The sequence below is a fragment of the Pantoea sp. EKM21T genome (assembly GCF_011800405.1).
Lineage (GTDB): Bacteria > Pseudomonadota > Gammaproteobacteria > Enterobacterales > Enterobacteriaceae > Pantoea > Pantoea agglomerans.
On record NZ_JAALFV010000008.1, the window covers coordinates 1 to 230,686 of the forward strand.

The window sequence follows — 230,686 nt, forward strand, 5'->3', positions numbered from 1 at the left end:
GCCACCGTTTCCAGTGGTTATCCCCCTCTATCGGGCAGATCCCCAGACATTACTCACCCGTCCGCCACTCGTCACCCAAGGAGCAAGCTCCTCTGTGCTACCGTCCGACTTGCATGTGTTAGGCCTGCCGCCAGCGTTCAATCTGAGCCATGATCAAACTCTTCAATTTAAGTTTGATTTGCTTAAACAAGTTAAGCGGTGCTCATCTGTAAAACGTCATAATGAATTTCATTATGTGTTCACTCGTGAGGCTTGATATTTTTTACGTCCGGAGACGCTGATATCAATCCTGCGAGTGCCCACACAGATTGTCTGATAAATTGTTAAAGAGCAGTGCGAACAGTGCGTTAGCGTCCTGTCGCGAGGTGGCGTATATTACGCTTTCCTCCTGCAGAGTCAACCTCTATTTCAGAAGTTTTTCTCCGGCGGCGCAGTCTCCTGTGCCTTTCAACCCGCTCCCCGTTGCCGGTGTTCCGTGTCGATGGAGGCGCATTATAGGGAGTTTCCGCGGGCTGACAAGCGTTTCTTTGAATTAATTTGCTGAGCGCATCTTTTTTAAACGAACGGCTTAAAAAGAGACGTTTCATGACGGAATAACGCACAAAAATCGCCATTAAACGTTGTAAAGAGACCTGCCGTTGCTTAATGCGGGTGCTATTATTTTGCTTCTTCTCGCAGGATAACCCCAGGAAGGATACTCAATGATAAAATCCGCGCGCAGCATGGCTGGTTTGCCATGGATAGCTGCCATGGCCTTTTTCATGCAGTCACTCGACGCCACCATACTGAATACTGCCCTGCCCGCTATCGCCACCAGCCTCGACCGTTCTCCTCTGGCCATGCAATCCGCCGTCATCAGTTACACCCTGACTGTCGCTATGTTGATTCCGGTCAGCGGCTGGCTCGCCGATCGCTACGGCACGCGCAAGGTATTTATCGTTGCCGTTTCGCTGTTCACCCTGGGCTCGCTGGCTTGTGCACTTTCTCCCACACTCCAGGTACTGGTCATCTCGCGCATCATACAGGGCGTCGGTGGCGCAATGATGATGCCGGTCGCGCGACTGGCGCTGTTACGCGCCTATCCGCGCAGTGAGCTGTTGCCGGTGCTCAACTTTGTCACCATGCCGGGATTAGTTGGCCCGATACTGGGGCCAATGCTGGGCGGCGTGCTGGTGACCTACGCGACCTGGCACTGGATTTTCCTGATTAATATCCCGATTGGCATTCTCGGCATTATCTACGCACGCAAATATATGCCGGACTTCACCACGCCGAAGCGCCGCTTCGACTTTTTCGGCTTCTTATTGTTCGGGGCTGGACTGGTGATGATCTCGATTGGGATTGAACTGTTTGGCGAGCGGATTGTTTCCGCCTGGCTGGCGGGCGGGATATTACTCAGCGGGATTGTGCTTTTGCTTCTTTATATAGTGCATGCCCGAAATCACCCTTCGCCACTGATCAATCTGCCGATGTTTAAAACCCGGACGTTCTCAGTGGGCATCGGTGGCAACATCGCGTCACGTCTTGGCACCGGTTGTGTGCCCTTTTTGATGCCGCTCATGTTGCAGGTCGGCTTTGGCTATTCAGCGATTATCGCGGGCTGCATGATGGCACCTATCGCCATTGGTTCAATACTGGCGAAGTCGACGGTGACGCAACTGCTGCGCTGGCTGGGTTACCGCCGCCTGCTGGTTGGCATTACCGCCATTATTGGCATTCTGATCGCCAGCTTCTCTCTGCAGTCGCCCGCTGAAAGCATCATCGTGCTCTTACTTCCGCTGTTTATTCTCGGTATGGCCATGTCTACGCAGTTTACCGCCATGAATACCATCACCCTGGCCGATCTGAATGATGATAACGCCAGCGGTGGTAACAGCGTGCTGGCCGTGACTCAGCAGCTAGCGATCAGTTTTGGTGTGGCCGTCAGCGCCGCGGTGCTGCGCTTCTACCAGGAGTTTGAAACCAGCACCATTTCACAGTTCCATGCCACGTTTATGACCATGGGCGTGGTAACAGTACTGTCGGCGCTGACCTTTATGCTGCTGAAAAACGGCGATGGCCGTAATCTGATCAGTAATCGCGACAAAAAGAAAAAGCGCTAAACCGATCCACGCACCACCAGTTCCGGCGTCAGCACCAGCGTTTGCTGACTGGCGTCGGGATTGCTGAGACGATGGAGCAGGGTGTCTATCGCCAGTTCACCCAGCGCATCTTTCGGTTGATGAATGGTACTCAGTGGCGGAGTGAGATAGCGCGCCAGTTCGATATCGTCATATCCCATTACCGCCATCTGCTGCGGAACCTGCATGCCGGCCTGATAGAGTGCGTGATAAACGCCCACCGCCATGGCATCGTTGCTGGTGAAAACCGCTTCCGGCGGCGTTTCCAGCGCCAGCAGTTCGACCATCCCGTTGTAGCCTCCCTGGAATTCAAAGTCACCATTTACCACATAGCCGGGCAGAATCGCCAGGCCACTCTTTGTCATGGCGTTGCGATAACCTTCCAGGCGCATACGAGCCGGGGTTTTATCCTGTGGACCGGCGATACAGGCGATGCGGGTATAACCACTGTCGATAAGATGCTGAGTCGCCAGCTCCCCGCCCAGCAGCGCGTTATCCTGAATAATGTCACCACGGCCTTCAAACGGCGCCCAGTCCATCATGACGGCAGGTATAGAGGGATAACGGTTCAGAATGTCGGCCGAGGGCAGGTGACTTTCCGTACACATAATCAATAAACCGTCGACGCGCTTCTGCATCAGCGTTTCCAGGCTGCGGTTCATCCGCTCTTCATCACCTGCCGTGTTACAGAGAATCAGGCTGTAGCCACGCTGATAGCAGCTCTCCTCCACACCCCGCACCACTTCGGCATAAAATGGGTTACTACTGGTGGTCAGAAGCATACCGATCGTGTGCGTCTGATTGATTTTCAGACTGCGCGCCAGCGCAGAGGGGGCGTAATTCAGATGGCGGATGGCCTGCTCAACTTTTTCGCGCACGCCTTCACTAACAAAGCGATTGTTATTGATAACGTGCGAGACAGTGGAGGTAGAGACGCCCGCCAGGCGAGCGACATCTTTCATGGTGCTCAAATGCTTAGCCCTGCTGCTGCAAAAATTCATCGATCTCCGCGCGCCACGGCACGGAGGGCTGCGCACCCGAGCGGGTAACGGCGATAGCAGCGGCGGCATGGGCAAACCGCACCGCGTCATACATCGTTTTCTGCTCCAGTCGCGCGGTGATAAAGGCGCCATTAAAGGTGTCGCCCGCCGCGATGGTGTCGATAGCTTTAACACTGAAGCCAGCAATACGCTGACCTTCTCCCTGCTCGCTCAGCCAGACACCGCGGCGACCCAGAGTAATCAGAACCGTGCCGATACCTTTCGCATGCAGTACTGCCGCAGCGCGGGCGGCATCTTCATCGTTGCTGACCGCAATGCCGGTCAGACTCTCGGCTTCGGTTTCATTCGGGGTAATAATGTCGATCAACGCCAGCAGTTCATCTGAGAGCTGAGTGGCGGGTGCAGGATTGAGAATAACCTGCGTCTGATGCTGTCGGGCAAGCGTCGCGGCGGCCAGCACACTTTCCAGCGGTGATTCCAGCTGCATTAATAGTGCATCGGCGTCGGCGATAACCTGCTGATGGCGCGTCACGCAGGCGGGTGTTAACGCCGCGTTTGCACCGGAGTAGATGCCGATGTTGTTCTCACCGTCACCATTGACGAAAATCATCGCCACGCCGGTTGACTCACCCTCGACCACTTCGACCGGCGTGGTATCAATATTGTCCTGGGCCAGTTGCTGACGAACACGTTCACCAATGTCGTCAGCGCCCACACAGGCGATAAATGCGATATCGGCACCAGCACGACCGGCGGCGACAGCCTGATTCGCACCCTTACCGCCAAACGCAATCTGATAATTCTGCCCGATCACCGTTTCACCGGGACGAGGAAAGTGCGCCAGATTAAGGATGTGGTCAGCGTTAATGCTGCCAAGAACGGCCAGTTTTGCGTTTTTGCTCATTAGGGGAGTCCGGAATAAGTGCGCCACCAGGAGGGTGGCGCAGTGCCCTGCTTTTCTTTGAGTTATTGAGTGACCAGCTTCAGGTCGACCGGGTTGATCGCCTTCACTTTTTCACCCTTCAGCACTTTATCAGCGGTATCTACGCCGATCATGCCAATTTTGTCTGGCATCTGTGCCACGGTCGCGGACAGTTTGCCACCTTCTACCGCTTTAACGCCATCAGCAGTACCGTCAAAACCAACGACGATCACACCAGTTTTACCGGCGGTCTGCAGCGCACGCAGTGCACCCAGCGCCATTTCGTCGTTCTGAGCGAATACGGCCTGAACGTCCGGGTGTGCCTGAAGCAGGTTCTGCATGACGTTCAGACCTTTGGTACGGTCAAAATCGGCTGGCTGGCTGGCGAGGATCTGGAATTTATGCGCATCAGCGGCCTGTTTGAAGCCTTCGCCACGCTCACGGGCGGCAGAAGTCCCGGCAATGCCCTGCAGTTCGATAATTTTGGCGTTTTCGCCGACTTTTTTGGCGATGAAGTCGCCGGCCATTTTACCGCCGAAACGGTTATCGGAGGCGACGTGGCTGACAACGGTGCCCTGTGCCGCAACGCGATCCAGCGTGATAACCGGGATGTTCGCCTGGTTAGCCATCTTCACCGCATTGCCCACAGCATCAGAGTCGGTTGGGTTGATCAGCAGCAATTTGGTGCCACGAACCGTCAGATCCTGCACGTTAGCCAGCTCTTTCGCCGGGTTGTTCTGTGAATCCAGCACCACCAGGTTGTAGCCCAGCTTGTCCGCTTCTTTCTGCGCACCCTCTTTCAGCGAAACAAAGAACGGGTTATTCAGGGTTGAAACCACCAGCGCGATAGTATCTTTGGCCATAGCGCTGCTACTGAGCGTTGCGCCAAGGATCACGGCCAGTGCGGTTAACTTTTTCATCATGTCATCCTGTGTAAGGTCAGAGTTATTTACTGCTTTTATTATCTACCAGCACCGCCAGCAGGATTACTACCGCCTTAACGATCATCTGGTAGTACGAAGAGACGCCCATCAGGTTCAGGCCGTTGTTCAGGAAGCCGAGGAGCAGCGCGCCAATCAGGGTGCCGAAAATACGGCCCTTACCGCCAGCCAGGCTGGTTCCGCCCAGCACGACCGCAGCAATCGCATCCAGCTCATAGCCGGTGCCCGCTGTCGGCTGTGCCGAAGAAAGGCGCGCCACTTCAATGGTGCCTGCCAGCGCTGCCAGCATGCCACTCAGTGAATAGACGATGATTTTGACGCGATTCACATTGATACCGGAGAGACGCGTTGCCGCTTCATTACCGCCAAGCGCATAGATATAGCGGCCCAGGCGGGTGTGCTGCAGCATGTACCAGGCAGCAATAAAGACCAGCGCCATCAGCCAGACCGGCGCAGGGATACCCAGCGGACGACCAATACCAAACCAGCCCAGCAGATCGGCATTGGCATTAAAACCCGTGTTTACCGGACTGCCATCGGTATAGACCATGGTGACACCACGCAGCAGCAGCATCATGACCAGCGTGGCGATAAACGCCTGCACTTTGCCGCGCGCCACAATGGTGCCGGTCAGGGCACCGATTGCCGCTCCCAGCGCCAGCGACGCCGCCACCGCGACCAGGGCATTGACCTCCATACCCACCAGCGATGCACCCACCGCGCCAGTCAGGGCCAGCAGCGATCCTACAGAGAGGTCGATACCAGAAGTCAGGATCACCAGCGTCATCCCGACCGCCATAATGGCGTTAACCGAGGTCTGCTGCAGAATGTTGAACAGGTTCGCCACGGTAAAGAAGTTCGGGCTCTGGCTGGCCACCACGGCGATCAGCACCATCAGCGCAATCAGCGACTTCTGTTCCAGTAGCCAGCTTTTGCTAAACCAGCGACGGCTGGCAGGTAAAGTTTGGGTCGTCATACCACTAAATCCTCGCTGTGTTGCTTGCCTACGGCGGCTGCCATCAGGCTCTCCTGAGTGGCTTCTTCTCGGGTAAATTCGCCGCTGATACGGCCTTCATGCATCACCAGAATCCGATCGCTCATGCCCAGCACTTCCGGCATTTCCGAGGAGACCAGAATGATGCTCAGCCCTTCGGCTTTAAACTGGTTAATCAGTTGATAGATCTCTTTCTTCGCGCCGACATCCACACCGCGTGTCGGTTCATCCAGAATCAGTACGTTAGGCCGGGTCATCAGCCCGCGGGCAATCGCCACTTTCTGCTGGTTGCCGCCCGAAAGCAGACCAATGGGCTGCTCCATTGAAGGCGTTTTAACGTTAAACAGCCGGATAAAGTCGCCCACGGCCAGCTGCTCTGCCGCATGTTTCAGCGTGCCGCTGCCGTGACTGAAATAGCCTAACGCTGTCAGCGACATGTTCTCTTTTACTGACATGCCCAGCACCAGGCCATCGCGCTTACGATCTTCGGAGATATAGACGATGCCGTTAGCCAGCCCATCCTGCGGTGAGCGCGTCACCACTTCCCGACCATTGAGCCACAGTGTGCCTTCGCGACGCGGCAGGGCGCCGTAAAGCACCTTCATCAGTTCGGTACGGCCCGCGCCCATTAAGCCGGAAACCCCAAGGATTTCACCTTTGCGCAGGCTGAAACTGACGTTATCCACGCCCGGTCCGCTGACGTTCTCCACTTTCAGCCGCACGTCGCCTGGCGCCTGATCAATATGGGGATATTGATCTTCCAGCTTACGGCCGACCATCATTTCGATCAGGCTCTCTTCAGTCAGCTCGCTGACCGGGCGTTCAGCAATAAACTGACCGTCGCGGAACACCGTGACGTCATCGCAGATCTCAAAGATCTCTTTCATGCGATGCGAGATATAGACGATGCCGCAGCCCTGCGCTTTCAGTTCGTTGATCACCCGGAACAGCGACAGCGTTTCGGTATCGGTCAGCGCATCGGTCGGCTCATCCATGATGATCACCTGCGACTCAAAGCTCAGGACTTTGGCGATTTCGACCATCTGCTGATCGCCAATCGATAAATCCCCCACCAGCTTGTGGCTGTTGAAGCGCAGATTAAGCCGTTTAAGCAGCGCATCGGCTTCGGCATACATGCGCGGCCACTGGATACGGCCAAAACGGCTGACATATTCGCGGCCGAGAAAAATATTCTCCGCCACGGTTAACTGAGGGATCAGGTTCAGTTCCTGATGAATGATGCCAATACCCGCTTCCTGAGACGCTTTCGGCCCGCTGAAACGGGTCTCTTTGCCCAGCCAGCGCAGCGTACCAGCATCATATTGATAGATGCCGGTCAGCACTTTCATCATGGTGGACTTGCCTGCGCCGTTCTCGCCCACCAGCGCCATCACGCGTCCTGCCCGGACATTCAGCGACGCCCCCTTGAGGGCTTTCACACCCGGAAAGGATTTTTCAATGCCGTCGAGTTGCAGTAAAAGTTGCATAGCGGCCTCAGAAGGTCACACCGGCGCTGAGGATGACATTCGCAAACGGAGAGCACTCTCCGCTGCGAATGACCGCCTGACTACGCTGCGTTTGTTGTTTGAATTGTTCATGACTGGTGTAGCTGATGGTGATGATATTCCCCTGGTGCTGTTGCAAGGCTTCGAGCACGGCGACAAGCGCGCTATGAAGTTGCGGATTATGCTGCTTAATCTCTTCCGCGATCAGGGCGCTCTCTACCTGCATCTCCAGTGCGACAGCATTAACCACCTGCATAAAATCGGGCGTACCCGGCGTGAGCGCTAAATCGATGCGCTGCGGTCCGGCCGGAATCGGCAAGCCTGCATCGGCAATCGTCAGCGTATCCGTGTGTCCCAGGCGGGCAATCACATGAGAGAGTTCAGCGTTTAACAAGCGACCTTTTTTCATCTTTTCACTCCACAGCGAAACGTTTCGCTGTCAGGAGTGTATGAAAAGCCGCCATCAACTCAACCGGCAAAGAAGAAATCTGTGATCGCTATCGAAACGTTTCGCTCACGCGGGGAGAAATTTGTATTAAGTCGGGGGACGGGCTGAAAAAAGGGCCGCGAACGCGGCCCCGGAGGAGAGGATTAAGGCAGTTTCTTAACCTGCTTAACGTCCATCTCAATGCTGTTGAAATCTTTATCCAGTTCACCCGTCAGCTCGACGTTGTCTTTAGGTGAAATAGTCTGGCCGTTCCAGTGCTTGTGGTCGATTTCGACTTTCATGGTGCCGGTCTGGTCGCGGAACAGATAATCTTCGTTGCCGATCTGTTTCTCCAGCTTACCGCGCACGGTGACCCAGCTGTCATCTTTCATCTCTTCAGCCTGCTTTACGGTCACCACACTGGTGTGATCGGCACTGAAACCACCCTGACCGGCTGCTGCCTGCGTCTGTGCGGCTGGCGCACTGGGATCAACAAATCCACCCTGCTGTGCAGCGAAAACCGGGGCGGAAGCCAGCATTACGACGGCCAGAATTGCAGCGTGCTTTTTCATTTTGTCACCTCTTTTCCATGATGTGGTTCGTCTTGTTGAGCTTAGTTGACCATAAAGTTCTTAACAGCTTCTTAAGAGGCAAAAATAAGCTATTTTCGCCGAAATCAGCTGTACAAGCAGGAAGTTGCTTCGTATAAAGCGCTATCGGAACAGGGAGACGTGATGCGTATTTTACTGATTGAAGATGATCGTTTAATTGGCGACGGTATCAAGGCGGGGCTGAGTAAACTGGGCTTCAGCGTTGACTGGTTTACCTCTGGTGAGGCGGGCTTTAACGCGCTGGAGGCCGCGCCCTGGGATGCGGTGATCCTGGATCTCTCACTGCCCGAGCGGGATGGGCTCGATATTCTGCGGCAGTGGCGACAGCAGGGCAAAGATGTACCGGTACTGATACTGACCGCACGCGATGCGCTCGATCAGCGGGTCGAAGGCCTGCAACTGGGAGCCGACGACTATCTGTGTAAACCCTTTGCCTTAACCGAAGTGGCTGCTCGCTTACAGGCGCTGATCCGCCGCCGTCATGGCCAGCTGCAGCCCGAACTCCGGCACGGTAATGTGGTGCTGATCCCCGGCAGCCATAGTGTGATGCGCGAAGGTGAGGCGATTGCGCTGAAAAGCCGTGAACTGGCGCTGCTGGAACTGTTTATGCGAAACCCGGGCCGGGTGCTGACACGCAGCCAGCTGGAAGAGAAGCTCTACAACTGGGACGCCGATGTCTCCAGCAATGCGGTAGAGGTTCACATTCATCATCTGCGTAAAAAACTGGGCAGCCAGTTTATCCGCACGCTGCACGGCGTCGGTTATACCCTGGGAGCGGCTGAATGCGATCAATGAGCCTGTTTCTGCGGCTGGGTATCGGTTTTGTGCTGCTGCTCGGGATCTGCTGGGCCAGCGCCAGCCTGAGTGCCTGGCATAAGACACGTGAAACCCTTGATGAGCTCTTCGATACCCAGCAGATGCTGCTGGCCAAGCGTCTGCTGACGCTGGATTTCTCCTCGCTGGACAACGCCACTCTGCCTAAAACCAAAGAGATACTGCGCCACCATCGCGGCGATCAGGATGACGACGCCCTGGCCTTTGCCGTCTTCACGCGCGACGGCCGGCAGGTGATGAATGATGGTGACAATGGCCGCTACCTGCCGTTTGAGGCGGAGTATCAGGGATTTCATGAGGGTCAGCTCACCAATGATGACGATCGCTGGCGGTTTGTCTGGCTGACTACGCCCGACCAGCAGTTCCGGGTGGTGGTGGGTCAGGAGTCCGAATACCGTGACGACATGACGCGGGATCTGATGAAAGCCAGCATGCTGCCCTGGCTGATCGCGCTGCCCTTTATGTTGCTGCTGCTGATCGGTCTGGTCTGGTCTGAACTGCGCCCTCTGAAGACGCTGGCACAGCAGCTGGCGCAGCGCGCGCCCGATGATGATACGCCGCTGCAGGCAGACCGCGTGCCGAAAGAGGTGCAACCGCTGATGGTCGCGCTCAATGGTCTGTTCAGCCGCATCAGCGCAATGATGCAGCGTGAACGGCGCTTTACCTCTGATGCCGCACATGAGCTGCGCAGTCCGCTGGCGGCGCTGCAGGTGCAAAGCGAGGTGATCCAGCTGACTGCGGATGATGAAGTGATGCGAAGCCATGCGCTGCAGCAGCTGGATGCCGGCATTATCCGCGCAACCCGGCTGGTGGATCAGCTGCTGACGCTCTCACGGGTTGAAGCTGATGATGCACGCAGCGCCTTCGAAACGGTGGCGCTGAAACGCACGGTCCAGGAGACGCTGGCTGCACAGCTGCCGCTGGCGGATAAAACGGGTGTCACGCTGCGGCTGCATGCTGACGCCGATCCGCAGATTCAGGGGCATCCGCTGTTACTGTCACTGCTGGTGCGTAATCTGCTGGATAATGCCATTCGCTATACGCCAGCGGGCAGCGAAGTTGATGTGCGGCTTCAGGCGAACAGCCTGTCGGTAGAGGATAACGGCGAAGGTCTGAGTGCAGCCGATCTGCAACGGCTTGGTGAACGTTTCTGGCGACCGCCAGGTCAGGAGAAGAGCGGAAGCGGGCTGGGATTATCGATAGTCCGCAATATCGCCCAGTTGCATGGGATGCAGGTCACCTTCAGCCAGCGCTCAGGCGGCGGATTATGCGTTACGCTGCGCTGGTCAGCGCCCGCCTCGTAAGGCGGGCACTGCAGATCAAATCTCGACCTGGGTGCCCAGCTCAATCACCCGGTTTGGCGGGATCTCAAACTGGTCTGGCGCACGGAGCGCATTGCGCTGCAGCGCCAGGAAGAGTTTGCCACGCAGGCGCAGATACCACGGCCGTTTGCCGATAATCAGCGACTCATGCGACATGAAGAACGATGTCTCCATCATGCGGCAGTTGAGCCCTTCCAGCCCGCAGCGGTGGAAAATCTCCTCGACGTTTGGCGTTTCGCGCCAGCCGTAGCTGGCCACCACCCGCCAGAAGGTGGGCGACAGCTGCTCAATCGTCACGCGACGCACGTTATGCACGTAAGGCGCATCTTCCGTCCGCAACGTCAGCAGCACCACCCGCTCATGCAACACTTTGTTGTGTTTGAGGTTATGCAGCATGGCAAACGGAATCACATTCAGCGCACGCGACATATAGACCGCGGTGCCCGGCACGCGAACCGGCGGCGATTTCTCCAGTGACGCGATCATCGCCTCCAGAGAGTTGCCATGCTCGTGCATGCGGCGCAGCAGGCGGAAACGTTCGCTTTTCCACGTCGTCATAATGATAAACATCACCAGGCCGAGACAGAGCGGCAGCCAGCCACCGGAGAAGATTTTCACCAGGTTGGCGGTAAACAGCGGCACATCGATACAGAGCATCAGTACCAGGATGACGGCAACCGCCAGCTTATTCCAGTGCCAGTTTTTAACCGCCACGGTACAGGAGAGCATCGCGGTCAGCACCATGGTGCCGGTGACGGCGATACCGTAGGCCGCAGCCAGATTACTTGAATGCTCAAAGCTGATAATCACAATCAGCACGGCGAAGTAGAGTACCCAGTTAATCACCGGAATATAGATCTGGCCCGATTCGCGCTCAGAGGTGTGGATGATACGCATCCCCGGCAGATAACCCAGTCGCACCGCCTGACGCGTCAGCGAGAAGACGCCGGAGATCACCGCCTGCGAGGCAATCACCGTGGCCAGCGTCGCCAGAATCAGCATCGGGATCAGCGCCCAGTCCGGCGCCAGCAGGAAGAAAGGGTTTTTAATCGCTTTGGGATCGCTGAGTAACAGCGCGCCCTGACCAAAGTAGTTCAGGACCAGCGACGGCAGCACCACCGAGAACCAGGCCAGTCGGATCGGCACTTTACCGAAGTGACCCATATCGGCATACAGCGCTTCAACCCCGGTAATCGCCAGTACCACCGCGCCAAGCGCGAAGAATGAGACAGATTTATAGTGCAGGAAGAACTCGACCGCATAGGCGGGATTCAGCGCATGCAGCACTTCCGGGTTTTTCATGATGCCGCTGACCCCAAGGATCGCCAGCACCAGGAACCACACCAGCATCACCGGCGCGAAGAGTTTGCCCACCATGCCGGTGCCATGTTTCTGAATCGCAAACAGCAGCGTCAGCACCGCAATCGACATCGGCACAATAAAGGGATCCAGCGACGGCGCGGCAATCTCCAGACCTTCAATGGCTGACATCACCGAAATGGCCGGCGTGATCACCACTTCCCCATAGAAGAAGCTGCCGCCAATCAGGCCCATGATCACCAGCACTGCCGTGGCGCGTGCACCCGTATGGCGGCCCGCCAGCGACATCAGTGTCAGAATACCGCCTTCACCGGCATTGTCGGCGCGCATCACATAACTGATGTACTTCAGTGATACCACCAGCACCAGCAGCCAGAAAATCAGCGACAAAAAGCCAAACACCGCTTCCCGCTCAACGCCGAAGCCGAACTGTCCGGAGAGACATTCACGCAAGGTATACAGCGGACTGGTGCCGATATCCCCGTAAACAACACCAATAGCGGCCAGCGTTAATCCGCGAAGTGACTGCTTATTATCCGAGCTCATAGAGTTATCTTTTGTTGGAGTCTAAGAGGCGCAACAACCCCTCGCTCAGGCCATCAAAAAGCGCACAGTATGCACGGTTTGCCGAAAATTCCTATACCCGCTTCGCCTGTCTGCCAGGGTAACGGGGTGGTTTCAGGCATTAAAGCGTTAATCAGTGCCGCTTTCAAAGCAGGCAAACCTTATGAAACAAAAAAGCTGACAGCTATCAACGCTTTCACGCATGATGATCTATAGAGTAAGGCGCTTGCTGAAGCGCGGCGGCCCGACGATCGTAAGGACATTGAAGTGATTATGGCTCAACCCCATCTTTTGGCAGAAAGAATTTCTCGCCTTAGCAATGCGTTAGAAAAAGGATTGTATGAGCGACATCATGCCATCCGCCTTTGCCTGCTGGCAGCGCTGAGCGGTGAAAGCGTGTTCCTGCTGGGACCGCCCGGCATCGCCAAGAGCCTGATTGCCCGCCGCCTGAAATATGCCTTTCAGCACGCCCGCGCCTTTGAATATCTGATGACCCGTTTCTCCACACCGGAAGAGGTGTTTGGCCCGCTATCTATTCAGGCACTGAAGGATGAAGGGCGCTATCAGCGCCTCACTAAAGGTTATCTGCCCGACGCGGAGATTGTTTTTCTGGATGAGATCTGGAAAGCCGGCCCGGCGATTCTGAATACCCTGCTGACCGCTATCAACGAACGCCGCTTCCGCAATGGCGACAGCGAAGAGGCCATTCCGATGCGTCTGCTGGTCACCGCCTCTAATGAAATGCCGGAAGCGGACAGCGGCCTTGAAGCGCTCTATGACCGGATGCTAATCCGCCTGTGGCTGGATAATGTGCATGAGAAGCAGAACTTTCGCAGCATGCTGACCCATCAGCAGGATGAGCACACAAATCCGGTCGCGGAATCCCTGCGCATCAGTGATGAGGAGTATGCGCAGTGGCAGCTCGGCATCAGTCAGGTCAGCCTCCCGGATGCGGTGTTCGAGCTGATTTATCAGCTGCGCCAGCAACTGGAAAGCCAGCCCGCCGCGCCCTATATTTCCGATCGTCGCTGGAAAAAAGCTATTCATCTGCTGCAGGCCAGTGCCTTTTACAGTGGCCGCAGCGCCATTGCGCCGATAGACCTGATCCTGCTAAAAGATTGCCTCTGGCACGACGTCGCGTCCATGCAGCTGCTGGAGCGCGAAATCGATCAGCTGATGACACAGCACGCCTGGCAGCAGCAGCCGATGCTGCTGAAACTGCATCAGATAAAAGCGCGTCGCATGGCTCTGCAGCAGCAACAGAGCATCGCACAGGCGATCACCCTGGAAAAACACAGTGGGATGTTCAGTCGCAAACCCCATTACGATCTGCCGGAAAGCTTCACTGATGAGCAACTGACGCTGATGCTGCAAAAGCCGCTGATGCTGCATGACATGCAGGTGACACATCTGGTTATCGCGCGTGATGCACTGAATCAGTGGCTGCAGAAAGGGGGCGAGGTTCGCGGCAAGCTCAATGGAATTGGCTTTGCGCAGAGTCTGGATTTACAGGTGGATGCACAGCACTGCCTGGCTATCCGTGATGTCAGCCTGCAATCGTCGCGTCTGACACTGCCTGGCGTCAGCAACAGCGAGCCGCTGCCCGGTGAGATCACCGAAGCGCTGGATGCACTGGAGAGTGAACTGCGGTCGCAGCGTCATCTGTTCAGCCAGCATCAGCGCTGCCTGTTTATCAGTGATGACTGGCTGGCGCACGTTGAAACCAGCCTGCAGGATGTGGCGGAACAGTTGAAACAGGCGCGTAAATGATCCCACTGGAGACGCTCAGCACACTGCTCTCCGTGGGTGAAACCGAACTGATTGAAGAGCTGATTATTGCCCTGCTGGCGTCTCCACAGCTGGCGCTGTTTTTTGAAAAGTTTCCCGGGCTGAAAAAAGCGCTGTTGCGCGATGTGCCACGCTGGCGAGCGGAGATTAACGCTGAGCTCAAAGCCACGCCGGTTCCGGCCACGCTGGCCGAAGAGTTTCAGCTGTTCCAGCGGGTACAACTCCTCAGCGATCGTGAATTCAGCCACCAGCTGAATGCCACGCTTCAGGCGCTTGAAAGCCTGCCTTCCCCTTTTCTGGATGAAGCCAACCGGCTGCTGCAGCACACCGATATCAGCCATCTCAGCAGCGCGCAGCACCAGCTTTTTCTACAGCGCTGGCGGCTGAGCCTGACCTTACAGACCCTGACGCTGAATCAGACGTTGCTGGAGCAGCAGCGCGAACGCCTGCTGGCGGAACTGCAGCAGCGTATGGCGCTGAGCGGTCAGCTGGCACCGATTCTCGGCGACGATGACGAAGCCGCCGCTGGCCGGCTGTGGGACATGAGCAAAGCGTCACTGCAGCCTGGCGACTATCAGCTGATGCTGCAATATGGCGACTTTCTGGCGCAGCAGCCGGAGCTGCTGAAACTGGCCCAGCAGCTGGGTCGCAGCCGCGAGGCAAAATCGGTGCCGTCGCAGGATGCCCCTATGGAGGCCTTTCACCATATGGTGCAGGAACCTGCGGCCGTGCCGGAGGAGGTCAGCGGCATTCACCAGAGCGATGACGTGCTGCGTCTGCTGCCGCCGGAGTTAGCTGCGCTGAGTATCAGTGAACTGGAGCTGGAGTTTTACCGGCGGCTGGTAGAGAAACGGCTGCTGACCTACAAGCTGCAGGGCGATGCCTGGCATGAAAAGGTCACGATGCGTCCGGCCAGCCACCAGCAGCATGAAGAGCAGCCACGCGGGCCTTTCATCGTCTGCGTCGATACCTCGGGTTCGATGGGTGGCTTCAATGAGCGCTGCGCCAAAGCGTTTTGTCTGGCGCTGCTGAAAGTCGCGCTGGCCGATCGCCGTCGCTGCTACATCATGCTGTTTGCGCATGAGGTGATCGGCTATGAACTGACCGGTGATGACGGGCTGGAACAGGCGATTCGCTTTCTCAGTCAGCGCTTTCGCGGCGGCACCGATCTGGCAGCCTGCCTCTCTTCCGTTGTGACCCGGATGGAAGGTGCACTGTGGCAGGAAGCCGATGCGGTGATCGTCTCCGATTTTATTGCCCAGCGTCTGCCGGAAGAGGTGATCGGGACTATTAAAACGCGTCAGCGAAATAATCAGCAACGTTTTCACGCCGTGGCTATGTCGGCCCACGGGAAACCAGGCATTCTGCGCATCTTCGACCATATCTGGCGTTTCGATACCGGCATGAAAAGCCGTCTGCTGCGTCACTGGCGGCGTTAAGTCATCGGGCAGAAATGCATATTTGCTATAGTAAATTACCGTTTCACTTACTCAGCAATCTGGAGCTTCCTGTGACGCTTGCTCAACCTCATCGCGATCTGCCTGCGCCGACGCGAACGCTACTGCTCTCCGGCCATAACATTGAACAAAAACGTGCCGAATTGCTGGCCTATTTCCACCAGACCTGGGAACAGTATGAAAGTCTGTTTACCTGTCTGGCCGATTCCCAGGCCTGGTTTACCAAAGCCATTCCGCTGCGCCATCCTTTAATCTTCTATTTTGGCCACACCGCTACCTTCTACATTAATAAGCTGATGGCCGGACGCCTTATCGACGCGCGTCTGGACGATCGTATCGAAGCGATGATGGCGATTGGTGTGGATGAGATGAGCTGGGACGATCTCAACGACAGCCACTATGACTGGCCCACTGTCGAAGAAGTCCGCGAATACCGCGGGCGCGTTAAAGCGCTGGTCAGCGATCTGATCCAGACCCTGCCGCTGACTCTGCCGATCACCTGGGAGAGTCCGGCCTGGGTGATCCTGATGGGCATTGAGCATGAGCGTATTCATCTGGAAACGTCCAGCGTACTGATACGCCAGTTACCGGTCGGGTGGGTGAAACCCCAGCCCGCGTGGCCGGTCTGCCCGATGGCGCGCCACCAGCGCGAGGCTGTTCCGGCCAATACCCTGCTGCCGATGCCCGGCGGCACGGTCACGCTGGGTAAAACCGACGATACCTATGGCTGGGATGTCGAATATGGCCGCCAGCAGATCGCGCTGCAGCCGTTCAGGGCGAGCAAAATGCTGGTCAGCAACGCGGAATTCCTGGCGTTCGTTGAGGCGGGGGGTTATCAGGACGCTCGCTGGTGGGATGACGAAGGCTGGGGCTGGTGTCAGTTTGCTAAAGCGGAGATGCCCACCTTCTGGGTCGGCACGCCTGCGATGCCCGATCAGCTTAAACTGCGTCTGATGTGTGAAGAAGTCGCAATGCCGTGGGACTGGCCAGCCGAGGTTAACCAGCTGGAAGCGGCGGCCTTCTGCCGCTGGAAAGCGGATCAGACGGGAATGAGTGTTCAGCTCCCCTGTGAAGCGGAGTGGGCTCAGCTGCGCGAACAGGTCGCGGGCGATCAGCCGGATTGGGATCGGGCACCGGGCAACATTAACCTGGCGTACTGGGCTTCCTCTTCACCGGTCGATCTCTTCGCCCAGGGCGACTTCTTCGATATCGTCGGTAACGTCTGGCAGTGGACGACCACGCCGACCAACGGCTTTGAAGGTTTTAAAGTCCACCCGCTTTACGATGATTTCTCTACCCCGACCTTTGATGGCAAACATTCGCTGATCAAAGGCGGTAGCTGGATATCGACCGGCAACGAAGCGCTGAAATCGGCACGCTATGCGTTCCGCCGCCACTTCTTCCAGCATGCCGGTTTCCGCTACGTGGTTTCCAGCCATCAGGAAACCATGGCGCTGAACCCGTATGAATCTGACGCCATGGTGTCGCAATACCTCGACTTCCAGTATGGCCCGCGCTATTTCGGCGTGGATAACTATGCCGAAAGCCTGGTAAACCTGGCGCTGAACTACACCACAGCACGCGGCGAGGCACTGGATATCGGCTGTGCCACCGGACGCGCCAGTTTTGAACTGGCCCGCCACTTTGAACGTGTCACCGGCATGGACTACTCGGCGCGCTTCATCGATGTGGCGCTTCAGCTGGCCAGCGGCGAAGACTTCCGTTATCTCCTGCCACAGGAAGGCGATCTGGTGGAGTATCGCCAGGTTCGCCTGAAAGATTTCGCGCTGGAGAGCGAACTGGCGCAGCGGATTCAGTTTGTTCAGGGCGACGCCTGTAACCTTAAGCCGCAACCCGCCCGTTACGATCTGGTACTTGCATCCAACCTGATCGATCGCCTGCGTCAGCCCGCACGCTTCCTGCGGGATGTCACGCCGATGCTGCGTCAGGGCGGCATTCTGGTGCTCTCATCGCCCTATACCTGGCTGGAGGATTTCACGCCGAAGGAGAACTGGCTGGGCGGCGTGCGTGAAAACGGTGAGGCACTGACGACGCTGCAGGCACTGCAACGTCTGCTGGCGGCCGACTTCGACCTGGTCGATGAACCGCAGGATAAACCGTTTGTGATCCGCGAAACGGCCCGCAAGTTCCAGCACACGCTGGCGCAGGTCACCGTCTGGCGCAAACGCTAAGTGAACCGGCAGCGACGCCCGTCGCTGCCGGGAGTTGCCTGAACCACTATTTTGCTGCACATTCATCCTTGTTTACTTAAGCAGACCAATAACGAGGATGGCCATGGCCGAACATCTGCAGCTCGATAACCTGGATCGCGGCATTCTGAATGCCCTGCTCGACAATGCGCGCACTGCTTACGCCGAGTTGGCAAAACAGTTTAACGTCAGCCCCGGCACCATTCATGTCCGCGTGGAGAAGATGAAGCAGGCGGGCATTATCCTGGGCACCCGGGTTGATATCGATCCGCGCCAGCTGGGGTTTGATGTCTGCTGTTTTATCGGCATCATCCTTAAGAGCGCGCGTGACTATCCGGCGGCGCTGAGCAAACTGGATGCGCTGGATGAAGTGGTTGAAGCCTGGTACACCACCGGCCACTACAGCATCTTTATTAAGGTGATGTGCCGGTCCATTGATGCCCTGCAACAGGTGCTGATCAACAAGATCCAGACCATAGATGAAATTCAGTCGACAGAAACGCTGATCTCGCTGCAAAACCCGATCATGCGCACTATCAAGCCCTGATCCTTCTCCGCCTTGTGCATAATCTTATCCCTGACGAATGTGGCGGCTGGCAACGGCTGCGTTCGCTTCTCTTAATCTATTAACCCTGTTGTCCACAGGTGGATCACCGCTTGATCACAGCGTACAATGCTCGCCTTAATGTCCGGGAGAGCAAGATGGCCGATATCACCTTAATCAGTGGCAGTACTCTGGGTAGCGCAGAGTATGTGGCTGAACATCTGGAAGAAAAATTACAGGAAGCGGGCTTCTCAACGCAGATGCTGCATGGCCCGGAGCTGGATGAAGTGCCACATGAGGGTATCTGGCTGGTGGTCTGTTCAACTCACGGTGCAGGCGATATTCCCGATAACCTGCTGCCGCTGTTCGAAGCCATCACGGAAAGCCAGCCCGATCTCTCGCAGGTCCGGTTTGGTGCCATCGGACTCGGCAATCATGAATATGATCTCTTTTGTGGCGCGATCCGCCAGATTGAAGCCCTGTTAATTGCTCAGGGTGCCCGCCAGATCGGAGATCGTCTGGAGATTGATGTGCTGGAGCATGAGATCCCTGAAGATCCCGCGGAAGCCTGGCTGGAAAGCTGGAAAAAGGCGATCTGAAGGGGGCTGGGGATCGCGAAATAGTGACGATCCCCAGTGGAACATGCTGATTTTATCCTTTTCCGCTCGTTTATTTTGTGGATAACTACCCTCTTTTACTGCGTATAACCGGTAGTTATCCAAAGAACAACCGTAGAATGAATTTTGTGCTGTGGATAACATGCCATTTTGATCCCAGCTTATACGGATCAGGATCACCGATCACTAACAGGTAGTGATCCTCTTCATCCTGTTGTTTCTGCTGTGCTTCTGGCACATATCCACAGAAAAGCGGGATCCTAATAAGAGATCTAACAGAAAGATCATATACAGATCTAAGATCCTTTCTTTTAAAACCGGACGATCCCGCGGCTTTCACCCCAGACGGAATTTGAGTAGAATCCACGCCCCAGGACGACGATCCTGCAAGTTCATCAATCGAGGTACCACTTCATGTTTTATCAGGATCCTTTTGACGTCATCGTAATTGGTGGTGGTCATGCGGGCACCGAAGCCGCAATGGCGGCAGCCCGAATGGGTCAGCAAACCCTGTTACTCACCCATAACATTGATACGCTTGGACAAATGTCCTGTAACCCGGCGATTGGTGGGATTGGCAAAGGACATTTGGTGAAGGAAGTGGATGCCCTGGGTGGTCTGATGGCCAGTGCGATTGACCAGGCGGGTATCCAGTTTAGGATACTAAACGCCAGCAAAGGTCCGGCAGTGCGGGCAACTCGTGCTCAGGCGGATCGCGTGCTCTATCGCCAGGCAGTGCGTACGGCACTGGAGAACCAGCCCAATCTGATGATCTTCCAGCAGGCGGTCGACGATCTTATCGTGGAAAACGATCGTGTGGTGGGTGCAGTCACCCAGATGGGACTGAAGTTCCGCGCGAAAACCGTCGTCCTCACCGTCGGCACGTTCCTTGACGGCAAAATTCATATCGGTCTGGATAATTACAGTGGCGGTCGTGCAGGTGATCCCCCGTCCATTCCGCTGGCAAAACGACTGCGTGCGCTGCCGCTGCGGGTAGACCGCCTCAAGACTGGTACGCCACCGCGTATCGATGCGCGCACCATCGATTTTTCAGTGCTCAGCCCGCAGCACGGCGATAACCCGATGCCGGTGTTCTCGTTTATGGGCAATGCGTCTCAGCATCCGCAGCAGGTACCGTGCTGGATCACTCACACCAATGAGAAAACCCATGAGGTGATCCGCAATAATCTGGATCGCAGCCCGATGTACGCCGGGATCATCGAGGGGATCGGTCCACGCTACTGCCCGTCGATCGAAGACAAAGTGATGCGCTTTGCCGATCGTAACTCGCATCAGATCTTCCTGGAGCCGGAAGGGCTGACCAGCAATGAGATCTACCCGAATGGCATCTCAACCAGTCTGCCATTTGACGTGCAGATTCAGATCGTTCGTTCCATGCAGGGCATGGAGAATGCGAAGATCGTGCGTCCGGGCTATGCCATCGAGTATGACTTCTTCGATCCACGCGATCTCAAACTGACGCTGGAGAGCAAATTTATTCACGGCCTGTTCTTTGCCGGCCAGATCAACGGCACAACCGGCTACGAAGAAGCCGCTGCACAGGGGATGCTGGCGGGGCTGAACGCCGCCCGTCAGTCTGCGGACAAAGAGGGCTGGGCACCACGTCGTGACCAGGCTTATCTGGGCGTACTGGTTGATGACCTCTGCACGCTCGGTACCAAAGAGCCGTACCGGATGTTTACCTCCCGTGCTGAATATCGTCTGATGCTGCGCGAAGACAATGCCGATCTGCGTCTGACCGAAACCGGTCGTGAACTGGGTCTGGTGGATGATGCGCGCTGGGCGCGTTTCAATCAGAAGCTGGAAGCGATTGAACAGGAGCGTCAGCGCCTGCGCGATATCTGGGTCCATCCGAAGTCAGAGCACGTGACGGAAGTGAATACGGTACTCAGCGCGCCGCTGACCAAAGAAGCGAGCGGCGAAGATCTGCTGCGCCGTCCTGAGCTGACCTATCTGAAGCTGATGACGCTGGATGCCTTTGGTCCGGCACTGGCTGATGAGCAGGCCGCTGAGCAGGTTGAGATTCAGGTCAAATATGAAGGTTATATCGCGCGTCAGCAGGAAGAGATCGATCGCCAGCTGCGCAACGAGAACACGCTGTTACCGGTGGAGCTCGACTATCGCCAGGTGAACGGCCTCTCAAATGAGGTTATCGCCAAGCTGAACGATCACAAACCGAGTTCGATTGGTCAGGCGACGCGTATCTCCGGTATTACGCCGGCGGCCATCTCAATTCTGCTTATCTATCTGAAAAAACAGGGTCTGCTGCGTAAAAGCGCCTGATCTGAAAACGGGGCGAGGAGACTCGCCCCCGCTGAATGGACTTATGCTGTGATCAACACACTCACGTCGCTGCTACAGGCAGCCGGTATTTCCCTCTCCGATCAACAAAAACAGCAGCTGGTTGCCTATGTCGGCCTGCTGGATAAGTGGAACAAAGCCTACAATCTGACATCAGTGCGCGATCCGCAGCAGATGCTGGTACGCCATATCCTCGACAGCATCGTGGTGGCGCCGCATCTGCAAGGCTCCCGTTTCATTGATGTGGGAACCGGACCAGGACTGCCTGGCATTCCGCTGGCTATCGTGATGCCTGATGCGCACTTTACGTTGCTCGACAGCCTGGGCAAGCGGGTGCGTTTCCTGCGTCAGGTTCAGCATGAGTTAGGACTCACTAACATTACTCCGGTGCAGAGCCGGGTTGAGGCGTTCCCGGCTGAGCCGCCCTTTGATGGCGTGATCAGTCGTGCATTTGCCTCGCTGACCGACATGGTGAACTGGTGTCATCATCTGCCGGGAAGAGAAGGGCGCTTCTTCGCGCTGAAAGGCGTGCGTCCGGACGATGAAATTGCGGAGTTACCGGCAGGCTACGTCTCTGATGCTGTGATTAAGTTGCAGGTACCGCAGCTGGAAGGTGATCGCCACCTGGTCATTCTTCGTCACCAATAGGCTTTCGACTGGCAGAGATTTAGCGTTTATCTGCCAGTGATTTTCGTCAGTTCCGGGATGAAAAAAGTGCAGATGATGCGCTATCAATAAAAGATTTTGATTAAGCCCTGGCTGACCGAAGGTTAAAACGCTGACGGAAATTATCCGAAAAGCTCTGTTACATTTAACGTTTAATTCACATTCAGTTATCAGAAATATCACTTGTATAGGCGGGTCGCTGAATAAAAGTAGTCACGGCAGAAAATATATCGCGGTAATAACTTTGCGTGCGTAATATCAATTACACGATTCTTAAGCACAGTTCGATGTCAATAGCGTGTTTTCTGTGAAAATAGTCTTGCAGATGCATTTTTATAATTTCAATGCTTTGATTTTATTGAGTTAATTTGTAATACAGATTGTTCTTAAATAGCGCGAAGATAAAACTCAGTGTAGTGAAAGTGCTTATTATGTGATCTAAAGCACGCTTTAAAAGCAAGTTGCGAGGGAATTTTCAGTCAGATTAGGGTGAATCTCTGCAGGGTAATCTTTGGAAAAATAGCCCTCCGGAAAGAAATTTAAATAATTGTTCACCTTTTCGCTACTTACCGATTGAAATCGCAGGTGCGGCCCGTATAATTTGCACGGCTTTTGCTGCTTGACTCAACTGCGCAAAGGCAGTCTTATACGACACGCGACATACCCCTAACGGGGCAGGAGAGTATCAGCGTCATGTCAGTGTCTCTTTACAGTGTAAAATACGCCCGAACGGTGCTGATGATTCAGCTGGTGACGATAGTCATCATCGGTGCACTCTTTGCTCTTAAAGATGTCATCTGGGGTCTCTCTGCTCTTGCTGGCGGTGCGGCAGCCTGGCTGCCAAACGTATTGTTTTTGTTTTTAGCCTGGCGCCTGCAGGGGCAAACCCCAGCTTCGGGGCGAGTCGCGTGGAGCTTCGCTTTGGGTGAAATAGCCAAAGTGTTTGCGACCATCATTTTGCTCATTGTGGCGTTGGGTCTATTCGGAGCGGTTTTCTGGCCGGTCGGAATAACCTGGTTATCGGTGCTGGTGGTACAAATGCTGGCACCGGCGGTAATTAACAACAAAGGGTAAGAGGCATCATGGCTGCAGGAGAAATCTCTACTCCGCAAGAGTACATTGGTCACCACCTGACTCATCTTCAGTTGGACCTGCGTACCTTCGAGATAGTGAATCCGCACGACGCTCCCGCGACGTTCTGGGTATTAAATATCGATTCCATGTTTTTCTCTATGGTGCTGGGAATCATCTTCCTGGTGTTGTTCCGTAGCGTGGCAAAATCTGCCACCAGCGGTGTGCCAGGGAAAATGCAGGCGGCTATCGAACTGGTTGTCGGTTTCGTCGATAGTAACGTGCGCGACATGTATCACGGTAAGAGCAAACTTATCGCCCCGCTGGCTCTGACAATCTTTGTCTGGGTCTTCCTGATGAACTTCATGGATCTGCTGCCAATCGACTTGCTGCCATATATTGGCGAGCACGTATTGGGGTTACCGGCGCTGCGCGTCGTACCATCTGCAGACGTGAACATCACGCTATCTATGGCGTTGGGCGTATTTATTTTGATTCTGTTCTACAGCATCAAAATGAAAGGCATTGGCGGCTTCACTAAAGAGCTGACGCTGCAGCCTTTTAACCACCCGATCTTCATCCCGATCAACCTGATTCTGGAAGGTGTGAGCCTGCTGTCTAAGCCTGTATCACTGGGTTTACGACTGTTCGGTAACATGTATGCGGGTGAACTGATCTTTATCCTTATTGCCGGTCTGTTGCCGTGGTGGTCGCAGTGGGTGCTGAATGTGCCGTGGGCCATTTTCCACATCCTGATCATTTCGCTACAGGCTTTCATTTTCATGGTCCTCACGATTGTCTATCTGTCGATGGCATCTGAAGAACATTGATTTTTTTCTCAACACTACTTTCCCTCTTGATTTCGGGTTGCAGCGCACACCGCTGAAGCCCGGAAGATGAAGGGAGCATTTAACTGAAACAAACTGGAGACTGTCATGGAAAACCTGAATATGGATCTGCTGTACATGGCTGCCGCTGTGATGATGGGCCTGGCGGCAATCGGTGCTGCGATCGGTATCGGCATCCTCGGAGGAAAATTCCTGGAAGGCGCTGCTCGTCAGCCTGACCTGATTCCTCTGCTGCGTACGCAGTTCTTTGTTGTAATGGGTCTGGTGGATGCAATCCCGATGATCGCTGTTGGTCTGGGTCTGTACGTGATGTTTGCTGTCGCCTAAAGCCCTGTGTTCACTCAGCGCACAATGTGCAAGGGTGAACGGATTCTGCCGCTTATCGTTGATAACGGCAGAAAAGTTAAATACTCAATCTAGAGGCATTGTGCTGTGAACATTAATGCAACAATCCTCGGCCAGGCTATCGCGTTCATCCTGTTTGTCGCGTTCTGCATGAAGTACGTATGGCCGCCGCTCATGGCTGCTATCGAAAAGCGCCAGAAAGAAATTGCTGAAGGCCTTGCTTCTGCTGAACGTGCAAAGAAAGATTTGGATCTCGCGCAGGCTAATGCGACCGACCAGCTGAAAAAAGCCAAAGAAGACGCTCAGGTCATTATCGAGCAAGCGAACAAGCGTCGCGCGCAGATTCTGGACGAAGCCAAAACCGAAGCTGAAAACGAACGTAATCGCATCGTGACACAAGCGCAGGCTGAAATTGACGCTGAACGCAAACGTGCGCGTGAAGAACTGCGTAAGCAGGTCGCGTTGCTGGCTATGGCTGGCGCCGAGAAGATCATCGAACGCTCCGTGGATGAAGCTGCTAACAGCGACATCGTTGATAAACTGGTCGCTGAACTGTAAGGAGGGAGGGGCTGATGTCTGATCTGATTACTGTAGCTCGCCCCTACGCCAAAGCAGCTTTTGACTTTGCTGTTGAGCATCAAAGTATTGAACGCTGGCAACAGATGCTGGCGTTTGCCGCAGAAGTGGCTCGCAATGAACAGATGGCTGATCTTCTCTCAGGTGCATTAGCACCCGAAGCGCTGGCAGCGTCGTTTAACGCAGTCTGTGGTGATCAACTGGATGAACCCGCGCAGAACCTGATTAAGGTGATGGCGGAAAACGGACGTTTGACAGCGCTTCCGGCTGTACTGGCCCAATACATCGAACTGCGTGACGCTCATGAAGCCACCGCTGAAGTTGATGTTATCTCCGCCAGTACGCTGAGTGACGACCAGCTGAATAAAATCAGCGCCGCGATGGAAAAACGTCTGTCACGCAAAGTTAAGCTGAATTGCAAAATTGATAAGTCTGTGATGGCAGGCGTGATCATCCGTTCGGGTGATCTGGTTATTGATGGCAGCGTACGCGGCCGTCTTGACCGTCTGGCTGACGTCTTGCAGTCTTAAGGGGACTGGAGCATATGCAACTGAATTCCACCGAAATCAGCGAACTGATCAAGCAGCGCATTGCTCAGTTCAATGTCGTGAGTGAAGCTCACAACGAAGGTACGATTGTTTCTGTAAGTGACGGTATCATCCGCGTACACGGCCTGGCCGATGTCATGCAGGGTGAGATGATTGCCCTGCCGGGCAACCGTTACGCTATCGCCCTGAACCTCGAGCGTGACTCGGTTGGTGCAGTGGTGATGGGCCCTTACGCTGACCTCGCCGAAGGCATGAAGGTTAAGTGTACTGGCCGTATTCTTGAAGTACCGGTAGGCCGTGGCCTGCTGGGCCGCGTAGTGAACACCCTGGGTGCTCCTATCGACGGTAAAGGCGCAATCGACAACGACGGTTTCTCACCGGTTGAAGTCATTGCACCTGGCGTTATCGACCGTCAGTCAGTCGACCAGCCGGTTCAGACCGGTTATAAGTCGGTCGATGCGATGATTCCAATCGGCCGTGGCCAGCGTGAGCTGATCATCGGTGACCGTCAGACCGGTAAAACCGCAATGGCGATCGATGCGATCATCAACCAGCGCGACTCAGGCATCAAGTGTGTCTACGTTGCGATTGGTCAGAAAGCCTCAACCATCTCTAACGTGGTTCGTAAGCTGGAAGAGCATGGCGCACTGCAGAACACCATTGTTGTTGTGGCGTCTGCTTCTGAATCTGCTGCACTGCAGTATCTCTCTCCGTACGCAGGCTGTGCGATGGGCGAATACTTCCGTGACCGCGGTGAAGATGCGCTGATCGTATACGATGACCTTTCTAAGCAGGCTGTCGCGTACCGTCAGATTTCTCTGCTGCTGCGCCGTCCACCAGGTCGTGAAGCATTCCCTGGCGACGTGTTCTATCTCCACTCCCGTCTGCTGGAACGTGCATCACGCGTAAGCGCTGATTATGTAGAGCGTTTCACCAATGGCGCAGTGACAGGTAAAACCGGTTCACTGACCGCGCTGCCGATCATCGAAACCCAGGCGGGCGACGTTTCTGCGTTCGTTCCGACCAACGTAATCTCGATTACTGATGGTCAGATCTTCCTGGAATCGAACCTGTTCAACTCCGGTATTCGTCCGGCCGTTAACCCAGGTATTTCGGTATCCCGCGTAGGTGGTGCTGCACAGACCAAGATCATCAAGAAACTGTCCGGTGGTATCCGTACCGCGCTGGCACAGTATCGTGAACTGGCGGCATTCTCGCAGTTCGCCTCTGATCTGGATGATGCAACCCGCAAACAGCTGAGCCACGGTCAGAAAGTGACCGAGCTGCTGAAGCAGAAACAGTATGCGCCGATGTCTGTCGCACAGCAGGGTCTGGTTCTGTTCGCTGCAGAGCGTGGCTATCTGAACGACGTTGAACTGGCAAAAATTGGCAGCTTCGAAGCTGCACTGCTGGCCTTCGCCGATCGCGACCACGCTGAGCTGATGGCTGAAATCAACCAGTCGGGTAACTTTAATAACGATATCGAAGCCAAGCTGAAAGGCCTGGTCGAGACGTTTAAAGCAACCCAGTCCTGGTAATGTCTGGCGGCTTGTCTGAAAAGGCAGGCCGCAAGGCTTTGAGGAGAAGCTAATGGCCGGCGCAAAAGAGATACGAAGCAAGATTGGAAGCGTGAAAAACACGCAGAAGATCACCAAAGCGATGGAAATGGTCGCCGCCTCCAAGATGCGTAAAACGCAGGAACGCATGGCGGCCAGCCGTCCGTATGCAGAAACCATGCGCAAAGTGATTGGTCACCTTGCGTTGGGTAATCTGGAATACAAGCACCCTTACCTGGAAGAGCGCGACGTGAAGCGCGTCGGCTACCTGGTCGTTTCAACTGACCGCGGGCTTTGTGGTGGTTTGAACATTAACCTGTTCAAAAAGTTACTGGCGGATATGAAGTCCTGGTCCGATAAAGGCGTGCAGAGCGATCTGTCGATTATCGGTTCTAAAGGGGCGTCATTCTTTAATGCTGTGGGTGGCAACATTGTGGCGCAAGTCAGCGGCATGGGCGATAAACCTACCCTGTCTGACCTGATTGGCCCGGTAAAAGTGATGTTGCAGGCTTATGATGAAGGCCGCATCGACAAGCTGATGATCGTCAATAACAAATTCAATAACACCATGTCTCAGACTCCGACCATCACCCAACTGCTGCCGTTACCGCCAGCGGAAGGTGAAGAAGAGATGAAGGCGAAGACCTGGGATTACCTGTATGAGCCCGATCCGAAAGCGCTGCTGGATACCCTGCTGCGTCGTTATGTCGAATCGCAGGTTTATCAGGGTGTGGTGGAAAATCTGGCCAGTGAGCAGGCCGCACGTATGGTAGCGATGAAAGCCGCAACCGATAACGGCGGAAATCTGATCAAAGAGCTGCAGTTGGTGTACAACAAAGCTCGTCAGGCCAGCATCACCCAGGAACTTACCGAGATTGTCGGTGGAGCCTCCGCGGTTTAACCAGGTTTGGAATTAGGTAGAGGATTCAAGATGGCAACTGGAAAGATTGTCCAGATTATCGGCGCCGTTGTTGACGTCGAATTCCCTCAGGACGCGGTACCGCAAGTGTACAGCGCCCTCGAGGTTATGAATGGTGATGCGCGTCTGGTGCTGGAAGTTCAGCAGCAGCTCGGCGGCGGCGTAGTACGTACCATCGCAATGGGTACGTCTGACGGCCTGAAGCGTGGTCTGAGCGTCAACGACCTGCAGAAACCGATTCAGGTACCCGTCGGTAAAGCGACCCTGGGCCGTATCATGAACGTTCTCGGCGAGCCAATCGATATGAAAGGCGAGCTGAAAGAAGAAGATGGCAGCGCAGTAGAGATCGCCTCTATTCACCGCGCAGCCCCTTCTTATGAAGATCAGTCTAACTCGCAGGAACTGCTGGAAACCGGCATCAAGGTTATCGACCTGATGTGTCCGTTTGCTAAAGGCGGTAAAGTCGGTCTGTTCGGTGGTGCGGGTGTAGGTAAAACCGTCAACATGATGGAACTGATCCGTAACATCGCGGCTGAACACTCAGGTTACTCAGTGTTTGCCGGTGTGGGTGAGCGTACTCGTGAGGGTAACGACTTCTACCACGAAATGACTGACTCTAACGTTATCGATAAAGTTGCACTGGTCTATGGCCAGATGAACGAGCCGCCGGGTAACCGTCTGCGCGTAGCACTGACCGGTCTGACCATGGCGGAAAAATTCCGTGATGAAGGCCGCGACGTTCTGCTGTTCATCGATAACATCTACCGTTATACCCTGGCCGGTACAGAAGTTTCTGCACTGCTGGGTCGTATGCCATCTGCGGTAGGTTACCAGCCAACGCTGGCAGAAGAGATGGGTGTGTTGCAGGAGCGTATTACCTCCACCAAGACCGGTTCAATCACCTCCGTACAGGCCGTTTACGTCCCTGCGGATGACCTGACTGACCCATCACCAGCAACTACCTTTGCGCACTTAGACTCAACGGTAACGCTGAGCCGTCAGATCGCCTCTCTGGGTATCTACCCGGCCGTTGACCCGCTGGACTCTACCAGCCGTCAGCTGGATCCGCTGGTTGTCGGTCAGGAGCACTATGATGTTGCACGTGGCGTTCAGTCACTGCTGCAGCGTTATCAGGAACTGAAAGACATCATCGCCATCCTCGGTATGGATGAGCTGTCTGAAGAAGACAAACTGCTGGTGGCACGTGCGCGTAAGATTCAGCGCTTCCTGTCTCAGCCGTTCTTCGTTGCAGAAGTATTCACCGGTTCACCGGGCAAATACGTGACGCTGAAAGACACTATCCGTGGCTTTAAAGGCATCATGGAAGGTGAGTTTGACCACCTGCCAGAGCAGGCCTTCTACATGGTTGGCGCCATCGAAGAAGCCGTGGAAAAAGCGAAGAAACTGTAATAACGGTTTCCCGGGAGGAAGATTATGGCTATGACTTATCACCTGGATGTGGTCAGCGCAGAGGAGCAGTTGTTCTCTGGTCTGGTACAGAAAATTCAGGTGTCAGGTAGCGAAGGTGAACTGGGGATTTTCCCTGGCCATGCGCCGCTGCTGACTGCCATTAAGCCTGGAATGATCCGTATCGTGAAACAGCACGGCGAAGAGGAGTTTATCTACCTCTCTGGCGGCGTGCTGGAAGTGCAACCGGGCAGCAGCACCGTTCTGGCCGATACCGCTATCCGCGGTACCGATCTGGACGAAGCGCGCGCTCTGGAAGCAAAACGCAAAGCAGAAGACCATATGAACAGCAGCCATGGCGACGTGGACTATGCTCAGGCCTCTGCCGAGCTGGCGAAAGCCATTGCTAAACTGCGCGTGATCGAACTGACCAAAAAAGCGATGTAATCCAGCTTTATGCGTCATGAAATGCCAGCCCTCGGGCTGGCATTTTTTTTGTCTGCTGCGCCTGATCTGCCTGTCCGCCTAATTTCGGCCTGAGAAAAATGTAGTAATCTCAATCCCAAACCGTTTTACTTTCACCCGTAAAAATTCACTCAGGATAGTTATGTCTAACAGTGCGATGAGTGTGGTGATCCTTGCTGCTGGCAAGGGCACCCGTATGTATTCCGATCTGCCTAAAGTTCTGCATACGCTGGCAGGCAAACCCATGGTTCAGCATGTGATTGACGCGGCTAAAGGGCTGGGCGCACAGCAGGTCCATCTGGTTTATGGTCACGGCGGCGATCGCCTGAAGGCGAACCTCACTGACAGCTCGCTCAACTGGGTACTGCAGGCCGAGCAGCTCGGCACTGGCCATGCGATGCAGCAGGCAGCGCCTGCATTCGCGGATGATGAAGATATCATGATGCTTTACGGTGATGTGCCGCTGATCTCTCAGGCGACACTACAGCGGCTGCGCGAAGCCAAACCGCAGGGCGGCATTGGCTTACTTACCGTGGTACTGGACGACCCAACCGGTTATGGCCGCATTGTGCGTGAGAACGACACCATCACCGGCATTATCGAACAGAAAGATGCCAGCCCGGCACAGCTAACCATTAAAGAGATCAACACCGGCATTCTGATCGCCAACGGCGGCGATTTAAAACGCTGGCTGGCGCAGCTCACCAACAATAATGCGCAGGGTGAGTATTACATCACCGATATTATCGCGCTGGCTCATCAGGAAGGTCGGGTAATCAACGCGGTTCATCCGGCACGCATCAGTGAAACCGATGGCGTCAACAACCGGCTGCAGCTGGCGACATTAGAGCGCACTTACCAGGCTGAACAGGCGGAAAAACTGCTGCTGGCTGGCGTGATGCTGCGCGATCCGGCCCGTTTTGACCTGCGCGGGACGCTGACGCACGGGCGGGATGTTGAAATTGACACCAACGTCATTATTGAAGGCCAGGTCACGCTGGGCGCACGCGTCAGAATCGGCGCGGGCTGCATTATCAAAAACAGCGTGATTGGCGATGACTGTGAAATCAGCCCCTATTCGGTGATCGAGGATGCGAATCTCGCCACTGCCTGCACCGTCGGACCTTTTGCCCGTCTGCGTCCTGGCAGCGAACTGGCCGATGCCGCCCACGTGGGCAACTTCGTCGAAATGAAGAAAGCGCGTCTGGGCAGAGGATCGAAAGCGGGGCACCTCTCCTATCTCGGTGATGCGGATATTGGCGACAACGTAAATATCGGTGCAGGCACCATTACCTGCAACTACGACGGTGCGAACAAATTCAAAACCGTAATTGGCGATGACGTATTTGTGGGCTCAGATACCCAGCTGGTGGCGCCGGTCAGCATCGCGGCAGGGACCACCATTGCGGCGGGCACGACCATCATGAAAGATGTGACCCAGGCCGGTCTGGTCTATAACCGTAAAGAGCAGAATCACAAAGCGGACTGGCAGCGTCCGGTGAAGAAAAAATAAATTTTAACGGCCCGCTTTAATGCGGGCCGATGCAGTGCAGTGCCAAAACTATAATCCCCACTCTCTACAAGGCTCGGGGAACCGGCAAAGCCGGATATCAGGTCGCATGACAACAGAAGTGGCGAAAAGCCATGTAGTCAGGAAAACATCATTATGTGTGGAATTGTTGGTGCAGTAGCGCAACGTGATATCGCAGAGATTCTGCTGGAAGGTCTGCGTCGTCTTGAATATCGCGGATATGATTCGGCCGGTCTGGCCGTGGTCGATCGTCAGGGGCACGTCACGCGCCTGCGGCGTTTAGGAAAAGTGCAGAAACTGGCGGAAGCCGCTGAGCAGCAACCGCTGATTGGTGGCACCGGCATCGCGCACACGCGCTGGGCAACCCATGGCGAGCCGTCGGAAGCGAACGCGCATCCGCACGTCTCAGAGCACATCATCATCGTGCACAACGGCATCATTGAAAATCATGAGCCATTGCGTGCTGAACTGATCGCGCGCGGTTATGTGTTTGCCTCTGAAACGGACACCGAAGTGGTGGCGCATCTGGTTCACTGGGAGCAGAAGCAGGGCGGTTCGCTGCGTGAAGTGGTGCTGCGTGTGATTCCGCAACTGCGCGGTGCCTATGGCATGGTGATCATGGACAGCCGCGATCCGTCACTGCTGGTGGCGGCCCGTTCCGGCAGCCCGCTGGTGATTGGTCGTGGCATGGGCGAAAACTTTATCGCCTCGGATCAGCTGGCCCTGCTGCCGGTGACCCGTCGGTTCATCTATCTGGAAGAGGGTGATATCGCCGAAATCAGCCGTCGCGATGTCACGGTGATCGACCGTGAAGGCAACACCGTGACCCGTGCCGAGATCGAGTCGAACCTGCAATATGATGCCGGTGACAAAGGCATTTACCGTCACTACATGCAGAAAGAGATCTACGAACAGCCCATGGCGCTGAAAAGCACCCTGAGCGGTCGGTTCAGCCAGGGTCAGGTTGATCTCAGCGAACTGGGCGCGGGCGCAGAAGCGCTGCTGAGCCAGGTTGAGCATATCCAGATTATCGCCTGTGGCACCTCGTACAACTCCGGCATGGTGTCACGCTACTGGTTTGAGTCGCTGGCAAACCTGCCCTGTGATGTCGAGATTGCCTCGGAATTCCGCTACCGCAAATCAGCCGTTCGCAAAAACAGCCTGCTGATCACCCTGTCGCAGTCGGGTGAAACGGCAGATACTCTGGCGGCGCTGCGTCTCTCTAAAGAGCTGGGCTACCTGGGATCGCTGGCGGTCTGCAACGTAGCCGGTTCGTCACTGGTGCGGGAATCTGACCTGGCACTGATGACCAAAGCGGGCACCGAAATCGGCGTCGCCTCTACCAAAGCGTTCACCACCCAGTTAGCGGTGCTGCTGATGCTGGTGGCGAAACTGGGTCGTCTGAAAGGGATGTCAGCCGAGACTGAGCATGAGATCGTTCATGCACTGCAGGCATTGCCTAACCGGATTGAGCAGATGCTGGCGCAGGATAAGCTGATTGAAAATCTGGCAGAAGGCTTCTCTGACAAGCATCACGCACTGTTCCTGGGTCGTGGCGATCAATATCCGATTGCCATGGAAGGGGCGCTGAAGCTCAAGGAGATCTCCTACATTCATGCGGAAGCCTACGCCGCAGGCGAGCTGAAACATGGCCCGCTGGCGCTGATTGATGCGGATATGCCGGTAATCGTGGTGGCACCTAACAACGAACTGCTGGAGAAGCTCAAATCCAACATCGAAGAGGTACGCGCACGCGGCGGCCTGCTCTATGTCTTTGCCGATCAGGATGCGGGCTTCAGCGACAGTGACGGCATGAAGATCATCCCGTTGCCGCATGTCGAAGAGGTCATTGCGCCCATCTTCTACACGGTGCCGCTACAGTTACTCTCCTATCACGTCGCCCTGATCAAAGGGACCGACGTCGATCAGCCACGTAACCTGGCAAAATCGGTTACTGTGGAATAACCGGGTGGGCCCCGTCGCGGGCCCACTTTGCTCTGGCCCTCTGTCATATAACTGTCATATTTCGTACATTTCACTGTCATCAAACTGTCCTATTTTCCCTCCTGCAGCAATCACAGATTCTTACTAAAACGGCCCCAAGCCTGACTTTTCTCCCCTGGAGGGAATATGACACTGATGCGTAGCACCGTAGCCCGAATCCTCGCCACCACCTTCGCCGTAAGCGCGGTATCTGCTTTTGCGGCAACCGATCTCACTGGCGCAGGCGGGACGTTCCCGGCGCCGGTTTATGCCAAGTGGGCAGCAGAATATCAAAAAGCCACCGGTAGCAAAGTTAACTACCAGGGTATCGGTTCATCTGGCGGCGTGAAACAGATCATCGCTAAAACCGTCGATTTCGGTGCGTCCGATGCGCCAATGAAAGATGAAGATCTGCAGAAAAATGGCCTGTTCCAGTTCCCTACCGTGATCGGTGGCGTAGTGCTGGCGGTTAACCTGCCGGGTATCAAGTCAGGTCAGCTGACGCTGGATGGCAAAACCGTCGGTGATATCTACCTCGGCACCATCAAAAAGTGGAACGACCCGGCGATTGCCAAACTTAACCCAGGCGTGAAACTGCCAGAGACCAACATCAACGTGGTACGTCGCGCTGACGGTTCAGGCACCTCGTTCGTCTTCACCAGCTATCTGGCGAAAGTGAACCCGGACTGGAACAGCAAAATTGGTAAAGGTAACACCGTTAACTGGCCGGTCGGTCTGGGTGGTAAAGGCAACGACGGCGTCGCCGCGTTTGTTCAGCGTCTGCCGGGTTCAATCGGCTACGTGGAGTACGCCTACGCTAAACAGAACAACCTGACCTACACCAAACTGATCGATGCCGATGGCAAAGCGGTCGCCCCAAGCGAAACCAGCTTCAGTAATGCCGCGAAAGGCGCTGACTGGAGCAAATCGTTCGCGCAGGATCTGACCTTCCAGAAGGGCGCTGATGCCTGGCCAATCTCGTCAACCACCTTTATTCTGATCTACAAAGATCAGGCTAATGCGGCCAAAGGCGCTGAAGTACTGAAATTCTTCGACTGGGCTTACAAAAGCGGCAGCAAAACCGCCACAGCGCTGGATTATGCTGCGCTGCCAGAGAGCGTGACTGAACAGATTCGCGCCGCCTGGAAAGCCAACATCAAAGACAGTTCTGGTAAAGCGCTTTATCAGTAATTGACCGACCCTGACCGGACAGCAGTCCGGTCAGACTCAACGGGCGGCGTCATGCCGTCCTGATAACTTCTGAAGACTGAGACTTCTATGGCTGCAACGAAGCCGGCATTCAAAGCCCCAGGCAAACAAGGTGACAGAATTTTTGGCGCGCTGGTCAGGCTGGCTGCGCTGATTGTCCTGTTACTGATGGGCGGCATTATTGTCTCCCTGATCATCTCCTCGTGGCCCAGCATCCAGAAGTTTGGTTTCGCCTTTTTGTGGACCAAAACCTGGGATGCGCCCAACGAACAATTTGGTGCACTGGTACCGATCTACGGCACCCTTGTGACCTCCATTATTGCCCTGATTATCGCAGTACCGGTGAGTTTTGGTATCGCGCTGTTCCTGACAGAACTCGCGCCAGGCTGGCTGCGTCGCCCGCTGGGCACCGCCATTGAGCTGCTGGCGGCCATTCCCAGTATTGTTTATGGCATGTGGGGTCTGTTTGTTTTCGCGCCGCTGTTTGCCGAATACTTCCAGACACCGGTCAATGACGTGATATCGGGCATTCCGATTGTCGGCGAGCTTTTCTCCGGCCCCGCTTTCGGTATCGGCATCCTCGCGGCGGGTGTGATTCTGGCGATCATGATCATCCCTTATATCGCCTCGGTCATGCGCGACGTCTTTGAGCAGACCCCGGTGATGATGAAAGAGTCAGCCTACGGCATCGGCTGCACCACCTGGGAAGTGATCTGGCGCATCGTACTGCCCTTTACCAAAAATGGCGTGATTGGCGGTGTGATGCTCGGACTGGGTCGTGCGCTGGGTGAAACCATGGCGGTGACTTTTATTATCGGCAACACCTACCAGCTCGACAGCCCGTCGCTGTTTATGCCGGGTAACAGCATCACCTCGGCGCTGGCCAACGAGTTCGCTGAAGCGGAATCGGGCGTGCACGTCGCCGCGCTGATGGAGCTGGGACTGATCCTGTTTGTGATTACCTTTATCGTGCTGGCGATTTCAAAGCTGATGATTATGCGGCTGGCGAAAAGTGAAGGAGCGCGCTCATGACCACAATTGAAATTCAGGCGCGCGCCGAACTGGACGCATCACGCCGTAAAATGCAGTCCTGGCGCAGCACTAAAAATAAAATTGCGCTGACGCTGTCGCTGCTGACTATGGCTTTTGGCCTGTTCTGGCTGGTGTGGATCCTGTTCACCACCGTATCGCGCGGCGTGGATGGGCTCTCCTGGTCCCTGTTCACCGAATCAACGCCACCACCCAATACCGCGGGCGGCGGGCTGGCTAACGCCCTGGCGGGTAGCGGATTACTGATTTTCTGGTCTACCTTCTTCGGCACACCGCTGGGCATCATGGCGGGTATCTATCTGGCGGAATATGGGCGCAAGTCGCCACTGGCAGAAGTGATCCGCTTTATTAACGACATTCTGCTTTCGGCACCCTCGATTGTGGTCGGCCTGTTCGTCTACACCCTTGTGGTGTCGCAGATGCAGCACTTCTCCGGCTGGGCCGGGGTGATTGCGCTGGCGCTGCTGCAGGTGCCGATTGTGATTCGTACCACCGAAAACATGATGCGACTGGTGCCAGACAGCATGCGTGAAGCGGCTTACGCGCTGGGTACGCCCAAGTGGAAGATGATCGCGTCTATCACCCTGAAAGCGTCGGTCTCCGGCATCATCACGGGTGTGCTGCTGGCGATTGCGCGCATTGCAGGTGAAACGGCACCGCTGCTGTTCACGGCGCTCTCGAACCAGTTCTGGAGCACCGACATGATGCAGCCGCTGGCGAACCTGCCGGTCACCATCTTTAAGTTCGCCATGAGCCCGTTCGCCGAATGGCAGAGCCTGGCCTGGGCAGGTGTGCTGATTATCACCCTCTGCGTGCTGGTGCTGAACATCGTGGCGCGGGTGATTTTCGCCAAAGGTAAACACGGTTAATTTCCGGCGCGGCCCTGTGCGGCGCCGTATAAGAGAGATGAATTATGAGTATCGCGACAGCATCAGCCGATAAAATTCAGGTCCGTAATCTGAACTTCTATTACGGCAAATATCATGCGCTGAAGAACATCAATCTGGATATCGCTAAGAATCAGGTGACTGCGTTTATCGGGCCATCGGGCTGTGGTAAGTCGACCCTGCTGCGGACCTTCAACAAAATGTACTCGCTCTATCCGGATCAGCGGGCTGAAGGGGACATTCTGCTGGATGGCGAAAACATTCTGGCGACTCAGCAGGATATCGCGCTGCTGCGCGCCCGGGTCGGCATGGTGTTTCAGAAGCCTACGCCGTTCCCGATGTCGATCTATGACAACATCGCCTTCGGCGTTCGCCTGTTTGAAAAGCTGTCGCGTGCCGATATGGATGCGCGCGTACAGTGGGCGCTGACCAAGGCGGCGCTGTGGAATGAAACCAAAGACAAGCTGCATCAGAGCGGTTACAGTCTCTCCGGCGGCCAGCAGCAGCGTCTGTGCATTGCCCGCGGTATCGCGATTCGCCCGGAAGTCTTACTGCTGGATGAGCCCTGCTCCGCGCTTGATCCTATCTCTACTGGCCGTATTGAGGAGCTGATCACCGAGCTGAAACAGGATTACACCGTGGTGATCGTGACGCACAACATGCAACAGGCTGCACGCTGCTCTGACCATACGGCTTTCATGTATCTGGGCGAACTGATTGAGTTCAGCGATACCGACACGCTGTTCACTAAACCCGCCCAGAAGCAAACCGAAGATTATATAACTGGCCGCTACGGCTGATCTGACAGGAGAACGACATGGATAATCTTAATCTGAATAAGCACATCTCCGGTCAGTTCAATGCCGAGCTGGAGCATATCCGTACCCAGGTGATGATCATGGGCGGTATGGTCGAGCAGCAGCTGACCGATGCAATTACCGCCATGCATAATCTGGATGGCGAACTGGCGCAGCGGGTGATCGACGGTGACCAGAAGGTCAATATGATGGAAGTGGAGATTGATGAAGCCTGCGTGCGCATCATCGCCAAACGTCAGCCAACTGCGATCGATTTGCGACTGGTGATGGCGATCATCAAAGCCATTTCTGAGCTGGAACGGATTGGCGACGTGGCGGAGAAGATCAGCCGCACGGCGCTGGAGAAGTTTGGTCAGCAGCATTTGCCGCTGCTGGTCAGCCTTGAGTCGCTGGGTCGTCACACCGTACAGATGCTGCATGATGTGCTGGACGCTTTTGCACGCATGGATCTCAACGAAGCGATCACTATCTACCGTGAAGATAAAAAGGTGGATAAAGAGTACGAAGGCATTGTGCGCCAGCTGATGACCTACATGATGGAAGATCCGCGCACCATTCCCAGCGTGCTGACGGCGCTGTTCTGTGCCCGCGCCATTGAGCGTATCGGTGATCGTTGCCAGAACATCTGCGAAATCATCTTCTATTTCGTCAAAGGTCAGGATTTCCGTCACGTTGGCGGTGACCGGCTCGATGAATTACTGTCGGGCGACGACGGCAGCAACAGACCTTCCTGATAAATCTTCTTCCTGCGCCTGATCGGCGCAGGGATAAGCCTTTTCAATTGGTCACATCCTGAACTCTCTCTATAATTGCGGCACTTTTCTTTATGAGGTGCGCAACGATGTCCCCTTCTCCCCAATCTAAGCCGGGCGTAACGCCAGGCAAAGCGATGCTGGCTGCGGTCAGCGGTTATGCCATGGATGGATTTGACCTGCTGATACTCGGCTTTATGCTGCCGGCTATCAGTGTTTCGCTGGCGCTCAATCCATCACAGGCGGGATCGCTGGTGACCTGGACGCTGATTGGCGCGGTTATCGGTGGCATCGTATTTGGTCATCTCAGCGACCGCTATGGTCGCATCCGCATGCTCACCGTCACGATTCTGGTCTTCTCGGTCTTTACCGGGCTGTGCGCGGTGGCGCAGGGCTACTGGGATCTGCTCGCCTGGCGAACGCTGGCGGGTGTTGGTCTGGGTGGCGAATTTGGTATCGGCATGGCGCTGATTGCCGAAGCCTGGCCGGCGGAGAAGCGCAATCGCGCATCAGCGTGGGTTGGCATCGGCTGGCAACTCGGGGTGCTGATGGCGGCCTTTATCACACCGCCGCTGCTGACTATCATCGGCTGGCGCGGCATGTTTCTGGTCGGCTTGTTGCCTGCGCTGGTTTCGTTTGCCATTCGTCGCGGCATGGGTGAACCGGAGGCGTATCAGCGACAGGTTAAACATGTGCCGTCACTCTCTTTTCCGGCGCGCCTGAAACTGCTGGTGCGCGATCGCGCCACCGCCAAAGCCAGCCTGGGCATTTTTATCCTCTGTTCAGTACAGAACTTTGGTTACTACGGGCTGATGATCTGGATGCCGAGTTACCTCTCCTCCAGCTTTGGCTTCAGCCTGACGAAGTCGGGTCTCTGGACCGCGGTGACCGTGGTCGGGATGACCTTTGGCATCTGGCTGTTTGGCGTACTGGCCGACCGCTTCGCTCGCTGGAAAATCTTCCTGCTCTATCAGTTTGGCGCTGTAGTGATGGTGGTGGTGTATGCTCAGCTGCGCGACCCGAACATCATGCTATTTACCGGCGCGATCATGGGGATGTTTGTTAACGGCATGATTGGCGGTTATGGCGCGCTGATTTCCGATACCTTTCCGCCGCAGGTGCGTGCCACCGCGCAAAACGTCCTGTTCAACCTTGGTCGTGGTGTGGGCGGCTTCGGCCCGGTGGTGATTGGTCTGCTGGCGAGCCAGTTCTCGTTTACGGCGGCGATTACCCTGCTGGCGCTGATTTATCTGCTGGATATTGCGGCGACGCTGTTCCTGCTGCCGAAGAAACAGGGTCAGGAAGATACGCTGGGCGCGATTGGCTGATGCTGCCGTGATGGTATGGCTGGAGTAAGTATCATTCCGGCCATTCCGGGTCAGTAATATGGCTCACGATCACCTGTTCTGCCTTCATTACCCCCTGGCATTACATGGCAGGGGGATCCGTTAACAGGCGATTTAAATCCATAGCAGGCAGAGCGTTCTCGCAGGTTTACTTCATCAGCGGCAGGAGCTGTTGATACAGCGTCGCAAAGGTCTCACGACGTGGCTGGTAGTGCGCTACCCGGGCCGGATCCGGCTGGTGTCGCTGCACCAGAACCGGGGTCGGCACAGTGACCTCTGCATCCAGCGCCTGCTGTGCCAGCCTGGCGGCCCCCAGCGCCGGGCCAACCTCCCCGCCATGGCAGTAATCCAGCGTCTGGCCGCTGATGTCTGCCAGCATCTGACGCCACAGTGCACTGCGTGCGCCGCCGCCGATCAACATAATGCTCTTTGGCTGAACGCCACAGTCGTGCAGCGCGTCCATGCCCTCCGCCAGCGCAAACCCGACGCCTTCCAGCACCGATCTCGCCAGCTCGGGACGGCCATGCTGGTGGGTAAAGCCAAAGAAAGCACCCCGGGCATTCGGGTTATTGTGCGGCGTGCGCTCACCGGAAAGATAGGGCAGAAACCACAGCCCGGGCAGGTCATCGCGCGCGCGTTCAGCTTCAGCCAGCAGCTCAGGAACATCTCTGCAACCGGTCAGCGTCGCTGCCCAGTCCAGACAGGAGGCTGCGCTGAGCATCACCGACATCAGATGCCAGCGCTGGGGTAACGCATGACAGAAGCTGTGTACCGCACGCTGCGGATTGCTGAGATAGCCGTCGCTCACCACGAAGTAGACGCCCGACGTACCCAGCGACAGCATGCCCTGGCCCGGTTCGGTCATGCCGACACCAATCGCACCCGCAGCATTGTCGCCACCGCCCGCCGCCAGCGGCACGGCGTTCATCCTCCAGCGTGTGGCCAGTTCGGCATGTAAGGTGCCGGTCAGGGCATTGCCCTCATAGAGTTGCGGCATCTGATCGCGGCTGAGGTCGCAGGCGCGCAGCATCACATCGCTCCAGTCACGCCGTGCCACATCCAGCCACATTGTGCCTGCTGCATCTGACATATCAGTGGCGAAGTCGCCACTCAATCGCCAGCGCAGGTAATCTTTGGGCAACAGCACGTGAGCGATCTGACTGAATATTGCCGGTTCATGTTGCTGAACCCACAGCAGCTTGGGAGCCGTGAAGCCGGGCATCATCAGGTTGCCGGTGATCGCCCGCGAATCCGGCACCTTCTGTTCCAGCTCACGGCACTGCGCCTCGCTGCGCCCATCATTCCAGAGCATGGCCGGTCGTAATACCTGGTTTGCACTGTTGAGCAGCGTTGCGCCATGCATCTGTCCGCTCAGCCCGATGGCCTGCACCGCGCGCAGATCCTGCTGCGCGCTCAGCGCCTGCATGGCCAAATCCAGCGCCTGCCACCAGCTTTCGGGATCCTGTTCGCTCCACAATGGCTGCGGACGCGAAACCTGCAGCGGCGCTGTTTCCGTCGCCACCACGTTGCCTTGTGCATCCATCAGCACCACTTTGACGCCAGAGGTGCCTAAATCGATCCCGATAAACATGCTCTGCTCCTGAAGGGTTAGAAATCAAACAGGTAGTGATTCACCAGATTTTCCAGCTGCTCCTGACGTCCGCTCTGATGCTGCGGATTGAGCTGCTGCTGCTGAGCATGCGCCGCCAGCGCCTCCAGTGAAAACTCACCTTTCAAAATTTGCTGGCCGAACTCACCATTCCAGCCGCTGTAGCGCTGTGCCACACGCTTATCGAGTTCACCGTCGCTGATCATGCGAGCGGCGACCTTCAGCGCCAGCGCCATGGTATCCATCGCGCCAATATGACCGTAGAAGAGATCGTATTTATCAGTGCTCTGACGACGCACTTTGGCATCAAAGTTTAAGCCGCCAGTGGCAAAGCCGCCCGCTTTGAGAATTTCGTACATCACCAGCGCATTCTCTTCCACGCTGACCGGGAACTGATCGGTATCCCAGCCGCACTGCGGATCGCCGCGGTTGGCATCCACTGAACCAAAAATGCCCAGCGCAATGGCCGTCGCAATTTCATGATGGAAAGAGTGACCCGCCAGCGTGGCGTGGTTCGCCTCAACGTTAACCTTGATCTCTTTCTCCAGTCCGAACTGTTTCAGGAAGCCATAAACCGTCGCGACATCATAGTCATACTGATGTTTGGTCGGCTCCTGCGGTTTCGGTTCGATCAGCAGCGTTCCCTGGAAGCCAATTTTGTGTTTGTGCTCGACCACCATATGCATAAAGCGGCCAATCTGCTCGCGCTCCTGGCGCAGATCGGTATTCAGCAGAGTTTCGTACCCTTCGCGTCCGCCCCACAACACATAGTTTTCACCGCCCAGGGTTTTGGTCGCCTGCATGGCGCTGCAGACCTGCGTCGCTGCCCAGGCAAAAACTTCAGGATCGGGATTGGTGGCAGCCCCGGCTCCGTAGCGCGGATGGGTAAAGCAGTTGGCCGTGCCCCACAGCAGTTTCACGCCGGTCTCCTGCTGTTTCTCCAGCAGTTTATCGGTCATGGCGGCAAAATTCTCTTTGTAGCTGTGCAGCGAATCGCCTTCTGGTGACACATCAACGTCATGGAAGCAGTACCACGGCACATTCAGCTTGTGGAAAAACTCAAAGGCCACATCCGCTTTCAGTTTTGCCAGCTGCAGCGCATCTCCGCTTTTCTGCCACGGACGATCAAAAGCGCCGACACCAAACATATCCGCGCCATTCCAGCAGAAGGTGTGCCAGTAACAGGCGGCAAAGCGCAGATGCTCCGCCATGGTCTTGCCGAGGATCACCTCATCGGGATTGTAGTGGCGGAAAGCGAGAGGATGAGTCGACTGGGTGCCTTCATAACGAACCCGATCGATCTGATCGAAATAAGCGTGCATGGTTTGCTCCTTAGCATCAGTACCCGAATGGCCTGCGTTGAAGCAATATTTGATATTGGCTGCTGCCTTAGCTCAATTACGATATTTCACTACGGGTGTCAGATAATTATTATTTGTGCGCTGGCTCGCAAAATAATGTTATTTACGGGATGGTTTATCATTATCGCTCTCTTGTCCGAAAAAGATGAAACCTCGATCGCGCTCATAAAAAATGAAATAAACCAAAAAACGTAATAGCCGGATAAAAATCAGTAATTGCTGTAACAGGAAAATAAGGGCAACAATTCATCCGCCTGGTTTATAGGCCTGAAACGACAATAGCCTCAACCTACAGGATGATCATAATGAAGATGAAACATGCACTGTTCGCCGCCTGTGCGGCGCTGGCGCTGTTCAGCCAGACCAGCGTGGCAAAAGAAGTGAAGATCGGCATGGCGATTGACGATTTGCGACTCGAGCGCTGGCAGAAAGACCGCGACATTTTCGTAAAACAGGCTGAGACGCTGGGCGCGAAGGTGTTTGTTCAGTCAGCCAACGGCAACGAAGAGACACAGATGTCGCAGATTGAAAATATGATCAATCGCGGTGTCGATGTGCTGGTGATTATTCCTTACAACGGTCAGGTATTGAGTAATGTTGTCGCTGAAGCGAAACGGGAAGGCATTAAAGTGCTGGCGTATGACCGAATGATAAATAATGCCGATATCGACTTTTATATCTCTTTCGATAATGAAAAAGTGGGCGAGCTTCAGGCCGAGAGCATTGTGAAACAGGTGCCTAAGGGCAACTATTTTTTAATGGGCGGATCGCCTGTGGATAATAACGCACGCCTGTTCCGTGCCGGACAGATGAAGGTGTTAAAACCCTATATTGATAACGGCAGCATTAAAATTGTTGGCGACCAGTGGGTCGATGCCTGGCTGCCGGAAAATGCCCTGAAAATTATGGAAAATGCCCTGACCGCCAACGGCAACCATATCGATGCGGTGGTGGCCTCTAACGATGCCACCGCAGGCGGCGCGATTCAGGCGCTGAGCGCGCAGGGGCTGGCAGGAAAAGTGGCGATCTCCGGTCAGGATGCCGATCTGGCAGCCATTAAGCGTATCAAAGCGGGCACCCAGACCATGACGGTTTACAAACCGATCACTGAGCTCGCCACCGAAGCGGCGAAAATTGCCGTCGAGCTGGGCGAGGGCAAAACACCTGCCAGCAACAGCACGCTGAATAATGGTCTGAAAGAGGTTCCATCACGGCTGCTGAAGCCGATTCCGGTCAACAAAGACAATATTGAAAGCACCGTGGTGAAAGACGGTTTCCACAAACAGAGCGAACTCTGACTGCGCATAGCGTGAGGGAGAACAGTCGATGCTGCTGGAAATGAAAAATATCACCAAGCGTTTCGGTGCCGTGAAGGCGCTGAATGATGTCAGCCTGCAACTTGAGGCGGGCGAAGTGATGTCGCTGTGTGGTGAGAATGGATCGGGCAAATCGACGCTGATGAAAATCCTGTGCGGACTCTATCCGCACGGCGATTTTGAAGGGCAGATTCACTTCTCTGGCGACGACATTCAGGCGCAGACCATTCGCGATACCGAGCGTAAAGGCATTGTGATTATTCATCAGGAGCTGGCGCTGGTGCGGCAACTGACGGTGATGGAGAACATTTTCCTCGGTGCCGAACTGAGCCGTTTCGGCATGGTGGATGATGAAACCATGACTCTGCGCTGCCAGCAACTGCTGGCGCGGGTCGGGCTGAACGTCTCTCCCGCCACCCGGGTCGGTGAGTTAGGCCTTGGGCAGCAGCAACTGGTGGAGATTGCCCGCGCACTTAACAAACAGGTCCGGCTGCTGATTCTGGATGAGCCGACCTCTTCCCTGACGGAGCAGGAAACGGACGTGCTGCTCGGCATCATCCGTAATCTGCGTGAACACGGCATCGCCTGCATCTACATCTCGCACAAGCTGAATGAGGTTAAGGCGATCTCCGATACCATCTGCGTGATTCGTGATGGCCAGCATATTGCTACCCGTCCGGCAGCGGGCCTGAGCGAAGATGACATCATCACCATGATGGTAGGACGCGAGCTGACCGCGCTCTATCCCCACGCGCCGCATCAGATTGGCGACGTGATACTGAAAGTTGAAAACCTCACCGCCTGGCATCCGGTTAACCGCCACATCCGCCGCGTTAACAATGTCTCGTTCTCGCTCAGACGCGGTGAAATCCTCGGCATTGCCGGGCTGGTAGGCGCAGGCAGGACGGAAACGGTGCAGTGTCTGTTTGGCGTCTGGCCGGGGCGCTGGCAGGGCGATATCTGGATCAATGGCAAACAGGTCAACATCACCGATTGCCGCGCCGCCATTGCGCACGGCATCGCGATGGTGCCGGAAGATCGTAAAAAAGATGGCATCGTGCCGCTGATGGCGGTGGGCAAAAATATTACCCTGGCGGCGCTGGACCAGTTCAGCCACCGGCTCTCAACGCTGGATGAAGCGCAGGAGCAGCAGGCGATCAATGACGCGATCGGTCGGCTGCGGGTGAAAACCTCCTCATCAGAACTGCCGATTGGTCGTTTAAGCGGCGGCAACCAGCAGAAAGCGATTCTGGCGAAATGTCTGCTGCTCAATCCAAAAATCCTGATCCTCGATGAACCGACGCGCGGCATTGATGTGGGCGCACGTCAGGAGATCTACCTGCTGATCAATGCGCTGGTTCAGCAGGGTATCGCGGTGATTGTGATTTCCTCTGAGCTGCCGGAAGTGCTGGGCCTGAGCGATCGGGTGCTGGTGATGCATGAAGGGCAGATCAAAGCCGATTTGATTAACGATAACCTGACTCAGGAGCAGGTGATGGAAGCTGCCCTGCGGAGTGAACATTATGCTTAAAAGTGAAAGTACCCAAAGCCGCCTCTCCGGCACGCCGGGCAAACCGTCACCGGGCAGGTTCACACTGCCTAATCTGCAGGTTCTGGTGATGCTGGGCGCAATTGTGCTGATTGCCCTGTTCTTTACCTGGACCACAGACGGCTCGTGGCTCAGTGCGCGTAACGTCTCCAACCTGCTGCGTCAGACCGCCATTACCGGCATTCTGGCCGTGGGTATGGTGTTCGTAATTATCTCGGCGGAGATCGACCTGTCAGTAGGTTCCATGATGGGCCTGCTGGGTGGCGCGGCGGCGATATTCGACGTCTGGCTCGGCTGGCCGTTGCCGCTGACCATCGTGGTGACGCTGGTGATGGGATTGCTGCTTGGCACGTGGAATGGCTGGTGGGTGGCCTACCGTAAAGTGCCTTCGTTTATCGTGACGTTGGCGGGAATGCTGGCTTTCCGCGGTGTTCTGGTCGGGATTACCGATGGCACTACGGTTGCGCCGATCACGCCGGGCATGTCGCAGATTGGTCAGAGTTATCTGCCGGGCGGCGTCGGTTTCGGCTTTGGCTTTGCCGGTCTGGCGTTGTTTATGTTGTGGCAGTGGCGGCTGCGGCTGCGTCGTCAGCAGCTCGGACTGGCGCAGGGCGCAGCCAGCGGCACCATCGGACGTCAGGCGATCACCGCCATCTTAGTGCTGGGTGCCATCTGGTTGCTCAACGACTATCGCGGCGTGCCGACCCCGGTGTTACTGCTGGCCGTGCTGTTGCTGGCGGGCATGTTTATGGCAACCCGCACCGCGTTTGGCCGTCGTATCTACGCCATCGGCGGCAACATTGATGCTGCGCGCCTGTCTGGCATTAACGTGGCGCGTACCAAGCTGGCGGTGTTTGCCATCAACGGTGTGATGGTGGCGATTGCCGGGCTGATCCTCAGTTCACGGCTGGGCGCAGGTTCGCCGTCGGCGGGTAATATTGCGGAACTCGACGCTATCGCCGCCTGTGTCATCGGCGGCACCAGCCTGGCGGGTGGCGTGGGTTCGGTTGCGGGCGCGGTAATGGGAGCCTTTATTATGGCCTCGCTGGATAACGGCATGAGCATGATGGATGTGCCGACTTTCTGGCAGTACATCGTCAAAGGCGCGATTCTGCTGCTGGCGGTGTGGATGGATACGGCAACGCGGCGTCGGGTGTAATCGCGCGGGCGATCACATTGTGGCGCAAACAATTTTTTTTGCCCCTTTCAGCCGTGTTATGCAATGCGCTGAGGATTTAAGGGAACGCGCCATCATGCATGAGAAACGCTATCGCATTACCCTGCTGTTTAACGCCAACAAAGTGTATGACCGTCAGGTTGTGGAGGGCGTCGGTGAGTATCTGCAGGCGTCGCAGACTGACTGGGATATCTTCATCGAAGAAGATTTCCGCTGCCGCATCGACAACATCCGGGAGTGGCTGGGCGATGGGGTGATCGCCGATTACGACGATCGCTCTATCGAAACCCTGCTGTCAAATGTCTCCGTGCCGATTGTCGGCGTTGGCGGCTCTTACCACCGGCAGGAGGATTATCCGCCGGTGCATTACATCGCGACTGACAACGCCGCGCTGGTGGAGAAAGCCTTTCTGCATCTGAAAGAGAAGGGCATTAACCGCTTCGCCTTTTATGGTTTACCGGCCTCCAGCGGCAAGCGCTGGGCACAGGAGCGTGAACAGGCGTTTCGCCAGCTGGTGGGACGTGAGCGCTATCAGGGCGTGGTCTACCAGGGCATGGAAACCGCGCCGGAAAACTGGCAGCACGCCCAGAACCGTCTCGCCGACTGGCTGCAGACGCTGCCGCCGCAAACCGGCATTATCGCCGTCACGGATTCACGGGCGCGACACCTGCTGCAAGCGTGCGAACACCTGAAAATACCGGTGCCGGAGAAGCTTACGGTGATCGGGATTGATAATGAGGAGCTGACCCGCTATCTGTCACGCGTGGCGCTCTCGTCCGTGGCGCAGGGCTCGCGACAGATGGGCTATCAGGCGGCCAAACTGCTGCATCGGCTGCTGGATAAGCAGCCCTTACCGCTTCAGCGTATCCTGGTGCCGCCGGTGAAAGTCATCGCCCGGCGCTCTACCGACTTCCGCTCGCTGCGCGATCCGGCGGTGATTCAGGCGATGCACTACATCCGCTTCAACGCCTGTAAGGGGATCAAAGTGGAGCAGGTGCTGGATGCAGTCGGGCTATCGCGCTCTAATCTGGAAAAACGCTTTCGGGATGAGACCGGCGACACCCTCCATGCGATGATCCACCGTGAAAAACTGGAAAAAGCGCGCGAACTGCTGGCCTCTTCATCGCTCAACATCAACGAGATCTCGCAGATGTGCGGCTATCCTTCGCTGCAATACTTCTATTCGGTCTTCCGCAAAAGCTACGACACCACGCCAAAAGAGTATCGCCAGCATTTTGGGGAGAATGTGTTGTAGCAGGAAGCGTTCAGTCTGAGGTGGATGGATACCGGATGAATCAGGGCGGCTTGAGCCACTAGATCATCCGCTGCTCACTCTGCTCCAGCACCGCCAGCGCCAGCCCGTTGGCCGGATCTATCCGTTGCTCAGGAAAGTGCAGCAGGGTATGTGCGGCGGTAAAGGCCAGCGCATTGCCGTGTGCGGTAGTGCGCACCGCCTTGCAGAAGACTTCACTGGCGTTCCACGGACAATCAATGATGATGGTGGCGGGATTGAGCAGCAGCATAATCTGACTCAGCGCCGCACCCAGATAGCCACCCGCCTGCGCCATCACCTCATCCACCACCCGTGGCGCGCTGTCGCGGTTCTGCCAGCTCAGGCCAGGCTGACGCTGCGCCAGCTGCTGTTTAACCGCAGGCTGGCTGACCAGCGCTTCCAGGCAACCGCGGCGGCCGCAACTGCAACGCGGGCCGTCGGGCTGGACAACCAGATGTCCCGCCTCGCCCGCCGTCCAGCTGTGCCCGGTAAATACTTCGCCATGCTGTACCAGTGCGCCGCCAATTCCCTCGGAAATACGCAGATAAAAGTGACCGCTCTCCACAGATAATCCACGTAGCTGTACCGCCAGCAGCGCAGCGGCTTTGACATTATTCATAATGCGGATGGGGAGACTGACGTGCTTACTCAGCGCGCCCAGCAGGTCAACATCCTGCCATTCGAGGGGCAATGAAATATGCATCCAGCCGCGCCGGGGATCGACGATACCGGGAAAACCCAGGCCAATGCCGAGCAAATCAGGATAGCTTTTCATCAGTTCCCGGCACAGCATCGCCAGCTCAGCCAGCAGTCGGGTCGGGTTACTGGTATCGGTGCGCAGCGTCTTTTCAGCCAGCACCTGTGAAAAATAGTCGCAGACCCGCCAGTGGATGACGTTGCGTTCCACCATGATGCCTGCGCTCTTGAGTTTTTCCGGCCGCAGGGTAATCCCGATTTTAGGCCGTCCGGCGGACGCGACGCTGACCGGCCCCAGCTCCTCTATCAGGCCCTGCTCCAGCAGGTCATCAATGATTAAGGAGACGGTGTTTTTGCTGAGTGTCAGCGCCTCCGCCAGATCCTGACGCGACGTCACGCGCAGCTTACGCAGCTGAGTCATCACCCGTTTCTGGTTATTCAGTCGCAGTAGTGCAGGGCCTTTGCCGTTCGTTTTCATTACGGGTTCACTCAACAGAGGAGTAAGAATTGAGTGTATCAGCCCATACGTATTCCACATCCCACACTTTTGCGGGCGGTTTCACACAACCCGATCGCCTGTGGCTAAGATCGTGACCGCGATCAGATCGTGGGATTAATGCTGGGTTTTCTGCTGCACCAGTGGCCGGACGTCGGAATGATCCTGACTCAGCGCGTCCGGCTGCGCCGGGCATGGGCGGAAAGGCAAAGGCGGTATAGCTCGTCGTTATGACGAGGGGCTTCAGGCCCGATGAGCGCAGTGACCCGGCGCTGCCGGGTCACTGTTTAATATTCGTCGCCGCGTACCCGACTGCGATAGCTTTCCCAGTCGAAGCGCACCCACAGGCTGTTGCCAAGGCGCATACGGTCCATGACACGTTCGCCCAGCAGCGTATTCATGCCCGCATGGTCGAGGTTGGATAACATGCCGGTCGGGCGTTTCGAGGAGGATCGGCGATCGACAATCTGGTTAATAATCACTTTTTCGTAGCGCGATTCGCTCTGCATACCGATCTCATCAATCACCAGCAAATCAACACTGCTGAGATCCTGAATCAGCCGCTCTTCGGTAATGCCGCTGCTGCCGCTGAAGGTGCCCTTCATGCTCGACATCAGATCGGCAACTGTCACGATCAGCACGCTTTTACCGCGCAGGATCAGGTCGTTGCCAATCGCGGCGGCCAGATGGTTTTTACCGGTGCCGGGACGGCCTGAAAAGACAAAACTGGCGATGCTGCCATCAAATTCAGCGGCATACTGACGCGCCAGTTCCAGCGCCTTGCGCTGTCCCTCATTCTCTACCCGGTAATTATCAAATGAGCAGTTCATATGCAGCTCTCGAATGCCGGAACGGCCCATTACGCGCTGCATTTTCATTGCGCGATTCTCACGCACAATCGCCTCTGATCGCAGGCGACCCTGCTCCTGATTCCACGCCAGCAGCTCTTCGCCATTGGCAAATTTAGGACGTGTGCCTGCGGGCATCATTTTTTTCAGACGGTTAAAGAGATCGTTTGGCGTTTTCATCATTCACCTCGGAAACCATCGGGAATGGTACGGTCAGGATCGGGCAACTGCGTGATATCACGCTTCGGTTGCCCGCCGTTTGCGGCACGGTTCATCTGAATGCTGCGTGCCAGTTTCTGTTGCCACTGTACATGATGGAACATCCGGCCTTCCGCCTGCCAGTAAGCCACAAAGGCCGCCAGCTCGCTGGGGGTCACCGGTTCGCCCAGCGACACACCCCAGATCGCGGCCTGGCGCGTAAAGTCGGCATCCGGCTGCCAGCCCTGATACATGGCGAACTTACCTGCCGGCGTATGGATCGCGGCGGGGGAATCGTCATACAGGCTGTCATCCAGCGCCACATCATTCGGCTGCCGGGCGGCGGCTTCCAGCGCCAGCAGCTCAGCCAGACGCGCCGGGGTGATGGCGTACATCACCGGCGCATAATTATCTAACACCGCCAGCGTGCCCTTTTCCGCCTGCTGCAGGGCAGTCAGCGGATCCTGTCGGAAGGCATCCAGGCCAATGAGCGTTGAAGTTAAGATTTTAGCTGACATGAAAAGACCTGAGGTTAACGAACACCTTGCGCCGGGAACCCGTCGCCGACGCAGAAGTGTTTATTGTACCTTTTTTAATGATGCGGATCGCTTAAAAAGCAAGAGTGCGGATCAGTGCGAGGTGACCGGAGAAGTGGCGTGACGGGCCGGTGCAGATTCGGTGGCCCGCACGCTGACAGCCGCGGCGGCCGGACGGGTCTGCCATAGATAGCGAACCGAGGCCAGCCAGCACAGGCCGTAACCCAGCAGTTCGGTACCCTCTTCGGCCATGTTTTTCACCACGCGGTTGTAATCGCCCAGCATCAGGTGCTGCCACAACGCATGAATACCAAACAGTCGTGAGAAGACCAGCACCACTAAAAAGCCGGAGGCCATCACCGGCCAGCTGCGGTGCTGCAGCAGCCTGGCCAGCGCATGCAGGGTTTTTTTCGGCGTCCGCAGCGCGACGGCCAGACAACCGGCCGTCACCGCCAGGGCGAACCAGATCCAGCTGCCATGCTGGATGGCATCAAACACAAAGTCGAGCTCACGGATCAGCATACAGCTATAGAAGCCCGCCACTAAGGTCAGCGCGCCGCGCTGAGCCGGACGGCGCTGGGCCGCAATAAAGAACAGGGCGGCAATCACCGCCAGCATGATTTCCTGGGTGGTTTCAGTAAAAGAGGTTTCGTGCAGCGCATCATTCATCCAGGCCACATCAATATAGATGGGCAATATCATCAGAGCGAGAAAGAGTGCTGCCAGTATGAAGACCGTCATTTCACGGCCAATAATTGTCAAATCGTTGCGCATAGTGTTACCAGTATAATGATTAGCGGACTCATTATATTTTAAACGCCCGATTCCCTTTCTCTTTTCATGCCCCGATCAGAAGCTGGCGCTGAAGCCAAAGGTATAAAGTTGCTGCTCCTGGTTATTCAGCGCTTCGCTTTGTGAAAACGCGGCGAAAGCCGCCAGATTATCGTTCAGAGGCACTTGTGCACCGATGCTCAGATCGATGCCTTCGGACTGATCGGTGCCGTTCGTCGCCTCACGCCGGGGATTCTGCGGCGTGTCTGCCAGCAGATAGTGATAACTCAGCTGCGCCCAGGGCGATATCCATCCCTGCTGCGAATCGATGCGCCAGCCGACGCTGGCGCTCTGCTCACGACTCTGCTGATCGCTGTAGTCACATTGCAGACAGTTCATCTGCTGCGGATCAACGGCATACTGCGCCACCGGCCCGGTGGTAAATGACGGGGCAATGGGCAGGTCAACCCCAGCCCGATAGCGTTTTCCCAGCGGGGTGGTGCCTACGCTGCCGGTTTCACTGTGGACGGCGATGGGTGACGCGGTGGGAGAGTTGATGGCGGCTTCAAACAGGGCGCGGCTCTCATCGCTGAAGGCGAGTGGCGTCAGGGCGATCTTCTCCGCCAGAATCGTATCGTAGTCGGGCAGAAAGTCGGGATGTTGAGGCGCAGAGATGCCGCCGCGCGCAAAAGTCGGTTGCGTTAAGATTAACAGCCATACAGCACAGCAGATCCGCAGACCTTTCCAACCGCTTCTCGGCAACATCGCTTCTCCAGGCAAGGCTGAAGTTATTATCCGGCGTTTAAATTAAATTTCGGCCCGTCTCTGTTATTTAACCGGTGATCGTTTAACTATCAACCGATTAATTCTAAGATCAAGCGGACCGCTAAAATATTCTCGTTATAAAGGAACAATGCGATGCAACGATGTGGTTGGGTAACGCAGGATCCCCTCTATCTGGCTTATCACGACAGGGAGTGGGGTGTGGCACAGAGAGACAAGCGTGCGCTGTTTGAGATGCTCTGTCTGGAAGGACAGCAGGCGGGGTTATCCTGGATTACCGTGCTGAAAAAGCGCGAAAACTATCGGGTGGCGTTTCACCAGTTTGATCCGCAGGCCATTGCGTTGATGGATGCGGCAGAGATCGACACGCTGATGCTCAACAGCGGCATTATCCGCCACGCCGGTAAAATCGCGGCGATTATCGCCAACGCTCGTGCTTATCTCCAGATGGAAGCGCAAGGCGAGGATTTCAGCCACTTCGTCTGGCAATTTGTCGATAACGCGCAAATCGTTCACCATTATCCTGACTATAGTCAGGCTCCCACCACCTCAGAGCAGGCCATTGCGCTCTCGAAGGCGCTAAAGCAGCGTGGTTTCAAATTCATCGGCCCCACAATCTGCTACTCCTTTATGCAGGCCTGCGGGCTGATAAACGATCATCAGAGCAACTGTTTTTGCCATCCTGACAACCAAAAGGCGTAATTCCCGCTAAATCAGGATTTTTCCTCACTACATTCCCGGCCACCAGGCGGCATAATCGTGCCACTTATGGGAAAGGTTTTCCCCTGTGTGTCGAATGTAAGGGAACAAAAATGCAGAAGAAATTAATCGCCATCACCTTGTTATTAAGCGGCAGTCTGGCCCTGCCAGGTTGTACCACCAATCCTTACACCGGCGAATCTCAGGCGGGTAAGTCAGGTGTGGGCGCAGGCCTGGGTGCGTTAGTGGGTGCCGGTGTCGGTGTACTCTCCTCGTCGAAGAAAGATCGCCGTAAAGGTGCGCTGATTGGTGCTGCTGGCGGAGCCGCACTGGGCGGTGGCGTGGGTTACTACATGGATGTGCAGGAAGCGAAACTGCGCGACAAGATGCGCGGAACGGGCGTCAGCGTGACCCGTAATGGCGATAACATCGTCCTGAATATGCCAAACAATGTCACCTTCGACTCCAGCAGCAGCAATCTTAAACCTGCCGGCGCGAACACCCTGACAGGTGTTTCAATGGTGCTGAAAGAGTATCCGAAAACCGCGGTAAACGTAGTGGGTTATACCGACAGCACCGGCACCCGCGCGCTGAACATGCGTCTGTCCCAGCAGCGTGCTGAAAGCGTCGCCAGCGCGTTGATCGTGCAGGGTGTTGCCAGCGATCGCCTGCGCACCCAAGGTGCAGGCCCGGATAACCCGGTTGCCAGCAACAGCACCGAAGCAGGCAAAGCACAAAACCGTCGTGTTGAGATCACGCTCAGCCCGCTGGGATAAACGCGGTCGCCCCCGCCCGGGGGCGCCTTTTTTCTGTAAAGCATCGCGTTAAAAGTATCAGTAATGTTTCTGCGAATAGAGCCAGCAGAGGCTTTATGGTAGTCTGATCAAAAATTGATCAATGGACGCTTTCCCATGTCTCTTAAAGCCATCGCCGCGGTTTTAGGTCTTTCCGTAACGACCGTCAGCCGCGCCCTCAATGGTTATCAGGATGTCGCTCAGGAGACGCGTAAACGCATCGAAGAGGAAGCGCAGCGGCGTGGCTACCGGCCTAATGCGGCGGCCCGGCGTCTGAAAACCGGCCGTGCTAACGCGGTGGGGTTCGTCTACCCGATCGGTGCCTCTCCCCTGAATGGCAGCGACTTCAGCGACATGCTGCTGGCGCTGGAGCATCACCTTGCCCGTTATGACATTAACCTGCTGTTGCTGGCGGATAAGCAGCAGAGTCAGGCGACGCTGACACGCCTGCTGCGCAGTGGCGCCGTTGATGCCCTGATCGTCGGCCACACCACGCCAGAAGACAGTCGGCTTCATGCTCTGCTCCAGACCAATTTTCGTTTTCTGGCGCTGGGCCGCAGCGATCTGCCATCGACCTATGCGTGGTTTGATGTTGATCACCTTGCCGGTTCACAGCTGGCGGTGGGCTGGTCGCTGGCGCAGGGACGGCAGCGGATAGCCTGGCTTGGCAGCAATGAAAACAGTACGCGGGTGCGTGACCGGCGTCAGGGTTATCTGACGGCGCTGGGGGAAGTTACGCCTTACGCGATGGCGGCGGTGGCACCGTCGCGTCGCGCCGGCTATCAGCAAACCCGGGAGTGGCTGGCAGAGGGGCCAGTACCGGAAGTGATCATCACCGACTGCGCTGCGCTGGCTGAAGGCGCGGCTCTGGCGCTGCAACTGGCGGGGCGTGCAGCGGGCGAGGGTGCCATTCTGCTGGCGGGCTGGGAAGGATTGCCGCGAGATGCGATTCTCGATCATCCCATTGTCGCCATTCGTCAGGCGACGCCGCATCAGGCCGGTGAACAGGTGGCTGAAATGGTCATCCGGCTGATTGATGGCGCACCGCCAGAGACGTTACAGACCCTGTGGCAACCCTGGCTGCAATTACCGGCGTAGCGCTTTTTGCGCCGGGCTTTGCTTGTGCTAGTCTCTGCCGGGTTTCTTATTACTCAGGATATCTCATGAAAATCAGGCCGCCTCGCGCCACCATCAGCGATGTTGCTCACGCGGCACGAACCGGTAAAACCAGCGTTTCACGCTATCTCAATGGTGAACTGCATCTGCTCTCTGCCGGTCTGAAAGCGCGGATCGAACAGGCTATTGCTGATCTCAGCTATCGCCCGAGTCAGATGGCGCGTGGCCTGAAGCGCGGACGTACCCGCCTGATCGGGCTGATTATCGCCGATATCACCAATCCCTATTCTGTTGATGTCATGAGCGGTATTGAAGCTGCCTGCCGCGAGCAGGGCTTCACGCTGCTGATGTGTAATACCAATAACGAAGTGGATCTGGAGCAGCACTATCTGCAATTGCTGAGCAGCTATCAGGTTGAGGGCATTGTGGTTAACGCCGTCGGGATGCGCGAAGAGGTGCTGAACCATCTGCAACAATCCCTGCTGCCGATGGTGCTGATTGACCGTAAAATCCGCGATTTTCCCTGCGATGTGGTGGGCCTGAATAACGCCGAGGCAGCTGAAACGGCAACGCGGCATCTGGTCGACAATGGCTATGATGCGCTGCTGTTTCTTAGCGAGCCGCTGGGCAGCGTCAACACGCGCCGTGAGCGCCTGCAGGCCTTCCGCCAGCTACTGGCAGAGCATCCGCAGGTTGAGCATGAGAATACGGAAGTGGCGCTGCATCAGCCCGCCGCGCTGGATCAGGCGCTGCTGGCCTTTCATCAGCGTCACACCGGCAAACGTTGCGCAGTGATGGTCGCCAACGGGGCGCTGACCCTGCAGGTAGCGCGATCGCTACAGCGACTCAATCTGCACTGGGGCCGCGATATCGGCCTGCTCGGTTTTGACGAACTGGAGTGGGCGGCGCTGGCCGGTGTCGGTATCACCACGCTGAAACAGCCCACCTGGCAGATTGGCTACAGTGCGCTGGAACGGCTGATTGCGCGCATCGAAGGCAGCGGATTGCCGGTTGACGAGCAGGTCTTTTCTGGCGAACTTATCGTTCGCGGCTCCAGCCAGCCTCTTAACTGAATTTCAGATTTAACCTTCCGTTTACGTGCTCGCTTCGTGAGCACGATCATAATTTCACAGTTTGCTGCTTTGCTTTGGAACCGGTTCCATTTAGGGTTTTTGTATTCGTTATGGGCAGAACCCTGCCATGGAGTAGAACATGAAACCTGACATCATCGTGGTGACCGCCGCATATGGCCACTCACAGATCGCCGCTCTCGGCGGTCAGCGTGCGCTGCTGCCGATTATCCAGCAGGCGGGCGCAGACGGGGTCGAAATCCGCCGCGAACTGCTTGATGACGCGGCACTGGCCGATCTGCCGGCACTGGCCCGGGCGGTGGCGCAGCATCAGCTGCACAGCAGCTATTCGGTGCCCGATACGCTGTTTTGTGACGGCGGCGAAATCAATCCCCGTATAACCCACTACGTTGAAGAAGCACGCCAGTTAAACGCTCAGCGGCTGAAAGTGGCGCTGGGAGAGTTCACTGGTGCGCTGCCTCGCGAAGCGTTGCAGGCGCTGCTGGCAGATCTGCCGTTTCAGCTGACGGTGGAAAATGACCAGACTGAGCATGGCCGACTGGCTCCGTCAGTCGCCTTTTTCACGGCGGTCAGGGAAGCGGATCTTCCGATCAGCATGACCTTTGATATGGGTAACTGGTGCTGGACCGGTGAGGATGCCGATCAGGCGGCGCAACAGCTGGCTGCGCAGGTGGGCTATGTGCATGTCAAAGCCGCCGTGGCGCACCAGGATAGCTACCGTGCGATTGCGCTGGATGAGGCTGATGACCACTGGCGCACACTGCTGCAACAGTTGCCCGCACAGGCAGCGCGCGGTATTGAATTTCCGCTGGAAGGCGACGATCTGACTGCGGTGACACGCCACTATGTGTCGCTGCTGCGTAACGTGTAAGGAGTGAAGATGACCACGCATCACACTATGCATCACAACGGTCCGCTTGATGTTGTCACTATCGGTGAAGCGATGGCGATGTTCATCGCCCGTGAAACCGGCGACCTGGCCGCAGCAGAGACCTTTGTTAAACGCGCGGCGGGCGCTGAACTCAATGTGGCGACCGGCCTGGCTCGTCTTGGCCTGAAAGTGGGCTGGGTCAGTCGTATTGGCGATGACGCTTTTGGCCGGTTTATCTGCCAGCAGCTGGAAAAAGAGGGTATCGACCACGCCCGGGTGACGGTCGATAAGCGCTATCCCACCGGTTTTCAGCTCAAGTCCAAAGTCGACGACGGCTCTGATCCGCTGGTGGAATATTTTCGTAAGGGCTCGGCGGCCAGCCATCTGTCGGTCGACGATTTTGACGCGGACTATTTTGGTTCGGCGCGACATCTGCACCTGAGCGGTGTGGCAGCGGCGCTGTCAGAGAGTTCGCTGGAGCTGCTGAAGCACACCGCCAAAGAGATGCGTGCGCGCGGTAAAACTATCTCGTTTGATCCTAACCTGCGGCCGGTGCTGTGGCGCAGCGAAGAGGAGATGCGTAAGCAGCTCAATCTGCTGGCGGAGTATGCCGACTGGGTACTGCCGGGCGAAAAAGAGGGGCTGATTCTGACCGGCTATCGTCAGCCAGAAGCGATCGCGGATTTCTATCTCGATAAGGGCGTGAAAGCGGTCGTGATTAAAACCGGTTGTGACGGTGCCTGGTATAAAACGGCGCAGGGCGAGCAGGGCCAGGTTGAGGCGATAAAAGTCGACAACGTGGTGGATACCGTAGGCGCCGGAGACGGCTTTGCCGTTGGCGTCATCAGCGCCCTGCTGGAAGGTCAGTCGCTGCCGCAGGCGATTCGTCGCGGCAACAAAATTGGTTCGATGGCGATTCAGGTCATTGGTGACAGCGAAGGTCTGCCGACGCGTCAGCAACTGGGCGACGTGTAGTTCGCGCCCCTCTACAGTCACAGGAGTTCCCGATGAAAAAGCAGACAATCGCGCCAAAACGCTGGTGGTTCATCATGCCCATCGTGTTTATCACCTACAGCCTGGCGTATCTCGATCGTGCAAATTTTAGCTTCGCTTCTGCTGCCGGGATTAATGACGATCTCGGCATCACCAAAGGCATGTCCTCGCTGCTGGGTGCGCTGTTCTTCCTGGGTTACTTCTTTTTCCAGATCCCGGGTGCAATTTACGCCGAACGCCGCAGCGTCAAGAAACTGATCTTCTGGTGCCTGATCCTGTGGGGCGGCTGTGCCTCACTGACCGGCGTGGTCAGCAACATTCCGATGCTGGCGGCCATTCGCTTTATTCTGGGCGTGGTGGAAGCCGCGGTGATGCCCGCGATGCTGATCTACATCAGCAACTGGTTTACCAGGTCGGAACGTTCACGCGCCAACACCTTCCTGATCCTGGGTAATCCGGTCACGGTGTTGTGGATGTCGGTCGTGTCAGGCTATCTGATCGAATCGTTTGGCTGGCGTGAGATGTTTATCTTCGAAGGGATTCCGGCGGTTGTCTGGGCGATCGCCTGGTGGTTCCTGGTGCAGGATAAGCCGGCGCAGGCGCGCTGGATGAGCGATGCCGAGAAAGCGGCATTGCAGGCTGAACTGCAGAAAGAGCAGGAAAATATTAAAGCGGTGCGCAACTACAGCGAAGCGTTCCGCAACCGCAACGTGATCATTCTCTGCCTGCAATATTTTGCCTGGAGCATCGGCGTCTATGGCTTTGTGCTGTGGCTGCCGTCGATTCTGCGTAACGGCACGCAGATGGGCATGGTAGAGGCGGGCTGGCTCTCTGCGGTGCCTTATCTGGCGGCGACCATTGCGATGGTGGTGGTCTCGTGGGCTTCGGATAAAACCCAGAACCGTAAGCTGTTCGTCTGGCCGCTGCTGCTGGTGGGCGCGCTGGCGTTCCTGGGCTCTTATCTGGTGGGATCGAACAATTTCTGGATGTCCTACACCCTGTTAGTGATTGCCGGTGCCGCGATGTATGCGCCTTACGGACCGTTCTTCGCCATTATTCCTGAGATGCTGCCACGCAATGTCGCCGGTGGCGCAATGGCGCTGATCAACAGTATGGGTGCGCTGGGGTCGTTTATCGGTTCATGGATTGTCGGCTATCTTAATGGAGCCACCGGCAGCCCGTCCGCGTCCTACATCTTTATGGGATCGGCCCTGCTGGTTTCGGTGTGGCTGACGCTGATTGTGAAACCGGCGCAGAACAAAGCGCCGCCGCTGCAGGGTGCGAAACCCGCCTGAAAGCGTAAACGTTAGCCTCTATTTCTCCGGGCGGCCTGCAAGCCGCCCGCTACTTATTGACCGGGAGCCACCGAATGAAACCCGCTGTAATTCTCTATAAAAAACTGCCCGACGATCTTTATGCTCGCCTGGCTGAACAGTGTGACGTGACGGAAATCAGCGATCTCTCGCCGGAAAGCCAGCAGGAACATGCTGCGGCGTTCCAGCAGGCAGAAGGTCTGCTGGGATCGGGCGGTAAAGTGAATGGTGAGCTGCTGGCGAAGATGCCCAATCTGCGCGTCTGCTCCAGCGTCTCTGTAGGCTATGACAATTTTGATGTAGATGCGCTGAATCAGCGTCACGTGGTGCTGATGCACACGCCGACCGTGCTGACCGAAACCGTGGCGGACACCATGATGGCGCTGGTACTGAGTACCGCCCGTCGGGTGCCGGAACTGGATGCCTGGGTCAAAGCGGGCAACTGGCAGAAGAGCATCGGTCCGGCACAGTTCGGCATCGACGTGCACCATAAAACGCTGGGTATTCTCGGCATGGGACGTATCGGGATGGCGCTGGCGCAGCGCGCCCACTTTGGCTTCGGTATGAAAATCCTCTACAACGCCCGCCGCGAGCATGAAGAGGCGCAGTCGCGCTTTGGCGCACAGCGCTGTGAGCTGGAGGCGCTGCTGAAGCAGAGTGATTTCGTCTGCATCAGTTTGCCGCTGACTGAAGAGACGCACCATCTGATCGGTGCCGCCGAGCTTGAACTGATGAAGCCGGATGCGGTGCTGATCAACGCCGGTCGCGGGCCGGTGGTGGATGAGAATGCGCTGATCGCCGCATTGCAGGCGGGCAAACTGCATGCCGCCGGGCTGGATGTGTTTGAGCAGGAGCCGGTCTCTGCCGACTCTCCGCTGCTGTCGCTGCCCAATGTGGTGACGCTGCCGCATATCGGTTCTGCCACCCATGAAACCCGCTACGGCATGATGCAGGATGCGGTAGAGAATCTCCTCGCTGCACTCGGTGGAAGCGTCGAGAAAAACTGCGTGAACCCGCAGGCGCTGAAGTAATCCCCTCGCCTTTCCATTGCGCCCGCCCATGGCGGGCGTTATGGTGGACCCCCGATTCGCTATCACAAATATTTAACCGCTATGTCTTTTTCTCAGTTCGGCGACAAATTTACCCAACATTCCGGCATCTCACGTCTGATGGAAGATATGGGCGCGGGCCTGCGAACGCCCGGCACCATCATGCTGGGCGGCGGTAATCCGGCGCAGATCCCGGCCATGAACGACTACTTTCAGCAACTGCTGCAGCAGATGCATGAGGAAGGCAAACTCAGCGAGGCGCTGTGCAATTACGACGGCCCGCGCGGAAAAGCGACGCTGCTGGCGTCGCTGGCCGGGCTACTGAGCGATCAGCTTGGCTGGCCCATCACCGCACAGAACATTGCGCTGACTAACGGCAGCCAGAGCGCCTTCTTCTATCTGTTCAATCTGTATGCGGGGCGCCGGGCCGATGGCAGCAAAAAGCGGGTGCTGTTCCCGCTGGCGCCTGAGTATCTTGGCTATGCGGATGCCGGCCTGGAAGAGGGGCTGTTTGTGTCGGCGAAGCCGAACATTGAGCTGCTGCCTGAAGGTCAGTTTAAATATCATGTCGATTTTGAGCATCTGCCGATGAATGAAGAGGTCGGGCTGATCTGCGTATCGCGCCCGACCAACCCCACCGGCAACGTGATCACCGATGATGAACTGATGCAGCTCGATGCGCTGGCACAGCAGCATGACGTGCCGCTGCTGATCGACAATGCCTATGGCGTGCCGTTCCCCGGCATCATCTTCAGCGAGGTGCGCCCGCTGTGGAACCCCAACATCATTCTCTGCATGAGTCTGTCGAAGCTCGGCCTGCCGGGTGCGCGTTGCGGCATCATTATCGCTGACGAGAAGACCATCACCGCGCTGAGCAATATGAACGGCATCATCAGTCTGGCGCCCGGCAGTATCGGTCCGGCCATTGCCAATGAGATGATCCGTCGCGGCGATCTGTTGCGGCTCTCCGAAGAGGTGATTAAGCCGTTCTATCAGCAGAAGGTGCAGCAGACCATTGCGATCCTGCGGCGCTATCTGCCGGAAGACCGCTGCCTGATCCACAAGCCGGAAGGGGCGATTTTCCTCTGGCTCTGGTTCCGCGATCTGCCGATCACCACCGAATTGCTTTATCAGCGGCTGAAAGCGCGCGGCGTGCTGATGGTGCCGGGCCACTTCTTCTTCCCGGGACTGGAACAGGCGTGGCCGCACACCCATCAATGTATGCGGATGAATTACGTGCCGGATGCAGAGAACATTGAGCGGGCGGTGCAGATTCTGGCGGAAGAGGTTGAGAACGCCTGGCGCGACAGCTAATCCTGCGAATCGGTTAACGACAGCTGGCACCACTGTGCCAGCTGCTGAATCGCCTGTTCCACCTCTGCATTCCAGCCAAAACCGGCATTCAGCCGGAAACAGTGATCGTAGCGCTGGTCGGTGGCAAAAATGTGGCCCGGCGCAATGCCGATGCCCGCGTTGCGCGCTTTCAGAAACAGCTCGCGCACGTTCAGCGCCTGTCGGGGCATCTCAACCCACAGCACATAGCCTCCTTCCGGATCGGACACCCGGGTTCCCGCCGGAAATTCCCGTAACACTGACTGACGCATTTCACGGATTTGTCGTGCCAGCTCACGCCGCAGCTTACGCAGATGAGCATCATAGCCGCCGCTGCGCAGCAGTTCCGCCACCGCCGCCTGCGACAGCACCGAGGTGCCCATGGTTGAGGTATATTTCAGTGAGGCGATTTTGCGCATGTAGTTGACGCTGTGAACCCAGCCGATACGAATGCCTGGCGCCACGGTTTTAGAGAAGCCGCTGCAGAGAATGGCGTTGGGGCTGAAGGCGCGCATCGGGAAAGGGCGGCGTTCACCAAAGGCGGTATCGCCAAAAATATCATCTTCAATAATCACCACATCGTTTTCATCCGCCTGCCGCGCAATATAGGCCTTATGCTCGTTGGGAATGCTTTTTCCCAGCGGATTGTTGACGTTGCACAGGGTGAGAAAGACCCGCACCGCCTTGCGCTGAAACAGCCCGGTGAGCTTCGCGACATCGACATACCCTTCCGGCCCGGCTTCCACTTCAATCACCCGTAAATTGAGGTTATGCAGCATCTGCAGCAGCACGAAATAGCAGGGTGATTCCACGGCGACTACATCGCCCGGCTGGGTCGTGGCGCGTAGCGACAGCGAGATCGCCTCAATGCAGCCGTTGGTGATCAGAATATCGTCAGCGCTGATATTACAGCCGTAACCCACTGCCCGGCGGGCAATCTCTGTTTTCAGCGGCGCATAGCCGGTGCCCTTCACCGTATTCCCGAGCAGGGCCGGTTTGCTGTAGCCCATCTGACGCATCAGCAGGCCGATGCGCTTGACCGGATAGAGCGCACTGTCACCGTTGGCCAGATCGAGACGCACCCGGCAGTCTGAGCCAAGCATCGCCAGATGAAGTTCTGTCTGCTCATCAAGCGGCGCGATGGCGCGCGGCTGTTCGCTGACGGCGGGCAGCTGACGGGAAGAGGGCCGCTGCGGCGCAACAAAAAAGCCCGATTTGGGGCGGGCAACGGCGTAGCGCTCATCTTCCAGCGTGCGCAGTGTCTTCAGGGCGGTGGTGAGGCTGACATTGTACTGCGTCGCCAGCGTGCGCACTGACGGCAGACGGCTGTCAGGTGCCAGCGAACCGGCATGAATGGCCTGCTTGATCTGTTCTGCGATCTGGCGGTAACGACTGCTCTGACTCTCCTGTTCCCCGATAATATCGGCCATCTGTTCCACCCCATATCGCGCTGATCTGTGCATATTCAACAGAGTACATTCAAAGTACTTTAGGCTGCATCTCTTAATTATTCATAACGCTAAACGGCCCGGCGACCCCGTCAGCCCCGGGCTTCAGACCATAAAGTGATTCTGTTCACCTGAGGAAAACGTGAGAAATGAATAATCTGCCCGCCATGATGAAGGAGATGGAAGCGTATCTGTCACCCGCCATCATTGAGTCTGCTCAGCGCTGCTCTCTTCGCCTGCTGGCAGCGTTGCCGGATCAGCAGCAGCTGGAGAATAACCGTGTGCTGCTCGCCTATGGCGGGGGAAAAGACAGCAGCTACATGGTGGCTTACGTGCGTTACATTCAGGGACTGATCTGGCAGCAGCAGGGCAGCACCTTTCATCTGCGGATCAGCACCAATCGCCATGCGGCGATGAATCAGAGCGTAATGGAGAATATCCACCGCGTTTATCAGTCGCTGGCGATGCATGACGATGAACGGGTGGAGTGTCTGGTGGTGGATGGCCTGCTCATCCGGCCGTTTGACCGCGACCTGCCGATGCCGGAGAGCGTGCGGCGGCAGAACCGTAATGACGTGCTGATGAATGGCCACCGGTTTCGCGCCGACGCGCGCTCGACCTTCTGCAACGCCTGTAATCTCAGCATGGTGAACTCCTTTAGCCTGGCGGCAGACTACAACGGTGGCGTGGATCTGATTGTTACCGGCGACTCGCCACAGGAGCAGGCCGCCTATGTCGCCTGGGCGCGGCACCTCTCACGGCTGTTTGATGCGCCGGTGGCGGACAAAACCCGGGGCTTCAGCGGGTTTCTGCAGACGCTGGATGGCGTGGCAGAGCGCTACTTCAGCGATGTTTATGGCGCCGATCAGCTGACGCCTGCGCACCGCATCACCCACCAGCTGGCGCGCAATCCACTGTTCTTCAACATCTATCAGGACACCGCCTATGAAGCGGGCGCGCACTGGGCACTGCTCAGCGAATTTATGCGCTTCCGTTTTGATGCGCTGATGTTCAGTTTTTCCGAATCCGACTGCGGTAATCCGACGCTGATGGCGCACCTGCGCGGATTGCGGGCAGAAACGCTGCTGCAGCGCCACTATGCCGAAGGGATCCGCGAATATGTGCGCTTTGCGCTGGGACTGATGGTGAAGAAAGATTTTCCGCCCGCGCTAATCGATGAGATGGCGGCGCGCTATCAGGATGACGCCGCGATCCAGCGGCAGCGGCAGCGCGCGGCGGACTTCGCCATACAGGCGTTTGACCTCAGCGAAGATCAGCTGATCTGCATGATCTACTCCCCGTTCCTGGCGCAGGGAGAGCAGCTCGGACACTGGCTGATGCAGCAGCAGATTACGCTGGATGAGGCGGCCATCCGCGATCTGCTTGAGCAACGCAGTGAGGATGGCGCGCTGGCACAGCAGTTAACCCGGCTCTCCGGCATGACGCTGACGCAGATGCGACACTGCTGGCAGAGCAAGCCGGTCAGTTCGCTGCTGGAGGGCAAAAGCGCCGATCCGCTGTCGCGCGTGCTGCGTTTTGATCCCCACAAAGCGGTGATTCAGGTCAATAACGGTGTACTGAATGACATCGTGACAGAAATCATTTCCGGGCGTTAACCCGGTAAGGCGAGGCGATGAAAAAGATTTTTCTGCAAATTGGCGCCACCCGCGACGGGCAAAATCCTTACTGCGCGGTGGCGAAGCGCGACGGCTATTTTACCGTGCTGGCTGAAATGGGTGATTTCGTCGATTACCAGTCGTTAAGCCTGGCTCTGCCGTTTGATCTGATCATTCGCCTCGATCGCCCCGAAAATCCCTGGGAGGTGATGCAGGCCTATCTGCACGCCGGTTTACTGGCGCATCCGCTGGTGGTGCTGGCGGGCTTTGAAGCCTACAACGCCAGCGCCGGACGACTGCGCGAGATGCTGGCCGGGCCGGATGCGCCCGCTGCCTTTATTCCGCTGGATAAATATGCGCAGCGTATGGCGCTGAAAAAAGCCTGGCCGCGCTTCCCGCAGCCGGAGTTCCGCTTTTTCGCCTCGCCGCTCAGCATTCTGGATGCCGGACAGGCGCTGATCTATCCCTGCGTCGTGAAGCCGGTGGATGGCGGCGGCGGCCTGGGCATCTGGCTGATTGAGCATGCCGATCAGCTGCATAGCGTAGTGAAACAGCTGGTACAGACCATGAATTACGGCGGACGCGGCTTCAGCGGCTTTATTGTGGAAAGCGCGCTGATCGGCGATGAGTTTTCATTACAGGGCGTGGTGCATCAGGGACATCCCCAGGCGCTGACCTGCTGCCAGAAGGTGATTGAGCAGCACCGGGATGCTGAGGGCTGCGTCAGCTTTTATGAGTCGGGGCATGTGGCGATGGCGGCAGCGGCCCTGCCGGTCTCGTTCAGCAGCCTGATGACATTCTGTTGCGAAACCTTTGGCTACCGTCAGGGTGCATTTCATATCGATTTTATTGTGGTCAACGGCGTGCCACATTTCCTGGAGATGGGGTTCCGGCTCTCCGGCATGGGCGTGGCGACGCTGGTGCAGGAGGCGACTGGCATCAACTGGGCGGAAGTCACCTTCCGGTTAGAAGCGGGCGGCGCGTTACCTGTCTTTGCCTTCACCACACCCGGTGCGGTCGGCCAGCTGCGGTTGCGGCAACCGGCGCAGCTGCAGGCTGCCGAACGCTGGATCGATCAGCATCAGCAGGGCGCGTTGTTACCGCCACTCAGATTGCCTGCGTTACAGGTTTCGTCACGCTCATCGCTCTATGCCGACCTGACGCGTCACGCGGGCATTCTGGCCACTTTCAGCCTGACGGCCACAGCGCGTGAGCCGATTATGACCACTTTTCAGCAGGTGATTGCCGCGCAGCCGGTGGCGGCCGGGAGAGATAAAGTATGTGCAGGATGATTCTGGCGCATGGCCGGTTCGACAGCGCAGAGATTCTGGAGGCGGCGCGCGCCATGAGCTGCGGTGAAAGCGCCGAACACGATGGCCCGATCAAATCACACCCTAACGGCTGGGGCTGTCTGTGGCTCGAAGAGGGTGAGATTCGTACCCTGCACGGCACCGGCGCGTTCGCAGAAGCGCTGCCCGGTATCGATGTGGATCGGCTGCGCAGCCGGTTTCTGGCGGTGCATGTGCGGCACGCCACGCTGAGTAAAAATCAGGGACTGGCGTTTTCTCATCCGCTGTGGCGCAACAGCGCCGGACATCAGTGGTACATGATGCATAACGGCTTTCTGCCGACGATTTACCGCCAGCTCGGTCTGGCCGAATCGCGCTTCGATTCAGAAGAGTATTTGCGTTATCTGGTGGATCAGACCACGCCTGCCGATTTCACCCGCGACTATCTGCGCGCAAAGATGGCGCAGGTAGAGCCGGGCGGCAGCGCAGGGAATGCCATTTTCGTCACCCGTGACAAAGCCTGGGCGTGGCAGTGGTATCCGCACGACACGCCCTGGCCCGACTATTTTACGATGCATTTTCAGCAACAGGATGGTTGCACGCTGATCGCCTCTGAACCCGTGGCAATACCAGGCAGCGCTGGCAACTGGCGGCGAATGAACAATCATGAACTCTATGAAATACCGTTTAGGGAGTGATAAACATGGCAATTTTCAATCAGTTCCGCGTGATTAATCCCAACATGTTTGTGGAATCGACCTGGCTGGATGACATCGTTACCGCACGGGTGCCGCTGCTGGTGTTGCGTAATTTCCTGACGCCAGAGGTGCGGGAAGCGGTGGTGACCGACCTGCAGAGCTGCCGGGAAAAGATCCGTGTCTCCCACTATCCCAATGGCGCGCTGACCACGCTCGGCCCCTATCTGGCGCGTCATACTGCGGCTCCCGATAACTATTTTACCGAGCTGCGCGATATCCAGCCGGCGTTGCCGCCCTCACTGAATACGCTGCGCGAACAGATTTACCGCTGGGTTCAGCATGCGCTGCGGCTGGAAAGTTTACGCATCGCCCACGAACCGGGTTGTGGAGACTATGCCGGTTCTATCGTGCGCTTTCATGCCAATGGCGTCGCGAACCCGCTGCATAACGACAATATCGTGCGCGACGCCGCAGAGACTTCGCTGGTGGTGACGCAAATCCTGCATCAGCTCAGCTGCGTGGTCTGCCTGCAGGAGTGCAACGCGGGCGGAGCACTGCGTATCTACAACAAAAAGTGGTCGCCAGAGGATGAGCAGTTCAAAACCGCCGGGGAGCTGGGTTATCGCAGTGGGGTGATTGAAAACAGCGAGATCTGCGAATTTTCACCACGCAGTGGCGATATCTATCTGTTTAATCCTGCGTTTTATCATGAGATCGATCGGGTCGAAGGCGATACCCGTATCACCATGGGTTTCTTTTTCGGGCTGACCGATAAAAAAATGAAACACGCTATCGCCTGGAGCTAAGCCGGGCTGTGCCAGAACAGGAGAAGGGAATGACGACGTTTGAAAAAATTACTGCGCTGCTGGATCAGCAGCAGGCCAGCTACCGCGTGGTGGAACATGAGGCGATAGGGCAGACCGAACAGATCAGCCAGATACGCGGTAACCTGCTGGGCCAGGCGGCCAAAGCGATGGTGCTGGAGGTCAGCATGCCGGACGGTGCGCCATCGCGTCAGCTGCTGGCGATAGTGCCGGGCGACTGCCGGATCAATTTCAAAAGTGCGGCGCGCGCCATCGGCGGCAAAAAATCCTCTTTCGCCGCTCCGGAGCTGGCGCAGGCGCTGACGGGCTGTGTGATGGGCGCGGTACCGCCGTTTAGTTTTGATGACCGGCTGGCGCTGCGGGTGGATACCCGACTGCAACAGGTCGGAACGTTATGGTTTAACGCGGGCGAGCTGGATAAGTCGATCGCGCTGGCTGCAGATGATTATTTTCGCATCGTGGGTGAAGGCTGCTGTGCCGATATCGCGACCCCGATTGCGGTCACCGCCTGACGGCAGGACAAGGAGTTTCTGATGTCGGTAAAAGATATGCTGTTAGCGCTGTGCGTGGTGGTGGCGTGGGGCGTCAATTTTGTGGTGATCAAGCTGGGGCTGCAGGGTATGCCGCCTTTTTTGCTCGCCGGGCTGCGTTTTACCCTGGTCGCCTTTCCCGCCATTTTCTTTGTGCGTCGCCCGCCGATTCCGCTGCGCTGGCTGGTGGTTTATGGCATGACCATCAGTTTTGGTCAGTTCGCCTTTCTGTTCCTGGCGATCAAGCTCGGCATGCCTGCCGGTCTGGCCTCGCTGGTGCTGCAGGCGCAGGCATTCTTTACCCTGTTGCTGGGCGCGCTGTTGCTGGCGGAGAAGCTGCGCTGGAATCATATCGTCGGGATTATCATCGCTACGCTGGGGATGTTTTTGCTGGCGACGGCTGGCATGGAAGGGCAGACCAGCGCCGGTATTACGCTGACCACCATGATGCTGACGCTGTCGGCGGCGCTCTCATGGGGACTGGGTAATATCACCAATAAGATTATTATGCGGAACCGCAGCGTGCCGATCATGTCACTGGTGGTCTGGAGTGCGCTGGTGCCGATCGTTCCTTTCTTTGCCTGTTCGCTGCTGTTTGATGGTCAGGCCGCCATCGTTTACAGCCTGCTGCATATCGGCCTGCAGACCGTGCTGGCGCTGTTCTATCTGGCGTTTGTCGCCACCATTGTGGGTTACGCTATCTGGGGGAATCTGCTGAGTCGCTACGAAACCTGGCGCGTCGCGCCGCTGTCGCTGCTGGTGCCAGTGGTGGGGATTATTACCGCCGCGCTGGTGCTGGATGAGCATCTCTCCGGGCAGCAGATGCTGGGTGCGGTGGTGATTATACTGGGACTGCTGGTCAATGTGTTTGGTGGCGTGCTGGGTCAGCGCTTAGCGATGCGAACGCAGCCGTAAGGGTAAATCTGCCTTCAGATATAAGGGCAAAAAAAAACGCCGCTAACGCGGCGTTTTTAATGACTGTTTCAGAACCTCAATATTACTTCAGAATCTCAATACGGCGTGGTTTCGCCTCTTCCGGCACCAGACGTTCAAGATCGATGCTCAGCAGACCATTCTCGAGACGGGCATCGCGCACCACAATGTGGTCGGCGAGCTGGAATTTACGCTCGAAGTTACGCTCGGCGATACCCTGATACAGGTATTTACGCTCGGTCTGCTCTTCAGGATGGGCACCCCGCACGATCAGCACGTTATCGTGCGCCGTGATATCCAGTTCGCTCTGAGCAAAACCGGCCACCGCAATAGTAATGCGATAGTGATTTTCATCGACCAGTTCAACGTTATAGGGAGGATAGCCGCCATTGCTCTGATTCTGATTAGATTCGAGCAGGTTAAACAGGCGATCAAAACCGATAGCAGAGCGATAAAGTGGGGTGAGATCAAAATTACGCATATTAAGACTCCTGAATTTCAGCAAGTTTTGGCAACCTTCCACTACTGGACAGGCTGGATACGGCACCCCACTGTCCCTTGCGGCAACGGTGAGTGCGTCCGTAAACTAAAAATGGGTGCCACAAGACCATTTTCAAGAGGGCGAAATGCAATTTTTTTCGCCAATTTGAGGAAATGACATACACTCAGGACTACATTTGCCAGACCCAGACGGACTTCGCCCCAGAGTGTTGACGTTGTCTGGCAAGCAAACTCAGCCAGGCTTATGCCATGACTGAAGGGATGATGATGATGAAATTGATGAAGACCTTACCTCTGGCTGGAGTGGTGTGCTGCGCAATGGCAACAACCGGCTGTTCCAGCGTGATGTCTCACACAGGTGCGAGTCAGGGCTACTATCCAGGCACCCGTGCCAGCGCTGATATGCTGTCCGATGGTGATACCAGCTGGGCGCTGAAGCCGCTGGCGTTAATCGATCTTCCTTTCTCTGCCGTGCTGGATACGCTGCTGCTGCCGTGGGACTACTACCGCAGCGACAAAGATAAATCTCTCGACTCTCCACGTGAACGCATCCTGCAGAGCGAAAGGCTGGCGCATACGCAGGAAAGCCTGGCGCAGGCGCAGCCTATGCCTCCTATGCGGTCACTGCCGCAACCGTAAAGAGTTGCCGCCAGCCATTCACCTCACGCATATAAGCAATCTGTGTACCATCAGGTGACCAGACCACCGCGTCACCTGATGGCGCCTCTTCTGTTCTGCGGGTCAGACGCTGACACGCGCCGCTCTCAACGTCACATCGCATCACGCTGTTATCGCAGACAAAAGCGATCGCCTGGCCGTCAGGATGCCAGCTAAAGGCGGACTGAATGCTGTGGCTGAGTCGGGTGATCTGACGCGGTTCGCCGCCGTTGGGGGAGACCGTCCAGAGCTGGATCACCTCTGCGGCATCCGCCATCAGAAACGCTATCTGGCTGCCATCCGGTGCGGCGCGCAGCCAGTGGCGCGGTTGCAGAGCTACACCACGGCTGTGGGTCAGGCGACGCTGCTGCACGCCAGCCGGTGGCGCAGGTAACTGCTGGCTGCTGCCCTCCAGCGGCATCTCTCCGGCGCGGGCGTAATCCTCCAGCGCATCAGGCAGATCAACAATAAAAACTTCAGGCCGTTTTTCGCCCTGCGCCGTCAGCGTGTCGCCAATAAAGGCGATCGCCCAGCGCTGCCAGCTGCCGTCCGGCTTCTGGTAGCCACGCTCACCGACCCAGCACTCCTCACAGGCACGATTAATCTGGTCACTGCCTGGCAGCGGTTCCGCATGCGTCTGGCTCACCAGCAGGCAAAAAAAGGTGCCGTCATATTCGCGCGGATGCTGCTTTTCGGGCGTTACCGCGCAAAGGGGCACCGCGATGCCGACGTTGCGCAGATCGAGCCGGCTATCCAGTTCGTGCATCACGTGGTCATTGTAGGTAAAGCTCAGGCGAGAACCATCGGGACTGAAGACATGTACATGCGAGCCGCCACGCAGCGCGCCAGGGGTAAACGGCGGCGTGATATCGCAGGCATCCAGATTCACCGCTGCACCGTTCTGAAAGATCACCCCGCGCCGGTGGTGGAAGTCATACTGCCAGCTGGCATCGGGATGTTCCGGGCCATGAATGCAGACGTAGCGCGGTGGCAGATCGGGACTGACCGTGACGACGCCGACGTGAGCACCATGCCGGGCCTGATAGAGCACCTCCACCTCACCGGTCATCACATTGACCCGCTCAATGGTCTGACTGGTAAACGACGCGCCCGATGGACGAACGTCAAACGCCAGCCACTGGCTGTCGGCAGTCCAGACATTAATATTGGTGAGCTGATGCTGACGGGCAGCAAAGGTGATCTGTTTTTCTGACATGATGAAACCCACGGAGAAAGAGTTGCCCGACAAATTACGCGATTCTGTTTTGCGGTGCAGCATTTTTGCCGGGTTAGGGGATCCGGGCCGAAGCGGCCCGGCAGAGAACAGGCCGTTACAGCACTAACTCTTCGATGGCATGCGCGACGCCATCTTCCATATTGGTTTTGGTGATGAACTGCGCGATTTTCTTAACAGAGTCAATGGCATTCCCCATTGCGACACCCGTTCCTGCGTATTCGATCATCGCCAGGTCATTCTCCTGATCGCCAATTGCCATCACTTCTTCCTGCTTCAGGCCGAGCTTCTCAGCCAGCATTTTGACGCCCTGGCCTTTATTCACCCGACGATCGAGGATTTCGAGGTAATAAGGCGCGCTCTTCAGGATGGTGTAGGTCTGCTGAGCATGCTCGGGCAGGCGGGCAATCGCCGCGTCGAGCAGGGCAGGCCGGTCGATCATCATCAGTTTCGGGAAGCGCATGGCACGATCCATCTCCTCCACCGCGCGGTAGCGCACCGGAATGCCGGTCAGGCTCGCTTCATGGATGGTGTATTCGCTGATGTCTTTGTTAGGGGTATAGAGATGGGTTTTGTCGAATGCCTGGAAATGTACGCCAAGCTCACGCGCCAGGTTCTCGATGTAGAGGTAGTCGTCAAAGGTCAGCGTCACTTCCGCCACGCACTCACCATCTTCGGCCTGATGAACCAGCGCACCGTTGTTGCTGATCGCGTACTGGCCGGGCGTCTGCATATCCAGTTCCATGAGATAGCGCTGGATACCCACAAACGGCCGGCCGGTGGTCAGAACAATCGACACCCCTTGCTGACGGGCGCGATCCAGGGCGGATTTCACCGCCGGCGTGATCTCATGTTGCGGGTTGAGCAGGGTGCCATCCATGTCGATAGCGATCAATTTAATAGCCATAGAGTCCTCGTAGCGTCTGGGTTTTGTTCAATGCTAGCGCGATTCAGCGCACATTGACCAGTTTCATGGCAGGCGAGAACGGCCAGCTGACCACCAGGTTCAGGCGGTAAAGAGATCGCGGTGGATTTTAATCACGGCTTTTCGGATTGTTGCGGGTTCGCCAGGGGCGCAGCAGGGACGATGGATATCGTGCGGGAAAAAGAGCGCGAACATGCCTGGCATCAGCGTAATCACTGACTCATTCAATATTTTCTGATAAAAAACGACGTCACGCTGCTGGGCAAAATCTTCGGTGATGTGCTGGTCGGGATGGGCGCGGGCCACGCCAATATTTTCGGTGCCTGTCAGCAGATACTGAATATCGATGTAGTTGAAGTGGGACTCCGCTTTACGTGCGCTGGCCGGTTCGGTCATCATCTCCTGCACCAGACAGAACATTTTGTTGTCGGGCAGGATCTCATATTTGCCGGTTTCCAGCTGGCTGAAATCTGTGCTGGCAATCCAGCTTATCGCCTGATCGACTACCGGATGAAAGGCGTGACGTTCTCTGTCCCAGTCGTGACGATCGCAAACAATCATGGTGTAACTCCCTGTGTGGAATAGTGCGCGGTAAATGCGCAAAGAGGGGCAAGAGTAAGGGAGCAGACCGGGTTAAAACGTGATCGGGATCGCAGCCTGCGGGCAGGAAGGCACCTCCTGGCGGGTTTTCCGCCCGGACGGCACAAAAAAAAGGCCATCACCTGGGTGATGGCCTTTCATCGCTGATGCCGGTTAAATATCGATATTGGCGGCTTTCAGCGCATTTTCTTCGATGAAGGCGCGGCGCGGTTCAACCGCATCGCCCATCAGGGTAGTGAACAGCTGATCAGCGCCAATCGCATCTTTAATGGTAACGCGCAGCATACGACGGCTGTCTGGATCCATGGTGGTTTCCCACAGCTGCTCCGGGTTCATCTCGCCCAGACCTTTGTAGCGCTGGACCGAGAGGCCGCGACGCGACTCTTTAATCAGCCACTCAATCGCCTGTTCGAAGCTTGCCACTGGCTGACGACGCTCGCCACGTTCGATGTAAGCATCTTCTTCCAGCAGACCACGCAGTTTGCTGCCCAGGGCGCAGATTTTGCGATACTCAGGACCCTGAATGAAATCAGCATCCAGCGGATAGTCAGTATCTACACCGTGGGTACGGACGCGCAGTACCGGCTCGAACAGGTTTGATTCGCGGTTTTCACGCACCTGTGCCAGATAGGTGCTGCCGTGCGCTTCGCGTTCAGTCAGATAGCTCACCAGACCATTCAGCCAGGTTGTAACCTCTGCTTCGCTGGTCAGGTCGCTCAGCGTGTCGTGATAAATCATCGCACGCAGCATGGCCATCGGATAACGGCGCTCCATACGCTTGATCATCTTCTGGGTGCTGTTGAAGTCAGTGACCAGCGTCTCCAGCGGCTCACCGCCCAGCGCCGGCGCGCTGGCATTGGTGTGCAGCGTCGCGCCATCAAGCGCGATAGCGATCTGGTATTGATCCATCGCCTCGTCATCTTTGATGTACTGCTCCTGCTTGCCTTTCTTCACTTTGTAGAGTGGCGGCTGGGCGATATAAACGTGGCCGCGCTCAATGATTTCAGGCATCTGACGATAGAAGAAGGTCAGCAGCAGGGTACGGATGTGCGAACCATCGACGTCGGCATCGGTCATGATGATGATGCTGTGATAGCGCAGCTTGTCCGGGTTGTACTCGTCGCGACCAATACCGCAGCCCAGCGCGGTGATCAGCGTGGCCACTTCCTGGGAGGCGAGCATCTTGTCGAAACGCGCTTTCTCAACGTTAAGAATCTTACCTTTCAGCGGCAGAATCGCCTGGTTTTTACGGTTACGGCCCTGTTTGGCCGAGCCGCCTGCGGAGTCACCCTCCACCAGGTAGATTTCAGACAGCGCCGGGTCGCGCTCCTGGCAATCCGCCAGTTTGCCTGGCAGACCCGCCAGGTCCAGCGCGCCTTTACGGCGAGTCATTTCACGGGCGCGGCGTGCCGCTTCACGGGCACGGGCAGCGTCAATAATTTTGCCGACTACAATTTTGGCGTCTGATGGATTTTCCAGCAGGTATTCAGCCAGCAGCTCATTCATCTGCTGCTCAACCGCTGTTTTCACCTCGGAGGAGACCAGTTTATCTTTGGTCTGCGAGGAGAATTTAGGATCCGGCACTTTCACCGAAACCACAGCGATCAGACCTTCACGGGCATCATCACCGGTGGCGCTGACTTTGGCCTTCTTGCTGTAACCCTCTTTTTCCATGTAGGCATTCAGGGTACGGGTCATCGCTGAACGGAAACCGGCGAGGTGTGTACCGCCGTCGCGCTGTGGGATGTTGTTGGTAAAGCAGTAGATATTTTCCTGGAAGCCGTCGTTCCACTGCAGCGCCACTTCCACACCAATGCCATCTTTCTCGGTAGAGAAATAGAACACGGTAGGGTGAATCGGGGTTTTGTTTTTGTTGAGGTACTCAACAAACGCCCGGATGCCGCCTTCATAGTGGAAGTGATCGCTTTTGCCATCACGCTTATCATCCAGACGAATCGACACGCCGGAGTTCAGGAATGAGAGTTCACGCAGGCGTTTCGCCAGGATGTCATACTCAAAATCGCGCACGTTGGTAAAGGTTTCGTGGCTCGGCCAGAAACGCACACGGGTCCCTGTAATGTCGGTCTCACCCGTCACCGCCAGCGGTGCCTGCGGTACGCCATGGACGTAAATCTGCTGATGCACTTTGCCTTCGCGACGAATGGTCAGCTCCAGCTTCTGCGACAGGGCGTTAACCACGGAGACGCCCACGCCGTGCAGGCCGCCGGAGACTTTATAGGAGTTATCATCGAACTTACCGCCAGCATGCAGCACGGTCATGATCACTTCAGCGGCAGAGATGCCCTCTTCTTCGTGAATACCGGTAGGAATGCCGCGTCCATCATCCTGCACCGATACGGAGTTATCGGCATGGATGGTGACCACAATGTCACTACAGTGACCAGCGAGCGCTTCGTCGATTGCGTTATCCACGACCTCGAATACCATGTGATGCAGACCGGTACCGTCATCGGTATCGCCGATATACATGCCCGGGCGTTTGCGTACCGCATCAAGTCCTTTCAGGACTTTAATACTTGAGGAGTCATAAGAATTCGACATCAACGTTTCTCGCTCATTTTAATCTTCAGGTTGAACCGCTATTTTACCCTGTTCCACGCGGAACATCTTGCCCTTTTCGTCGGTCATGTCGATTACATGTCCGGCAGAAATTGCGCTGACAAACACCTGAGCCTGAGTGGCTTTTAACCGTTCCGCCAACAGGCGTCGGCGGCTCTCATCCAGCTCAGAAGCAAAGTCATCAATGAGGTAAATACAGCGGCGTCCGCTCTGGCTTGTCAGGAACTCGCCCTGTGCCAGACGCAATGCACACATCAGCAGTTTTAACTGCCCACGTGAGAGTAAATCTTCTACCGGCGTCCCTTCAGCCCGAATACGAAAATCCGCTTTATGGGGGCCGCTGGCGGTATAGGTCAGTGCGCGATCGCGCTCGAAGTTACGTTCCAGCAGTTCGGCGTAGTCGCTCTCTTTGTCCCAGCCACGCTGGAATGAGAAGCGCAGCTCAAATTCCGGCAGAAACTGGCCACAGGTGGCGGTGATCTCCGCTGAAATCGCCGCACTGTATTCCGCCCGCCACTGGCTGATCTGTTCAGCCAGCGGAACCAGCTCCTGATCCCAGGGACGAATCTGGCTGTAACGTGAGACCTGGCGCAGCGCCGCGTTCCGCTGTTTAAGCAGGCGGCGCATGTTGTTCCAGGCGTTAAAAAAGCCGGGGGTGTTATGAAAGCAGCCCCAGTCGACATAGGCTCTGCGATATTTGGGGCCGCCATTCAGCAAACTAAAGCCTTCAGGGGTGATTAACTGCATCGGCAACAGCTGCGCCAGCTCCGCGACCTTGTGACCATCGCTGCCATCAATGCGCACTTTGCTGTCACCGGCACGGTTTTTGGTCAGCCCGACTGAAATTTCCCGCTCTTTGTTTTCCAGACGCCCATGCAGCACAAACGCCGCCTCGTCGTGACGAATGACGCGTCCCGCCTGCAGGCTGCGAAACGAACGGCCATGCCCCAGAGTATGAATCGCTTCTAAAACGCTGGTTTTACCACTGCCGTTGGCGCCGACCAGGAAATTAAAGCCGGGTGCCAGCTGCAGGTCAGCCTGCTCAATATTACGAAAATCTTTGATAAGAAGGCGGGTTAAAGCCATGAATCAGTCCAGCGTGAAGGGCAATAAAGTTTTGGGCCTGGCGATCCAGGGCGTCAACGGCAAAGCAGGTTTGCCCGATACCTCAGTCACCAGGCCGTCGGCGTCGCCGCCAGTCTGGTTCCGGCCAGCGCGCAGGCCCTGGGAGCATACTGAAGTATGTGACCAGGGGCGAGCACTGCCCGGAATCAGAATGGCAAGTAAGCCAGGCCGATATATTCTACAAGCGCATGGGCATGACGACATAGGCCGCTGCCGGGCTCGCCACATCCTCAATCTGCACGCTCGACACCGAGTCGGTCAGCAGCAGACGGACGTTTTCGCACTTCAGCGCGTTCAGTACATCCAGCACGTAACTGACGTTGAAGCCAATCTCCAGTTCCGTGCCGTTGTAGCTGACATCCAGCATCTCTTCCGCTTCTTCCTGTTCAGGGTTATTGGCGGTGATCTTCAGCTGATTTTCGGTGATATAGAGGCGAACACCGCGGAACTTCTCGTTAGAGAGGATAGCGGCGCGGGCAAAGGCCTGTTTGAGCAGATCGCAGCCCGCTTCCAGCGCTTTGTCGGGATTCTTCGGCAATACGCGACGATAATCGGGGAAACGGCCATCAACCAGCTTAGAGGTAAAGATGTAGTCGCCGACATGCGCACGGATATTGCTGCCGCCAATCTGAACCTGCAGAGGTGTATCGCCGCCATCCAGCAGACGCAGCAGTTCAATCACGCCTTTACGCGGCACAATCACCGAATGACTCGGCAGCGCCTGACCAATCGGCATGGAGCAGACAGCCAGACGGTGACCGTCAGTGGCCACGGTGCGCAGCTCTTCCCCTTCGGTTTCAAACATCATGCCGTTGAGGTAGTAACGCACATCCTGATGCGCCATCGAAAACTGGGTCGCTTCAATCAGCCGTTTCAGCGTTGCCTGCGGCAGGGTAAATTCAACTTCACTCTGCCAGTCGTCAAGATTGGGGAAGTCACTGGCGGGCAGGGTCGACAGCGAAAAACGGCTGCGGCCAGAGCGCACCAGCATGCGATCGCCTTCCAGTGCCAGAGTAATTTCTGCGCCATCCGGCAATCCGCGACAGATATCGAGGAATTTACGCGCCGGAACGGTGGTGGATCCAGGCTCATGTGCCTGAGTCAGCGCCACGCGTGCGACCATCTCCATTTCCAGATCGGTACCGGTCAGCAACAGCGAACCTTCAGTTACCTGCAGCAGCAGGTTTCCAAGGATCGGCAGCGTCGGACGACCACCCAGGGGACCACTTACTTGTTGCAGCGGCTTCAGCAGCTGCTCACGTTCAACAATAAATTTCATAGCGTCAGGAAGATAATGTTCTGATGAGATTAGAGAAATCTTCTTTGATATCGTGGCTCTCTTCACGCAGCTGCTCAATCTTGCGGCAGGCATGAAGCACCGTTGTATGGTCGCGACCCCCAAAAGCATCGCCAATTTCTGGCAGGCTATGGTTGGTTAACTCTTTCGCCATCGCCATCGCCATCTGGCGCGGACGTGCCACCGAGCGCGAACGGCGCTTGGAAAGCAGATCCGCTACCTTAATTTTGTAGTACTCAGCCACGGTCTTCTGAATATTATCGATGGTGACCAGCTTTTCCTGCAGCGCCAGCAGATCGCGCAGCGCTTCGCGCACGAAGTCGATGGTAATCGCCCGGCCAGTAAAGTTGGCATTGGCGATCACGCGATTCAGCGCGCCTTCCAGCTCACGCACGTTAGAGCGTAACCGCTTGGCAATAAAGAAGGCGACTTCACCAGGCAGACGGATGTCGTTCTCATCCGCTTTTTTCATCAGGATCGCCACACGCGTTTCCAGCTCAGGCGGCTCGATCGCCACCGTTAAACCCCAGCCGAAACGTGATTTAAGACGATCTTCCACCCCGTTGATCTCTTTTGGATAGCGATCCGAGGTGAGGATGATCTGCTGATTGCCCTCTAATAAGGCATTAAAGGTGTGGAAGAACTCTTCCTGCGATCGCTCTTTATTAGCAAAGAACTGAATGTCATCGATCAGCAGCGCATCTACCGAACGGTAGTAGCGTTTGAACTCTTCAATCGCATTGTTCTGTAGTGCTTTAACCATGTCCTGCACGAAGCGCTCGGAGTGCATATAAACCACTTTTGCATTGGGTTTTCGGGCAATGATGCCGTTGCCCACCGCATGCAACAGGTGCGTTTTACCGAGACCGGTGCCGCCATACAGAAACAGCGGGTTGTAAGCGCCGCCTGGATTATCCGCCACCTGACGTGCCGCCGCGCGCGCCAGCTGGTTAGATTTACCCTCGACGAAGTTATCGAAGTTATGACGGTTGTTCACATTTGAGCGATAGGTGACGTCGGCTGGTGCCGGGACATTATCCCAGCTGGGACGCATAATCTGCGTCGGGGCCGGACGAATATGGCTCTGTACGGGCATCACGGGCGCGCTGACGCTGGCCATTACGGGCTGGCTGACCGCTGCCGCCTGCTGCTGAACCGGGCGCGTTCCCACTTCAAAACGCAGTGCGGGCACGTTCGGACCGCAGAATTCATTCAGCAGTGCATTGATACTATTAAGGTATTTGTCCCGAACCCAGTCGAGTACGAAGCGATTTGGAGCATACAAGGCAAGCGTATTGTCGTTTAACTCAGCCTGTAGTGGACGGATCCACATGCTGAATTCGGTGGCAGGAAGCTCATCCTGCAAACGGGCAAGACACTGTTGCCAAAGCGTAAGTGACACGGCGGACTCCACTCGTACAAATTCGAAAAGAATAGTAGGCGTTACTCTAAGAAACGTTCATTTTTGACACAGACGCTAAGAAAGCGCCTGCGACCGCTATCAGCGGTTTTCCGTCCTGCAATCACCGGAGGATCGTCAGCGGAAGGGCGGATCATAGCGCAAAGCGAGGCAGAGATCTTCCCTTTCTACACAGTTTTGATCCTTTTTATCCACAGGCCAGAGGCGCGCAAAGAAGTTTACGCCAGTTGCGGGAAAAACCAGCAGGGATCTGACGCAATCCATTAAAATTTCGGGCGACATCTCATTTTATCCCCAGGATCCGGCAAGCCGATCGCAATAAGATCCCGTGCGATCCTTGCGCTTTAGTGCGGAGCCCGTATAATTCTCCACCCGACATTGAGCCATCAGGCGCAAAGTCGGGACTCTGCGGGCTGTATGCGGGTTTTCAGGCACTATGACACGCGAAGTAAATTGACTCGGGACTGTACAATTATTACAATCCCGCCTCTTTATTAAAGACACATTGAGGCGTAGGTCGATTTTCTGGCCCGAAACGCGTCACCCAGTGAAAATTTTCAAGTTTAGGTAGAAACCGCCATGAAACGCACTTTTCAACCGTCCGTACTGAAGCGCAACCGTTCACACGGTTTCCGTGCTCGTATGGCAACAAAAAATGGTCGTCAGGTTCTGGCACGTCGTCGTGCTAAAGGCCGTTCTCGTCTGACCGTTTCTAAGTAATAAAGCAAGCCCTGATGGGTAAGCTCGCATTTCCCAGGGAGTTACGTTTGTTAACTCCCACTCATTTCACTTTCGTCTTCCAGCAGCCACAACGGGCTGGCACGCCGCAAATTACTATTCTCGGCCGCCTTAACGCGCTGGGGCATCCCCGCATCGGTCTCACCGTCGCTAAAAAACATGTGAAACGCGCTCATGAACGCAACCGGATCAAGCGATTGACCCGCGAAAGCTTTCGTCTGCGTCAACATGAACTGCCGTCGATGGACTTCGTGGTGGTCGCGAAGAAGGGGGTTGCCGATCTGGATAACCGTATGCTGGCGGAAGCGTTGGAGAAATTATGGCGTCGTCACTGTCGCCTGGCGCGCGGCTCCTGATCGTCCTGATACGCGTCTATCAACGCGGCATCAGTCCATTACTGGGACCACACTGTCGGTTTCACCCGACCTGCTCTCATTACGGAATTGAGGCATTACGCAGGTTCGGCCTGATAAAAGGCAGTTGGTTGACATTAAAACGCGTATTAAAATGCCACCCCTTGAACCCGGGTGGTGACGATCCTGTGCCGCCAAAAACCTTTGATACCAGAGAACATTAACGATGGATTCGCAACGCAATCTCTTTCTCATCGCTTTTCTGTTCGTGACCTTTATGATCTGGCAAGCCTGGCAGACGGACCACGCTCCGCAGCCACAGCAGACGCAGACCACACAAGGCACAAACAGCGTAGCGGGTGATACCGCCAGTCAGGGTGTACCGGCCAGCGGTCAGGGCCAGACGATCACCGTTAAGACTGATGTCCTGTCATTGAATATCAACACCCGAGGCGGTGATGTTGAACAAGCACAGCTGCTGACTTTCCCGGACAAACTGGGTTCTAACCAGCCGTTCCAGCTGCTTGAAACAACGCCAGCGTTCCTTTATCAGGCACAGAGTGGTTTGACTGGTCGTAATGGCCCGGATAACCCGAACAACGGCGCGCGTCCGCTGTTCAACGCTGCGCAGGATCACTTCGAGATGGCTGATGGCCAGTCCGAACTGCGTGTGCCGATGACCTACACCGCTGAAAATGGCGTGGTTTACACCAAAACCTTCATCTTCAAGCGTGGCGAATATGCCGTTAATGTCGATTATCATGTCAACAACACCACCCAGCAGCCGCTGGAAGTGTCGCTGTTTGGCCAGCTGAAGCAGACCATCGATCTGCCTAAGCATCGTGATACCGGCAGCAACAACTTTGCTCTGCACACCTTCCGTGGCGCGGCCTACTCCACCAGCGAGTCGAAATATGAGAAGTATAAATTCGACACCATCGCGGATAACGAGAACCTGAACGCCACCACCAGCAATGGCTGGGTTGCGATGCTGCAGCAGTACTTTGCAACGGCATGGGTTCCGCGTACCGAAGGCACCAACACCCTTTACACCAGCAACCTGGGTAATGGCGTGGCGGCGATTGGCTATAAATCTGCACCGGTCACCATTGCCGCGGGCGCACAGCAGAATCTGGGTGCAACGCTGTGGGTCGGCCCGGAAATTCAGGACAAGATGGCAGCGATTGCGCCGCACCTTGATCTGACCGTGGATTACGGCTGGTTGTGGTTTATCTCTCAGCCACTGTTCAAACTGCTGAAATTTATCCACAGCTTCATCGGTAACTGGGGCTTCTCCATTATCGTGATCACCTTCATCGTGCGCGGCATCATGTACCCGCTGACCAAAGCGCAGTACACCTCGATGGCGAAGATGCGCATGCTGCAGCCGAAAATTCAGGCGATGCGTGAGCGTCTGGGTGATGACAAGCAGAAGCAGAGCCAGGAAATGATGGCGCTGTATAAAGCAGAGAAAGTGAATCCGCTGGGTGGCTGTCTGCCGCTGGTGATTCAGATGCCAATCTTCCTGGCGCTTTACTACATGCTGTCAGGCTCGGTTGAACTGCGTCATGCGCCATTTATTCTGTGGATCCATGACCTGTCAGCGCAGGACCCGTACTACATCCTGCCGATTCTGATGGGCATCACCATGTTCTTCATTCAGAAGATGTCACCGACCACCGTGACCGATCCGATGCAGCAGAAGATCATGACGTATATGCCGGTGATTTTCACCGTGTTCTTCCTGTGGTTCCCGTCAGGTCTGGTGCTGTACTATATCGTCAGCAACCTGGTCACCATTCTCCAGCAGCAGCTGATTTATCGCGGCCTGGAAAAACGTGGTCTGCATAGCCGCGACAAGAAGAAAGCGTAAGCGATCCAGAGCGGGAGCAATCCCGCCCTAAAATAGTCTATTCTCAGGCGGTCAAAGCGACCGCCTGTGTTTTTTGTAGCGAGAGAAAATTTATGAGCCACAGCGATACCATTGTTGCCCAGGCGACGCCACCCGGACGCGGCGGCGTAGGCATTCTGCGCGTCTCTGGCGCCCAGGCGGCAGAGGTCGCCCGCCAGCTGCTGGGCAAATTGCCTAAGCCGCGTTACGCCGATTATCTGCCGTTCACCGATAGTGATGGCCGCGTGCTGGATCAGGGCATTGCGCTGTGGTTTCCCGGTCCTCACTCTTTTACCGGTGAAGATGTGCTGGAGCTGCAGGGCCACGGCGGCCCGGTGATCCTCGATCTGCTGCTGAAGCGCATCGTGGCGCTGCCTGGCGTGCGTATCGCTCAGCCGGGTGAGTTTTCAGAGCGTGCGTTTCTGAATGATAAGCTCGATCTGGCGCAGGCCGAAGCGATTGCCGACCTGATTGATGCCAGCTCTGAGCAGGCGGCGCGTTCGGCCGTGAACTCCCTGCAGGGCGTCTTCTCCACCCGTATCAATCATCTTGTGGAAGCACTCACTCACCTGCGGATCTATGTCGAAGCCGCTATCGACTTCCCGGATGAGGAGATCGATTTCCTCTCTGACGGCAGAATTGAAGCGCAGCTGAATACGGTGATCGGCGACCTGGATGCCGTCCGTGCCGAAGCGCGTCAGGGCAGCCTGCTGCGTGAAGGGATGAAAGTGGTAATTGCGGGCCGGCCTAATGCGGGCAAATCGAGCCTGCTGAATGCGCTGGCGGGCCGTGACGCCGCCATCGTCACGGATATCGCAGGCACCACCCGTGACGTACTGCGTGAGCATATTCATATTGATGGCATGCCGCTGCATATCATCGACACCGCCGGTCTGCGTGAAGCCAGCGACGAAGTGGAGCGCATCGGGATTGAGCGCGCCTGGCAGGAGATCGAACAGGCTGACCGGGTGCTGTTTATGGTGGACGGCACGACGACCGATGCCACCGAAGCGGCGGCTATCTGGCCCGATTTCGTCTCCCGTCTGCCGCCCGAACTGCCGATTACCGTGGTCCGCAACAAGGCGGATGTTACCGGGGAGTCTCTCGGTCTGACAGAAGTAAATGGTCACTCACTGATTCGCCTGTCGGCACGCACCAGCGCGGGCGTGGACGAGCTGCGCGATCACCTGAAGCAGAGCATGGGCTTCGCCGGCAATATGGAAGGCGGCTTCCTGGCGCGTCGCCGTCATCTGCAGGCGCTGGAGCTGGCGGCAACGCACTTACAGCAGGGTAAAGCGCAGCTGCTCGGTGCCTGGGCCGGTGAGTTGCTGGCGGAAGAGTTGCGTCTTGCCCAGCAGGCATTAAGCGAGATCACCGGCGAGTTCACTTCTGACGATTTGCTGGGTCGCATCTTCTCCAGCTTCTGTATCGGTAAATAACCGTGCTGGCCTGATAGCGTCCTGCTGTCAGGCCAGATTTCCTGCCACGCTGCTCCCCTGTTATTCCCGCTTCTGCGTTGATTCTTGCTGATATGTTATTTTGCGGCGGCACGGCATTGCCGTATAACGGTTGAAGCGCCGATCTGACGTGCGGCGACGGATTGCGGTGAATAATCCCCGCCTCATTCCGCCGCGCCGGACCGGACGCAAACCCACTACGTGAACACCGTTGGGCGAACTTTTTCGCCTGAAACAGGAGAGTTGCATGAGTACACCGCTCGACACTGCCGCACTGGACACGCTGTTTAATGACGCCCGCACCCACAGTTACTGGCAGACTAAGCCCGTCGATAACGCCCTGCTGGAGCAGCTCTATGCTTTAACGGCACTGGGCCCAACCTCGGCGAACTGCTCGCCTGCGCGATTTGTTTTCGTGACCTCGGCGGAAGGCAAAGAGAAGCTGAAACCGGCACTCTCTTCCGGCAATCTGGAAAAAACCATGAGCGCGCCGGTCACGGTGATTGTGGCCTGGGATCGCGAGTTCTATGAGCAGCTGCCCGCCCTGTTCCCCCATGCTGATGCGCGCAGCTGGTTTACCGGCAGTCCCGAGGCGGCAAAAGAGACCGCTTTCCGTAACAGCAGCCTGCAGGCGGGCTACCTGATTCTGGCGGCGCGTTCGCTGGGTCTGGATGCCGGTCCGATGTCCGGGTTTGATCCGGCCAAAGTCAATGACGCCTTTTTCCCCGACGGTCAGTATCAGGTTAACCTGCTGATTAACCTCGGCTACGGTGATGCATCAAAACTGCATCCGCGCCTGCCGCGACTGAGCTTTGAGCAGGCGAGCCGTTTCGCCTGATGCTGCCCGCGTCGCGATTCGAATCGCGACGCGGATGACCTTATAAACAGCGTGTCACAGCGGCGCAGCATTTTCTGCAGGCGTCCCCTGATGAAACACCATTCGCCAGTTCTGACCCTCGCACAGCCAGTGTGAGGCGCGCAGTGCGGCCCGACTGCCATCGGCATCACAGCTCTGGTAGTGCAGTATCAGACTCCTCTCGCCCGTGCTCACCAGCTGAAAGTTACTACTAAGCATATCGGGCATCGCATCTTCTTTTATCAGCGCCGCGATGGTCTGCGCGCGAGTCACAAAGCGTCCTGAACGGGTTATCTCACAAAAGTCAGGATGGAGTATCTGCTCCAGCCACGCCAGGTCCCGTCGCCTGGCACTGTGCAGGCTGCGCTCTCGTTTCACCATTTCGTCCAGCAACATGGCTGACCCTCCTGTTATTCTGTGCTGACAGGCAGCGGCAATAATTCCTTTAAGCTGTTGAAGATGGGCATCGTGACGCTTTTGTCCGGTTAGCTCTCCCTCGCGACTCTGCTCATCCTAATCCGAATTTACCCCAATCTGTGCGTTGCCAGGTGCATTAAGGTAAGAAAATTCCTACAATGCTTCTGATGATTATCTGACCATTTTCACGGAGCGACAGATGGCTGGTCATTTTGTACGCTGGACGGGCGATCCCGGCTTCCCGGCTAATGATTTACGCATTCCCCAGGCTATCACCGACACGGCACAGCAGTTTGCTGACAAACGCCGTGGGCGATTTCTTGCCGCCCGTACCCTGCTGGCACAACTGATGCTACGGGTTTATGGCATTGGTGAACTGCCGCGCCTGCTTATCCAGAGCAACGGACGCCCCGTTTTTGCTGACAGCGATCTGCCCGATTTCAGCATCGCCTATGCGGGCAATACGGTGGGTGTGCTGCTGGCCGAAGAGGGTGGACGTGCCGGTCTGGATATGGAGATTGTGCATGCCAGAAGCCGTCAGACTCAGGAGCAGCTGATTCAGGGATTAACCTCGGGCGAGATCGCCTGGATCAATGCCCAGCAGGATGCCATGGAGGCGGTGACGCAGATCTGGACATTACGCCAGAGCATTCTCAAGCTGACGGGAGAGGGCGATCGGGGACTGGATTCGCTGCGCCTGTTGCCCGGTGCGGGTCGGCTGCGATCTTCACTCTATCCCGATATTCAGGTGGTGTGTGATGCGGAGCCTATGCTGGTCTGGTCGTGCGCGCTGTCGTCTGCGACTCAGCGTCTGCATCTGTGGGAGATGGATAACGCCTTTCAGTGGCACGCATTACGCGAAATAGAGATGGGTAAGCCCAACATCGGGCCTCATGCTCTGCGGCTGACCAGCCTGCCCAGCGAGCGCAGCCTGCATCCTGAAATGTAAAAAGCCGCAACCCGGAGGTTGCGGCCCTGAATGCGCTTAGTGCGCGTCTACAAAGACAATCTTCAGCACAAACAGCAGAGCAACAATTACTACGCAGGGGCTGATTTCACGCCAGCGGCCAGTACCCAGCTTCATGACGCAGTAAGCGATGAATCCCAGCGCAATGCCTTCGGTGATGGAAAAGCTGAAGGGCATCATGGCGGCGGTCACAAACGCCGGAACGGCTTCGGTCAAATCATCCCAGCGTACGCGCGACAGGCTGGCGGTCATTAACACCCCAACGTAAATCAGCGCGCCCGCAGCGGCGTAGGACGGCACCATCGCGGCCAGCGGTGACAGGAAGGTCACCAGCAGGAACAGCAGGCCGGTGACCACGGCCATCAGGCCGGTACGGCCACCAATCGCCACGCCCGAGGTGCTTTCGATATAGGCGGTCACGGATGAGGTGCCTGCCAGCGCGCCACTCACTGAACTGATGCTGTCGACATAGAGCGCCTGCTGCATCCGCGGGAAAGTGCCGGTTTCATCGGTCAGTCCCGCTTTGTCGGTGACGCCGATCAGCGTGCCGGAGGAGTCGAACAGATTGACCAGCATAAAGGAGAAGATCACGCCCGCCATGCCGATGTTGAAGGCGCCTTTGATATCCACCTGGCCGACCACAGAAGTAATGGAAGGCGGCGCAGAGAACAGGCCGACAAACTTCACGTCACCCAGCATCCAGCCGATAGCGGTAGTAACCACCATCGAGATCAGCACTGCCGCGTGGATATTGCGTGATGCCAGAATAGCGATGATAAAGAAGCCCAGCGCGCCCAGCAGTACGCTGTGCGAGGTCAGGTTCCCCACGGCCACCAGGGTATCGGGATTCGGCACGATAATACCGGCATTCTTCAGCCCCATCATGGCGATAAACAGGCCGATACCGGCGGTAATGCCGACGCGCAGGCTCAGCGGGATATTGGCAATCATCCAGTAGCGAACCCGCAGCAGCGTCAGGATCAGCAGGCCGACCGCACCCCAGAAGATCGCGCCCATACCCACCTGCCACGAATAGCCCATCGCCCCGACCACCACAAAGGCGAAAAAGGCGTTCAGCCCCATTGCAGGCGCCAGCGCCACCGGCAGATTGGCAAACAGTCCCATCAGAATGCTGCCGAAAGCGGCAATCAGACAGGTGGTCACAAACACCGCCTGGGTATCCATGCCGGCGACGCCGAGGATCTGCGGATTGACGAAGACGATGTAGACCATCGTCAGAAAGGTGGTGATACCCGCGATCACTTCGGTGCGCACCGTGGTGCCATGTTCCTGCAGCCTGAAGATGCGCTGCAAAACGCCTTGCTTGCTCATGCCATCCATCCAGAAGAAAAAATCATCGGCGCGTATCCTGGCGATTTTACCGGGGCAATACAATGATTTTTCGCAACCGATTGCCAGTCTCGCAATCTGCGCTGAGTGCGGTAGAGTGTGGAGCATACCCCTGAATCGAAGGATAGAGTCTGATGTCAGTAGAATGCGTCTTTTTTGATTGCGATGGCACGCTGGTGGACAGTGAGTTGCTCTGTACCCAGGCCTACGTCAATACCTTTGCCCGTTACGGCCTGGAACTGTCGCTGCAGCAGATGTTTGAGAAGTATAAGGGCGTCAAACTCTACGACATTATTCGTGACGTCGGCGACGCGCATCAGGTGACGCTGCCGATGGAAGAGGTGGAGACTGCTTATCGCGCAGAGGTCGCGCGGCTGTTTGATCAGCAACTGCAGCCCATCCCGGGCGCGAAAGCGCTGGTTGAGCAGATCAAGGTGCCGATGTGCGTGGTTTCAAACGGGACGGTAAAAAAGATGCAGCACTCGCTGGGCTTAACCGGCATGCTGCCGCTGTTTGCGGAGCACCTCTACAGCGGCTATGACATTCTGCACTGGAAGCCCGATCCGGAACTGATGTACCACGCGGCGGAACAGATGCAGGTGCCGATTGAGCGCTGCATTCTGGTGGATGACTCCGAAGCGGGTGCCCGCGCCGGTATCGCCGCTGGCATTCCGGTCTACTACTACTGCGCTGACCCGCACAACCCTGAACTGGATCATCCGCTGGTGACGCGCTTCGACGATATGGCGCAACTGCCTGCGCTGTGGCGCGCCCGTGGCTGGGATCTGGTGTAGCGCGGGCCAGCATGACACACACCGTCTGGTTTTTAACCCTGCCCGGCGTGATGGCGCTGGATCTCACCGGACCGGCCGAGACGCTGAAGCTGGCGGGCGATCACTTTACGCTGCGCTACATCGGCCCGCAGCCGGAGGTGGTCTGCTCCACCGGCATGACCATTGGCGGCATCGAACCGTTACCTGATCAGTTGCCCGCCGGGAGTCTGCTGGTGGTGCCTGGCGTCTATGACTCGCAGGTCTGTTACGCCACGCCGCAGGCCGGAGAGGCTCGCGACTGGCTGATGCGCCAGCACGCCGCGCTGCGCGCGCAGACCTTTATGCTGGTCTGCGTCTGCTCGGGAGCGCTGCTGGCGGCGCAGGCAGGCATGCTGGATGACGTGCTCTGCACCACCCATCATGATGTGATTGCCCGCCTGAAAGCCGCGGCCCCGCGCGCACGGGTGCAGGAGAACCGGGTGTTTGTCGGGCATGAGAATATCTGGACCAGCGCAGGCATCACGGCGGGAATCGATCTGGCGCTGCATCTGATTAATCAGCTCTGTGATACGCAAACCGCGCTGGCGGTAGCGCGGGAGATGGTGGTCTGGTTCCGCCGGGCCGGTGACGATCCGCAACTTTCGCCGTGGCTGCGTTACCGCAACCACATGCATCCGGCCATTCATCGGGCGCAGGATCTGATGATTGCCCATCCTGAGCACGGCTGGACCCTGACCGAGCTGGCTGGACGCACGCATGTCAGCAGCCGCCATCTGGCGCGGCTGTTTCGCCAGCATCTGGGGATTAGCGTGCGTGAATACCATGAGCAGCTGCGGGTTGGCGTGGCACGCCAGCGTCAGCAGCAGGGTGAATCTGCCGAAAAAGCGGCGCTGGCGGCGGGGTTTTCATCGGCGCGCCAGCTACGGCGCGCCCGCCAGCGTGAAGCCAATCAGCTGACAAAGTGACGGGTATCGACGCGTTTCAGTGCCATACCCAGCAGCAGGCTGCCGCCCAGCGTCAGCCCGAACACCCAGGGCAGGTCGAGCCACGGACGTGACATATCATCGTAATGATGCGTTCGCAGGTAGTGAATGAACAGCGCATGAAAGCCGTAGATCGGCAGTGAATAGCGCGCAATCACCGTTAAACCGGGCAGGGTGCGCTGGTTCAGGCTGTTTTTAAACACGATCAGCAGGCTGATCGCGGCGATAAACACCAGCGGTCCGCAGTAGAGATACCAGGTGTCATTAAACGCCCCGTTAACGATCAGCGCCTGTTTCGTCCCTAACGTAATGCCAATCACACAGGCGATAAACAGCCCGACAGCCAGCGGCGTCAGGCCGCGCCGGGTCGTCTCCATCGTGCCGATAGCCCGTCCCAGCAGCGCATAGAGCAGGTAGTAGATACTGTCACCGCTGACATAGAGATTAACCGGCAGAAAGTGAAACGGCCCCAGCGACTGGCTGACCGTATTGGGATTGGCGAGCACCGCCAGCACCAGCACCAGCAGCGCCACGTAGCGCGCCTGCACGGTTTTTACCTGGATCAGGGGCGACAGCAGATAGATGCCGATCAGCGCAAAGAAGAACCACAGGTGATAAAACACCGGCTTCTGCAGCATCTTCAGGATTGATCGCCCTTCGCTGATGGGGGTCAGCCAGGTGATATAGGCCAGCGATACCGCGCTGTAGAACAGCAGACAGAGCACCAGCCGGAGCATATGGCGCGGCTGGGCGCTGCGTTCGCCGAAAAACAGATAGCCGGAGATCATAAAGAACAGCGGAACACAGACGCGTGATGCTGAGTTCAGCAGATTAGCCGCATCCCAGGTGATGCCAGTCACCGCCATCGGCCCGGTGATATACCAGGTGGTGGTGTGAATCACGATCACCATCAGGCAGGCAACCGCGCGTAAATTATCGATCCAGTAAATCTTATGCGGCATGGCATCCTCTTGCGCATCGCGTCCGTGCGCAAAAGGGTAGCCAAATGCGACCAGAGCAACAACTGCTGCCAGCAGGATTCGGAGCCATCTGTATGCCAGCGCCCTGAATCACCGCGAAAACGCGCCGGTAGCGCCTGGGATTTACGGCTGCACATCGCGCGGTCAAAGGGTATACTGTCGGCCTCTTTTTTTAATCTAACCGAAGCGCGTGCACACTCAACATGCAAAAGTTTGATACCAAAACCTTTCAGGGGCTGATCCTGACCTTGCAGGATTACTGGGCGCGTCAGGGCTGCACCATTGTCCAACCGCTGGACATGGAAGTGGGCGCTGGCACTTCACACCCGATGACCTGCCTGCGCGCACTCGGCCCGGAGCCGATCGCCGCCGCTTACGTGCAGCCATCACGCCGTCCTACCGATGGCCGCTACGGTGAAAACCCGAACCGCCTGCAACACTACTACCAGTTCCAGGTGATCATCAAACCCTCACCGGACAACATTCAGGAGCTCTATCTTGGCTCGCTGAAAGAGCTGGGTATGGACCCGACGGTGCATGACATTCGCTTCGTGGAAGATAACTGGGAAAACCCGACGCTGGGTGCCTGGGGACTCGGCTGGGAAGTGTGGCTCAACGGCATGGAAGTGACGCAGTTCACCTACTTCCAGCAGGTTGGCGGCATGGAGTGTAAGCCGGTGACCGGCGAGATCACCTACGGTCTGGAGCGTCTGGCGATGTACATCCAGGGCGTCGACAGCGTTTACGATCTGGTGTGGAGCGACGGTCCGCTGGGCAAAACCACCTACGGCGACGTGTTCCATCAGAACGAAGTGGAGCAATCCACCTATAACTTCGAATACGCCGACGTTGATTTCCTCTTTACCTGCTTCGAGCAGTATGAGAAAGAGGCGCAGCATCTGCTGGCGCTGGAAAAACCGCTGCCACTGCCCGCCTACGAACGCATTCTGAAAGCGGCACACAGCTTCAACCTGCTGGATGCCCGCAAAGCGATCTCGGTAACAGAGCGTCAGCGCTATATTCTGCGCATTCGTACCCTGACCAAAGCCGTGGCTGAAGCTTACTACGCCTCTCGCGAGGCAATGGGCTTCCCGATGTGCAATAACAAAAAGTAAGAGGCAGCCATGACTGAACAAACCTTCCTGGTGGAGATCGGCACCGAAGAGCTGCCACCAAAAGCCCTGCGCAGCCTGGCAGAAGCCTTTGCCGCGCAGGTCACTGCTGAACTGGATGCCGCTAACCTGAGCCACGGCGAGGTCAGCTGGTTTGCTGCGCCGCGTCGTCTGGCGCTGAAAGTCGCAAACCTGAGCGCCTCACAACCCGATCGGGAAGTAGAGAAGCGCGGACCGGCGATCTCTGCTGCGTTTGACGCTGACGGCAACGCGACCAAAGCCGCTGAAGGCTGGGCGCGTGGCAACGGCATCACCGTCGATCAGGCTGAACGTCTCGCCACCGATAAAGGCGAATGGCTGGTTTATCGCGCCCAGGTTAAAGGCGAAGCGGCTCAGGCGCTGCTGCCCGCAATGATCGCTACCGCGCTCAGCAAGCTGCCGGTGCCAAAACTGATGCGCTGGGGCAACAGCGATGTGCAGTTCGTTCGTCCGGTTCACACCGTGACGATGCTGCTGGGCGATGAGCTGATCCCTGGCACCATTCTGGGCATCGCGTCAGACCGGATTATTCGTGGTCACCGCTTTATGGGTGAAAGCGAAATCACGCTCGACAACGCCGATCAGTACCCTGATGTGCTGGAAAAACGCGGCCAGGTCATTGCCGACTATCAGGTCCGCAAAGCGATGATTAAAGCCGATGCTGAAGCAGCAGCACGCCGTTTAGGCGGCAACGCTGATATCAGCGACAGCCTGCTGGAAGAGGTGACATCGCTGGTGGAGTGGCCGGTGGTCCTGACCGCGACCTTTGAAGAGAAATTCCTCAAGGTACCTGCGGAAGCGCTGGTCTACACCATGAAAGGCGATCAGAAGTATTTCCCGGTGTATGACAATGACGGCAACCTGATGCCGAACTTCATTTTCGTCACCAACATCGAATCCAGCGATCCGCGCCAGATTATCTCCGGCAACGAGAAGGTGGTACGTCCACGCCTGGCCGATGCGGAATTCTTCTTTAATACCGACCGCAAAAAGCGTCTGGAAGATCACCTGCCGCGTCTGGAGACGGTGCTGTTCCAGAAAGAGCTGGGCACGCTGCGTGATAAAACCGATCGCATTCAGGCCCTCGCGGGCTGGATTGCCGGTGAAATTGGCGCAGATGTGAATCACGCCACCCGCGCGGGCCTGCTGTCGAAGTGTGACCTGATGACCAACATGGTCTTCGAGTTCACCGACACCCAGGGCGTTATGGGCATGCACTACGCGCGTCACGACGGCGAAGCCGAAGATGTGGCGGTGGCGCTGAATGAGCAGTATCAGCCGCGCTTTGCCGGTGACGCTCTGCCGTCCAGCCCTGTCGCCTGTGCACTGGCGATTGCCGATAAAATGGATACGCTGGCCGGTATTTTCGGCATTGGTCAGCATCCAAAAGGCGACAAAGATCCGTTCGCACTGCGTCGTGCGGCGCTGGGCGTGCTGCGTATCATCGTTGAGAAGAACCTGCCGCTCGACCTGCAGACTCTGACCGAAGAAGCGGTGCGCCTGTATGGCAGCAAGCTGAGCAACGCCCGCGTGGTGGATGATGTGATCGACTTTATGCTGGGTCGCTTCCGCGCCTGGTATCAGGAAGAGGGTCACAGCATCGACACGCTGCAGGCGGTTCTGGCGCGTCGTCCGACCCGTCCGGCTGACTTTGATGCACGCATGAAAGCGGTGTCGCACTTCCGTACGCTGGAAGCAGCCGCAGCACTGGCGGCGGCGAACAAGCGCGTCTCTAACATTCTGGCAAAATCGACTGAAACGCTGAATGAGAGCGTGCAGGCGTCGCTGCTGAAAGAGAATGAAGAGATCCAGCTGGCGACCTTTGTCAATGCGCTGAGCAGCAAGCTGCAGCCTTACTTCGCTGAAGGCCGCTATCAGGATGCGCTGGTCGAACTGGCACAGCTGCGTACTGCAGTAGACAACTTCTTCGATAAAGTGATGGTTAACGCCGACGATCAGGCGGTGCGGGTTAATCGCCTGACGCTGCTGTCAAAACTGCGTGAGCTGTTCCTGCAGGTCGCGGATATCTCGCTGCTACAGTAATGCTATTTGTTGTGCGAAAAAGGGACGAGCAATCGTCCCTTTTTTTATGGGATTTTTTGGCCTGATGCCTTCAACTCATACCTGAGTGTGACCGCTATAGCGGCCATTTTTTAGGATGCAAATGAATACGCTAAAGTGCCTAAACTGCCATTGCCGGTCATCAGAAATCGGCTGTGGTGATGCGCTAGGCGATAAATATTGTGTCTATATATCAAAAGTTTAATTGTTAATTTTTCTCCTGTCATACTCTAAGGTTTTTCATCAATGCGGAGGTTAAGAAACCGCCCTAAAAATAGCCAGCCCTCTTGTTTTTCCCCTCTCCTGATGGATAATTCGCCAGAATTTACACCCGGTTACATTTAGTGAAATGGAATTTTCATGAAAAGGATTTGTTTATCGCTCTGTCATCCGCCAGTGCGTCTGCTCACCATGGTGGCAGGCGCGCTGCTCTGCTCTGCTTCCCCGCTGATGGCAGCCCCGCCAGCCGATAATCCCCGCGAAGAAGGCCAGGCGATTGATGCCCGCGAGCAACTGCGTCAGCAGATGCGCGAGCGCGTGCTGCAACAGCAGAATGCGCCGCAGGCGAATGAACATCTTCCCCGTCCTGATAGTCGTCTGCCCGGTTATCCTGCCGGTGAGCAACCCTGCTTTACCATCAATCAGATCGCCCTGACTGGCGACGAAGCCAGCGGTTTTCAGTGGGCGCTCGACGCCGCCGCGGACGCCACCGGCCGCTGCCTGGGCGGACAGGGCATCGTGCTGGTCATTAACAAAGTGCAGAATGCAATTCTCGCCAAAGGCTATGTCACCACCCGCGTCATGGCACAGGAGCAGGATCTGACCAAAGGCGTGTTAACGCTGACGTTACAGCCGGGCCGTATCAGCAGGATCCGTTTTGATGAACCGGTTTCCTGGCGTGGACGGCTGTGGAATGCGATTCCGGCGTCATCGGGCGAGATATTAAATCTGCGGGATATTGAGCAGGGGCTGGAAAACTTCAAGCGGGTGCCCAGTGCCAGTGCCGACATTAAAATCGTGCCGGGCGAGCAGGAAGCCACCAGCGATCTGCAGGTCAACTGGCGCGAAGGCAGACCGGTGCGGCTCAGTCTGGGACTGGATGACAGCGGCTCCAGAAGTACCGGGCGCTACCTCGGTTCCGCCACCCTCGCAGTGGATGCGCCCTTTGCGCAGAACGATCTGTTTTACGCCAATATTGGCAAAAATCTGTTTGAGCATGGGCCGTTCGGTAACCGCTCGCACACCCTGAATTACTTTTTCCCGATAGGCTACTGGGCCGTTTCCGCCAACTACAACGACTACACCTATCACCAGAACATCCCCAATGCCAATGAGGTGCTGCGCTACAGCGGCAAGAGCGATAATTTCCAGCTCACGGTCTCCCGGTTGCTCTACCGCGATCAGTCGAACAAAACCACGCTTAATCTGCGTGGCTACCGCAAACATTCCACCAACGCCGTCAACGATATCGACATTGTGCAGCAAAAGCGGCGCACCGCGGGCTGGGAACTGGGCCTGAATCAGCATAGCTATCTGGGCAGCAGCACGCTGGACGCCAGTATCGCCTGGCGGCGCGGTACCGGGGCGTTTAATGCGCTTCCTGCACCAGAAGAGTCGCGTCATCAGGGCAGCGCGCGTACCGGCATATTGCTGGGCGACCTCGGCATCAACCATCCTTTCGCCCTGGGCGAGCAGCCCTGGCGGGTCTACAGCAGTGTGCGGGGACAATGGAGTCCGAATGCCCTGACGCCACAGGAGCGAATGGCGATTGCCGGCCGTTATACGGTACGCGGCTTCGACGGTGAACAGATGTTGTCGGGGGAAAAAGGACTGCTATGGCGTAATGAAATCGGCTGGAATCTTTTCTCGTGCGGGCATGAGCTCTATCTGGCTGCCGATTATGGCCGGGTAAGCGGACCTGCGACTCGCGATCTTGTCGGGCATCAGCTGGCAGGCAGTGCAATAGGCGTACGCGGCGCGCTCTGGGGGCGCTTCAGCTACGACCTGTTTGCGGGCATTCCGCTCTATAAACCTGCGGGTTTTCATACCTCAGGCGCGACGGCGGGTTTCAGCGTTAACCTGGAAATCTGACCACCAAAGCGGGCGATCCCGCTATCTGAACAGAGTGACTTTCACATGGATGTGACCCATGAATAAACATTGCTATCGCATTATCTTCAGCCGCACCCATGGGGAACTCCGGGTGGTGTCAGAACTTGCCCGCAGTTGCAGCACGGAGCCCGGCCAGAGCCGTGGCAACGGCGCGCCGCGTCTCTGGGTCACTTTACGCCGCGCGGCGTGGCTGCTGGGAATGGCCCTGTTTGCCGGGCCTGCAATGGCGAACGGCATTGTGGCGGATAGCAATGCTACGCCAGAACAGCGGCCGGACGTCATCGCCACCCAGAACGGGCTGCCGCAGGTTAATATCACCGCCCCCAATCAGGCGGGTATCTCGCATAACCAGTATCAGCAATTCGACGTCGCGCAGAACGGCGCCATCCTGAATAACTCCGCAGTGATGACCTCAACACAACTGGCCGGAATGATTCAGGGCAACCCGAATCTCAACCCAAAGACCCCAGCGGCGCGGGTGATCATCAACGAAGTAAACAGCAATAATCCCAGCCAGCTGCGCGGTTATATGGAAGTGGCGGGCGGACGGGCGCAGGTGATCGTTGCCAACCCGGCCGGGATTGTCTGTAACGGATGCGGCACCATCAACGCCGGGCGCATGACGCTGACCACCGGCAAACCACAGCTCAACGCTGACGGCAGTCTGGCGGGTTATCAGGTCGAACGCGGCGTGGTGCGCATTGAAGGCGGCGGACTCAACGGCGATCCCCGTCATGATACTGAGTATGTTGACGTACTGGCCCGCGCGGTGGAGATCAATGCGGGCGTCTGGGCCAAAAAAGAGCTGGCGGTGGTGGCCGGTCGCAATCGCGTAAGCGCAGACGCACAGACGGTCACACCGCTGGCTGATGACGGCAGCGCCAGACCTGAACTGGCGATCGACATGGGGCAGATGGGCGGCATGTACAGCGGCCAGATCCGCATGATTGGCACCGAAGCGGGCGTCGGCGTGCGAAATCAGAACGCTCAGGTGCAGGCGGGCAAAACGCTGGTGGTGAGCAGCGAAGGTAAGCTTGTCTGGCAGTCGGCGGCGCAGGATGGCGTGACGCAGGCCGGAGGCGACATCAGTCTTGCGGCCAGAGAGGATATCGATTATCAGGGCAAGCTCCACAGTGGCGGTCAGCTGACGGTCCGGAGCCGCGAAGGCGGAATCACTCAGTCCGGCACCCTGGCGGCGGCAGGTGATGTGCGGCTGACGGCGGCCCGCAGCATCCAGAGCAGCGGACACCTGCTGGCAGGCAGCGATGCCAGCAGCCAGGTTGTGCAGGAAGCTAATCTGCAGCTGGAGAGCCAGGATACCATTCGCGCCAGTGGCAGCCTGCTGAGCAAAAAAGAGGTCAGCGCACGCGGACGCCGGGTCGATCTCAGTGGCGCTCAGGTCGCCGCCAGCCGCGCAACGCTGACGGCTCAGGAGGGTGGAGTTGCCGTGCGGCAGGCGGTGATCAATGGCACGGAGCTGGTGATTAACACGGCAGGTGATATCGAGGCGCAGCAGGCGCAGATTAGCGCCGGGCGCTGGCAGATTGATGGACGCAGCCTGTTCAGCCAGCAGGCCGGATGGTCGCAGACCGGAAGTGGCGAAAGCCGCTTCACGTTGAGTGGTGGGCTGGATAACAGCGACGGAGCGATTGAGAGCCGGCAACTCAGCTTCCGGGCCGCCTCGCTCAATAACCAGCGTGGACGCATGGTCGCACTCGACAACGCCGCCCAAAAATGGCGGATTGACGGTCTGCTCGACAATACCGCGGGTGAGCTGGGTAACAACGGCGATCTGACGCTTGAGACAGGCAGCCTGACTAACCAGGGTGGCACCGTCAAAACCCAGGCATTGCTGGCTATCAATGCCCGCACGGCTGTAAACAACAGTCAGGGTAAGCTGCTGGCCGGTGATGCGCTGACGCTCAGCGCGGGCGGTGATCTCGATAATCACGCTGGCACCCTGAACGGCGGTCAGCTGTCGCTGACCGCGCAGCATCTGAATAATGTGCAGGGCGAGATCGTCAGCCAGCGCGATCTCGATCTGACGACACTACAGGGCCTGGATAACAGCGATGGCTGGATCGAAGCGGGTCATCATCTCTCACTCAACAGCGGCGGACTCTGGCAGAACCGCGACGGAACGGCACAGGGCGGTGAGCGAGTCACGGCGACGACAGATCAGCTCAATAACGCCAGCGGCCGGTTGCAGTCTGGCGGTGATCTGGAGCTGACCAGCCGTGGCGATATCCTCAACCAGAGCGGCAAACTCACGGCGAAAAATGCCCTCGCGGTCCATGGCACCGCAGCGACGCTATTTGATAACGATGGCGGATCGCTGCAAAGCGGCGGCGATCTGCTGCTGCAGGGCGGCGCACTGAACAATCGCCAGTCAGGGCAGATTCTCAGCCAGCAGGCACTGACGCTGAACCTGGCGGGCGACTGGGACAATCAGGGTGGCACCCTGACCGGTAATGGCCGCACGCAGGCCAGCGCCGCAAATCTGTTGAATGCTCAGGGCGCGATCAATGCGCTGGATACGCTGGATATGCAGGTTGCTGGTCGTCTGGATAACAGCAATGGCCGCATCTTCAGCCGGTTAAGCCAGACGCTTCAGGCGCAGGAGATGAGCAATACGCAGGGCTGGATGGGCAGCCAGGGAAGCTGGACTGCCACGACTGCCGGTTTCGATAACACGGCGGGCAGCGTACAAAGTCAGCAGCAGGCTGAACTCTCGGCGAACTGGCTTAGTAACGCCAGCGGCGTGTTGCAATCGGCTGCTGGCATGGCGTTACGCATTGCGCAGGATATCAACAACCTGGCCGGTAAAGTCTCTGCTCAGCAGCAGCTTACCGTTCAGGGTCAGACCGAAGGCAGCCGCACCGGTAACATTAACAATGCGGATGGCCAGTGGCTGGCTGGTGAGGGGCTGACTATTACCGCTGCGCGACTCGATAACACCCAGGGCGGTCTGCTCTACAGTCAGCGGCAGTTGAAGCTGAATCTGGCCGGGGATGTGCATAACCAGGCCGGTAAGATCCAGAGCGGCGAAGCGTTCCAGCTGGATGCGCAGACGCTGAACAACACAGGCGGCAATATCGACAGCCAGCAACAGCTGACACTTCAGCTGTCAGGGCAGTTTGATAACAAGGGCGGCGCGGTACGCAGTAATGGCGGGCAGCAGATCAATGCCGCAGCGATCAACAACCGTCAGGGCGTGTTCAGCAGCCGTGAAGCGATTAATCTGACCACCGGGCAGCTGGAGAATGCCAGCGGCACACTGATCAGCCAGGGCGCGGGAAGTTATCACGTCGGCACGCTCAACAACCAGCAGGGCAAAGTCCACAGCGGCGCGGCGCTGGCCCTTGAAGCCGCACAACTGAACAATCAGGGCGGCCAGCTTGTGGCCACCCAGGATTTAGTGCTGAACGCCACGGCGATCGATAACAGTACCCAGGGTGTGATCAGCAGTCAGGCGGGGCTCTCACTGCAGGCCGATCGCCTTATCAACCGCGACGGCGGACTGTTACTCGGCACCACCTACACCGACATTACTGCACGTGATATCGATAATAGCGGCGGACGGCTGCAGAGCGCCGGAACGCTCAGGCTGCGCGGTGTTGCACAGCTGGACAACCGGCAGGGACGGGTGCTGGCGAATGGCGATCTCACCCTCAACGGTGATCTCTCACCGACTGATTCACCGCTGGTGCTGCTCAATCAGAGCGGACGGCTGGAGAGTGCTGGCGCATTAAACATCCATGCACACTCTTTCGATAATCAGGGCGGCACGCTGCTGGGCCTGCAAGCTCTGACGCTGACCGCGCAACAGGACTACACCCGCCAGGCGAGCGAAACCATCAGCAGTAACGGCACGGTGACTGTCTCTCTGAGCGGGGCGTTTACTAACCTGGTGGACTGGCTGCTGCCGGGTAATCTGGTGCTGAATGCGGCAGGCATAACCAACCCGGCGATGCTGGTGGGCAAAACAGTTCAGCTCACGACCGGTGCGCTGCTGAACAGCGGGCGTCTTGAAGCCGACGACCTGACGCTGAGTGTCGACTCGCTGGATAACCGTGCCACCGTGATAGGCGATGAGGTCACCGTGCGTGGCCGGGTGATCGACAACCACGGACAGCCTGCGGTCATTGCGGCAACTCAAAACCTGACCCTGCAGGCCCGCGAGCGGCTGAGCAACACAGATGGTGCGCTGCTCTATAGCGGCAATCGCCTGTCATTGCATAGCGATGACCTGATCGAGAACCGGGCGAGCTTTATTGAAGCGGACGGTGATATGACGCTGGAGGCGCGGCGGCTCAATAACCTGCGCGAAGGGCTGGTGATAGAGCGTGAGGCTGAGACCAGCGACTACAAGTGGCATCGTTATAACTACTACTGGCGCTCGTTTGGTACGACGATAATGCCCGATAAAAGCAGTATGGCACCGTCCACTCAGCAACTGACTTTCCAGGATGAGGCCGCGGCGCAGAGCAATCCTTACGGCACCCTTCTGGCGATTGACGCGGCGGGCAAACGCGCTCAGGTACGGGTCATGAACAATCAGGGCGTGCTGACCGATCTGTGGGTTAACTATCTGGCACTGAACCCCAGCGCCGATGGCACGTATGCCATGACGTTCTATGAAACGCGCGGATTTAAGCAGAAAAATGTGCCGACTCCTTACCAGAACACCGTATGGCGTGAACATGACCGTGGTCGTATCGAACAATGGGACCCTGAACAACATATCGATATCAATAACGCCCTCTTTATCAGCGACTACAGCGCCTTGCGTGAGCGTAGCGTAACCGGCACCCTGACGCGTGACAGACTGGTCAATGAAGGTATCGGTGCACGTATTCTGGCGGGTGGCGACATGCTCCTGCGCATCACCGGAGCGTTACTTAATGATGCCAGCGTGATCACGGCTAACGGCAATCTGACACTGGATGGCGGCGGAAGCATCGACAACCGGGGCTATTCGATCAATGAGCGGCGGCAGGAAGTTATTGTCGATCATTACGACAGAAGCACGCGCCACTGGTATCCGACCTTCAATTCCGATGAGACCACCGCCCTGGCAACCGTTGACGGCATCATTACCGGCAACGGCAACGTCAGCATTAACGGGGCCAGCATCAGCAATACCACCGTTAATCAGGCACAGATAAGCCAGCTTGAAGCGGCGCTGCAGGCAGTGGACGCTGAGCGCGCTGAGTATGAACGTAACCCACTGGCCTTTACCGTGGACGGGGTCGCCCGCCATGACGGCGACACAGAACTTACGACGGGTGATAACACATCGGGTCGCCCACTGTTACCGGCTGAGCTGGCTCTGACGTCGCTACAACAGCTGGAGAAGGTCGCCACAACCATCCCCAATAATGGTCTGTTCAGCCAGCATACCGCGGCGGGCAGCCCGTATCTGATCGTGACTGACGAGCGTTTTACCAGCAAGAGCAAATTTATCAGCAGCGACTATCTGCTTGAACGGGTGGGTTACGACCCGTCACAGGTGCATAAACGCCTGGGCGACGGTTTTTATGAGCAGCGTCTGGTTCGCGAGCAGGTCCTGAAACTGACCGGCAGGCCTTCCGTTAACGGCTGGGATGCGATGGCGCAGTATCAGGAGCTAATGAACAACGGCTCTAAAGTGGCGAAGGATTTCCATCTGGTGCCGGGCGTGGCGTTGACGCCGCAGCAGATTGCGGCGCTGCAACAGGATATCGTCTGGCTGGTCAGCGAAACGGTTGATACGGCAGACGGCCCTCAGACGGTGTGGGTGCCGAAAGTTTATCTGGCACAGACCACGCTGCGCCTGACTGGCGCGGGCGCGGTGATTGGCGGCGGTAACCTGCAGCTCTCAGCGGACAGCGTGACCAATGCCGGTAATCTGTTTGCAGACCAGGCGCTCTCTATAGACAGCGGGCAGTTTCAGCACCTGGGCGGCGATATTAAGGCGGGCAGCATCGACGTGCAGGCGGAAAGCCTCACGATCAGCACCGATCTGCAGAATGCCCTTCGTCAGGCAACGATGAGTGCTGACGATATCAGCCTCAGCGGGGCTGATATCCGGCTGCAGGGCGCGAAGCTGGATGCCACCGATAATCTCAGCCTGAGCGCACGCAATAACCTTGAGATCGGTACCGCAAAAAGCAGCCACAGCGGCAGCCTGGAGGTTATCTCCGGGGCAATGGGCAACCGCACCAGGGACGGCCTGGAAGAGGCGGGTAAGCGCATGGCGCAGGTCAGCGGTGAGTGGCAGCAGGCGCAGGGCAGCGAGCTTAACGCCGGTGGCAATCTTCTGCTCTCGGCCGGTCGTGAGCTGACGCTGACCGGTAGCCAGGCCAGCGCCTCCGGCTCTGCCCGGGTTCAGGCTGGCGGCGACATCCGCATCGGCGCTGAAACCACCACCAATACCACCCATCTTGAGGCCGACAGCCGGACCTCGTCGGTCAGCAATAGTCGCCAGGAAGATCGTCTGTTGCTCAGCACCCTGAGCGGCGCTCAGGGTGTGACGCTGGTGGCGGGTAATAACCTGCTGGCCGAAGGCGCGCAGGTTGACAGTACAGAGGGCCGCATTGGCGTCAGCGCGCAGAACGTTACCATTAAAGACGCACGCGCCAGCCTGGTAGCTCAGGACAGCGAAAACAAGCGCGAGGGTAATACCCGCACCCACCGTGAAGAGGAAACTGCACGTGAGAGCAGCACCGGCAGCACCTTCAGCGGGCAGCTGGGCGTGACGGTGATCGGGCGCGAGGGCGACGTCACCGTTACCGGCAGTACGCTGCACAGCGAACAGGGCGCGGTCGGGTTGCAGGCAAAACAGGACGTGGTACTGAACACCGCCACCGAACGTGAGTCGCTCTACAGTGAAGAACGCTCAGAGAATAAAGGTCTGCTGAACAAAAGCAGCGGTCACAGCGTGACGCGGGACGTCACCACGCGTGAGAACGCTAGCCTGCTGAGCGGCGAAAGCGTCACGGTCATCGCCGGACGCGACCTGACGGTGACCGGATCGGCGGTGGCTGCCGACCAGGACGTCAATCTGCGGGCCGGGCGCGACGTGGAGATCGGCGCGGCGACCGAGACCGACAGTCACTACCAGCTGCAGGAGAACAAAAAGAGCGGCCTGCTGGGCAGCGGCGGCATCGGCTTCACGGTCGGCAAGCAGTCGACCCGCCATGAAATCGATGAGAAGGGTACCACCCAGAGTCAGAGCGTCAGCACCGTCGGCAGCAGCCAGGGCAGCGTGAACGTCACGGCGGGCAACCGGCTGCACGTCGGCGGCGCAGACCTGGTGGCGGGTAAAGACATGAACCTGACGGGCGACAGCGTGAGCATCGATCCGGGTGTTGACCAGCGGACCCGCACCGAGAAGACCGAGTCGAAGCAGAGCGGACTGACGCTGGCGTTGTCGGGTGCGGCAGGAAGTGCGCTCAACACGGCGGTCAGCAGCGCGCAGCAGGCCAGGAAGTCGGGCGACGGGCGGGTCAGCGCGCTGCAGAACACCCAGGCGGCGCTGAACGGGGTGCAGGCGGCGCAGGCGGCTCAGATGGACGGGCTGAACACTGCCGCCGCGGACGCGCACAATGCCGCCGGCGACCTGAAGCCCGGGCAGGACGGCTATCAGGAGGGATCGACCAACACCATCGGCGTTAGCGCCTCGTACGGCAGCCAGTCGTCGAAAAGCGAAACGCGTACTGAAAGCAGTCAGTCGAAGGGCAGTACGCTGACGGCGGGCCGGAATCTGACCGTCACGGCAACCGGCAAAAACGGTACGGCGCAGAGCGGCGACATCAGCATCACCGGCAGCCAGCTGAAGGCGGGCGGCGACATGGGTCTGGATGCGTCACGGGACATTCTGTTGCAGTCGGCGCAGAACACGCAGAGCACTGAAAGCACCAGCAGCAGCAAGGGCGGCAGCGTCGGTATCGGCATCGGCGTGGGGTCGGGCGGGTACGGCATCACGGTATCGGCGAGCGTCAACGCGGCGAAGGGCAGCGAAAAAGGCAACGGGCTGACGCACGGCGAAACCACGCTGGACGCGGGCAACCGGCTCAGCCTGACCAGCGGGCGCGACATCACGCTCATGGGCGCGCAGGCCAGCGGTGAGAGCGTGAAGGTGGATGCGGGCCGCAACCTGACGCTGACCTCGGAGCAGGACAGCGACCGCTACGACAGTAAGCAGCAGAGCGCCAGCGCGGGCGGCAGCTTCACCTTCGGCTCAATGACCGGGTCGGCGAACGTGAACGTGAGCCGGGATAAGATGCACAGCAGCTGGCAGAGCGTGGCGGAGCAGACCGGGATTTTTGCCGGGAAGGGCGGCTTTGACGTCACGGTGGATGAGCACACGCAGCTGAACGGCGCGGTCATCAGCTCAACGGCCACCGCCGATAAGAACCGGCTCGACACCGGCACGCTGGGCTTCGGCAATATTGATAACCACGCGGAATATGAGGTGGAGCACCAGAGCGCCGGGATAAGCACGGGCGGCAGCGTGGGCGGTCAGTTCGCCGGGAACATGGCGAACGGCATGCTGGCGGGGCTGAACGACAGCGGCAGCGCGGACTCCACCACGAAGGCGGCGGTGAGCGAAGGCACGATAATCATCCGCGACCCGTCGAAGCAGAAGCAGGACGTGGCAGAGCTGAGTCGCGACGTGGCGAACGCGAACCCGGGGCTGGACGTCATCTTTGATAAGGAGAAGGAGCAGAACCGGCTGAAGGAGGCGCAGCTTATCGGGGAAATCGGGGCTCAGGCGGGGGATATCGCACGGACGCAGGGCCAGATAGCGGGCCTGAAGGCGCAGCAGGATCCGGCGGCTCTTCAGGCGGCGCGTGAGCAGCTGTCGGCAAGCGGTAAGCCTTATACGGAAGCCGATATATCGCAGCGGGCGTATGACAACGCGATGAAGCCGTTCGGCACGGGTTCGTCGCTGCAGCAGGGCATCAGCGCAGTGACGGCGGCAGTGCAGGGCCTGTCGGGCGGGAACGTGGCGCAGGCGATAAGCGGCGCGTCGGCACCGTACCTGGCGGAAAAGATACACGAGCTGACCACGGACGCGAACGGTAAGGTTAATGTCCAGGCGAACCTGATGGCGCACGCGGTGCTGGGTGCGGTAACCTCGTACGCGGCGGGCAATGCTGCGCTGGCCGGAGCCTCGGGCGCGATGATGGGCGAATACATCGCGCAGCAGCTGTATCCGGGGGTTAAGCGCAGTGACCTGTCTGAGGAGCAGCGGCAGACGATAAGCGCGCTGGGTACGCTGGCGGCGGGTCTTGCGGGCGGCGTTGTGGGTGACAGCACGGCGGATGTTGTTGCGGGGGCTCAGGCGGCTAAGAACGCGGTTGAGAATAATGCGCTGCACGCCGAAGGCGAGAAGCAGCGTCAGGATGCGAAGTGGTCGCTGCCGTATCTGGAAGCCGAAAAGAAACAGCAGGCTGAGAAGTTAATCAGTGACCTGAATGCGAAAGATAAGGCATTCGATGCAGCGTTAGACTCAGCCTGTAAAGGGCTTTCTTCAGCAGCCTGCCAGGGAATGCGGCAGGAACTGGCAGCGATGTCGAAGAGTTATGACCAGCAGCTCGACGGCCAGTATATCGGCACGATGGGCAGCGTTTATAAAGAAGGAAAAGGTCAGGTTGACGCGCTGATGTGGCAGTATGCCTCGGCGGATGCGAAAGCGGAGCGCGAAGCCAACGTTAACCGTATCGCTGAAAACTGGGGTGTGAGTAAGGAGACAGCAGACGGCCTCTATACCGCGATGGCTGGCGTTCATACCACAGCGGCGATTGGTGGCGCGGTTTATGGGATGAAGGGAAGTAGTTCGGCGCAGACAGGTAAGAATCCCGCTTATATAGAAGAGCCACCTTTCAATCCCTCAGGCACAGGCGGAGCTGCGCAACCGTGGTCGACTAAAGGTCGTATCAACTATGTTCAGCTACCGAATGAAGGTAAAATTCGTTATATACCGCCAGAGGGGTACTCTGCATCTCAACCTCTGCCAAGAGGCCCAAATAAAGGTTACATTGACAATTTTGGGAATGAATGGGTTAAAGGCCCATCTCGTACAGCGGGCCAGGCATTTGAGTGGGATGTCCAGTTATCACGAACAGGTAAAGCTCAGTTAGGTTGGGCAACGCGAGATGGCTCTCACCTTAATATCTCCCTTGATGGAAAAGTTACGCATAAGTGAAAACTATGAAAATAGATTTTTATCAAGAAGTAGAAATTAAAGCGGATGCTAAAAATAGTAAGTACGCAAAATGCAAGGGAGTCGTTCTTGGAATCAGCGAGGAGGAGAATACTGTCTTTGGTTACTCTGTAGTAATTCATGGGAAAGAAAACACAGTGTACTTCGATAAAGATGATGTTTCCCCCACTGGTATTACCTTCAGTCGAGAAGACTTTTATTGATAAAAAGCCCGGCTATAATGTGCTGACTCCATAAAGTTGGACATCCAACAAGTAGGGGTTCACTTCATTAATAGCCGGTTTGTTTTATCAGCCCCTACGCAAAATGCCCGTCATCACGCTTAAACTTCGGCGCGTCACTGGTGCTGTGCATCGCACCAGGAAACTCCGTCAGCCACTGCGCCACCTTCTTCCGGTTGATGGGCACCACGCTTAAGCCCTCGACGCAGCCCCACAAGACGATAAGTGCACTGGGGACGCTGGCGGCGGGTCTGGCGGGCGGCGTAGTGGGTGACAGTACGGCGGATGTTGTTGCGGGGGCTCAGGCGGGTAAGAACGCGGTTGAAAACAATAATCTTGCACTGGTTGCGCGTGGTTGTGCCGCACTTTCACCGTGCCGGAATAAGGTTGCAGAGCAGTTGCTGGAGATTGGTGCGAAAGCCGGAATCACAGGACTTGCCGGAGTGGCCATTAAAGATGTAGCTGATAAAATAACCTCCGACGAACTGGAGCATCTTGTTACCCTGCAAATGATGGGTAACGACGAGATCACAAGAAAGTATCTCAGTTCGCTTCATGATAAATACGCGCCTGTTCATACCGGTGGTGACCAGATAGCTGGGTCAGGTCCAGCCAACACAGGTGGAAATCAGCAGTTAGATCCAAATGATACGCCGACCAACACTGGTAATAATCAGGCTTCAGGACAGGGAGCTACTAATACCGGTAATACGGAAGGAAAACCTGATACTGTTGGGAATATCTTAGTCAATCCGGGAGCCGATCCTCTCACGAAGAAAGACATAGTTTATCTTTCAGAGAATTCAAACAGCAAGATAGATACTGTCATTAATGAGACCTTATCTGGTAAGAAAAACTTCACCAGCTCAACAACTTTGAGTTCAGATGAAGCGTTAGCTGCTGGTTTAAAATTCTTAGGAACGGGATATAAAGAGATTGGAAAACCAGGATCTGGTGTTTACCATAGTGCTGATGGGACAAAAGAATTTAGGATTGACTCAGGTTCAATTGGTGGTGCCCATGCGCCGGGAGTTCCACACGTACATTTTGGTGTAAAAAATCCTACAACAGGCAAGTATATTTCGAACAACCATGTTCCTTATAAAGACTAAGGAAGCAAAATGCTCTTAAAGAAAGGCATCGTTAATGATGGCGAATATGCTGGATGGGAAATCCAAATTGTCGATGATACAGAGGGTGAAACAGGAGGGTTCTACCTAATTTTAAGTAGCGGAGAGGCTGAGGTTTTTGATTATTGGTTTGAGAAAAGACAGTTCCTAGATAATCAGTTAGCTGATTTTAATGTGGAATGGAATTAGTACAAAAATCCCGGCCAGTTGGCCGGGATTTGTGCTATTACGCCCTAAAAACCCCATCCTCCCGCCGCCATAACCGACGTGCGCCGGGTGCAGCGGTGACCTCCTGTTGTTCAGCGTCGGTAATATCGGACTCGATGATCCAGTCGCCATCCATCATCTATTCACCATACCGATTTCGACCAACTGGTATCTTCAATCGTAGGTAAAGTGAGGGACAGGAAATGTTTTGTCATTACCGTCATTCCGTGGCGGTAATGACAAAATAACCTGGTCTGGGCTTCGCCCCGAGACCCCAAAGTGGATCAGGTTGAACGGCCCACATAAAAAACAGGCTTTCCCGTCAATAATCAACTCGCCATTATCCCTGAAAGCGTTTACCCTGGCGATATGTCCGTAATAAGTATTCGGGAAGTAATGTTAAAAATAGCTGATTCTATTCAATGATTTCCTGTGAGTAGATTATTTATCAGAACTCAATATTATTGACCTGTCAGTGAATAACTTATATTTGGCAACCTGAGTTGTCATATTACGGCGCATGATGCAGTAAGGTTAATGGGAACGGAAATGTCTGTGTGTTTTTAGCAAAAATCCAATCAGTGATGTTAATTGAATGATGATCCTGCAGGGCGATTAAATATTATTGTATAGCGTAAGCGTTTCAGGATGTTGTAGAATCACACGATTATTAAAAGGTTAATATAAATAAAATACGATTGATTCAAGTGATTTTTTTATCAAATGAATGATCTGCTCAGGAAGCAGGAAGGGCGAAATGAATAAGGATGTGAGGATCACCGTATCGAAGGGACCCTTCAAAAAAATACGCGAATGGAATCGAAGAAAAAACTACTATCTCAAAGAGGTGAAACTCGAGGCAAGAAAGTCTATTGCAAAGCTTCTGTGGGATAAACGGAAAAAAGTCTCCTTTGAACCTGAATCCGTGAAAACTATACTGCTTGTTCGCAATGAAGGTAAGCTGGGTGATATCATCGTTTCGATGCCACTCATCAGGTCGCTTCATCAGGATGGCTATGCAGTAGATTTGCTGGTAACTGAAGCCTGTTACGACGTAATAAAATACAGCCCTTTTATCAGGCATATTTATAAGTCAGGAAATTGCAGTTATAACCATTACCTGAAGTCTTTTTATCATACCGTTTCAAAAGCAACGATGAAGAAGCTAAATAGAAATAAGTATGATCTGATTATCGATCCTTGCTTATCCGAAACGCCGGTGCATCGGATGAAGTTATTTCGGGATATCAATGCCAGATTCGTTATTGGACTAAATAAGCAATCTGACATCAGCCATTACACAGTTTCGGTTCCCTATAAAAATGAAAAGCAGCATGTTACAGAGTTACTTTCTTTGATAAGTAAAAGCATTGGCGTTAAAGCGACAGGCAATTTCACTTACAGTCTTCATTTTCCTGATGTTGTGCTTGATGAGGTGAGGCACTTTCTTAGTCCCTGGGAAAGTAAGAAAAAAATTGTTATTAATGCTTTTGCTGGCACGCCGGAAAGGAACTTCTCACAACAGCAATTGTTGGAAATCATTAATATGATTACTAATAACAGCAGAGAGGTGAAAATCATCACTCTGGATCATCGTAATGAAATAGCGGTGCCGCTTCCTGAAAATGTTGTGAAAAATCCCTTTTATACTTTGCATCATGTGATGGCATTAATTAAAGAATCGGATATGGTGATAACGCCAGATACATCAATTGTACATATCTCTGCTGCGTGGAAAAAACCTCTTATTGCCGTTTACAAAAATACGCCTAATAATAATATGTGGGCGCCAGGCTATGAAAACGCAAGCCACATCATTGTTCATGATGATAAAACATCCGATGCTAAGAATATCCCTGAGCGTATTTTTAAAGAGGTAATCCGCAGGAATTTATTGGGCAAGCGTGAGGTGAAAATCCAGAAATCTGTATCGGTGATCGAGTTGAAAGAACCTGTTCGTACGCACGGTTATCATGCTCCCGACTGCTGTATCGCCTCCTCTGATCAGCTCTGCTGCTGACCAGCAGATAAAGCGTTCTGCCGTGCCAGACACCATTGTCCTTCTTAAGTCGGCTGGCTTAGAAAGCTCTCACGCCGCAACGGCACCATATCTTGCAGAGCAGATACATACGCCGACTATCACGAAAGGGGCTGACAGAAAAGATGTGGTGAAATACTGAAGCAAACCTGATTGTGCATGCGGTGGTGGGTATGCTCGTAGGTAAAAATTTGCCTGAAAACAATAACCTTTAATCCCAAAAAGCCAGGTAATAAACTGAGAGGCGCCTCTGAAAAACCCATTGTTTTTCCGGCAGATTTTGTGTGGTTTTCTATTCCTGAATCCCTCTTCAGCTCCTTTAAACAGCCAGCTATTCAATCTTTAAGTCCAGGTTATGCACATTATAATCTGTATGGTTTTTACCCTGTCCGATAATGACAGTGCCTGAACCGCTGATAAGATGTGCTATCGCGCTGTTGAAAACCGGATACCCTCGACGACATCTGTAAGTCCCCTATTCTCAGGAGAGAGCGACTCAACAGAGTGCGAAACTGACAGCTGCCAGAAAGGTGAGTATGATTAAATCCTATCAGGCAGAAGAAAGAGGTTACCCATGAGAACAACACAGCAGATGAGTATCACGCTGCCCAATGAAATGGCAGCACAGGTTAAGGCACGTGTTGCCAGCGGCGAATATGCATCGGAAAGCGAAGTGATCCGTGAAGGATTGCGTGCGCTGATGGCACGGGATCATGCCGTGGAACAATGGCTGCATGAAAAGGTAGTGCCCGCCTGGGAAGCGCTTCAAAGTGGCGAAACACAAAGCCTGAGCGCTAACGACCTCAGGAACAGACTAAAATCGGAACACAGGAAGGCAACCGGGGAGGAGTAATGGTTTACAGGGTGGTGTTCGCACCAGAGGCGCAGGAACAACTGGCAGAACTTTACCGTTATATCGCGCAAGCAGCGACACCCTATACCGCTTTAAACTTTACGGAAAACGTCATCGATTATTGTGAGTCTCTTGCACAGTTCCCACATAGAGGGAACTGTCGTGATGATCTTCTGCCAGGACTGAGAATCACCAATTACCGCAGACGGACAATAATTGCTTTCATGCTGTCTGAGAAAACAGTGAGTGTTTTAGGCATATGGCATGGCGGGCAGGATTATGAAAATGACCTGTCTGGAGACGAAATTGACTGAGTTGTCAGACCAGCAGGCCGATTATATTTTTCCTGTGCAGCGTAACAAAATGTCGCTTCCATGCCTGCCCGGGGCGCTTTGATAGTTATTTCGCCTGACCCATCACGCCGCAGGCGGCGTCGTCCTTGCAAAGCTCTCGCGCTGAAACAGCGTTTCCGCCAGCTTCACCAGCGCAGGTCGTTCAACACACCAGTTCGGCACTACGCGGCGGAAATTGAGGTAGCCGATCATGCAACCGGTGGCGATATCCGCCAGATTGAGCTGGCCGTTGTTAAGCCATTTGCCCTCTGCCGCCTTCGCTTCCAGCATGTCGAGGCTGCGCTGAATCTTTTCACGATTGCGCAGCAGCACCTCTTCTGACTGTTGATCACCCGGACGCATCTGCTCGCGCACGATCACCAGCGCGGCATCGCTGACGCCATCCGCCAGCTTCTCCAGCTGACGGATGTTAAGCGATTCAAGCGGATCGGCAGGCAGCAGAGCAGGCTCCACGCCACGCAGTTCCAGAAACTCTGCAATGATGCTGGAATCGAACCAGATTTGCTTATCGTCAGCGACCAGCGCCGGAACTTTGCCCAGCGGATTGTAGTGCGGCACGTGGCTGTCATCGCTGTAAGGCGATGCGTTAACGAATTCAAAAGTAATGCCTTTTTCCAGCATGATAATCGAAATCTTACGCACAAACGGGCTGGTATAGCTGCCAATCAGTTTCATCGGGTTCTCCAGAGTCAGTGACTATTCGCCAGGAAACATAAAGGGATTGAGACTGCTGCGTGCGAAGCCTTCCTGCTCCATTCTGGCATCCAGTATCAGCGATGCCAGGTCATCTGCCACCGGTTCAATGGCCGGATCTTTCTCCTGATAGAGCATCTTCAGGTAAGTGCCGCAGTCGCCACAGCTCTCTGCTTTCACCGCCGCCCGTTCGCTGTCGATCGACCAGTAGTGCAGATCACGGGACTGTTCGCACTGGGTACATTTGCTGCGCACCACATGCCATTCACTTTCGCATAGATTACAGTGCAGATAGCGCGCGCCTTCATGACTGCCCATATGCACCACGCTGGCGACCGGCATACTGGCGCAGACCGGACAAAACTGACGCTGATCGCCCATCTCAGCGCGTGCTTTGCCTGGGATCAGGGCCGCCATCTGCGCCCAGTAGAGCGAAAGCGCCGCCCAGATAAAGGGCGCTTTGTCGCTGCTGACCAGCGCATACTCACCGGTAAACAGCGCGCTGGCCAGCGTTTCCAGCTCGGTGGCGGACGCCTTCTCCAGATTCTCCAGCACCGCCAGTGCCTGACCGCTCATCTCTGGCTTCAGCTCGGCAATCAGTGAATGCAGCAGTCGCTGCCAGTGGGGATCGCGCGGCAGGGTATGAATATTCAGCGGCGGCTTGCCCTCGCTGGCGCTCTGCGTCAGGCGGGCATGCAGGTCGATGTGCAGCGGATGGTCATACAGCACAATCTCCTGCGCTTCAGCGATCACCGCCGCAAAGCGCAGGTAGTCGCCGAGTGGGTTTTTCGCCGCCAGGTCACGCAGTCGCGCAGCACGACGGCTGTATAAATTTTTCAGCCGTGGAAAAAGTAACGGCGGAATCATCTCCGCCGTTGTCTTTTCGCCTTTCTCCAGCTGATCTTGCGGGATTATGCGAATACTCATCAGGGGCGTTTTTCCTGTTTTATTGGCGGATTACGCTGCTCGCGATACCAGCGAGGATGGTGCTGCCTGGCCCATTCGGCGCTGACCCAGCCTTCCACCATCGCGGTCAGTGTGCCTTTGACCCACAACGCAGCATAAATGTGCACCATAATGACGATGATTAGCGCCACCGCTGACACCGAATGTACCACCAACGCCAGACGAATCAGCGGAATGGCGAAGGCATCGGCAAAGTAAGGTCGCCAGATCACGATGCCACTGGCAAGCAGCAACACTAAGCTGATAATAGCAGCCCAGAACACACACTTCTGACCAAAGTTATATTTACCGGTATCACCCACCTCTTCATTCAGCGCAATCCGGTGAATGTTTCTGGCCCAGTAAAGGTCATCGCGATTAATCAGGTTGTGTTTCCAGTAACGCAAAAACATCAGCATAAAAGCAACGAACATCACCACGCCGACAAAAGGATGCAGAATACGCGCCAGCTGTGGTGTGCCAAATATCTGCATCAGCCAGTTGAACGACGGAAAGAAAAACCCTAATCCGCTTAACGCGGCCATGACAAAGCAAATCGCGACAATCCAGTGATTGATGCGTTCGGGTGCGCGGTAACGCACCAGATGATCGGGCTTTTTCATTATTTGCGCTCCTCAGGGTGATCGTCGTTGTCGTCGTGCTCTTCAGTGACGCGATTCGGGCCAACGCCAACATAGTGAAAAATAGAGGCGGCGAACGTAGCGGCAAAACCCACCGCCGCCAGCGGTTTCCAGATCCCCTTCCAGAAGGTCACCGTCGGGCTGATGCCCGGGTTAGCAGGCAGCCCGTGATAGAGCTGAGGCTTATCGGCATGATGCAGCACATACATCACGTGGGTGCCGCCCACGCCTTCCGGGTTGTAGAGGCCAGCCTGCGCAAACCCGCGCGACTTCAGCTCCGCCACGCGTTCCTCCGCCAGCGTCAGCATGTCGCTTTTGCTGCCGAAATGAATGGCGCCGGTCGGACAGGTCTTCACACAGGCAGGCTCCTGGCCGACGCTGACGCGATCCACGCACAGGGTGCATTTGTAGGCGCGGTTATCCTCTTTGTTGAGCCGCGGCACGTTGAACGGGCAACCCGCAATGCAGTAGCCGCAGCCGATACACTGCTCAGACTGGAAATCGACGATGCCGTTGGCGTACTGAATAATGGCACCTGCCGACGGACAGGCTTTCAGGCAGCCGGGATCGGCGCAGTGCATGCAGCCATCTTTGCGAATCAGCCAGGCCAGCTTGCCATTCTCTTCAACTTCCGAGAAGCGCATCACCGTCCAGGATTTGGCGGTCAAATCGGTAGGGTTGTCATAGACCCCGATGTTATGACCGACTTCATCGCGGATGTCGTTCCATTCGGAGCAGGCGACCTGACAGCCTTTGCAGCCAATACAGGTGGTGACGTCAATGAGCTTCGCAACTTCACGCTGGTGATCGCGCGCCTGTGGCGGTGGGGTAAAGCCGTTGGTCGCTGAGCGACGGATAATATCTTGTGATTGATAAGCCATTGTCATCTACCGTTACGCTTTTTCCACTTTCACTAAAAATCCCTTGTACTCCGGGGTCTGCGAGTTGGCATCGCCAACCGACGGCGTCAGCGTATTGGCGAGGAAGCCTTTACGCGTGGTGCCTTCAAAGCCCCAGTGACAGGGAATACCCACGGTATCAACCGGCTTGCCGTCAATCATCAGACGCTGCAGACGACGTGTTACCACCGCTTTGGCTTTGATATAGCCACGGCGCGACGAGACCTTGACGCTGTCTCCGGCCTTGATGCCTTTCTCCTCTGCCAGTTCGGTGCCGATTTCAACAAACTGCTCCGGCTGCGCAATCGCGTTCAGCAGGGCATGTTTGGTCCAGTGGCGGAACAGTTCGGTGATGGAATAGGTGGTGGCGACGCAGGGATAGTCAGCGGCCTCGCCCAGTTGCGCGGCGTCGCTGCTGAACAGTCGAACGACCGGACTATGACGCTGCTGCGGATTCATAGGATTGTCGGCGAGCGGGCTTTCCATCGGTTCGTAATGTTCCGGGAAGGGGCCGTCGGCCATCTTATCGAGCGCAAACAGGTGGCCAAGACCATCGGGCTGCATGATAAACGGACCGGCCTGCTGCTGCGGCGACAGCGTTACCGGATAATCCGGCACGTCAATGCCGTGCCAGCGAGTGCCATCCCACTCAATCAGGCGGCGATTCGGATCCCAGGCTTTACCCTGCGCATCCGCGGAGGCGCGGTTGTAGAGAATGCGGCGGTTAGCCGGCCACGCCCAGGCCCAGCCGGAGACCGCGCCCAGCCCCGATGGGTCGGCGTTGTCGCGTCGTGCCATCTGGTTGCCTTCCGGCGTCCAGCTGCCGCTGTAGATCCAGCAGGCGCTGGCGGTGGTGCCGTCGTTACGCAGCTCTGAGAAGCCGTTGAGCTGCTGGCCTTTTTTCAGCAACAGCTTGCCGCTGGCGTCGTAAATGTCGGCCAGCGCCTGACCGTTGTTCTCCTGCGCCACCTCTTCCGGCTCAGGATTAGACGGATCGCGGTAGTCCCAGCGCATTGCCATCAGCGGTTCAGGGTTTGCTCCGCCTTCCAGGCGATAGAGCGCGCGCAGACGCATGAACAGATTGCCGAGGATTTTACCGTCGTGCAGCGCTTCAGCGGGCGGCTCCGCGGCCGCCCAGTGCCACTGCAGCCAGCGCGACGAGTTCGCCACCGATCCCGACTCTTCAGCGAAGCAGGAAGAGGGCAGACGGAACACTTCGGTCTGGATTTTCGAGGGATCGACATCGTTGAACTCGTCGTGATGCTGCCAGAAGCTGGCGGTTTCGGTGCGAAGCGGATCGATCACCACCATATATTTGAGGCGGGACAGTGCCCGGACCGCTTTATTTTTGTCCGGGAAGGCGGCCAGCAGGTTGAAGCCCTGAATCAGGCAACCATTGAGCGCGCCCTGTTCCATCATCTCCGCCTGCGCCATGCAGTCGTAGCTCTTATCCCACTTCGGCAGCCAGTCGTAGCCCCACTGGTTTTCCGCTGTGGCCTTATCGCCGTAGAAACTCTTCATCAGGCTGACGAAAAATTTGTCGGTGTTCTGCCAGTAGTTGACCTGATCCGGCAGTGTCGCAACCGGCGTGGCCTGCTGCAGGTAGGTTGCCAGCGTGGTCATCTTTTCGGAAGGCAGTGGCAGATAGCCCGGCAGACTCTGCGCCAGCAGGCCGAGATCGGTATAACCCTGCACGTTGGAGTGGCCGCGCAGCGCGTTAATACCGCCGCCTGGCATCCCGATATTACCCAGCAGCAGCTGAATCATCGCCGCCGTGCGGATAATCTGCGAACCGTTGGTGTGGTGAGTCCAGCCCAGCGCATAGAGAATAGTCGCGGTGCGATTCGGCACACAAGTGGAGGCCAGCTGCCTGCACACCGCAATAAAGGATTCCTGCGAGGTCCCGCACAGGCGCGTCACCATTTCCGGGGTGTAACGGCTGGCATGGGTTTTCAGCAGGTTCAGCACGCAACGCGGGTGAGTGAAGCTCTCATCGCGTCTTGCATGGCCGTTTTCATCCAGCTCATAGTGCCAGCTCTGCCGATCGTACTGACGGGTTTCAGCATCGTAACCGCTGAACAAACCGTCGCTGAAGCTGAAACCTTCGCTGACAATCAGTGCGGCATTGGTGAAGGCGCGAACATACTCCTGCTGAATCTGATTGTGTTGCAGCAGATAGTTGATCACCCCCATCAGGAAAACCACGTCGCTGCCGGCACGCAGTGGCGCGTAGAGATCGGCGACCGCCGCAGAGCGGTTAAAGCGTGGATCGACCACGATGACCTGCGCATTGTTATGAGTTTTGGCTTCAATCACCCATTTAAAGCCAACCGGATGCGCCTCGGCGGGGTTGCCGCCCATGATCATCACCACATTGGCATTTTTGATGTCGTTCCAGTTATTGGTCATCGCACCGCGACCAAAGCTGGGGGCCAGCGCGGCCACGGTCGGGCCGTGACACAGGCGCGCCTGGTTTTCCAGCGCCAGAATACCCAGCGAGCGGGCAAATTTCTGATCGAGCAGGCCGGTTTCATTACTGGCGGCGGAAGAGCAGAGCATGGCGGTGGTCGGCCAGCGGTTTACCGTCACGCCAGCGGCGTTGGTGGCCTGGAAATTGGCATCGCGATCCTGCTTCATCAGGCGGGCTATGCGGTCAAATGCCTCATCCCAGCTGATGCGCTGCCATTTATCCGAGCCTGGCGCGCGGTATTCCGGGTATTTCAGGCGCTGTTCACTGTGAATAAAGTCGAGCACGCCCGCGCCTTTGGGGCAGAGCGATCCGCGACTGACCGGATGGTCAGGATCGCCTTCAATATGGTAAATCGAGGCGCGGGCATTTTTAGCGCCATCACCCAGGCTGTAAATCAGCATGCCGCAGCCGACTGAACAGTAGGTGCAGTTATTACGTGTCTCTCTGGCGCGAATGAGTTTGAACTCTCTGACGCTGGCTAAGGCTGTGGTGGGGGCAAAACCGAGTAACGCCGCGCTGGTGCCCGCCAACCCGCCAGCACAGATTTTGAAAAAACTCCGTCTGTTAATTTGCATTTTATCGTTCTTCTTTATTGGCTCCATTGCGAAGCCTTGCAAAATAGCAGCCCTATCTGCCTGTAAGTTGACCAGGGTCAACAGGTTAGTCATTAGTAATTCTTTTTCTAAATTTTGTTAAAAATCCTCGGCAACGGATCCCCGGCGCAAGCAGATTTCCCGTAGCGGCAGATAATTACTGTTGTTTTATGCTTACCGATGTTAAAGCCTGAAAGATACCCATTCTCATTCTGCCCGCCAGCAGGCGTGGCTGCGCCTTTCCCGGTGAGAAAACCGCATGAATTGCCCCGCTGTTTATTTGCGCCACATCGGGCCAGAAGGCAAAATTAGTCTGCGTCTGATCGCTGTTATGCAGCCGCACTGACTGTCGCATTTCATTATTTATTAACAACAGGTCGTACTTTTTGAAAGCTATCCAGCCTGACTCAGGCGAAGATTTAACAATTGAGGCCGGCGTCAGCAGAACGCAGGTATGGCAGCGTGCCGATTTGACCGCAGCAGAGTCTGACTGGCTGGCGGACGAGGTGCCGGTGGCGCTGGTTTACAACGGCATCTCTCACGTGGTGATGATGACCACGCCCAAAGATCTGGAGGCGTTTGCGCTGGGTTTTTCGCTGTCAGAGGGCATTATCGACGCGCCAGGCGACATTTTCGGCATGGACATCGTGCCGGGCTGTCACGGCATTGAGGTTCAGATTGAGCTTTCCAGCCGCCGTTTTATGGCGCTGAAAGAGCAGCGTCGTGCGCTGGCAGGCCGTACCGGCTGCGGCGTGTGTGGCGTTGAACAGCTGGACCAGATTGGCAAGCCGCTCTCTCCGCTGCCGTTTACCCAGACCTTTGCGCTGGATCAGCTGGATCGGGCGCTGGGCCAGCTGAAAGCGTATCAGCCGGTCGGACAGAAAACCGGCTGCACCCATGCTGCCGCGTGGATCCAGCCTGATGGTCAGCTGGCCGGTGGCTGTGAAGATGTGGGTCGCCATGTGGCACTGGATAAGCTGCTGGGCTATCGCAGCCAGGCTGAGTGGGGGCCAGGCGCGGTGCTGGTCTCCAGCCGCGCCAGCTATGAAATGGTGCAGAAGTCCGCCATGTGCGGGGTTGAGATCCTGTTCGCAGTCTCGGCAGCGACCCGCCTGGCGGTTGAGGTGGCTGAGCGCTGCAATCTGACGCTGGTCGGGTTCAGTAAACCTGGACGCGCTACGGTTTACAGCCATCCTCAGCGGCTGCGTTAAACCACCATCACCTCTGGCAGCGTCTGCTGCAACGCCTCAAGGGCGGCACTGTTGTCGCCGCCACTATCCGTAATCAGCAGGTTGATCGCCGGTGACGGCGCGTAAACCGTGCGGCTGACTACCCCCAGTTTGGTGTGATCGGCCAGCAGATAGCAGGAAGTGGATTGCTGCACCATCGCCCTGGCGATGGCCGCTTCGTGCGGATGAAAACTGCTGGCACCACAACCCGCCTCAATGCCAACCGGCGACAGCAGCGCCACATCGGCGCGATAGCGGATAATCTCACCCACGGTAATTTCGCCGCGCGTCTGTTGTGCGCCCGCCGACATCGTCCCGCCCAGCAAAATAATCTGATTATTCAGCGGCTGATCTTCTTCTCCGGCGCTCAGCGCCAGCGCGGCCTGCAGGCTGTTGGTCACAATCGTCAGGCCGGAAAGGGCGTGCAACTCCTCTGCCAGCAGCGTGGTGGTGCTGCCCGCATCCAGAAACAGCGTCTGTCCGGGCTGCAGCAACTGCGCAGCGGCGCGGGCGATGGCGCGCTTCTCCCGGGTCTGGGTACTGCGGCGTTCCGTCAGCGGCGGTTCAGCCCGCGTTTCAATCGCCACCAGCCCGCCGTGAACGCGGCGTGCCAGACCCAGCGCTTCCAGCTCAATGATATCGCGGCGCGCGGTTTCGCGTGAGACCCCCAGCTCCCTGATAATGCGCTCGGTACTCACCTGGTTAAGCCGGGTCAGTAAGGCACGGATGCGATGAAGGCGCGTTTCCTGCAGCATAGAGGTTTCCTTTTAAAGCGCGAAGATCACGGATGATACGCCAGTGAAGCGAAAGATTCCGTCTGAATCAGGGAGCAAGCTTAGCGTGGCGATCTGCCTGCGTCATGTGTATTTTATTGCATTTGTGTATTTGGTTGCATTTTAGATTCAGGCAGGCATGATAAAGGCGTCAGCTCTTCCTCCTTCATCCTTGTAACGGGAGTCATTATGGCCACGCGTTCCACCATTATGGATACCAACAGTTTCCGTGCCGAACATGCCGATGCGCTCGACAGCGATACGCGCAAACTGACCGATAAACGCAGCAAAGTGCTTGGCGAATCTTATCGCCTGTTCTATCGCAAACCGGTGCATCTGGTGCGGGGTGAAGGGCAATATCTGTGGGATGCGGCGGGCGATAAATATCTCGACGTCTACAACAACGTGGCGAGCATCGGGCACTGTCATCCGGCCGTGACTGAGGCGGTGACGCAGCAGATGAAAATGCTGAATACCCACACCCGTTACCTGCATGAAAATATTCTGGACTACAGCGAAGCGCTGCTGGCGACCACACCCCCGGCGATCGATCGCGCGATGTATATGTGCACCGGATCGGAAGCTAACGACCTGGCGATTCGCGTGGCGCGCGCCTTTAGCGGCGGCAGCGGGATTATTGTCAGTAAAGAGGCCTATCACGGCACCAGTGAGCTGACATCCGGCGCTTCTCCGGCGCTGGGCAGTGGACAGCCGCTGGCGCCCACCACGCGGCTGGTGATGCCACCGGATGCGTATCGTGTGGACGCGCCTGACCTGGGCGACTGGTTCGCTGACCAGATTCAGCAGCAGATTGATGATATGGCGGCGCACGGCATTAAATTTGCCGGCTTCCTGGCGGACTCAATCTTCTCCTCGGACGGCGTGTTGCCCGATCCGCGCGGCTTCCTGAAAAAAGCGGTCGAGGTGGTGCATGCCAACGGCGGCATCTTTATTGCCGATGAAGTGCAGCCTGGTTTTGGCCGTACCGGCGACGCGTTCTGGGGCTTTGGCCGCCACGATGTGGTGCCTGATATCATTACCACCGGTAAGCCAATGGGCAATGGCATTCCGGTTTCCGGCCTGCTGGCAAAAAGTGAAGTGCTGGCCGCCTTCAGCGACTCAATCCCCTACTTCAATACCTTTGGTGGTAATCCGGTCGCGATGGCGGCGGCGCAGGCGGTACTGAAAGTGATCACCGAAGAGGGGTTACAGGAACACAGCCGCGTGGTCGGCGCGAAGCTGCTGGCGGAGCTGCGAACCCTGATGGATCGCTATGAGTGCGTGGGGGATGTGCGCGGTGCCGGACTGTTTATCGGTTTTGAGCTGGTCACCGATCGTCACAGCAAAACGCCGGACAAAACGCTGGCGCTGGATTTAATCGAGAAGCTGCGTGAACATCGCGTGCTGACCTCGGTCGCCGGCCCGTATGGGAATGTGCTGAAACTGCGTCCGCCACTGGCGTTCCAGGAAGGGGATATCGACTGGCTGGTCGGCGCGCTCGACAGCGGGCTGCGCGAACTGGGCAGGTAACGCGCAGGGCAGGGCAGATGCGGCGTTCGGGCGGGATGAGTGCCTGCTGGTGGTGCTGGCAGAGTGCTTCGCTCTCCCTGTCTGATAAGGCTGAAAAGGCGGAGTCAGTAGCAGCATGCTGTAAAAACAACGGGTTGCTTTTGCCAGATTTCTCAAATCCTTATGGTTAATAGGGCATTGATTACCCTTTTACGCTACATGAATTTAACTATAATGATTCGACTGCTTACGCGGCACGTCCCGAATTCGTCGTGCTGCTCAAACTAAATGGAGAGGAAGAACATGAGTTATTCACTGCCATCCCTGCCTTACGCATACGACGCACTGGAACCGCATTTCGACAAGCAGACGATGGAAATCCATCACACCAAACATCACCAGACCTACGTGAACAACGCTAACGCGGCGCTGGAAGGCACTGAATTTGCCAATCTGCCGGTAGAAGAGCTGATCACCAAACTGGATCAGCTGCCAGCAGACAAAAAAGGCCCACTGCGTAATAACGCAGGCGGCCACGCTAACCACAGCCTGTTCTGGAAAGGCCTGAAAACCGGCACCACGCTGCAGGGCGACCTGAAAGCGGCTATCGAGAAAGATTTCGGTAGCGTGGAAAAATTCCAGGAAGAGTTCGAGAAAGCGGCTGCGACCCGTTTCGGCTCAGGCTGGGCGTGGCTGGTTAAAAAAGGCGACAAACTGGCTGTGGTATCTACCGCAAACCAGGACAACCCGCTGATGGGTGAAGCGGTTGCTGGCGTTTCTGGCTTCCCAATCATCGGTCTGGACGTGTGGGAACACGCCTACTACCTGAAGTATCAGAACAAACGTCCTGACTACATCAAAGCATTCTGGAACGTGGTCAACTGGGACGAAGCAGCAGCCCGCTTCGCAGCTGCCCAGTAAGTTAACTCAGTGTTAACGTGATAACGATAAACCGGTGGAATTTATTTCGCCGGTTTTTTTTATCTTTAAATTCTGTCGTCCCAGATTAAACCAAAAATAAACGGATCTCGCTTTTTAACCGCCGCGCTTTTAACCTTCTGCCACATTAACACGCCGTTGATACTCGTTGTCTTATGCTCAGTGACATTCCTGCTCACTGTGTGTCGATGACTATGTCAATTATAACTACTCACGAAACTACGACCGATTCTTCTGCATCGCTTTTTTTTCAGTTAATTAGCGGAAAATACGTTCCGAATAAACTCTGGATAAGTAAACGTTTCCGGCTGAAATTTGTGTTAAGAACCTTAATATCGCCGCTGACTACGCTGCGTTATCTGGATGAGCTGTCGCATTTACCGCAACTCCCTCTGTTGATGAGTACTCAGGGATTGCTGCCAGCCAAGCTGCACCGGCCCTATCTGCGCTCAGGGTTGAGCATTGCTGCGCGCGCGCAGGCGATACTTGATCATTACAGTCTGATGAATAATCTGGAAAACCCTGCGCTGCGTCAGCTGCTGCAAAGCGCCACGGATAATCCGCTGGCTACGCTGACCGGTAAAAATGGCGAATCCTTTTTACTTTCCTGCAGTTCCGGTTATTTCGATCGGGAAGGGGAAGTGACGCTGGTATTACGTTATAACGACGAAATTATTGCTTCACTTTCATTTTCAATTCTCAATGAAAATAACCAGCGCACATTATTAATTGGCGGATTACAGGGTCCGCGGAAACATATCAATAATGAGGTGATCCGCGAGGCGACCAAAGCAGCGCAGGGTCTCTTTCCGAAACGCCTGTTAATGGAAGCGGTATTTATTGTGGCAAAGCAGTGTGGCGTGGAGAATATTCTGGCGGTAGGCGATGAGACTCATGTCTTCCGCAGCCTGCGCTATCGCCACAGCAAAGGGGATAAGTTCTTTGCCAGCTACAGTGAATTCTGGCTGTCGCTGAGTGGCGAGGCGCGCAGGGATGGGATGTTTATCCTGCCGCTGAGCCTGCCGCGCAAAACGCTGGAGGAGATTGCCAGTAAGAAGCGGGCTGAATATCGTCGCCGCTATGAACTGCTGGATGCGCTGGCGGAGCAGGTCTATGCCGCCGCCGGCGAACGCAAAGCCGATGTCGATCAGGCTGCTGCCTGATCGACCCGTCAGAATGCGGTTTTGGCGAAGCCGGTCATTGCTGTCAGCCCCATCTCACGTCCCAGCGCGGTCATTGGATGCACCACGACCAGGCCGCGCACGCTTTTCTTCAGCGCGCCCAGATTTGCCTGCTCTTTCTTGGTAATTTCGCGGCTGAAGCCCATTTTTTGCAGCTTCTGCGCCTCGGCACTGAGTTTTTCTACCCGCTGACCGCGCAGACGCTCAATCTCAATGACCAGCGCTTCTTTCTCTTTCAGCAACGCGCCCAGTTTCTCGACATCACCCGATTCCAGTAACTGCGGCTCTTTGCGGTTCAATGCGTCCAGCTTATCGCTGAGAAGTTTGATTTCGTTCTTTTCTTGCTCTTTCATGACAACAACTCGTTGAGGAAAACAGGCAAAGGATACACCAAATCTGGCGCATATTCCCGCTCAGGTTAAGACGAAAAAGGCGCCGTGATGGCGCCTGACAGGATTAGCTGCCGGACTTTTTAAACGCCTGCTTCATACTGATGCGGGCGATCAGCTCGGTTAGCGACAGGACCATGGTGGATCGCACCATCTGCAGATAGCGCTGCTGCTGCATGCTGCGCAGCTCTGCATCTTCGGTGTGAAACACCGGCGCGGGCGGCCAGGCGGTGACGCAGTGCAGTTCACCAAACGGGCCAAGGATCTCATCGTCGGTAAAACGATAATCACCGCTGTCGTGATTCAGCTCTTCGCGCAGCGCCAGCAGCAGTTCACCATCTTCATATTCGTGCCGGCTGATAACGCCAAGACCGTAAATCAGCTTCAGGCGAACCGAGAGTTCACCCAAAGGACCATCGCCCAGCAGCAGCGGTTCTACGGCATATTTCACCGCGTAGTCATCTTTACGGAAGACCTGCAGCACCAGCAGATTGACGGCTTCAGCCAATAGCTCAACGGCGGCGATCAGAAAGCTTCTCACCGAACGACCGGCGTTCAGGCGCTCAAGCACCCGGTTTTCAAAAGCCTGCTTCTCTTCCATTATTGCCTGCATGGGTTCAATACCGCCGTTGGGCGCAGGCGAACTGCGCCCGGCTTGCGTCACTAACACGCGCGCATTATGCCATAGCGTGCCAGGCGCTCACCACCGAAGCCACCACTTCGCTGTCAGCATCCAGACCTGAAACCTCAGCCAGCGTCGCCTGTGGGCCTTTTTCTGCCAGCAGCGTGGCCAGCTCCTGCGCCTGTGGGTCCTGGTCGCTGCGATAGTGCATCGCGGCGGCAATGCCCTGCACCAGGCTGGCGTGCGGTAAACCATACTCCAGCGTGCCCAGCGTCGGCTTGATCAGGCGATCGCCCGCGCTGAGTTTACGCAGCGGCTGACGACCCACACGCTCAACATCATCTTTCAGATAAGGGTTTTCAAAACGGCCCAGTATTTTCTGGATGTAGGCCGCATGTTTATCCGCCTCAAAACCGTAGCGCTTAATCAGCACCGCGCCGCTCTCTTCCATCGCCCCTTTCACCACGGCCCGGATTTTTTCATCGAGGATGGCGTCACGAATGGTCTGGTGACCGGCCAGCTGGCCAAGATAGGCGGTAATCGCGTGACCGGTGTTCAGGGTAAAGAGTTTACGCTCAACAAATGCCATCAGGTTATCGGTCAGTTCCATACCCGGAATCGCAGGCAGGTCGCCTTTAAACTGAGTTTTATCGACGATCCATTCGCTGAAGGTTTCAACGGTCACTTCCAGCGGATCGGTGCTGCCCGCTTCAGACGGTGGCACGATGCGATCGACAGCGGAATCCACAAAGCCGACATGCTGCTCCAGCCAGGCGTGATACTGCTCCGGCAGCGCCTTCAGCACATGCTGTTTCAGCTGGCTGGTGCCGCGCACCATATTCTCACAGGCGATAATATTTAGCGGGCGGGTATTGCCGTTGTCGCTGCGTTTTGCCAGCCCTTTAGCCACACTGCCGGCAATACGCTCCAGAATCTGCGGGCCCACGGCGGTGGTAACGAGATCGACTTCAGAAACCAGGGTGATGATCTCATCGCTGGTGCTGTTTACCGCGCTGACGCCTTTAACGGTTTCTGTTTTGGCCTGCTCGCCAACCACATGAACGGGATACTCATGACGCGCGTTCAGTGCATCCAGCACCGTCTGATTCACATCAGCAAAAACCAGTTCGATACCTGCATCAGCCAGTAACTTGCCGATAAAGCCGCGACCAATGTTTCCTGCTCCGAAATGTAACGCTTTCATAATTTTTGACCCATATCAAATGACAATGGGGCGGGCAAACCCGCCCCAGGAAATCGGGACGGGCATGACCGCCCCAGGGAAAATAATTGCTATAAATTACGCGATTGCAGGCTTACCTGACAGCAGATCCAGCACTTCCTGCACGCTGGTGGTGTTCGCCAGCTTCTCAATCACGCTGTCATCATCCAGCGCATTGGTCAGGCTGGTGATCACCTGGATGTGCTCGTTGTTACGGGCAGCAATACCAATCACCAGGCGCGCCACATCCTCCGGCTCTTCACCGAACAGGACGCCTGCCGGATACTGACAGAACACCACGCCGGTTTTCAGCACGCGATCTTTTGCTTCGACGGTACCGTGCGGCACGGCAATCGACTCACCGAGATAGGTCGGCGTCAGTTTTTCACGCGCCAGCATCGCCTCAACGTATTCAGGCTCAACGTAACCGCCTTTCACCAGCTGTTCACCCGCAAAGCGGATCGCCTGCTCTTTGTTACTGGCGGTCAGGCCGAGGAAGACGTTATCCGCACCCAGTTTAAACAGGTGTGCGTTGCCTTCATCGTAGCTGTCAGAGAGCGCGGTATTCACCGTTTGACGATGCACGTCGCTGCGGTTAGCCGCCACCAGACGCTCGGTCAGAGTGCTGTAGAGCGCGCTGTCGAGGAAGTTGTTAAGCGAGATATGCTGCGCATGCGGAGCCTGGCGGATGGCGCGTTCAGTCAGGTCACGGTGGGTAATCACCAGATCGACATCACCCGGCAGGGCGTTGATCGCGGTATTGGTCACCGACACATTGCTCAGCCCGGCGTCCTGCACTTTCTTACGCAGTACGCCTGCACCCATCGCGCTGGAACCCATACCGGCATCACAGGCGACGATGATTTTACGCACGTGATGCAGTTCAACGCTCATGGCATCGCTGGCGACTGGCGCACCCGCGCCGCTCTGGCCTTTAGACTGCGCTTTCATCTCATGCATGCGCTGGGTCGCGGCTTCGATATCGTCATCTTCTTTGACTTTGCTGGTTTTCAGCAGGATAGCGGACACCACGAAGGAGACGGCGAAGGCCGCAGCGATAGCGGCGATGTTCGCGAAGTAGGCACCTTTTGGCGTCATTGCCAGCACCGCCAGGATTGAACCCGGTGAGGCAGGAGAGACCAGGCCACCGTTCAGCACCGTCAGCGTGAAGACGCCGGTCATACCGCCAAGGATAACCGCCAGCAGCAGGCGAGGAGCCATCAGCACATACGGGAAGTAGATCTCATGGATGCCGCCAAGGAAGTGGATGATTGCCGCACCGCCCGCAGACTGTTTAGCACTGCCACGACCAAAGAACATATAGGCCATCAGCACGCCCATACCCGGACCCGGGTTGGCTTCGATCAGGAAGAAAATGGATTTGCCGGCTTCACTAGCCTGCTGGATACCGAGCGGCGAGAAGATACCGTGGTTAATGGCGTTGTTCAGGAACAGGATTTTCGCGGGTTCGACGAAGATCGAGGTCAGTGGCAGCAGGTTGTTCTGCACCATCAGATTCACGCCCGCGGCGAGAATGTGTGACAGACCTTCTACCAGCGGACCGATCGCCAGGAACGCCAGCAGTGCCAGTATCATCCCGATAATACCGGCCGAGAAGTTGTTGACCAGCATCTCGAAGCCGCTTTTGATTTTGCCGTCAATCGCCCGGTCAAACGACTTGATTGCCCAGCCGCCCAGCGGACCGGCAATCATCGCACCGAGGAACATCGGCATATCCGCACCGACAATCACACCCATGGTGGTAATGGCACCGACCACGCCGCCGCGATCGCCGCCCACCAGACGCCCACCGGTGAAACCGATCAGCAGTGGCAGCAGGTAGGTGATCATCGGGCCAACCAGTTTGGCCAGCGTTTCGTTAGGGATCCAGCCAGTTGGAATAAACAGTGCGGTGATGATACCCCAGGCGATAAACGCCCCGATGTTTGGCATCACCATATTACTCAGAAAGCGACCAAAGCTTTGTACTTTGACCTTCACTGATGAGGACATAAACCCACCCCTTATTGAGACGCGCTGCAATAGGAGAGCGCGCTTGTTTTTGTTTAGCCACCCCGACCCAAAGCCGGTGGTATTACTGTATGCACGCGGACTCTATCACGCGAATTTGACGCTGCGTAGCGTGCGGGGTAAGTGTGATCTACATCACTGATTAAGGGTGGTGGCAGGGGTGATTAGCGTGATTTTGATCACATTTTAAAGCGTAGCTCAGGCTCATTTGGCTGATTTTTAGACGGGGCGGCCGGTTATCTGTGAGGTGAATCACACTTGTTTGACGTTGATTTGTTATATATCTGTGACTTAGATCACAAACTATTTTTGGTCGAAAATGCGCCAGATCACACTTCATTCAGCGGGTGATTGGGTGGGAGGAGAAAAGAGAGTGGGACGGGCAGACGATTAGCGCCTGCCCGTAAAGCGGGTTTACTGCAGACCACCCTGGACGGCAGCCTGTGCCTGAGGAAGCGCCTGCGAATTGGCGGATAAAGTGCTCATCAGCGCGTTATATTGCGAAGCCTGATCCTGAGTCGGGAACTGTACGCCGCCATCATTGAAGCTGACACGGGTTCCCTGCGTTTGCAGGAAATCGCCGGTCTGCACTGCACCCTGGCTCAGCGCCTGGAGTTTTGGCAGCAGAGGAATCAGCTGATTGGCGGGCACCGTCACCACTTTGTTATAGGCGGTGTCGTAGACTTTTTTCAGGTCATCCGGCTGTTTCAGGGTCGCCTTGCTGCTGTCCGCCTGCATTTTGGCGCTTTCAATCTGCTGGGTGACGATCACCAGTGCGCTGGTCGCCTGACGCAGGGAATCACGACGGCTGAGATAATCCTGCGGAACGCGAATAGCAGAAAGCTCATCCACCACCGGACGCATACCCTGTTCAACCGCTTTGTTCGCCTGCTGCGAGAAGCCATACATAATGGCGTAATCGCTGGCGAAGTTGCCAAAGCTCTGCTTCTGGTTTTCGCTGAGGCTGGGCAGATGCTCGCCGCTGCGCATCACAGTGTTCTGGAGAAAATCGATAAATGCTTTGCGCTGCTCGCCTTCTTTATCACCGCATGCGGTGAGTTGCAGCACGATCAGCGCGCCAGCGAGCATAATGCCGCCACGTGCCATAAGGCGTGTAAGTCCTGAAGCCATAGGGTCAACTCCTGTCGGTGATACTGTCAGATGTCCAGGTAGGAATGGCCTAAAGAATAGAACAAACCCGAGCCACGGCACAACGTGAAACCACCTGTGAAACAGATGCTTTCTGAAACGCCGGTTATAGAATGGGGCCGCCTGCGCCTCAGGGCGTGTTGCGTTCCCTGCCATTGCAGGCTTCAGCGCGCAGAGATGAAGTAGGGGTTGAGCAGCCTGACGCTCACTGCCGCGACCTTAAAACACCACCGCCTGACCATCTTTGCGACTCTCACTGGCCGCAATGTAGAAGCCCTGCGGATCGCGCACTATCGCCTGCGCGCCACCAAAATTGTAATTACTCAGGGGATCTTCCAGTACCACGTTGTGGCCCATACGGCGCAGTGTGCTCAGGGTATTGCGATCAAGTGTGGATTCAAACACCACCTCGCGTCCCTGCACCACGCGCCAGCGCGGCGCATCAATCGCGGCCTGCGGATTCTGCTGGTGCAGCATAATGCGCAGCGCCAGCTGGAGGTGTCCCTGCGCCTGCATCGGGCCGCCCATCACGCCAAATGCCATCAGCGGCTGGCCCTGCTGATCCCGCGCAAAGGCCGGGATAATGGTATGAAACGGCCGCTTACCGCCCGCCACGACGTTGGGATGGTCTGGATCGAGTGAAAAGCCCGCGCCCCGGTTCTGCAGGCTGATGCCGGTATCGGGTACCACCACGCCGGAGCCAAATCCCATGTAGTTAGACTGAATGAATGAGACCATCATGCCGCTGGCATCACCGGCGGCGACATACACTGTGCCGCTCTGCTGCGGCGATCCAAAGCGGAAATCTCCCGCCTTGGCAGGATCAATTAACGCTGCCCGCTGGCGAATATAGTCGTTGCTGAGCAGGTGTTCCGCCGGAAATTCGAGGTGATCTTCATCGGTGACATAACGGTCCAGATCAACCAGCGCCAGTTTCATCGCCTCGATGGAGAGATGCAGCCACTGCGGCGAATCCGGTGCATAGCGGTTGATTTCCCACTCTTCCAGAATGCCAAGTGCAATTAAGGTCGCAATGCCCTGACCATTCGGCGGCAGCTCCTGCACCGATCCTCCGGCAAACGGACGCGACAGCAGGGTAACCCAGTCGGCACGATGGTTTTTCAAATCCTCCAGCGTCAGGGCCGCGCCATGCTCACGGGCGAAGGCTGTCATCTTTTGCGCCAGTGCGCCGCGGTAAAAGCTTTCGCCCTGAGTCTCAGCGATTTCCTGCAAGGTGCGGGCCTGAGCCGGATTGCGGAACAGCTCGCCAGCACGAGGCGGACGACCCTGCGGCGCAAAGCAGTCGCTAAAGCCAGGTTGATCCCGCAGCTTGTCATAGCCGCGCTGCCACAGCTGACCAATCAGCGGTGAAACCGGAAAACCGTCGCGCGCATAGTCAATTGCCGGTTGTGCCAGGGTGGTCAGCGGTAAGGTGCCAAAGCGCTGTGCCAGTGTGACCCATGCCGAGACGGCCCCTGGCACAGTGACGGATTCCCAGCCGGTTTCAGGCATCGCACTAAAATCGGCAAAGCGTTCGGGATGCCACGCGGCTGGCGATCGGCCTGAGGCGTTTAACCCATGCAGCTCGCTGCCATCCCAGACAATGGCAAACGCATCGCTACCGATGCCGTTTCCGGTTGGCTCCAGCACGGTTAAGGCGATGGCGGTGGCGATAGCCGCATCCACGGCGTTACCACCCTGTTGCAGCATCCGTAAACCCGCCTGCGCCGCCAGCGGTTGAGAGGTTGCGACGGCATTACGACCCATCATCGGTACACGATGAGAAGGGTATCCGACGTTAAAATCTGTTTCACGCATCGCTTTTCCTTACAGAGGTCAGGTATGGGTTTTGCCTTTCGTCAGTGCGTTATCACGGGGCTGCACTTTTACCGCGCATCAGGTCGATAGTTGCCGGGTAACTGCACCGGCATGAGGCGTCAGCCGTTTCGTTAAGATGACTGTTGATTAATCTGGCGACAGAGCGCCGTTAAGAATAAAAGATCTACCCGCTCTGCACTGTGAGCCGCCGCGCGCCAGGTCTCAGGCCCCAACCAGGACTATTCTTAATTTAATAAGAACAGTGAATATATGTGTTCAGGAAGTAAACCATTGGCGTATATTTTGCACTCACTACCTGAAGAGGTGTATTGCCTCACAGAAATGAGAATATGCCAGCAAAAAGCTTGATGGCATCCACATAAATAGCAAACACCATTTGATTTTTTTGCCCACACCGAAGGCACAAAACTCAACTGCCTCAGCGGGTTAGAGGCGCTGGAACTTTTCCGGCAAACCATAGTTAAAAAAATAATTATAAATTGCGCGGCAAATAGTCAGGTCTCTATCCATACTTAGTCTCCCGGCATTTGTTGCATTGACCTGACATCTTTAAAGCAGTGCACCGCAGGCTGTGTCCCGTAATGGTTTCTCTCATAACAAAAATAAACCCTTGCGGGATCCAGCCTGAAACAGGCCCGGTTTCAGAGTCCTGACTTCAGGCTCGTACCTCTCTACTTTCACGTGCTTCATAGCGAGTTTTTAAGGAGTTCTCTATGGAATTAAAAGACCCGATGTTTGAATTGCTCAGCAGCCTTGAGCAGATTGTTTTGACACGTGATGATCGCGCCGCCGAGTTACTTATTCAGCGTCAGCAACCCGCCCAGCCAGAGCCGCAGCGTCTGCGTGAAATGACCGGCATGCAGGTTGATGAGTTTGCAAAAGTAATGGGCGTGAGCGTTTCTTCCGTGAAAAGCTGGGAAGCCCGGCGTACCCGTCCTTCCGCGACGGCGCAGAAATTGATGAAGTTATTACATGCCAATCCCTATCTGGGACGGCAGTTGCTTGAATAAACTGATATCACGAAAAGAACCCGCCGCTGGCGGGTTTTTTATTAGCGTAATTCGCTGTATTTAGCCGCCTGTCTGGCAAACCAGCTCTCCGGCACGCTATAGGGCGGCTCCCGCAACTGTGCGAGTCCGCTTTCAATAATCATTGAAGCCTGCTGCCATAACTGCGCATCTCCCTGCTTCAGCAACTCAATCTGTATCTGCTTTTCAACCAGGTAGACCCGCGCAAAGTCGGGATCAAAACGCACAATCGCGCGGGTGTTATCGATGATGTCAGCCAGTTTGATGGTTTGTGCCTCAGGACTGGCGCTGGCTGTATGGCGGAAGTGCGCCAGTTTACGGGCCGTGCGATTTTTTGCCCCAGCGGGTGCGCTGTTGGTCAGCATCTCTACCAGGCTTGCCACGCGCGTACCAAAGTGGGTTTCGATATCGCTCTGTGTGGTTGCGGTATCTTCTACGGTATCGTGCAGCCAGGCTGCCGCTAACAACGCGTCGTCATGGCTGACGCTGCGCACCAGTTCCACCACCGCTGCCGGATGAACAATATAAGGCTCATCGGTATATTTGCGGCGCTGACCGGCACTGGCATGTGCCTCGGTGGCGAAGCGACGCGCCTGTTCTTCCAGTGAATCCTGCATGCCTTTCCCCCTGTCAAAAAGTTTGCTTGCAATTATCTAGCGCGCTATCTATATTATTAACCATGAACTGTGATCAAGATGACAAAAAAGTGAAAACGATGCCACTGTTGGTCGATCAGCACCTCTGCTTTGCGCTTTATTCTGCCAACCTGGCGATGAATAAAGTCTATCGTCAGTTGCTGAGCCAGCTCGACATCACCTATCCTCAATATCTGGTCATGCTGGTGTTGTGGCAGAAAGATGATGTCACGGTGTCAGAGATTGGCGAGCAGCTTTTTTTAGACTCGGCAACATTAACGCCACTTCTGAAGCGACTGGAAAGTGCAGGCCTGATTAACCGGCAGCGAACCCGTCAGGATGAACGCCAGGTTGCGGTGACGCTGACCGAAGCCGGGCAGGCGTTACGGGCCAGGGCTGAAGCCATTCCTGAAGCGGTCAAGTGTGCCACAGCCTGTGATGATGACGCTTTGCTGGCGCTGAAATTACAGCTGGATGGGTTGCGAGATAACCTGAATAAGTCACGATAAATATTGCTGACGGGTGCGCGGCACCCGTTAAACCTCACCGCCTGATTACGGCTGTATAAGTAGTGGGCGATTAAATAGCGTAACGGAGAAATGTCATGTCTTTAGAACAAGTGGTTTACCGCGCCAAAGCCAAAGCAACCGGTGGTCGTGATGGTCGTGCAACCTCTTCTGACGGTGTACTGGACGTGAAACTGGGCGTGCCAAAAGAGATGGGCGGTGCAGGCGGCGAAGTGACTAACCCTGAGCAGCTGTTTGCTGCGGGCTATTCTGCCTGCTTCCTGGGCGCGATGAAGTTTGTGGCGGGCCGTGACAAGATCACCATGCCAAAAGACGCCTGGATCGAAGGTGAAGTGGGTATCGGCCCTATCCCTGATGGTTTTGGTATTGAAGCGACCCTGAACATTCATCTACCAGAGATGGATGAAGCAGAAGCGCAGAAGCTGGTTGATGCGGCACACATCGTTTGTCCTTACTCAAACGCCACCCGCAACAACATCGATGTCACGCTGAACATTATTCGCTAAGCGTGCTGCGGGCCTGAAACTATCAGGCCCGCACTTTTTTCCTCTGTCATTTTCGCTCTCCTGCTGCTGTCTGCAACAGCCCACCCGGCCGTTCCTGTTCGATGTGTACAAAAAATGTGCTAATCAGGTCGACAACGATTATTTTCTGGTCTATCAAACGCGACCATGTTTTACTGAGCCACCTCGCGTTATAGCCTGTAAATCCGTTCAGAATTTTCCTTCATCTTGTCCGGTCCGCTTATTCAGCGAACTCTGCCGCGTTTCGGCAGTCACATAAAAGATTTGGTCAAGCGCTTCACACCGGAGAAACACCTTTTTTCATGAATTACATTAAAACCCTGACTCAGCAGAAGTTATCGCTCTTGCTGGCGCTCTATCTCGGTATCTTATTGAATTTGCCGATTTTCTATCGTCGTTTTGACGGTTTTCTCAGGCACTCTACGGTTACGAACTGGCTGACTGCCGTCACCGAGGTAGTGGCCATTGTGGTGCTGACTTTCTTCCTGATGCGTCTGCTGTCGCTGGGAGGAAAGTGGTTTTATCGCGTGCTGGCCACTCTGATTGTTCTGATTTCGGTTGCCGCCGCCTATTACATGGCGTTTTTTAACGTGGTGATTGGCTACGGCATTGTGGCTTCGGTGATGACGACTGACACCGATCTCTCTAAAGAGGTGATTGGTTACCATTTCATCCTGTGGATGGTGCTGGTCAGCGCGCTGCCACTGCTGATGATCTGGCGCAATAAGCTGAGCATGACGCTGAATGAACAGCTGCGTACGCCGGGACAGCGCCTGAAACCCACCCTGATCATGCTGCTCTGCGTGGCACTGGTCTGGCTGCCGATTCGTTTTTTCGACAAGCTGCAGAAGCATAACGAAGAGATCACCAACATCGATCTGCCGAGTTACGGCGGTGTGGTGGCGCACTCTTATCTTCCTTCGAACTGGCTGGCGGCTGTGGGCCTGTTTGCCTGGACCCGTGTGGATGAGTCGCTGAACAGCCAGGAACTGCTGGATCCGGCGAAGAAGTTTACCTACGTCGCGCCTGCCGGGCTTGATGATACCTATGTGGTGTTTGTGATTGGCGAAACCACGCGCTGGGATCACATGGGGATGCTGGGCTATGAGCGTGACACTACGCCGAAGCTGTCGAAAGAGAAGAACCTGGTGGCATTCCGGGGCGAGTCCTGTGATACCGCGACCAAGCTGTCACTGCGCTGCATGTTCGTGCGCGAAGGCGGCACTATGGATAATCCGGGCCGCACGCTGAAAGAGCAGAATGTGTTTGCGGTGATGAAAGAGCTGGGCTTCACCTCTGAGCTGTTTGCGATGCAGAGCGAAGTCTGGTTCTACGACAACATCAATGCCAACAATTTTGCCTTCCGTGAGCAGATTGGTTCAGAGAAGCGTAATCAGGGCAAAGCGGTGGATGACATGCTGCTGGTGCCGGAGATGAAAGCGTCATTGGATCGTTTCCCGAAAGGTAAGCATCTGATTGTGTTGCACACCAAAGGTTCGCACTACCTCTATTCACAGCGTTATCCGCGCAGCTTCGCGAAATATCAGCCGGAGTGTATGGGCGTGGATGAGACCTGCAGCAAAGCGCAGTTGATCAACGCTTATGACAACTCGGTGCTGTATGTCGATAGCATGCTGGATAGCGTGCTGGATCAGCTGCGTGATAAGAAGGCGATCGTCTTCTATGCCGCCGACCATGGTGAGTCGATTAGCGAGAATATGCACCTGCACGGCACGCCGCGTGAGATGGCTCCGCCTGAGCAGTTCCGGGTGCCGATGATGGTCTGGGCGTCAGATAAGTATCTGGAAGACAGTCAGAACCGCAGCAACTTTGAGCGTCTGCAGGCGCAGCAGCGCGTGGGCCGGACCCATCGCCACGTTGAGTTGTTTGATACCATCCTGGGCTGTCTGGGTTACACCTCGCCAGATGGCGGCATTAACCCGGCCAACAACTGGTGTCAGGCACCGGGTAATGGTCAGGCTAAACCGCTGTAATAGTGGTCGAAAAGTGTAAAGCAGGCGGCTGATTCCCGGTAACCGCGTGCTTTCCAGGCGATTGGCGGCAAAAGCATAAAAAGCGGTTGACGCTGATCGGGGGTAGCAGTAACATGCGCCCCCATCGGCGAGTAGCGCAGCTTGGTAGCGCAACTGGTTTGGGACCAGTGGGTCGGAGGTTCGAATCCTCTCTCGCCGACCATATTTAAGAAACCTGTCTGAAAAGACAGGTTTTTTTTCGTCTTTAGAAAACCAACGGCAGGGGCGGTTTTTCCTGAGCAGTCTCGATCTGACCGCTAAGCATTCACATTCTTACCGCTGAGTGGGCTTCAGGGAGCATACGCCTTTCGCAAAGACGCAAAAACGCCATCCCTGGCAGGCTCAACGCGGGCCATCCCTGGCCCGCGATGCTTTGCTACAGGCGTATGCTCCCTTCGCTTCACGTTTGGCAGACGCATCAGGTACTTACAGAAGCATCTCAGACAACTGACAGATCCAAATCAGAGTGACTCTGACAGCAATGAACAATCTCAAGGCGGAGGGAACACGGGCAGAGGAGGAAAGCGTCCCACGCCAGGGACGGCGTGGGCCGAGCGTCCAGGGATGGTTTAAGCGCCTTTCCGATCTGACCGTGTTCCCGAAGCAGTCTCGATCTGACAGCTAAGCATTCACATTCTTACCGCTGAACGTCCATGGATGGTTAAAGCGCCTTTCCGATCTGGCCGTGTTTCCGAAGCAGTCTCGATCTGACAGCCATTCATGCCACATCCTCTTCCCTGAACCTTCCCTCGCTTTCAGCCTCTGGCTATGATTTTCCAGAAGGTTCCAGTAAACCCCATCCGCCGCGCATTCTGTTTACCAGCCGTTGTTATCATCACTAACCCGCTGGCAGGCCTTGCCATATAAGAGATGCGATCATAATTCGCGACACATTCTTCTTATGACCGAAAGCGGCAACATGCTGATTTCTTATGCTTCTTTACCAGCATATTCCGCTGGATGAACGTCATAACGCACGGTGAATCGTTCAGTTATTCAACATTTGCCGGTAAAAGTTTTAAGTTTTTTAGCGGTGAGAATCACTAGCGATAGAACAACCATCCAGCACAATGCACGGAAATCAGACCAGCAGCGCTGTGCATTGTATGGCTTTTAGGCCGAAAGGGTTTTTATTACCGTTGCATGCTATCCCTCACACTCTGTGTAAATAAGTAACCGTTGTATTGACGTTCTTTGCAACTGTTGACAAATTGATGCGTCAATAAACGCACAGTTACGGAATTTTCTGAATGCACCATCTGCATAAGAAAAAACAAAAAAAACGTAGCGTGCTTTAACCACCTGTTCGGTGGTACGCCTGAACCGCATAAAAAAATCAGAGGTCGGGCAATACACACAACATCACATCACAATGGAGCAAAAGCATGATCAACTCCCTGGCTAAATCCGGGATGCTGAAGGTCGGTCTGAGCCTGATTGCTATGACTGTCGCCGCCGGTGTTCAGGCAAAAACCCTGGTTTACTGTTCTGAAGGTTCTCCGGAAGGCTTTAACCCGCAGTTGTTCACCTCGGGCACCACCTACGATGCCAGCTCACGTCAGATCTACAACCGACTGGTTGAGTTCACTATCGGCACCACCGAACTGCACGCTGCGCTGGCAGAGAAGTGGGATGTCAGTGAAGACGGTAAAACTTACACCTTCCACCTGCGCAAAGGCGTGAAGTGGCAGACCACCAAAGATTTCAAACCGACGCGCGACTTCAATGCGGATGATGTGGTGTTCACCTTTGAGCGCCAGCTGGATAAAAACAACGCCTATCACGGCGTCTCCGGCGGCAGCTACGAATATTTCGAAGGCATGGACATGCCGAAGCTGATCAGCAAAATTGAAAAAGTGGACGAGAACACCGTGCGCTTTGTGCTGACGCGTCCTGAATCGCCGTTCCTTGCTGACCTTGGCATGGACTTCGCCTCGATTCTGTCGAAAGAGTACGCTGACAACATGCTGAAAGCGGGCACCCCGCAAAACGTCGACCTGAATCCGGTCGGTACCGGTCCGTTCCAGCTGCTGCAGTACCAGAAAGATTCGCGCATCCTTTACAAAGCTAACCCGGATTACTGGGGCACCAAGCCGAAAATCGATCGCTTAGTCTTCTCCATTACCCCGGATGCTTCAGTGCGTTACGCCAAGCTGCAGAAGGGCGAATGTCAGGTCATGCCCTATCCAAACCCGGCTGACATCGCGCGTATGAAGCAGGACAAAAACATCAACCTGTATGAGCAGGCTGGCCTGAACGTCGGCTATCTGTCGTACAACGTTGAGAAAAAACCGCTGGATAACCTGAAAGTGCGTCAGGCACTGACCATGGCGGTCAACAAAAAGGCGATTATCGAAGCCGTTTATCAGGGTGCAGGTCAGCCTGCTAAAAACCTGATCCCACCAACGATGTGGGGCTATAACGACGACGTGAAAGACTACGCCTACGATCCTGAGAAAGCCAAAGCGCTGCTGAAAGAAGCGGGCATGGCAGACGGCTTCTCAATCGACCTGTGGGCGATGCCGGTTCAGCGTCCTTACAACCCGAATGCGCGCCGCATGGCTGAGATGATCCAGAGCGACTGGGCGAAGATTGGCGTCAAAGCCAAAATCGTCACCTACGAGTGGGGCGAATATCTGAAGCGCGCCAAAGCGGGCGAGCACCAGACCGTCATGATGGGCTGGACCGGCGACAATGGGGATCCGGATAACTTCCTGGCCACCCTGTTCAGCTGTTCAGCGGCAAAAGATGGCTCTAACTACTCGCGCTGGTGTGATAAATCCTTTGAGGATCAGATTCAGCCAGCTCGCGCCACCGCCGATCAGGCGAAGCGCATCGAGTACTACAAACAGGCACAGGTTGTGATGCATGACCAGGCACCGGCGCTGATGATCGCGCACTCAACGGTATACGAACCGGTCAGCAAGAAAGTCTCCGGGTACAAAGTCGATCCGCTGGGCGGACACTACTTTGCTCAGGTAGACATTAAAGAATAATTGTCGCCTTTTCCGGGGCGGCTGCGCGTCGCCCCGGCTTTATCTCCCTGTTTTACTGGAAACGGTAGAGGCGCAGCCTGTCTGCGTCGCGGTCGGGCCTACCCGATCGTCAGATGTAAGCAATAACTACCCTCGCGGCGACGGTCGCGCGGACAAGAGAGAACCCGGATTATGCTGCAGTTCATACTCCGACGTCTGGGCCTTGTCATCCCAACGTTTATCGGTATTACATTACTCACCTTCGCATTTGTTCACATGATCCCCGGCGATCCGGTACTGATCATGGCGGGCGAACGCGGTATTTCTCCTGAACGCCATGCACAGTTAATGGCGCTGTTAGGTCTGGATCAGCCGCTGTGGAAACAGTACCTGAACTACATTAACGGCGTATTACATGGCGACCTGGGCATTTCACTCAAGAGCCGCATCCCGGTCTGGGATGAGTTTGTTCCGCGCTTCAAAGCGACGCTGGAACTCGGCATCTGCGCCATGATATTTGCCGTGGCCATTGGTATCCCGGTTGGGGTCATGGCCGCCGTGAAGCGGGGGTCGATTTTCGATCACACCGCCGTGGGGATCTCACTGACCGGCTACTCCATGCCGATCTTCTGGTGGGGCATCATGCTGATCATGCTGGTCTCGGTACAGCTCAACCTGACGCCGGTTTCCGGGCGGGTCGGCGACACCGTCTTCCTGGATGACACCATGCCGCTGACCGGCTTTATGCTGATCGATACCTTCTTCTGGGGTGAGCCGGGCGACTTCCACGATGCGGTGATGCACATGATTCTGCCTGCCATCGTGCTCGGCACCATTCCGCTGGCGGTGATTGTGCGAATGACGCGATCGGCGATGCTCGAAGTGCTGGGTGAAGATTACATCCGTACTGCGCGTGCCAAAGGCCTGACGCGCATGCGCGTCATCGTGGTGCATGCGCTGCGAAATGCCATGCTGCCGGTGGTGACGGTGATCGGCCTGCAGGTCGGCACTTTGCTGGCTGGAGCGATTCTGACCGAAACCATCTTCTCGTGGCCGGGCCTGGGTCGCTGGCTGATTGAAGCGCTGCAGCGCCGTGACTATCCGGTGGTGCAGGGCGGTGTGCTGCTGACGGCAGTACTGATTATTGTGGTCAACCTGCTGGTTGATCTGCTGTATGGCGTGGTTAACCCGCGCATACGTCATAAGAAATAAGGGGGCATCATGTCTGTTGTTGATCCCGGCAGCGTTACCGTTGCACCCAAGCCGATGACCCCGTTTCAGGAATTCTGGCACTACTTTAAACGTAACAAGGGCGCCGTCGTGGGCCTGGTTTACATCATCATTGTGTTGCTGTGCGCCATTTTTGCCGATGTGCTGGCCCCGCATGCCCCTGCTGAGCAGTTCCGCGATGCGCTGCTGCATCCGCCGGTCTGGCAGGAAGGCGGCAGCTGGAGCTACATTCTGGGCACCGACGATGTAGGCCGCGATGTGCTGTCGCGTCTGATGTACGGCGCGCGCCTGTCGCTGCTGGTTGGCTGTCTGGTGGTGGTGCTGTCACTGATTTTCGGCGTGATATTTGGCCTGCTGGCCGGTTATCTCGGCGGCGTGGTCGATGCCATCATCATGCGTGTCGTTGATATCATGCTGGCGCTGCCCAGCCTGCTGCTGGCGCTGGTGCTGGTCGCCATCTTTGGCCCCTCGATCGTTAACGCCTCCATCGCGCTGACCTTTGTGGCGCTGCCTCACTATATCCGTCTGACCCGCGCGGCGGTGCTGGTGGAAGTGAACCGCGACTATGTGACCGCCTCAGGCGTGGCCGGTGCCGGTATGCTGCGCCAGATGTTTGTGAATATTCTGCCTAACTGCCTTGCACCGCTGATCGTGCAGGCTTCATTAGGTTTCTCCAACGCCATTCTCGATATGGCGGCGTTGGGCTTTCTCGGTATGGGTGCGCAACCGCCAACGCCGGAGTGGGGCACGATGCTCTCCGACGTCCTGCAGTATGCGCAAAGTGCCTGGTGGGTAGTGACCTTCCCTGGATTGGTCATTCTGCTTACCGTGCTGGCATTTAACCTGATGGGCGATGGTTTGCGTGATGCACTCGACCCGAAACTCAAGCAGTAAAGAGGCACCGAGATGGCGTTATTAAATGTAGACAAACTATCGGTGCATTTCGGCGACGATAAAGCACCGTTCCGCGCGGTTGACCGCATCAGTTATCAGGTTGAGCAGGGCCAGGTCGTGGGTATCGTGGGCGAGTCCGGCTCTGGTAAATCGGTAAGTTCCCTGGCGATCATGGGGCTGATCGATTTCCCCGGCAAGGTGATGGCTGAGAAGCTGGAGTTCAACCAGCGCGACCTGCAGAACATCTCCGAACGTGAGCGCCGCCAGCTGGTGGGCGCCGAAGTGGCGATGATTTTTCAGGACCCGATGACCAGCCTGAATCCCTGCTACACCGTAGGTTTCCAGATCATGGAAGCGATCAAGGTGCATCAGGGCGGCAATAAACGCACCCGGCGTCAGCGGGCGATCGACCTGCTGAATCAGGTTGGTATTCCCGATCCCGCGTCACGGCTCGATGTCTATCCGCACCAGCTGTCGGGCGGCATGAGCCAGCGTGTGATGATTGCCATGGCGATCGCCTGTCGGCCTAAGCTGTTAATCGCCGATGAGCCGACCACGGCGCTCGACGTGACCATTCAGGCGCAGATCATCGAACTGCTGCTGGAGTTGCAGCGGCAGGAGAACATGGCGCTGATCCTGATTACTCACGATCTGGCGTTAGTGGCAGAAGCGGCGCACCACATTATCGTGATGTATGCCGGTCAGGTGGTGGAGAGCGGTAAAGCGACCGATATCTTTAAGGCGCCGCGCCATCCTTATACGCAGGCGCTGCTGCGTGCGCTGCCGGAGTTCGCGGCCGATAAAGCACGCCTGGCCTCGCTGCCTGGCGTGGTACCGGGCAAGTATGACCGCCCGATTGGCTGTCTGCTTAATCCACGCTGTCCCTATGCGACTGACCTTTGTCGTCAGGAAGAACCTGAACTGCGCACCATTCCAGGACGCCAGTCCAAGTGTCACTATCCGCTGGACGATGCCGGGAGACCAACTTATGAGTCATGAAACCACGAAAGATCAGTTCCTGCTGCAGGCGATTGATCTGAAGAAGCACTACCCGGTGAAGAAGGGGCTGTTTGGTCAGGAACGTCTGGTCAAAGCGCTGGATGGCGTCTCTTTTAATCTGGAACGCGGTAAAACGCTGGCGGTGGTAGGCGAGTCAGGCTGTGGGAAATCCACGCTGGGCCGCCTGCTGACGATGATTGAAACCCCGACCGAAGGGCAGCTTTACTGGCACGGTCAGGATCTGCTGAAACATGATCCCCAGGCGCAGAAGCTGCGTCGCCAGAAAATCCAGATCGTGTTCCAGAACCCGTACGGCTCACTCAATCCGCGCAAAAAAGTAAGCCAGATTCTGGAAGAGCCGCTGGTGATTAATACCCAGCTGACCCGCGCGGAACGCCGCGAGAAGACGCTGGAGATGATGGCAAAAGTCGGCCTGAAAACCGAGCACTACGACCGCTACCCGCACATGTTCTCAGGCGGGCAGCGTCAGCGTATCGCCATCGCACGTGGGCTGATGCTCGATCCGGACGTCCTGATTGCCGATGAGCCGGTTTCGGCGCTCGACGTGTCGGTGCGTGCCCAGGTGCTTAACCTGATGATGGATCTGCAGCAGGATATGGGGCTTTCTTATGTCTTTATCTCGCACGATTTGTCGGTGGTGGAACACATTGCCGATGAGGTGATGGTGATGTATCTCGGCCGGTGCGTTGAGAAGGGCAGCAAAGAGGCAATTTTTGCCAACCCGCGCCATCCTTATACTCAGGCTTTGCTGTCAGCGACGCCGCGGCTTAATCCAGACGACCGTCGTGAGCGCATTAAGCTGACCGGCGAGCTGCCGAGCCCGCTCAATCCACCGCCGGGCTGCGCCTTTAATGCGCGCTGCCACCGACGTTTTGGCACCTGCGTGCAGTTGCAGCCGAAGCTGAAAAACTATGGCGGACAGGAGATTGCCTGCTTCGCGGTTGATCAGGATGAAAATCAGCCAGTGGGTGCGGCAGAGAAAGTCAGTTGAGCAATCACCTGGCCCCCAGCCAAAGGCTCCTTTCTGGAGCCTTTTTTATCTCAACTCAGCTGCAAGCCGCACTGCTGGCAGGTCAGCGAGCACTTTCTGGTTATTCCTCCTCTTTTTCCGTTATCAGTCTTAACCTGTTTTCCTTCTGGCGATATTTGCAGTGAAAAAAGATAAATAGCCTCAATCACTTATGGCAGAAATGCGATTTTTTTGCGCCTGCGGCAGCCTGAACGCTCTTTGAAAGGCTGTTTACAGGAGTCAGCCTGGCAGTGCCAGAGGTTGTAAGAGCGGTATTTTCAGAAAAATTATTAAAACAGTGCTAATGAATTTAACTTAAATATTACTTATTAATTATCAGCGGCAATGACTCAGCAAAGGCTTTCTTCCGCCACTATTGAATCTTTATGATTAAACAATTTGATTGAAATTGCTTTTTTTGTAATCAGGTTTTTCTGACTGATATTAAAGGGATGTGTTATATTCCAGGAAAATTCCCACCTTGTTGCAGGCCATGGCCAATGAAGAATAATTACGATGATTTGCAGCGTTTTAAAGAGAAAACGCAAACGCTCGACATCGACTTTAAAGATATGTCTGGCCAGACGCAGGAAGCGGCGGAACACAGTAAATGGGCATTGATTCGCCAGCTGGCGAAAGAAGAACATCAGACACCGTTTGGCGGCGGCGAGCGTATTGACCTGCCGCAACCTCAGCCGCTGCGTGGTGATGAGTTTACGGCTCCACCGCCTGGGGCTCCGGCACGACATGCCGCACTCACTGCGCAACCGGCAATTGCAGCCCGCACCTCGATTCTCGATAGCCTGTCAGGCAGTAACCTGCCAGCAACCAGCACGACTGAACGCGGTCCTTCATCACTCTTTCCGCCACCGCCGCCACTGCAAAAAGTGGCCGTGGCTGAGCCTGCGACCACGCTGCGTGCTGAGCCGGTCCGGCCTGCCACCGTGGCGGAGCTTCAGCCCGTCGTCGCACCCACCGCCACCCATTCTGAGCCAGGACGATTTGGTGCGCTGTTCCGCTCGCGCGAGATTAATCTGCCGAAAGAAACCTTACTCAAACCGTTACTGGAGAAGATTGCGCTATGCCATTAGTTTGTGTGTGCTCGCCGAAGGGGGGCGTGGGGAAAACCACGCTGGCGGCGAATCTGGCCTGGAGTCTGGCGCGTTCCGGTAGCAAAGTTCTGGCGATTGATTTTGATGTGCAGAATGCACTGCGTCTTCACTTTGGCGTGCCGCTTCATGATGGCCGCGGATTTGTGGCGCGCTCAGAAGAGCAGGCGGACTGGAGCCAGTCGATTCTTACCACTGGCGGCAATATCTTTGTGCTGCCCTATGGCGACGTCACGGAGCCGCAGCGCGAACGGTTCGAAGAGAACCTGATGAAAGATCCCCACTTTATTAAGCGCGGTCTGGATACGGTGCTCAATTATCCCGGTCTGGTGATCGTGGCTGATTTCCCGCCGGGCCCGGGCCCCGCCCTTAAAGCAATGACGGCGCTGGCCGATATGCATTTAGTAGTGATGTTAGCCGATACCGCATCAGTATCGTTATTACCGCAGATTGAAGAGAACCGGATGATCGGTAAGCCTCTCAATAATAAGCAGGGTCACTATTTCATCCTTAACCAGTGTGACAACCGCCGGAATATCAATCGCGATGTCACCGCGTTTATGCAGCAGCGCCTGGGCGATAATTTACTGGGCGTGGTTCACCGTGATGAAAGTGTGGGTGAAGCCAATGCTTCGCAGCAGTCTGTTTACGATTTCAGTCCCGCCTCCGCAGCGGCATTTGATATTGAACTGATCGCGAAAAGGGTCAGCAGCATTCTGAATATCACCGTGGGTAATGGCGAAGTTCAGGCTCCCATCCGCACAAACCACTTTTAGTCGGCTTCCGCCAGGCGACTGACTTACACAGCTCTTCTCAGGGTGAATCATGAGTAAAATCGGGTTTTACCTGCTGCTGCTGGTGCTTGCACCCGTTGCGGCGGTGATCATCATTACGCCAATGGACAGCCAGAAACAGTATATTTTTGGTCTGATCAGCATCGGCATGATGTTTTTATTGGGTTTCAGCAAGAGCCGCAAAATAACGGTGGTGATGGTGGTTCTCTCTGCGCTGATGTCCAGCCGCTATATCTGGTGGCGGACCACCGAGACGCTGCACTTTAATTCCGAAGTTGAAGCTATCTTAGGCATTGGCTTATATCTGGCGGAGCTGTACGTCTGGCTGATCTTAATTCTTGGCTTCCTGCAAACCACCTGGCCATTAAAACGCACCATCGAACCCTTACCGGACGACACCAGCCTGTGGCCGACGGTCGATATTTATGTGCCTTCCTACAATGAAAGTCTTGATGTGGTGCGCGACACCGTACTCGCGGCGCAGTGTATCGACTACCCGCGTGACAAAATCAGGGTCTATCTGCTGGATGATGGCAAGCGCAGCGAGTTTGCCCGCTTTGCGGCGGATGTCGGCGTGGGTTATATCACCCGTGACGACAACAAACATGCCAAAGCCGGGAACCTCAACCATGCGATGAAAATCACCAAAGGTGAGCTGATTTGCATCTTCGACTGCGACCACGTGGCGACGCGCACCTTCCTGCAGGCGACGGTCGGACCGTTCCTGAAAGATCCAAAGCTGGCGCTGCTACAGACGCCGCACTACTTCTATTCTCCCGATCCCTTTGAGCGTAACCTGCGCGCCGCACGCAGCATTCCAAACGAAGGCTCGCTGTTTTATGGCCCGGTGCAGCAGGGTAACGATAACTGGAATGCCACTTTCTTCTGTGGCTCCTGTGCGGTTATCCGTCGTTCAGCGCTGGAAGAGATTGGCGGTTTTGCCGTTGAAACCGTGACCGAAGATGCACACACCGCCCTGAAAATGCAGCGACTGGGCTGGGGCTCAGCCTTTTTGTCGATCCCGCTGGCTGCCGGTCTGGCAACAGAACGTCTGGGCCTGCATATCATTCAGCGTACCCGCTGGGCGCGTGGCATGACACAGATTTTCCGCGTCGATAACCCGCTGTTTGGCCGTGGCCTGAAGTGGCAGCAGCGTCTTTGCTATCTCAACGCCATGCTGCATTTCCAGTTTGGCCTGCCACGCGTTGCCTTCCTGACCGCACCGCTGGCTTACCTGCTGTTTAACCTGAATATTATTCACTCATCGGCGTCGCTGATCTTTGCCTATGTGCTGCCCCATCTGGTGATGTCGCTCTACGTTAACTCACGGATGAATGGCCGTTTCCGTTACACCTTCTGGGGTGAGATTTATGAGACGGTGATGTGCTTCCATCTGGTGATCCCGACCATTCTGACCCTGTTGTCGCCAAAACATGGCAAGTTTAACGTAACCGATAAAGGCGGCGTGCTGGATCAGGGCTTCTTCGATTTCCACATCGTGCGTCCGCATGTGATTGTGGCGCTGCTGCTGGGCATTGGCATTGTAGCCGGCGTGGTGCGTGCCGTGATGCATGACTATTTTGGCGTCGATCCTTACGTTATCGCGCTCAACGTCGGCTGGGCGATCTTCAGCCTGATCATTCTGATGGCGGCAATTGCCGTGGCGCGCGAAACCAAGCAGGTGCGTAAAACCATCCGTGTTGAAGTGCAAATCCCGGCGATTATTCATTACGCCAGCGGCATTTCATCGCGCACCCAGACCAGCAACCTTTCGATGGGCGGCGCGCAGCTTGATGCACCCGATGGACGTCATGAAACTGATGAGATTGAAGAGATTGATCTGCTGCTGAAATCCGGCGCGATCACTATCCCGGTCAGTCAGATTTCCGGCGATGATGAGAGCATCCGTCTGCGCTTTGAGGCGATGCCGCTGGCGCGTCGTCGCGAACTGGTCCGTGTGGTGCTGGCTCGTGCTGATGCCTGGATTCAGCCGGAGTATAAGCAGGACAACCCGCTGATTTCGCTAGGCACTATTATCCGTACCGTCTTTGAGCTGTTCTGGCTGACGTGGAAAGGCCGCCACGATAAACGTAAAAATGTCGACCCGGTTGCTGCGGCGGCGAAAGAGGATGGGGCGGCATGAAGATCCTGACGCAAACTTTGCTGGTCAGTTCACTGACCGCAGCGTTATGGCTGACGCCCGCTGGCGCGGAAACGCCGGTTACTGCTGATAACAGCAGTGCTGCGCCGGTAAACAGTTCAGCCCCGACGCCGCCTGATGCTGCTTCCACCACGCAGCCTGCCAGTGCGCCGGTAAACAGTCCGGCTCCGACGCTGCCTGATGCTGCTTCCACCACGCAGCCTGCCAGTGCGCCGGTAAACAGTCCGGCTCCGACGCCGCCTGATGCTGCTTCCAGCACGCAGCCTGCCGATGCCACCGTCATTGCACCCGCGACAAATCAGGCTCCGGCCAGCGATGCGGCATCTGTGGTGCCCATGAATAATGGTTCCACCCAGACGGCAGGTTCAGACCAGGTAGCGGTCCCGGTCAGCGGTGGAGAGTCTGCAATGCCGTCAGTGTCACCAGCGGCAAATGCGCCATCTGCGACACCGTCCGCAGAATCTGCACCGGCATCGGCGCCACAGAGTGCATCACCCAATGCCATGGCACCCCCGGTGAACGCCTCTTACGCCCCAGGTAGCGAGGCGACATCACAAACTCAGCCATCTTCAGTGACCGGTGACGCGACCTCAACGCCTCAGGCCGCGTCATCGACCGGTGAGGCGGCGGCTTCTGCCCAGACCACCGCGCCGATGGCCGCCACCGGCGCGGTGACCCAGGACAGCAGCGCGCTGTCCGCGGTGCCCCTGCCGCAGGGCCTGAGCAGTGCCGATCCCGCGCTGGAAGCGGCCGCCAGTGCGCTGCCCTACGCGCCAGGTCAGGTAGCTGCACCGGTTGCAGAAGCGCAGCCGCCGATCGCGGCTGCCATCAATCAGCCAATCAGTAGTGTTATTTCAGTGGCCCAGATGGGCCAGTCGCGCGGCATCACGCTGACCGGCGGCCAGCTTCAGTCGGGCATCACCTTTACCCTGCCCGGCGATGAAGTCATCACCAATGCGCGACTTAATCTGACGCTGCGCGTCTCAGCTGCGCTGGCGGCACGCAATACGTCGCTGCAACTGATGCTGAATGGTCAGCCGCTCGGCACGCTGCCGCTGGGTGCGACGGACAGCGATGTCAGCGACTATGAGCTGGATATTCCGGCGGCGATGGTGGTGTCGGCGAACAATCTGAGTTTTAAAATCAATGATGCGGACAAGTTGCTGTGTGAAAGAGAGAGCGCACAGCAGTATCAGGTCACCATTCTGCCGAACACATCGCTGCACCTTGAGGGTCAGAAGCTCAATATCGGCACCAGCCTGCGTAATTTCCCGCGCCCCTTCCTGGATCCTCAGCGGATGACGGCGTCCACCGTGACGGTGGGCTTTGCCAGTCATGTTTCAGCCGATGCTGTCAGCGCGGCGGCACTGGTGACATCATGGCTTGGCATTCAGAGTGATTATCGCGGCATCCGTTTCCCGGTGGTGCGCGGCGAACTGCCGGAACACAACGGCATCCTGTTTGGTCATCCTGGTGACCGGATCGGCACCCTGACTTTCCCGGCCAGTAACGGTCCGATGTTGCAGGTGGTGGATAATCCCAATAATCCGGTTTACAAATTGCTGCTGGTCAGTGGCAACAATGAGGAGCAGTTGCGTCAGGCGGCGAACCGTCTGACGACGCAGCCACTGACGACGGATGAGAGTCATCTGCAGGTCCCCGCACAGACTATTGCAAACCGCAAACCTTACGATGCCCCGCGCTGGATTAACACTGACCGTCCGGTACGACTGAGCGAACTGCTGCGTAAAGATCAGAGTCTGACCAGTAGCGGCATCTGGCATGATGCGCTGCGTGTTAACTTCCGCGCCGCGCCTGATTTGTTCCTGTGGGATGGCGACACAGTGCCGGTTAATCTGCACTATCGCTTCCCGTCCGAAAGCTGGATCGATGAGGATAATTCCTTCCTTAACGTCATGCTTAACGGCACTTTTCTGCGCAATCTGACGGTGAACAAAGTCGGCCTGCTGGAGAACGCCTGGCACCGTCTGGGCGGTGATGCGCGTCAGGAGCAGTATCAGCTTAATCTCGAACCCTACCTGATCTATGGCGATAACCAGCTGGCGCTCTACTTCAATATCAAACCGCGGGCTGATGCGCCCTGCGGTGTGTTACTGAACAACAACATCAAGAGCCGGATTGAAGAGGATTCATGGATCGATCTGAGCCATACCCGTCACTTCAGCATGCTGCCGAACCTCTCTTACTTTGTGGGTGCCTCTTTCCCGTTCTCACGTCTGGCCGATTTCAGCCAGACCACGCTGCTGCTGCCGGAAACGCCCAGCGATGCTGAACTGTCAACGCTGCTGGATCTGGCGGCGCGGGCTGGTAAAGCCACCGGTCTGGCGCTGACACAGAATCAGGTACTGTTTGGCCTGCCGACTGGCGGAACCCATCTGGCGCGCATACAGCAGAGCGATCTGCTGGCGGTGAGCACCACCGGCAACAGCGCCTTTAATCAGGCGATGCTGGCGGCTTCCCCTTATGACGCCACCAGCAGCACTTTTGGGGTGAAAGAGCCTGACACGCTGGAAAAATTACGCGGCTGGCTGACCGGTGACTGGAGCCGTCAGCAGCTGGATGCCGATCGTTACTTCTCCTCCAACGAAGCGTGGCGAGGCTTCCTCAGCTACCGATCGCCATGGAACCGCGATCGGCTGGTGGTGATGACGGTGGCAACCAGCGACGATCAGCTGTTGCGACTGCATAACGATTTGAGTTCAGCGCAGATTAACGCCGGCATTCGTGGCGATACCGCGATTATTACCGATGAAAACGGCATTCGCAGTTTCCGCGTCGGCGCGCAGTTTCCCAGCGGTGAGTTGCCCTGGTACATGATGGTGGTGTGGTATGCCAACCAGCACTCGGTGCTGCTGGCGGTGGCGGCGATGCTGCTCTCCGCGCTGGTGGGCAGTGCGGCCTGGGTGATGCTGAAGCGTCACGCCTGGCGACGTCTGAACCCAAAGCAGGACCGTGATTCCGGCAGGAAGTAAGGATAATAATAATGAAAAAAAATCTGTTAAGTGCCGGTATCCGTAAGGCGTTGCTGCTGGGCAGTGCGCTGGCCCTGTCACAGCCGCTGCTGGCGGCGGAAAGCGCCAACCCGGCGTTGCAGGCGCTGTTCGATCAGGCCTCTTACTGGCATCAGAAAGCGCATGACGACCTGGCGACAGCCTCACTGCAAAAGGTGCTGATGGTTGAACCCAACAACACTCAGGCGCTCTACCTGCTGGCGCTCTATTCACAGCAGGGTGGCGACACTGCGGCGGCGGCGCAGTATCGCGCCCGTCTGAGTCAGGTCTCCCCCAACGATCCGCATCTTGGCGAGCTGGATAACGCGCGCCAGATGCAGACCATTCCGCAGGCGCAGCTTGCGCTGGCGCGTCAGCAGGCGCGCAGCGGCAATATTCCGGCGGCGTTACAGACCTGGCGCAACACCTTCAGCGGCAATGCGCCACCACCCAGCGTCGCGGCAGAATATTATCTCACTATGGCGGGCGACCGTACGCTGCTGCCGCAGGCGGTTGAGGCACTGCGACAGTTTGCGGCTCAGCATCCGCAGGACACCGGCGCACGGCTGGCGCTGGGTAAAGCGCTGACCTATCAGGAAACAACCCGTCGCGAAGGCATTGAGGTGCTGAGTTCGCTGGCGAGCGGTAATCAGGATGCCGACCGCTCACTGCGTCAGGCGCTGCTGTGGCTCGGTCCGCAGCCGTCAGATGCGGCGCTCTATCAGACCTGGCAGCAACGTCATCCGCAGGACTCCGCCGTCATCGACTACTACCGTAAAAACGTCGGCGGCGCAGAAAAAGGGGCCGGATTCAGCGCGCTGAACAGCGGTGACGTCGGCGGTGCGCAGTCCAGCTTTGAAAAAGTACTGGGTGCGAATCCGCAGGATGCCGATGCGTTAGCGGGCATGGGCTATGTGGCCCAGCGAGCCGGACGTTATCAGGAAGCGGCGGATTATCTGCAGCGGTCTGCTCAGCTCGGCGGCGATCAGGGTTCATCGCGTCAGCAGCAGGCTGACGATGCGCGTTTTTATGCACAGCTGGCCAGCGCCCAGCAGGCACTGAAAAGCGGAGACACGGCGCAGGCGCTGACATTAAGCGAACCGCTGGTGCAGGCTGACGGCGAAAAAGGGCTGGCCGCCAGACTGTTCCGCGCCGACGTGCTGCGCCGCACCAATCAGCCACAGCAGGCGGAGCAACTCTATCGCACTATTCTGCAAAGCGATGCGGATAACCGCAGCGCCAAAGAGGGACTGTTCTACGTTCTGCGTCAGCAGAATCGGGGCACCGAAGCTAACACGCTGCTGGGTGCATTGCCGGACAGCGTACGCCAGAGCGTCACGCCACGGGCCAATGAAGCCGATGCGCTGCGTCAGCAGGCGAAGCGTCAACTGGCGGCCGGTAACAATGCCGCTGCCATCGCGACGCTGCAGCAGGGTATTCAGCGTTATCCCACGGATGGCTGGCTGCGGCTCGATTTAGCCCGGCTCTATCGTCAGCAGGGCGACACGCTGCTGGCGGCCAACGTGATGCAGCCGGTGATGCGCAACGGGGCCAGCACCAGCGAACTGTATGCCGGTGCGCTTAACGCCAGCGAAAGCGGCGGCTGGCAGCAGGCCAGCACGTTGCTCTCGCGTATTCCCGCTAACGCGAAGACGGCGGCGATGCGTGAACTGGCGCAGCGGGTTAATTTCAATCTGCAGATGAGCACGGCCGACCAGTATCTGGCGCAGGGCGCGACGGCTGCCGCCGCCAATACCCTGAAGGCGCTCACGGTTAATCCACCCACCAACCCGGTTGATGCCGGAAACCTGGCGCAGAAGCTGGCGCAGGCGGGCGATCTCACCAGCGCCGTTTCGGTGGTGCGGACTAACCTGCAGCGTGGCGTGCAGGGCAATGCGGGCGATTATGCCGCGCAGATGACGGTACTGAATCAGGCGGGCCTCGGCAGTGAGGCGCAGCGCTTCCTCAGCAACCCGGAACTGCAGGCGCGCAGTACACCAACGCAACTGGCCGGTATTCGCAATGGCTATCTGATTAACGAAGTGGATCGTCTGCGGCAGCAGCGTCAGTACGCGGTGGCGTATGACAAGCTGATTGGTGCACTGCAGCAGGATCCGCAGAACCGCGATCTGATGTTCGCGATGGCCCGTCTCTACCAGGACGGCAAGATGAACCGGGATGCGGGCGTGGTCTATGACTACCTGATGACCCAGGATACGCCGACGCAGGATGCGCGCGTCGGGGCCATCAACGTCGCGCTGGCGCAGAACAATGTGCAGCGCGCTAATGAGCTGAGTCGCGGCCTTAACAGTACGACTCAGACACCGGATCGTCTGCTGCTGCTGGCGCGGGTCGCGGAAGCCAATGGCGAGCATTCTCAGGCGATGGCTTATCTGCGTTCAGCGCGCGGTCAGCTGATTGGCCTGCAGGGCGCGCAGCCTGGCAGCGTGCCGACCGTGGGCGGACTGGCGCTGGCGGATAATCCGTTTATCAACCGTGATACTTCGCCGGTGGGACGTTCACCATCCAGCTACGGCACCGTGCTGCCGTGGCAGGCGGCACCGGCGGGCGTTGCCGCTGGCGTGACAACGCAGGGCGAACCGGCCGCGGGCAGCGAAACCGTTGCTCAACAGTCACAGATTCTGCACGACGTCGACACCATGATGGATTCGCTGCAGGAAAAAACCGGCAGCTGGAGTCAGGGCATGGTGCAGGTGCGCGGGCGTGATGGCGAGTCGGGCCTGAGCAAGCTGACGGAAGCCAAAGCGCCGCTGACCTTCTCTACCGTGCCGTTTGAAACGGCGCGCCTCGACTTTACCGCCACGCCGGTCTCACTTACGGCGGGCAGTGGCGCAGCCGATGCCTGGCGCCGTTTCGGCACCAATGCGCTGAGTCAGGGCAGGGTGGTGGCTGCAGGCGGTGCAACGGTGAATGACCTGCCGAACGCCACCACCGATTCGCAAACCGCTTCGGGCGTGGAGCTGAATCTGGCGCTGAAGGGCGACAGCTATAAAGTGGATATCGGCAGTACGCCGCTGGGCCAGGATCTCAGTACTCTGGTCGGGGGCGTACAGTGGTCACCGAAACTCACCGACTTCCTGACGCTGATCCTGACCGGTGAGCGCCGCGCGATTACCGACAGCCTGCTCTCTTACGTCGGCGCAGAAGATAAAACCAGTGGCAAACGCTGGGGACGCGTCACGAAGAACGGCGCTAACGCCCTGTTAAGCTACGACAATGGCGATGCCGGCTTCTATGCTGGTGCGGGCGCGTACAGCTATCTTGGCGAGAATGTCGCCAGCAACAACAACCTGCAGGCAACTGCCGGTGCCTACGTTCGTCCGTTCCACACTGACGATCGCGAGATGAAAGTGGGCATGAGCCTGTCGTGGATGGACTTCTCGAAAAACCTCAGCTATTTCAGCTACGGTCAGGGCGGCTACTTCAGCCCGCAGAACTACGCGTCGGTCTCCTTCCCGATAGAGTTCTCACGCAAGTTTGACGATTTAAAAGTCAATATTGGCGGTGCAGCCGGTTATCAGACCTACAGTCAGGATAAGAGCGCGTACTTCCCGTCGGATGCCAGCCTGCAGTCAGAGCTGGAATCCCTTGCCGCCAGCGGCAGCGTGAAAGACGCTTACTACTCCGGCGGCAGTAAAAACGGCATCGGCTACAACCTGCACGCCGGGGCGGACTACAAACTCAATAAAGATGTGACGATTGGCGGCCAGCTGGGTTATGACACCTTTGGTGACTACAACGAAAGCAGCGCACAGCTCTATGTCCGTTACCTGTTCGGAGAGAAGTAATGAGTGAGCATTCGGGGGTATCGCATCCGTATCAGCCGGGCTGGTTTGACCTGGTCAGCGTGCTGATTGACGGGATGATCGCCAACGCCGGTCAGCAGGAGGCGGAAGCCTTTCTCTATAAGATGGGGGAATCGCTGGCGACCCGCTATCCTTTGCCAGAGTCGCGTACCGTGCAGGATCTGGAGCGCGAGTGCAATCTGCAACTGGCGCGGTTTAACTGGGGCTTTGTGCAGCTTCAGCCGGAAGAGAAGGCGCTGCTGATTGCCTGTCACGCCTTACCGGCAGGCGACAACATCCACTCTCCGGCTGACTGGCAGGCGGCGTTTGGTGCGGTGATGGCCGGACTTTTTTCGGGCTGGTTGCAGGGCCAGGGCGGCAGCAGCATTGTGCCGGTTACGCTTGAACTCAACGATGGCAGCACGCTGCACTATCGATATCAATAGGATCGGAAATGAAACGTAATCCACTCTGGCGGGTCTGGCTCTGCTCTGTTTTACTGCTGGCCTGCAGCGCGCAGGCGAGTGCCAGCGGCTGGGAGACTTTTAAAAGTCGCTTTGTGACCTCAGAAGGGCGGATCACTGACACCGCCAATAACAACGTCAGTCATACCGAAGGCCAGGGTTATGGCATGTTGCTGGCGGTGGCCAACGACGATCGCGCCACCTTCGATCGGCTGTGGCAGTGGACGCGCAGCCAGCTGCGTAATCCGCAGACCGAGCTTTTTTACTGGCGCTACGTGCCGGGCAGTGACAACCCGGTCGCCGACAAGAATAACGCCGCGGATGGCGATGTGTTGCTGGCCTGGGCACTACAGCGTGCTGCACAGAAATGGCAGGTGGAGAGCTACCAGCAGGAATCTGACCGTATTCAGCGCGCCATTATCAGGCTGGATGTCACGAGCTTTGGCGGCCACACCGTGATGTTGCCGGGTGCGCAGGGCTTTAACAAAGTCAGTTATGTGGTGCTCAATCCCTCTTACTTCCTGTTTCAGGCATGGCGCGAGTTTGGTGAACACAGCCATCTTCAGGTCTGGGATAAGCTGATTAACGATGGCTTTGATCTGCTGGGTAAGCTGAGCTTTGGCAAAACCGGGCTGCCAATGGACTGGGTCGCACTGAATGCCGACGGTTCGGTTGCCCCGGCCGTCGGCTACTCGAACCGCTTCAGTTACGATGCGATTCGCGTGCCGCTGAACATCTGGTGGTATGACCCGCACAGTCTGGCACTGGTGCCGTTTCAGCGCGTCTGGCAGGGTTACAGCCGCATGCTGACACCCGCCTGGTTCGACGTGCTGGCGAATGCCCCAGCACCTTACCATCTTGAGGGCGGGCTGCTGGCGGTACGTGACCTGACGCTGAATGAAACCGGCTATCTGAGCGATAAGCTGGCTGCGGATCAGAACTACTTTTCTGCCAGTCTGCAGTTGCTGACCTGGCAGGCGTTTCAGGAGAAGCGCTGATAACTGGCAGAATGGCGGCACTGGCCGCTATTCTGCCATCGACAGCCACGCGCTCAACAGGGAGCAGGCGCCGCGCCTGACCCGCCTTTAACTGCCGGGTCACGGCTCTGCAACCCGGCGGTTACGCGTTACTGCGGATAGGCGACCCAGTCGCCGCCGTTCAGCCTGATCCAGGGTTTGCCCTGATACATCATCACCACTGCACCGTCATTTTCCGACACCACCGGCGTCTGTGGCAGCTTGTCAGTCAGCACCGACATATTCACATTCGGGGCATTAAATACCTGCCCATCTACGACGCGCGACACAATCTCTGACAAGGCCAGCAGGCTGGTCGGCGCATCAATGTTCAATGGCTGAGCCTGATGCGGCGCCTTCATTCCGACGAACTTAATGCCTACCGGTACGTGAGTAATATCCGGGCTGGGAATATCGCGCAAGCCGGACATCTGCATTTTGTCTCCCTGCAGCGCGGCACCGTGCTCGGGCACTACCAGTACCATGACGCGGCGGCCCGACTTCTCCAGCTGCGTCATAAAGGCATCAAGCTGATCGAATAGTAGTTGCGCGCGCGGTTTCCACGGTGCCGTTTTGGTGCTGCCGAGTTCACGGGTGCCGTCGTGCAGCGGGATCAGATTGTAGAAGGTGGCGCTGCGTGCATCGCTGCTTTTGCTGCGGTCGTCCAGCCAGCGCTGCATCAGTTGCGCATCATTGAATACCGGCGAGCCGTCGAATGATGTCAGTTCTGGTGCGATACCCGCCTGTGACATCAGCGGTGCCTGAATATCGCCGCCCTCACGCACCTCCTTCAGGTAGTTACCGAATACCCCAGTGTGATCCATCATCAACTGCTCTTTAAAGCCCAGCTTCGCCAGATTGTCGAACAGATAGCAACGCGGATCGGCAGGTTTATAGAGATCGCTATGCGAGGTCTGGCCACAACTGGCACGCAGCAGTCGGATACCCGCCGGTCCGCTGTAGCTGGTTGCGGCGTTGTAATTGCTCAGCATGATGTCGAAATGCTGCCACAGCGGATGGTTACGCAGCTGAGAAGCATCCATATCAGACCAGGCGAGCGAACAGATATTGATCACCAGGATGTCGAAAGGCTGCGAATCGGCAGGCAGATTGTCGGGAAAATGCGTCACGCGCTGGCGTTCACTTTCATGAAAGCGGTTCAGCCAGGCGGTGAGATTCGCGCTGGTCGGCGGCGCAGACTGCTCCAGTCCATCCGGCGTGGCGGCTGGCTGGCCGCCGCTGGGTGTCTGATTCAATACGACCTGTGGCGTAGCCGTCCGGGTCGGCAGCAGCGACATCGCCGGGCCAGCAATCGTCAGCACGTTAAGCCAGATCAGCATCAGGGAAACCAGCACCGTGATGCGAACCCATTGTGAAACAAACAGATAGAGAACCAGCAGCACAAAGGCGGCTCCCACCATTTGCCAGTTAATAAAGCGATCGGCCAGGTCGAGCAGATAGGCCGCAGAGAAGCCCGCCAGCTGATCGCCCTGGCTGAGTATGCTGCTGAGTCCTGGCAGCCAGGTGTCGTGCCAGAACAGCGCGATGCCAACCGGAATCGAGATCAACTGGCGGATGCGATGCAGGCGCGCCGAGGGTAACGGAAAAAGCAGCCAGGCGAGAAACACCAGATTGCTCAGGGCGTGAAAATTGAGATAGCCATACCACAGCAGGCCGAACTTCAGTAAAAAGTAGAAATTCCAGCCGCCCAGTCCGCGCCAGGAGGACCAGAAGCGGGAAGAGGAGGCCGCCGCGGGTTGATCAGTATTCATTAATTTTTTCTATCCGTTTCAGAGGATTGACGCTGCCAGTGACCTTCCGATTTAAGCGCGCGCGCTGGCAACAGACGATTCATGATGCCGTTCCAGCGACGGGGTAGCCATTTTTGATATAACGGCTTTAAAAACAGCAGGATAACCAGAATAAGTAGCGCAATTTGTACCCAGTCCATCAGATTCATCAGGCTTTGTTCTCCGGCAGTAAAGTGATGGGCTGCGGTGCAGCGCGTTCATGTGTTTCAGGCCGGCTCTCAACGGCGGCGCGGGCCGTCTCTGATACCGGTGCCAGATCCTGAATTGCCATCGGCGTCAGTTTCTTAATATTGCTGACTTCCGCAAGGATCCGATTATCCTCAAACCAGACCATCCGGTTAGCAAACAGCTCGTCGTGAGGCAGAGAAAAGATATATTTCAATGCCTTATCAAGGTCGTTATAGCGGCAGGAAGAGAGGAAAAGGATGACACGATCTTCCAGTACCGTGACCAGGTCGCCAAAGCGGCGCGGTTTACAGAGCGTCAGGATTTGCTGAGGCTTAAGCTGTGGCACCGGCCGCAACGCGACCAGCAGGCCCTTATCATTTTCCGGCAGCAGGGTATTGCTGATCAACTGGCCGACTGACTGACAGAAGGCATCGAGACGCAGGTAGCCTTTCTCATGCAGAGGCTGCAACGAAGCGGTTAACGCCTCAAGACTGGCTGGAACGCGACGGTTAAACACCTGTCCCTGAAGGCCCTCCAGCGTGGTCAGAAAGCGCGACATTGTGGCGTTGGTCGGGACGATGGCGTTTACACCGCAGGCCAGCAGCAGACGTTCGTCGCTATAACGCAGGCTTGCACCCATCTCGCGCACCACAATTTTCAGGCCGTTGCCGCGTGTACGACGCAGGCTGTGCACCATCTTCGCCAGTTCGTTGATATATTCGCTGCGGGTCAGGCTGAAAATCACCGTTGCGGCATTGGCCTGCTGCGCCCGCAACCAGACCTGCTCATTATCCTCGAACAGTTGCCACTGGCGTGAAAGCGGCGGCGCGCCCTCGAGCACGATGTTGTCCGCAAGATAATGCTGCTCGTCGTTGAGGCTTAGCGGTTCCTGCTTTTCATTTAAGGTAAAAAATCGCTCATTTTCACAGCCCAGACGTATTGCCCGATCGGCAAGCAGACGTTCCGCGGCATACCACCAGTTAATTCGATACTGCCAGCTATCCTGCTGAAAGCTCAAATGCGCAACGCCATCCAGCTGACGAAAATAACGCTGAAGATGATTACTCAGATTTATTATTGTGGTGCCGGAGGTCACGATTAAAAGGGTGAGCTTTCTTTTATGCAGCGTCTGACGCATGCCCTTTATCCAGCGGGATAATTCTGCGTCATCAAGCTTATCCCATTGCGCTGCGTTGCTATTAAATATCACTAACCCATTTTTACTGCCGAGCGTGCGCAGAAAATCACTTTCCAGCTGCAACAAACTGCCTTTGCTTTTGGAAAGAGAAAACAGCGGAATACGATCGGGTCCGCCAGGTGGGTCGGGCGTCAGCAAATCACGCGGCGGCTGGTCAGCGCTGATCAGCGTTACGGCCTGCTGATGTGAAATTACCTGTCGAATAAAAGTGCGGGCGTCATCCTGCCGCGCACAGGTCACCCAATAACAGCCGGGCGTTTGCAATGCCGTTAATTCAGGCTGAACATGCAACAGCCCCAGCGAAAAAGAATTTTTCATATTGAATTCGTTATTTTTCCAGTCCAGGCTAGCTTATTATAGACAGGCCGGGATGTAACCTGAGAAATTTAAACATTGCTAATCACAGGCCGGCTCACATTGTTCTGCAATTGCCGCGTTTCTGGAAATATTTTTCAACTTTCCTTTACGCGTACGCGCAGTCGGTCATCCTGAGTGTGACGTTGTTTTATTTTTGGCGAACAGTAATGAAAAACCACAATCTCTATAACCCTGTTGCCGCTGATGGCGATCGTCAGGATGATATTAGCGCGTTGCGCGATGCGTTTTCTTTGCACTCTTTCCGCTATGTCGACATTGCGCGTGAAGAGCGCCTGAAAGCGATCGTGTCGCGCTGGCCGCTATTAGCGGAAACCCTTGCCAGCCAGTCTGAGACCGATCGCTGATGCCACAGATCGCGCTTCAGGGCGTACGGGGCGGCGTCGGCACGACTTCTCTTTGTGCCGGATTAGGCTGGGCGCTGGCGGCACTCGGCGAACGAGTATTGTTGATCGATGGCTCCCCGGTCAGCCAGCTCGGCGTGCATTTTAATCTGCCCGCTCAGCAGGATAATGGCTGGATGAAAGCCCTGTGCGAGGGCGGTGACTGGCAGCACAGCGGGTTTCGCTATCCCGATGGTCCTGATTTGCTGCCTCACGGGGTGCTTTCCCATCAGCATGCTTTGACTATTGCCAGACAGAATGAGGCGATCGCCGCGCCGCTGCTCCAGGCATTACCGGACCTGCGGGCGCGCTATCAGTGGATTATTTTCGATCTGCCTGCCGATACCCTGCCCTGGCATGAAACGCTCTATCCGTCGCTGGACAGCCTGTTGTGCGTCACTCAGCCAGACGCGAATTGCCATTTACGGCTTAGCCAGCGCCAGTTTCCGGCGCGCACTCGTTTTATTATCAATCAGTTTAATGCCAACAGTCGTCTGCAGCAGGATCTGCATCAGCTCTGGATGGCCTCGCTGAATCCGCTGATACCGCTGCTGATCCACCGGGATGAGGCGCTGGCAGAAGCGCTGATGATGAAGCAGCCGGTCGGTGAATACCGGCCAAATGCGTTGGTCAGTGAAGAGATCATCACGCTGGCAAGCTGGCTGCTGCTCAATCTGAATGGAGTGAGCTCTTGAATCCGTTGTGCTGGCTGTTAACAGCGCCCGCCTGGCAATCGCTGCACAGGGGCTATACCACCGCGCGAGGCAATGGCGCGTCCCGCTTCGCCAGTGCGCTCCATCTGTTCTGGTCGGTGCTGGGCCTGATGCTGCTTCGCTTCGAAACACCAGGCTGGCAGCGGATTATTCAGCAGCGCCGCCGGCTCTATCCGCACATTTCGCCGGAGCGGCCGCGACCGCTGGATATCCTGCGTTATCTGATCCAGACGCTGTGGCTTTTGGTGATCCTGCCGCAGAGCGATCGCGCTCGTGGCTGTTTCCGTGGCCTCGGTGCGCTGTCTGGCTGGCGCCACCATGGCTACCGCTGGCTGGACAAGGCCGTTGCCCACTCACAGACCCAGGGAATCGATGTGCGCATCGAACACTGGCTGAAGCGGCTGTCGCCGCTGGTGCGACGCAGCCTCTTCGCCGTCACTGCCCTGTTTGCCACGTTGCTGGCGCTGCTCTGTATCAGCCAGCCGTTTGGCCTGATGACGCAGTTTATCTTTGTGGTACTGCTCTGGAGTCTGGCGATGCTGGTACGACGCATCCCGGGGCGTTTCCCGACCATGATGCTGATTGTGCTGTCGCTGACCGTATCGTGCCGCTACCTCTGGTGGCGCTATACCTCGACGCTGAACTGGGACGATCCGCTGAGTCTGGTGTTTGGTCTGCTGCTTATTGCGGCAGAGACCTACGCCTGGGTGGTGCTGGTGCTGGGCTATTTTCAGACGCTCTGGCCGCTTAATCGTCAGCCAGTATCGATGCCTGTCGATCGGGATCAGTGGCCAGGCATCGATCTGCTGGTGCCAACCTACAACGAACCGCTCAGCGTGGTCAGACCCACCATCTACGCTGCCATGGGCATCGACTGGCCGAAAGACCGCCTGAATATCTATCTGCTCGACGACGGCGACCGGCCGGAATTCCGCGACTTTGCCGCCAGCGTGGGTATCAACTATGTCGTCCGTCCCACCCATGAGCACGCCAAGGCCGGCAACATCAATCACGCGCTGAAAAAGTACTGCCGCAGCGAATTTGTGGTGATTTTCGACTGTGACCATGTGCCGACGCGCGCCTTTTTGCAGATGACCATGGGCTGGTTTATTAAAGATCCCCGGCTGGCGATGATGCAGACGCCACATCACTTCTTCTCGCCTGATCCGTTTGAGCGCAATCTCGGGCGGTTTCGTCGTACGCCCAATGAGGGTTCGCTCTTTTATGGGCTGGTGCAGGACGGTAATGATACCTGGGATGCCACCTTTTTCTGCGGCTCCTGCGCCGTGCTGCGCCGCAGCGCACTGGATGAAATTGGCGGTATTGCGGTGGAAACCGTTACTGAAGATGCCCATACCTCGCTGCGGCTGCACCGGCGCGGCTACACTTCGGCCTACATCCGCATTCCTCAGGCGGCCGGACTGGCGACCGAAAGTCTGTCAGCGCATATCGGACAGCGCATCCGCTGGGCACGCGGTATGGTGCAGATCTTCCGCCTTGATAACCCGCTATTTGGTAAGGGGCTGAAGTGGGTACAGCGGCTCTGTTATGCCAACGCCATGCTGCACTTTCTCTCTGGCATTCCGCGGCTGGTCTTCCTGCTGGCGCCGCTGGCGTTTCTGCTCTGTCATGCCTACATCATCTACGCACCTGCGCTGGCGATCGCCATTTATGTTTTGCCCCATATGCTGCATACCAGCCTCACCAACTCGCGTATTCAGGGACGCTGGCGACACTCTTTCTGGAGCGAGGTCTACGAGACGGTGCTGGCCTGGTATATCGCCCGGCCTACCACCGTGGCGCTGTTCAATCCTCATAAAGGGAAGTTTAACGTCACCGCAAAAGGCGGGCTGGTAGAGGAGGAGCATCTGGACTGGGTGATAACCAAGCCCTATATGCTGCTGGTGCTGCTCAACCTCGCAGGGGTTTTGATGGCGTTCTGGCGCATGCAGCACGGTCCGGCCAATGAGGTACTGACGGTATGGGTGAGCCTGATTTGGGTGCTCTATAACATGATTATTCTTGGCGGTGCGGTAGCGGTTTCGGTTGAAGCACGGCAGATCCGTGAGGCGCACCGGGTGGAGATCGCCATGCCGGCCGCCATTGCACGCGAAGATGGTCATATGCTGCCCTGTACGCTGCGTGACTACTCTGACGGCGGCGTCGGGCTGGAGATGCGCGAGCCGGATGCGCTGCGGGAGAATGAAAAAGTGTGGCTGCTGCTGCGTCGTGGTCAGCAGGAGTTCAGCTTCCCGTGCCAGGTGCAGCGTGTCTTTGGCCACCGGGCTGGCGTGCGTCTCCATCAACTGACCACTCAGCAGCATATTGAATTTATCCAGTGTACCTTCGCCCGCGCCGATACCTGGGCGCTGTGGCAGGACGGTTTTCCGGAAGATAAACCGGTCCAGAGCCTCGCCGATATCATGATCCTCGGTTTCAAAGGTTACCTGCGCCTGGCGGAATATGGCCCGCCGCAGTTACGTCGGCTGTTTAACCTGCTTACCGTTGGGGTGAGCTGGCTGGCTTCGCTGTTGCCGCAAGGCATCGGACGTGTGCCAGCTTCAAAAAACGCATTGAGTTGATGATATGACGATACCGAGAGTAAACAGGTGGTTTGCCGCTCTGCTGCTGGGCAGTGCAACGTTAAGCTGTGCCGCCGCGCAGGAGGACGCGCCCGCAAACATCAATGGTGTAACGCCTGTGCAATCTTTACCGCAGGATAACGGCGCACCGCTGCGGAACAGCCAGCTGAGCTTTGCCCAGCTGGCACCGCCGCCTGGCAGCATGACGCTGCGTGGCACCCGCACTACCGGACAGATTGAGTTCGGTGTGCGCAGCGATGAGGTGGTGACGCGCGCGTTGCTGAACCTCAGCTTTCGGCCTTCGCCCGCACTGCTGCCGACGCTGTCGCAGTTGAAGGTTTATCTCAATGATGAGCTGGTCGGTCTGATTACCCTGACGCCGGAACAGCTGGGTAAAGAGATCCAGACGCAGCTGTCGATCGATCCGCGTTATATCGCCGACTTTAACCGCGTGCGTTTCGAGCTGGTGGGCCACTACGCCAACGTCTGTGAAAATCCTGCCAATAGCGCAATCTGGCTGGATATCGGCAAACAGAGCGGCATCGATCTGACGCTGCAAAAACTGCCGCTGAAAAATGACCTCTCCCACTTCCCGGAACCCTTTTTTGATTCGCGGGATACGCGACCGCTGACTCTGCCGATGGTGTTCAGCGCCCAGCCGGATGTCACGCAGCAGCGGGCTGCCGCCATTCTTGCTTCCTGGTTTGGCAGCAAAACGGGCTGGCGCGGGCAGCGTTTCCCGGTGCTGTATAACCAGCTGCCGCAACAGCAGCATGCGGTGGTGTTTGCCACCAACGATGCGCGCCCGGACTTCCTGAAAGATCTGCCGCCGGTGACAAAACCCACAGTAGAGATTGTCAGCCAGCCCGATAATCCGTATGAAAAAATGCTGCTGATTCTGGGACGCAACGATGAGGACCTGCTGACAGCGGTTCAGGGTATCGCCCAGGGTGAGCTGCTGCTGCGCGGCGATACCTCTACCATCGACAGCGTGAAGCTGTTCTCCCCGCGCCAGGCTTATGACGCCCCTAACTGGGTGCGGACCGATCGCCGCACCACTTTCGCCGAACTGACGCAATATGAGAATCAGTTGCAGTCTGATGGGGTGCAGCCTAATCCCGTCAGCCTGACCCTCAATCTGCCGCCCGATCTCTTCCTGGTTCGCGCGCGCGGTATCGATATGGATCTGAGCTATCGCTATACCGCGCCTTTCCAGCCGGATGGCTCACGGCTGGCGGTCAACCTGAATAATCAGTTCATTCAGGATTATCCGCTGCCGCCGAAAAATACGACGGGTCAGCAGCTGCTGCATATTCCACTGATTCAGGGAATGCTGGACAAGAGCCATGAGCTGCTGATTCCGGCGCTGCGCCTCGGAGTGGTGAATCAGCTGCGCTTCGATTTTGATTACGCCAACATCACCATCAGCGGCAACGCGGATGGACGCTGTGAAACCGCAACGCCGATAACGCATCATGTGGTGGTGGACGACAATTCCAGCATCGATTTTTCCGGCTATCGCCACTACATCGAAATGCCGTCGTTGCGCGCCTGGGCGAATGCGGGCTTTCCGTTCAGCCGCTACGCCGATCTGGCGCAAACCCTGGTACTGATGCCGCCAAAACCCGATGCAGAGCAGGTCAGCACGCTGCTGAATACGTTGGGCAATATGGGTGCGCAAACCGGCTATCCGGCGCTGCGCGTTCAGTTGACCGATGACTGGGCCACGGCGAAGAAGCAGGATGTGGATCTGCTGATGATCGGCGTCATCCCCAAAGATCTTCAGGATGACCAGCGGATCCCGGCGCTGGTCGACGCCACCGCCAGCTGGCTGAAAGAGCCTGTGCGACAAATCACTCCGGAAGTGAACCCGCAAAGTCAGCGCGAGCAGGCGGCAGAAAGCACGACGACTATCAGCTCCCGCGGCCCGCTGGCAACGGTGATTGGCTTCCAGTCACCTTTTTACGATCAGCGCAGCGTTGTCGCGTTGCTCGCCGATGGCACGCCGCGTAGCTGGCAGTTGCTCAACGAGGCGATGGGTGACAGCGGCAAGCGTGGCACGATGTCTGGCTCCACCGTGGTGATCCGCGAGTCAGGGGTTAACAGTCTGCGCGTGGGAGAGAGCTACTACGTTGGTCATCTGCCGTGGTGGGAGCGTCTCTGGTCGCTACTCTCCGTCCATCCCTTCTGGCTGGCACTCTGCGCACTCTTTGTAGTGGTGCTGTTTGCGCTGATGACCTGGCGTCTGATGCGAATTATTACCCGTCGTCGTTTACTGGATGAAGATGAATAACGCACAGGTGCTGCGGGCAGGCATGCTGCTCGGCGCACTGAGTGCGCTGCCGGGGCTGGCTGCACCGGTCGACGGATCGGAGGTGTCGCCGGTCGAATGGTTGCTGTCACAGGTACGCACCGGCGAGTCGACCAACAAATATGATCTGGTGCAGCAATCGCTCTACCGGCTTGAGAAGATCGATCCCGATAATCCGCAGGTGCTGGCGGCTCGCCTGCGGCTGGCGCTGCGTCAGGGCGATATCCCTAAAGCGCAGATGCTGCTGGAGCAGCTGAAAAAGGTTGCGCCCGACTCCGCCGCGACGCGTGAATCCGCCGTCGGCCTGACGCTGATGTCGTCGGATGGGCGGCAGCAGCTGCAGCAGGCGCGCCTGCTCGCCACCTCGGGGCGCCTGGCGGAGGCGAAAAGTGCTTACGACGCGTTGTTCGGAGGGGTTTTTCCGGATGCGAACACGGCGCTGGAATACTGGCGGCTGCTGGCACGCATTCCCGGTCAGGAGAGCGTCGCTTACCAGCAGCTGCAGGCGCTGGAGCAGCGCTACCCGGGCAATATCGGGGTTGAGTTGCAAATTGCACGCATGGCATTTGATCAACAGCAGCCGGAGCAGGCGATAGCGCAGTTGAAAAAGCTGGCAAACAGCAACGGCGGACGCGCCGCCGCCGCCGATCTCTGGCTGCAGCAGATCAACGATCAGCCGGTCAGTGACAGCAGCGTGGCGCAGTTAAACGCCTACCTGGCTGTTTTTACCGACGGCGACGCACACCAGCAGGGCGCGGATGTGCTGGCGAAGCAGCAGGCGCAGCTCGCCGATCCCGCCTATCGCGAGCGGATGCGTGGCCTGGCGCTGGTCGAGGCGGGCGATGTGAATAATGCGATGGCAGCGCTTAGCCGGGCACTGAAGGATAACCCCAACGACGCCGAATTGATGGGTGCAATGGGGCAGACTCAGGCACGCGCCGGCCATCGTGATGTGGCGGTGCTCTGGCTGGAACGCGCCGTTGAGGCGGGCAAGCAGAGCACGCTGATCGGCAAATGGCAGTCACTGCTGCAGACTAACCGTTACTGGCTGGCGGTCGAACAGGGCGACAAGGCGCTGGCGCAGCATGACGTTGAGGGGGCCGAACGCGCTTATCGCGCCGCACAGAAAATTGATAGCACCGACAGCTATGCCCTGATTGGCCTGGGCGATGTGGCGATGGCGCGTAAAGATGCGGCAGGTGCCGAACTGTTCTGGCAGCATGCGCTAAGGCTGGACGCGACCAACACGACCACCGTGCGTCGCCTGGCCGGGCTTTATCAGGCCGAGTCGCCTGCCCGCGTCATGCAGTTTATCAGTACGCTACCCGCCGGGCAGCAGCGCGAGATGGCGGGAACGTTGCGCGCGCTGCGCAGTGACAGCCTGCGCGCCGAGGCCGATGCGCTCGCCCGGCAGAATAAATGGCCGCAGGCGGCAGAGAAGTATCGGGCGGCGCTGGCGCTGCAGCCGGATGACGTCTGGCTCAGTTATCGGCTGGCGAGCGCGCTACGCGACGGTGGGGCCATCCAACAGGCGGATGCGCAGATCGCGACGCTGCAACAGCAGCATCCCGGCGATGCGACCGCGCTCTACGCCGCCGCGCTCTACCTTTCCAGCCGGGATAATGATGACGCCGCACTGGCAACGCTGCATCGCCTGCCTGAAACGCAGTGGAACAGCAATATGCATGAGCTGGCTGACCGGCTCGGGCAGGATAAAATTTTTGCCAGCGCCGAAGCGCTTCGTGCGGCAGGGCAGGAGCGGGCAGCGGTGACGCTGCTTTACCAGCAGCCGGTTTCCAGCCAACGCGACCTGACGCTGGCCGACTGGGCGCTGGCTCGCGGGGACGCGCAGCAGGCACTGGAGACCTATCAGCAGGTGCTATCGCGCGAGCCGGATAGCGGCGATGCGGCGCTGGGACGAATCGAAGCGCTGGTCGCGCTCCAGCGCAACAGCGAAGCACGACAGGCACTTGAGCAGCAGCCAGCCCAGCCCAACACTCTTAATGCCGATCGCCGCGCCGCGCTGGCATGGCAGGCGGTGGGCGAAACCACGCAGGCTGCCGTGCGCTTTGCCAGCCTGAAGCAGCGCGCTGCGTCACTGCCGCCATCACAGGATAAGGCACTGGTGTTTCGTGATGCGGCACGGCTGGAGCGCGCGCAGCAGCAGCCAGAGATCGCGCTGGCGGATTATCGTCAGGCGATGACGGCCATCGGTATCGGCAGCGGCGAAAGTATCAGCCGCGCGACACGCTCTCAGGAACAGGATGACTGGTTGAAGCGCAGTATTCGCAGCGACACCGCAGATCTCTATCGTCAGCGTGAGACCACGCTGACGGTGCAGCAGGACTATTCGCGCAATAAGGGTACGGCTGGGGTCTCCGACTTTACTGCCCATACCACCATGCTGCAGGCGGAAAGTCCGTTTGCCGACGGACGCGGCTTTTTCCGTCTCGACCAGGTGGACGTCTCGGCAGGAAGTTTTACCACCCGCAACGGCAGCTTCGACGAGCAGTTTGGTAGCTGCGACGACGCCAGTTCCGGCGGATGCAGCCGCGATGCCAGTCAGCGCGCCGAGGGCACTGCGCTGGGCGTCGGCTGGCATAATGACCGCTGGTCAGCGGATCTGGGTACCACGCCGCTGGGCTTTGAGGTGACCAACTGGACCGGCGGACTGAGCTGGAAAACTGACGTCAGGGATCTTGGCGTGACGCTGACCGCCTCGCGACGGCCGATCGCCAGTTCGCTGCTTTCCTACGCGGGCGCGCGCGATCCATCAGCCAACGGTGGAAAAAGCTGGGGCGGCGTAGTGGCAACGGGTGGCAGCATCGGGCTGAGTTACGATCAGGGCGGCGCACACGGTGTCTGGGGCGACATCAGCGCGCATCAGATCACCGGTAAAAACGTTGCGGATAATAGTCGCGAGCGCTTAATGGCCGGCTACTACTACAAGCTCATTAATAGCGATAATCGCCGGGCCACCGTCGGGCTTAACAGTATGCTCTGGCACTATCAGAAGGATCTCAGCGATTACACCTTCGGGCAGGGCGGCTACTACAGTCCGCAGCAGTATCTCTCCTTTTCCGTGCCGGTCACCTGGCGACAGCGGACAGAAAACTGGTCGTTCGACCTGGGCGGCTCGGTTTCCTGGTCACATTCGAAAACCGATGCGCAGCAGCGCTATCCGGTCAATCCCGGCTTTACCCTGGCCAGCAATCCCGTTTCCGCCAGCAGCACCGGCAGCGGCACGGGGTATACGCTGCAGGGCGTGGTTGAACGTCGTATCACGCCCGACTGGTTTATCGGGGTGGGCGTCGATATTCAACAGGCGAAAGACTATACCCCAAGTCACGGGCTTATCTACGTGCGTTACTCTGCCGCTGGCTGGGAAGGGGATCTGGATATGCCGCCACAGCCGCTGACCCCTTACGCGGATTTCAAATAATCCCGACCGGGAAAAAGCCGGACTTTTCAGACGGTAAAAAAGTCAGTTTATGGGATATACTGGCCGGCATTGTACTGTCTGCTATCTGGGCTTTTTTCATCGACAGGAGAATATTTTTGCGCGTAAGCCGGTCACTTACGATAAAGCAGATGGCGACAGTTTCGCTGGTTGCGGTTATCACCATCAGCATCTTTATCGTCATCCAACTGTTTCATTTTGTGCAGCAGCGCAGGATTGACTATGCCCAGCAGATGGAGAATATCGCACACACCGTCCGCCAGCCGCTGTCGGAAGCGGTACTGCGCGCCGATATTTCTCAGGCTGAACGTATTCTCCATTCACTGAAACCTGCCGGTATTTTATCGCGCGCCGATGTGGTGTTGCCGAATGCGTTTCAGGCTCTGCATGCCGACTTCGAAACGGAGAAACCGGTGCCGCGTCTGGTGGCGCGACTGTTTGAGCTGCCGGTGCAGATTACCCTGCCGCTCTATTCAGTGGAAAATACCGGGATGCCGAAACCGCTGGCCTATCTGGTGCTGCAGGCTAACTCGACGCGCGTCTACCAGTTTATTCTCAGCACGCTCTCGACAATGATTATCACCTATCTGCTGCTGGCACTGATCCTGTCAGTGGCGATCAGCTGGTGTATCAACCGGCTGGTGGTGCATCCGCTGCGCAATCTCTCGCGGGAGCTGCAGGAGCTGCCGCCGCAGTCGATTCTGACGCATAAGCTGTCACTGCCGCAGAGCCACCGCGATGATGAAATCGGCATGCTGATCCGCAGCTACAACCGCAATCAGCAGGTGCTGGAGTCGATACATGATGAGATGAGCCGGCTGACCACCCATTTTCCCGTGACCGATCTGCCCAACCGTACCCTGTTTCTGGCGCTGGTCGAGCAGTTCATGAGCAGCCCGGAACAGCCGCTGGGGCTGATGGTGATCCGCATTGAAACCCTGCAGGAAGCCAACGGCGTATTAAGCGATGAGCAGCGCGATACGCTGATGCTGACGCTGGTGGAGAAGATCCGTAATACGCTGGATGACCATACTCTGCTGGCGCAGACCGGGACCAGCGACTTTGTTCTGTTAATGAAGCGCGCCAGCAATCCATTCCGCGCCCTGCGTCTGGCCCGTAACCTGATGATTCGCCTTAATCAGCCGGTCAACCTCTATCAGCTGCAGCTGCGTCCTAACGTCAGCATTGGTCTGGCGCTGCGCGATGATCAGCCGCTGAGCGCCAGTGATCTGCTTGGCCGCGCGACCTCAGCGATGATGTCGGCCCGTCATCAGGGCAAAAATCAGATCCTGTTCTTTGACGCCGCGTTAACCGAGCGCGCGCAAAAACGTCTGACCCAGGAGCATGATATTCTGCAGGGGTTGCACAATGAGCAGTTCGCCCTCTATCTGCAACCGCAGGTCGATATGCGCACCGGCACGTTAGTCGGCGCGGAAGCGCTGCTGCGTATGCGCCAGCCAGACGGCAGCTACGGTCTGACCGAAGAGTTTATTGCCAGTGCCGAAGAGATTGGCGTGATTAGCGCGATTGGCCGCTGGGTGTTTGAAGAGGCGTGCCGCATTCTGGCAGGCTGGCAGCGACAGGGCATTATGTTGCCGCTGAGTGTGAATATTTCCGCTGTGCAACTGCGTGACTCGGGCGTGGTCTCTCATCTGCAATCCCTGCTGACGCGCCACCGCATCGCACCTGGCACCTTCGTGCTGGAAGTGACAGAGACGGCTCAGCTTGATGATGCTGAACAGGCGATATCGATGCTGCGGATGTTGCAGCAGACTGGCGTAGCCGTGGCTCTGGACGATTTCGGCATGGGCTACTCCAACCTTAACTACCTCCATCAGCTGAAAGCGTTGCCGGTTAACAAGCTGAAGATGGATCGCAGCTTCGTGGCGGCGCTGCCGCATGACGACACCATGGTCTGCATCGTGGCGGCCATCGCCGAGATTATCCATCTGGAGGTGATTGCCGAAGGCGTGGAGACAGCGGAACAACGCGACTGGCTGCTGGCGCGCGGCATCTCTATCGGACAGGGCTATCTGTATGCTGAAGCGCTGCCTCTGACCCGATTCAATCAGGCATGGATCGAAAACTCCTCACTACCGCAATAATTGCCTGATTCATTGATTTTGCGAGAATTTTAGTTACAAAACCCCCTGCTGAAGCGTTTCAGTTCAGAATTACGATCCCCGGGTTTCCTGGGCCTTTGTCACCCTGTATTAATCACGTAAACAGAGTGTTATTTTCGGGTTACTGTCAGGCGCCACCTCTGTTGCCCGCCAGTCACAATAACGAATCCGACAACATCACCTCACGGCGTTAGTGGACACCTGTTTATGAAAACCTCACTTTTTAAAAGCCTTTATTTCCAGGTGCTGATGGCGATTGGCATCGGCGTTTTGTTAGGCCATTTTTACCCGGAGTTAGGGACCCAGATGAAGCCGCTGGGAGATGGCTTTGTTAAGTTAATCAAGATGATTATCGCCCCGGTAATTTTCTGTACCGTGGTGACCGGCATCGCTGGCATGGAAAGCATGAAAGCGGTTGGACGGACCGGCGCGGTTGCACTGCTCTATTTTGAAATTGTCAGCACCATCGCGCTGATTATCGGCCTGATCGTGGTGAACGTGGTGCAGCCAGGTGCCGGGATGAACGTTGATCCTGCCACGCTGGATGCCAAAGCCGTGGCGATTTACGCGCAGCAGGCAGAACAGCAGGGCATCGTCGCTTTCCTGCTGGATGTCATCCCCAACAGCGTGATTGGCGCCTTTGCCAGCGGCAATATTCTGCAGGTGCTGCTGTTTGCCATTCTGTTTGGTTTTGCCCTACATCGTCTGGGTAACACTGGCACGCTGATTTTCAACGTGATTGAAAGCTTCTCAAAAGTGATTTTCGGCATCATCAACATGATCATGCGTCTGGCACCGATAGGGGCATTTGGCGCGATGGCGTTCACTATCGGCAAGTATGGCGTGGGCTCACTGGTGCAGCTCGGCCAGCTGATTATCTGCTTCTACATCACCTGTATTCTGTTCGTGGTGATCGTGCTGGGGCTGATTGCACGCCTGTTCGCCGGATTCAGCATCTTTAAGTTCATCGCCTATATCAAAGAAGAGCTGCTGATTGTGCTGGGCACTTCCTCTTCCGAGTCTGCGCTGCCGCGCATGCTGGATAAGATGGAGAAGCTGGGCTGCAAGAAATCGGTAGTAGGGCTGGTGATCCCCACCGGTTACTCCTTTAACCTGGACGGCACCTCGATTTACCTGACCATGGCGGCAGTATTTATCGCTCAGGCGACCAATGCGCACATGGACATTTTCCATCAGATTACGCTGCTGGTGGTGCTGCTGCTCTCCTCCAAAGGCGCGGCGGGGGTAACCGGGAGCGGATTTATCGTGCTGGCGGCGACGCTCTCTGCGGTGGGACATCTGCCGGTGGCGGGTCTGGCGCTGATTCTTGGTATCGACCGCTTTATGTCCGAAGCCCGTGCGCTGACCAACCTGATCGGTAACGGTGTGGCGACTGTGGTGGTGGCGAAGTGGGTCGATCAGCTGGATCATAAACAGCTGACCGACACGCTGGCAGGCCGGAATAAGGAGAATAAAGCGTCTGAATCTTCAATTTAATCATTGAATTTCACTTAAATCCCCACAAATGCCCGCTGTCGCTTGCCCTGACAGCGGGCATTTGCATAATAAACCCCACTTGTTTTTTTTGACGTTTTTCACTTCGTTACGCGACATCCTGAGCTTCCTGTGGTCAAACACTTTGTTGTTGGATAACAGCGCGATTCGGCGCCAGCCGATTCGTTAATAACAGCGGCAATATGCGCCAGTGATAACGATATTTGAATTATTTGAGTAGGGGTTCACATGCAGGGCACCAGAATTCGGCTTTTGGTTGGTGGATTAGTGCTGGCAAGCAGCTTTGGTCTCCAGGCAGAAACGCTGCAACCGGATCCGGCCTGGCAGGAAGGCAAGCTGGATAATGGATTTAACTGGCAGTTACTGGCCACACCGCAACGCCCCAGTGACCGTATTGAACTGCGGCTGGTGGTGAATACCGGCTCGCTGGTGGAGAGTGCGCAACAGGCCGGCTTCAGTCATCTGCTGCCGCGTCTGGCGATGGTGCACAACACCGCGCTTGATAACCATCAGCAGCGCGCGCTATGGCAACAGGCGATGGATCCTCAGCATCCGCTGCCACCTGTGATCACCTCCTATGATTCCACCCAATATAATCTGAGCCTGCCGAATAACCGCCCCGAGTTGCTGAAAGAAGCGCTGAACTGGCTGGCGGCCACGGCGGGCAATATGGCCATCACCGAACAGGTGGTCAATACCGCGCTGGCGGCATCGGATCCGGTGGCGACCTGGCCGAAAGATACCCAGGATGTCTGGTGGCGCTACCGCCTGAAAGGCTCCGCGCTGCTGGCGCATGACCCCGCAGCGCAACCACGCGCGCCGGTTGATTTAACCCAGCTCAATGATTTTTATCATCAGTGGTACACCCCGGATGCGATGACGCTCTACGTGGTAGGGAATGTTGACAGCCGCAACCTCTCTGAGCAGATCAATAAAACCTTCTCGGCGTTAACCGGTAAACGAGAAACGCCTGCGCCACTGCCCACCCTGTCGCCGCTGCCGCACGAGCCGGTAAATCTGGTCAGCAGCAACATGACGCAGGATCGTCTCTCGCTGGTGTGGGATACGCCGTGGCAACCGATTCGTGACTCCCAGAATCTGCAGCGTTACTGGCAGGGCGATCTGGCACGTGAAGCGCTGTTCTGGCATGTCCAGCGTGCGCTCAGTGACAGCAAGGCACAGGGCATACAGGTGGGATTTGATTGCCGTGTGCTTTATCAGCGTGCGCAGTGCTCCATCAACCTGGATGGACGCAACGAAAATCTGGCGCAGAATATGAATCTGGTGGCGCGTGAGCTGGCAAACGTGCGTGACAAAGGCTTGCCGCAGGAAGAGTTCGATGCGCTGATGGCGCAGAAGCTGCTGGAGCTGAACAAGCTGTTTACCACCTATGCCCGCACCGATACGGATGTGCTGATGAGCCAGCGCCTGCGCTCCCAGCAGAACGCCGTAGTCGATATCGCACCTGAGCAGTATCAGAAGCTGCGTCAGACTTTCCTGGCCGGCCTGACCCGCGAACAGTTAAACCAGGAGCTGCGTCAGCAGCTGACGCAGGAACTGATGATGGTACTGATTCAGCCGGAAGGCGAAGCGGAAACCAACGTGAAGAGCCTGCAAAACAACTGGGACAAAGTGATGGCACCACCAGCGGCACCGGCGACCAGCAATGAAGCCAGTCCGCCGGATAGCAACGTCAAAGACGTTCCGCCAGCCGCATAAAGTCAGGTTTTTGCCCTGAGCCACTCGGTCACTAACATCGGCCAGCTGGCGAGGGGCAAATCTGCCACGCCGCGGATACCAAATCCGTGCCCGCCTTTCTGATAGAAATGCACCTCTGCCGGGACCTTATGCTCACGCAGCGCGCCAAAAAACGCCATGCTGTGATTCACTGATACATCGTCATCGTCGGCTGCGTGGATCAACAGCGTTGGCGGCACCAGCGGATGAACCCGGGTTTCCATTGAATAAGCGTCAATGGTTTTCTGATCGGGCCAGGCACCCAGCAGGCGGGTTCTGGCTCCTTCATGGGCGATGCCGTCCCGCATGCTGATTACCGGATAGACCAGGACCATCGCATCCGGACGCGGCGAGAAGTTTTCTGCGCCATCCTGCACCGGATAGAGTTTCTCTGCGAAACGCGTACCCAGACTGGCAGCCACGTGACCACCCGCCGAAAAGCCCATCATGACGATATATTTACCATTCAGACCGCGCTGCGCCCGTTCACGCAGGACGCGTACCGCGCGCTGAGCATCGGCCAGCGGCGCGTCGGGGCCTTCGTGATGTCCATCATAGGGCAGGCGATAGGTCATCACCGCCAGGGTGTAACCCATTGAGGTAAAGAATGTCGCCAGGGCGCTGCCTTCACGATCGATCATCACGCGCTGATAGCCACCGCCCGGTGCGACCAGCAGGGTAATCCCGTTTGATTCGACCGGATGCCAGATCGCCATCTCCGGGCAACGCACGCCGGTAGCGGCCCGATCGTAAGGCTCATACTCTTTTGCCATGTCGACAATCTGCGGCTGTGCGCGCGAATCGCTGGCGCCTGGCGCATCACCGTGTGGCCAGATATTAATAATTTCTGTGTGCATAAATAGATCCTGATGCGGGGAATATTTTAATTGTTTTGTTCGCGGCCGGAGAGAACAGCGTCCTGCTGTCTTTTGATTAAAAGATGGTCTTTTTTCAGGCAGTCGTCCATCCGAAAAGGGGGGATCTGACCAGATTCGGACTATGCCTGGTGGTGGATCTTTTTGTTTAACTTATTAATTTTAATCAATAAATTATAAGAGAGATTGAAGGGGGCGACCGCAGGGGACCTGTGATTAACCACAATTTTTCCGCTTAAGGTAAATAGCTGGCACGGCCCGCTTTATTAGCCGCAATTTACCGGATATCACGCTGTGCGTTCTTAAGGCGACATAATGATTTTAGCGTCAGGATCACACCGCCACGCTGCAGGGGCTAACGTGCCAGTCTCATCTGGGAACGGATAGCATCGGCTACAGTCACGCAGCCAGACGTTACCAGCAGCCTAAAAAAATGCGCCCTCGGGCGCATTTTCTGGCATCGGCACGATCAGTGCCTGTATCAACGATGCTGGCTAGCGCTCTGTCAGTCAGGCATCGCCTCTGCCGGAATAATCGCGCCGCGATGCTGAATCACGGTGCTGGCAGTCAGGTGTCCGCGCTGCGCGGCGACCTCTGCAGAAGCGCCGGTCAGACGGCGAGCCAGATAACCGGCACTGAACGAATCACCGGCTGCGGTGGTATCGATCACTTTCTCTTTCGCCAGACGTACCGCAGGCACATCAATCAGCGGTGCGTCGCCGGTGACCACCAGGCAGGAGTCTGCACCGCGCTTAATCACGATTTCGCTGGCACCCGCCTGACGGGTACGCGCGATAACATCATCCAGCGGCTCTTCGCCCCAGAGCAGATGTTCATCATCCAGTGTCAGGAAGGCGATATCGGTGCAGTTGAGCATGGCGCGATAAGCGGCCTGCGTGCTGGCCCGATCGGCCCATAAACGCGGGCGGTAGTTGTTATCGAAAATCACCTTGCCGCCATTAGCCCGGCAGCGCGCCAGCAGCACCATCAGCTTTTCACGACTGGCAGGCGGCAGAATCGCCAGGCTGATGCCGCTGAGGTAGAGATAATCGTAGTGCGACAGCTGTTCAGCTATCTCTGCTGATTGCGGGCTGTCGAGCCAGTAACGCGCGGCGGCATCACTGCGCCAGTACCAGAAGGTGCGCTCACCGTCGGCATCGGTTTCAATGAAATACAGGCCCGGCATTTTATTATCGAGCCGCTGAATCAGGTCGGTATTGACCTTCTCCTGCTGCCAGGCCGCGATCATTTGATCGCTGAACGAATCCGTACCCAGCGCAGTGACATAATCGACCCGTAACTGCTGCTCATCAACCTGGCGGGCGAGATAAACGGCCGTATTGAGCGTATCGCCGCCAAAGCCACGTTTAATGTTCTCACCCTTTTCGGACAGCTCAATCATGCATTCGCCGATGATGGCGATTTTTTTCTGCGTCATGGTTTCAGACCTGTAGTGAAATATCGCCTTAGTCTCGCGTCTGGTATGGCAGACGTCAATGGTTTTAAAACGGCGTTTTAATTTACCTTTTAAGGTGGCCATTAGCCCTGGTCTCGGGGATAAACGCCGGGAATGTCGGCTTTTTTTACCGCTTATGCTAACGAAATGGCTGAGAAACCCCTTTTTCTGAATTGAATCATCTTACTATCCCGCTTCCCTGATGCTGTTGCCCGCGGTCTCGACTATCTTTAACGCAGACCGTGAATGTGCAAGGAGAAAGCGTAATGTCGCGTACCGGGAAAATAGTCAGCTGGGTAGCAGGAATTCTGGTGTTGTTGATCGTGGTGATTATCGTCGTCATCGCGACCTTTGACTGGAATCGCCTGAAGCCCACCATCAATCAAAAAGTTTCAACCGAGTTAAACCGTCCCTTTGCGATACGCGGGGATCTGGGTATCGACTGGGCACGAAATCACGATGAAGCAGGCTGGCGGCGCTGGGTGCCGTGGCCGCAGATCCATGCGGAAGATATCATGCTGGGGAATCCGCCTGACATTGCCGACGTCACCATGGTACATCTGCAGCGGGTCGATGCCACATTGTCACCGCTGTCGCTGCTGCACAAAGAACTGTTCATCCCGTGGATTAAATTGCAGCGGCCGGATGCGCGTCTGATCCAGACCGCGGATAAAAAGAACAACTGGACCTTTACCCTTGCCGAGAGCGGCAAGGATGAGAAGAGTGCTGCGCCATCGGCCTGGTCATTCCGTCTGGATAATATTCTGTTCGATCAGGGCCAGATTCGTTATCGCGACGCCATTAACCGCGCAGATGTCACGGTGCAGGTTAATCCGCTGGGTAAACCGGTGCCGTATACGCAGATTGCCGGAGGCAATGACCAGCAGAAGGGCGCAGGCGACTTCGTCTTTGGCTGGCAGGCGAAGGGCACTTATAACAATGAGTCACTTAGCGGCGACGGTAAGATTGGCGGCATGCTGTCACTGCGTAGTCAGAACACCCCGTTCCCGATTCAGGCCGATCTGCGCAACGGCACCACCCGCGTTCAGGTGACCGGCGGTCTGCAGGATCCAATGAACCTCGGCGGGCTTAATGTGCGACTGCGCTTCTCGGGCGATACGCTGGCCAATCTCTATGGCCTGACCGGCGTCCTGCTGCCTGACACGCCACCTTATGAAACTGACGGCCATCTGATTGCTAAATTCAGCGGCGAAAAGGGCGCGGTTTACCGCTATGAGAAATTCAACGGACATATTGGCGACAGCGATATTCATGGCTCGCTGATCTACAGTCAGGTTAAACCCCGCCCGACACTCAGCGGCGAGCTGACCTCTGAGCAACTGCGCATGGCCGATCTGGGGCCGCTGATTGGGGTCGACTCTGGCAAAGGTAGTGAAAAAACTGCGCAGGCCAAAGCCCGGCGCGGGGAGAAATCGAATCAGCCCGCAGACCGCGTGCTGCCACACGATAAATTCGAAACCAAAAACTGGGACGTGATGGATGCCGACGTGAAGTTCAGCGGCAAACGGATCGAACACAGCAATTCACTGCCGTTAAGCGATCTCTATACCCATTTACAGCTGAAAAACGGTGATCTGCTGCTGGACCCGCTGCGCTTTGGTGTGGCGGGCGGCAATCTCAACAGCACTATCCGGCTGGAGGGCGATCACTCGCCGATGCGTGGCCGGGTTGATCTTCATGTCCGTAAGCTGCAACTGCGTCAGCTCTTCCCGAATGTGGAGGCGATGAAGAACAGCCGTGGCCAGCTCAATGGCGATGCCAGCTTTACCGGCACCGGTAACTCCGTAGCCGATCTGCTGGCGACCAGCAACGGGCAACTTAAGCTGCTGATGAATGATGGTCTGATTAGCCGCAGCCTGATGGAAATTGCCGGACTCAACGTCGGTAACTACGTGGTGGGCAAACTGTTTGGCGATGACCAGGTGCGTATCAACTGCGCCGCCACCGATCTCAAACTGCAGAACGGTGTGGCGACGCCTAACCTGTTTGTGTTTGATACCGAGAACGCGATTATCAATGTGTCAGGCAACGCGAACTTCGCCAGTGAGCGGCTGGATCTGTCGGTGAATCCGGAGAGTAAGGGCGTCCGCATCGTAACGCTGCGCTCCCCGCTCTACGTACGCGGCACCTTTAAAAATCCTGATGCGGGCGTGAAAACGGGGCCACTGCTGGCACGTGGTGCTGCTGCAGTGGCACTGGGCGCAGTAGTTGGCCCGGCGGCGGCGCTGCTGGCACTGATCTCTCCTAGTGATAACGAAGACAACCAGTGCAGCACCGTCCTGCAGCAGATGAAGCAGAAGAAGTAACTAGTTGCGATAGAGTACTTTGATAATGTGATAACCAAAGCCGGTCTTTACCGGCCCGTAAGGCGTCAGCAGCGGGCAGGTAAAGACCGCTTTATCAAAGGCCGGCACCATCTGTCCCTGCCGGAACTCGCCCAGATCGCCGCCATTCCGGCCGGAAGGACAGGTTGAGTGCTTCTTTGCCAGCTGCTGGAAATTGCCACCCTTCGCCAGTTTCGCCAGAATCTCTTTTGCCTGCGCTTCCTCTTTGACCAGGATGTGTAAAGCCGCCGCGGTTTTCGCCATGTTGGTATCTCGGTTGTGTATAATTGCCGCCCAGTATAAACCCCTTTCTTTTGATTCAATCAGGCGATTTCTCCTATGCGTTTAAACCCCAGCCAACAACGTGCCGTCGAATTTGTTACCGGTCCCTGTCTGGTGCTGGCGGGCGCGGGATCGGGCAAAACCCGCGTGATTACCAATAAAATCGCCCATCTGATCCGTGAATGCGGCTATCAGGCGCGCCACATCGCCGCGGTGACCTTTACCAATAAAGCTTCGCGCGAAATGAAAGAGCGTGTGGCGCAGACGCTGGGCCGCAAAGAGGCGCGCGGTCTGCTGATCTCCACCTTCCATACGCTGGGGCTGGAGATCATCAAACGCGAAACCGCGGCGCTGGGCATGAAGTCAAACTTCTCGCTGTTCGACGATCAGGATCAGCTCGCCCTGCTGAAAGAGCTGACAAAAGAGTGGCTGGAAGAGGATAAGACGCTGCTACAGCAGCTCATCTCCACCATCTCGAACTGGAAAAATGATCTGATCGATCCGCAGGGCGCCGCCGCGCTGGCGCGATCACAGCAGGATAATATTTTTGCTCACTGCTACGCCCTCTACAGCCAGCATCTTAAGTCGTGCAACGTGCTCGATTTCGACGATTTGATTCTGCTGCCGACGCTGCTGCTGCAGCGTAATCAGGAGGTGCGTGAACGCTGGCAGCAGCGTATCCGCTATCTGCTGGTGGATGAGTATCAGGATACCAACACCAGCCAGTATGAACTGGTTAAGCTGCTGGTGGGCGCTCGGGCGCGCTTCACGGTGGTGGGCGATGATGATCAGTCTATCTACTCCTGGCGCGGCGCACGCCCGCAGAATCTGGTGCTGCTGAATCAGGATTTCCCGGCGCTGGAAGTAGTGAAGCTGGAGCAGAACTACCGCTCTTCGCAGCGCATACTGAAAGCGGCAAATATCCTGATTGCCAATAACCCGCACGTCTTTGAGAAGCGGCTCTTTTCGGAGCTCGGGCAGGGCAGCGAGCTGAAGGTGCTTACTGCCAACAGCGAAGAGCATGAAGCGGAGCGGGTCACCGGCGAGCTCATCGCGCATCACTTTATCAACCGGACGCAGTACAAAGATTACGCGATTCTTTATCGTGGTAACCATCAGTCCCGGACCTTTGAAAAGTTTCTGATGCAGAACCGCATCCCTTATCGCATCTCTGGCGGTACTTCGTTCTTCTCACGGCCCGAGATCAAAGATCTGCTCGCCTATCTGCGCGTGCTGACCAATCCTGAGGATGACAGCGCGTTTCTGCGCATCGTCAATACGCCGCGCCGTGAGATTGGCCCGGCCACGCTGCAGAAGCTCGGTGAGTGGGCCAACCTGCGCAGCAAGAGCCTGTTTAACGCCAGTTTTGATGTCGGTCTGGGGCAGACGCTGAGTGGCCGTGGTCTGGAGCATCTGCAGCGCTTCACCCACTGGCTGAATGAGATTATCCAGCTGACCGAACGTGAGCCGGTAAACGCAGTGCGTGATTTGATTCGCGGCATCGACTATGAAAGCTGGCTGTTCGAAACCTCCGGCAGCCCGAAAGCCGCAGAGATGCGGATGAAGAACGTCAACACGCTGTTTCAGTGGATGACAGAAATGCTGGAGGGCAGCGATATTGATGAGCCGATGACGCTGGCGCAGGTGGTGACGCGCTTTACCCTGCGCGACATGATGGAGCGCGGTGAAAGCGATGAAGAGCTGGATCAGGTGCAGCTGATGACGCTGCACGCCTCCAAAGGGCTGGAGTTCCCCTATGTGTTCCTGGTGGGCATGGAGGAGGGGCTGTTACCGCATCAGAGCAGCATCGATGAGAATAATATCGAAGAGGAGCGTCGCCTGGCCTACGTGGGGATCACACGGGCGCAGAAAGAGCTGACCTTTACCCTGTGTCGCGAACGCCGGCAATATGGCGAATTAATCCGGCCGGAGCCGAGCCGTTTTCTGCTGGAACTGCCGCAGGACGATCTGCAATGGGAGACCGAGCGCAAAGTGGTCAGTGCGGAGGAGCGGATGAAAACTGGTCAGAGCCGGGTGGCCGGTCTGAGAGCGATGCTGGATAAGGCGAAAAAGAGTTAAACCAGTGCAGGAGGCGAAGGAGATTCGCCTCACGCGACGGCAATTACGACAGGGTTAATAACCAGTGGACGTAAGACTGATAATGGCTTTCCTGCTCCAGCAGCTCACTGCGCAACGGATGGGCCTCCAGCCAGCCCGCGGGCAGGGTCAGATGCAGGGCATCATCGTCTGCCTGTAGCCGCACCGCAGGCAGGGTGTCATCGCGACGGCGGGTGGAGAAAATAATCGCCAGCCGCAGCAGACGGCACATCCGTTCCGCCAGCCGCGGCGGCAGGGCGTTCTGCTGAGTCAGCAAAGCCAGATCGATGCTGCCGCTCTGGTTTTGCAGTAAACAGGCCAGCAGCTTCTTCTGCGCCGGTGTGAAACCAGGAAGATCGAGGTGACGCACCAGATACGCCGCATGCTGCGGCGCATGACGGAAGTCAACGCTCAGGCCGATTTCGTGGATCGCGCAGGCGCTGAGCAGCAACTCACGACAGCGCTGATCCAGCTTCCACAACGTGGAAACCTGACGGAAAAAGCTCTCCGCCAGCTGACGCACGCGATCCGCCTGCTCGACATCAATGCTGAAACGGCGCTGGACGTTATGCAGCGTACGGGTTCGGATATCCCGATCGATGGGCAGATGCAGCATGCCGTAGACCAGTCCTTCACGCAGTGCGCCGCCCGCCAGCGTCATGCTATCGATACTGAGCTCCTGGAAGATGGCGATCAGAATCGACAGGCCGCTGGGGAACACCAGCGCCCGCTCCAGCGTCAGCCCTTCGATTTCCAGCTCTTCCAGTTTGCCGCACTGAATGGCGCGCTGCTTCAGCTGCTGCAGCTTATTCAGCGTGATGCGCTCATCCATGCCCTGCGCCACCATGATCTCCTGCAGCGCCTGAACCGTGCCTGAAGCACCAACGCAAGCCTGCCATCCCTGCTCACGCAGTTGCGCTGCAATAGGCTGGATCATTTCACGCGCCGCCAGCTCGGCCTGGTCAAAGTTCTCTTTTGCCAGATGACGATCGCTGAAGAAGCGCTCCAGCCACGTCACACAGCCCATCGACAGACTGAACAACACCGACGCGTGCGATCCGTCGCCGGTGGCCAGCTCGGTGCTGCCGCCGCCGATATCGACCACTAAACGCTGGTCGGAACCGCCGGTGGTGTGGGCCACGCCCTGATAAATCAGGCGCGCCTCTTCTTCACCGCTGATGACGTTGATGGTACAGCCAAGGATCTGTTGGGCGGTGTCGAGGAAGGTCTGCGCATTGGCAGCCAGACGCAGCGTGGCGGTCGCCACCACGCGGATCTGATCGGGGGGAATATCCTGCAGTTGTTCAGAGAACAGTCTGAGGCATTGCCAGCCTCGCGACATCGCGTCGGCTGACAACAGGTTATTTTTATCCAGACCGGCAGCAAGGCGAACCTTGCGCTTAATTTTTGCAACGGTCTGGATACTGCCAGAGACCTCGCGCACCACCAACATATGAAAGCTGTTAGACCCTAAATCAATCGCTGCATAAAGTGACGATGCGCTTAGCATGGTGGCCTTAACCTGAACGTTTACGGTTGTTGTTGCGTGGAGCACCGCGACGATTGGCGTTATTCCCTCCGCGACGTGGGCCATTGCCGGAACGGCTGCGTTGCAGACGCTTAGGCGGCGGTAAATCCGTTAACAACGCCTCGCTGCTGTACTTGCTGACCGGGATGCTGTGGCCGATGTACTCTTCAATCGAAGGCAGATTCAGCGCGTATTCTTCACAGGCCAGGCTGATTGAATGACCGCTGGCGCCTGCACGACCGGTACGGCCAATACGGTGAACGTAATCTTCACAGTCATCTGGCAGATCGTAGTTAAAGACGTGGGTAACAGCCGGGATGTGCAGACCGCGAGCAGCCACGTCAGTGGCGACCAGAATATCCACATCACCTTTGGTGAAGTCATCCAGAATGCGCAGGCGCTTCTTCTGAGCAACGTCGCCGGTCAGCAGGCCGACACGATGTCCATCGGCAGCCAGGTGGCCCCAGATATCTTCACAGCGGTGCTTGGTGTTGGCGAAAATAATGGCGCGATCGGGCCACTCTTCTTCCAGCAGGGTCTGCAACAGGCGCATTTTCTCTTCGTTAGACGGATAGAAAAGCTCTTCCTGAATGCGATGGCCGGTTTTCTGTTCCGGTTCCACTTCCACATATTCAGCACTGTTCATGTGCTCAAACGCCAGTTCACGGACGCGGTAGGAGAGGGTCGCCGAGAACAGCATGCTCAGACGCTGAGTCGCCGGCGGCATGCGACGGAACAGCCAGCGAATATCTTTAATAAAGCCGAGATCGAACATACGATCGGCTTCGTCCAGCACCATGACCTGAATAGCACCGAGGTTGACGTGATTCTGTTTCGCGTAGTCGATCAGGCGACCGGTGGTAGCCACCAGAATATCAACGCCCTGCTCCAGCACTTTAAGCTGTTTGTCATAACCGTCTCCGCCATAGGCGAGACCCAGTTTCAGGCCGGTTGAGGCGGTAAGGGGTTCTGCATCTGCATGAATCTGCACAGCAAGTTCACGCGTCGGCGCAAGAATTAATGCCCGTGGCTGGTTAACCTGACGACCTTCCGCCGCAGGATGAGAGAGAAGATGATGAAACGTTGACGTCAGAAACGCCATCGTTTTGCCGGTACCGGTTTGCGCCTGGCCTGCAACATCACGCCCTGAAAGCGTAAAAGGCAGAGCTAACGCCTGAATCGGCGTGCAGTATTGAAAGCCTTTAGTATCAAGGGCTTCCACCACTTTTGGGTGCAGGGCGAAGTCGGAAAACTTCTGTTCAGTTAAGTGTGTTTTGCTCATAGTGTGGTAGAATATCAGCTTACTATCGCTTTACGAAAGCGTATCCGATGAAATAAAGTCAACCAACATTGGTATATTTTACGCCAATTCGCCAGGCATAATCTTGTGGAGTAAAACATGAGCAGCGATAAAATCGTTCATCTGACTGATGACAGTTTCGACACCGACGTGCTGAAAGCCGACGGCGTTACACTGGTAGATTTCTGGGCTGAATGGTGCGGTCCTTGCAAAATGATCGCGCCAATCCTTGATGAAGTTGCAGAAGAGTATGATGGCAAGCTGACCATCGCTAAGCTGAATATTGATGATAACCCAGGCACGGCACCGAAGTATGGCATTCGTGGTATCCCGACGCTGCTGCTGTTTAAAAATGGCGAAGTCGCCGCGACCAAAGTGGGCGCGCTGTCTAAAGGCCAGCTGAAAGAGTTCCTGAACGCCAATCTGGCGTAATTCAGGGCTGAATGTCCGGCAGTGGTGAATTTATCTCCTGCTGCTGGACGTTCGCTTTCAGGCGTGCTAATTTACCAGCACTGCATTACGAACTTACCTTGTAGTTAGCATCTAAAAGTTTTCCCTTGTTGAACCCTGTCGCCCTGTACCTTATAAAGATAGAACGGTTCAGCAATCTTACGGTTAGCTCCAACTCTGGCATCACATTCGGACATCTCCCTGCATACCGATCGCCATTCCATACGATGATCGTCAGGAAGAGCCGAAAAGAGCCATTAACGGCATGGATTAGTTGCCATACCATTCACGACAAACATTCCGAGTATTACCCCGAGTTTAAGAACCCATCACTATGAATCTTACCGAATTAAAGAATACGCCGGTTGCTGAGCTGGTTACTCTCGGCGAAAATATGGGACTGGAAAACCAGGCTCGTATGCGCAAGCAGGACATTATCTTTTCAATCCTGAAGCAGCACGCGAAAAGCGGCGAAGACATCTTCGGTGATGGCGTGCTGGAGATCCTTCAGGATGGATTTGGATTCCTCCGTTCCGGAGACAGCTCCTACCTCGCCGGCCCTGATGATATCTACGTTTCCCCTAGTCAAATCCGCCGCTTCAACCTCCGCACTGGTGACACCATCTCTGGCAAAATCCGTCCACCGAAAGAGGGTGAACGTTATTTTGCGCTGCTGAAAGTTAACGAAGTTAACTACGACAAGCCGGAAAATGCGCGTAATAAGATTCTGTTCGAAAACCTCACGCCGCTGCACGCAAATAAACGTCTGCGTATGGAGCGGGGTAATGGCTCAACGGAAGATTTAACCGCTCGCGTACTGGATCTGGCATCGCCAATTGGTCGTGGCCAGCGTGGTCTGATTGTTGCACCACCGAAAGCCGGTAAAACCATGCTGCTGCAGAACATCGCGCAGAGCCTGGCGCACAACTATCCGGACTGTACCCTGATGGTACTGCTGATCGATGAGCGCCCGGAAGAAGTCACCGAGATGCAGCGTCTGGTGAAAGGTGAAGTTATCGCCTCAACCTTCGATGAGCCAGCTTCACGCCACGTTCAGGTTGCGGAAATGGTGATTGAAAAGGCCAAGCGTCTGGTTGAGCACAAAAAAGATGTCATCATCCTGCTCGACTCCATTACACGTCTGGCACGTGCTTACAACACCGTGGTTCCTGCTTCAGGTAAAGTCCTGACCGGTGGTGTGGATGCCAACGCCCTGCATCGTCCAAAGCGTTTCTTTGGTGCTGCACGTAACGTGGAAGAGGGCGGTAGCCTGACCATCATCGCGACCGCGCTGGTTGATACTGGTTCGAAGATGGATGAAGTGATTTACGAAGAGTTTAAAGGTACCGGTAACATGGAACTGCATCTCGCCCGTAAAATCGCTGAAAAACGCGTCTTCCCGGCGATTGATTACAACCGCTCTGGTACGCGTAAAGAAGAGCTGCTCACCTCTCAGGAAGAGCTGCAGAAGATGTGGATCCTGCGTAAGATTATTCACCCGATGGGCGAAATCGACGCAATGGAATTCCTCATCAACAAGCTGGCGATGACCAAAACTAATGATGAATTCTTCGATATGATGAAGCGTTCTTAATCCGATACTGCCTGGCCGAACCACAGATTCGGCTTTTTTAGTCCAGATGCGCAGAAAATCGACCTCACGCCACGTCTCAACGTGGCGTTTTTCATTTGTGAGCTATAGGATTGAACACTGGCAGGAGCATTTATAATGACTGTGGTAGCGATGGCGAACTTTTAACCGTTCGTCTGTCTCTTTATGCAGAATTCGGAATCCGACACAGCGATAGGCGCGTTTTTTCGCGTATTGTTGTGCGGGATGTTAGCTGAGAGCGTTTAACGTGAATTTACTCACTATGAGTACTGAGCTTGGTTTAATTTTTCTCTTTTCCCTGGCTTTCCTCTTTTTTGCTCGAAAAGCAGCTAAAAAAATTGGTTTAGTTGATAAGCCTAACTCACGTAAACGCCATCATGGCGCGATTCCGTTGGTGGGCGGCATTTCTGTGTTCGCAGGTATCTGCTTTACGTTTGCCATTACCAACTACTATCTGCCTCACGCGCTGCTCTATCTGGGCTGCGCCGGTGTTCTGGTGCTGGTTGGCGCACTGGATGACCGTTTCGATATCAGCGTCAAGATCCGCGCGGTGGTGCAGGCGATTGTCGCACTGGTGATGATGTTTGGCGCAAAACTCTATCTGCTTAGCCTGGGCTTTATCGTCGGCCCGTTCGAGCTTATCGTGGGGCCGTTCGGCTATGTGCTGACGCTGTTTGCCGTCTGGGCCGCGATCAACGCCTTTAATATGGTGGATGGGATCGATGGTCTGCTGGGCGGACTCTCCTCGGTCACTTTTGCCGCCATGGGGATCATCCTCTACTTCGACGGCCAGACCAGCCTCGCGATGTGGTGTTTTGCGATGATTGCCGCCACGCTGCCCTATATCCTGCTTAACCTCGGCTTCCTTGGCCGTCGCTTCAAAGTCTTTATGGGCGATGCCGGCAGCACCATGATCGGGTTCACCATTATCTGGATTCTGCTGGAAACGACGCAGGGTCTGAGCCATCCCATCACGCCCGTTACTGCACTGTGGCTTATTGCCATTCCTCTGATGGATATGGTGGCGATTATGTATCGTCGCCTGCGTAAAGGCATGAGTCCGTTCTCGGCTGACCGTCAGCACATCCACCATCTGATTATGCGTGCCGGCTTTACCTCCCGTCAGGCCTTTGTACTGATTACCGTTGCGGCGGCTATTCTCGCCGGTATCGGTGTGCTGGGCGAATATCTGGCATTTATCCCGGAGTGGGTGATGCTGCTGCTATTCCTGGGCGCGTTTATGGTTTACGGCTACTGCCTCAAACATGCGTGGCGCGTGGCGCGACGTGTCCGCCGCATTAAGCGCCGTCTGAGCCATCATCGCGAAGCAAAAAACAAATTACCCTGAAAAGAGCTGATAAAGGATACCTCTGCCATGCCTTCTGACGTTGTGGACAACGAACTGGATATTCGCAGCTTTTGCTGCCGTTTATGGCGTGGCAAGCGCTGGATTATCGGGCTGGCGCTGCTGTTTGCTCTGGTCGCCTGGCTGGCCACGCTGCTGCTGAAACAGGTCTGGAGCACCACGGCGATCACCGATCGTCCGACGGTGAACATGCTGGGTTCTTACTATGCGCAGCAGCAATTCCTGACCAATCTGGATGTGCGCAACAACGCCTTAACCCTGGCCGCACCTTCACCTACGGTGATGGATCAGGTTTATCAGGAGTTCACCATGCAACTCGCCTCCTGGGATACACGTCGTGAGTTCTGGCAGCAAACGGATTATTACAAGAGTCGTAAAACCGGCAATGCGCATAATGATGCCGCGCTGCTCGACGATATGATCGGCAATATCCTGTTCACGCCCGCTGACGCGGCACATAACCTGCCCGATAACGTCAAACTGAAAGCGGAAACCGCTGGCGACGCCAATAATCTGCTGCGTCAGTACATCGCCTATGCCAGTGAGCGCGCCGCGCGTCATCTGAATGATGAGCTAAAAGGTGCCTGGCGGGCGCGTACCGACCAGTTGCAGGCGCAGGTGAAACGTCAGGAAGATGTGGCTAATGCGGTGTTTCAGCGCCAGCAGCATCGGCTGGAGCAGGCGCTGAAGATCGCCAGCCAGCAGGGCATCAATGAGAAACAGACGCGTGAAGCGGGTGAAAATCTGGCAGACAGCGACCTGTTCCTGCTGGGCCAGCCCGTTTTACAGGGACAGCTGGATACGCTGCGCGCTACCGGTCCGGAGTTTGATATCAGCTATGATCAGAACAGAGCAATGCTGACCACGCTGCAGACCGGGCCAAAACTGAACAGCCAGTTCCAGACCTACCGTTATCTGCGTACGCCGGAAGAGCCGGTATCACGTGACAGTCCGCGACGTCTGTTCATGATGATTATGTGGGGTGCCATTGGGGCATTAACAGGCGCGGGAGTGGCGCTGGCACGTCGTCCGCGTCTGATGTCAGACACGCATGAGTGAGAGAAACAGTGTGAAAGTTCTGACGGTATTTGGTACTCGTCCCGAAGCGATAAAAATGGCACCGCTGGTTCAGGCGCTGGCGCAGGATCCCGCTTTCGAATCGCGACTGTGCGTCACCGCACAGCATCGCGAAATGCTCGATCAGGTGCTGCGCCTGTTCAAGCTGCAGCCGGACTATGATCTCAATATTATGCGTCCCGAGCAGGGGCTGACCGAGATCACCTGCCGCATTTTAGAGGGCATGAAAACCGTCCTGCTCGACTTCAAACCGGACATCGTGCTGGTGCATGGTGACACCACCACCACACTGGCGGCGAGCCTGGCGGCATTTTATCATCAGATTCCGGTCGGGCATGTGGAGGCCGGTCTGCGTACCGGCGATCTCGCCTCGCCATGGCCGGAAGAGGGTAACCGTAAACTTACCGGTCATCTTGCCCATCTGCATTTCACCCCCACCTCCCGATCGCGTCAGAATCTGTTGCAGGAAAATCTGCCCGATGCGCGCATTATCGTGACCGGCAATACGGTCATTGATGCGCTGCTGTGGGTTCGCGACAGGGTGCTGGATGACAGCAATCTGAATGCACAACTGGCGGCGCGCTATCCGTTTCTCGACCCGGATAAGAAACTGGTGCTGGTCACCGGACATCGTCGCGAAAGCTTTGGTGGCGGCTTTGAACGTATCTGCAGCGCGCTGGCGCAGATTGCCCGCCAGCATCCCGAGGCGCAGATTGTCTATCCGGTGCACCTTAATCCCAATGTCAGCGAGCCGGTAAACCGGATTCTCAGCGGCATTGAGAATATCATTCTGATTGAACCACAGGAGTATCTGCCTTTTGTCTGGCTGATGAACCGCGCCTGGCTCATCCTCACTGACTCCGGTGGCATTCAGGAGGAAGCGCCTTCGCTGGGTAAACCGGTGCTGGTGATGCGTGACACCACCGAGCGGCCTGAAGCGGTCGACGCCGGCACCGTCAAACTGGTGGGGACCGATATCGCCCGAATCGTGGCGGAGGTCAGTACCTTGCTGACTGACGACGCTGCCTGGCAGGCGATGAGCCACGCCCATAATCCGTATGGCGATGGCAAAGCCTGTGGTCGTATTTTACAAGCCTTAAAAGATAACCGAGCCGAATTATGAGTTTTGAAACCATCTCCGTGATTGGACTGGGATACATTGGGCTGCCGACGGCAGCCGTTTTTGCCTCAAAGGGAAAAAAAGTGGTGGGCGTGGATATCAATGCGCGCGCCGTTGAAACCATCAATCGTGGCGCGATCCATATCGTGGAACCCGATTTAGATCAGGTGGTGCATGCGGCTGTTACGCGTGGCGATCTGCGCGCCACCACGCAGCCGGAAGCCGCCGACGCTTTTCTTATCGCCGTACCGACCCCTTTTAAAGATGAGCATCAGCCCGATCTGCGCTTTGTGAAAGCCGCGGCGGAGTCGATTGCGCCGGTACTGAAAAAGGGCGACCTGGTGATTCTGGAGTCGACCTCACCGGTGGGCAGCACCGAACAGATGGCCGACTGGCTGGCGGCGGCGCGTCCCGACCTGCGCTTTCCTCAGCACGGCGATACGCCCGATATTTTTGTTGCCTACTGTCCGGAGCGCGTGCTGCCTGGTCAGGTGATGGTTGAGCTGATTAACAACGACCGGGTGATTGGCGGCATGACGCCAGCCTGTTCCGCCCGCGCCAGCGAGCTTTATCGGCTGTTTTTAAAAGGCGAATGCGTTGAAACCAACGCCCGAACCGCCGAGATGTGTAAGCTGACAGAAAACAGCTTCCGTGACGTGAATATCGCCTTTGCCAATGAGCTGTCGCTGATTTGTGCCGATCAGGGGATTAACGTCTGGGAGCTGATTGCGCTGGCGAATCGCCATCCGCGCGTCAACATTCTGCAGCCGGGCCCAGGCGTCGGCGGTCACTGTATCGCCGTCGATCCCTGGTTCATCGTGGCGCAGAATCCTGAATTAGCCCGCCTGATCCGCACCGCGCGCGAGGTCAATGACGCCAAGCCTCAGTGGGTGCTGGACCAGGTGAAAACCGCGCTGGCGGACTGCCTGACACAGACCGGCAAGCGCGCCAGCGATATCACCATCGCCTGCTTTGGCCTGGCCTTTAAACCCAATATTGACGACCTGCGCGAAAGCCCGGCGGTGGGCGTGGCACAGAAAATTGCAGAGTGGCACAGCGGCACTACCTGGGTGGTTGAACCCCATATTGAGCAGCTTGCTGACGCACTGGCCGACAAAGCCGTGCTGGTCTCTGCCGGGCAGGCGCTGGAACAGGCCGATATTCTGGTGATGCTGGTCGATCACCGCGCCTTCCGCGCCATTGATGGCGCCAGCGTTCAGCAGAACTGGATTGTCGACACCAAAGGTGTGTGGCGATGAGGCGTTTTCTGATCACGGGCGGTGCCGGGTTTATCGGTTCTGCACTGGTGCGCTTTCTGATCGCAGAAACCGAACATCAGGTGGTGGTGGTCGATAAACTCAGCTACGCCGGAAATCTGGCGTCACTCGCCAGCGTTGCCGACTCGCCCCGCTTTCATTTTGAGCAGGTCGATATCTGCGATCGCCCGGCACTTGATCAGGTGTTTGCCCGTCATCAGCCAGACTGTGTGATGCATCTTGCGGCTGAAAGCCATGTGGATCGTTCGATTGACGGGCCGGTAGCCTTTATCGAGACCAATATTGTCGGGACTTATCAGTTGCTGGAAGCCGCGCGTTTTTACTGGCAAAACCTGGATAACGCGCGCAAAACCGCCTTTCTGTTCCACCATATCTCGACAGATGAAGTCTTTGGCGATCTGCACGACAGCCAGGCTTACTTCACCGAAACCACACCCTATGCGCCAAGCAGTCCTTACGCCGCCAGCAAGGCCAGCAGCGACCATTTAGTGCGAGCCTGGCTGCGCACTTACGGTCTGCCCACGCTGGTCACCAACTGTTCAAATAACTACGGCCCCTGCCATTTCCCGGAGAAGCTGATCCCGCTGACCATCATCAATGCGCTGGCCGGAAAAGCCTTACCGGTTTACGGCAACGGACAGCAGATTCGTGACTGGCTCTACGTCGAAGATCACGCCCGCGCACTCTATCAGGTGGTCAGCCATGGCAAGCCAGGCGAAACTTATAATATTGGCGGCCATAACGAGCGACGCAATATTGAGGTGGTTGAAACTATCTGCAGCCTGCTTGAAGAGCTGGCCGCAGAGCAGAAACCTGCCGGGCTGGCGCATTACCGCGACCTGATTACCTATGTCACTGACCGCCCCGGTCACGATCAGCGCTATGCCATTGATGCCAGTAAAATCGCGCATGAACTTGGCTGGGTACCGCAGGAAACCTTTGAAAGCGGCATGCGTAAAACCGTGGCATGGTATCTGGCCAATCCCACCTGGTGGCAAGCTATTCTGGATGGCCGCTATCAGGGCGAACGCCTTGGCTTATCGCAATAAACCCGCGTAAGGAGCAGCGATGAAAGGCATCATTTTAGCGGGAGGGTCGGGCACGCGGTTACACCCGATAACCCGTGCAGTATCAAAGCAACTTCTGCCGGTTTACGACAAACCGATGATCTACTATCCGCTCTCCGTGCTGATGCTGGCGGGTATTCGCGACATCCTGTTAATTACCACGCCGGAAGATCGGGCGCAGTTTGAACGGCTGCTGGGCGATGGCAGTGAATTTGGGATACGCCTCAGCTATGCGGTGCAGCCAAGTCCCGATGGGCTGGCGCAGGCCTTTATCATCGGCGAATCCTTTATCGGCGAGGATAATTGCTGCCTGGTTCTGGGTGATAACCTCTATTTTGGCCAGGGCTTCAGCCCCAAGCTCCGCAAAGTTGTTGAACAGAATCGTGGCGCAACGGTGTTCGGCTATCAGGTCATGGACCCGGAACGTTTCGGCGTGGTGGAGTTTGACGATAACTTCAAGGCGATCTCGATTGAAGAGAAACCACAGCAGCCGAAATCGCGCTGGGCAGTAACCGGGCTCTATTTTTATGACAATCAGGTTATTGAATTCGCGAAACAGGTGAAACCCTCAGCGCGGGGCGAGCTGGAAATCACGGCCATTAACCAGATGTATCTGGAGCGTGGTGAGCTGACGGTCGAACTGCTGGGACGAGGTTTTGCCTGGCTGGATACCGGCACGCACGACAGCCTGGTGGAAGCCAGCATGTTTGTGCAGACGGTGGAAAAACGTCAGGGCTTTAAAATTGCCTGCCTGGAAGAGATTGCCTGGCGCAACAGCTGGCTGAGTGATGACCAGCTGCGGGCCGCGGGTGAAGCGCTGACAAAAACCGGCTACGGCCAATACCTGCTGGATTTATTACATGCCCGTCCACGTCAATATTAATCCCCTTAGCTGGGAGAGCGCATTCTTCGGTGTTGATACCGTGCGGCTGGAGCCGCAAGGTGACATTCCGCTGGAACAGGCGCTGCGTCATCCCTGTGCGCTGATGCAGATAAAAGTCGCTGCCAGCGAGACGGCACTGATTGATACGCTGCAGCAGCATCAGTTCCGGCTGGCAGAAGGCGAAGCAGATCTGACGCTGGCGCTGAAACAGACTGAACGGCAGGCGGGAATTCGCATTGCGCGCGAAGCCCAGATCCCGCTACTGCGCGATGCTGCCTCACAGCTCTTCAGCCAGAGTCGTTTTCGCGCGCCCTGGTATGCGCCGGACGCCAGCGGACGCTTCTATGCGCAGTGGATTGAAAATGCGGTACGCGGGGCGTTTGACGATCAGTGTCTGGTGGCAAGCGATGCCGCGGGTCAGCTGCAGGGATTTGTTTCGCTGCGCGCGGTGGATGGCGATGCCCGCATTGGCCTGCTGGGCGTACTGCCCGACGCGCAGGGCCAGGGGCTGGGACAGCGACTGATGCTGGCGGCGGCAGACTGGGCGCGGGTACGACAGCTGGCTCAGCTTCGGGTTGCTACCCAGCTCAGCAATCTCACGGCGATGCGCCTCTATTTACGCAGCGGTGCCCGGCTCGACAGCACCGCGTACTGGTTTTACAGGAAAGGTCATGATTCCATTTAATGCGCCCCCGATTGTGGGCACAGAAATTGAGTATATGCAGTCGGCGATGAACAGCGGCAAGCTGTGCGGCGATGGTGGATTTACCCGTCGCTGTCAGCAGTGGATGGAGCAGCGTTTTGGCAGCAAAAAAGTGCTGCTGACCCCCTCCTGTACCGCTTCGCTGGAGATGGCGGCGCTGTTAATCGATCTGCAGCCCGGCGATGAAGTGATTATGCCGAGCTACACCTTTGTCTCTACCGCCAACGCCTTTGTGCTGCGCGGCGCCCGCATTGTGTTTGTCGATGTGCGCCCGGACACCATGAACATTGATGAAACGCTGATCGAAGCGGCCATCACTGAAAAAACCCGTGCCATTGTGCCGGTGCATTACGCAGGCGTGGCCTGTGAAATGGACACCATTATGGCGCTGGCGGCAAAGCATAAGCTGTTTGTGATTGAAGATGCGGCGCAGGGCGTGATGTCACGCTACAAAGGTCGTGCGCTCGGCACCATCGGTCATATTGGCTGCTTCAGTTTCCACGAAACCAAGAACTACACCGCCGGCGGCGAAGGTGGCGCGACGCTCATTAACGACGCCAGCCTGGTCGAGCGCGCCGAGATCGTGCGGGAAAAAGGCACCAACCGCAGCCAGTTCTTCCGGGGTCAGGTCGATAAATACACCTGGCGCGATATGGGATCGAGCTATCTGATGGCCGATCTGCAGGCAGCCTATCTCTGGGCGCAGCTGGAAGCCGCTGAAGGTATCAACCAGCAGCGGTTACGCATCTGGCAGCGTTACTACGATGCGCTGCAGCCGCTGGCGGCTCAGGGACGCATCAGCCTGCCGGTGATCCCCGCCAGCTGTGAACACAATGCGCACATGTTCTACATCAAACTGCGCGATCAGGACGATCGTCAGGCGCTGATAAACTGGATGAAAGAAGCCGAGATACTGACGGTGTTTCACTATATTCCGCTGCACAGTTCGCCCGCCGGTGAGCGGTTCTCGCAGTTTGTCGGCGACGATCGCTTTACCACCCGGGAAAGTGAACGCCTGCTGCGTCTGCCGCTGTTTTATAACCTGTCGGATAATAATCAGAGCACGGTTATCAGCTCACTGCTGAGCTTCTTTTCCTGATGTCATTAGCCAGAGCCTCAGTGTGGACCGCATCGTCCACGCTGGTAAAAATTGTGGCCGGCCTGCTGGTCGTCAAACTGCTGGCGGTCAGCTTCGGACCCGAGGGTGTCGGCCAGGCGGGGAACTTCCGTCAGTTGATCACCGTGCTGGGTGTGCTGGCGGGCGCAGGCATCTTTAATGGCGTCACCACCTATGTGGCGCAGTATCAGCAGCAGCCCGAGCAATTGCGGGCGATGGTGGGCACGGCATCAACCATGGTGCTGGGCTTTTCCGGTGTGCTGGCGCTGCTGTTTCTGCTGGCGGCGGCACCCATCAGTATCGCGCTGTTTGGTCACGACCGCTATCAGGGCGTCATCCGCGTGGTGGCCTTTCTTCAGCTCGGCATCGCCTGGGCCAACTTTACCCTGGCGCTGCTGAAGGGCTATCGCGATGCGCGCGGTAATGCGCTGGCGCTGATTCTCGGCAGCCTGATTGGCGTGGCAGGCTATCTGCTCTGCTGGTGGCTGGGCGGCTATCAGGGCGCGCTGACGGGTCTGGCGCTGGTGCCGGCTTTGCTGCTGCTGCCTGCACTCCTGATGCTGAAACGCCGTGCGCCGCTGCCGCTTAGCTGGCTGCGACCGCAATGGCATCCTGAGCTGGCCCGTAATCTGGCAAAATATACGCTGATGGCGCTGATCACCGCCGTGACCCTGCCGGTCGCCTGGGTGCTGATGCGTAATCTGCTGGCGGAGCAGCAGGGCTGGGCACAGGTCGGATTGTGGCAGGGCGTCACCAGCATTTCCGATGCCTATCTGCAATTTATTACCGCGACGTTTAGCGTCTGGCTGCTGCCGACGCTGGCGCGGCTGGATAACAAACGCGACATCGCGCGCGAGATTGGCCGTGCACTGCGCTTTGTCCTGCCCGCCGTAGCGGTTGCCAGCCTGGGTGTCTGGGTACTGCGCGATTTCGCCATCAGCCTGCTGTTCTCTGAAGCGTTTCGCGGGATGCGCGATCTCTTTGTCTGGCAGCTGTGCGGCGATGTTTTTAAGGTCGGCGCCTATGTTTTCGGATATCTGGTTATCGCCAAAGCCTCGCTGCGCTTTTATGTTCTGACTGAGATCAGCCAGTTCCTGTTGCTGACCCTGTTTTCACGCTGGTTGATCCCGTTACATGGCGCGACGGGTGCGGCGCAGGCCTATATGTTTACCTATATGGCTTACTTTGCCCTGTGTTGTGGCGCTTTTATTGTTTACTGCCGGAAAAAATGACTTTAATTCACGTTTTGGGATCGGACATTCCCCACCACAATCTTACGGTGCTGCGCTTTTTCAACGACGTACTCAGCGTTGAGCAGCCTGCGGCTGCGCCACGCCATTTTATGGTGGTGACGCAGCAGCCCGAGAGCCTGGCGCCGTTCAGTGCGTTGCAGATCGAGTGCTTTACCAGCAAGAAAGCGCTGGCGCAGGCGGTACTGCAGCGGGCCAGAAATCGTCAGCAGCGTTTTTTCTGCCACGGACAGTTTAACCCGTGGATCTGGCTGGCGTTACTCAGCGGTAAGCTGCGTCGTTCACAGCTCTTCTGGCACGTCTGGGGTGCCGATCTTTATGAAGATTCGCGCAGCCTGAAGTTCCGTCTGTTCTATCTGGTCCGCCGGATAGCGCAGGGGCGTGTTGCACAGGTTTTTGCGACCCGTGGCGACCTGCATCACTACCAGCAGCGCCATCGGCGCGTACCCGGTTCACTGCTCTATTTTCCCACCAGAATGCCCGCCGCAGCCGTTGAATCTGTCCCGTCGGAGCCTTTTACGCTGTTGCTGGGCAACTCGGGCGATCCGAGTAACCGGCATATCGAAGGCTTAAAAGCGATTCACGCGCAGTTTGGCGAGCAGGTGCGTATCGAGGTCCCTTTGGGCTATCCGCCAGGTAATGAGGCTTATATCAGCCAGATTCAGGCCGCTGCCGATGCGCTGTTCCCAAACGGGCAGGTGAATCTGATGCGTGAAAACCTGGCGTTTGATGATTACTTAGCCCTGCTGGCGCGCTGCCATGTCGGCTATTTTATGTTTGAACGTCAGCAAGGGGTGGGAACACTCTGCCTGCTGATTCAGGCCAACGTGCCGTTTGTCCTGACCCGCAAAAATCCATTCTGGCGTGATGTGGCAGAGCAGCAGCTTCCGGTATTGTTCAGTGAAGATACGCTGTCGCCTGCGGTGATCGCCGAGGCACGTCGTCAGCTGATGAGCTGTGATAAACAGGCTATCGCCTTTTTTGCGCCGGGTTATCTGGCGGGCTGGCGGGCCGCGTTACAGCTCAGCGAAGGGGAGTTGTCATGAGTCTTATGCAGTTTGGCGGCCTGCTGGTGGTCTATTTGCTGTCGCTGGTTTTTATCCTGACCCTGACCTGGCGGGAGTTTAAGCGCGTCCGTTTTAACTTTCATCTGTTCTTCACGCTGCTGTTCTTACTGACCTTTTACTTCGGCTTCCCGCTGACCTCCGTGCTGGTGTTTCGCTTTAATGTTGAAGTGGTGCCGGTTGAGAACCTGCTGGAGGCGCTGCTGTCGGCCACGGCTTTTTACGCCATTTATTACGTCAGCTATAAAGTGCGACTGAAACCCGCCAGCGCGTCTCCGGTGAAGCCCTGGCTGCAGATGAATCGCGTCGAAACCCATCTGACCTGCCTGATCCTGGCGCTGGTGGCGCTGGGTACGGTGACGGTGTTCTTCATTCATAACGGTTTTCTGCTGTTCCGCCTGACCGCCTATAACCAGATTTTCTCCAGTGAAGTGTCGGGTGTAGCGCTTAAGCGCTTCTTCTATTTCTTTATTCCGGCGATGCTGATCCCCTACTTTTTGAGCCCGACGCGCCGCAACTGGCTGCTGTTCCTGGTGGTGACCGTTGCCTTTGGTTTACTGACCTACGCGCTGGTGGGCGGTACCCGCGCCAATATCATTATTGCGTTTGCCCTGTTCCTGTTTATCGGGATTACCCGTGGCTGGATCACTTTGTGGATGCTGGCAACGGCGGGCGTGCTGGCGATTGCAGGAATGTTCTGGCTGGCACTGCGCCGCTATAACCTCGACGTTATGGGCGATGAAGCGTTTTATACTTTCCTCTATCTGACGCGTGATACCTTCTCGCCGTGGGAGAATCTCGCCTTGCTGCTGGATAACTACGCCAGAATTGAGTTTCAGGGGCTGGCACCGCTGTGGCGTGATTTCTACGTTTTCATTCCGACCTGGCTCTGGCCGGATCGGCCGCTGGCAGTGTTAAACAGTGCTAACTACTTCACCTGGGAAGTGCTGAACAACCATTCTGGCCTGGCGATTTCACCCACGCTGATAGGGTCGCTGGTGGTGATGGGCGGCGTCTGGGCGATTCCGATCGGTGCGGTCGCGGTAGGGATGATTATAAAAGCCTTTGATGCAATCTATCAGCGTGGCTGTCTTGAGACCAACCGTTACACCGGCGCCATCCTGCAAAGCTTCTGTTTTGGCGCGGTCTTTAACATGATCGTGCTGGCACGCGAAGGCCTTGATGCGTTCGGTTCACGCGTGGTGTTTTTCTGCATCATTTTTGCTGCCTGTCTGGGCATGGCTAAATTACTTTTCTGGTTACTGGATCGCGCAGGTTTGATTCGCGACCGCAGCAGGCGGGTGTTGCACAGCCCGCTCTGAGTAGCCTCTGGGATTGACGGAAGATATGACAAAGTTAACTGAGACGCCGCAGTATCGGATTCGCGGCGTTGAGTTGTATGGCTTCGAAAACATGCCGTCGGCGGTGAATTTTCTGATGCCGCCGCACAGCGTACGCAGCGGTATTTTAGTGGCGATTAATGCGGAGAAGATCCTGACCGCTGAGCGGGATGAGGGATTACGTACGCTGTTAGCGCAGGCGGAATATGCATACGCCGATGGCATCAGCATTGTGCGCTCGATTCGTAAAAAGTATCCACACGCGTCGGTGCAGCGCATTGCGGGTGCTGATTTATGGGAAGCGCTGATGGAACGCGCCGGGCGGGAAGGGACGCCTGTGTTTCTTATCGGCGGTCGTCAGCAGGTGCTGGATGAAACCTGCGATAAGCTACGTCGTCAGTGGAATGTGAATATTGTCGGGGCGCAGGACGGCTATTTTGCGCCAGCCGATCAGGATGCGCTGTTTGCCCGGATTGCGGCCAGCGGCGCGAAGCTGGTGACTGTAGCGCTGGGGTCGCCCCGTCAGGAGCTGTTGATGCTGGCGTGCCGTGCGCACTGGCCTGATGCGCTCTATATGGGCGTGGGTGGAACGTACGATGTTTTCACCGGCCATGTGAAGCGAGCGCCTGAGATCTGGCAGCGGTTGGGGCTGGAGTGGCTCTATCGTCTGATTCGGCAGCCTGGCCGCCTGCGCCGGCAATTAAAACTGCTTAAATATTTGCGCTATCACTGGCGTGGCGATCTCTGATATTGCTGATAAATGCCGCATTTTTACGCGTTGTGAGAGTGGAAATGCACTATTTGTCGACAAAATGCACAAAGCGTAATCAAACGCGTCTTTTTATTTAAAAAGCACTAGACACGATGGGCGCTTATCTCTAGTATGCACATCCGCAACGGCGCTACGCGCCCGTAGCTCAGCTGGATAGAGCGCTGCCCTCCGGAGGCAGAGGTCTCAGGTTCGAATCCTGTCGGGCGCGCCATATCGTTTGTGCGCATGAGCTTCGGTGGTTGATTTACCGCGGTTGGCAGTAGAGATTTAAATGCTGCAGGTTTTTAACTTGTGACATTAAGTATTGTGGTGGCTATAGCTCAGTTGGTAGAGCCCTGGATTGTGATTCCAGTTGTCGTGGGTTCGAGTCCCATTAGCCACCCCAGATTTTGCTGGGAAACGCGAAGGTGGCGGAATTGGTAGACGCGCTAGCTTCAGGTGTTAGTGTCTTAACGGACGTGAGGGTTCAAGTCCCTCTCTTCGCACCAGGCAAAACAGTTAAAAAAATCGGCGAGTAGCGCAGCTTGGTAGCGCAACTGGTTTGGGACCAGTGGGTCGGAGGTTCGAATCCTCTCTCGCCGACCATTTTAGAAACCTGTCTGAAAAGACAGGTTTTTTTTCGTCTGCAGAAAAGAGGATGAGGACCTCCGAAGGAGGTTTGAGCCGAGCGTAGCGAGACAACGTTGCTTCAGCAACGGCCCGAAGGGCGCTGCTCGCAGAGCAGAGTAATCCTCTCTCGCCGACCATTTTAGAAACCTGTCTGAAAAGACAGGTTTTTTTTCGTCTGCAGAAAAGAGGATGAGGACCTCCGAAGGAGGTTTAGGTGGGTACAGCTAAATAAGTTTGCTGTAAATCCGAGCCTGCGAAGGGAACATGGTCAGATCGGAAAGTCGCTTAAGCCATCCATGGCCGCTCGGCCCACGCCGTCCCTGGCGTGGGACGCTTTCCTCTTCTGACCATGCTCCCTGCGCGTTGAGCTTATGCGCTGTGGTCAGATGCATCCGGGTTTAGATCTGTCATTTGTCTGAAGCGTCCTTGTAAGTATCAGATGCGTCTGCCATACGTGAAGCGAAGGGAGCATACGCCTGTAGCAAAGCATCGCGCCGCCCGGATAAAAACGCCAGGAGCGTTTTTGAACAACGCAAAGCGTTGGCCCGACTACGGGCGCACCTCAGGGATGAGGTGCGTAATCGCCCGCGCTGAGGATGGCGTCTTTTGACGTCTTTGCGTAAGGCGTATGCCTCCCTGAAGCCCGCACAGCAGTGAGAGCGGGCTGCTTGTTAGCTAATCCTTTGATGCCAGCTCACCCTTGATTTCGCCAGTTGTCAGATAAAGTTGCTTAAACAGGAGCAACAGCGTCGTGAATTGCCGACAAATAAGTCATTGTTATTGTTGATTTCACAGAGAGATTTGCCTTGCTGTCTCCATTCAGAGACAGAGAAAATGCCAGCTGTCGCTGGATACCGACATTTCCCGAAAGGCCTGTTGAATGAAGTTTTGAGCTAATTATTTAACCTGCTGATTTATTGTGATTTTAAAAATAATCATAAACCTGGCACGGTTTGTGCAATACTTCTGCTGTAGATGCTCATTCCACCTCTTATGTCTGCTGATGCTACATAAACCTGGGAATGATGCAGAGCCAATTTTAGGTACCTGTTGTCTGCCTGCCTGTATCGCGAAAGCCTTACAGGGTTAACAGACACCACGTTGAGTCAGGTACCTCCCGGTTGTCTTACCGACCTGATCTTGCACCTGCCACTGGCAGGTGTTTTTTTTTGCCTGCGAAAGCGTGCTGGCAGATTGCGGGCACAAAAAAGCCGGGCAAGCCCGGCTTTATCAGGTATGAAAAGAGGATCAGGCGTTGGGATTGTTCTTCAGTGTGAGCAACAACCCTTCACGACGCATCTTCGCCGCTTCTTCCGGGCGACGCAGACGATCATAAACATCCGCCAGCCATGCATAATCAAACGCGTCAGGACGCTGTGCCAGCGCCTGCTGCAGTGCCTCAGCAGCCTGCTGCCATTCACCATGACGCATCAGCAACTGCCCCAGCGTACTGTGCAGCAGCGGTGTTGCGCCGTGTTGTTTGATTTGCTGGCGTAGAACTTTCTCCAGCGCTTCCGGATTACCACTTTTGATGCGAGGCATCAGCAGTACCAGACGATCGTCATAATGACGCTTGAGGCCCTCAAGCACGATCGATTGCGCGGTGTCGTGATCGTTGCATTCAATCAGATGATCCGCCATGGCCACCTGCAGCGTCGTTTCCTGACGGGTTTTGCGGCTCAGATCGTTCCACCAGCGCTTCAGCCCATCGCTGCCCTGGTCGGCCATTGCCTGATTCATCAGACCCAGCCAGGCCTGCTGCTGTAATGCATCACGATGCAGCTCATCGCCAACCTGCGCCTTCTGCATGGCGGGCAGAATATCCAGCAACGCACTCCAGGCACCAGTACGGACATACGCCTGTTCGGCCAGGCGCAGCACTTCAGGATGACGCGGTGCCACTTCCAGAAGACGGTCAATGCTATGACGCGCAGCATGATCTTCATTACGTGCCAGCTGAATACGTGCGCGGGCAATTTCTACCGGAATGGTGTTGCTCTCCGACAGCTCTGCAGCACGTTCAAGATGCTGATTGGCACGGATTTCATCACCACGCTGTTGCGCAGCTTCTGCTGCCAGCAGGTAGTTCGCCACCGGCACATCAGCGTGATCGGCATCTTTAGAAAGCAGTTTTTCCACCTGACGGTGATCGCCTTCTGCCAGCTTCATCAGCGCCGACTGAGTATGACGCTGGGCGCGACGGCGTTTACGTCCGGTAAACCAGCCACGGGTACGCGCGCCGGTGTGCAGCACGCGGCGCAGCAGCCATTCCACGGCCAGAATCACCAGCAGGCTGAGGATGAGGATAATGACCAGGCCGGTGACGCTGGTTTCGATGTTCCAGTTATCGGTCTGAATCAGCACGTAACCCTGATGACCGGCAATCATCGGTCCCAGCACCACGCCAGCAATCAGCAGGATAAAGAGGATAAATACCTTAAGCATGCTTAGCCTCCCTGCTGATTAGCAGCGGCAGAAGGTTGCGCTAACAGGTTCCGGACGCGGGTCTGCATCAGCTGTTCCAGCAACGGCTGACTTTCCAGGTTATCCGGCAGATCCATATTGATGTTCTGCTGGCTCAGCTCATCCAGCTGGGCAAGGAAGGCTTTGGTAGCGGCATCATTGGTGTCGTACCAGGCGCGAACCCACGCGGACACGGTGTCGATAGATTGTTTATAAATCTCATCCTGATGACGCGGTACCGCCTGAGCAGCAATCAGCAGACGCGAGCGGATATTCTCACGCAGGTAAACATCCTGATTAGGTGCCAGCAGGGGCTGGGCGGTGTTATCGCGGCGGCGGATGGTAATAAAATCATCCATAAAGTTATGCCAGCTTTTCACCAGATTCTGACGCCATTCGCGCACGGAACCTGACAGTTCACCGCCATCGCTGTCCATCGGCGCATCATCGCTGTCATTATCGGCCAGACGCAGATTATCAACGTTGTTCGACAACTGGTTCAGTTTGAGGATCACGCCGTCATAATCGACCTGCGTAACCGAAGAGAGGTTACTGATATCCTGGGTCAGCACACGACGCACATTCATGACGCTGGGATCGTTCATGTCGGCCAGGCTGGCATCGGCGCTTTTCAGCAGAGCAGCGGCGGTGGTGACATCCTGGTCGCTCCAGAGTTTGCGGCCAGCCAGTTTCACCAGATAGTCCGCCTGTGCCAGCAACCAGCTGCGCACGTCGTTGCCAGAAATCACGGCCACTTTTTCACGCAGGGTTTCCAGCTCTTTTGCTGACGCGTTCTGCTGTGTCTGGGCTGTCTGCAACGCGGTTTCGGCGCCGCTCAGTTGCTGAGTCAGCTGCTGTTTGTCGCTGCTGGCCTGCTGTTGCAACGCGCTTAATTGTTCGCTCAGCTTCTGATTGGTTTGTGCCTGTAAATCAGCCTGATGTTTCCCGTTAAGGTATAAACCCGCACCAATCGCCAGCGCAATCACAATCGCAACTGCACCCAGCACCATGCCACCATTTTTCGCATTACGCGGTGGTGTGCTGTTGCTGGAAGGAGAGCGGTCGACCGCTGGGGTGGTTTCTTCAACCATGGCGGAGGAGTCTTTTTGTTCCGTCATATGTGGCACATCCCATTGTTAAAGTTCAGCGTAACGCGCGCAGCAGCGCATCGTTATCGGCACCATCGGCTACCTGAATATCCTGCCAACCCAATCCTGCGGCTAGGGTAGCCAAACGTTCACTGACGACAACCAGTCGGCAGTTGAGCAGCCATTCCTCGCGATCAACTGCGGGGAACAGCGAAAAAAGCTGTTGTAACATTTCACCGCTGGTCACCACCAGCACGGAGACACCGCGATCGCGCCAGCGGCGTCCTTCAACGGGTCCATCATAATACTTCTGGCAGCGCTGATAACAGGCTGCAAACGACACCTCAGCACCTCGCCGGGTTAACGTCTGAGCCAGCAACTCGCGTCCGGGATCGCCACGCAGGATCAGCGCACGTTTACCTGCAACCTTCTGAAGGGTATTCAGCTGGATCAATTCTTCACTGGTTTCATGTGCATGAGGCCAGGTTACCTGCTGTCCGCTGGCGGTATGAAACGCCAGGGCGGTGCTGCGACCAATTGCATAATAGTCCAGCTCAGCGGGCCATGCTGTGACGGTGTGTTGTGCGTAATGTATAACCTGCTGAGAAAGGATAAAAACCAGGTCGCCAGGGCGAAGTGCGGCGAGCTTTTGTGGCAGAGAGGTGAGATCAGCGCCCGGCGCAAATTCAATCAGCGGCAGGCTCCACGCCTGTTTGCCAAGGGCATGCAGGCGTGACACCAGCTCTGCCGCTGCGGGTTCCGGGCGCGTCACCAGAATGGTCATGCCGGCGGCTGCCCCTGGTAAACTTCTTTCAGGATTTCACGCGCGCCGCCATTCAGCAGTTCATCGGCCAGTGAAATACCCATCTGTTCAGCCTGAGCGCGGGGACCCCGGCGTTCGCCGCTGACCATGACCCGGCCATCCGGTGCGCCAACCATGCCGCGCAGCCAGAGGTCATCGCCTTCCAGCACCGCGAAACTGCCGATTGGCACCTGGCAGCCACCCTCTAAACGGGTATTCATGGCGCGCTCCGCTCGGACACAGACTTCGGTATCATCGTGATTCAGCGCCTGCAACAGGCTGATTAAGGTGGTGTCGTCCAGACGGCATTCAATGCCGACCGCACCCTGACCCACGGCGGGCAGGGAAACTTCGGCAGGCATCGCCTGACGAATGCGATCTTCCAGTCCCAGGCGTTTCAGCCCGGCGACAGCAAGAATAATCGCGTCATACTCTCCGGCATCAAGCTTGCCGAGGCGGGTGCCGACATTGCCCCGCAGCGAGCGGATCACCAGGTCCGGACGGCGCGCACTAATCTGGCACTGACGGCGCAGGCTGGACGTGCCGACAATGGCACCCTGTGGCAGCGCGTCGATGGAGTCATAATGATGAGAAACGAACGCATCGCGCGGATCGTCGCGCTCGCAGATGGTTACCAGGCCCAGACCTTCCGGGAAATTGACCGGCACATCCTTCATCGAGTGCACCGCCATATCGGCACGGCCATCCTGCATCGCCAGCTCAAGCTCTTTGACAAACAGCCCTTTGCCACCCACTTTTGCCAGCGGCGTATCAAGGATGATGTCACCTTTCGTGACCATAGGCACCAGCTCAACGCGCAGTCCCGGATGGGCACTCATGAGTCGTTGCTGTACATAATGTGCCTGCCATAATGCGAGCGGGCTTTGTCTTGTAGCAATTCTGAAAATTTTGTCTAACATGCTGTTAACCATTTTTATCGTTCACTGAATATCCTATCATCTCTGGGTGAAGACTGTCAGTTTCAACGGATTGAAAACGGCCTGCGTGCGGTTTCAGGCCGGTTTATTAAGCCATAACGTGGGAACCAGAGCTGAAAAGGCGGGAAGCTGGTAAGAACGTGCTAAACTGTCAGGTAGCGCAACTTTCTTTACGGTCAATCTGCAGGGTGTTAGATTGATCACGTTTCCAGCAATTATCTACCCACTTTTTTACTTTATAAGCGGCAGAGTGTGGAAACAGGGTGCTTAAACACTGGGACAATCAGGCGAAACGTCTTGTACCTCTACATTGAGACACTGAAACAGAGACTGGATGCAATCAACCAGCTGCGCGTTGATCGTGCGCTGGCTGCTATGGGACCCGCTTTTCAGCGCGTCTACAGTCTGCTGCCAACCTTATTACATTATCAACATCCGCAGATGCCGGGTTACCTTGAAGGTAGCGTTCCACATGGCATCAGCTTCTTCACGCCTGATGAAAATCAGCGTCAGCTGCTGGCCGATCTCACCGGCGACAGCGATCTGCGTCATGCCGATGCACCGAAAGGCGAAATGCCGATTACGGCGATCTATTCTATGGGCAGCACCTCATCTGTCGGCCAGAACAGCGTCTCGGATCTCGATATCTGGGTCTGCCATCAATCCTGGCTTGATAATGAAGAGCGTCTGAATCTGCAGCGCAAATGTACGCTGCTGCAGAAGTGGTGCGTTTCAATGGGCGTAGAGGTGAGTTTCTTTCTGATTGATGAGAACCGCTTCCGCCACAACGAAAGCGGCAGTCTGGGCGGTGAAGATTGCGGTTCAACACAACACATTTTACTGCTGGATGAGTTCTACCGTACGGCAGTTCGTATGGCGGGCAAACGCATCCTGTGGAATATGGTGCCGGGCGAAGAAGAGCACAATTACGACGACTACGTAATGTCGCTCTACGCCAAAGGCGTGCTGACCCCTAATGAGTGGCTCGATCTTGGCGGCCTCGGCACGCTGTCGGCGGAAGAGTATTTCGGTGCCAGCCTGTGGCAGCTCTATAAAAGCATCGACTCCCCGTATAAAGCCGTACTGAAAACGCTGCTGCTGGAAGCCTACAGCTGGGAATACCCAAACACGCAACTGCTGGCGATGGATATCAAACAGCGCCTGCATGACGGTGAAATCATCTGCTTCGGGCTTGATCCTTACTGCATGATGCTGGAGCGCGTTACGCACTATCTGACCAGCGTTGACGATCAGCCGCGTCTTGATCTGGTGCGTCGCTGCTTCTACCTCAAAGTGTGTGAAAAGCTCAGCACCGAAGATCATCAGCATCGCACCGGCTGGCGTCGCGAAATTTTATCGCAGCTGGTCAAAGAGTGGGGCTGGAACGAAGAGAAGATTGCCATTCTGGATAACCGCGCTGAGTGGAAAATCGAGCGGGTGCGCGAAGCCCATAATGAATTGCTGGATGCGATGATGCAGAGTTATCGCAATCTGATCCGCTTTGCCCGTCGCAATAACTTAAGCGTCAGCGCCAGCCCGCAGGATATCGGTGTGTTGACCCGTAAACTGTATGCTGCGTTTGAAGCGCTGCCGGGCAAAGTGACGCTGGTGAATCCGCAGATTTCGCCCGATCTCTCCGAACCCAATCTGACCTTTATTCATGTGCCGCCTGGCCGCGCCAACCGTTCCGGCTGGTATCTCTATAACCAGGCGCCGGACATGGATTCGATTATCAGCCATCAGCCGCTGGAATATAACCGTTACCTGAACAAGCTGGTGGCGTGGGCGTGGTTCAATGGACTGCTGACCCGTAAAACCCGGCTGCATATTAAAGGCAATGAGGTTTGCGATCTGGCGCGTCTGCAGGAGCTGGTTAACGATGTTTCCAGCCACTTCCCGCTGCGTCTGCCCTCGCCGACGCCAAAAGCGCTCTATAGTCCATGCGAAATCCGGCACCTTGCGATTATTGTTAACCTTGAACACGATCCGACGGCGGCCTTCCGCAATCAGGTGGTGCACTTCGACTTCCGTAAGCTGGATGTCTTTAGTTTTGGTCAGCAGCAGCAGTGCCTGATTGGCAGCATCGATCTGCTCTATCGCAACTCCTGGAATGAGGTGCGTACGCTGCACTTCAGTGGCGAACAGGCGATGATCGAAGGGCTGAAAACCATTCTCGGCAAGATGCATCAGGATGCTGCACCGCCCGATACGGTGGAAGTGTTCTGCTACAGCCAGCATCTGCGCGGTCTGATTCGGACGCGGGTACAGCAGCTGGTCTCAGAATGCATTGAGCTTCGCCTCTCCAGCACACGTCAGGAGCCGGGTCGCTTTAAAGCGCTGCGTATGGCGGGTGAGACATGGGGCCTGTTCTTTGAACGCATGAGCGTTTCGGTGCAGAAGCTGGAAAACGCGGTTGAGTTTTATGGCGCGATCTCCAACAACAAGCTGCACGGACTGTCGATCAAAGTCGAAACGAATCAGACGCCGCTGCCACCGGTGGTCAATGGGTATGCCAGCGAAGGCATTATTCAGTTCTTCTTTGAAAACACCACTGATGAGCGCGGCTTCAATATCTACATCCTCGATGAGACCAATCGGGTTGAGGTCTATCATCACTGTGAAGGCAGTAAAGAGGAGCTGGTGCGCGATGTCAGCCGGTTCTACTCCTCATCGCACGATCGCTTTACCTATGGTTCGAGCTTTATCAACTTCAACCTGCCGCAGTTCTACCAGATTGTGAACACCGGTGAACGATTCCAGGTGATTCCGTTCCGTAGCCAGACGCTGACGCAGCTGTGCACCTCGCAGCCTGACAACGACAACAGCGACTATCAGCCACGCTATCAGGTGCACTGATGCTGACGGGCTGCCTGCGCTCTGCAGGTGGCCGCTATCTTCCCGGCTTGTCACCCGCTTCACGCTATTTGCGGGCATTTCCTGTTGCTTTTCCACCTTCAACTGCGATGATAAGCATCCAGGTAAAGGACATGAAGAGCATAAAGAATGAAGAAAGTAATAAGCCTGTTGGCCATGACACTGGCAGTAATCAGCCTTGCAGGTTGTGGTCTGAAAGGACCGCTCTACTTCCCGCCGAAGGATCAGCCGAAGAAACAACAAGCCCCAACCGACCGCCAGAAAGCGGATGCCTCTAAAGCCGATGTCGGCGGGCTGGTTACCGGCAATTCAGGCGTAAAAGCGAACTAATCTGATGGCTTATCCGGCGGAGCAAAAAATGCAGTTCTCCAAAATGCACGGTCTCGGCAACGATTTTATGGTTGTGGATGCGGTGACACAAAACGTCTTCTTTTCGCCGGAATTGATCCGCCGGCTGGCCGATCGTCATCTGGGGATCGGTTTTGATCAACTGCTGATTGTTGAACCGCCTTACGATCCCGATCTCGATTTCCACTATCGCATTTTCAACGCTGACGGCAGTGAAGTCGCACAGTGCGGCAACGGTGCGCGCTGCTTTGCCCGCTTTGTTCAGCTGAAAGGGCTGACCAACAAAAGTGACATCCGGGTCAGTACGCAGAATGGCCGCATGGTGTTGACCGTCACGCCTGACGACCAGGTGCGCGTCAACATGGGCGAGCCAAACTTTGAGCCTCAGCAGGTGCCGTTCCGCGCCAACAAGGCCGAAAATCTCTATCTGCTGCGCGTGGCCGAACAGACGGTGATGCTGGGTGCGGTGTCGATGGGCAACCCGCACTGCGTTATCCAGGTCGAAAGTGTCAAAACCGCGCAGGTTGAACTGCTGGGTCCGATTCTGGAGAGTCATGAACGCTTCCCGGATCGCGTCAATGTCGGTTTTATGGAGATCATCAATCCCGAACATATCCGCCTGCGCGTCTACGAACGCGGTGCGGGTGAAACGCAGGCGTGCGGCAGCGGCGCCTGTGCTGCCGTTGCATGTGGCATTCAGCAGGGCATTCTGGCACCCAAAGTGCGTGTCGACCTGCCTGGCGGAACGCTGCACATCACCTGGAAAGGCGCCGGTCAGCCGCTCTATATGACCGGGCCTGCGACACACGTCTACGATGGGTTTATTCATCTATGAAAAATATCGAAGAGCAGGCTGACAGTTCGGTTCTGCTGGACGATCAGGCCGTCAGTGATTATCTGCGGCAGAATCCCGATTTCTTTATCCGCAATGCCCGTGCAGTTGAACAGATGGCCGTGCCGCATCCGGTGCGTGGCAGCGTCTCTCTGGTCGAATGGCATATGGCACGGCAACGCAACCATATTCAGCGGCTGGAAGAAGAGATCACGCTGCTGATGGAGCAGGCCAGCGCTAACCACGAACTGTTTGACCGTCTGTTGTCGCTGGAGAGCCATCTGGCCGCGGCTGACTCGCTGCAGGATATGCTCAACCGTCTGCATCGCTGGGCGCGTGAGCTGGGCCTGGCGGGTGCCAATGTGCGGCTGTTCAGTGATAAATGGCTGCTGGGCGCGCCCTCCGATTTCTTTCAGCTGAGCCTCTCGCGTCAGGCGTTTGAACCGCTGCGTATTCAGCGCTTCGGTAACCAGCATCACTATCTTGGCAACATTAACGGGCCGGAACTGCTGCTGCTGTTGCCGCAGGCCAAAGCGATCGGGTCGGTTGCCATGTCGCTAATGGGTGAGGAGGGCGATCTCGGCGTGCTGGTGTTCAGCAGTCGTGACAGCCAGCACTATCAATCGGGCATGGGGACACTGCTGTTGCAGCATCTGTCGCAGATGATGCCTGATCTGCTCTCCCGCTGGGTTGAACGCGCATGAGCAGCGCGCTGCAGGAGGCCGTCGACGGATTTCTGCGCTACCTGAAAGTGGAGCGCCAGCTCAGTCCGTTAACCCAGAGCAGCTATGCGCGCCAGCTTGCCGCGCTGGTGGCGATTGCTGATGAGATGAAGCTCAGCAGCTGGGCGCAGCTGGAACCGGCGCAGGTGCGCAGCATGGCGGCGCGCAGCCGTCGCGCCGGACTGGCCGCCAGCAGCCTCGCGCTGCGGCTCTCCGCCCTGCGCAGTTTTCTCGACTGGCAGGTGAGCCAGGGTTTGCTTTCTGCCAACCCGGCCAAAGGGGTGATGACGCCGCGTAAAGCGCGCCATCTGCCTAAAAACATTGATGTAGATGAAGTAAATCAGCTGCTGGAGATCGACCTTAGCGATCCGCTGGCGGTGCGCGACCGGGCGATGCTGGAAGTGATGTATGGCGGCGGTTTGCGTCTCTCTGAACTGGTGAATATGGATTGTCGCCACGTCGATCTCGATTCAGGCGAAGTGTGGGTAGTCGGTAAGGGCAGCAAAGAGCGCCGGATACCGATTGGTCGCACGGCGGTCGCCTGGATCCAGCACTGGCTGCCGCTGCGTGAAACCTTTGGCGGCCAGGATGATGCGCTGTTTCTTTCGACGCGCGGCAACCGCATCTCGCCACGCAACGTGCAGAAACGCTTTGCCGAATGGGGCATCAGACAGGGCGTGGCCAGCCATATCCATCCGCATAAGCTACGACACTCATTTGCCACGCATCTGCTGGAATCCAGCGGTGACCTGCGCGCCGTGCAGGAGTTGCTGGGTCACGCAAACCTGTCGACGACCCAGATCTATACCCATCTCGATTTCCAGCATCTGGCTTCGGTGTATGACGCTGCGCATCCCCGCGCCAAACGAGGAAAGAACGAATGAAGTTTTATCGTCCGCTGTCGGCCATAAAAGCCATGACCTTCGACCTTGATGACACTCTCTACGATAACTACCCGGTCATCCGTCGTACCACCCTGGAGTCCCATGCCGCGTTGCAGGCTTTTCATCCGGCGCTGCGTGACTTCACGCCGCAGGATTATCAGCAGTTGCGCGATGAGCTGCTGCAGCGCGAACCTGATATCTATCATGATGTTTCGGAGTGGCGACGCCGTTCGGTTGAGCTGGCGATGCTGAATATCGGCCTCTCTGCCGCTGAAGCCACTGCGGGTGCGGCAGAAGTGATGGCGGTCTTCCATCAGTGGCGGAGTCAGGTCGAGATGCCGGATGAGACGCACCAGACGCTGAAAACCCTGGCGGAGAAAATCCCGCTGGTGGCGGTCACCAACGGCAACGCCTGCCCGGAAAAAATGGGCATTGCCGAATACTTCCGCTTCACGCTGCGGGCCGGGCCAGACGGGCGCGCCAAGCCGTGGCAGGATATGTATCAGCTTGCCGCGCAACGCCTTGATATCGCGCCACACCATATTCTGCACGTGGGTGATGACCTGACCACCGACGTGGCGGGCTCACTGCGCTGCGGGCTGCAGGCCTGCTGGATTAACCTGCGGCAGGGCAATCTGATGCATATCCCGGATGCGCGCCTGTTGCCGCATGTCGAAATTTCGCGGTTGGCATCACTCACCTCACTGCTATAATGGCTGTAAATTTATCCAGTCGTCTCCTCTTTTCTGTTTTGCCGCCGTCCCTTATCCGGCGTCTGTGGCGCCGCCTGACTGGCAGCGATAATGCCTTACGGCAGGCGGAATAATCAGTGTGACGACGGCGTTTTTTTCTTTGGTAATCGGTGCTTATGGACGTTTCTGAACTGCTCGATGGTTTGAATGACAATCAGCGCGCTGCCGTTGCGGCACCGCGCAGTAACCTGCTGGTGCTGGCAGGCGCGGGCAGTGGTAAAACGCGGGTGCTGGTGCATCGCATTGCCTGGCTGATGTCGGTGGAGAACTGCTCACCCTATTCGATTATGGCGGTGACCTTTACCAACAAAGCGGCAGCGGAGATGCGTCACCGTATCGAGCATCTGATCGGCACCAGTCAGGGCGGAATGTGGATCGGAACCTTCCACGGTCTGGCGCACCGCTTACTGCGCGCCCACCATCTTGACGCCGGTCTGCCACAGGATTTTCAGATCCTCGACAGCGAAGATCAGCTACGTCTGCTCAAGCGCCTGATCAAATCAATGAACCTTGATGACAAACAGTGGCCTGCGCGTCAGGGCATGTGGTACATCAATGGCAAAAAAGATGAAGGCCTGCGACCAAAGCATATCGAAAGCTACGGCAATCCGATTGAGCAGACCTGGCTGCGCATCTATCAGGCCTATCAGGAAGCCTGTGATCGCGCCGGTTTAGTCGACTTTGCCGAGCTGTTGCTGCGCGCCCATGAATTATGGCTCAACAAGCCACACATTCTTAATCACTACCGCGAACGCTTTACCAACGTGCTGGTGGATGAGTTCCAGGATACCAACAACATTCAGTATGCCTGGATTCGGATGCTGGCGGGCGACAGCGGCCGGGTGATCATCGTGGGCGATGATGACCAGTCGATCTACGGCTGGCGCGGCGCACAGGTCGAGAATATTCAGCGCTTTCTGCAGGATTTCCCCGGCGCGGAAACGATCCGTCTGGAGCAGAACTATCGCTCAACCAATAACATCCTGAAAGCCGCCAACGCCCTGATCGCTAACAACAATGGTCGCCTGGGGAAAGAGCTCTGGACCGAAGGCAGTGATGGCGAACCGATCTCGATCTACTGCGCCTTTAATGAGCTGGATGAAGCGCGCTTCGTGGTCAACCGTATTAAGGTCTGGATGGAGAACGGCGGCGCGCTCAACGACTGCGCCATTCTCTATCGCAGCAACGCCCAATCGCGTGTGCTGGAAGAGGCGCTGCTGCAAAGCAGCATGCCGTACCGTATTTATGGCGGCATGCGCTTCTTCGAACGTCAGGAGATCAAAGATGCGCTCTCCTATCTGCGTCTGATGGCGAACCGCAATGACGACGCGGCATTTGAACGCGTGGTGAATACCCCGACGCGCGGCGTGGGCGATCGCACGCTCGACGTGGTGCGTCAGACGGCCCGTGAACGTCAGATGACGCTGTGGCAGGCAACGCGTGAACTGCTGCAAAGCCGTGCGCTGGCTGGCCGGGCCGCGTCTGCGCTGCAACGCTTCTGTGAACTGGTTGATTCGCTGGCAACCGAAACCGCCGAGTTACCGCTGCATGTTCAGACCGACCGGGTCATCAAAGACTCTGGCCTGTGGCTGATGTATGAGCAGGAAAAAGGTGAGAAGGGCCAGGCGCGTATCGAAAACCTGGAGGAGCTGGTGACCGCTACGCGGCAGTTCAGCTATCAGGATGAAGATGAAGATCTGATGCCACTGCAGGCCTTTTTATCCCACGCCGCGCTGGAAGCGGGCGAAGGCCAGGCAGACAAATGGCAGGATGCGGTTCAGCTGATGACGCTCCACTCGGCAAAAGGGCTGGAGTTCAGCCAGGTGTTTATCGTCGGCATGGAAGAGGGCATGTTCCCGAGCCAGATGTCACTGGATGAAGGTGGCCGGCTGGAGGAGGAACGTCGTCTGGCTTATGTCGGCGTGACCCGTGCGATGCTCAAGCTGACGCTGACCTACGCCGAAACCCGCCGACTCTATGGTAAGGAAGTGTATCACCGGCCGTCCCGTTTTATCGGCGAACTGCCCGAAGCGTGCATAGAAGAAGTGCGTCTGCGCGCCAGCGTCAGCCGTCCGGTAAACCATCAGCGGATGGGTGCCCCGGTGACCAAAAATGACAGTGGATTCGCGCTGGGTCAGCGTGTTCATCACGCAAAATTTGGCGAAGGCACCATCATTAATCTGGAAGGCAGCGGCGAGCATAGCCGTCTTCAGGTGGCGTTTCAGGGGCAGGGAATCAAGTGGCTGGTGGCGGCTTACGCGAAGCTTGAAACGCTTTAGCGTGCGGTTGACGGCTTTTTCGTCTCAGCGTAACATGCGCCCACTATTATCATGAGAGGACAATGCCTTGGACACGCCCAGTCGATGCTGGCTCAATGACCTGGATTCCAGGAATAACATCTAAGGCTACCTCTTTACGCGGGTAGCCTTAGCGGTTATCAGCGACCTCCCTTTTTGATTCCGTCGCGAGTCAGCACTGATTTATCTCTGAAACTCTGTTTCCGTGTTCAGGCTGCCCGTTCCATGTTGAGGAACGGCGGACTGCCTTGTCCCATTTAGTCTGCAATGGGGAGTATTGCTATGCTGAGCGCATTTAAACTGGATCACAGCCGCCTGACGCGACTGGAGCTGGAAGACGAAAACGACAAACTGACGACCTCTGTCTGGGTCGATCTAATCGAGCCGGAAGAGGGCGAACGTGATCGCGTGCAATCTGAGCTGGGCCAGAGTCTGGCAACACGGCCTGAGCTGGAAGATATCGAGGCCTCGGCACGCTTCTTCGAAGATGAAGATGGTCTGCACATCCACTCCTTCTTCTTCTATGAAGACGCTGACGATCACGCCGGTAACTCCACCGTGGCGTTCACCATCCGTGAAGGCCGTCTCTACACGCTGCGCGAACGTGAGCTGCCTGCGTTCCGTCTCTATCGCATGCGCGCCCGTAATCAGACCCTGATCGACGGCAATGCCTTTGAGCTGCTGCTCGACCTGTTTGAAACCAAAATCGAGCAGCTGGCGGACGAAATCGAGAACATCTACAGCGCACTGGAGAAACTCAGCCGGGTGATCATGGAAGGTCAGCAGGGCGAAGAGTACGATCAGGCGCTGTCGCGACTAGCGGAACTGGAAGATATCGGCTGGAAGGTGCGTCTCTGTCTGATGGATACCCAGCGCGCCCTGAACTTCCTGGTACGCAAAGCACGTTTGCCGGGCAATCAGCTGGAGCAGGCGCGTGAAATTCTGCGCGATATCGAATCGCTGCTGCCGCATAACGAATCACTGTTTCAGAAGGTCAACTTCCTGATGCAGGCGGCGATGGGTTTCATCAACATCGAGCAGAACCGCATCATCAAGATCTTCTCGGTGGTCTCCGTGGTGTTTCTGCCGCCGACGCTGGTGGCTTCCAGCTATGGGATGAACTTTGAGTTTATGCCGGAACTGAAGTGGAGCTTTGGTTATCCGGCGGCGATCGGCCTGATGATTCTGGCCGGACTGGCGCCTTATCTCTATTTCAAACGTAAAAACTGGCTTTAAAATAAGAACGGGCCATCTGAGATGGCCCGTTCTGCTGGCTCCTGTCCCCATTTCTGCGTAATCTTACCCTCCTGTTTTTACAAATTATTAACTTCTTATGGACGCTTTTTCGTTGCGCGCGCAGTGGACGCTGCTGCTGCTGATCTCGGTATTGCTGGGCGCGGTGCTGCACTATTTTCATGTGCCCGCTGCGCTGTTACTGGGGCCGATGATTGTCGGTGTAGTGATGGGGCTGTCGGGTGCCACGCTGCGAATTGATAAACGGCTGTTCCTGCTCGCTCAGGCCGTACTGGGCTGCATGATTGCGCAGAGTCTGTCGCCTTCGATTCTGGCCCCGCTGATCCAGGACTGGCCGATCGTGCTGGCGGTGCTGCTGCTGACGCTGGCGGCCAGCGGCCTGTCAGGTTTTCTGCTGGTGCGCTTCAGTCATCTGCCTGGCCCGACCGGCGCATGGGGATCGTCGCCGGGCGGTGCAACGGCCATGGTGGCGATGGCGGGTGACTTTGGCGCTGACGTGCGGCTGGTCGCATTCATGCAGTATCTGCGGGTGCTGTTTGTCGCCTCGGCGGCCGCGCTGGTGGCGCGCATCGGACTGGGCGATGAGGCGCACAGCGTCTCGCTGCTCTGGTTTCCACCGCTGAATCATGGCTTTGTTATCACCCTGGTGGTGATGCTGACGGGCGCGTGGCTGGGCACCCGACTGCGCATTCCTTCTGGCGCGCTGCTGCTGCCTGCGCTGGCGGGCGCAGCACTGCACAGTAGCGACATCGCGGTGTTACAGGTGCCGGAATGGCTGCTGGCCGTGGCCTATGCACTGATTGGCTGGAGCGTGGGATTACGTTTCACCCGCCCGATTTTTCTGCTGGCACTGCGCACGCTGCCGCAGATGCTGGCCTCGATCTTCGGGCTGATGCTGTTGTGTGGCGGGCTGGCGTGGATGCTGACGCAAATGCTGGATATCGATCTGATGACGGCCTATCTCGCCACCAGTCCAGGCGGGCTGGACACGGTGGCGATCATTGCGGCGGGAACCCAGGTCAACATGGCGTTTGTGATGGCGTTGCAGACGTTGCGTCTGTTTACCATCCTGCTGACCGGCCCGGCTTTAGCGCGCTTTATTTCACGTTATGCGCGAACGGGAACGGAATGAAAACGCCACCGCATCGCAGACAAATACCAGCAGCGCCAGCCAGATGAAGCCAAAAGTCACCATCTTGTCTGGCGTGATGGTCTCACCGTAAAACGCGACCGCCAGCACAAACATCAGCGTCGGGCCGAGATACTGAAAGAAGCCTACGGTGGAAAGTCGCAGACGGCTGCAGGCCGCCGCAAACAGCATCAGCGGAATGGTGGTTACAATGCCCGCCGCTATCAGCTTCAGGTTGAGACTCAGTGGGTTGGCGGATAAGTGGCTGGTGGCGCTGTCGGCAAAACCAAACAGGTAAATCGCCGCCAGTGGAAACAGCCACAGGGTTTCAATCAGCATGCCGCTCTGCGCATCGACCTGAATCTTTTTGCGCACCAGGCCATACAGGGCGAAGCTCAGCGCCAGGCCCAGCGCGATAATCGGTAACGACCCAAACTGCCACAGCTGCACCAGTACGCCGACGGTGGCCAGCAGCACGGCGAGCCACTGCAAGCGGCGAAACCGTTCGCGCAAAAACAGCATGCCGAACACCACGTTGATCAGCGGGTTAATAAAGTAGCCCAGGCTGGCTTCCAGCATATGCTGATTGTTGACTGCCCAGATAAACAGCAGCCAGTTGCCGCCGATAGTCACGGCCGTCAGCGCCAGCAGCAGCACTTTTTTAGGCTGGCGCAACACGCTGCGAACGCCGGGCCAGCTGCGGCTCAGGGTAATCAGTAACAGCATAAACAGTGCAGACCAGATCACCCGGTGCGTCATGATTTCCGTGGCGGGAACCTGCTTTACCAGTTTGAAATAAGCGGGCGCAATGCCCCAGATAAAGTAAGCGCCCAGTGCAAAGCCAACGCCCTGGCGGGTTTGTTGCGTATCCATATGCGTTCCATTCAATGGCGTGGTTAGCCGATAAGATAGGTGGCGGTAGCCGTGGCGATATAATCGCCCTGTTGATTGTGCAGTTCCACACGCGCCACGGCGACTTTGTTACCGGCGCGCAGCAGGCTGCTGGTGGCGGTGAAGCGTTCGCCGCGTCCGGGACGCAGATAGTCGACGCGCATATCAATGGTGCCCATGCGTGACAGACGCTGGCGCAGATCCGCTTCGCTGATGCTTTCCTGACGGGTTAACGCATTACTGACGCAGACCATGCCCGCCGCCACGTCCAGTACAGACGCGATAACGCCGCCGTGCAGAATCTGCTGCGCCTGATTGCCCACCAGCATGGTTTTGTTATTGAAGCTGATCTCTGCGTAGTCTGCGTCAAGGCGCATCAGTTCCAGGCCCAGCGCCTGATTAAACGGCATGTGATAAACGAAAATTTCGCCGACCAGCTGGCGAGCGTCCTGCTGTGTCAGCACGGGTGATGACATGATGATGTGTCCTGAAAAAATCGGGCCAGAGGGGCGCGGAACATGAATGAGTTGTGTATTCTATGCCGCCTGCGAGGGTGTTTCCAGTTTAAGAAATCAGCACTCATGCTCACTGCCATTTGCGTGTAGAATGGCCTGCTTTTTACGACACCCTTTCAGTTATTCTGATACGCAGCTGCTCACCGGAGAATTATATGCGTAAGCATCGCGCCTTGCTGGCGGCAATGTTGATATTTCCTGCGCTGGCGCAGGCGGATGAAGCCCATATTAAAGAGGTTCATGACGCGCCACAGGTTCAGGGCAGCATTATTGCTAACCTGCTGGAGAAGCATGACAACCCGTTTGTTCTCTATCCTTACGAGAACAACTATCTGCTTTATACCTATACCAGCGACCTCAATAAAGAGGCGATCTCCTCCTATAACTGGGGAGAGAATGCCCGCAAAGATGAAGTGAAATTCCAGCTCAGCCTGGCGTTTCCGCTGTGGCGCGGTATTCTGGGCGACAACTCGGTGCTGGCAGCCTCTTACACCCAGCGTTCCTGGTGGCAGCTGTCGAATAGCGCTGAGTCATCGCCATTCCGTGAGACCAACTATGAGCCGCAGATTTTCCTAGGCTGGGCGACCGACTATTCGCTGGCGGGCTGGACACTGCGTGATGTCGAAGTGGGTCTGAATCACCAATCCAATGGACGAAGCGATCCCACCTCGCGCAGCTGGAACCGCGTCTATGCGCGTCTGATGGCAGAGAATGGTAACTTCCTGGCGGAAATCAAACCCTGGTATCGCATCCCTGAAGGGGCGAACAGCGATGATAATCCTGATATCACCAAATACATGGGTTACTACCGCACCCGTCTGGGCTATAAGCTCGGCGACAATATCTTCAGCGTAGAGGGTAACTATAACTGGAACAGCGGTTATGGCGGCGCGACCCTGGGCTGGAGCTACCCTATCACTGAGCACGTTCGCTTCTATACTCAGGTGTTTAGCGGTTACGGTGAATCACTGATCGATTACAACCATCGCCAGACGCGTCTGGGTGTGGGTGTAACACTTAACGACTTGTTCTAATCCATAACGAAAGACAGGAATCGCGTGGCAACCTCGGCAGTTCTTAATCAGGAAGCGCTGGCGCAGCAGGTATTGCAGGATACCTTCGGCTACCAGCATTTTCGTCCCGGTCAGCAGACGATCATCAATGAGGCGCTGAGCGGGCGCGATTGTCTGGTGGTGATGCCCACCGGCGGTGGTAAATCGCTCTGTTATCAGATCCCTGCGCTGGTGCGCGAGGGGCTGACGCTGGTGGTGTCGCCGCTGATCTCGCTGATGAAAGATCAGGTCGATCAGCTGCTGGCGAACGGCGTGGCGGCGGCGTATCTCAACTCCACCATGACGCGCGATCAGCAGCAGACGGTGATGGCCGACTGCCGAACCGGTCGGGTTAAGCTGCTCTACATCGCCCCGGAACGCCTGATGATGGATAACTTCCTGGACAGTCTGGCGCACTGGCAACCGGCGATGCTGGCGGTGGATGAAGCGCACTGTATTTCCCAGTGGGGCCACGATTTCCGCCCGGAATATGGCGCACTCGGCAAGATGCGTCAGCGCTTCCCGGAATTACCGGTAATGGCGCTGACCGCGACCGCGGATGAAACCACCCGCAACGACATCGTTAACCTGCTGCATATGCAGGATCCGCTGATCCAGATCAGCAGTTTTGACCGCCCCAATATTCGCTACACGCTGGTGGAGAAATTTAAACCCACCGATCAGCTGCTGCGTTACGTTCAGGATCAGCGCGGCAAGTGCGGCATTATCTACTGCAACAGTCGGGCGAAGGTGGAAGACACCGCCGCGCGACTGCAAAGCCGGGGGTTCAGCGTCGGGGCATACCACGCCGGTATCGACAGCGAACAGCGTGGCCGGGTGCAGGAAGCGTTTCAGCGTGACGATCTGCAAATCGTGGTGGCGACGGTGGCCTTTGGCATGGGCATCAACAAGCCCAACGTCCGTTTTGTGGTCCACTTCGATATCCCGCGCAACATCGAGTCCTATTATCAGGAAACCGGGCGAGCCGGACGTGATGGTCTGCCTGCCGAAGCGATGATGCTTTACGACCCGGCCGATATGGCCTGGCTGCGTAAATGTCTGGAAGAGAAAGTGCCCGGACCGCTGCAGGATATTGAGCGTCACAAACTCAACGCCATGGGCGCGTTTGCTGAAGCGCAGACCTGCCGCCGTCTGGTATTGCTGAACTATTTTGGCGAGGGCCGCCAGCAGCCGTGCGATAACTGCGATATCTGTCTCGACCCACCCAAACGGTATGACGGCCTGGTTGAAGCGCAAAAAGCGCTCTCCGGCATCTACCGCGTGGGTCAGCGTTTTGGTATGGGCTATATCGTTGAGGTGCTGCGCGGGTCCAACAATCAGCGTATCCGAGAGCAGGGCCATGACAAACTGCCGGTCTATGGACTGGGCAAAGATCAGAGCCACGAACATTGGGTGAGCGTGTTACGTCAGCTAATCCATCTGGGGCTGGTGACGCAGAACATCGCTATGCATTCGGCTCTGCAGCTCACCGAAGCGGCGCGCCCGGTGCTGCGCGGTGAAGTGCCACTGATGCTGGCGGTGCCGCGTTTGATCACCGCAAAAACAAAAAGCAGCAGTCCGGCGAAGTTTCACGGTGGCAACTACGATCGCAAACTGTTCGCCAAGCTGCGTAAGCTGCGAAAAGCGATCGCCGATGAAGAGAATATTCCGCCTTACGTGGTGTTCAATGACGCCACACTGATAGAGATGGCAGAACAGATGCCGGTCAGCGCGTCCGAGATGCTCAGCGTCAACGGCGTGGGTCACCGCAAACTGGAGCGCTTTGGCAAACCTTTCCTGGTGATGATCAAAGAGCATCTTGATGATGAAGAGTAAAGGACACTGATTATGCTGATGTTATTTGCCACTGTGGCGCTGGTGCATCTGGTGGCACTGATGAGCCCCGGCCCCGATTTCTTTTTCGTGTCACAGACTGCCGCCAGCCGCTCGCGCAAAGAGGCGATGATGGGTGTACTGGGCATTACGCTGGGCATTGTGGTCTGGGCGGGTGTGGCGCTGATGGGGCTGCATCTGATTCTGGAAAAAATGGCCTGGCTGCATCAGATCATCATGGTCGGCGGTGGACTTTATCTGTTGTGGATGGGCTGGCAGCTGATGTGCTCGGCACGTCAGCGTCACAAACAGCCGCAGCAGGATGAGCCGGTGGTTGCGTTGCCGAAACGCGGCATGAGCTTTCTCAAAGGCCTGCTGACGAACCTGTCGAATCCTAAAGCCATTATCTACTTCGGTAGCGTCTTCTCGCTGTTTGTTGGCGACGATGTCGGTTCGGCGGAGCGCTGGGGTCTGTTCCTGCTGATTGTCGGTGAAACTTTTGCCTGGTTTACCCTGGTGGCGGCGATTTTTGCGCTGCCGTGGATCCGCGCCAAGTATCAGCGACTGGCGAAATGGGTCGATGGCATGGCCGGCGTACTGTTTGCCGGTTTTGGTATCCACCTGATTCTTTCGCGTTAAACACCGTTTCAGCCCTTATGCCGGAGTGCGCGTTGCGCCTCCGGCAGAAACCTCCCTTGCTGTCGCTTCCTCCAGAGAGTTTGCTTGTGTGACGGATGTCACATTCCAGGGCTCAGGGAGTTTTGCTGTTGCAACCGCAGATAAATCGTCACTCTTTATTAATCATTCATATCCATATCTCCATTAAAGTCGGGAAGCAGGCGCAACGTTTATGGAGAGGATGATGAGAGTGAAGTTCATATTACTGATGTTGATGACGGCCTGTATCAGCGCCTGCGCCTCGCCGGATGCCGCCCGCAACCCTGCGCCAGAGCCGGGCCAGACCGATGAGGTCACCTCGATCCTGATGCAGACGCTGCCCGATGTCGATCAGACGCAGGGCGAAAGGATTAGCCGGATCTCTGCGACGTTTCTCGGGACACCCTATGAAGCGGATACGCTGATCGGTTCTTCCACGCGTCCGGAAGCGCTGGTGATCAATTTCAACGGTGTGGATTGTTACACGCTGCTTGATTATGTGCAGGCGCTGAGCCGCAGCCACGATCGTGCCAGCTTTGAGGCTAACCTGATTCGGACCCGCTACGCTGGCGGTGAGGTCAGCTACCGGAATCGTCGCCACTTTTTCTCCGACTGGTTTGCCGATAGCCCGCGCAATGCCGATGACGTGACCCGCACCCTTAGCCCGGATACGGTGACGGTGGTGAAGCATCTGAATCGTCAGGCCAGCGGAGCAGAACAGGTGCCCGGTCTGGGTGTGATTGCACGTCGTATCACTTACATTCCGGCCCGGGCGATCACACCGCAGGTGCTGAACCAGATTCAGACCGGCGATTACGTGGGGGTTTACGCCACCAGTCAGAGCCTGGATGTTACGCATGTGGGGATTGCTGTCCGGCATGATGGCCGCTTATGGTTCAGGAACGCCTCTTCGCTGGCCGTTAATCGAAAAGTTGTCGATGCGCCGTTCAGGGAATATATGCGCTCGAAGCCGGGCATCATTGTGTTGCGTGTGGTTCCACTGACAGCGCCGTAGCGGCGCCAGGGAAGAAGGGATAATCTTTCGCGCCGAATTCGGCGCGTCAGACGTTAAGCGATTTTTCTGGCGCTGGCGAGCAGCGCGCCTACCGCCATAAACAGCCCGCCAAAAATGCGGTTCATTAACTTCATCTGTTTTGGTCCCTTAATCCAGCCCGCAATCCGCGTTGCCAGCGTGGCGTAGCCAATCATCACGATGATATCGACCACAACGGTGGTGACGCCCAGCACCAGATACTGCATAAATAGCGGCTGATGCGGCTGAATAAATTGCGGGAACAGGGCGGCGAGAAAGACGATACTTTTCGGGTTGGTCAGGTTAACCAGCACGGCGCGTTTGAACAGGCGACGACGCGGCATCGCTCTGGCGACTGCATCCAGATCAATGCCACCCGCTGAGCGCCACTGCTGAATACCCAGCCAGACCAGATAGGCCGCACCGGCCCATTTCAGAATCTCAAACGCCAGCAGCGACTGAGAAAACAGCGCGCCCAGACCGATGCCGACCAGCACGATATGCAGCGCCAGGCCGACCTGCAAACCGGAGATAGAGGCCACCGTGCCGCGATAGCCGTGGCTGATACCGGTACTCATGGTGTTGATTGCGCCGGAACCGGGCGACAGGCTGAGAATTGTAGTGGTAAGCAGATAGGTCAGCCACCATTCGATGGTCATGGGTCAGGCTCTCTTTAGTAGCGGAATTGTGACACAATACGCCAGAAATAAGCGCGGCGCTACGGCCTGCGCATGGCATTCAGGACTCTGTATCCGGTCATCAGGAGGGCGAATGAATCAACACAAAGCCAGCTGGCTGCGACGAGAAAAAGCCTTTGCTGCCTTCGCTACCGGGCCACTGCTCGATTTCTGGCACAGCCGCGAAGAGCTTGAGTTTACCGGCGTGGGTAATCTGACGCTGCGCTACGTCCGCTTCACATCACCGCAACACAAGCGTGTGATCCTGATTGTGCCGGGACGCATCGAGAGTTACATAAAATATCCTGAGCTGGCGTACGATCTGTTTCACTGCGGATTTGATGTGGTGATCCTTGACCATCGCGGTCAGGGGCGTTCCGATCGCCTGCTGGAAGATTCACACCGCGGTCACGTGGCGGAATTTACCCATTATGTCGACGACCTTGAAACGCTCTATCTGAAAGAGATTATCAGCGGTCACTACCAGCAGCGCTATGCGCTGGCTCACTCCATGGGCGGCGCAATCTTAACGCTGTTTCTGGCGCGTCAGCCGCAGGCGTTTCATGCGGTCGCGCTGGTGGCGCCGATGTTTGGCATTGCTTTACCGTTGCCCTCTTTTCTGGCCCGTCGGATCCTGGACTGGGCGGAGAAGCGTCCGGCCATGCGCGATGGCTATGCGCTCGGCACCGGCCGCTGGCGTGCGCATCCGTTTGGCATTAACCGGCTGACGCACAGCACCGAGCGTTACCGGCGAAATCTGCGCTTTTATGCGGACGATCCGGCGATTCGCGTTGGCGGGCCAACCTACCATTGGGTACGTGAAGGCATCCATGCAGGTCGCAACATCATCAGTCAGGTCGATAAGATCACCACGCCACTGCTGCTGTTACAGGCCAGCGATGATCGGGTGGTCGACAATCGTTCGCAGGACCTTTTTTGTGCCGCGATGGCAGCGGCGGGTCATCCGTGTGAGGGCAATAAGCCACGGGTGATCGACGGTGCGCGTCATGAGATCCTGTTTGAAAAGGATGAGATGCGCGCCGAAGCACTCAATGCAGTGGTCGACTTCTTTTCCTCGCACCACTGACGTTATTTATCCGACCGGTTAAGGCCGGCAGAACCAGATACCCGAGGTTTTCATGTATCACATCGTTGCATCCGATCTGGATGGCACGCTGCTTTCTCCCGAACATCGTCTGACCCCTTTTGCGCGTGAAACGCTGCAGCAGCTGGTCGCGAAAGATATTCACTTTATATTCGCCACCGGCCGTCATCATATCGATGTCGGACAGATGCGCGACAGCCTGGCGATTCCGGCCTATATGATCACCTCAAACGGCGCGCGCGTGCACAACGCCGAGGGCGAACTGGTGTTCAGTCATAATCTGGATGAGGATATCGCCAGCGATCTGTTTGGCCTGCAATATCATCACAGCGATATTCTGACCCACGTTTACCGCGACGATGAGTGGTTTGTCAGCCGCTCAAGCCCGGCTGAGCAGGACTATTTCCGCGAGTCGGTGTTCAACTATCAGGTCTATGAGCCGGGTCTGCTGCCAACCGATAATATCAGCAAGGTCTTTTTCACCTGCGAAAATCCCGAGCATCTGATCCCGATGGAACAGGCGATTGAAGCGCGCTGGGGCGATCGGGTTAACGTCAGTTTCTCACTGCCTACCTGTCTGGAAGTGATGGCGGGCGGCGTGTCGAAAGGGCATGCGCTGGAAGCGGTCGCGAAAACGCTGGGCCACTCACTGGAAAGCTGTATCGCCTTTGGCGACGGCATGAACGATGTGGAGATGCTGAGCATGGCGGGTAAGGGATTTATCATGCAGAACGCCCATCAGCGGTTGAAAGATACGCTGCCGGAGCTGGATGTGATCGGTTCAAATGCCGATGATGCCGTGCCGCAGACGCTGCGCACGCTCTATCTTGCTTAAGCCGTCAGCGCAAAAAAAGGGCCGGATATCCGGCCCTTTTTTATTGCCGTCAGGCAGGGGTCTTTTTGTGTTTGTGTTCGCTGACCATGGTCAGTAACAGCAGGATAACCGCCAGCACACAGCCAGCAATCATCACCATGAAGCCGCCGTCCCAGCCGAAGTAATCGACGGTGTAACCGACAATGGCGCTGGCCGCCACCGATCCACCCAGATAGCCGAACAGGCCGGTGAAGCCCGCCGCCGTCCCCGCCGCTTTTTTCGGGGCCAGCTCCAGCGCGTGCAGACCAATCAGCATCACCGGACCGTAGATCAGGAAGCCAATCACAATCATACAGGCCATATCGACGCCAGGATTGCCCGCCGGGTTAAGCCAGTAGATCACGGTCGCGATGGTTACCAACGTCATAAAGAACACCCCGGTCGCACCGCGATTACCGCGGAACACTTTGTCCGACATCCAGCCGCACAGCAGCGTTCCGGGGATCCCCGCATACTCATACAGGAAGTAAGCCCAGGACGATTTATCCAGCGTGAAGTGTTTTACTTCTCTGAGATAGGTCGGCGACCAGTCGAGAATGCCGTAGCGCAGCAGATAAACAAATACGTTGGCCAGCGCGATGTACCACAGCAGCTTGTTCGGCAGCACATATTTCATGAAGATCTGTTTAGCCGTCAGCTCCTCCTCATGGCTGGCATCGTAGTCGGGCGGATAGTCGTTTTTGTACTCTTCAATCGGTGGCAGACCACAGGATTGCGGCGTATCGCGCATCAGCGCAAAGGCCAGAATCGCAATGGCGATGGCGCCAAATGCCGGCATATAGAGTGCCGCTTTCCAGTCGTTGAACCATGCCATACCGAGCAGGAACAGCAGAGGCGGAATACCGCCGCCGACATTATGGGCGCAGTTCCAGACCGAAACGATCCTGCCGCGCTCTTTCTGCGACCACCAGTGAACCATGGTACGTCCACAAGGTGGCCAGCCCATGCCCTGGAACCAGCCGCAGATAAACAGCAGCACGAACATCACCATAATGCTGGAGGTGGCCCAGGGAACGAATCCCATGATCAGCATCACTGTCGCAGCCAGAATCAGGCCTGCCGGTAAGAAGACGCGCGGGTTTGAGCGGTCAGAGACCGATCCCATGATGAATTTTGAAAAGCCGTAGGCGATGGAGATGCCGGATAAGGCAAAACCGAGATCGCCACGTGAAAAACCCTGCTCTACCAGATAGGGCATGGCGAGTGCGAAGTTTTTTCTGACCAGATAGTAGGCGGCGTAACCAAAGAAGATCCCGATGAAAATTTGCCAGCGCAGACGACGGTAGAGCGGATCAACGTGATCCTCCGCCACCTGCGGCTGACGTGGTGCAGGTTTAAAAATGCTCAGCATCAGTGAGGCCCTCCAGGGCACATTATGGTTTTTAATTCCCAGCAGGTTGGAGCAGGAAAAGAGCAGAAGAAAATGGACGCAGAATGTTCCATTTCGCGCAAAGAATAGTGTTAGTTGCGCAACGTTACTGTGATGAATGACACATTTGTTACACTTTTATTACATTCTGGAGCGGAAGTGATCATGCGATGGATCATTTCGCGCATTTTATCTGGCTGAAAGATCTTTATGCAGACAGTTATGTCAGGAAGCGAAAGCCCTTTTCCGATGGCTATTCTGATCGCCTGGTTTGTAATCAGATGTCAACCAGATTTCACAGCCTGATGGCAGCACATTGTTTACACTGACGGCCTGTTAATTTCGGGGTCGTCACCGTGTTTTTATTGATTATTACCACCATTCTGTGGGCCTTTTCGTTCAGTCTGATTGGCGAATACCTTGCCGGGCAGGTAGACAGCTGGTTCTCTGTACTGATGCGACTGGCGCTGGCTGCGCTGGTATTTTTACCTTTCCTGCGCTGGCGTGGTCATCGCCCTTCAACGCTGTTGCTTTACATGCTGGTCGGGATGCTGCAGCTGGGCGTGATGTATCTGCTGAGTTTCGAAGCCTATCTCTACCTTAGCGTGTCGGAATTCCTGCTGTTTACGGTGATGACGCCGCTTTATGTGACGCTGATTTACGATCTGATCAGCCGTCGTCCACTGCGCATCGGCTATATCTTCAGTGCACTACTGGCTGTGGCGGGTGCGGCCATTATTCGCTATGACAAAGTCAGCGATCATTTCTGGTTTGGTCTGCTGTTAGTGCAACTGGCAAATATCTGCTTTGCGGCGGGAATGGTGGGCTATAAGCGTCTGCAGGAGACCCGCCCGATGCCGCAGCACACGGCCTTCTCCTGGTTCTATCTGGGTGCGGTGTTGATTGCGGTGATCGCCTGGTGTGCCTGGGGCAATCCACAGAAGTTGCCGACCACCTCATTGCAGTGGGGCATTCTGGTCTGGCTGGGCATTGCGGCTTCCGGTCTCGGCTATTTTATGTGGAATTATGGTGCGACCCAGGTCGATGCCGGCACGCTGGGCATTATGAATAACATGCACGTTCCTGCCGGGCTGCTGGTGAATCTGGCTATCTGGCAGGAGAAACCGCACTGGCCAAGCTTTATTGCGGGCGCACTGGTGATCCTCGCCTCGTTGTGGGTGCATAAGCGCTGGGTGGTGGGGCGCAGTGACCGATCATAAACAGGGCTGTTGCATGGGTGCGGCCTCCCGGGCTGGCGCGTCCGATCGCGAAGGAATCTCACATCCCTGTGGATCGGCCGGGCCATCCCTGGCCCGGACGCTTCGCTCTTCAGACGCGCCAGCCCTGGAGACTTAACAGCATCATCGCAGTTGAACCAGGGGCTCAGAGCGAATATGAAGGAGGGGATGGAGCGCTGAAACGTAGAGCATTCGCGATGGAGCTGGCGTGTGCGATCGCGAAGGAATCTTCCAGGATGGTTCAGAAATGCTCCCGGCGCTTTTTTCCCCTGCGACGAAGGCTCTACCGATGACCCGCTTTCACTCCCCAGGGCTGGCCTGGTGTTGCTGATTAAAAAGCCATGAAGAAGCTTAAGGGAAGAGGTGGCGCAACTGAGGAGCAAAGCGTCCGAGCCAGGGATGGCGAGGCCGTGCTGCATGGATGCAGGCTTTCTTTGCGATCAGATGCGCCACTTCTGACCACGCAGGTACCCGAAGCGATCAGCCACAGACGTTAAGCAGGCTTTTCACTCTTAGGACGCTGAATCATCGCCAGCCCTTTCAGGAAGTTACGCAGAATCTGATCGCCGCATTCGCGATAGTTCTTATGATCAGGTTTGCGGAAAATCGCACCAATCTCAGCCTGTGAAACGGTAAAATTCACGCGTTTCAGTACATCAGGAATGTCGGTGGTTTTCAGATCAAAAGCGATACGCAGCTTTCTCATGAAGATGTTATTGGTCATCTTGCGCTCAATCGACGGCGCGGGCGCATCTTCACTTTTGCCGCGACGGTAGAAGATCAGGCCATTCAGGAAATAACCCATCAGCACATCGGGGCAGGGACGGAACGCAGCATCGTCATCTTTTTTCAGCCACGCCTGAATATCCGCCAGCGGCACGTCACATTGCGCCAGCGCAAAAATCTCCACCATTTTGGCATCGCTCAGGTTGAGCATATAGCGCACGCTGCGCAGAATATCATTGTTAGTCATGGTGAAATCTTCTCGTGGTCAGTCGACAGGCTGCGCATTATAGGGGATTTTGCCCGCCTTCGCGCAGGTTTGTGCCCGCCAGATTATCGCTGCAACACCGCACCGGGCAGCGCGGCGTCGCGCACAAAAGGCAGATGCTCACAGGCGTGCTGACGGGCAAAGCGGATAAACGCTTCCAGCACCGGCTGACGTTGCTCCCCTTCGCGCACGGCCGCATAAAGACGGCTCCACAGGCCATCGCCCAGCGTGCGGGTGACCACCAGACCCTGCTTCTCAAAACTCTCCACCACCCAGTGCGGCAGCGCGGCAATCCCCATACGTGCCGAGACCATCTGAATCATCAGCAGGGTATTATCCACACTTTTCAGTGCCGGACTGACGCCTGCGGGCTGCAGGAAGTGACGCCAGATATCCAGACGCTGACGCTGCACCGGATAGATCATCAACACCTCATCGGCTAGATCTTCCGGCGAAATCTGCTCAACCTTCGCCAGCGGGTGATCCGTTGCCAGCACCAGCCGCACTTCATAATCAAACATCGGGGAGTAGAACAGACCCGAGCGCGCCAGGATATCGGAGGTCAGCACCACATCCAGCTCACCCTGTTGCAGGGCGGGTTGAGGATCAAAGGTCACGCCCGATTTGAAATCCATCACCACCTGCGGCCAGCTCTGGCGGAATTTATCCAGCGCGGGAGTCAGCCACTGGATGCAGCTATGACACTCTATCGCCACCCGCAGCGTGGTCTGATGCGGCTCATGGCAGGCCTGCAATGCCTGCTGAATCTGCGGCAGCACCTGCTCTGCCAGCTGCAGCAGAATATCGCCCTGCGGCGTAAAGCGCAGCGGCTGACTTTTACGCACGAACAGGCGGAATCCCAGCCGCTGCTCCAGATCGCTGAACTGATGAGACAACGCCGATTGCGTCTGATGAAGCTGGGCCGCCGCCGCCGCCAGCGAGCCCGTATTGCGCAGAGCCTGAAGCGTCCGCAGGTGCTTGAGTTCGATCATGAGAGTCCTTCACATCGAAAATGAACATATTGCGCTTGAGCAATATACAGTACCCGCAGAGTATAGCAGTGTAAACATCTGGACGGCTAAACATCTTTGGCTGCCCATTTAAGCCAAAGTGAAAGATTATCTGGAGAACAGCACATGACTATCCTGAACCATACCCTCGGCTTTCCCCGTATTGGCCTGCGCCGTGAACTGAAAAAAGCGCTGGAGAGCTACTGGGCTGGCGACAGCACGCAGCAGGCATTACTGGCGACGGGCCGTGAGCTGCGTGCACGACACTGGCAACAACAGAAAGAGGCGGGCGTCGATCTGCTGCCGGTCGGCGATTTCGCCTGGTATGACCATGTGCTGACCACCAGCCTGATGCTGGGTAACGTGCCCGCGCGTCATCAGAACAAAGCCGGCACCGTGGACCTCGACACCCTGTTCCGCCTGGGACGCGGTCGTGCGCCGACCGGTGAGCCTGCGGCGGCGGCAGAAATGACCAAATGGTTTAACACCAACTATCACTACATGGTGCCGGAGTTTACCCAGGGTCAGACGTTTAAACTGACCTGGACCCAGCTGCTGGATGAGGTGGATGAGGCACTGGCGCTGGGACACAACATCAAGCCAGTGCTGCTGGGGCCGTTGACTTATCTGTGGCTGGGTAAAGTGAAGGGTGAGCCGTTTGAACGTCTGTCACTGCTGGAGGGGATTCTTCCGGTCTATCAGCAGGTGCTGGCGGAACTGGCTAAGCGCGGCATCGAATGGGTACAGATTGATGAACCCGCTCTGGCACTGGAGCTGCCGCAGACGTGGCGCGAAGCCTTCCAGCCGGCGTATGACGCACTGCAGGGTCACAGCAAACTGCTTCTGACCACCTATTTTGACAGCATCGGCCAGAACATTGATGTGATTCGTGCGCTGCCGGTGCAGGGGCTGCATGTCGATCTGGTCCATGGTCGTGATGATATTCAGCAACTGAATCAGCAACTGCCCGCCAGCTGGCTGCTGTCGCTCGGCGTGATCAACGGACGCAACGTCTGGCGCGCCGATCTGAGCCGCTGGTTCAGCCGCTTGCAACCGCTGACCAGAGCGCGTGAACAGGTGTGGATCGGCTCCTCCTGCTCGCTGCTGCACAGCCCTATCGACCTGAGCGTCGAGACCCGTCTGGATGATGAAGTCAACAGCTGGTTCGCCTTTGCGCTGCAGAAATGTGCCGAGCTATCACTGCTGAGTCAGGCACTCAACAACAACGATGCGACGGCGCTGGAAGCCTGGAGCGCACCGGTACACGCCCGCGCTCACTCCCGCCGCGTGCATAATGCGGCGGTGGGCCAGCGTATTAAGGCCATTACCCCACAGCACAGTGAACGCCAGAGCGCTTATCCGGTGCGGGCGGTCCTGCAGCGTCAGCGTTTCAATCTGCCAGCCTGGCCTACCACCACCATCGGCTCTTTTCCGCAGACCACTGAAATTCGCGGCCTGCGCCTCGACTTTAAACAGGGCCGGCTCGACAGCAACCATTACCGCACCGGCATCGCGGAGCACATTAAGCAGGCGATTCTCGAACAGGAGCGGCTGGGGCTGGATGTGCTGGTTCACGGTGAAGCGGAACGTAACGACATGGTTGAGTACTTCGGCGAACATCTGGAGGGGTTTGTCTTCACACAGAATGGCTGGGTTCAGAGCTACGGTTCACGCTGTGTGAAACCGCCTGTCATTATTGGCGATGTCAGTCGTCCGGAGGCGATCACCGTTGAGTGGGCCAGATATGCCCAGTCGCTAACCAACAAGCCGGTAAAAGGGATGCTGACCGGTCCGGTAACCATCCTCTGCTGGTCATTCCCGCGTGAAGATGTGTCACGCGAAACCATCGCGAAACAAATCGCGCTGGCGCTGCGTGATGAAGTCGAAGACCTGGAGAAGGCGGGCATCGGGATTATCCAGATTGATGAGCCTGCGCTGCGTGAAGGTCTGCCACTGCACCAGTCTGAATGGGCCGCCTACCTGAACTGGGCGGTGGAGGCCTTCCGACTGAATGCGGCGGTGGCGCGGGATGAAACCCAGATTCACACCCATATGTGTTACTGCGAATTTAACGACATCATGGACGCTATCGCGGCGCTGGATGCCGATGTGATCACCATCGAAACCTCGCGATCTGACATGGACCTGCTGGAGGCGTTTGAAAACTTCGACTACCCGAATGAAATCGGCCCCGGCGTCTACGACATCCATTCGCCTAACGTCCCCAGCGTGGAGTGGATAGAAGCACTGTTGCTTAAGGCGGCGAAACGTATTCCGGAAGCGCGTCTGTGGGTGAACCCGGACTGCGGTTTGAAAACACGTGGCTGGACGGAAACGCGTCAGGCGCTGGCGAACATGGTGACGGCAGCGAAGAAATTGCGTGGAGAAACGGCGTAGGGAATCGGGTCTGGTGGGGCGAAAAAACCAGGGGCGCATAAGCGCCCCTTTTTCATTTACTGCGATGCAACACCATACTGCCTGAACCAGGCCAGCATCCGCTGCCAGCCATCATTGGCAGATTCAGCATGGTAGCTTGCACGATAGTCAGCATTAAAGGCATGACCCGCTTCGGGATAGACGATGATCTCTGCGATCGCATTGGCGGCATGCAGTGCCTGACGCATCTGCTCGACGCTCTCCAGCGGGATACCCTCATCCTGGCCGCCATACAAACCTAATACTGGCGCATTCAGATCGACCGCAATATCAATAGGATGCTTCTGCTGCTTCAGCGTACGCTCACCGGTCAGTCGTCCATACCACGCCACGGCGGCGCGCAATTGCGGGTTATGCGCGGCGTAGAGCCAGCTGATGCGACCACCCCAGCAAAAACCGGTGATGCCCATGCGACGAATATCGCCGCCGTTGCGTGCGGCCCAGTTGGCGGCATGATCGAGATCGGCCAGCACCTGGCTGTCAGGCACTTTGCTGACCAGCTCGCTGAACAGCGTCGGGATATCGTTATACTCAGCGGGATCGCCCTCGCGAAAATAGAGCTCAGGCGCAATCGCCAGATAGCCTTCCAGCGCCAGACGGCGGCAGATATCCCGGATGTGTTCATGCACACCAAAGATCTCCTGCACGACCAGTACGACAGGCCACGGGCCTTCCGCTGACTGGGGTTTTGCAAAGAATGCCGGCATGTTTTCGCCCTGACTGGGCACTGAGGTTTCACCCGCGTGAATCGCCGGGCTGTCGGTAATGATGGTGGTGGAGGCGGTGGGCTGCACGGCAGGGGCAAAGCCGCCCGTCGCCGGTTTTTGTGCCATATTATCACTGGGTTTCATTATTCTCTCCGTGCAAGCATTTGCGCAATCACGTAACTATAGCCTGGCCGGAAAGCGTATGCGCCAGGTGTCGGGTCACAGAATCAGCAGCGAATAAAATCATCCTCCTCTTTAACATTGCGCTGACCCTGACACAGCCCCACTGAGAGCTATCCGCACCCGGAAGATGCTATTGTGTGATTGCTGTCACAATTTATCTTTCGGGAAATGTAACTTTCATTTTCTTAAGTGAATGTTGTCACATATTTATTGGGCGTGCTGGCGTAGAGTGGCGCGCTACCTTCCCTTAACAGGAGTCTGAAAATGACACAGTCTGA

At 56.5% G+C, this 230,686-nt stretch carries 188 protein-coding genes, 5 tRNA genes, 1 rRNA gene and 1 other RNA gene (1 of these 195 cut by a window edge); 135 read left to right on the forward strand and 60 right to left on the reverse strand.

The window, feature by feature from the left end; translation table 11 throughout:
• A 16S ribosomal RNA gene (locus tag HFD87_RS16740) occupies positions 1–169 on the reverse strand; the annotation flags it as partial.
• 532 nt (positions 170–701) lie between these two features.
• Between HFD87_RS16740 and mdtD the strand changes: the two genes are divergently transcribed.
• Positions 702–2,102 carry a multidrug transporter subunit MdtD gene (mdtD, locus tag HFD87_RS16745; protein ID WP_010258829.1) on the forward strand — a complete coding sequence of 467 codons (1,401 nt, stop codon included), beginning with the start codon at positions 702–704 and terminating at the stop codon, positions 2,100–2,102.
• On the opposite strand, the gene rbsR is transcribed toward mdtD, so the two are convergent.
• From rbsR to HFD87_RS16780, 7 genes are all read right to left on the reverse strand, one after another.
• Entirely contained in the window at positions 2,099–3,082 is a 984-nt protein-coding gene (gene rbsR, locus HFD87_RS16750) for a ribose operon transcriptional repressor RbsR (RefSeq protein ID WP_033759297.1), read from the reverse strand. The genes mdtD and rbsR overlap by 4 nt on opposite strands.
• 13 nt (positions 3,083–3,095) lie before the next feature.
• The gene (gene rbsK, locus HFD87_RS16755; protein WP_010258835.1) at positions 3,096–4,025 is read right to left on the reverse strand and encodes a ribokinase; all 930 of its coding nucleotides are present in this window, start codon (positions 4,023–4,025) and stop codon (positions 3,096–3,098) included.
• Between the two features lie 62 nt (positions 4,026–4,087).
• Entirely contained in the window at positions 4,088–4,963 is an 876-nt protein-coding gene (gene rbsB / locus HFD87_RS16760) for a ribose ABC transporter substrate-binding protein RbsB (protein WP_060681383.1), read from the reverse strand.
• A gap of 25 nt (positions 4,964–4,988) precedes the next feature.
• Positions 4,989–5,960, reverse strand: coding sequence for a ribose ABC transporter permease (gene rbsC, locus HFD87_RS16765; protein WP_167423703.1), 972 nt, complete (start codon positions 5,958–5,960; stop codon positions 4,989–4,991).
• A complete protein-coding gene (gene rbsA, locus HFD87_RS16770) occupies positions 5,957–7,465 on the reverse strand; it encodes a ribose ABC transporter ATP-binding protein RbsA (protein WP_010258843.1) in 1,509 nt (502 codons plus the stop codon). Before rbsA ends, rbsC begins: the two co-directional genes overlap by 4 nt.
• Positions 7,466–7,472: 7 nt before the next feature.
• Positions 7,473–7,892 (reverse strand): D-ribose pyranase, encoded by a 420-nt coding sequence (rbsD, locus tag HFD87_RS16775; RefSeq protein WP_003849483.1) that lies wholly within the window; start codon positions 7,890–7,892, stop codon positions 7,473–7,475.
• A gap of 182 nt (positions 7,893–8,074) precedes the next feature.
• Positions 8,075–8,482, reverse strand: a complete 408-nt coding sequence (locus tag HFD87_RS16780; RefSeq protein ID WP_010258845.1) for a YgiW/YdeI family stress tolerance OB fold protein — start codon at positions 8,480–8,482, stop codon at positions 8,075–8,077.
• Positions 8,483–8,644: 162 nt separating this feature from the next.
• On the opposite strand from HFD87_RS16780, the gene qseB reads away from it, so the two are divergent.
• Both qseB and qseC read left to right on the forward strand, forming a co-directional pair.
• On the forward strand, positions 8,645–9,316 hold the full coding sequence (gene qseB / locus HFD87_RS16785; protein WP_010258847.1) for a quorum sensing response regulator transcription factor QseB: 672 nt from the start codon (positions 8,645–8,647) through the stop codon (positions 9,314–9,316).
• Positions 9,304–10,659, forward strand: coding sequence for a quorum sensing histidine kinase QseC (gene qseC, locus HFD87_RS16790; protein WP_181955688.1), 1,356 nt, complete (start codon positions 9,304–9,306; stop codon positions 10,657–10,659). The genes qseB and qseC overlap by 13 nt, the downstream gene beginning before the upstream one ends.
• Before the next feature lie 15 nt (positions 10,660–10,674).
• Here the strand turns inward: qseC and kup are convergent, their stop codons facing one another.
• Positions 10,675–12,543 (reverse strand): low affinity potassium transporter Kup, encoded by a 1,869-nt coding sequence (gene kup, locus HFD87_RS16795; protein WP_010258849.1) that lies wholly within the window; start codon positions 12,541–12,543, stop codon positions 10,675–10,677.
• Positions 12,544–12,834: 291 nt separating this feature from the next.
• Between kup and ravA the strand changes: the two genes are divergently transcribed.
• The 24 genes from ravA (at position 12,835) to HFD87_RS16915 (ending at position 39,458) form a co-directional block, all read left to right on the forward strand.
• Complete coding sequence (gene ravA, locus HFD87_RS16800) at positions 12,835–14,331, forward strand: ATPase RavA (protein WP_167423704.1); 1,497 nt, start codon at positions 12,835–12,837, stop codon at positions 14,329–14,331.
• Positions 14,328–15,788, forward strand: coding sequence for an ATPase RavA stimulator ViaA (gene viaA / locus HFD87_RS16805; RefSeq protein WP_033759308.1), 1,461 nt, complete (start codon positions 14,328–14,330; stop codon positions 15,786–15,788). Before ravA ends, viaA begins: the two co-directional genes overlap by 4 nt.
• A 71-nt stretch (positions 15,789–15,859) precedes the next feature.
• Positions 15,860–17,998: a 5-histidylcysteine sulfoxide synthase gene (gene ovoA / locus HFD87_RS16810; RefSeq protein ID WP_033759309.1), complete on the forward strand. Its 2,139-nt coding sequence runs from the start codon at positions 15,860–15,862 to the stop codon at positions 17,996–17,998.
• Between the two features lie 103 nt (positions 17,999–18,101).
• The gene (gene asnC, locus HFD87_RS16815) at positions 18,102–18,563 is read left to right on the forward strand and encodes a transcriptional regulator AsnC (protein WP_003849496.1); all 462 of its coding nucleotides are present in this window, start codon (positions 18,102–18,104) and stop codon (positions 18,561–18,563) included.
• Positions 18,564–18,718: 155 nt separating this feature from the next.
• Positions 18,719–19,159 carry an FMN-binding protein MioC gene (mioC, locus tag HFD87_RS16820; RefSeq protein WP_010258855.1) on the forward strand — a complete coding sequence of 147 codons (441 nt, stop codon included), beginning with the start codon at positions 18,719–18,721 and terminating at the stop codon, positions 19,157–19,159.
• A 432-nt stretch (positions 19,160–19,591) separates the two neighbouring features.
• Entirely contained in the window at positions 19,592–21,481 is a 1,890-nt protein-coding gene (mnmG, locus tag HFD87_RS16825; protein ID WP_010258857.1) for a tRNA uridine-5-carboxymethylaminomethyl(34) synthesis enzyme MnmG, read from the forward strand.
• Between the two features lie 48 nt (positions 21,482–21,529).
• Positions 21,530–22,147 (forward strand): 16S rRNA (guanine(527)-N(7))-methyltransferase RsmG, encoded by a 618-nt coding sequence (gene rsmG / locus HFD87_RS16830; protein ID WP_010258859.1) that lies wholly within the window; start codon positions 21,530–21,532, stop codon positions 22,145–22,147.
• 711 nt (positions 22,148–22,858) lie between these two features.
• The gene (gene atpI / locus HFD87_RS16835) at positions 22,859–23,239 is read left to right on the forward strand and encodes a F0F1 ATP synthase subunit I (RefSeq protein WP_010258861.1); all 381 of its coding nucleotides are present in this window, start codon (positions 22,859–22,861) and stop codon (positions 23,237–23,239) included.
• Positions 23,240–23,247: 8 nt separating this feature from the next.
• Entirely contained in the window at positions 23,248–24,066 is an 819-nt protein-coding gene (gene atpB, locus HFD87_RS16840; RefSeq protein WP_010258863.1) for a F0F1 ATP synthase subunit A, read from the forward strand.
• Between the two features lie 105 nt (positions 24,067–24,171).
• Positions 24,172–24,411, forward strand: coding sequence for a F0F1 ATP synthase subunit C (atpE, locus tag HFD87_RS16845; protein WP_003849523.1), 240 nt, complete (start codon positions 24,172–24,174; stop codon positions 24,409–24,411).
• A 105-nt stretch (positions 24,412–24,516) separates the two neighbouring features.
• Complete coding sequence (atpF, locus tag HFD87_RS16850; RefSeq protein ID WP_003849528.1) at positions 24,517–24,987, forward strand: F0F1 ATP synthase subunit B; 471 nt, start codon at positions 24,517–24,519, stop codon at positions 24,985–24,987.
• Positions 24,988–25,001: 14 nt separating this feature from the next.
• Positions 25,002–25,535, forward strand: a complete 534-nt coding sequence (atpH, locus tag HFD87_RS16855) for a F0F1 ATP synthase subunit delta (protein WP_003849530.1) — start codon at positions 25,002–25,004, stop codon at positions 25,533–25,535.
• 14 nt (positions 25,536–25,549) lie between these two features.
• The gene (gene atpA, locus HFD87_RS16860) at positions 25,550–27,091 is read left to right on the forward strand and encodes a F0F1 ATP synthase subunit alpha (RefSeq protein ID WP_010258868.1); all 1,542 of its coding nucleotides are present in this window, start codon (positions 25,550–25,552) and stop codon (positions 27,089–27,091) included.
• A gap of 52 nt (positions 27,092–27,143) precedes the next feature.
• Positions 27,144–28,010, forward strand: a complete 867-nt coding sequence (atpG, locus tag HFD87_RS16865) for a F0F1 ATP synthase subunit gamma (protein WP_010258869.1) — start codon at positions 27,144–27,146, stop codon at positions 28,008–28,010.
• 30 nt (positions 28,011–28,040) lie between these two features.
• A complete protein-coding gene (gene atpD, locus HFD87_RS16870) occupies positions 28,041–29,438 on the forward strand; it encodes a F0F1 ATP synthase subunit beta (RefSeq protein ID WP_010258870.1) in 1,398 nt (465 codons plus the stop codon).
• A 24-nt stretch (positions 29,439–29,462) separates the two neighbouring features.
• The gene (locus HFD87_RS16875; RefSeq protein WP_010258871.1) at positions 29,463–29,882 is read left to right on the forward strand and encodes a F0F1 ATP synthase subunit epsilon; all 420 of its coding nucleotides are present in this window, start codon (positions 29,463–29,465) and stop codon (positions 29,880–29,882) included.
• Positions 29,883–30,042: 160 nt separating this feature from the next.
• Positions 30,043–31,413, forward strand: coding sequence for a bifunctional UDP-N-acetylglucosamine diphosphorylase/glucosamine-1-phosphate N-acetyltransferase GlmU (gene glmU, locus HFD87_RS16880; RefSeq protein ID WP_167423705.1), 1,371 nt, complete (start codon positions 30,043–30,045; stop codon positions 31,411–31,413).
• 153 nt (positions 31,414–31,566) lie between these two features.
• On the forward strand, positions 31,567–33,396 hold the full coding sequence (gene glmS / locus HFD87_RS16885; RefSeq protein WP_010672188.1) for a glutamine--fructose-6-phosphate transaminase (isomerizing): 1,830 nt from the start codon (positions 31,567–31,569) through the stop codon (positions 33,394–33,396).
• Positions 33,397–33,561: 165 nt separating this feature from the next.
• Positions 33,562–34,605, forward strand: a complete 1,044-nt coding sequence (pstS, locus tag HFD87_RS16890; RefSeq protein ID WP_010258875.1) for a phosphate ABC transporter substrate-binding protein PstS — start codon at positions 33,562–33,564, stop codon at positions 34,603–34,605.
• Between the two features lie 87 nt (positions 34,606–34,692).
• On the forward strand, positions 34,693–35,655 hold the full coding sequence (gene pstC, locus HFD87_RS16895; RefSeq protein WP_010258877.1) for a phosphate ABC transporter permease PstC: 963 nt from the start codon (positions 34,693–34,695) through the stop codon (positions 35,653–35,655).
• Positions 35,652–36,542 (forward strand): phosphate ABC transporter permease PstA, encoded by an 891-nt coding sequence (gene pstA / locus HFD87_RS16900; RefSeq protein ID WP_010258878.1) that lies wholly within the window; start codon positions 35,652–35,654, stop codon positions 36,540–36,542. The genes pstC and pstA overlap by 4 nt, the downstream gene beginning before the upstream one ends.
• A gap of 44 nt (positions 36,543–36,586) precedes the next feature.
• Positions 36,587–37,360, forward strand: coding sequence for a phosphate ABC transporter ATP-binding protein PstB (pstB, locus tag HFD87_RS16905; protein ID WP_010258879.1), 774 nt, complete (start codon positions 36,587–36,589; stop codon positions 37,358–37,360).
• Positions 37,361–37,377: 17 nt separating this feature from the next.
• Positions 37,378–38,112, forward strand: coding sequence for a phosphate signaling complex protein PhoU (gene phoU / locus HFD87_RS16910; protein WP_010258881.1), 735 nt, complete (start codon positions 37,378–37,380; stop codon positions 38,110–38,112).
• 107 nt (positions 38,113–38,219) lie between these two features.
• Complete coding sequence (locus HFD87_RS16915) at positions 38,220–39,458, forward strand: MFS transporter (protein ID WP_010258883.1); 1,239 nt, start codon at positions 38,220–38,222, stop codon at positions 39,456–39,458.
• A 166-nt stretch (positions 39,459–39,624) separates the two neighbouring features.
• Here HFD87_RS16915 and xylB read toward each other — a convergent pair whose 3' ends face one another.
• Together xylB and xylA are read right to left on the reverse strand one after the other, a co-directional pair.
• Entirely contained in the window at positions 39,625–41,067 is a 1,443-nt protein-coding gene (gene xylB, locus HFD87_RS16920) for a xylulokinase (protein ID WP_167423706.1), read from the reverse strand.
• 17 nt (positions 41,068–41,084) lie between these two features.
• Positions 41,085–42,407, reverse strand: coding sequence for a xylose isomerase (gene xylA, locus HFD87_RS16925; protein WP_167423707.1), 1,323 nt, complete (start codon positions 42,405–42,407; stop codon positions 41,085–41,087).
• 344 nt (positions 42,408–42,751) lie between these two features.
• Here xylA and xylF point away from each other — a divergent pair, with 344 nt between their 5' ends.
• From xylF to xylR, 4 genes are all read left to right on the forward strand, one after another.
• Positions 42,752–43,744, forward strand: coding sequence for a D-xylose ABC transporter substrate-binding protein (xylF, locus tag HFD87_RS16930; RefSeq protein WP_158131270.1), 993 nt, complete (start codon positions 42,752–42,754; stop codon positions 43,742–43,744).
• A gap of 28 nt (positions 43,745–43,772) precedes the next feature.
• On the forward strand, positions 43,773–45,293 hold the full coding sequence (locus tag HFD87_RS16935) for a xylose ABC transporter ATP-binding protein (RefSeq protein WP_010258889.1): 1,521 nt from the start codon (positions 43,773–43,775) through the stop codon (positions 45,291–45,293).
• A complete protein-coding gene (xylH, locus tag HFD87_RS16940) occupies positions 45,286–46,470 on the forward strand; it encodes a xylose ABC transporter permease XylH (protein ID WP_022624793.1) in 1,185 nt (394 codons plus the stop codon). The genes HFD87_RS16935 and xylH overlap by 8 nt, the downstream gene beginning before the upstream one ends.
• A gap of 94 nt (positions 46,471–46,564) precedes the next feature.
• The gene (xylR, locus tag HFD87_RS16945) at positions 46,565–47,743 is read left to right on the forward strand and encodes a D-xylose utilization transcriptional activator XylR (RefSeq protein ID WP_010258893.1); all 1,179 of its coding nucleotides are present in this window, start codon (positions 46,565–46,567) and stop codon (positions 47,741–47,743) included.
• 58 nt (positions 47,744–47,801) lie between these two features.
• Here the strand turns inward: xylR and HFD87_RS16950 are convergent, their stop codons facing one another.
• The 5 genes from HFD87_RS16950 to HFD87_RS16970 all read right to left on the reverse strand — a co-directional run bounded on the left by HFD87_RS16950 (position 47,802) and on the right by HFD87_RS16970 (position 52,071).
• Positions 47,802–48,935 (reverse strand): ROK family transcriptional regulator, encoded by a 1,134-nt coding sequence (locus HFD87_RS16950; protein ID WP_022624794.1) that lies wholly within the window; start codon positions 48,933–48,935, stop codon positions 47,802–47,804.
• Between the two features lie 305 nt (positions 48,936–49,240).
• Positions 49,241–49,981 (reverse strand): DNA replication protein DnaC, encoded by a 741-nt coding sequence (gene dnaC, locus HFD87_RS16955; protein WP_010258898.1) that lies wholly within the window; start codon positions 49,979–49,981, stop codon positions 49,241–49,243.
• Positions 49,981–50,517: a primosomal protein DnaT gene (gene dnaT, locus HFD87_RS16960; RefSeq protein ID WP_069025553.1), complete on the reverse strand. Its 537-nt coding sequence runs from the start codon at positions 50,515–50,517 to the stop codon at positions 49,981–49,983. Before dnaT ends, dnaC begins: the two co-directional genes overlap by 1 nt.
• Before the next feature lie 111 nt (positions 50,518–50,628).
• Positions 50,629–51,309: a hypothetical protein gene (locus HFD87_RS16965; RefSeq protein ID WP_031591008.1), complete on the reverse strand. Its 681-nt coding sequence runs from the start codon at positions 51,307–51,309 to the stop codon at positions 50,629–50,631.
• Positions 51,310–51,384: 75 nt separating this feature from the next.
• A complete protein-coding gene (locus tag HFD87_RS16970; protein WP_010258902.1) occupies positions 51,385–52,071 on the reverse strand; it encodes an autotransporter in 687 nt (228 codons plus the stop codon).
• Positions 52,072–52,224: 153 nt separating this feature from the next.
• Here HFD87_RS16970 and HFD87_RS16975 point away from each other — a divergent pair, with 153 nt between their 5' ends.
• The 9 genes from HFD87_RS16975 (at position 52,225) to HFD87_RS17015 (ending at position 61,329) form a co-directional block, all read left to right on the forward strand.
• Positions 52,225–52,791: a DNA-3-methyladenine glycosylase I gene (locus tag HFD87_RS16975; protein ID WP_060681394.1), complete on the forward strand. Its 567-nt coding sequence runs from the start codon at positions 52,225–52,227 to the stop codon at positions 52,789–52,791.
• A gap of 110 nt (positions 52,792–52,901) precedes the next feature.
• Positions 52,902–53,564, forward strand: a complete 663-nt coding sequence (locus tag HFD87_RS16980; protein WP_010258904.1) for an OmpA family lipoprotein — start codon at positions 52,902–52,904, stop codon at positions 53,562–53,564.
• A 135-nt stretch (positions 53,565–53,699) separates the two neighbouring features.
• On the forward strand, positions 53,700–54,680 hold the full coding sequence (locus HFD87_RS16985; RefSeq protein ID WP_061703506.1) for a LacI family DNA-binding transcriptional regulator: 981 nt from the start codon (positions 53,700–53,702) through the stop codon (positions 54,678–54,680).
• 65 nt (positions 54,681–54,745) lie between these two features.
• Positions 54,746–55,771: a LacI family DNA-binding transcriptional regulator gene (locus HFD87_RS16990; protein ID WP_167423708.1), complete on the forward strand. Its 1,026-nt coding sequence runs from the start codon at positions 54,746–54,748 to the stop codon at positions 55,769–55,771.
• Positions 55,772–55,910: 139 nt separating this feature from the next.
• Positions 55,911–56,660 (forward strand): sugar phosphate isomerase/epimerase, encoded by a 750-nt coding sequence (locus tag HFD87_RS16995; RefSeq protein WP_167423709.1) that lies wholly within the window; start codon positions 55,911–55,913, stop codon positions 56,658–56,660.
• Positions 56,661–56,669: 9 nt separating this feature from the next.
• A complete protein-coding gene (locus HFD87_RS17000) occupies positions 56,670–57,635 on the forward strand; it encodes a sugar kinase (RefSeq protein ID WP_010671602.1) in 966 nt (321 codons plus the stop codon).
• Between the two features lie 32 nt (positions 57,636–57,667).
• Positions 57,668–58,948, forward strand: a complete 1,281-nt coding sequence (locus HFD87_RS17005) for an MFS transporter (protein WP_022624800.1) — start codon at positions 57,668–57,670, stop codon at positions 58,946–58,948.
• A 74-nt stretch (positions 58,949–59,022) separates the two neighbouring features.
• Complete coding sequence (gene ghrB, locus HFD87_RS17010; protein ID WP_010258910.1) at positions 59,023–59,997, forward strand: glyoxylate/hydroxypyruvate reductase GhrB; 975 nt, start codon at positions 59,023–59,025, stop codon at positions 59,995–59,997.
• A gap of 81 nt (positions 59,998–60,078) precedes the next feature.
• Positions 60,079–61,329, forward strand: coding sequence for a valine--pyruvate transaminase (locus HFD87_RS17015; protein ID WP_010258911.1), 1,251 nt, complete (start codon positions 60,079–60,081; stop codon positions 61,327–61,329).
• Here the strand turns inward: HFD87_RS17015 and HFD87_RS17020 are convergent.
• A complete protein-coding gene (locus HFD87_RS17020) occupies positions 61,326–62,777 on the reverse strand; it encodes a PLP-dependent aminotransferase family protein (RefSeq protein WP_010671605.1) in 1,452 nt (483 codons plus the stop codon). The two genes, HFD87_RS17015 and HFD87_RS17020, sit on opposite strands and share 4 nt — an antisense overlap.
• 167 nt (positions 62,778–62,944) lie before the next feature.
• Between HFD87_RS17020 and HFD87_RS17025 the strand changes: the two genes are divergently transcribed.
• Genes HFD87_RS17025 through HFD87_RS17050 form a run of 6 tightly spaced genes read left to right on the forward strand, consistent with a single transcriptional unit; the run spans position 62,945 to position 68,667 of the window.
• Positions 62,945–64,411, forward strand: a complete 1,467-nt coding sequence (locus HFD87_RS17025) for a hypothetical protein (RefSeq protein WP_167423710.1) — start codon at positions 62,945–62,947, stop codon at positions 64,409–64,411.
• Between the two features lie 17 nt (positions 64,412–64,428).
• Positions 64,429–65,703: an acetyl-CoA carboxylase biotin carboxylase subunit family protein gene (locus HFD87_RS17030; RefSeq protein WP_010671607.1), complete on the forward strand. Its 1,275-nt coding sequence runs from the start codon at positions 64,429–64,431 to the stop codon at positions 65,701–65,703.
• Positions 65,691–66,398, forward strand: a complete 708-nt coding sequence (locus HFD87_RS17035) for a class II glutamine amidotransferase (protein ID WP_022624802.1) — start codon at positions 65,691–65,693, stop codon at positions 66,396–66,398. Before HFD87_RS17030 ends, HFD87_RS17035 begins: the two co-directional genes overlap by 13 nt.
• 5 nt (positions 66,399–66,403) lie before the next feature.
• Positions 66,404–67,204: a hypothetical protein gene (locus HFD87_RS17040; protein WP_010671609.1), complete on the forward strand. Its 801-nt coding sequence runs from the start codon at positions 66,404–66,406 to the stop codon at positions 67,202–67,204.
• Between the two features lie 29 nt (positions 67,205–67,233).
• On the forward strand, positions 67,234–67,734 hold the full coding sequence (locus HFD87_RS17045; protein WP_010671610.1) for a YbaK/EbsC family protein: 501 nt from the start codon (positions 67,234–67,236) through the stop codon (positions 67,732–67,734).
• A gap of 21 nt (positions 67,735–67,755) precedes the next feature.
• Positions 67,756–68,667 carry an EamA family transporter gene (locus HFD87_RS17050; RefSeq protein WP_033773205.1) on the forward strand — a complete coding sequence of 304 codons (912 nt, stop codon included), beginning with the start codon at positions 67,756–67,758 and terminating at the stop codon, positions 68,665–68,667.
• An 82-nt stretch (positions 68,668–68,749) separates the two neighbouring features.
• Here HFD87_RS17050 and ibpA read toward each other — a convergent pair whose 3' ends face one another.
• On the reverse strand, positions 68,750–69,166 hold the full coding sequence (ibpA, locus tag HFD87_RS17055) for a small heat shock chaperone IbpA (RefSeq protein ID WP_010258920.1): 417 nt from the start codon (positions 69,164–69,166) through the stop codon (positions 68,750–68,752).
• A 290-nt stretch (positions 69,167–69,456) separates the two neighbouring features.
• On the opposite strand from ibpA, the gene HFD87_RS17060 reads away from it, so the two are divergent.
• On the forward strand, positions 69,457–69,825 hold the full coding sequence (locus HFD87_RS17060) for a YceK/YidQ family lipoprotein (protein WP_223564587.1): 369 nt from the start codon (positions 69,457–69,459) through the stop codon (positions 69,823–69,825).
• Here HFD87_RS17060 and HFD87_RS17065 read toward each other — a convergent pair.
• The 7 genes from HFD87_RS17065 to dnaA form a co-directional block, all read right to left on the reverse strand.
• Positions 69,800–71,059, reverse strand: coding sequence for a DUF3748 domain-containing protein (locus HFD87_RS17065; protein ID WP_167423711.1), 1,260 nt, complete (start codon positions 71,057–71,059; stop codon positions 69,800–69,802). The two genes, HFD87_RS17060 and HFD87_RS17065, sit on opposite strands and share 26 nt — an antisense overlap.
• 115 nt (positions 71,060–71,174) lie before the next feature.
• The gene (yidA, locus tag HFD87_RS17070; RefSeq protein ID WP_045139476.1) at positions 71,175–71,984 is read right to left on the reverse strand and encodes a sugar-phosphatase; all 810 of its coding nucleotides are present in this window, start codon (positions 71,982–71,984) and stop codon (positions 71,175–71,177) included.
• A gap of 99 nt (positions 71,985–72,083) precedes the next feature.
• Entirely contained in the window at positions 72,084–72,563 is a 480-nt protein-coding gene (locus HFD87_RS17075; protein ID WP_010671614.1) for a YhcH/YjgK/YiaL family protein, read from the reverse strand.
• Between the two features lie 192 nt (positions 72,564–72,755).
• Entirely contained in the window at positions 72,756–75,164 is a 2,409-nt protein-coding gene (gene gyrB, locus HFD87_RS17080; RefSeq protein WP_010258926.1) for a DNA topoisomerase (ATP-hydrolyzing) subunit B, read from the reverse strand.
• 18 nt (positions 75,165–75,182) lie between these two features.
• Entirely contained in the window at positions 75,183–76,268 is a 1,086-nt protein-coding gene (gene recF, locus HFD87_RS17085; protein ID WP_010258927.1) for a DNA replication/repair protein RecF, read from the reverse strand.
• Between the two features lie 217 nt (positions 76,269–76,485).
• Positions 76,486–77,586 (reverse strand): DNA polymerase III subunit beta, encoded by a 1,101-nt coding sequence (gene dnaN, locus HFD87_RS17090; RefSeq protein ID WP_010258930.1) that lies wholly within the window; start codon positions 77,584–77,586, stop codon positions 76,486–76,488.
• 4 nt (positions 77,587–77,590) lie between these two features.
• Positions 77,591–79,006 (reverse strand): chromosomal replication initiator protein DnaA, encoded by a 1,416-nt coding sequence (gene dnaA / locus HFD87_RS17095; protein ID WP_031591042.1) that lies wholly within the window; start codon positions 79,004–79,006, stop codon positions 77,591–77,593.
• A gap of 597 nt (positions 79,007–79,603) precedes the next feature.
• Here dnaA and rpmH point away from each other — a divergent pair.
• From rpmH to HFD87_RS17125, 6 genes are all read left to right on the forward strand, one after another.
• Positions 79,604–79,744 carry a 50S ribosomal protein L34 gene (gene rpmH, locus HFD87_RS17100; RefSeq protein WP_003849659.1) on the forward strand — a complete coding sequence of 47 codons (141 nt, stop codon included), beginning with the start codon at positions 79,604–79,606 and terminating at the stop codon, positions 79,742–79,744.
• Positions 79,745–79,758: 14 nt separating this feature from the next.
• Entirely contained in the window at positions 79,759–80,118 is a 360-nt protein-coding gene (gene rnpA, locus HFD87_RS17105; RefSeq protein ID WP_008926396.1) for a ribonuclease P protein component, read from the forward strand.
• The gene (yidD, locus tag HFD87_RS17110) at positions 80,082–80,339 is read left to right on the forward strand and encodes a membrane protein insertion efficiency factor YidD (RefSeq protein ID WP_008926397.1); all 258 of its coding nucleotides are present in this window, start codon (positions 80,082–80,084) and stop codon (positions 80,337–80,339) included. Before rnpA ends, yidD begins: the two co-directional genes overlap by 37 nt.
• 2 nt (positions 80,340–80,341) lie before the next feature.
• On the forward strand, positions 80,342–81,988 hold the full coding sequence (gene yidC / locus HFD87_RS17115) for a membrane protein insertase YidC (RefSeq protein WP_010258933.1): 1,647 nt from the start codon (positions 80,342–80,344) through the stop codon (positions 81,986–81,988).
• Positions 81,989–82,080: 92 nt separating this feature from the next.
• Positions 82,081–83,445 carry a tRNA uridine-5-carboxymethylaminomethyl(34) synthesis GTPase MnmE gene (gene mnmE / locus HFD87_RS17120; RefSeq protein WP_122459560.1) on the forward strand — a complete coding sequence of 455 codons (1,365 nt, stop codon included), beginning with the start codon at positions 82,081–82,083 and terminating at the stop codon, positions 83,443–83,445.
• A gap of 265 nt (positions 83,446–83,710) precedes the next feature.
• Positions 83,711–84,301 (forward strand): malonic semialdehyde reductase, encoded by a 591-nt coding sequence (locus HFD87_RS17125; RefSeq protein ID WP_167423712.1) that lies wholly within the window; start codon positions 83,711–83,713, stop codon positions 84,299–84,301.
• 54 nt (positions 84,302–84,355) lie between these two features.
• Here HFD87_RS17125 and HFD87_RS17130 read toward each other — a convergent pair whose 3' ends face one another.
• A complete protein-coding gene (locus tag HFD87_RS17130) occupies positions 84,356–84,715 on the reverse strand; it encodes a DUF4440 domain-containing protein (protein ID WP_167423713.1) in 360 nt (119 codons plus the stop codon).
• Between the two features lie 220 nt (positions 84,716–84,935).
• Between HFD87_RS17130 and HFD87_RS17135 the strand changes: the two genes are divergently transcribed.
• A complete protein-coding gene (locus tag HFD87_RS17135; RefSeq protein ID WP_010258937.1) occupies positions 84,936–85,685 on the forward strand; it encodes a 4'-phosphopantetheinyl transferase superfamily protein in 750 nt (249 codons plus the stop codon).
• 36 nt (positions 85,686–85,721) lie between these two features.
• Here the strand turns inward: HFD87_RS17135 and HFD87_RS17140 are convergent, their stop codons facing one another.
• Entirely contained in the window at positions 85,722–87,035 is a 1,314-nt protein-coding gene (locus HFD87_RS17140) for an NCS2 family permease (protein ID WP_010258938.1), read from the reverse strand.
• A 152-nt stretch (positions 87,036–87,187) separates the two neighbouring features.
• Here HFD87_RS17140 and yieH point away from each other — a divergent pair, with 152 nt between their 5' ends.
• Complete coding sequence (yieH, locus tag HFD87_RS17145) at positions 87,188–87,847, forward strand: 6-phosphogluconate phosphatase (RefSeq protein WP_010258939.1); 660 nt, start codon at positions 87,188–87,190, stop codon at positions 87,845–87,847.
• Positions 87,848–87,858: 11 nt separating this feature from the next.
• Entirely contained in the window at positions 87,859–88,791 is a 933-nt protein-coding gene (locus HFD87_RS17150; protein ID WP_167423714.1) for a GlxA family transcriptional regulator, read from the forward strand.
• Here HFD87_RS17150 and HFD87_RS17155 read toward each other — a convergent pair.
• Positions 88,776–89,771 carry an acyltransferase gene (locus HFD87_RS17155; RefSeq protein WP_167423715.1) on the reverse strand — a complete coding sequence of 332 codons (996 nt, stop codon included), beginning with the start codon at positions 89,769–89,771 and terminating at the stop codon, positions 88,776–88,778. The genes HFD87_RS17150 and HFD87_RS17155 overlap by 16 nt on opposite strands.
• Before the next feature lie 221 nt (positions 89,772–89,992).
• Here HFD87_RS17155 and glyQ point away from each other — a divergent pair, with 221 nt between their 5' ends.
• From glyQ to HFD87_RS17210, 10 genes are all read left to right on the forward strand, one after another.
• A complete protein-coding gene (glyQ, locus tag HFD87_RS17160) occupies positions 89,993–90,904 on the forward strand; it encodes a glycine--tRNA ligase subunit alpha (RefSeq protein ID WP_010258942.1) in 912 nt (303 codons plus the stop codon).
• 9 nt (positions 90,905–90,913) lie between these two features.
• Positions 90,914–92,983 (forward strand): glycine--tRNA ligase subunit beta, encoded by a 2,070-nt coding sequence (glyS, locus tag HFD87_RS17165; RefSeq protein ID WP_167423716.1) that lies wholly within the window; start codon positions 90,914–90,916, stop codon positions 92,981–92,983.
• 378 nt (positions 92,984–93,361) lie between these two features.
• Positions 93,362–95,092 carry a ShlB/FhaC/HecB family hemolysin secretion/activation protein gene (locus tag HFD87_RS17170; protein ID WP_061703514.1) on the forward strand — a complete coding sequence of 577 codons (1,731 nt, stop codon included), beginning with the start codon at positions 93,362–93,364 and terminating at the stop codon, positions 95,090–95,092.
• A 58-nt stretch (positions 95,093–95,150) separates the two neighbouring features.
• Complete coding sequence (locus tag HFD87_RS17175; RefSeq protein ID WP_243207486.1) at positions 95,151–105,308, forward strand: hemagglutinin repeat-containing protein; 10,158 nt, start codon at positions 95,151–95,153, stop codon at positions 105,306–105,308.
• 5 nt (positions 105,309–105,313) lie between these two features.
• Positions 105,314–105,529 carry an Imm31 family immunity protein gene (locus HFD87_RS17185; RefSeq protein ID WP_050482658.1) on the forward strand — a complete coding sequence of 72 codons (216 nt, stop codon included), beginning with the start codon at positions 105,314–105,316 and terminating at the stop codon, positions 105,527–105,529.
• Positions 105,530–105,669: 140 nt separating this feature from the next.
• The gene (locus HFD87_RS17190) at positions 105,670–106,659 is read left to right on the forward strand and encodes a VENN motif pre-toxin domain-containing protein (protein ID WP_371742451.1); all 990 of its coding nucleotides are present in this window, start codon (positions 105,670–105,672) and stop codon (positions 106,657–106,659) included.
• Positions 106,660–106,668: 9 nt separating this feature from the next.
• Complete coding sequence (locus HFD87_RS17195; RefSeq protein ID WP_033759390.1) at positions 106,669–106,866, forward strand: hypothetical protein; 198 nt, start codon at positions 106,669–106,671, stop codon at positions 106,864–106,866.
• Positions 106,867–107,641: 775 nt separating this feature from the next.
• Positions 107,642–108,904, forward strand: coding sequence for a glycosyltransferase family 9 protein (locus tag HFD87_RS17200; protein WP_158149693.1), 1,263 nt, complete (start codon positions 107,642–107,644; stop codon positions 108,902–108,904).
• Positions 108,905–109,496: 592 nt separating this feature from the next.
• Positions 109,497–109,775, forward strand: coding sequence for a type II toxin-antitoxin system ParD family antitoxin (locus HFD87_RS17205; protein WP_052270953.1), 279 nt, complete (start codon positions 109,497–109,499; stop codon positions 109,773–109,775).
• A complete protein-coding gene (locus HFD87_RS17210) occupies positions 109,775–110,089 on the forward strand; it encodes a type II toxin-antitoxin system RelE/ParE family toxin (protein ID WP_033773231.1) in 315 nt (104 codons plus the stop codon). The genes HFD87_RS17205 and HFD87_RS17210 overlap by 1 nt, the downstream gene beginning before the upstream one ends.
• A gap of 102 nt (positions 110,090–110,191) precedes the next feature.
• Here HFD87_RS17210 and HFD87_RS17215 read toward each other — a convergent pair whose 3' ends face one another.
• From HFD87_RS17215 to fdnG, 5 genes are read right to left on the reverse strand one after another with little or no spacing between them, the layout of a single operon-like run.
• The gene (locus HFD87_RS17215; RefSeq protein ID WP_033767621.1) at positions 110,192–110,803 is read right to left on the reverse strand and encodes a glutathione S-transferase; all 612 of its coding nucleotides are present in this window, start codon (positions 110,801–110,803) and stop codon (positions 110,192–110,194) included.
• A 21-nt stretch (positions 110,804–110,824) separates the two neighbouring features.
• Entirely contained in the window at positions 110,825–111,748 is a 924-nt protein-coding gene (gene fdhE, locus HFD87_RS17220) for a formate dehydrogenase accessory protein FdhE (protein ID WP_010257482.1), read from the reverse strand.
• Positions 111,748–112,389, reverse strand: coding sequence for a formate dehydrogenase cytochrome b556 subunit (gene fdoI / locus HFD87_RS17225; RefSeq protein ID WP_010257478.1), 642 nt, complete (start codon positions 112,387–112,389; stop codon positions 111,748–111,750). The genes fdhE and fdoI overlap by 1 nt, the downstream gene beginning before the upstream one ends.
• Positions 112,389–113,288, reverse strand: coding sequence for a formate dehydrogenase subunit beta (fdxH, locus tag HFD87_RS17230; RefSeq protein ID WP_010257476.1), 900 nt, complete (start codon positions 113,286–113,288; stop codon positions 112,389–112,391). The genes fdoI and fdxH overlap by 1 nt, the downstream gene beginning before the upstream one ends.
• 12 nt (positions 113,289–113,300) lie before the next feature.
• On the reverse strand, positions 113,301–116,351 hold the full coding sequence (fdnG, locus tag HFD87_RS17235) for a formate dehydrogenase-N subunit alpha (protein ID WP_167423717.1): 3,051 nt from the start codon (positions 116,349–116,351) through the stop codon (positions 113,301–113,303).
• A gap of 404 nt (positions 116,352–116,755) precedes the next feature.
• Between fdnG and fdhD the strand changes: the two genes are divergently transcribed.
• A complete protein-coding gene (fdhD, locus tag HFD87_RS17240) occupies positions 116,756–117,580 on the forward strand; it encodes a formate dehydrogenase accessory sulfurtransferase FdhD (protein WP_033785824.1) in 825 nt (274 codons plus the stop codon).
• Here the strand turns inward: fdhD and HFD87_RS17245 are convergent.
• A complete protein-coding gene (locus HFD87_RS17245; protein WP_010257462.1) occupies positions 117,577–118,353 on the reverse strand; it encodes a DeoR/GlpR family DNA-binding transcription regulator in 777 nt (258 codons plus the stop codon). The genes fdhD and HFD87_RS17245 overlap by 4 nt on opposite strands.
• A gap of 207 nt (positions 118,354–118,560) precedes the next feature.
• On the opposite strand from HFD87_RS17245, the gene HFD87_RS17250 reads away from it, so the two are divergent.
• The 3 genes from HFD87_RS17250 (at position 118,561) to HFD87_RS17260 (ending at position 121,982) form a co-directional block, all read left to right on the forward strand.
• A complete protein-coding gene (locus tag HFD87_RS17250) occupies positions 118,561–119,901 on the forward strand; it encodes an aspartate aminotransferase family protein (protein ID WP_039390411.1) in 1,341 nt (446 codons plus the stop codon).
• Between the two features lie 282 nt (positions 119,902–120,183).
• Positions 120,184–120,801 (forward strand): superoxide dismutase [Mn], encoded by a 618-nt coding sequence (sodA, locus tag HFD87_RS17255; protein ID WP_008926407.1) that lies wholly within the window; start codon positions 120,184–120,186, stop codon positions 120,799–120,801.
• Positions 120,802–121,013: 212 nt separating this feature from the next.
• The gene (locus HFD87_RS17260) at positions 121,014–121,982 is read left to right on the forward strand and encodes a VirK/YbjX family protein (RefSeq protein ID WP_022624830.1); all 969 of its coding nucleotides are present in this window, start codon (positions 121,014–121,016) and stop codon (positions 121,980–121,982) included.
• An 8-nt stretch (positions 121,983–121,990) separates the two neighbouring features.
• On the opposite strand, the gene HFD87_RS17265 is transcribed toward HFD87_RS17260, so the two are convergent.
• From HFD87_RS17265 to HFD87_RS17290, 6 genes are all read right to left on the reverse strand, one after another.
• The gene (locus HFD87_RS17265) at positions 121,991–122,353 is read right to left on the reverse strand and encodes a YibL family ribosome-associated protein (protein WP_003848030.1); all 363 of its coding nucleotides are present in this window, start codon (positions 122,351–122,353) and stop codon (positions 121,991–121,993) included.
• Positions 122,354–122,456: 103 nt separating this feature from the next.
• Positions 122,457–123,002, reverse strand: a complete 546-nt coding sequence (gene mtlR, locus HFD87_RS17270; RefSeq protein WP_171820345.1) for a mannitol operon repressor MtlR — start codon at positions 123,000–123,002, stop codon at positions 122,457–122,459.
• 64 nt (positions 123,003–123,066) lie between these two features.
• On the reverse strand, positions 123,067–124,215 hold the full coding sequence (gene mtlD, locus HFD87_RS17275) for a mannitol-1-phosphate 5-dehydrogenase (protein ID WP_010257450.1): 1,149 nt from the start codon (positions 124,213–124,215) through the stop codon (positions 123,067–123,069).
• Between the two features lie 96 nt (positions 124,216–124,311).
• Entirely contained in the window at positions 124,312–126,246 is a 1,935-nt protein-coding gene (locus tag HFD87_RS17280) for a PTS mannitol transporter subunit IICBA (RefSeq protein ID WP_010671638.1), read from the reverse strand.
• Between the two features lie 432 nt (positions 126,247–126,678).
• Positions 126,679–127,395 (reverse strand): DUF3053 domain-containing protein, encoded by a 717-nt coding sequence (locus tag HFD87_RS17285; protein WP_010671639.1) that lies wholly within the window; start codon positions 127,393–127,395, stop codon positions 126,679–126,681.
• 237 nt (positions 127,396–127,632) lie between these two features.
• Positions 127,633–129,231, reverse strand: a complete 1,599-nt coding sequence (locus tag HFD87_RS17290; protein WP_167423718.1) for a gamma-glutamyltransferase family protein — start codon at positions 129,229–129,231, stop codon at positions 127,633–127,635.
• A 734-nt stretch (positions 129,232–129,965) separates the two neighbouring features.
• On the opposite strand from HFD87_RS17290, the gene HFD87_RS17295 reads away from it, so the two are divergent.
• Complete coding sequence (locus tag HFD87_RS17295) at positions 129,966–130,262, forward strand: HTH-type transcriptional regulator (RefSeq protein ID WP_010257438.1); 297 nt, start codon at positions 129,966–129,968, stop codon at positions 130,260–130,262.
• Between the two features lie 41 nt (positions 130,263–130,303).
• Here HFD87_RS17295 and HFD87_RS17300 read toward each other — a convergent pair whose 3' ends face one another.
• On the reverse strand, positions 130,304–130,897 hold the full coding sequence (locus HFD87_RS17300) for an HD domain-containing protein (protein WP_010257434.1): 594 nt from the start codon (positions 130,895–130,897) through the stop codon (positions 130,304–130,306).
• A 62-nt stretch (positions 130,898–130,959) separates the two neighbouring features.
• On the opposite strand from HFD87_RS17300, the gene HFD87_RS17305 reads away from it, so the two are divergent.
• From HFD87_RS17305 to HFD87_RS17380, 16 genes are all read left to right on the forward strand, one after another.
• Positions 130,960–131,424 carry a MarR family winged helix-turn-helix transcriptional regulator gene (locus HFD87_RS17305; protein WP_010671641.1) on the forward strand — a complete coding sequence of 155 codons (465 nt, stop codon included), beginning with the start codon at positions 130,960–130,962 and terminating at the stop codon, positions 131,422–131,424.
• A gap of 95 nt (positions 131,425–131,519) precedes the next feature.
• Positions 131,520–131,948: an organic hydroperoxide resistance protein gene (locus HFD87_RS17310; RefSeq protein ID WP_010257431.1), complete on the forward strand. Its 429-nt coding sequence runs from the start codon at positions 131,520–131,522 to the stop codon at positions 131,946–131,948.
• Between the two features lie 320 nt (positions 131,949–132,268).
• The gene (eptB, locus tag HFD87_RS17315; protein WP_010257429.1) at positions 132,269–133,960 is read left to right on the forward strand and encodes a kdo(2)-lipid A phosphoethanolamine 7''-transferase; all 1,692 of its coding nucleotides are present in this window, start codon (positions 132,269–132,271) and stop codon (positions 133,958–133,960) included.
• A gap of 125 nt (positions 133,961–134,085) precedes the next feature.
• Positions 134,086–134,162, forward strand: a tRNA-Pro gene (locus HFD87_RS17320).
• A gap of 1,222 nt (positions 134,163–135,384) precedes the next feature.
• Positions 135,385–136,995 (forward strand): dipeptide ABC transporter periplasmic-binding protein DppA, encoded by a 1,611-nt coding sequence (dppA, locus tag HFD87_RS17325; protein WP_031590340.1) that lies wholly within the window; start codon positions 135,385–135,387, stop codon positions 136,993–136,995.
• Positions 136,996–137,166: 171 nt separating this feature from the next.
• Complete coding sequence (gene dppB, locus HFD87_RS17330) at positions 137,167–138,186, forward strand: dipeptide ABC transporter permease DppB (protein ID WP_010257427.1); 1,020 nt, start codon at positions 137,167–137,169, stop codon at positions 138,184–138,186.
• Between the two features lie 9 nt (positions 138,187–138,195).
• Complete coding sequence (gene dppC, locus HFD87_RS17335; RefSeq protein ID WP_010671643.1) at positions 138,196–139,098, forward strand: dipeptide ABC transporter permease DppC; 903 nt, start codon at positions 138,196–138,198, stop codon at positions 139,096–139,098.
• Between the two features lie 12 nt (positions 139,099–139,110).
• Positions 139,111–140,097, forward strand: coding sequence for a dipeptide ABC transporter ATP-binding protein (gene dppD / locus HFD87_RS17340; RefSeq protein ID WP_010257423.1), 987 nt, complete (start codon positions 139,111–139,113; stop codon positions 140,095–140,097).
• Positions 140,087–141,109 (forward strand): dipeptide ABC transporter ATP-binding subunit DppF, encoded by a 1,023-nt coding sequence (gene dppF, locus HFD87_RS17345; RefSeq protein WP_158149689.1) that lies wholly within the window; start codon positions 140,087–140,089, stop codon positions 141,107–141,109. The genes dppD and dppF overlap by 11 nt, the downstream gene beginning before the upstream one ends.
• Positions 141,110–141,627: 518 nt before the next feature.
• On the forward strand, positions 141,628–142,218 hold the full coding sequence (bcsO, locus tag HFD87_RS17350; RefSeq protein ID WP_159227223.1) for a cellulose biosynthesis protein BcsO: 591 nt from the start codon (positions 141,628–141,630) through the stop codon (positions 142,216–142,218).
• Positions 142,209–143,012, forward strand: coding sequence for a cellulose biosynthesis protein BcsQ (bcsQ, locus tag HFD87_RS17355; RefSeq protein WP_010671647.1), 804 nt, complete (start codon positions 142,209–142,211; stop codon positions 143,010–143,012). The genes bcsO and bcsQ (HFD87_RS17355) overlap by 10 nt, the downstream gene beginning before the upstream one ends.
• A 49-nt stretch (positions 143,013–143,061) precedes the next feature.
• Positions 143,062–145,173: a UDP-forming cellulose synthase catalytic subunit gene (bcsA, locus tag HFD87_RS17360; protein WP_010671648.1), complete on the forward strand. Its 2,112-nt coding sequence runs from the start codon at positions 143,062–143,064 to the stop codon at positions 145,171–145,173.
• On the forward strand, positions 145,170–148,184 hold the full coding sequence (gene bcsB, locus HFD87_RS17365) for a cellulose biosynthesis cyclic di-GMP-binding regulatory protein BcsB (RefSeq protein ID WP_167423719.1): 3,015 nt from the start codon (positions 145,170–145,172) through the stop codon (positions 148,182–148,184). Before bcsA (HFD87_RS17360) ends, bcsB (HFD87_RS17365) begins: the two co-directional genes overlap by 4 nt.
• An 11-nt stretch (positions 148,185–148,195) precedes the next feature.
• The gene (locus HFD87_RS17370; RefSeq protein ID WP_167423720.1) at positions 148,196–152,011 is read left to right on the forward strand and encodes a cellulose biosynthesis protein BcsC; all 3,816 of its coding nucleotides are present in this window, start codon (positions 148,196–148,198) and stop codon (positions 152,009–152,011) included.
• Entirely contained in the window at positions 152,011–152,454 is a 444-nt protein-coding gene (bcsD, locus tag HFD87_RS17375; protein ID WP_033767602.1) for a cellulose biosynthesis protein BcsD, read from the forward strand. The genes HFD87_RS17370 and bcsD overlap by 1 nt, the downstream gene beginning before the upstream one ends.
• Before the next feature lie 8 nt (positions 152,455–152,462).
• Entirely contained in the window at positions 152,463–153,470 is a 1,008-nt protein-coding gene (locus HFD87_RS17380) for a glycosyl hydrolase family 8 (RefSeq protein ID WP_031590334.1), read from the forward strand.
• Between the two features lie 128 nt (positions 153,471–153,598).
• Here HFD87_RS17380 and bcsG read toward each other — a convergent pair whose 3' ends face one another.
• From bcsG to bcsE, 3 genes are read right to left on the reverse strand one after another with little or no spacing between them, the layout of a single operon-like run.
• Positions 153,599–155,260: a cellulose biosynthesis protein BcsG gene (gene bcsG / locus HFD87_RS17385; RefSeq protein ID WP_050680407.1), complete on the reverse strand. Its 1,662-nt coding sequence runs from the start codon at positions 155,258–155,260 to the stop codon at positions 153,599–153,601.
• Complete coding sequence (bcsF, locus tag HFD87_RS17390; protein WP_010257418.1) at positions 155,260–155,448, reverse strand: cellulose biosynthesis protein BcsF; 189 nt, start codon at positions 155,446–155,448, stop codon at positions 155,260–155,262. The genes bcsG and bcsF overlap by 1 nt, the downstream gene beginning before the upstream one ends.
• Positions 155,448–156,983, reverse strand: coding sequence for a cellulose biosynthesis protein BcsE (bcsE, locus tag HFD87_RS17395; RefSeq protein ID WP_167423721.1), 1,536 nt, complete (start codon positions 156,981–156,983; stop codon positions 155,448–155,450). The genes bcsF and bcsE overlap by 1 nt, the downstream gene beginning before the upstream one ends.
• Positions 156,984–157,189: 206 nt before the next feature.
• Between bcsE and bcsR the strand changes: the two genes are divergently transcribed.
• The 8 genes from bcsR to HFD87_RS17435 all read left to right on the forward strand — a co-directional run bounded on the left by bcsR (position 157,190) and on the right by HFD87_RS17435 (position 171,846).
• Positions 157,190–157,387, forward strand: coding sequence for a cellulose biosynthesis protein BcsR (gene bcsR / locus HFD87_RS17400; RefSeq protein ID WP_010257416.1), 198 nt, complete (start codon positions 157,190–157,192; stop codon positions 157,385–157,387).
• Positions 157,387–158,118, forward strand: a complete 732-nt coding sequence (gene bcsQ, locus HFD87_RS17405; protein ID WP_167423722.1) for a cellulose biosynthesis protein BcsQ — start codon at positions 157,387–157,389, stop codon at positions 158,116–158,118. The genes bcsR and bcsQ (HFD87_RS17405) overlap by 1 nt, the downstream gene beginning before the upstream one ends.
• Positions 158,115–160,718 (forward strand): UDP-forming cellulose synthase catalytic subunit, encoded by a 2,604-nt coding sequence (gene bcsA, locus HFD87_RS17410; RefSeq protein ID WP_167423723.1) that lies wholly within the window; start codon positions 158,115–158,117, stop codon positions 160,716–160,718. Before bcsQ (HFD87_RS17405) ends, bcsA (HFD87_RS17410) begins: the two co-directional genes overlap by 4 nt.
• Before the next feature lie 4 nt (positions 160,719–160,722).
• On the forward strand, positions 160,723–163,011 hold the full coding sequence (bcsB, locus tag HFD87_RS17415; RefSeq protein ID WP_167423724.1) for a cellulose biosynthesis cyclic di-GMP-binding regulatory protein BcsB: 2,289 nt from the start codon (positions 160,723–160,725) through the stop codon (positions 163,009–163,011).
• Positions 163,004–166,471: a cellulose synthase complex outer membrane protein BcsC gene (bcsC, locus tag HFD87_RS17420; protein WP_167423725.1), complete on the forward strand. Its 3,468-nt coding sequence runs from the start codon at positions 163,004–163,006 to the stop codon at positions 166,469–166,471. Before bcsB (HFD87_RS17415) ends, bcsC begins: the two co-directional genes overlap by 8 nt.
• Positions 166,472–166,587: 116 nt before the next feature.
• A complete protein-coding gene (gene hmsP, locus HFD87_RS17425; protein ID WP_074399317.1) occupies positions 166,588–168,594 on the forward strand; it encodes a biofilm formation regulator HmsP in 2,007 nt (668 codons plus the stop codon).
• A gap of 225 nt (positions 168,595–168,819) precedes the next feature.
• Positions 168,820–170,109, forward strand: coding sequence for a dicarboxylate/amino acid:cation symporter (locus HFD87_RS17430; protein WP_010257403.1), 1,290 nt, complete (start codon positions 168,820–168,822; stop codon positions 170,107–170,109).
• Positions 170,110–170,355: 246 nt separating this feature from the next.
• Positions 170,356–171,846 carry a pitrilysin family protein gene (locus HFD87_RS17435; protein ID WP_010257399.1) on the forward strand — a complete coding sequence of 497 codons (1,491 nt, stop codon included), beginning with the start codon at positions 170,356–170,358 and terminating at the stop codon, positions 171,844–171,846.
• 2 nt (positions 171,847–171,848) lie between these two features.
• Here the strand turns inward: HFD87_RS17435 and HFD87_RS17440 are convergent, their stop codons facing one another.
• Positions 171,849–172,721 carry an alpha/beta hydrolase gene (locus HFD87_RS17440; protein WP_010671660.1) on the reverse strand — a complete coding sequence of 291 codons (873 nt, stop codon included), beginning with the start codon at positions 172,719–172,721 and terminating at the stop codon, positions 171,849–171,851.
• 523 nt (positions 172,722–173,244) lie between these two features.
• A complete protein-coding gene (locus HFD87_RS17445; protein ID WP_010671661.1) occupies positions 173,245–174,177 on the reverse strand; it encodes a sugar kinase in 933 nt (310 codons plus the stop codon).
• A 284-nt stretch (positions 174,178–174,461) separates the two neighbouring features.
• Between HFD87_RS17445 and HFD87_RS17450 the strand changes: the two genes are divergently transcribed.
• The gene (locus HFD87_RS17450; RefSeq protein WP_167423726.1) at positions 174,462–176,522 is read left to right on the forward strand and encodes an AsmA family protein; all 2,061 of its coding nucleotides are present in this window, start codon (positions 174,462–174,464) and stop codon (positions 176,520–176,522) included.
• Here the strand turns inward: HFD87_RS17450 and ppiC are convergent, their stop codons facing one another.
• Positions 176,523–176,804, reverse strand: coding sequence for a peptidylprolyl isomerase PpiC (ppiC, locus tag HFD87_RS17455; protein ID WP_010671663.1), 282 nt, complete (start codon positions 176,802–176,804; stop codon positions 176,523–176,525). It abuts the gene before it with no gap.
• A gap of 75 nt (positions 176,805–176,879) precedes the next feature.
• Between ppiC and rep the strand changes: the two genes are divergently transcribed.
• Positions 176,880–178,901, forward strand: a complete 2,022-nt coding sequence (rep, locus tag HFD87_RS17460; protein ID WP_010257384.1) for a DNA helicase Rep — start codon at positions 176,880–176,882, stop codon at positions 178,899–178,901.
• Between the two features lie 43 nt (positions 178,902–178,944).
• On the opposite strand, the gene gppA is transcribed toward rep, so the two are convergent.
• Positions 178,945–180,429, reverse strand: coding sequence for a guanosine-5'-triphosphate,3'-diphosphate diphosphatase (gene gppA / locus HFD87_RS17465; protein WP_010671664.1), 1,485 nt, complete (start codon positions 180,427–180,429; stop codon positions 178,945–178,947).
• Between the two features lie 7 nt (positions 180,430–180,436).
• Complete coding sequence (gene rhlB / locus HFD87_RS17470; RefSeq protein ID WP_022624852.1) at positions 180,437–181,729, reverse strand: ATP-dependent RNA helicase RhlB; 1,293 nt, start codon at positions 181,727–181,729, stop codon at positions 180,437–180,439.
• A 117-nt stretch (positions 181,730–181,846) separates the two neighbouring features.
• Here rhlB and trxA point away from each other — a divergent pair, with 117 nt between their 5' ends.
• From trxA to HFD87_RS17565, 19 genes are all read left to right on the forward strand, one after another.
• Positions 181,847–182,179, forward strand: coding sequence for a thioredoxin TrxA (trxA, locus tag HFD87_RS17475; RefSeq protein WP_003851963.1), 333 nt, complete (start codon positions 181,847–181,849; stop codon positions 182,177–182,179).
• A gap of 352 nt (positions 182,180–182,531) precedes the next feature.
• Complete coding sequence (rho, locus tag HFD87_RS17480) at positions 182,532–183,791, forward strand: transcription termination factor Rho (protein ID WP_010257369.1); 1,260 nt, start codon at positions 182,532–182,534, stop codon at positions 183,789–183,791.
• A 280-nt stretch (positions 183,792–184,071) separates the two neighbouring features.
• Positions 184,072–185,157 (forward strand): UDP-N-acetylglucosamine--undecaprenyl-phosphate N-acetylglucosaminephosphotransferase, encoded by a 1,086-nt coding sequence (gene wecA, locus HFD87_RS17485; RefSeq protein ID WP_022624853.1) that lies wholly within the window; start codon positions 184,072–184,074, stop codon positions 185,155–185,157.
• A gap of 27 nt (positions 185,158–185,184) precedes the next feature.
• Positions 185,185–186,234, forward strand: a complete 1,050-nt coding sequence (gene wzzE / locus HFD87_RS17490) for an ECA polysaccharide chain length modulation protein (protein WP_010257365.1) — start codon at positions 185,185–185,187, stop codon at positions 186,232–186,234.
• 10 nt (positions 186,235–186,244) lie between these two features.
• Positions 186,245–187,375, forward strand: a complete 1,131-nt coding sequence (wecB, locus tag HFD87_RS17495) for a non-hydrolyzing UDP-N-acetylglucosamine 2-epimerase (RefSeq protein ID WP_033759719.1) — start codon at positions 186,245–186,247, stop codon at positions 187,373–187,375.
• Positions 187,372–188,631, forward strand: a complete 1,260-nt coding sequence (gene wecC / locus HFD87_RS17500; protein WP_010257361.1) for a UDP-N-acetyl-D-mannosamine dehydrogenase — start codon at positions 187,372–187,374, stop codon at positions 188,629–188,631. The genes wecB and wecC overlap by 4 nt, the downstream gene beginning before the upstream one ends.
• The gene (gene rffG / locus HFD87_RS17505; RefSeq protein WP_167423727.1) at positions 188,628–189,698 is read left to right on the forward strand and encodes a dTDP-glucose 4,6-dehydratase; all 1,071 of its coding nucleotides are present in this window, start codon (positions 188,628–188,630) and stop codon (positions 189,696–189,698) included. The genes wecC and rffG overlap by 4 nt, the downstream gene beginning before the upstream one ends.
• A 19-nt stretch (positions 189,699–189,717) precedes the next feature.
• Positions 189,718–190,599 (forward strand): glucose-1-phosphate thymidylyltransferase RfbA, encoded by an 882-nt coding sequence (rfbA, locus tag HFD87_RS17510; RefSeq protein ID WP_010257356.1) that lies wholly within the window; start codon positions 189,718–189,720, stop codon positions 190,597–190,599.
• On the forward strand, positions 190,577–191,284 hold the full coding sequence (rffC, locus tag HFD87_RS17515) for a dTDP-4-amino-4,6-dideoxy-D-galactose acyltransferase (protein ID WP_010257353.1): 708 nt from the start codon (positions 190,577–190,579) through the stop codon (positions 191,282–191,284). The genes rfbA and rffC overlap by 23 nt, the downstream gene beginning before the upstream one ends.
• Positions 191,271–192,401 carry a dTDP-4-amino-4,6-dideoxygalactose transaminase gene (gene rffA / locus HFD87_RS17520; RefSeq protein WP_010257349.1) on the forward strand — a complete coding sequence of 377 codons (1,131 nt, stop codon included), beginning with the start codon at positions 191,271–191,273 and terminating at the stop codon, positions 192,399–192,401. The genes rffC and rffA overlap by 14 nt, the downstream gene beginning before the upstream one ends.
• Entirely contained in the window at positions 192,401–193,651 is a 1,251-nt protein-coding gene (wzxE, locus tag HFD87_RS17525; RefSeq protein ID WP_010257347.1) for a lipid III flippase WzxE, read from the forward strand. The genes rffA and wzxE overlap by 1 nt, the downstream gene beginning before the upstream one ends.
• Positions 193,648–194,715, forward strand: coding sequence for a TDP-N-acetylfucosamine:lipid II N-acetylfucosaminyltransferase (locus HFD87_RS17530; protein WP_062759457.1), 1,068 nt, complete (start codon positions 193,648–193,650; stop codon positions 194,713–194,715). Before wzxE ends, HFD87_RS17530 begins: the two co-directional genes overlap by 4 nt.
• Entirely contained in the window at positions 194,712–196,055 is a 1,344-nt protein-coding gene (gene wzyE / locus HFD87_RS17535; RefSeq protein ID WP_167423728.1) for an ECA oligosaccharide polymerase, read from the forward strand. The genes HFD87_RS17530 and wzyE overlap by 4 nt, the downstream gene beginning before the upstream one ends.
• Positions 196,056–196,080: 25 nt before the next feature.
• On the forward strand, positions 196,081–196,821 hold the full coding sequence (gene wecG, locus HFD87_RS17540; RefSeq protein WP_010671671.1) for a lipopolysaccharide N-acetylmannosaminouronosyltransferase: 741 nt from the start codon (positions 196,081–196,083) through the stop codon (positions 196,819–196,821).
• 158 nt (positions 196,822–196,979) lie between these two features.
• Positions 196,980–197,056 (forward strand) — tRNA-Arg (locus tag HFD87_RS17545).
• A 98-nt stretch (positions 197,057–197,154) separates the two neighbouring features.
• Positions 197,155–197,230, forward strand: a tRNA-His gene (locus HFD87_RS17550).
• 16 nt (positions 197,231–197,246) lie between these two features.
• Positions 197,247–197,333, forward strand: a tRNA-Leu gene (locus tag HFD87_RS17555).
• Between the two features lie 20 nt (positions 197,334–197,353).
• Positions 197,354–197,430: transfer RNA gene (locus HFD87_RS17560), tRNA-Pro, on the forward strand.
• Positions 197,431–197,461: 31 nt separating this feature from the next.
• A non-coding RNA gene (locus tag HFD87_RS17565) (RtT sRNA) lies at positions 197,462–197,591 on the forward strand.
• Between the two features lie 1,111 nt (positions 197,592–198,702).
• Here the strand turns inward: HFD87_RS17565 and hemY are convergent.
• The 4 genes from hemY to hemC are packed head-to-tail and all read right to left on the reverse strand — an operon-like array spanning position 198,703 to position 202,727.
• Positions 198,703–199,899 (reverse strand): protoheme IX biogenesis protein HemY, encoded by a 1,197-nt coding sequence (gene hemY / locus HFD87_RS17570; protein WP_010257339.1) that lies wholly within the window; start codon positions 199,897–199,899, stop codon positions 198,703–198,705.
• Positions 199,900–199,901: 2 nt separating this feature from the next.
• Positions 199,902–201,035: a uroporphyrinogen-III C-methyltransferase gene (gene hemX / locus HFD87_RS17575; RefSeq protein WP_167423729.1), complete on the reverse strand. Its 1,134-nt coding sequence runs from the start codon at positions 201,033–201,035 to the stop codon at positions 199,902–199,904.
• Positions 201,036–201,060: 25 nt separating this feature from the next.
• On the reverse strand, positions 201,061–201,789 hold the full coding sequence (gene hemD / locus HFD87_RS17580) for a uroporphyrinogen-III synthase (RefSeq protein ID WP_010257334.1): 729 nt from the start codon (positions 201,787–201,789) through the stop codon (positions 201,061–201,063).
• Positions 201,786–202,727: a hydroxymethylbilane synthase gene (gene hemC, locus HFD87_RS17585; protein ID WP_033773337.1), complete on the reverse strand. Its 942-nt coding sequence runs from the start codon at positions 202,725–202,727 to the stop codon at positions 201,786–201,788. The genes hemD and hemC overlap by 4 nt, the downstream gene beginning before the upstream one ends.
• Positions 202,728–203,042: 315 nt before the next feature.
• Between hemC and HFD87_RS17590 the strand changes: the two genes are divergently transcribed.
• The 10 genes from HFD87_RS17590 (at position 203,043) to HFD87_RS17630 (ending at position 213,840) form a co-directional block, all read left to right on the forward strand.
• A complete protein-coding gene (locus HFD87_RS17590) occupies positions 203,043–205,601 on the forward strand; it encodes a class I adenylate cyclase (RefSeq protein WP_010257330.1) in 2,559 nt (852 codons plus the stop codon).
• 147 nt (positions 205,602–205,748) lie between these two features.
• Positions 205,749–205,949 carry a lipoprotein gene (locus HFD87_RS17595; protein ID WP_010257328.1) on the forward strand — a complete coding sequence of 67 codons (201 nt, stop codon included), beginning with the start codon at positions 205,749–205,751 and terminating at the stop codon, positions 205,947–205,949.
• Between the two features lie 28 nt (positions 205,950–205,977).
• Entirely contained in the window at positions 205,978–206,802 is an 825-nt protein-coding gene (gene dapF, locus HFD87_RS17600; RefSeq protein WP_010257326.1) for a diaminopimelate epimerase, read from the forward strand.
• Positions 206,799–207,503 carry a DUF484 domain-containing protein gene (locus HFD87_RS17605; protein WP_010257324.1) on the forward strand — a complete coding sequence of 235 codons (705 nt, stop codon included), beginning with the start codon at positions 206,799–206,801 and terminating at the stop codon, positions 207,501–207,503. The genes dapF and HFD87_RS17605 overlap by 4 nt, the downstream gene beginning before the upstream one ends.
• Positions 207,500–208,405, forward strand: coding sequence for a tyrosine recombinase XerC (gene xerC / locus HFD87_RS17610; protein WP_010671674.1), 906 nt, complete (start codon positions 207,500–207,502; stop codon positions 208,403–208,405). Before HFD87_RS17605 ends, xerC begins: the two co-directional genes overlap by 4 nt.
• Complete coding sequence (gene yigB / locus HFD87_RS17615) at positions 208,402–209,118, forward strand: 5-amino-6-(5-phospho-D-ribitylamino)uracil phosphatase YigB (RefSeq protein WP_010257318.1); 717 nt, start codon at positions 208,402–208,404, stop codon at positions 209,116–209,118. The genes xerC and yigB overlap by 4 nt, the downstream gene beginning before the upstream one ends.
• A 155-nt stretch (positions 209,119–209,273) precedes the next feature.
• Positions 209,274–211,436, forward strand: coding sequence for a DNA helicase II (gene uvrD / locus HFD87_RS17620; protein WP_010257313.1), 2,163 nt, complete (start codon positions 209,274–209,276; stop codon positions 211,434–211,436).
• A gap of 67 nt (positions 211,437–211,503) precedes the next feature.
• The gene (ysgD, locus tag HFD87_RS23185) at positions 211,504–211,560 is read left to right on the forward strand and encodes a YsgD/CorL family protein (protein WP_353748370.1); all 57 of its coding nucleotides are present in this window, start codon (positions 211,504–211,506) and stop codon (positions 211,558–211,560) included.
• 176 nt (positions 211,561–211,736) lie between these two features.
• A complete protein-coding gene (gene corA, locus HFD87_RS17625) occupies positions 211,737–212,690 on the forward strand; it encodes a magnesium/cobalt transporter CorA (protein WP_003854370.1) in 954 nt (317 codons plus the stop codon).
• A 97-nt stretch (positions 212,691–212,787) separates the two neighbouring features.
• Entirely contained in the window at positions 212,788–213,840 is a 1,053-nt protein-coding gene (locus tag HFD87_RS17630) for an AbrB family transcriptional regulator (protein ID WP_163762580.1), read from the forward strand.
• Here the strand turns inward: HFD87_RS17630 and rarD are convergent.
• A complete protein-coding gene (gene rarD, locus HFD87_RS17635) occupies positions 213,811–214,710 on the reverse strand; it encodes an EamA family transporter RarD (protein WP_033767569.1) in 900 nt (299 codons plus the stop codon). The two genes, HFD87_RS17630 and rarD, sit on opposite strands and share 30 nt — an antisense overlap.
• Positions 214,711–214,733: 23 nt before the next feature.
• The gene (locus HFD87_RS17640; RefSeq protein WP_010257304.1) at positions 214,734–215,204 is read right to left on the reverse strand and encodes a thioesterase family protein; all 471 of its coding nucleotides are present in this window, start codon (positions 215,202–215,204) and stop codon (positions 214,734–214,736) included.
• A 194-nt stretch (positions 215,205–215,398) separates the two neighbouring features.
• Here HFD87_RS17640 and pldA point away from each other — a divergent pair, with 194 nt between their 5' ends.
• From pldA to HFD87_RS17660, 4 genes are all read left to right on the forward strand, one after another.
• Entirely contained in the window at positions 215,399–216,277 is an 879-nt protein-coding gene (pldA, locus tag HFD87_RS17645; RefSeq protein ID WP_010257301.1) for a phospholipase A, read from the forward strand.
• Between the two features lie 24 nt (positions 216,278–216,301).
• Positions 216,302–218,131, forward strand: coding sequence for an ATP-dependent DNA helicase RecQ (recQ, locus tag HFD87_RS17650; RefSeq protein WP_010257299.1), 1,830 nt, complete (start codon positions 216,302–216,304; stop codon positions 218,129–218,131).
• 12 nt (positions 218,132–218,143) lie between these two features.
• Positions 218,144–218,767, forward strand: a complete 624-nt coding sequence (rhtC, locus tag HFD87_RS17655; RefSeq protein ID WP_010257296.1) for a threonine export protein RhtC — start codon at positions 218,144–218,146, stop codon at positions 218,765–218,767.
• Between the two features lie 223 nt (positions 218,768–218,990).
• A complete protein-coding gene (locus HFD87_RS17660; protein ID WP_181955689.1) occupies positions 218,991–219,800 on the forward strand; it encodes a DUF1460 domain-containing protein in 810 nt (269 codons plus the stop codon).
• A 53-nt stretch (positions 219,801–219,853) separates the two neighbouring features.
• Here the strand turns inward: HFD87_RS17660 and rhtB are convergent, their stop codons facing one another.
• A complete protein-coding gene (gene rhtB / locus HFD87_RS17665) occupies positions 219,854–220,477 on the reverse strand; it encodes a homoserine/homoserine lactone efflux protein (protein ID WP_010257290.1) in 624 nt (207 codons plus the stop codon).
• Positions 220,478–220,589: 112 nt separating this feature from the next.
• Here rhtB and pldB point away from each other — a divergent pair, with 112 nt between their 5' ends.
• Positions 220,590–221,582 carry a lysophospholipase L2 gene (pldB, locus tag HFD87_RS17670; RefSeq protein WP_033785774.1) on the forward strand — a complete coding sequence of 331 codons (993 nt, stop codon included), beginning with the start codon at positions 220,590–220,592 and terminating at the stop codon, positions 221,580–221,582.
• 52 nt (positions 221,583–221,634) lie between these two features.
• A complete protein-coding gene (gene yigL, locus HFD87_RS17675; RefSeq protein ID WP_010257286.1) occupies positions 221,635–222,435 on the forward strand; it encodes a sugar/pyridoxal phosphate phosphatase YigL in 801 nt (266 codons plus the stop codon).
• 49 nt (positions 222,436–222,484) lie between these two features.
• Here yigL and glpT read toward each other — a convergent pair whose 3' ends face one another.
• A complete protein-coding gene (gene glpT, locus HFD87_RS17680) occupies positions 222,485–223,825 on the reverse strand; it encodes a glycerol-3-phosphate transporter (protein ID WP_010257284.1) in 1,341 nt (446 codons plus the stop codon).
• A gap of 374 nt (positions 223,826–224,199) precedes the next feature.
• On the opposite strand from glpT, the gene HFD87_RS17685 reads away from it, so the two are divergent.
• On the forward strand, positions 224,200–225,063 hold the full coding sequence (locus HFD87_RS17685) for a carboxylate/amino acid/amine transporter (protein WP_124890408.1): 864 nt from the start codon (positions 224,200–224,202) through the stop codon (positions 225,061–225,063).
• Positions 225,064–225,574: 511 nt separating this feature from the next.
• Here the strand turns inward: HFD87_RS17685 and HFD87_RS17690 are convergent.
• On the reverse strand, positions 225,575–226,054 hold the full coding sequence (locus HFD87_RS17690; protein ID WP_010257278.1) for a DUF1456 family protein: 480 nt from the start codon (positions 226,052–226,054) through the stop codon (positions 225,575–225,577).
• A gap of 83 nt (positions 226,055–226,137) precedes the next feature.
• Positions 226,138–227,064 (reverse strand): HTH-type transcriptional regulator MetR, encoded by a 927-nt coding sequence (gene metR / locus HFD87_RS17695; protein WP_010257274.1) that lies wholly within the window; start codon positions 227,062–227,064, stop codon positions 226,138–226,140.
• Positions 227,065–227,208: 144 nt separating this feature from the next.
• Between metR and metE the strand changes: the two genes are divergently transcribed.
• Positions 227,209–229,479: a 5-methyltetrahydropteroyltriglutamate--homocysteine S-methyltransferase gene (gene metE / locus HFD87_RS17700; protein WP_167423731.1), complete on the forward strand. Its 2,271-nt coding sequence runs from the start codon at positions 227,209–227,211 to the stop codon at positions 229,477–229,479.
• Between the two features lie 56 nt (positions 229,480–229,535).
• Here the strand turns inward: metE and HFD87_RS17705 are convergent, their stop codons facing one another.
• Positions 229,536–230,369 (reverse strand): dienelactone hydrolase family protein, encoded by an 834-nt coding sequence (locus tag HFD87_RS17705; protein WP_167423732.1) that lies wholly within the window; start codon positions 230,367–230,369, stop codon positions 229,536–229,538.
• Between the two features lie 303 nt (positions 230,370–230,672).
• Here HFD87_RS17705 and udp point away from each other — a divergent pair, with 303 nt between their 5' ends.
• Positions 230,673–230,686, forward strand: partial view of a uridine phosphorylase gene (gene udp / locus HFD87_RS17710; RefSeq protein WP_045140888.1) — the beginning only. Its footprint extends 748 nt past the window's final position; only the first 14 of its 762 coding nucleotides appear in the window; the start codon lies at positions 230,673–230,675; its stop codon lies off the right edge, out of view.

Coding starts and splice junctions, on each gene's coding strand:
- mdtD (WP_010258829.1), top strand. CDS start 702: ATGATAAAATCCGCGCGCAGCATGGCTGGTTTGCCATGGATAGCTGCC.
- rbsR (WP_033759297.1), bottom strand. CDS start 3,082: ATGAAAGATGTCGCTCGCCTGGCGGGCGTCTCTACCTCCACTGTCTCG.
- rbsK (WP_010258835.1), bottom strand. CDS start 4,025: ATGAGCAAAAACGCAAAACTGGCCGTTCTTGGCAGCATTAACGCTGAC.
- rbsB (WP_060681383.1), bottom strand. CDS start 4,963: ATGAAAAAGTTAACCGCACTGGCCGTGATCCTTGGCGCAACGCTCAGT.
- rbsC (WP_167423703.1), bottom strand. CDS start 5,960: ATGACGACCCAAACTTTACCTGCCAGCCGTCGCTGGTTTAGCAAAAGC.
- rbsA (WP_010258843.1), bottom strand. CDS start 7,465: ATGCAACTTTTACTGCAACTCGACGGCATTGAAAAATCCTTTCCGGGT.
- rbsD (WP_003849483.1), bottom strand. CDS start 7,892: ATGAAAAAAGGTCGCTTGTTAAACGCTGAACTCTCTCATGTGATTGCC.
- HFD87_RS16780 (WP_010258845.1), bottom strand. CDS start 8,482: ATGAAAAAGCACGCTGCAATTCTGGCCGTCGTAATGCTGGCTTCCGCC.
- qseB (WP_010258847.1), top strand. CDS start 8,645: ATGCGTATTTTACTGATTGAAGATGATCGTTTAATTGGCGACGGTATC.
- qseC (WP_181955688.1), top strand. CDS start 9,304: ATGCGATCAATGAGCCTGTTTCTGCGGCTGGGTATCGGTTTTGTGCTG.
- kup (WP_010258849.1), bottom strand. CDS start 12,543: ATGAGCTCGGATAATAAGCAGTCACTTCGCGGATTAACGCTGGCCGCT.
- ravA (WP_167423704.1), top strand. CDS start 12,835: ATGGCTCAACCCCATCTTTTGGCAGAAAGAATTTCTCGCCTTAGCAAT.
- viaA (WP_033759308.1), top strand. CDS start 14,328: ATGATCCCACTGGAGACGCTCAGCACACTGCTCTCCGTGGGTGAAACC.
- asnC (WP_003849496.1), top strand. CDS start 18,102: ATGGCCGAACATCTGCAGCTCGATAACCTGGATCGCGGCATTCTGAAT.
- mioC (WP_010258855.1), top strand. CDS start 18,719: ATGGCCGATATCACCTTAATCAGTGGCAGTACTCTGGGTAGCGCAGAG.
- mnmG (WP_010258857.1), top strand. CDS start 19,592: ATGTTTTATCAGGATCCTTTTGACGTCATCGTAATTGGTGGTGGTCAT.
- atpI (WP_010258861.1), top strand. CDS start 22,859: ATGTCAGTGTCTCTTTACAGTGTAAAATACGCCCGAACGGTGCTGATG.
- atpB (WP_010258863.1), top strand. CDS start 23,248: ATGGCTGCAGGAGAAATCTCTACTCCGCAAGAGTACATTGGTCACCAC.
- atpE (WP_003849523.1), top strand. CDS start 24,172: ATGGAAAACCTGAATATGGATCTGCTGTACATGGCTGCCGCTGTGATG.
- atpH (WP_003849530.1), top strand. CDS start 25,002: ATGTCTGATCTGATTACTGTAGCTCGCCCCTACGCCAAAGCAGCTTTT.
- atpA (WP_010258868.1), top strand. CDS start 25,550: ATGCAACTGAATTCCACCGAAATCAGCGAACTGATCAAGCAGCGCATT.
- atpG (WP_010258869.1), top strand. CDS start 27,144: ATGGCCGGCGCAAAAGAGATACGAAGCAAGATTGGAAGCGTGAAAAAC.
- atpD (WP_010258870.1), top strand. CDS start 28,041: ATGGCAACTGGAAAGATTGTCCAGATTATCGGCGCCGTTGTTGACGTC.
- HFD87_RS16875 (WP_010258871.1), top strand. CDS start 29,463: ATGGCTATGACTTATCACCTGGATGTGGTCAGCGCAGAGGAGCAGTTG.
- glmU (WP_167423705.1), top strand. CDS start 30,043: ATGTCTAACAGTGCGATGAGTGTGGTGATCCTTGCTGCTGGCAAGGGC.
- glmS (WP_010672188.1), top strand. CDS start 31,567: ATGTGTGGAATTGTTGGTGCAGTAGCGCAACGTGATATCGCAGAGATT.
- pstS (WP_010258875.1), top strand. CDS start 33,562: ATGACACTGATGCGTAGCACCGTAGCCCGAATCCTCGCCACCACCTTC.
- pstC (WP_010258877.1), top strand. CDS start 34,693: ATGGCTGCAACGAAGCCGGCATTCAAAGCCCCAGGCAAACAAGGTGAC.
- pstA (WP_010258878.1), top strand. CDS start 35,652: ATGACCACAATTGAAATTCAGGCGCGCGCCGAACTGGACGCATCACGC.
- pstB (WP_010258879.1), top strand. CDS start 36,587: ATGAGTATCGCGACAGCATCAGCCGATAAAATTCAGGTCCGTAATCTG.
- phoU (WP_010258881.1), top strand. CDS start 37,378: ATGGATAATCTTAATCTGAATAAGCACATCTCCGGTCAGTTCAATGCC.
- HFD87_RS16915 (WP_010258883.1), top strand. CDS start 38,220: ATGTCCCCTTCTCCCCAATCTAAGCCGGGCGTAACGCCAGGCAAAGCG.
- xylB (WP_167423706.1), bottom strand. CDS start 41,067: ATGTTTATCGGGATCGATTTAGGCACCTCTGGCGTCAAAGTGGTGCTG.
- xylA (WP_167423707.1), bottom strand. CDS start 42,407: ATGCACGCTTATTTCGATCAGATCGATCGGGTTCGTTATGAAGGCACC.
- xylF (WP_158131270.1), top strand. CDS start 42,752: ATGAAGATGAAACATGCACTGTTCGCCGCCTGTGCGGCGCTGGCGCTG.
- HFD87_RS16935 (WP_010258889.1), top strand. CDS start 43,773: ATGCTGCTGGAAATGAAAAATATCACCAAGCGTTTCGGTGCCGTGAAG.
- xylH (WP_022624793.1), top strand. CDS start 45,286: ATGCTTAAAAGTGAAAGTACCCAAAGCCGCCTCTCCGGCACGCCGGGC.
- xylR (WP_010258893.1), top strand. CDS start 46,565: ATGCATGAGAAACGCTATCGCATTACCCTGCTGTTTAACGCCAACAAA.
- HFD87_RS16950 (WP_022624794.1), bottom strand. CDS start 48,935: ATGAAAACGAACGGCAAAGGCCCTGCACTACTGCGACTGAATAACCAG.
- dnaC (WP_010258898.1), bottom strand. CDS start 49,981: ATGAAAACGCCAAACGATCTCTTTAACCGTCTGAAAAAAATGATGCCC.
- dnaT (WP_069025553.1), bottom strand. CDS start 50,517: ATGTCAGCTAAAATCTTAACTTCAACGCTCATTGGCCTGGATGCCTTC.
- HFD87_RS16965 (WP_031591008.1), bottom strand. CDS start 51,309: ATGCGCAACGATTTGACAATTATTGGCCGTGAAATGACGGTCTTCATA.
- HFD87_RS16970 (WP_010258902.1), bottom strand. CDS start 52,071: ATGTTGCCGAGAAGCGGTTGGAAAGGTCTGCGGATCTGCTGTGCTGTA.
- HFD87_RS16975 (WP_060681394.1), top strand. CDS start 52,225: ATGCAACGATGTGGTTGGGTAACGCAGGATCCCCTCTATCTGGCTTAT.
- HFD87_RS16980 (WP_010258904.1), top strand. CDS start 52,902: ATGCAGAAGAAATTAATCGCCATCACCTTGTTATTAAGCGGCAGTCTG.
- HFD87_RS16985 (WP_061703506.1), top strand. CDS start 53,700: ATGTCTCTTAAAGCCATCGCCGCGGTTTTAGGTCTTTCCGTAACGACC.
- HFD87_RS16990 (WP_167423708.1), top strand. CDS start 54,746: ATGAAAATCAGGCCGCCTCGCGCCACCATCAGCGATGTTGCTCACGCG.
- HFD87_RS16995 (WP_167423709.1), top strand. CDS start 55,911: ATGAAACCTGACATCATCGTGGTGACCGCCGCATATGGCCACTCACAG.
- HFD87_RS17000 (WP_010671602.1), top strand. CDS start 56,670: ATGACCACGCATCACACTATGCATCACAACGGTCCGCTTGATGTTGTC.
- HFD87_RS17005 (WP_022624800.1), top strand. CDS start 57,668: ATGAAAAAGCAGACAATCGCGCCAAAACGCTGGTGGTTCATCATGCCC.
- ghrB (WP_010258910.1), top strand. CDS start 59,023: ATGAAACCCGCTGTAATTCTCTATAAAAAACTGCCCGACGATCTTTAT.
- HFD87_RS17015 (WP_010258911.1), top strand. CDS start 60,079: ATGTCTTTTTCTCAGTTCGGCGACAAATTTACCCAACATTCCGGCATC.
- HFD87_RS17020 (WP_010671605.1), bottom strand. CDS start 62,777: ATGGCCGATATTATCGGGGAACAGGAGAGTCAGAGCAGTCGTTACCGC.
- HFD87_RS17025 (WP_167423710.1), top strand. CDS start 62,945: ATGAATAATCTGCCCGCCATGATGAAGGAGATGGAAGCGTATCTGTCA.
- HFD87_RS17030 (WP_010671607.1), top strand. CDS start 64,429: ATGAAAAAGATTTTTCTGCAAATTGGCGCCACCCGCGACGGGCAAAAT.
- HFD87_RS17035 (WP_022624802.1), top strand. CDS start 65,691: ATGTGCAGGATGATTCTGGCGCATGGCCGGTTCGACAGCGCAGAGATT.
- HFD87_RS17040 (WP_010671609.1), top strand. CDS start 66,404: ATGGCAATTTTCAATCAGTTCCGCGTGATTAATCCCAACATGTTTGTG.
- HFD87_RS17045 (WP_010671610.1), top strand. CDS start 67,234: ATGACGACGTTTGAAAAAATTACTGCGCTGCTGGATCAGCAGCAGGCC.
- HFD87_RS17050 (WP_033773205.1), top strand. CDS start 67,756: ATGTCGGTAAAAGATATGCTGTTAGCGCTGTGCGTGGTGGTGGCGTGG.
- ibpA (WP_010258920.1), bottom strand. CDS start 69,166: ATGCGTAATTTTGATCTCACCCCACTTTATCGCTCTGCTATCGGTTTT.
- HFD87_RS17060 (WP_223564587.1), top strand. CDS start 69,457: ATGAAATTGATGAAGACCTTACCTCTGGCTGGAGTGGTGTGCTGCGCA.
- HFD87_RS17065 (WP_167423711.1), bottom strand. CDS start 71,059: ATGTCAGAAAAACAGATCACCTTTGCTGCCCGTCAGCATCAGCTCACC.
- yidA (WP_045139476.1), bottom strand. CDS start 71,984: ATGGCTATTAAATTGATCGCTATCGACATGGATGGCACCCTGCTCAAC.
- HFD87_RS17075 (WP_010671614.1), bottom strand. CDS start 72,563: ATGATTGTTTGCGATCGTCACGACTGGGACAGAGAACGTCACGCCTTT.
- gyrB (WP_010258926.1), bottom strand. CDS start 75,164: ATGTCGAATTCTTATGACTCCTCAAGTATTAAAGTCCTGAAAGGACTT.
- recF (WP_010258927.1), bottom strand. CDS start 76,268: ATGGCTTTAACCCGCCTTCTTATCAAAGATTTTCGTAATATTGAGCAG.
- dnaN (WP_010258930.1), bottom strand. CDS start 77,586: ATGAAATTTATTGTTGAACGTGAGCAGCTGCTGAAGCCGCTGCAACAA.
- rpmH (WP_003849659.1), top strand. CDS start 79,604: ATGAAACGCACTTTTCAACCGTCCGTACTGAAGCGCAACCGTTCACAC.
- rnpA (WP_008926396.1), top strand. CDS start 79,759: ATGGGTAAGCTCGCATTTCCCAGGGAGTTACGTTTGTTAACTCCCACT.
- yidD (WP_008926397.1), top strand. CDS start 80,082: ATGGCGTCGTCACTGTCGCCTGGCGCGCGGCTCCTGATCGTCCTGATA.
- yidC (WP_010258933.1), top strand. CDS start 80,342: ATGGATTCGCAACGCAATCTCTTTCTCATCGCTTTTCTGTTCGTGACC.
- mnmE (WP_122459560.1), top strand. CDS start 82,081: ATGAGCCACAGCGATACCATTGTTGCCCAGGCGACGCCACCCGGACGC.
- HFD87_RS17125 (WP_167423712.1), top strand. CDS start 83,711: ATGAGTACACCGCTCGACACTGCCGCACTGGACACGCTGTTTAATGAC.
- HFD87_RS17130 (WP_167423713.1), bottom strand. CDS start 84,715: ATGTTGCTGGACGAAATGGTGAAACGAGAGCGCAGCCTGCACAGTGCC.
- HFD87_RS17135 (WP_010258937.1), top strand. CDS start 84,936: ATGGCTGGTCATTTTGTACGCTGGACGGGCGATCCCGGCTTCCCGGCT.
- HFD87_RS17140 (WP_010258938.1), bottom strand. CDS start 87,035: ATGAGCAAGCAAGGCGTTTTGCAGCGCATCTTCAGGCTGCAGGAACAT.
- yieH (WP_010258939.1), top strand. CDS start 87,188: ATGTCAGTAGAATGCGTCTTTTTTGATTGCGATGGCACGCTGGTGGAC.
- HFD87_RS17150 (WP_167423714.1), top strand. CDS start 87,859: ATGACACACACCGTCTGGTTTTTAACCCTGCCCGGCGTGATGGCGCTG.
- HFD87_RS17155 (WP_167423715.1), bottom strand. CDS start 89,771: ATGCCGCATAAGATTTACTGGATCGATAATTTACGCGCGGTTGCCTGC.
- glyQ (WP_010258942.1), top strand. CDS start 89,993: ATGCAAAAGTTTGATACCAAAACCTTTCAGGGGCTGATCCTGACCTTG.
- glyS (WP_167423716.1), top strand. CDS start 90,914: ATGACTGAACAAACCTTCCTGGTGGAGATCGGCACCGAAGAGCTGCCA.
- HFD87_RS17170 (WP_061703514.1), top strand. CDS start 93,362: ATGAAAAGGATTTGTTTATCGCTCTGTCATCCGCCAGTGCGTCTGCTC.
- HFD87_RS17175 (WP_243207486.1), top strand. CDS start 95,151: ATGAATAAACATTGCTATCGCATTATCTTCAGCCGCACCCATGGGGAA.
- HFD87_RS17185 (WP_050482658.1), top strand. CDS start 105,314: ATGAAAATAGATTTTTATCAAGAAGTAGAAATTAAAGCGGATGCTAAA.
- HFD87_RS17195 (WP_033759390.1), top strand. CDS start 106,669: ATGCTCTTAAAGAAAGGCATCGTTAATGATGGCGAATATGCTGGATGG.
- HFD87_RS17200 (WP_158149693.1), top strand. CDS start 107,642: ATGAATAAGGATGTGAGGATCACCGTATCGAAGGGACCCTTCAAAAAA.
- HFD87_RS17205 (WP_052270953.1), top strand. CDS start 109,497: ATGAGAACAACACAGCAGATGAGTATCACGCTGCCCAATGAAATGGCA.
- HFD87_RS17210 (WP_033773231.1), top strand. CDS start 109,775: ATGGTTTACAGGGTGGTGTTCGCACCAGAGGCGCAGGAACAACTGGCA.
- HFD87_RS17215 (WP_033767621.1), bottom strand. CDS start 110,803: ATGAAACTGATTGGCAGCTATACCAGCCCGTTTGTGCGTAAGATTTCG.
- fdhE (WP_010257482.1), bottom strand. CDS start 111,748: ATGAGTATTCGCATAATCCCGCAAGATCAGCTGGAGAAAGGCGAAAAG.
- fdoI (WP_010257478.1), bottom strand. CDS start 112,389: ATGAAAAAGCCCGATCATCTGGTGCGTTACCGCGCACCCGAACGCATC.
- fdxH (WP_010257476.1), bottom strand. CDS start 113,288: ATGGCTTATCAATCACAAGATATTATCCGTCGCTCAGCGACCAACGGC.
- fdnG (WP_167423717.1), bottom strand. CDS start 116,351: ATGCAAATTAACAGACGGAGTTTTTTCAAAATCTGTGCTGGCGGGTTG.
- HFD87_RS17245 (WP_010257462.1), bottom strand. CDS start 118,353: ATGCTGCAGGAAACGCGCCTTCATCGCATCCGTGCCTTACTGACCCGG.
- HFD87_RS17250 (WP_039390411.1), top strand. CDS start 118,561: ATGGCCACGCGTTCCACCATTATGGATACCAACAGTTTCCGTGCCGAA.
- sodA (WP_008926407.1), top strand. CDS start 120,184: ATGAGTTATTCACTGCCATCCCTGCCTTACGCATACGACGCACTGGAA.
- HFD87_RS17260 (WP_022624830.1), top strand. CDS start 121,014: ATGTCAATTATAACTACTCACGAAACTACGACCGATTCTTCTGCATCG.
- HFD87_RS17265 (WP_003848030.1), bottom strand. CDS start 122,353: ATGAAAGAGCAAGAAAAGAACGAAATCAAACTTCTCAGCGATAAGCTG.
- mtlR (WP_171820345.1), bottom strand. CDS start 123,002: ATGCAGGCAATAATGGAAGAGAAGCAGGCTTTTGAAAACCGGGTGCTT.
- mtlD (WP_010257450.1), bottom strand. CDS start 124,215: ATGAAAGCGTTACATTTCGGAGCAGGAAACATTGGTCGCGGCTTTATC.
- HFD87_RS17280 (WP_010671638.1), bottom strand. CDS start 126,246: ATGTCCTCATCAGTGAAGGTCAAAGTACAAAGCTTTGGTCGCTTTCTG.
- HFD87_RS17285 (WP_010671639.1), bottom strand. CDS start 127,395: ATGGCTTCAGGACTTACACGCCTTATGGCACGTGGCGGCATTATGCTC.
- HFD87_RS17290 (WP_167423718.1), bottom strand. CDS start 129,231: ATGCGTGAAACAGATTTTAACGTCGGATACCCTTCTCATCGTGTACCG.
- HFD87_RS17295 (WP_010257438.1), top strand. CDS start 129,966: ATGGAATTAAAAGACCCGATGTTTGAATTGCTCAGCAGCCTTGAGCAG.
- HFD87_RS17300 (WP_010257434.1), bottom strand. CDS start 130,897: ATGCAGGATTCACTGGAAGAACAGGCGCGTCGCTTCGCCACCGAGGCA.
- HFD87_RS17305 (WP_010671641.1), top strand. CDS start 130,960: ATGAACTGTGATCAAGATGACAAAAAAGTGAAAACGATGCCACTGTTG.
- HFD87_RS17310 (WP_010257431.1), top strand. CDS start 131,520: ATGTCTTTAGAACAAGTGGTTTACCGCGCCAAAGCCAAAGCAACCGGT.
- eptB (WP_010257429.1), top strand. CDS start 132,269: ATGAATTACATTAAAACCCTGACTCAGCAGAAGTTATCGCTCTTGCTG.
- dppA (WP_031590340.1), top strand. CDS start 135,385: ATGATCAACTCCCTGGCTAAATCCGGGATGCTGAAGGTCGGTCTGAGC.
- dppB (WP_010257427.1), top strand. CDS start 137,167: ATGCTGCAGTTCATACTCCGACGTCTGGGCCTTGTCATCCCAACGTTT.
- dppC (WP_010671643.1), top strand. CDS start 138,196: ATGTCTGTTGTTGATCCCGGCAGCGTTACCGTTGCACCCAAGCCGATG.
- dppD (WP_010257423.1), top strand. CDS start 139,111: ATGGCGTTATTAAATGTAGACAAACTATCGGTGCATTTCGGCGACGAT.
- dppF (WP_158149689.1), top strand. CDS start 140,087: ATGAGTCATGAAACCACGAAAGATCAGTTCCTGCTGCAGGCGATTGAT.
- bcsO (WP_159227223.1), top strand. CDS start 141,628: ATGAAGAATAATTACGATGATTTGCAGCGTTTTAAAGAGAAAACGCAA.
- bcsQ (WP_010671647.1), top strand. CDS start 142,209: ATGCCATTAGTTTGTGTGTGCTCGCCGAAGGGGGGCGTGGGGAAAACC.
- bcsA (WP_010671648.1), top strand. CDS start 143,062: ATGAGTAAAATCGGGTTTTACCTGCTGCTGCTGGTGCTTGCACCCGTT.
- bcsB (WP_167423719.1), top strand. CDS start 145,170: ATGAAGATCCTGACGCAAACTTTGCTGGTCAGTTCACTGACCGCAGCG.
- HFD87_RS17370 (WP_167423720.1), top strand. CDS start 148,196: ATGAAAAAAAATCTGTTAAGTGCCGGTATCCGTAAGGCGTTGCTGCTG.
- bcsD (WP_033767602.1), top strand. CDS start 152,011: ATGAGTGAGCATTCGGGGGTATCGCATCCGTATCAGCCGGGCTGGTTT.
- HFD87_RS17380 (WP_031590334.1), top strand. CDS start 152,463: ATGAAACGTAATCCACTCTGGCGGGTCTGGCTCTGCTCTGTTTTACTG.
- bcsG (WP_050680407.1), bottom strand. CDS start 155,260: ATGAATACTGATCAACCCGCGGCGGCCTCCTCTTCCCGCTTCTGGTCC.
- bcsF (WP_010257418.1), bottom strand. CDS start 155,448: ATGAATCTGATGGACTGGGTACAAATTGCGCTACTTATTCTGGTTATC.
- bcsE (WP_167423721.1), bottom strand. CDS start 156,983: ATGAAAAATTCTTTTTCGCTGGGGCTGTTGCATGTTCAGCCTGAATTA.
- bcsR (WP_010257416.1), top strand. CDS start 157,190: ATGAAAAACCACAATCTCTATAACCCTGTTGCCGCTGATGGCGATCGT.
- bcsQ (WP_167423722.1), top strand. CDS start 157,387: ATGCCACAGATCGCGCTTCAGGGCGTACGGGGCGGCGTCGGCACGACT.
- bcsB (WP_167423724.1), top strand. CDS start 160,723: ATGACGATACCGAGAGTAAACAGGTGGTTTGCCGCTCTGCTGCTGGGC.
- bcsC (WP_167423725.1), top strand. CDS start 163,004: ATGAATAACGCACAGGTGCTGCGGGCAGGCATGCTGCTCGGCGCACTG.
- HFD87_RS17430 (WP_010257403.1), top strand. CDS start 168,820: ATGAAAACCTCACTTTTTAAAAGCCTTTATTTCCAGGTGCTGATGGCG.
- HFD87_RS17435 (WP_010257399.1), top strand. CDS start 170,356: ATGCAGGGCACCAGAATTCGGCTTTTGGTTGGTGGATTAGTGCTGGCA.
- HFD87_RS17440 (WP_010671660.1), bottom strand. CDS start 172,721: ATGCACACAGAAATTATTAATATCTGGCCACACGGTGATGCGCCAGGC.
- HFD87_RS17445 (WP_010671661.1), bottom strand. CDS start 174,177: ATGACGCAGAAAAAAATCGCCATCATCGGCGAATGCATGATTGAGCTG.
- HFD87_RS17450 (WP_167423726.1), top strand. CDS start 174,462: ATGTCGCGTACCGGGAAAATAGTCAGCTGGGTAGCAGGAATTCTGGTG.
- ppiC (WP_010671663.1), bottom strand. CDS start 176,804: ATGGCGAAAACCGCGGCGGCTTTACACATCCTGGTCAAAGAGGAAGCG.
- rep (WP_010257384.1), top strand. CDS start 176,880: ATGCGTTTAAACCCCAGCCAACAACGTGCCGTCGAATTTGTTACCGGT.
- gppA (WP_010671664.1), bottom strand. CDS start 180,429: ATGCTAAGCGCATCGTCACTTTATGCAGCGATTGATTTAGGGTCTAAC.
- rhlB (WP_022624852.1), bottom strand. CDS start 181,729: ATGAGCAAAACACACTTAACTGAACAGAAGTTTTCCGACTTCGCCCTG.
- trxA (WP_003851963.1), top strand. CDS start 181,847: ATGAGCAGCGATAAAATCGTTCATCTGACTGATGACAGTTTCGACACC.
- rho (WP_010257369.1), top strand. CDS start 182,532: ATGAATCTTACCGAATTAAAGAATACGCCGGTTGCTGAGCTGGTTACT.
- wecA (WP_022624853.1), top strand. CDS start 184,072: ATGAGTACTGAGCTTGGTTTAATTTTTCTCTTTTCCCTGGCTTTCCTC.
- wzzE (WP_010257365.1), top strand. CDS start 185,185: ATGCCTTCTGACGTTGTGGACAACGAACTGGATATTCGCAGCTTTTGC.
- wecC (WP_010257361.1), top strand. CDS start 187,372: ATGAGTTTTGAAACCATCTCCGTGATTGGACTGGGATACATTGGGCTG.
- rffG (WP_167423727.1), top strand. CDS start 188,628: ATGAGGCGTTTTCTGATCACGGGCGGTGCCGGGTTTATCGGTTCTGCA.
- rfbA (WP_010257356.1), top strand. CDS start 189,718: ATGAAAGGCATCATTTTAGCGGGAGGGTCGGGCACGCGGTTACACCCG.
- rffC (WP_010257353.1), top strand. CDS start 190,577: ATGCCCGTCCACGTCAATATTAATCCCCTTAGCTGGGAGAGCGCATTC.
- rffA (WP_010257349.1), top strand. CDS start 191,271: ATGATTCCATTTAATGCGCCCCCGATTGTGGGCACAGAAATTGAGTAT.
- wzxE (WP_010257347.1), top strand. CDS start 192,401: ATGTCATTAGCCAGAGCCTCAGTGTGGACCGCATCGTCCACGCTGGTA.
- HFD87_RS17530 (WP_062759457.1), top strand. CDS start 193,648: ATGACTTTAATTCACGTTTTGGGATCGGACATTCCCCACCACAATCTT.
- wzyE (WP_167423728.1), top strand. CDS start 194,712: ATGAGTCTTATGCAGTTTGGCGGCCTGCTGGTGGTCTATTTGCTGTCG.
- wecG (WP_010671671.1), top strand. CDS start 196,081: ATGACAAAGTTAACTGAGACGCCGCAGTATCGGATTCGCGGCGTTGAG.
- hemY (WP_010257339.1), bottom strand. CDS start 199,899: ATGCTTAAGGTATTTATCCTCTTTATCCTGCTGATTGCTGGCGTGGTG.
- hemX (WP_167423729.1), bottom strand. CDS start 201,035: ATGACGGAACAAAAAGACTCCTCCGCCATGGTTGAAGAAACCACCCCA.
- hemD (WP_010257334.1), bottom strand. CDS start 201,789: ATGACCATTCTGGTGACGCGCCCGGAACCCGCAGCGGCAGAGCTGGTG.
- hemC (WP_033773337.1), bottom strand. CDS start 202,727: ATGTTAGACAAAATTTTCAGAATTGCTACAAGACAAAGCCCGCTCGCA.
- HFD87_RS17595 (WP_010257328.1), top strand. CDS start 205,749: ATGAAGAAAGTAATAAGCCTGTTGGCCATGACACTGGCAGTAATCAGC.
- dapF (WP_010257326.1), top strand. CDS start 205,978: ATGCAGTTCTCCAAAATGCACGGTCTCGGCAACGATTTTATGGTTGTG.
- HFD87_RS17605 (WP_010257324.1), top strand. CDS start 206,799: ATGAAAAATATCGAAGAGCAGGCTGACAGTTCGGTTCTGCTGGACGAT.
- xerC (WP_010671674.1), top strand. CDS start 207,500: ATGAGCAGCGCGCTGCAGGAGGCCGTCGACGGATTTCTGCGCTACCTG.
- yigB (WP_010257318.1), top strand. CDS start 208,402: ATGAAGTTTTATCGTCCGCTGTCGGCCATAAAAGCCATGACCTTCGAC.
- uvrD (WP_010257313.1), top strand. CDS start 209,274: ATGGACGTTTCTGAACTGCTCGATGGTTTGAATGACAATCAGCGCGCT.
- corA (WP_003854370.1), top strand. CDS start 211,737: ATGCTGAGCGCATTTAAACTGGATCACAGCCGCCTGACGCGACTGGAG.
- HFD87_RS17630 (WP_163762580.1), top strand. CDS start 212,788: ATGGACGCTTTTTCGTTGCGCGCGCAGTGGACGCTGCTGCTGCTGATC.
- rarD (WP_033767569.1), bottom strand. CDS start 214,710: ATGGATACGCAACAAACCCGCCAGGGCGTTGGCTTTGCACTGGGCGCT.
- HFD87_RS17640 (WP_010257304.1), bottom strand. CDS start 215,204: ATGTCATCACCCGTGCTGACACAGCAGGACGCTCGCCAGCTGGTCGGC.
- pldA (WP_010257301.1), top strand. CDS start 215,399: ATGCGTAAGCATCGCGCCTTGCTGGCGGCAATGTTGATATTTCCTGCG.
- rhtC (WP_010257296.1), top strand. CDS start 218,144: ATGCTGATGTTATTTGCCACTGTGGCGCTGGTGCATCTGGTGGCACTG.
- HFD87_RS17660 (WP_181955689.1), top strand. CDS start 218,991: ATGAGAGTGAAGTTCATATTACTGATGTTGATGACGGCCTGTATCAGC.
- rhtB (WP_010257290.1), bottom strand. CDS start 220,477: ATGACCATCGAATGGTGGCTGACCTATCTGCTTACCACTACAATTCTC.
- pldB (WP_033785774.1), top strand. CDS start 220,590: ATGAATCAACACAAAGCCAGCTGGCTGCGACGAGAAAAAGCCTTTGCT.
- yigL (WP_010257286.1), top strand. CDS start 221,635: ATGTATCACATCGTTGCATCCGATCTGGATGGCACGCTGCTTTCTCCC.
- glpT (WP_010257284.1), bottom strand. CDS start 223,825: ATGCTGAGCATTTTTAAACCTGCACCACGTCAGCCGCAGGTGGCGGAG.
- HFD87_RS17690 (WP_010257278.1), bottom strand. CDS start 226,054: ATGACTAACAATGATATTCTGCGCAGCGTGCGCTATATGCTCAACCTG.
- metR (WP_010257274.1), bottom strand. CDS start 227,064: ATGATCGAACTCAAGCACCTGCGGACGCTTCAGGCTCTGCGCAATACG.
- metE (WP_167423731.1), top strand. CDS start 227,209: ATGACTATCCTGAACCATACCCTCGGCTTTCCCCGTATTGGCCTGCGC.
- HFD87_RS17705 (WP_167423732.1), bottom strand. CDS start 230,369: ATGAAACCCAGTGATAATATGGCACAAAAACCGGCGACGGGCGGCTTT.